General features: G+C 60.1%; 188 protein-coding genes and 10 pseudogenes (2 of these 198 only partly in view). 102 read left to right on the forward strand and 96 right to left on the reverse strand.

Annotated elements, in window-relative coordinates; genetic code table 11:
* The 5 genes in view from NVV94_RS15950 to NVV94_RS15970 are tightly spaced (at most 52 nt apart) and all read right to left on the reverse strand, a layout consistent with a single transcriptional unit that may run on beyond the window.
* Nucleotides 1-124: the beginning of a dihydrodipicolinate synthase family protein gene (locus tag NVV94_RS15950; protein ID WP_258443353.1), read on the reverse strand. 758 nt of this gene lie to the left of the window's left edge; 124 of the gene's 882 nt are visible here — the first part of the coding sequence; its start codon is at nt 122-124; the stop codon falls past the left edge of the window.
* Between the two features lie 37 nt (nt 125-161).
* A complete protein-coding gene (locus tag NVV94_RS15955; RefSeq protein ID WP_258443354.1) occupies nt 162-827 on the reverse strand; it encodes an amino acid ABC transporter permease in 666 nt (221 codons plus the stop codon).
* A 10-nt stretch (nt 828-837) separates the two neighbouring features.
* The gene (locus NVV94_RS15960; protein WP_258443355.1) at nt 838-1,509 is read right to left on the reverse strand and encodes an amino acid ABC transporter permease; all 672 of its coding nucleotides are present in this window, start codon (nt 1,507-1,509) and stop codon (nt 838-840) included.
* Between the two features lie 11 nt (nt 1,510-1,520).
* A complete protein-coding gene (locus tag NVV94_RS15965) occupies nt 1,521-2,342 on the reverse strand; it encodes an amino acid ABC transporter ATP-binding protein (RefSeq protein WP_309304254.1) in 822 nt (273 codons plus the stop codon).
* Between the two features lie 52 nt (nt 2,343-2,394).
* Nucleotides 2,395-3,237 carry a transporter substrate-binding domain-containing protein gene (locus NVV94_RS15970; protein WP_258443357.1) on the reverse strand — a complete coding sequence of 281 codons (843 nt, stop codon included), beginning with the start codon at nt 3,235-3,237 and terminating at the stop codon, nt 2,395-2,397.
* A gap of 242 nt (nt 3,238-3,479) precedes the next feature.
* Between NVV94_RS15970 and NVV94_RS15975 the strand changes: the two genes are divergently transcribed.
* Entirely contained in the window at nt 3,480-6,845 is a 3,366-nt protein-coding gene (locus NVV94_RS15975) for an AAA family ATPase (protein ID WP_258443358.1), read from the forward strand.
* Between the two features lie 79 nt (nt 6,846-6,924).
* Complete coding sequence (locus tag NVV94_RS15980) at nt 6,925-8,307, forward strand: FAD-binding oxidoreductase (RefSeq protein ID WP_258443359.1); 1,383 nt, start codon at nt 6,925-6,927, stop codon at nt 8,305-8,307.
* A gap of 150 nt (nt 8,308-8,457) precedes the next feature.
* Here NVV94_RS15980 and NVV94_RS15985 read toward each other — a convergent pair whose 3' ends face one another.
* Nucleotides 8,458-9,432: a TerC family protein gene (locus tag NVV94_RS15985; RefSeq protein ID WP_309304300.1), complete on the reverse strand. Its 975-nt coding sequence runs from the start codon at nt 9,430-9,432 to the stop codon at nt 8,458-8,460.
* Between the two features lie 374 nt (nt 9,433-9,806).
* On the opposite strand from NVV94_RS15985, the pseudogene NVV94_RS15990 reads away from it, so the two are divergent.
* The 3 genes and pseudogenes from NVV94_RS15990 to NVV94_RS16000 all read left to right on the forward strand — a co-directional run.
* Nucleotides 9,807-10,598 (forward strand): annotated as a pseudogene (locus tag NVV94_RS15990) (efflux RND transporter periplasmic adaptor subunit); the annotation flags it as partial.
* Nucleotide 10,599: 1 nt separating this feature from the next.
* Nucleotides 10,600-13,660 (forward strand): annotated as a pseudogene (locus tag NVV94_RS15995) (efflux RND transporter permease subunit); the annotation flags it as partial.
* A 30-nt stretch (nt 13,661-13,690) separates the two neighbouring features.
* On the forward strand, nt 13,691-14,902 hold the full coding sequence (locus NVV94_RS16000; RefSeq protein WP_258447720.1) for a multidrug effflux MFS transporter: 1,212 nt from the start codon (nt 13,691-13,693) through the stop codon (nt 14,900-14,902).
* Nucleotides 14,903-14,933: 31 nt separating this feature from the next.
* On the opposite strand, the gene NVV94_RS16005 is transcribed toward NVV94_RS16000, so the two are convergent.
* Entirely contained in the window at nt 14,934-15,416 is a 483-nt protein-coding gene (locus NVV94_RS16005; protein WP_408733411.1) for a cupin domain-containing protein, read from the reverse strand.
* Nucleotides 15,417-15,503: 87 nt separating this feature from the next.
* Entirely contained in the window at nt 15,504-16,130 is a 627-nt protein-coding gene (locus NVV94_RS16010) for a dihydrofolate reductase family protein (protein ID WP_258443360.1), read from the reverse strand.
* Nucleotides 16,131-16,422: 292 nt separating this feature from the next.
* Here NVV94_RS16010 and NVV94_RS16015 point away from each other — a divergent pair, with 292 nt between their 5' ends.
* From NVV94_RS16015 to tnpC, 4 genes are all read left to right on the forward strand, one after another.
* Entirely contained in the window at nt 16,423-16,581 is a 159-nt protein-coding gene (locus NVV94_RS16015) for a DUF2986 domain-containing protein (protein ID WP_258443361.1), read from the forward strand.
* A 110-nt stretch (nt 16,582-16,691) separates the two neighbouring features.
* The gene (locus NVV94_RS16020; RefSeq protein WP_258443362.1) at nt 16,692-18,128 is read left to right on the forward strand and encodes an IS1182 family transposase; all 1,437 of its coding nucleotides are present in this window, start codon (nt 16,692-16,694) and stop codon (nt 18,126-18,128) included.
* 339 nt (nt 18,129-18,467) lie between these two features.
* The gene (gene tnpB / locus NVV94_RS16025) at nt 18,468-18,827 is read left to right on the forward strand and encodes an IS66 family insertion sequence element accessory protein TnpB (RefSeq protein WP_258443363.1); all 360 of its coding nucleotides are present in this window, start codon (nt 18,468-18,470) and stop codon (nt 18,825-18,827) included.
* An 18-nt stretch (nt 18,828-18,845) separates the two neighbouring features.
* A complete protein-coding gene (gene tnpC / locus NVV94_RS16030) occupies nt 18,846-20,390 on the forward strand; it encodes an IS66 family transposase (RefSeq protein WP_258443364.1) in 1,545 nt (514 codons plus the stop codon).
* Nucleotides 20,391-20,915: 525 nt separating this feature from the next.
* On the opposite strand, the gene NVV94_RS16035 is transcribed toward tnpC, so the two are convergent.
* From NVV94_RS16035 to NVV94_RS16090, 11 genes are all read right to left on the reverse strand, one after another.
* A complete protein-coding gene (locus NVV94_RS16035) occupies nt 20,916-21,845 on the reverse strand; it encodes a malate dehydrogenase (RefSeq protein WP_258443365.1) in 930 nt (309 codons plus the stop codon).
* Nucleotides 21,846-22,153: 308 nt separating this feature from the next.
* Nucleotides 22,154-22,795 carry an alpha/beta fold hydrolase gene (locus tag NVV94_RS16040; RefSeq protein WP_258443366.1) on the reverse strand — a complete coding sequence of 214 codons (642 nt, stop codon included), beginning with the start codon at nt 22,793-22,795 and terminating at the stop codon, nt 22,154-22,156.
* 79 nt (nt 22,796-22,874) lie between these two features.
* Complete coding sequence (locus NVV94_RS16045) at nt 22,875-23,282, reverse strand: SRPBCC family protein (protein ID WP_258443368.1); 408 nt, start codon at nt 23,280-23,282, stop codon at nt 22,875-22,877.
* 96 nt (nt 23,283-23,378) lie between these two features.
* Nucleotides 23,379-23,843, reverse strand: coding sequence for a hypothetical protein (locus tag NVV94_RS16050; RefSeq protein ID WP_258443369.1), 465 nt, complete (start codon nt 23,841-23,843; stop codon nt 23,379-23,381).
* Between the two features lie 468 nt (nt 23,844-24,311).
* The gene (locus NVV94_RS16055; protein WP_258443370.1) at nt 24,312-25,454 is read right to left on the reverse strand and encodes an acyl-CoA dehydrogenase family protein; all 1,143 of its coding nucleotides are present in this window, start codon (nt 25,452-25,454) and stop codon (nt 24,312-24,314) included.
* 10 nt (nt 25,455-25,464) lie between these two features.
* Nucleotides 25,465-26,658: an acyl-CoA dehydrogenase family protein gene (locus NVV94_RS16060; protein ID WP_258443371.1), complete on the reverse strand. Its 1,194-nt coding sequence runs from the start codon at nt 26,656-26,658 to the stop codon at nt 25,465-25,467.
* Nucleotides 26,659-26,724: 66 nt separating this feature from the next.
* Nucleotides 26,725-27,810 (reverse strand): Zn-dependent alcohol dehydrogenase, encoded by a 1,086-nt coding sequence (locus NVV94_RS16065; RefSeq protein WP_258443372.1) that lies wholly within the window; start codon nt 27,808-27,810, stop codon nt 26,725-26,727.
* A gap of 28 nt (nt 27,811-27,838) precedes the next feature.
* Nucleotides 27,839-29,191 carry a coniferyl aldehyde dehydrogenase gene (locus NVV94_RS16070; RefSeq protein WP_258443373.1) on the reverse strand — a complete coding sequence of 451 codons (1,353 nt, stop codon included), beginning with the start codon at nt 29,189-29,191 and terminating at the stop codon, nt 27,839-27,841.
* Between the two features lie 133 nt (nt 29,192-29,324).
* A complete protein-coding gene (locus NVV94_RS26730) occupies nt 29,325-31,109 on the reverse strand; it encodes a LuxR C-terminal-related transcriptional regulator (RefSeq protein ID WP_309304255.1) in 1,785 nt (594 codons plus the stop codon).
* Nucleotides 31,110-31,657: 548 nt separating this feature from the next.
* Complete coding sequence (locus tag NVV94_RS16085; RefSeq protein WP_258443374.1) at nt 31,658-33,025, reverse strand: DUF1329 domain-containing protein; 1,368 nt, start codon at nt 33,023-33,025, stop codon at nt 31,658-31,660.
* Nucleotides 33,026-33,051: 26 nt separating this feature from the next.
* Nucleotides 33,052-34,827, reverse strand: coding sequence for a DUF1302 domain-containing protein (locus NVV94_RS16090; protein ID WP_258447722.1), 1,776 nt, complete (start codon nt 34,825-34,827; stop codon nt 33,052-33,054).
* Nucleotides 34,828-34,902: 75 nt separating this feature from the next.
* Here NVV94_RS16090 and NVV94_RS16095 point away from each other — a divergent pair.
* The 5 genes and pseudogenes from NVV94_RS16095 to NVV94_RS16115 form a co-directional block, all read left to right on the forward strand.
* Nucleotides 34,903-35,477: pseudogene (locus NVV94_RS16095) on the forward strand (TetR family transcriptional regulator).
* On the forward strand, nt 35,474-36,121 hold the full coding sequence (locus NVV94_RS16100) for an SDR family NAD(P)-dependent oxidoreductase (protein ID WP_258443375.1): 648 nt from the start codon (nt 35,474-35,476) through the stop codon (nt 36,119-36,121). Before NVV94_RS16095 ends, NVV94_RS16100 begins: the two are co-directional and overlap by 4 nt.
* Before the next feature lie 84 nt (nt 36,122-36,205).
* Complete coding sequence (locus NVV94_RS16105; RefSeq protein WP_258443376.1) at nt 36,206-37,792, forward strand: arylsulfatase; 1,587 nt, start codon at nt 36,206-36,208, stop codon at nt 37,790-37,792.
* 264 nt (nt 37,793-38,056) lie between these two features.
* On the forward strand, nt 38,057-38,797 hold the full coding sequence (locus tag NVV94_RS16110; protein ID WP_258443377.1) for a Mut7-C ubiquitin/RNAse domain-containing protein: 741 nt from the start codon (nt 38,057-38,059) through the stop codon (nt 38,795-38,797).
* 82 nt (nt 38,798-38,879) lie between these two features.
* Nucleotides 38,880-39,326 (forward strand): annotated as a pseudogene (locus NVV94_RS16115) (IS5/IS1182 family transposase); the annotation flags it as partial.
* A 56-nt stretch (nt 39,327-39,382) separates the two neighbouring features.
* Here NVV94_RS16115 and istB read toward each other — a convergent pair.
* The 3 genes from istB to NVV94_RS26955 form a co-directional block, all read right to left on the reverse strand.
* Nucleotides 39,383-40,012 carry an IS21-like element helper ATPase IstB gene (istB, locus tag NVV94_RS16120; RefSeq protein ID WP_258443378.1) on the reverse strand — a complete coding sequence of 210 codons (630 nt, stop codon included), beginning with the start codon at nt 40,010-40,012 and terminating at the stop codon, nt 39,383-39,385.
* Nucleotides 39,997-40,125, reverse strand: coding sequence for a hypothetical protein (locus tag NVV94_RS16125; protein ID WP_258443379.1), 129 nt, complete (start codon nt 40,123-40,125; stop codon nt 39,997-39,999). The genes istB and NVV94_RS16125 overlap by 16 nt, the downstream gene beginning before the upstream one ends.
* A 372-nt stretch (nt 40,126-40,497) precedes the next feature.
* Entirely contained in the window at nt 40,498-40,689 is a 192-nt protein-coding gene (locus NVV94_RS26955; RefSeq protein WP_408733412.1) for a Mu transposase domain-containing protein, read from the reverse strand.
* A 115-nt stretch (nt 40,690-40,804) separates the two neighbouring features.
* On the opposite strand from NVV94_RS26955, the gene NVV94_RS16130 reads away from it, so the two are divergent.
* The 6 genes from NVV94_RS16130 to NVV94_RS16155 all read left to right on the forward strand — a co-directional run bounded on the left by NVV94_RS16130 (nt 40,805) and on the right by NVV94_RS16155 (nt 48,123).
* Nucleotides 40,805-40,975 (forward strand): hypothetical protein, encoded by a 171-nt coding sequence (locus NVV94_RS16130; RefSeq protein ID WP_258443380.1) that lies wholly within the window; start codon nt 40,805-40,807, stop codon nt 40,973-40,975.
* Nucleotides 40,976-41,739: 764 nt separating this feature from the next.
* Nucleotides 41,740-43,785, forward strand: coding sequence for a type VI secretion system tip protein VgrG (locus NVV94_RS16135; RefSeq protein WP_258443381.1), 2,046 nt, complete (start codon nt 41,740-41,742; stop codon nt 43,783-43,785).
* 20 nt (nt 43,786-43,805) lie between these two features.
* The gene (locus tag NVV94_RS16140) at nt 43,806-44,633 is read left to right on the forward strand and encodes a DUF4123 domain-containing protein (protein ID WP_258443382.1); all 828 of its coding nucleotides are present in this window, start codon (nt 43,806-43,808) and stop codon (nt 44,631-44,633) included.
* Entirely contained in the window at nt 44,630-45,046 is a 417-nt protein-coding gene (locus tag NVV94_RS16145; RefSeq protein ID WP_258443383.1) for a DUF2388 domain-containing protein, read from the forward strand. Before NVV94_RS16140 ends, NVV94_RS16145 begins: the two co-directional genes overlap by 4 nt.
* Nucleotides 45,043-45,876 carry a hypothetical protein gene (locus NVV94_RS16150; RefSeq protein WP_258443384.1) on the forward strand — a complete coding sequence of 278 codons (834 nt, stop codon included), beginning with the start codon at nt 45,043-45,045 and terminating at the stop codon, nt 45,874-45,876. Before NVV94_RS16145 ends, NVV94_RS16150 begins: the two co-directional genes overlap by 4 nt.
* Nucleotides 45,877-45,888: 12 nt before the next feature.
* Nucleotides 45,889-48,123, forward strand: coding sequence for a lipase family protein (locus NVV94_RS16155; protein ID WP_258443385.1), 2,235 nt, complete (start codon nt 45,889-45,891; stop codon nt 48,121-48,123).
* A gap of 216 nt (nt 48,124-48,339) precedes the next feature.
* On the opposite strand, the gene NVV94_RS16160 is transcribed toward NVV94_RS16155, so the two are convergent.
* From NVV94_RS16160 to NVV94_RS16170, 3 genes are all read right to left on the reverse strand, one after another.
* Nucleotides 48,340-48,642 (reverse strand): hypothetical protein, encoded by a 303-nt coding sequence (locus NVV94_RS16160; protein WP_258443386.1) that lies wholly within the window; start codon nt 48,640-48,642, stop codon nt 48,340-48,342.
* A gap of 102 nt (nt 48,643-48,744) precedes the next feature.
* Complete coding sequence (locus NVV94_RS16165; RefSeq protein ID WP_258443388.1) at nt 48,745-49,485, reverse strand: TorF family putative porin; 741 nt, start codon at nt 49,483-49,485, stop codon at nt 48,745-48,747.
* An 84-nt stretch (nt 49,486-49,569) separates the two neighbouring features.
* Nucleotides 49,570-51,309, reverse strand: coding sequence for an amidohydrolase (locus tag NVV94_RS16170; protein ID WP_258443389.1), 1,740 nt, complete (start codon nt 51,307-51,309; stop codon nt 49,570-49,572).
* Between the two features lie 106 nt (nt 51,310-51,415).
* Between NVV94_RS16170 and NVV94_RS16175 the strand changes: the two genes are divergently transcribed.
* Together NVV94_RS16175 and NVV94_RS16180 are read left to right on the forward strand one after the other, a co-directional pair.
* Nucleotides 51,416-52,330 carry a LysR family transcriptional regulator gene (locus NVV94_RS16175; RefSeq protein WP_258443390.1) on the forward strand — a complete coding sequence of 305 codons (915 nt, stop codon included), beginning with the start codon at nt 51,416-51,418 and terminating at the stop codon, nt 52,328-52,330.
* Nucleotides 52,331-52,520: 190 nt separating this feature from the next.
* A complete protein-coding gene (locus NVV94_RS16180) occupies nt 52,521-53,117 on the forward strand; it encodes a cupin domain-containing protein (RefSeq protein ID WP_258443391.1) in 597 nt (198 codons plus the stop codon).
* A gap of 256 nt (nt 53,118-53,373) precedes the next feature.
* Here NVV94_RS16180 and egtB read toward each other — a convergent pair whose 3' ends face one another.
* The 6 genes from egtB to NVV94_RS16205 form a co-directional block, all read right to left on the reverse strand.
* Entirely contained in the window at nt 53,374-55,521 is a 2,148-nt protein-coding gene (gene egtB, locus NVV94_RS16185) for an ergothioneine biosynthesis protein EgtB (RefSeq protein WP_258443392.1), read from the reverse strand.
* A gap of 190 nt (nt 55,522-55,711) precedes the next feature.
* Nucleotides 55,712-55,903 (reverse strand): DUF427 domain-containing protein, encoded by a 192-nt coding sequence (locus NVV94_RS26960; RefSeq protein ID WP_408733511.1) that lies wholly within the window; start codon nt 55,901-55,903, stop codon nt 55,712-55,714.
* A gap of 277 nt (nt 55,904-56,180) precedes the next feature.
* Entirely contained in the window at nt 56,181-57,305 is a 1,125-nt protein-coding gene (locus NVV94_RS16190) for an agmatine/peptidylarginine deiminase (protein ID WP_258443393.1), read from the reverse strand.
* 28 nt (nt 57,306-57,333) lie between these two features.
* A complete protein-coding gene (locus tag NVV94_RS16195) occupies nt 57,334-58,437 on the reverse strand; it encodes an extracellular solute-binding protein (protein ID WP_258443394.1) in 1,104 nt (367 codons plus the stop codon).
* Nucleotide 58,438: 1 nt separating this feature from the next.
* Complete coding sequence (gene aguB / locus NVV94_RS16200) at nt 58,439-59,347, reverse strand: N-carbamoylputrescine amidase (RefSeq protein ID WP_258443395.1); 909 nt, start codon at nt 59,345-59,347, stop codon at nt 58,439-58,441.
* A 4-nt stretch (nt 59,348-59,351) separates the two neighbouring features.
* Nucleotides 59,352-60,404, reverse strand: coding sequence for an agmatine/peptidylarginine deiminase (locus NVV94_RS16205; RefSeq protein ID WP_258443396.1), 1,053 nt, complete (start codon nt 60,402-60,404; stop codon nt 59,352-59,354).
* Between the two features lie 147 nt (nt 60,405-60,551).
* On the opposite strand from NVV94_RS16205, the gene NVV94_RS16210 reads away from it, so the two are divergent.
* Nucleotides 60,552-61,424 (forward strand): LysR substrate-binding domain-containing protein, encoded by an 873-nt coding sequence (locus NVV94_RS16210; RefSeq protein ID WP_258443397.1) that lies wholly within the window; start codon nt 60,552-60,554, stop codon nt 61,422-61,424.
* A gap of 325 nt (nt 61,425-61,749) precedes the next feature.
* Here the strand turns inward: NVV94_RS16210 and NVV94_RS16215 are convergent, their stop codons facing one another.
* The 4 genes from NVV94_RS16215 to NVV94_RS16230 all read right to left on the reverse strand — a co-directional run bounded on the left by NVV94_RS16215 (nt 61,750) and on the right by NVV94_RS16230 (nt 67,308).
* The gene (locus NVV94_RS16215; RefSeq protein WP_258443398.1) at nt 61,750-62,790 is read right to left on the reverse strand and encodes an ABC transporter substrate-binding protein; all 1,041 of its coding nucleotides are present in this window, start codon (nt 62,788-62,790) and stop codon (nt 61,750-61,752) included.
* Between the two features lie 181 nt (nt 62,791-62,971).
* Nucleotides 62,972-64,354 (reverse strand): aspartate aminotransferase family protein, encoded by a 1,383-nt coding sequence (locus NVV94_RS16220; RefSeq protein ID WP_258443399.1) that lies wholly within the window; start codon nt 64,352-64,354, stop codon nt 62,972-62,974.
* A 1-nt stretch (nt 64,355) separates the two neighbouring features.
* On the reverse strand, nt 64,356-65,798 hold the full coding sequence (locus tag NVV94_RS16225; RefSeq protein ID WP_258443400.1) for an APC family permease: 1,443 nt from the start codon (nt 65,796-65,798) through the stop codon (nt 64,356-64,358).
* Between the two features lie 67 nt (nt 65,799-65,865).
* Nucleotides 65,866-67,308, reverse strand: coding sequence for an aldehyde dehydrogenase (locus tag NVV94_RS16230; RefSeq protein WP_258447723.1), 1,443 nt, complete (start codon nt 67,306-67,308; stop codon nt 65,866-65,868).
* Between the two features lie 380 nt (nt 67,309-67,688).
* On the opposite strand from NVV94_RS16230, the gene NVV94_RS16235 reads away from it, so the two are divergent.
* Complete coding sequence (locus NVV94_RS16235) at nt 67,689-68,603, forward strand: LysR substrate-binding domain-containing protein (protein WP_258443401.1); 915 nt, start codon at nt 67,689-67,691, stop codon at nt 68,601-68,603.
* A 221-nt stretch (nt 68,604-68,824) separates the two neighbouring features.
* Here the strand turns inward: NVV94_RS16235 and argE are convergent, their stop codons facing one another.
* The 4 genes from argE to NVV94_RS16255 all read right to left on the reverse strand — a co-directional run bounded on the left by argE (nt 68,825) and on the right by NVV94_RS16255 (nt 72,689).
* The gene (gene argE / locus NVV94_RS16240; protein ID WP_258443402.1) at nt 68,825-69,982 is read right to left on the reverse strand and encodes an acetylornithine deacetylase; all 1,158 of its coding nucleotides are present in this window, start codon (nt 69,980-69,982) and stop codon (nt 68,825-68,827) included.
* An 88-nt stretch (nt 69,983-70,070) separates the two neighbouring features.
* A complete protein-coding gene (locus NVV94_RS16245) occupies nt 70,071-70,745 on the reverse strand; it encodes a DUF1028 domain-containing protein (RefSeq protein ID WP_258443403.1) in 675 nt (224 codons plus the stop codon).
* 142 nt (nt 70,746-70,887) lie between these two features.
* A complete protein-coding gene (locus tag NVV94_RS16250) occupies nt 70,888-71,298 on the reverse strand; it encodes a RidA family protein (protein WP_258443404.1) in 411 nt (136 codons plus the stop codon).
* Nucleotides 71,298-72,689, reverse strand: a complete 1,392-nt coding sequence (locus tag NVV94_RS16255; RefSeq protein ID WP_258443405.1) for an NAD(P)/FAD-dependent oxidoreductase — start codon at nt 72,687-72,689, stop codon at nt 71,298-71,300. Before NVV94_RS16255 ends, NVV94_RS16250 begins: the two co-directional genes overlap by 1 nt.
* A gap of 420 nt (nt 72,690-73,109) precedes the next feature.
* Between NVV94_RS16255 and NVV94_RS16260 the strand changes: the two genes are divergently transcribed.
* Nucleotides 73,110-74,564 (forward strand): TrkH family potassium uptake protein, encoded by a 1,455-nt coding sequence (locus tag NVV94_RS16260; RefSeq protein ID WP_258443406.1) that lies wholly within the window; start codon nt 73,110-73,112, stop codon nt 74,562-74,564.
* 69 nt (nt 74,565-74,633) lie between these two features.
* Here NVV94_RS16260 and NVV94_RS16265 read toward each other — a convergent pair.
* Nucleotides 74,634-75,145 (reverse strand): annotated as a pseudogene (locus NVV94_RS16265) (dihydrofolate reductase family protein); the annotation flags it as partial.
* Between the two features lie 61 nt (nt 75,146-75,206).
* Complete coding sequence (locus NVV94_RS16270; RefSeq protein ID WP_258443407.1) at nt 75,207-75,686, reverse strand: VOC family protein; 480 nt, start codon at nt 75,684-75,686, stop codon at nt 75,207-75,209.
* A gap of 669 nt (nt 75,687-76,355) precedes the next feature.
* Between NVV94_RS16270 and NVV94_RS16275 the strand changes: the two genes are divergently transcribed.
* Entirely contained in the window at nt 76,356-77,417 is a 1,062-nt protein-coding gene (locus NVV94_RS16275) for a patatin-like phospholipase family protein (protein ID WP_258443408.1), read from the forward strand.
* Nucleotides 77,418-77,565: 148 nt separating this feature from the next.
* On the opposite strand, the pseudogene NVV94_RS16280 reads toward NVV94_RS16275, so the two are convergent.
* Nucleotides 77,566-77,844 (reverse strand): annotated as a pseudogene (locus NVV94_RS16280) (acyl-CoA dehydrogenase family protein); the annotation flags it as partial.
* 417 nt (nt 77,845-78,261) lie between these two features.
* Here NVV94_RS16280 and NVV94_RS16285 point away from each other — a divergent pair.
* Nucleotides 78,262-78,390 (forward strand): hypothetical protein, encoded by a 129-nt coding sequence (locus NVV94_RS16285; RefSeq protein WP_258443410.1) that lies wholly within the window; start codon nt 78,262-78,264, stop codon nt 78,388-78,390.
* Between the two features lie 54 nt (nt 78,391-78,444).
* On the forward strand, nt 78,445-79,137 hold the full coding sequence (locus NVV94_RS16290) for a hypothetical protein (RefSeq protein WP_258443411.1): 693 nt from the start codon (nt 78,445-78,447) through the stop codon (nt 79,135-79,137).
* Nucleotides 79,138-79,385: 248 nt separating this feature from the next.
* Here NVV94_RS16290 and NVV94_RS16295 read toward each other — a convergent pair whose 3' ends face one another.
* Complete coding sequence (locus NVV94_RS16295; RefSeq protein WP_258443412.1) at nt 79,386-80,117, reverse strand: hypothetical protein; 732 nt, start codon at nt 80,115-80,117, stop codon at nt 79,386-79,388.
* Between the two features lie 55 nt (nt 80,118-80,172).
* Nucleotides 80,173-80,784, reverse strand: a complete 612-nt coding sequence (locus NVV94_RS16300) for a hypothetical protein (RefSeq protein ID WP_258443413.1) — start codon at nt 80,782-80,784, stop codon at nt 80,173-80,175.
* 360 nt (nt 80,785-81,144) lie between these two features.
* On the opposite strand from NVV94_RS16300, the gene katG reads away from it, so the two are divergent.
* Complete coding sequence (katG, locus tag NVV94_RS16305) at nt 81,145-83,379, forward strand: catalase/peroxidase HPI (RefSeq protein ID WP_258443414.1); 2,235 nt, start codon at nt 81,145-81,147, stop codon at nt 83,377-83,379.
* A gap of 277 nt (nt 83,380-83,656) precedes the next feature.
* Here katG and NVV94_RS16310 read toward each other — a convergent pair whose 3' ends face one another.
* Nucleotides 83,657-86,473, reverse strand: coding sequence for an AMP-binding protein (locus NVV94_RS16310; protein WP_258443415.1), 2,817 nt, complete (start codon nt 86,471-86,473; stop codon nt 83,657-83,659).
* A 161-nt stretch (nt 86,474-86,634) separates the two neighbouring features.
* On the opposite strand from NVV94_RS16310, the gene NVV94_RS16315 reads away from it, so the two are divergent.
* The 3 genes and pseudogenes from NVV94_RS16315 to NVV94_RS16325 all read left to right on the forward strand — a co-directional run bounded on the left by NVV94_RS16315 (nt 86,635) and on the right by NVV94_RS16325 (nt 89,143).
* Nucleotides 86,635-87,921, forward strand: coding sequence for an MFS transporter (locus tag NVV94_RS16315; protein ID WP_258443417.1), 1,287 nt, complete (start codon nt 86,635-86,637; stop codon nt 87,919-87,921).
* Between the two features lie 52 nt (nt 87,922-87,973).
* Nucleotides 87,974-88,072 (forward strand): annotated as a pseudogene (locus tag NVV94_RS16320) (dienelactone hydrolase family protein); the annotation flags it as partial.
* Between the two features lie 210 nt (nt 88,073-88,282).
* Nucleotides 88,283-89,143: a CAP domain-containing protein gene (locus NVV94_RS16325; protein WP_258443418.1), complete on the forward strand. Its 861-nt coding sequence runs from the start codon at nt 88,283-88,285 to the stop codon at nt 89,141-89,143.
* 25 nt (nt 89,144-89,168) lie between these two features.
* Here the strand turns inward: NVV94_RS16325 and NVV94_RS16330 are convergent, their stop codons facing one another.
* Nucleotides 89,169-90,080, reverse strand: coding sequence for a LysR family transcriptional regulator (locus tag NVV94_RS16330; RefSeq protein WP_258443419.1), 912 nt, complete (start codon nt 90,078-90,080; stop codon nt 89,169-89,171).
* Between the two features lie 141 nt (nt 90,081-90,221).
* Between NVV94_RS16330 and NVV94_RS16335 the strand changes: the two genes are divergently transcribed.
* Nucleotides 90,222-91,667: an MFS transporter gene (locus NVV94_RS16335; protein ID WP_258447724.1), complete on the forward strand. Its 1,446-nt coding sequence runs from the start codon at nt 90,222-90,224 to the stop codon at nt 91,665-91,667.
* Nucleotides 91,668-91,745: 78 nt separating this feature from the next.
* On the opposite strand, the gene NVV94_RS16340 is transcribed toward NVV94_RS16335, so the two are convergent.
* Complete coding sequence (locus tag NVV94_RS16340; protein ID WP_258443420.1) at nt 91,746-92,291, reverse strand: hypothetical protein; 546 nt, start codon at nt 92,289-92,291, stop codon at nt 91,746-91,748.
* Nucleotides 92,292-93,602: 1,311 nt separating this feature from the next.
* On the opposite strand from NVV94_RS16340, the pseudogene NVV94_RS16345 reads away from it, so the two are divergent.
* A pseudogene (locus tag NVV94_RS16345) lies at nt 93,603-93,794 on the forward strand (integrase); the annotation flags it as partial.
* Between the two features lie 224 nt (nt 93,795-94,018).
* Here NVV94_RS16345 and NVV94_RS16350 read toward each other — a convergent pair.
* Genes NVV94_RS16350 through NVV94_RS16365 form a run of 4 tightly spaced genes read right to left on the reverse strand, consistent with a single transcriptional unit; the run spans nt 94,019 to nt 97,072 of the window.
* A complete protein-coding gene (locus tag NVV94_RS16350) occupies nt 94,019-94,783 on the reverse strand; it encodes an ABC transporter ATP-binding protein (RefSeq protein WP_258443421.1) in 765 nt (254 codons plus the stop codon).
* 15 nt (nt 94,784-94,798) lie between these two features.
* Entirely contained in the window at nt 94,799-95,509 is a 711-nt protein-coding gene (locus NVV94_RS16355) for an ABC transporter permease (protein ID WP_258443422.1), read from the reverse strand.
* Nucleotides 95,506-96,234 (reverse strand): ABC transporter permease, encoded by a 729-nt coding sequence (locus NVV94_RS16360; protein WP_258443423.1) that lies wholly within the window; start codon nt 96,232-96,234, stop codon nt 95,506-95,508. Before NVV94_RS16360 ends, NVV94_RS16355 begins: the two co-directional genes overlap by 4 nt.
* A gap of 55 nt (nt 96,235-96,289) precedes the next feature.
* Nucleotides 96,290-97,072, reverse strand: a complete 783-nt coding sequence (locus tag NVV94_RS16365; protein ID WP_258443424.1) for a transporter substrate-binding domain-containing protein — start codon at nt 97,070-97,072, stop codon at nt 96,290-96,292.
* 845 nt (nt 97,073-97,917) lie between these two features.
* Here NVV94_RS16365 and NVV94_RS16370 point away from each other — a divergent pair.
* The 5 genes from NVV94_RS16370 to NVV94_RS16390 all read left to right on the forward strand — a co-directional run bounded on the left by NVV94_RS16370 (nt 97,918) and on the right by NVV94_RS16390 (nt 105,634).
* Entirely contained in the window at nt 97,918-99,888 is a 1,971-nt protein-coding gene (locus tag NVV94_RS16370) for an ATP-binding protein (protein ID WP_258443425.1), read from the forward strand.
* Between the two features lie 696 nt (nt 99,889-100,584).
* Nucleotides 100,585-100,752 (forward strand): hypothetical protein, encoded by a 168-nt coding sequence (locus tag NVV94_RS16375; protein ID WP_258443426.1) that lies wholly within the window; start codon nt 100,585-100,587, stop codon nt 100,750-100,752.
* 250 nt (nt 100,753-101,002) lie between these two features.
* The gene (locus NVV94_RS16380) at nt 101,003-101,746 is read left to right on the forward strand and encodes a protein-L-isoaspartate(D-aspartate) O-methyltransferase (RefSeq protein ID WP_258443427.1); all 744 of its coding nucleotides are present in this window, start codon (nt 101,003-101,005) and stop codon (nt 101,744-101,746) included.
* 2 nt (nt 101,747-101,748) lie between these two features.
* A complete protein-coding gene (locus tag NVV94_RS16385; protein WP_258443428.1) occupies nt 101,749-104,181 on the forward strand; it encodes an SAM-dependent methyltransferase in 2,433 nt (810 codons plus the stop codon).
* 382 nt (nt 104,182-104,563) lie between these two features.
* Complete coding sequence (locus tag NVV94_RS16390) at nt 104,564-105,634, forward strand: AAA family ATPase (protein ID WP_258447725.1); 1,071 nt, start codon at nt 104,564-104,566, stop codon at nt 105,632-105,634.
* 547 nt (nt 105,635-106,181) lie between these two features.
* Here the strand turns inward: NVV94_RS16390 and NVV94_RS16395 are convergent.
* Nucleotides 106,182-107,618 carry an IS1182 family transposase gene (locus tag NVV94_RS16395; RefSeq protein ID WP_258443362.1) on the reverse strand — a complete coding sequence of 479 codons (1,437 nt, stop codon included), beginning with the start codon at nt 107,616-107,618 and terminating at the stop codon, nt 106,182-106,184.
* A gap of 107 nt (nt 107,619-107,725) precedes the next feature.
* Nucleotides 107,726-108,256, reverse strand: coding sequence for a VOC family protein (locus NVV94_RS16400; protein WP_258443429.1), 531 nt, complete (start codon nt 108,254-108,256; stop codon nt 107,726-107,728).
* Here NVV94_RS16400 and NVV94_RS26965 point away from each other — a divergent pair.
* The gene (locus tag NVV94_RS26965; RefSeq protein ID WP_408733413.1) at nt 108,243-108,398 is read left to right on the forward strand and encodes a hypothetical protein; all 156 of its coding nucleotides are present in this window, start codon (nt 108,243-108,245) and stop codon (nt 108,396-108,398) included. The two genes, NVV94_RS16400 and NVV94_RS26965, sit on opposite strands and share 14 nt — an antisense overlap.
* 437 nt (nt 108,399-108,835) lie before the next feature.
* On the forward strand, nt 108,836-109,192 hold the full coding sequence (locus NVV94_RS16405; protein WP_258443430.1) for a DUF3077 domain-containing protein: 357 nt from the start codon (nt 108,836-108,838) through the stop codon (nt 109,190-109,192).
* Nucleotides 109,193-109,256: 64 nt separating this feature from the next.
* On the opposite strand, the gene NVV94_RS16410 is transcribed toward NVV94_RS16405, so the two are convergent.
* The 4 genes from NVV94_RS16410 to NVV94_RS16425 form a co-directional block, all read right to left on the reverse strand.
* Nucleotides 109,257-110,189 carry a LysR family transcriptional regulator gene (locus tag NVV94_RS16410; RefSeq protein ID WP_258443431.1) on the reverse strand — a complete coding sequence of 311 codons (933 nt, stop codon included), beginning with the start codon at nt 110,187-110,189 and terminating at the stop codon, nt 109,257-109,259.
* Nucleotides 110,190-110,311: 122 nt separating this feature from the next.
* The gene (locus NVV94_RS16415) at nt 110,312-111,220 is read right to left on the reverse strand and encodes a methyl-accepting chemotaxis protein (RefSeq protein ID WP_408733414.1); all 909 of its coding nucleotides are present in this window, start codon (nt 111,218-111,220) and stop codon (nt 110,312-110,314) included.
* On the reverse strand, nt 111,205-112,473 hold the full coding sequence (locus tag NVV94_RS16420) for an OprD family porin (protein ID WP_258443433.1): 1,269 nt from the start codon (nt 112,471-112,473) through the stop codon (nt 111,205-111,207). Before NVV94_RS16420 ends, NVV94_RS16415 begins: the two co-directional genes overlap by 16 nt.
* Before the next feature lie 108 nt (nt 112,474-112,581).
* Complete coding sequence (locus NVV94_RS16425) at nt 112,582-113,925, reverse strand: aromatic acid/H+ symport family MFS transporter (RefSeq protein ID WP_258443435.1); 1,344 nt, start codon at nt 113,923-113,925, stop codon at nt 112,582-112,584.
* A gap of 230 nt (nt 113,926-114,155) precedes the next feature.
* Here NVV94_RS16425 and NVV94_RS16430 point away from each other — a divergent pair.
* Nucleotides 114,156-114,299, forward strand: a pseudogene (locus NVV94_RS16430) (GntR family transcriptional regulator); the annotation flags it as partial.
* Nucleotides 114,300-114,461: 162 nt separating this feature from the next.
* The gene (locus tag NVV94_RS16435; protein ID WP_258443436.1) at nt 114,462-114,767 is read left to right on the forward strand and encodes a hypothetical protein; all 306 of its coding nucleotides are present in this window, start codon (nt 114,462-114,464) and stop codon (nt 114,765-114,767) included.
* Nucleotides 114,768-114,860: 93 nt separating this feature from the next.
* Here NVV94_RS16435 and NVV94_RS16440 read toward each other — a convergent pair whose 3' ends face one another.
* The 3 genes from NVV94_RS16440 to NVV94_RS16450 are packed head-to-tail and all read right to left on the reverse strand — an operon-like array spanning nt 114,861 to nt 118,854.
* Complete coding sequence (locus tag NVV94_RS16440; protein ID WP_258443438.1) at nt 114,861-116,894, reverse strand: LTA synthase family protein; 2,034 nt, start codon at nt 116,892-116,894, stop codon at nt 114,861-114,863.
* Nucleotides 116,895-116,941: 47 nt separating this feature from the next.
* The gene (locus NVV94_RS16445; RefSeq protein ID WP_258443440.1) at nt 116,942-117,556 is read right to left on the reverse strand and encodes a hypothetical protein; all 615 of its coding nucleotides are present in this window, start codon (nt 117,554-117,556) and stop codon (nt 116,942-116,944) included.
* Nucleotides 117,556-118,854, reverse strand: coding sequence for an exo-alpha-sialidase (locus NVV94_RS16450; RefSeq protein WP_258443441.1), 1,299 nt, complete (start codon nt 118,852-118,854; stop codon nt 117,556-117,558). The genes NVV94_RS16445 and NVV94_RS16450 overlap by 1 nt, the downstream gene beginning before the upstream one ends.
* A gap of 890 nt (nt 118,855-119,744) precedes the next feature.
* Between NVV94_RS16450 and alr the strand changes: the two genes are divergently transcribed.
* The 3 genes from alr to NVV94_RS16465 all read left to right on the forward strand — a co-directional run bounded on the left by alr (nt 119,745) and on the right by NVV94_RS16465 (nt 123,013).
* Complete coding sequence (gene alr / locus NVV94_RS16455; protein WP_258443443.1) at nt 119,745-120,983, forward strand: alanine racemase; 1,239 nt, start codon at nt 119,745-119,747, stop codon at nt 120,981-120,983.
* Between the two features lie 264 nt (nt 120,984-121,247).
* The gene (locus NVV94_RS16460; RefSeq protein WP_258443444.1) at nt 121,248-122,120 is read left to right on the forward strand and encodes a GNAT family N-acetyltransferase; all 873 of its coding nucleotides are present in this window, start codon (nt 121,248-121,250) and stop codon (nt 122,118-122,120) included.
* Complete coding sequence (locus NVV94_RS16465; RefSeq protein WP_258443445.1) at nt 122,120-123,013, forward strand: polysaccharide deacetylase family protein; 894 nt, start codon at nt 122,120-122,122, stop codon at nt 123,011-123,013. Before NVV94_RS16460 ends, NVV94_RS16465 begins: the two co-directional genes overlap by 1 nt.
* A 60-nt stretch (nt 123,014-123,073) precedes the next feature.
* On the opposite strand, the gene NVV94_RS16470 is transcribed toward NVV94_RS16465, so the two are convergent.
* Both NVV94_RS16470 and ggt read right to left on the reverse strand, forming a co-directional pair.
* Complete coding sequence (locus tag NVV94_RS16470; protein ID WP_258443446.1) at nt 123,074-123,379, reverse strand: panthothenate synthetase; 306 nt, start codon at nt 123,377-123,379, stop codon at nt 123,074-123,076.
* 147 nt (nt 123,380-123,526) lie between these two features.
* On the reverse strand, nt 123,527-125,254 hold the full coding sequence (gene ggt, locus NVV94_RS16475; protein WP_258443448.1) for a gamma-glutamyltransferase: 1,728 nt from the start codon (nt 125,252-125,254) through the stop codon (nt 123,527-123,529).
* 285 nt (nt 125,255-125,539) lie between these two features.
* Between ggt and NVV94_RS16480 the strand changes: the two genes are divergently transcribed.
* The gene (locus NVV94_RS16480) at nt 125,540-126,274 is read left to right on the forward strand and encodes a thioredoxin family protein (RefSeq protein ID WP_258443449.1); all 735 of its coding nucleotides are present in this window, start codon (nt 125,540-125,542) and stop codon (nt 126,272-126,274) included.
* A 299-nt stretch (nt 126,275-126,573) separates the two neighbouring features.
* Entirely contained in the window at nt 126,574-127,056 is a 483-nt protein-coding gene (locus NVV94_RS16485; RefSeq protein ID WP_258443450.1) for a GNAT family N-acetyltransferase, read from the forward strand.
* Here the strand turns inward: NVV94_RS16485 and NVV94_RS16490 are convergent.
* Nucleotides 127,053-127,544 carry a GFA family protein gene (locus NVV94_RS16490; RefSeq protein WP_258443452.1) on the reverse strand — a complete coding sequence of 164 codons (492 nt, stop codon included), beginning with the start codon at nt 127,542-127,544 and terminating at the stop codon, nt 127,053-127,055. The two genes, NVV94_RS16485 and NVV94_RS16490, sit on opposite strands and share 4 nt — an antisense overlap.
* 342 nt (nt 127,545-127,886) lie before the next feature.
* Between NVV94_RS16490 and NVV94_RS16495 the strand changes: the two genes are divergently transcribed.
* The 3 genes from NVV94_RS16495 (at nt 127,887) to NVV94_RS16505 (ending at nt 133,443) form a co-directional block, all read left to right on the forward strand.
* Nucleotides 127,887-129,049 (forward strand): IS3 family transposase gene (locus NVV94_RS16495; RefSeq protein ID WP_258443255.1). Its coding sequence is split into 2 segments (ribosomal slippage): nt 127,887-128,142 and nt 128,142-129,049, totalling 1,164 coding nucleotides; the frame shifts between segments, so codons are not numbered across the junction.
* Between the two features lie 124 nt (nt 129,050-129,173).
* A complete protein-coding gene (locus NVV94_RS16500; protein WP_258443453.1) occupies nt 129,174-129,800 on the forward strand; it encodes a response regulator transcription factor in 627 nt (208 codons plus the stop codon).
* A 7-nt stretch (nt 129,801-129,807) separates the two neighbouring features.
* Nucleotides 129,808-133,443 (forward strand): transporter substrate-binding domain-containing protein, encoded by a 3,636-nt coding sequence (locus NVV94_RS16505; RefSeq protein ID WP_258443454.1) that lies wholly within the window; start codon nt 129,808-129,810, stop codon nt 133,441-133,443.
* 15 nt (nt 133,444-133,458) lie between these two features.
* Here the strand turns inward: NVV94_RS16505 and paaX are convergent, their stop codons facing one another.
* The 3 genes from paaX to paaN all read right to left on the reverse strand — a co-directional run bounded on the left by paaX (nt 133,459) and on the right by paaN (nt 136,778).
* Nucleotides 133,459-134,382 carry a phenylacetic acid degradation operon negative regulatory protein PaaX gene (paaX, locus tag NVV94_RS16510; RefSeq protein ID WP_258443455.1) on the reverse strand — a complete coding sequence of 308 codons (924 nt, stop codon included), beginning with the start codon at nt 134,380-134,382 and terminating at the stop codon, nt 133,459-133,461.
* A 102-nt stretch (nt 134,383-134,484) separates the two neighbouring features.
* Nucleotides 134,485-135,084: a phenylacetic acid degradation protein PaaY gene (paaY, locus tag NVV94_RS16515; RefSeq protein ID WP_258443456.1), complete on the reverse strand. Its 600-nt coding sequence runs from the start codon at nt 135,082-135,084 to the stop codon at nt 134,485-134,487.
* 2 nt (nt 135,085-135,086) lie between these two features.
* The gene (paaN, locus tag NVV94_RS16520) at nt 135,087-136,778 is read right to left on the reverse strand and encodes a phenylacetic acid degradation protein PaaN (RefSeq protein ID WP_258443457.1); all 1,692 of its coding nucleotides are present in this window, start codon (nt 136,776-136,778) and stop codon (nt 135,087-135,089) included.
* 370 nt (nt 136,779-137,148) lie between these two features.
* Between paaN and paaF the strand changes: the two genes are divergently transcribed.
* From paaF to NVV94_RS16625, 21 genes are all read left to right on the forward strand, one after another.
* Nucleotides 137,149-137,919, forward strand: a complete 771-nt coding sequence (gene paaF, locus NVV94_RS16525; protein ID WP_258443458.1) for a 2,3-dehydroadipyl-CoA hydratase PaaF — start codon at nt 137,149-137,151, stop codon at nt 137,917-137,919.
* Nucleotides 137,920-137,968: 49 nt separating this feature from the next.
* Nucleotides 137,969-138,760 (forward strand): 2-(1,2-epoxy-1,2-dihydrophenyl)acetyl-CoA isomerase PaaG, encoded by a 792-nt coding sequence (paaG, locus tag NVV94_RS16530; protein WP_258443459.1) that lies wholly within the window; start codon nt 137,969-137,971, stop codon nt 138,758-138,760.
* Nucleotides 138,761-138,764: 4 nt separating this feature from the next.
* Nucleotides 138,765-140,282, forward strand: coding sequence for a 3-hydroxyacyl-CoA dehydrogenase PaaH (paaH, locus tag NVV94_RS16535; protein ID WP_258443460.1), 1,518 nt, complete (start codon nt 138,765-138,767; stop codon nt 140,280-140,282).
* The gene (paaI, locus tag NVV94_RS16540; protein ID WP_258443462.1) at nt 140,275-140,715 is read left to right on the forward strand and encodes a hydroxyphenylacetyl-CoA thioesterase PaaI; all 441 of its coding nucleotides are present in this window, start codon (nt 140,275-140,277) and stop codon (nt 140,713-140,715) included. Before paaH ends, paaI begins: the two co-directional genes overlap by 8 nt.
* Nucleotides 140,712-141,923, forward strand: a complete 1,212-nt coding sequence (gene pcaF / locus NVV94_RS16545; protein WP_258443463.1) for a 3-oxoadipyl-CoA thiolase — start codon at nt 140,712-140,714, stop codon at nt 141,921-141,923. Before paaI ends, pcaF begins: the two co-directional genes overlap by 4 nt.
* 97 nt (nt 141,924-142,020) lie before the next feature.
* Nucleotides 142,021-143,331, forward strand: a complete 1,311-nt coding sequence (gene paaK / locus NVV94_RS16550) for a phenylacetate--CoA ligase PaaK (protein ID WP_258443464.1) — start codon at nt 142,021-142,023, stop codon at nt 143,329-143,331.
* Between the two features lie 348 nt (nt 143,332-143,679).
* Nucleotides 143,680-144,669, forward strand: coding sequence for a 1,2-phenylacetyl-CoA epoxidase subunit PaaA (gene paaA / locus NVV94_RS16555; RefSeq protein WP_258443465.1), 990 nt, complete (start codon nt 143,680-143,682; stop codon nt 144,667-144,669).
* 27 nt (nt 144,670-144,696) lie between these two features.
* On the forward strand, nt 144,697-144,978 hold the full coding sequence (gene paaB / locus NVV94_RS16560; protein ID WP_258443466.1) for a 1,2-phenylacetyl-CoA epoxidase subunit PaaB: 282 nt from the start codon (nt 144,697-144,699) through the stop codon (nt 144,976-144,978).
* Nucleotides 144,979-144,986: 8 nt separating this feature from the next.
* Nucleotides 144,987-145,742, forward strand: a complete 756-nt coding sequence (gene paaC / locus NVV94_RS16565; protein WP_258443467.1) for a 1,2-phenylacetyl-CoA epoxidase subunit PaaC — start codon at nt 144,987-144,989, stop codon at nt 145,740-145,742.
* The gene (gene paaD, locus NVV94_RS16570) at nt 145,729-146,277 is read left to right on the forward strand and encodes a 1,2-phenylacetyl-CoA epoxidase subunit PaaD (protein ID WP_258443468.1); all 549 of its coding nucleotides are present in this window, start codon (nt 145,729-145,731) and stop codon (nt 146,275-146,277) included. Before paaC ends, paaD begins: the two co-directional genes overlap by 14 nt.
* Nucleotides 146,278-146,311: 34 nt before the next feature.
* Nucleotides 146,312-147,388: a 1,2-phenylacetyl-CoA epoxidase subunit PaaE gene (gene paaE / locus NVV94_RS16575; protein WP_258443469.1), complete on the forward strand. Its 1,077-nt coding sequence runs from the start codon at nt 146,312-146,314 to the stop codon at nt 147,386-147,388.
* 195 nt (nt 147,389-147,583) lie between these two features.
* Nucleotides 147,584-147,892, forward strand: a complete 309-nt coding sequence (locus NVV94_RS16580; RefSeq protein WP_258443470.1) for a DUF485 domain-containing protein — start codon at nt 147,584-147,586, stop codon at nt 147,890-147,892.
* Nucleotides 147,889-149,535 carry a cation acetate symporter gene (locus NVV94_RS16585; RefSeq protein ID WP_258443471.1) on the forward strand — a complete coding sequence of 549 codons (1,647 nt, stop codon included), beginning with the start codon at nt 147,889-147,891 and terminating at the stop codon, nt 149,533-149,535. The genes NVV94_RS16580 and NVV94_RS16585 overlap by 4 nt, the downstream gene beginning before the upstream one ends.
* A 41-nt stretch (nt 149,536-149,576) precedes the next feature.
* Complete coding sequence (locus tag NVV94_RS16590; protein ID WP_258443472.1) at nt 149,577-150,812, forward strand: OprD family porin; 1,236 nt, start codon at nt 149,577-149,579, stop codon at nt 150,810-150,812.
* 61 nt (nt 150,813-150,873) lie between these two features.
* Entirely contained in the window at nt 150,874-152,928 is a 2,055-nt protein-coding gene (paaZ, locus tag NVV94_RS16595) for a phenylacetic acid degradation bifunctional protein PaaZ (RefSeq protein ID WP_258443473.1), read from the forward strand.
* 266 nt (nt 152,929-153,194) lie between these two features.
* The gene (locus tag NVV94_RS16600) at nt 153,195-156,116 is read left to right on the forward strand and encodes a monovalent cation/H+ antiporter subunit A (protein ID WP_258443474.1); all 2,922 of its coding nucleotides are present in this window, start codon (nt 153,195-153,197) and stop codon (nt 156,114-156,116) included.
* The gene (locus tag NVV94_RS16605) at nt 156,116-156,460 is read left to right on the forward strand and encodes a Na+/H+ antiporter subunit C (protein WP_007986256.1); all 345 of its coding nucleotides are present in this window, start codon (nt 156,116-156,118) and stop codon (nt 156,458-156,460) included. Before NVV94_RS16600 ends, NVV94_RS16605 begins: the two co-directional genes overlap by 1 nt.
* Complete coding sequence (locus tag NVV94_RS16610) at nt 156,457-158,142, forward strand: monovalent cation/H+ antiporter subunit D (RefSeq protein ID WP_258443475.1); 1,686 nt, start codon at nt 156,457-156,459, stop codon at nt 158,140-158,142. Before NVV94_RS16605 ends, NVV94_RS16610 begins: the two co-directional genes overlap by 4 nt.
* Nucleotides 158,139-158,627 carry a Na+/H+ antiporter subunit E gene (locus NVV94_RS16615; RefSeq protein ID WP_258443477.1) on the forward strand — a complete coding sequence of 163 codons (489 nt, stop codon included), beginning with the start codon at nt 158,139-158,141 and terminating at the stop codon, nt 158,625-158,627. Before NVV94_RS16610 ends, NVV94_RS16615 begins: the two co-directional genes overlap by 4 nt.
* A complete protein-coding gene (locus NVV94_RS16620; protein ID WP_258443478.1) occupies nt 158,624-158,902 on the forward strand; it encodes a K+/H+ antiporter subunit F in 279 nt (92 codons plus the stop codon). Before NVV94_RS16615 ends, NVV94_RS16620 begins: the two co-directional genes overlap by 4 nt.
* Nucleotides 158,899-159,267: a Na+/H+ antiporter subunit G gene (locus NVV94_RS16625; RefSeq protein WP_258443479.1), complete on the forward strand. Its 369-nt coding sequence runs from the start codon at nt 158,899-158,901 to the stop codon at nt 159,265-159,267. Before NVV94_RS16620 ends, NVV94_RS16625 begins: the two co-directional genes overlap by 4 nt.
* A gap of 5 nt (nt 159,268-159,272) precedes the next feature.
* On the opposite strand, the gene NVV94_RS16630 is transcribed toward NVV94_RS16625, so the two are convergent.
* Nucleotides 159,273-160,295 (reverse strand): ABC transporter substrate-binding protein, encoded by a 1,023-nt coding sequence (locus NVV94_RS16630; protein ID WP_258443480.1) that lies wholly within the window; start codon nt 160,293-160,295, stop codon nt 159,273-159,275.
* A 126-nt stretch (nt 160,296-160,421) separates the two neighbouring features.
* Entirely contained in the window at nt 160,422-160,868 is a 447-nt protein-coding gene (locus tag NVV94_RS16635) for a hypothetical protein (protein ID WP_258447726.1), read from the reverse strand.
* A gap of 832 nt (nt 160,869-161,700) precedes the next feature.
* Here NVV94_RS16635 and NVV94_RS16640 point away from each other — a divergent pair.
* Nucleotides 161,701-161,931, forward strand: coding sequence for a DUF2789 domain-containing protein (locus NVV94_RS16640; RefSeq protein WP_258443481.1), 231 nt, complete (start codon nt 161,701-161,703; stop codon nt 161,929-161,931).
* A 92-nt stretch (nt 161,932-162,023) separates the two neighbouring features.
* On the opposite strand, the gene NVV94_RS16645 is transcribed toward NVV94_RS16640, so the two are convergent.
* From NVV94_RS16645 to NVV94_RS16680, 8 genes are all read right to left on the reverse strand, one after another.
* A complete protein-coding gene (locus tag NVV94_RS16645; protein WP_258443482.1) occupies nt 162,024-162,428 on the reverse strand; it encodes a TraR/DksA C4-type zinc finger protein in 405 nt (134 codons plus the stop codon).
* 464 nt (nt 162,429-162,892) lie between these two features.
* A complete protein-coding gene (locus tag NVV94_RS16650) occupies nt 162,893-167,509 on the reverse strand; it encodes a dermonecrotic toxin domain-containing protein (protein WP_258443484.1) in 4,617 nt (1,538 codons plus the stop codon).
* 103 nt (nt 167,510-167,612) lie between these two features.
* The gene (locus NVV94_RS16655; protein ID WP_258443485.1) at nt 167,613-168,386 is read right to left on the reverse strand and encodes an enoyl-CoA hydratase; all 774 of its coding nucleotides are present in this window, start codon (nt 168,384-168,386) and stop codon (nt 167,613-167,615) included.
* A gap of 15 nt (nt 168,387-168,401) precedes the next feature.
* Nucleotides 168,402-169,529 carry an acyl-CoA dehydrogenase gene (locus NVV94_RS16660; protein ID WP_258443486.1) on the reverse strand — a complete coding sequence of 376 codons (1,128 nt, stop codon included), beginning with the start codon at nt 169,527-169,529 and terminating at the stop codon, nt 168,402-168,404.
* A gap of 8 nt (nt 169,530-169,537) precedes the next feature.
* A complete protein-coding gene (locus NVV94_RS16665) occupies nt 169,538-170,731 on the reverse strand; it encodes an acetyl-CoA C-acyltransferase (RefSeq protein ID WP_258443488.1) in 1,194 nt (397 codons plus the stop codon).
* An 18-nt stretch (nt 170,732-170,749) separates the two neighbouring features.
* On the reverse strand, nt 170,750-171,517 hold the full coding sequence (locus tag NVV94_RS16670; RefSeq protein ID WP_258443489.1) for an SDR family NAD(P)-dependent oxidoreductase: 768 nt from the start codon (nt 171,515-171,517) through the stop codon (nt 170,750-170,752).
* A 15-nt stretch (nt 171,518-171,532) separates the two neighbouring features.
* The gene (locus NVV94_RS16675; RefSeq protein WP_258443490.1) at nt 171,533-173,188 is read right to left on the reverse strand and encodes an AMP-binding protein; all 1,656 of its coding nucleotides are present in this window, start codon (nt 173,186-173,188) and stop codon (nt 171,533-171,535) included.
* A 91-nt stretch (nt 173,189-173,279) separates the two neighbouring features.
* Entirely contained in the window at nt 173,280-174,314 is a 1,035-nt protein-coding gene (locus tag NVV94_RS16680; protein WP_258443491.1) for an AraC family transcriptional regulator, read from the reverse strand.
* Between the two features lie 589 nt (nt 174,315-174,903).
* Between NVV94_RS16680 and glgA the strand changes: the two genes are divergently transcribed.
* The 8 genes from glgA to NVV94_RS16720 all read left to right on the forward strand — a co-directional run bounded on the left by glgA (nt 174,904) and on the right by NVV94_RS16720 (nt 188,113).
* The gene (glgA, locus tag NVV94_RS16685; RefSeq protein ID WP_258443492.1) at nt 174,904-176,469 is read left to right on the forward strand and encodes a glycogen synthase GlgA; all 1,566 of its coding nucleotides are present in this window, start codon (nt 174,904-174,906) and stop codon (nt 176,467-176,469) included.
* Between the two features lie 13 nt (nt 176,470-176,482).
* On the forward strand, nt 176,483-178,264 hold the full coding sequence (gene treZ, locus NVV94_RS16690; protein ID WP_258443493.1) for a malto-oligosyltrehalose trehalohydrolase: 1,782 nt from the start codon (nt 176,483-176,485) through the stop codon (nt 178,262-178,264).
* Nucleotides 178,257-180,338, forward strand: coding sequence for a 4-alpha-glucanotransferase (gene malQ, locus NVV94_RS16695; protein WP_258443494.1), 2,082 nt, complete (start codon nt 178,257-178,259; stop codon nt 180,336-180,338). Before treZ ends, malQ begins: the two co-directional genes overlap by 8 nt.
* Entirely contained in the window at nt 180,335-183,124 is a 2,790-nt protein-coding gene (locus NVV94_RS16700; protein ID WP_258443495.1) for a malto-oligosyltrehalose synthase, read from the forward strand. Before malQ ends, NVV94_RS16700 begins: the two co-directional genes overlap by 4 nt.
* A gap of 14 nt (nt 183,125-183,138) precedes the next feature.
* Complete coding sequence (locus NVV94_RS16705) at nt 183,139-183,435, forward strand: DUF2934 domain-containing protein (protein WP_258443497.1); 297 nt, start codon at nt 183,139-183,141, stop codon at nt 183,433-183,435.
* Between the two features lie 145 nt (nt 183,436-183,580).
* Complete coding sequence (gene glgX, locus NVV94_RS16710) at nt 183,581-185,752, forward strand: glycogen debranching protein GlgX (RefSeq protein ID WP_258443498.1); 2,172 nt, start codon at nt 183,581-183,583, stop codon at nt 185,750-185,752.
* A 218-nt stretch (nt 185,753-185,970) separates the two neighbouring features.
* Complete coding sequence (locus NVV94_RS16715; protein WP_258447727.1) at nt 185,971-186,726, forward strand: endonuclease/exonuclease/phosphatase family protein; 756 nt, start codon at nt 185,971-185,973, stop codon at nt 186,724-186,726.
* A 316-nt stretch (nt 186,727-187,042) separates the two neighbouring features.
* Nucleotides 187,043-188,113, forward strand: coding sequence for an autotransporter outer membrane beta-barrel domain-containing protein (locus NVV94_RS16720; protein WP_258443499.1), 1,071 nt, complete (start codon nt 187,043-187,045; stop codon nt 188,111-188,113).
* A 46-nt stretch (nt 188,114-188,159) separates the two neighbouring features.
* On the opposite strand, the gene glgB is transcribed toward NVV94_RS16720, so the two are convergent.
* Genes glgB through NVV94_RS16735 form a run of 3 tightly spaced genes read right to left on the reverse strand, consistent with a single transcriptional unit; the run spans nt 188,160 to nt 195,746 of the window.
* Nucleotides 188,160-190,388: a 1,4-alpha-glucan branching protein GlgB gene (gene glgB, locus NVV94_RS16725; protein WP_258443500.1), complete on the reverse strand. Its 2,229-nt coding sequence runs from the start codon at nt 190,386-190,388 to the stop codon at nt 188,160-188,162.
* Nucleotides 190,389-193,709 (reverse strand): maltose alpha-D-glucosyltransferase, encoded by a 3,321-nt coding sequence (gene treS / locus NVV94_RS16730; RefSeq protein WP_258443501.1) that lies wholly within the window; start codon nt 193,707-193,709, stop codon nt 190,389-190,391. It abuts the gene before it with no gap.
* A gap of 12 nt (nt 193,710-193,721) precedes the next feature.
* On the reverse strand, nt 193,722-195,746 hold the full coding sequence (locus NVV94_RS16735) for an alpha-1,4-glucan--maltose-1-phosphate maltosyltransferase (protein ID WP_258447728.1): 2,025 nt from the start codon (nt 195,744-195,746) through the stop codon (nt 193,722-193,724).
* Nucleotides 195,747-196,155: 409 nt separating this feature from the next.
* On the opposite strand from NVV94_RS16735, the gene NVV94_RS16740 reads away from it, so the two are divergent.
* The 4 genes from NVV94_RS16740 to NVV94_RS16755 all read left to right on the forward strand — a co-directional run bounded on the left by NVV94_RS16740 (nt 196,156) and on the right by NVV94_RS16755 (nt 199,430).
* Nucleotides 196,156-196,446 carry a hypothetical protein gene (locus NVV94_RS16740; RefSeq protein ID WP_258443502.1) on the forward strand — a complete coding sequence of 97 codons (291 nt, stop codon included), beginning with the start codon at nt 196,156-196,158 and terminating at the stop codon, nt 196,444-196,446.
* 294 nt (nt 196,447-196,740) lie between these two features.
* Nucleotides 196,741-196,947 carry a hypothetical protein gene (locus NVV94_RS16745; protein WP_258443504.1) on the forward strand — a complete coding sequence of 69 codons (207 nt, stop codon included), beginning with the start codon at nt 196,741-196,743 and terminating at the stop codon, nt 196,945-196,947.
* A gap of 63 nt (nt 196,948-197,010) precedes the next feature.
* Nucleotides 197,011-197,268 carry a hypothetical protein gene (locus NVV94_RS16750; RefSeq protein ID WP_258443505.1) on the forward strand — a complete coding sequence of 86 codons (258 nt, stop codon included), beginning with the start codon at nt 197,011-197,013 and terminating at the stop codon, nt 197,266-197,268.
* A gap of 962 nt (nt 197,269-198,230) precedes the next feature.
* A complete protein-coding gene (locus NVV94_RS16755) occupies nt 198,231-199,430 on the forward strand; it encodes a YcaO-like family protein (protein WP_258443507.1) in 1,200 nt (399 codons plus the stop codon).
* A 439-nt stretch (nt 199,431-199,869) separates the two neighbouring features.
* Here the strand turns inward: NVV94_RS16755 and NVV94_RS16760 are convergent, their stop codons facing one another.
* Entirely contained in the window at nt 199,870-200,082 is a 213-nt protein-coding gene (locus tag NVV94_RS16760; protein ID WP_258443508.1) for a hypothetical protein, read from the reverse strand.
* A 102-nt stretch (nt 200,083-200,184) separates the two neighbouring features.
* Between NVV94_RS16760 and NVV94_RS16765 the strand changes: the two genes are divergently transcribed.
* The gene (locus NVV94_RS16765) at nt 200,185-200,901 is read left to right on the forward strand and encodes an ATP-binding cassette domain-containing protein (RefSeq protein WP_258443509.1); all 717 of its coding nucleotides are present in this window, start codon (nt 200,185-200,187) and stop codon (nt 200,899-200,901) included.
* Here the strand turns inward: NVV94_RS16765 and NVV94_RS16770 are convergent.
* Entirely contained in the window at nt 200,838-201,386 is a 549-nt protein-coding gene (locus tag NVV94_RS16770; protein ID WP_258443510.1) for an MgtC/SapB family protein, read from the reverse strand. The two genes, NVV94_RS16765 and NVV94_RS16770, sit on opposite strands and share 64 nt — an antisense overlap.
* Before the next feature lie 142 nt (nt 201,387-201,528).
* On the opposite strand from NVV94_RS16770, the gene NVV94_RS16775 reads away from it, so the two are divergent.
* The 3 genes from NVV94_RS16775 (at nt 201,529) to mapR (ending at nt 204,751) form a co-directional block, all read left to right on the forward strand.
* Nucleotides 201,529-201,768 (forward strand): DUF3203 family protein, encoded by a 240-nt coding sequence (locus NVV94_RS16775; RefSeq protein ID WP_258443511.1) that lies wholly within the window; start codon nt 201,529-201,531, stop codon nt 201,766-201,768.
* Between the two features lie 120 nt (nt 201,769-201,888).
* On the forward strand, nt 201,889-203,301 hold the full coding sequence (ccoG, locus tag NVV94_RS16780) for a cytochrome c oxidase accessory protein CcoG (protein ID WP_258443513.1): 1,413 nt from the start codon (nt 201,889-201,891) through the stop codon (nt 203,299-203,301).
* Between the two features lie 40 nt (nt 203,302-203,341).
* Complete coding sequence (gene mapR, locus NVV94_RS16785; protein WP_258447729.1) at nt 203,342-204,751, forward strand: GntR family transcriptional regulator MpaR; 1,410 nt, start codon at nt 203,342-203,344, stop codon at nt 204,749-204,751.
* 155 nt (nt 204,752-204,906) lie between these two features.
* Here mapR and NVV94_RS16790 read toward each other — a convergent pair whose 3' ends face one another.
* Nucleotides 204,907-205,653 (reverse strand): SDR family oxidoreductase, encoded by a 747-nt coding sequence (locus NVV94_RS16790; RefSeq protein WP_258443514.1) that lies wholly within the window; start codon nt 205,651-205,653, stop codon nt 204,907-204,909.
* Nucleotides 205,654-205,732: 79 nt separating this feature from the next.
* On the opposite strand from NVV94_RS16790, the pseudogene NVV94_RS16795 reads away from it, so the two are divergent.
* Both NVV94_RS16795 and NVV94_RS16800 read left to right on the forward strand, forming a co-directional pair.
* Nucleotides 205,733-205,825, forward strand: a pseudogene (locus NVV94_RS16795) (copper resistance protein B); the annotation flags it as partial.
* Nucleotides 205,826-205,963: 138 nt separating this feature from the next.
* Nucleotides 205,964-206,824 (forward strand): hypothetical protein, encoded by an 861-nt coding sequence (locus NVV94_RS16800; RefSeq protein ID WP_258443515.1) that lies wholly within the window; start codon nt 205,964-205,966, stop codon nt 206,822-206,824.
* Nucleotides 206,825-207,119: 295 nt separating this feature from the next.
* On the opposite strand, the gene NVV94_RS26970 is transcribed toward NVV94_RS16800, so the two are convergent.
* Nucleotides 207,120-207,335, reverse strand: a complete 216-nt coding sequence (locus NVV94_RS26970; protein ID WP_408733415.1) for a hypothetical protein — start codon at nt 207,333-207,335, stop codon at nt 207,120-207,122.
* A gap of 258 nt (nt 207,336-207,593) precedes the next feature.
* On the opposite strand from NVV94_RS26970, the gene NVV94_RS16810 reads away from it, so the two are divergent.
* Together NVV94_RS16810 and NVV94_RS16815 are read left to right on the forward strand one after the other, a co-directional pair.
* Nucleotides 207,594-208,049 (forward strand): DUF411 domain-containing protein, encoded by a 456-nt coding sequence (locus NVV94_RS16810; protein ID WP_258443517.1) that lies wholly within the window; start codon nt 207,594-207,596, stop codon nt 208,047-208,049.
* Between the two features lie 16 nt (nt 208,050-208,065).
* The gene (locus tag NVV94_RS16815; RefSeq protein WP_258443518.1) at nt 208,066-208,500 is read left to right on the forward strand and encodes a YqaA family protein; all 435 of its coding nucleotides are present in this window, start codon (nt 208,066-208,068) and stop codon (nt 208,498-208,500) included.
* Here NVV94_RS16815 and NVV94_RS16820 read toward each other — a convergent pair.
* From NVV94_RS16820 to NVV94_RS16845, 6 genes are all read right to left on the reverse strand, one after another.
* Nucleotides 208,497-209,036 (reverse strand): DinB family protein, encoded by a 540-nt coding sequence (locus NVV94_RS16820; protein ID WP_258447731.1) that lies wholly within the window; start codon nt 209,034-209,036, stop codon nt 208,497-208,499. The genes NVV94_RS16815 and NVV94_RS16820 overlap by 4 nt on opposite strands.
* 43 nt (nt 209,037-209,079) lie before the next feature.
* Nucleotides 209,080-210,198, reverse strand: coding sequence for a cell division protein ZapE (gene zapE / locus NVV94_RS16825; protein ID WP_258443519.1), 1,119 nt, complete (start codon nt 210,196-210,198; stop codon nt 209,080-209,082).
* Between the two features lie 109 nt (nt 210,199-210,307).
* Nucleotides 210,308-211,498, reverse strand: coding sequence for a PQQ-dependent sugar dehydrogenase (locus NVV94_RS16830; RefSeq protein WP_258443520.1), 1,191 nt, complete (start codon nt 211,496-211,498; stop codon nt 210,308-210,310).
* A gap of 10 nt (nt 211,499-211,508) precedes the next feature.
* On the reverse strand, nt 211,509-211,847 hold the full coding sequence (locus NVV94_RS16835) for a hypothetical protein (RefSeq protein ID WP_408733416.1): 339 nt from the start codon (nt 211,845-211,847) through the stop codon (nt 211,509-211,511).
* A gap of 117 nt (nt 211,848-211,964) precedes the next feature.
* Nucleotides 211,965-212,918, reverse strand: coding sequence for an agmatinase (speB, locus tag NVV94_RS16840; RefSeq protein WP_258443521.1), 954 nt, complete (start codon nt 212,916-212,918; stop codon nt 211,965-211,967).
* A 12-nt stretch (nt 212,919-212,930) separates the two neighbouring features.
* The gene (locus NVV94_RS16845; protein WP_258443522.1) at nt 212,931-214,010 is read right to left on the reverse strand and encodes an extracellular solute-binding protein; all 1,080 of its coding nucleotides are present in this window, start codon (nt 214,008-214,010) and stop codon (nt 212,931-212,933) included.
* Between the two features lie 101 nt (nt 214,011-214,111).
* Here NVV94_RS16845 and NVV94_RS16850 point away from each other — a divergent pair, with 101 nt between their 5' ends.
* From NVV94_RS16850 to NVV94_RS16865, 4 genes are all read left to right on the forward strand, one after another.
* Nucleotides 214,112-215,005 carry a LysR family transcriptional regulator gene (locus tag NVV94_RS16850; RefSeq protein ID WP_258443523.1) on the forward strand — a complete coding sequence of 298 codons (894 nt, stop codon included), beginning with the start codon at nt 214,112-214,114 and terminating at the stop codon, nt 215,003-215,005.
* A 218-nt stretch (nt 215,006-215,223) separates the two neighbouring features.
* A complete protein-coding gene (locus NVV94_RS16855) occupies nt 215,224-215,763 on the forward strand; it encodes a cytochrome b (RefSeq protein ID WP_258443524.1) in 540 nt (179 codons plus the stop codon).
* A gap of 19 nt (nt 215,764-215,782) precedes the next feature.
* On the forward strand, nt 215,783-216,355 hold the full coding sequence (locus NVV94_RS16860; RefSeq protein ID WP_258443525.1) for a YceI family protein: 573 nt from the start codon (nt 215,783-215,785) through the stop codon (nt 216,353-216,355).
* A 293-nt stretch (nt 216,356-216,648) separates the two neighbouring features.
* Nucleotides 216,649-218,364 carry an amidase gene (locus NVV94_RS16865; RefSeq protein ID WP_258443526.1) on the forward strand — a complete coding sequence of 572 codons (1,716 nt, stop codon included), beginning with the start codon at nt 216,649-216,651 and terminating at the stop codon, nt 218,362-218,364.
* 197 nt (nt 218,365-218,561) lie between these two features.
* Here the strand turns inward: NVV94_RS16865 and NVV94_RS16870 are convergent, their stop codons facing one another.
* Nucleotides 218,562-219,650 (reverse strand): polyamine ABC transporter substrate-binding protein, encoded by a 1,089-nt coding sequence (locus NVV94_RS16870; protein ID WP_258443527.1) that lies wholly within the window; start codon nt 219,648-219,650, stop codon nt 218,562-218,564.
* 75 nt (nt 219,651-219,725) lie between these two features.
* Nucleotides 219,726-221,027: an FAD-binding oxidoreductase gene (locus NVV94_RS16875; RefSeq protein ID WP_258443528.1), complete on the reverse strand. Its 1,302-nt coding sequence runs from the start codon at nt 221,025-221,027 to the stop codon at nt 219,726-219,728.
* Nucleotides 221,028-221,193: 166 nt separating this feature from the next.
* Between NVV94_RS16875 and NVV94_RS16880 the strand changes: the two genes are divergently transcribed.
* Both NVV94_RS16880 and NVV94_RS16885 read left to right on the forward strand, forming a co-directional pair.
* Nucleotides 221,194-222,090 (forward strand): LysR substrate-binding domain-containing protein, encoded by an 897-nt coding sequence (locus NVV94_RS16880; protein ID WP_258443529.1) that lies wholly within the window; start codon nt 221,194-221,196, stop codon nt 222,088-222,090.
* Between the two features lie 226 nt (nt 222,091-222,316).
* The gene (locus NVV94_RS16885; protein ID WP_258443530.1) at nt 222,317-222,877 is read left to right on the forward strand and encodes a UPF0149 family protein; all 561 of its coding nucleotides are present in this window, start codon (nt 222,317-222,319) and stop codon (nt 222,875-222,877) included.
* Between the two features lie 5 nt (nt 222,878-222,882).
* On the opposite strand, the gene NVV94_RS16890 is transcribed toward NVV94_RS16885, so the two are convergent.
* The 5 genes from NVV94_RS16890 to NVV94_RS16910 form a co-directional block, all read right to left on the reverse strand.
* Nucleotides 222,883-223,173, reverse strand: a complete 291-nt coding sequence (locus tag NVV94_RS16890; protein ID WP_258443531.1) for a hypothetical protein — start codon at nt 223,171-223,173, stop codon at nt 222,883-222,885.
* A gap of 145 nt (nt 223,174-223,318) precedes the next feature.
* On the reverse strand, nt 223,319-223,792 hold the full coding sequence (locus NVV94_RS16895) for a YMGG-like glycine zipper-containing protein (protein WP_258443532.1): 474 nt from the start codon (nt 223,790-223,792) through the stop codon (nt 223,319-223,321).
* A 159-nt stretch (nt 223,793-223,951) separates the two neighbouring features.
* On the reverse strand, nt 223,952-224,437 hold the full coding sequence (locus NVV94_RS16900; protein ID WP_258443533.1) for an ester cyclase: 486 nt from the start codon (nt 224,435-224,437) through the stop codon (nt 223,952-223,954).
* Between the two features lie 45 nt (nt 224,438-224,482).
* The gene (locus tag NVV94_RS16905) at nt 224,483-225,190 is read right to left on the reverse strand and encodes a cache domain-containing protein (protein ID WP_258443534.1); all 708 of its coding nucleotides are present in this window, start codon (nt 225,188-225,190) and stop codon (nt 224,483-224,485) included.
* Between the two features lie 44 nt (nt 225,191-225,234).
* On the reverse strand, nt 225,235-225,990 hold the full coding sequence (locus NVV94_RS16910) for a FadR/GntR family transcriptional regulator (protein WP_258443535.1): 756 nt from the start codon (nt 225,988-225,990) through the stop codon (nt 225,235-225,237).
* Nucleotides 225,991-226,192: 202 nt separating this feature from the next.
* Here NVV94_RS16910 and NVV94_RS16915 point away from each other — a divergent pair, with 202 nt between their 5' ends.
* The 3 genes from NVV94_RS16915 to NVV94_RS16925 all read left to right on the forward strand — a co-directional run.
* Nucleotides 226,193-227,683: an aldehyde dehydrogenase gene (locus NVV94_RS16915; RefSeq protein WP_258443536.1), complete on the forward strand. Its 1,491-nt coding sequence runs from the start codon at nt 226,193-226,195 to the stop codon at nt 227,681-227,683.
* A 66-nt stretch (nt 227,684-227,749) separates the two neighbouring features.
* On the forward strand, nt 227,750-229,228 hold the full coding sequence (locus NVV94_RS16920) for an APC family permease (protein ID WP_258443538.1): 1,479 nt from the start codon (nt 227,750-227,752) through the stop codon (nt 229,226-229,228).
* Nucleotides 229,229-229,431: 203 nt separating this feature from the next.
* Nucleotides 229,432-230,686 carry the 5' portion of an aspartate aminotransferase family protein gene (locus NVV94_RS16925; protein WP_258443539.1) on the forward strand. It continues 128 nt past the right edge of the window, so 1,255 of the gene's 1,383 nt are visible here — the first part of the coding sequence; its start codon is at nt 229,432-229,434; its stop codon lies off the right edge, out of view.

The raw sequence follows: 230,686 nt of genomic DNA on the forward strand, positions 1-230,686 counted from the left end.
CGAAGCCTTTGACGCCGGCCTTGAGCTGGAACTCGATGATGTTGGCGAGCATGTCGTAATTGACATTCCCGGCTTTGTCGAACGGCGTGACCAGAGCAGGCAGGATGCCTTTGAGTTGAGTCATTGCAGGTACTCCACAAAATGAGACGACAGGGTTGGGGTTAATACGCATAGCGACGCAGCATCCGCGCTTCGATCACCCCTACCAGGCGGGTCAGCGGGAAGGCTACGAGGAAATAGATGACCGCCACCGCCGACAGGAACTCGACTGGACGTGCAGTACTGTTGGAGATGTTCTGGCCAACGAACATCAGGTCGGCAATGCCTACCGAGGAAATCAGCGCACTCTCCTTGAACAGTGACACCCCATTGGAGAGCAGCGGCGGAATGCCGCGCAGCAAGGCCTGGGGGAACACCACGTAGACCGTTTTATTCCACGAGGCCAGGCCCAATGCGACGCAGGCATCGTGCTGTTCGCCAGGGATCGATTTGAGGGCCCCGCGAAACGTCTCGCTGGTGATGGCAGTCATGTACAGGGTCAGCGCCAACAACACCGAGAGGTAGGGCGGGATGTCCAGGCCGAACACCACGGGAAAGCAGAAAAACACCCAGAACAGCTGGATCAACAGTGGCGTACCGCGAAACAGCTCGACGTAAAGCCCGGCGGGCACGCTGATCCAGCGCCGGCGCGACACCCGCAGGAGGCTCAGGAAGAAGCCGCACAAACTGCCCAGGACAGCGCAGCCCAGGGTGAACGCCAGGGTCAGCCCCAAGCCTTGCAGCAGCGCCTGCCAGTAGGAGAACACCACAGTGAAATCGATATGCATGACGTTCTCCTCAGCGCGCGAGCGCAGCATCCTGACGACGCTCCAACCACTGCACCAACTGAGCGATCGGTAGCGACAGGAAGAAGTAAATGAGCGCAATCAGGGAATAGGTTTCCAGCGGTCGGTAGGCTTCGGTGGCGATGCTCTTGCCGACATACATCAGGTCCGCGACCGCGACGATCGCCACCAGTGCGCTTTGCTGAAGAATCGAGATACCGTTGGTCATCAATACCGGTATGGCGTTGCGCAAGGCTTGCGGAAGAATCACGTAGAGCGTGCGCTGCCAGGGCCGCAAGCCCAGCGCCACACACGCATCCAGGTGCTCGCGCGGCACCGCCTGCACGCCCGCTCGATAGGCCTCGGCATTGAACGCGGTCAGGTTCAGGCCCAGGGCCAGAACGCCCATGGTGATCGGGTCGATGAACACATCGAAGAGCATCGGCACGCAGTAGAAGAACCAGACGATCTGCAGCAACACCGGCGTGCAACGGAAGAACTCGATGAACAGCTGTGCCGGCCAGCGCAGGAAGAACCAGCGGCTCAAGGTCATCAGGCACAAGCCAAAGCCGAGCACCAGGCCGACGACGTTCGATATCAGTGCCAGCTGCAGGGTGACTTTCAGGCCATCCCACAACAAGCCGAAATTGCCTGTCAGGAAGTTGAAGTCAAATTGATAGTTCATGATCGCACTCCTCAGCTCAGGTGCAGCACTTTTTCCAGGAACTCGCGGGTGCGGGGTTCCCTGGGCTGAGTGAACAGCTGGTCGGGATGGCCTTGCTCAACCACTTTGCCGTTGGCGCAGAACACCACACGAGTGGCGATATGACGGGCGAAGTGCATGTCGTGGGTGACAATGATCATCGCCATCTTCTGCTCGGCCAGTTGCAGCATCACGTTCTGCACCTCGATGACCATTTCCGGGTCGAGGGCGGAAGTGACCTCATCGAACAGCATCAACTTGGGCTCGAGCATCAGCGCCCTGGCGATCGCCACCCGCTGTTTCTGGCCGCCGGAAAGCTGGCTGGGGTAGGCGTCGAGCTTGCTCTCCAGGCCCAGGCGGGCCAGCAACTGACGAGCCTTCTCGATGGCCTTGTCCTTGGCCAGGCCATGGACTTTCATCGGTGCCAGAATCAAATTGCCCAGTACCGACAGGTGCGGGAACAACGTGTAGTGTTGAAACACCATGCCGACCTGGGTCTGCAGTGCCGCGTCCCGTGGCTTGCCGTTACCCCTGGCATTGCCATCGATGTAGGGTTTTCCCTGGAAGTGGATCGTCCCGCCCTGGATGCTCTCGAGCCCCATCATGACCCGCAGCAACGAGCTTTTGCCGCTGCCGCTGGGGCCAATGATGACCAGGCGGTCGTCGGCACGCATGTCCAGGTCCATGTGGTCCATCACCACCAGGTTTTCACCGTAGGACTTGTGCACGCCGCGCAGTGCAATGAACTCACCGCTCCTCATTTCGAGGGCGTGCGGGGACCGTGGCGGCACCGCCGCCAGATTGGAAGCTTTCATCGAACGTTCTCCGGGAGCGCGCAGCCAGCCGCACGCTCGCCATCGGCGGGGTTTACTGAGGGATTTTGTCGGCGTTGGCGATTTGCGAGGCCTTGTCGACCAAGGCGTCGATCTCACCGGTTTCACGGCGCTGCGTGAGGTAGATGTTCAATGTCTGCAGGTCTGCCGGGCTGACATCCCGACGAACACCGAAGGCTACGCCTTGCTTGGCCAATGCAGGCTTGGGCAGGACTTCCCTGGACCAGTCCGGGTTGGCCACGGCGAACAGGTGGTTGGTATCGCTGGCGTCGACCAGTACATCGGCACGCTTGGACATGACCGCAAGACGCACCTCATCCATGCCCGGCAGGCGCATAATCTTGCCTTTCTTGATGACCGCGGAAATAGCCTTGTCCTGAGCGGTGCCGGACATTACGGCGAAGGTCACCTCAGGTTTGTCGTAGTCCGCGACGGCGTTGCCCGCACTGGCGAATTTCGGGTTGTCCTTGTTGATCAGCAGCGAGATCTGATAGTCGGTCGCCGGCACGGAAAAACTGACCGCCAAGGCACGCTCGGGCGTCTGGTTCAGTGCCATGGCCATATCCCACTTGCCGCCCTGCAGGCCGGCAACCAGATTGTCCCAGTTGGTGTCGACGAATTCGACCTTCACCTTCAGTACTTTTTCACCAAAGTCACGGCACAGATCGACGAAGTAGCCGCTGTATTCACCGGAACGTGCATCACGCATGACGTAGGGCGCGGCGACGGCAGCCCCACAGCGCAGAACCCCGGCTTTCTGGATATCTTTCCAGAGCGAGACATCAGCCGCCTGGGCTGGGACCTGGGTGAGCAACGCCCCGATGGCGGACGCACAAACGAGCATGTTGCGGATGGAGCGAGTAAGGAACCGAGCCATTTTGACCTCTCCGATGATTTCGTTCTTGTAGGCAGGAAGGTACAAATCTACATCTCTGTACGCCGTCATGTGTGCAGCGCTGTATGCAGATTAGATTTGAACGAAACGACCTGTCAACACGCGTCGAGAAAATTTGCGAAAAAGATGACCGAGCGGTCTGGCGACCACTGCAGGAGGAGACGGGGGGCGGGTAAAGGCTAGAGGGCTTGCTGCCCGGCAACGGTCGCGGGAACGGACCTACAATGATACTGAGCCAAGTGGGATGTGAACACCACATCACAATCCCGCGGTTCCGGCCCGGAAACTCGGAGTCGACACTCATCAAGCTGCTGATCGGCTTGTTATCGACACCGGCGGGGGGAGACAGCGGACTTTCAGAGCTGGACCGCAACCAGAGGAGCCATATGCCGAGTGACATGAACGGGGTCGGTGGCGAACGGCCGACGCGGTTACAGGTTCGACTTCTTGGTGCAGTCGAGATCATCCTGGACGGCCGGCGTCTTCGCGCCTTCAACTCTCTTCGCTTGCAACGGTTTCTGGGGTTGCTCGCGTTACGGAGAGCCCCGCAGCACCGCTCACGACTCGCGTTCGAGCTCTGGCCCGACTCCGACGAACCGCAGGCGCGCACCAACCTCAGAAAGCTGCTCCACGACTTTCGTCATTCCCTTCCCGACATCGGTGAGTTCGTCGAGATCGACAACGAGACTGTGCGGTGGATTGCGACTGGGCCAAGCGAGGTCGACGTGCTGAGGTTCCAGGATGCCATGGCGGCCGGTGATTTCGAGCTCGCCGCGCGCCTCTATTCGGGCGATCTCCTTCCGGCTTGTTATGACGACTGGGTCCTGGATGAGCGAGCGAAACTTCGAGCTGAGGCGTATGGGGCCCTCGTGCGGCTGACAGAAGAGGCTGCGAGGCGCGACGACCACAAAGCCGCGATCAGGCATGCCCAACGCATTATCGACCTGGAGCCGACCGACGAAGCGGCCGTTAGAAATCAGATGCAAGCACATCTCGCGCTTGGCGATAGAGCCGCGGCGCTGCGCTCCTACCACCGGTACGCGGAGGTGCTCGAGCGCGACCTCGCGGTGGCACCGGGCGAGGCGATCGGGACCATGTACCAACAGCTCCGGGCTGGCACACTCAACCGAGACGAAGTGCAGGGCAAGGACCTGCCCGTCGCCAAATCGCCTTTCGTCGGCCGCGACCTCGAATGGAACCAGCTCATCGAGGCATGGAACACCGCGCGGGAGAGGGGGGCACATCTCTTGTTGGTGACCGGGGAACCGGGGATCGGAAAGTCCCGTCTCGCACTGGAACTCGGCCGCCGTGTTCGAGCAGAGGGACACGTGGTGGCATCGGCTCGTGCATACGAGGCTGCGGGCAGACTGCCATGGGGTCCCGTCGTCGACCTACTCCGATCGGATGCTATCAGAAGCCATATCGACACGCTCGACACGGTCTGGAGGGCCGAGCTCGCTCGTCTGCTGCCCGAACTCCGCGACGTTTCACAGCCATCTGAACGGAGCCAGTCGGGCGACCTGGCTCAGCGCCATCGGTTGTTCGATGCTGTGAGCCGAGCCATTGTCGCCGGCGATCGCCCGCGCTTGCTGATCATCGACGATCTCCAGTGGTGTGACGCCGAGACCATCGAGTTGATCGGTTTCGTTGTCCATTCCGGACAGACCGCACCTGTCCTCATCGTCGGTACCGTCCGCTCGGAGGAGATCCCAGAGCACCATCCCCTGGTTGGACTCGTCGACGCCTTGGGCCACGACCAGGCGGTGACCACCGTGCCACTCGACCGACTCGACGAAGCCACAACTGCGACGCTCGCTGCTCGGCTACGCGCTGAGGACACGATTGATGCGAAACTGGCGGCACGACTCTGGAACGAGACCGAAGGCAATCCACTCTTTGTCATTGAGGCTCTTCGCGCCGGGATCTCCTCTGATGGAAGTCAAGCAGTGCTCACACCGACGATGCGGGCGGTGCTGCGCGCCCGACTGGGCCAACTAACTGACGGCGCTCGGCGACTAGCCGAAGTGGCGGCCGTTATCGGTCGGCCCTTCTCGGTCGGTCTGATGGTCTCGGCCACTGGGATCGATGAGCACGAGCTCATTGATCACGTCGACGAACTCTGGCGTCGACGGATCATCCGCGATCAGGGGCTCGCGTACGATTTCAGTCACGACAAGCTTCGGGCGGTCGCGCTGGAGATGGTCAGCCCAGCTCGTCGACGCCAACTCCACCGGGCTGTCGCCGAGGCGATTGCGGTCGAACGCCACAGCGACATCGACGCGGCCAGCCCGCAACTGGCCGCACACTACGACCAGGCCGGCATGGTCGAACCGGCCATCGATGCCTACCGCGTGGCTGGGGGCCGAGCGGTGGCCGTGTCGGCCCTCGAAGAAGCGGTCACCATGTTTCAGCGAGCGCTCGCACTGCTCGCCGACCTGCCACCGTCACCCGACCGCGATGCACTCGAACTCGATATCCGGATCGCCCTCGGATCCCCCCTTGTTGCCCTCGACGGTTACGGCTCCAAGGGTGCGCACCAACTCTACGAGCGAGCCCTTTCGCTTTGCCGCAAACTTCACAGACCCGTGGCGCCGCCGATCCTCCGTGGTCTCGGCCTCGCCCGGCTGCAGGGCTGCCGCTTCGACGATTGCGATGAACTCGCTCGGGCCCTTCTCGAGCATGAGAGTCATGATCCTGTCGCCAGGACAGAGGGCCGATATCTCCTCGGCGTGAGCGCGTTCTGGCGGGGCGATCTGGCCAGAGCCCGCCACTATCTCGATGGCGCTATCGAAGCCTATGACCTATCCCATCGCGACGAGCATCTGGCGTTGTACGCTCAGGACCCGAAGGCGGTTTGCCTCGTACGGCTGGCCCTCGTCGAGCTGTGGGCCGGAGATGCCGGCCGGGCCGACCAGACAGCCCGATCTGCACTTGAGATCGCCGTGGATCTCGATCATCTGATGACGTTGGGGTACGTCATCACTTACGCGGCGATCCTCGCGGCCGAATCTGAAGATCTCGCGCGCCTCGCCGAGCTCCTCGCGGACGCCGACCTTCTATGGAAGCGTTTTTCGGACCGCTACCTCATGGTCGTCCTGGAAGCCCTTCGGGGCTGGCTGGACGTTTGCGCGGGATCGGCTGGGGGTATCGAGAAGATCCTGCGCTCGGTGGCGCGCTCGCGTACCGAAGGGGAGAGCCTTCATCTGACCTACACCCTCCTTCTCCTCGCCCGGGCTCGCGGCATGCTCGGCGAGTTCCGCGAGGGACGAGCCGCCACATGCGAGGGGCTCTCCTGGTCACACCGCTGCAACCAGCGCTATCTCGAGGCCGAGCTGTGGCGAGTCGACGGTGAGCTGGCTTATCGCAGCGGGGAAACCGAAGCCGCCGCCGCTTCTTTACGCAGTGCCGTCGAGACCGCCAGCGCTCAAGGGGCGGGTTGGCTGGAGCTTCGGGCGCTGCACTCCTTCGCCAGGCGATTTCCCGATCAGACACTGCGTGAGCAACTTGGGGACCTCCTCGAGACCATTCCGTCGGGCCATGATCTCCCGGCGTTCCGGGCAGCAACCGGCTTTCTGAGCGAATTCGGTTGAGAGGGAACGGTTCGGGAACGCCTGAGGGCTACACTCGTCAAGACGAAGCAGAGGAGCATCCGGAGCGGAGGAGCACCCAATGAGCGACACAATCAAGACATTGAGCGAAGCGGTGCGCGGTCGCGTCATCACCCCCTCGGATTCTGACTACGACGACGCTCGCGCTGTCTACAACGCCATGCACGACCGCAAACCCCGCGCCATCATCCGGTGCGTGGACTCGGCCGACGTTATGGCCGCGGTCAGGGCTGGCCGCGACACGGGCCTCGACCTGGCAATTCGTGGTGGGGGCCACAGCGTCCCCGGATTCGGCACGGTGGACAACGGCCTGGTCATCGACCTGTCGAGGATGAACAACGTGCGGGTCGACCCGGTCAAGAGGATCGCCCGGGTTGGGGGCGGCGCGACCTGGGGTGATGTCGACCATGCGACCTACCCGTTCGGCCTGGCAGCGCCCGGCGGGATCATCTCGACGACCGGGGTGGGTGGCCTGACGCTGGGCGGCGGCATCGGCTACCTGACCCGCGGCGTCGGTCTCTCCATCGACAACCTGCTGGCGGCCGATGTCGTTCTCGCCGATGGCCGGCAGGTCACCGCGAGCGATTACCAGAACGAAGATTTGTTCTGGGCCCTGCGCGGTGGCGGCGGCAACTTCGGTGTCGTCACCAGCTTCGAGTTTCAGCTCCACGAGGTCGGTGACATCGTGGGCGGCCCGCTGTTCTACGAGGTCGACGATGCCGCGGCGGTCCTGCAGTGCTACCGCGAATTCATTGCGAATGCGCCCGAACAGCTCGGATGCTTTTTCGGCTGGCAGATAGCTCCTGACCTGCCGTTTATCCCCAAGGACCGAGTCGGGGATCTGTTCTGTGTACTGGTCACGTGCTGGAACGGTCCACACGAGGAGGCTGCGCGAGTACTAAAGCCACTACGCGACGTTGCCGAAGTGAAGGCGGAGCAGGTCGGCGTCATGCCGTTCCCGGCCCTGCAAAGCGCCTTCGACGGCTTGGTCCCGAAGGGCATGCAGCATTACTGGAAAGCAGACTTCATCACCGAGCTCACCGACGCGGCGATCGCTGCTCACCTCGAGCATGGCAAAAAGACACCGCACATCAGCTCGAGCATGCATCTCCATCCGATCAACGGTGCGGCGCAACGGGTCGGCGCCAACGAGACCGCGTTCGGTCACCGGGACAAGAGCTTTGCCCCAGTGATTGTGGGAGTCTGGTCGGACCCTGCCGACAACGAGGCCAACATCAAGTGGGTGAAGGACTACTACGCCGCTATTCACCCCCACTCGGGCGGCGATGGGGGCTACGTCAACTTCATGTCCAGCGACGACGACCACCGTGCGCCCGCAAACTATGGCGCCAACTACGAGCGGCTCGCGGCAGTGAAAGCGACCTATGACCCGGACAACCTCTTCCACATCAATCAGAACATCGTTCCAACGAAGGGACGCTGAGCATCACGGCGTTCATCCAGTCAGGAGGATTGACGAGATGAGTGTTGAATGGCTTTTCAAGAGCGAAAAGTATCCGGCCGATCAAGACCGGCAGAAACTGGCCAGAAGCGTTGGGATGCCCCCCCTTCACCTCGGCATCTTGAGTACCAGTCACTCTTCTCCCGCAACTCGCGCTCTGTCCTTGGTCAATATCAGGCTCAGCAACACCGAAGTCAGGATGATGATGCCGACGAACGCCAGCGACCATTGGATCGGCATGTGGAACCACGGCATGACCAACATCTTGCCGCCAATGAACACCAGCACGATGGCCAGGCCATATTTGAGCAGATGGAAACGGTCGGCCATGTCGGCGAGCAGAAAGTACAGCGCGCGCAGGCCCATGATGGCGAAGATGTTGGAGGTGAACACGATGAAGGGGTCGGTGGTGACGGCGAAGATGGCCGGGATGCTGTCGACCGCGAACATCAGGTCGCTGGCCTCGATCAGCACCAGCACCAGGAACATCGGCGTCGCCCAGCGCAGGCCGTTCTGGATCACAAAAAAACGCTCGCCGTAAAAACCGTCGGTGATGCGCAGGTGGCGGCGCAGCCAGCGCAGCAAGGGGTTCTTTTCGATATCGGGCTGCTGTTCAGCGAAGATCATCATCTTGATGCCGGTGATGATGAGAAAGGCGCCGAAGACATAGAGCACCCAGGCAAACTGCGACACCAGCCAGACGCCGGCAAAAATCATGACGGCGCGCATGACGATGGCACCGAGCACGCCATAGAGCAGGACGCGGCGGTGCAATTCCGGCGGCAAGGCGAAGTAGCTGAAAATCATGACGAAGACAAACATATTGTCGATCGACAGTGACTGCTCGATCAGGTAGCCCGTCAGGAATTCGAGCGTTATGCGCTGGGCGATCTCTGCGCCGAACATACCGTTCAGATACCACCAGAGCAGAGCGGCGAAGACCAGTGCCAGACTGGACCAGGCGATGACCCACGCCAGCGCCTCCCGGACTGACACGCGATGCGCCTTGCGCCCGCCGAAGACGAACAGATCCAGCGCCAGCATGGCAATGACGAAGACGATGAAGGCGACCCACATCCAGGGTTCGCCGATGTTCATGGCGATCATGCCATTCTCCCGGATCAGGATGGCAGCCTGATCGCAAGCCCGGCGAGCGCGGTCGATGGCCAGGTAAGGATCAGGGCTCGACGAGGTCATGCTAACGAATCCTGTTGCATCAGGAAAAATCGTTTATTCCTTGCCAATTGTTCGTTAATACCGAAGTGTTGGCTCGTATGCTCAACTACCGGCAATGCGCGATCACTTGATCGAGTTTGTGGCGCGATAAACGGCAGAATATATTACGACCGCAATATATACGATCAAATAATATTATGGCTATCATACCAAGGCCCAGCCGGGAGAGCCGAAGACTTCCCCATCTGAACTTCCACCGCAGCTACGCAGCAGCACTACAGGAGAGATTGACCATGAATTCGTCCGTGCGTGCGGCTCAGGCCCAGCTGCGCCAGGCCCGCGACGACGAAAATCGCTACCGCCGCCTGTCCCTCACCGGCGCCGTGTCGCAGCAGATTTTCGATCAGTCTGCGACCCGCCTGCGCATTGCCGAGGCCGAACACGCAGCGGCAGTCTCTGAATCCAGCCAGGTCGAAAACCGCCGCAGCTACGGGGCGCTGAAGGCCGATGGCGACGGCATCATCACCGATGTACGGGTCGAGCGCGGCCAGGTGGTCGCCGAAGGCCAGATCGTCGCGCGGCTGGCCCATGACGGTGCCCGCGAAGCGGTGATCAACATCCCGGAAACCCAGCTCGCCCTGGCCAAAAACAATGCGCTGGCCTACCCCTTCAGTTCCACCGACAAGGCGGTCAGATCCACGCTGCGCGAGCTGTCCGCCACGGCCGACCCGACCACCCTTACCTTCCGCGCCCGCTATGTCCTCGAGGGTGAGGCCGAGCGCTTCGCCATCGGCTCGACCATCACCGTGCGCCTGCAAGGTTCCGGCCCGGCCAGCCTCGTTCGCGTGCCGATCGGGGCCTTGCACAACGCGGGGGAAGGCACCGGCGTCTGGGTCATCGGTAACGACGACAAGGTCAACTTCGCGCAGGTAGAAGTGGCCAGGCTCGACCAGGAGTTTGCCCTGCTCCAGGGCGGCGTGAACAGCGGCCAGCGCATCGTCGCGCTGGGCGCCCACTTGCTGCACGACGGCGACAGCGTGCGCCTGCTGCCGGCCCAGGCACTGGCCCTGGCGCGGCAAACCGAAGGAGTGCTCTAGCATGCGCGGCCTCAACCTCTCCGAGATCGCCGTACGCAACCCGGCGGTGACCCTGTTCCTGATCATCGCGGGCATCCTTTCCGGCATCTTCGCCTTCGGCAAACTGGGCCGCGCCGAAGACCCCTCCTTCACCATCAAGGTGATGACCGTCACCGCCGCCTGGCCCGGCGCCACCGCACGGGAGATGCAGGAGCAGGTCGCCGACCGCCTGGAGAAGCGCCTGCAGGAGCTAGACCTCTACGACCGGGTCGAGACCATCGCCCAGCCGGCTTCGTCTCGATGAAGGTGATATTCCACGAATCGACCCGGCCCGGCGATATCCAGGAACTCTTCTACCAGACCCGCAAAAAGCTCAGCGACGAGGCGGCCAGGCTGCCGCGGGGCGTGGTCGGCCCGTTCTTCAATGATGAATATTCCGACATCTATTTCGCCCTCTACGCGCTGGAGGCCAAGAACCTGCCGCACCGGCAATTGGTGCAGATGGCCGAAGACCTGCGCCAGGGTTTCCCGCGTCTGCCGGGGGTAAAGAAGGTCAATATCCTCGGCGAGCAGGCGCAGCGCGTGTTTGTCGAGTTCTCCCATGAGCGCCTGGCCACCCTGGGCCTCAAGCCCGAGCAGATCTTCGCCGCACTGGCCGCCCAGAACGGCGTGGCGCCGTCCGGCTTCGTCGAAACCAGCGGGCCGCGCGCCTACATCCGCGTCGACGGCGCCTTCGACACCCTGTCGCTGATCGAGAATGTGCCCGTGGTGGCCAATGGCAAAGTGCTGCGTATCGCCGATGTGGCCACCGTCAGCCGTGGTTACGAAGACCCGGCGAGCTACCGTATCCGCCATCAGGGCGACCCGGCGCTGATGCTCGGGGTAATCATGGAGAAACACTTCAACGGCCTCGACCTGGACAAGTCCCTGCAGGCCGAGGAAGGCAGAATCCGGGCCGACCTGCCGCTCGGAGTGCGCGTGGAGAAGGTTTCCGACCAGGCGAAGAACATTCGCCTGGCGGTGGACGAGTTCATGCTCAAGTTCTTCGTCGCCTTGGCCGTGGTCATGCTCATCAGCCTCATCGCCCTGGGCTTTCGCGTCGGTCTGTGCCGCTGACCCTGTCCATCGTCTTCGTGATCATGCTGATGACCGGCCGCGAGTTCGACCGCATCACCCTCGGTGCGCTGATCCTGTCGCTCGGCCTCTTGGTGGACGATGCGATCATTGCCATCGAGATGATGGTGGTGAAACTCGAAGAAGGCTTCGACCGGACCAAGGCCGCCACGTTCGCCTGGAGCTCCACCGCAGCGCCCATGCTCACCGGCACCCTGGTGACCATAATCGGCTTCCTGCCAGTGGGCTTCGCCCGCTCCGGCGCCGGCGAATATGCCGGTAACATCTTCTGGATCGTCGGCTTTGCGCTAATCGCTTCCTGGCTGGTGGCGGTCGTCTTCACGCCCTACCTCGGGGTAAAAACGCTGCCCAAAATCAAACCGGTGGCGGGCGGCCACGACGCCATCTACGCGGGCAAGCACTACCAGCGCCTGCGCCGGTTGGTAAACGCCTGCGTCGACCACCGCTACCTGGTCACCGCACTGGTGGTCGGCGCCTTCATGCTGTGCGTGGTGGGCATGGGCGCAGTGAAGAAGCAGTTCTTCCCCAACTCCGACCGCTCCGAGCTGATCCTGGAAATCTACATGCCACCGGGCAGTGCCTTCAAAAGCACCGAGGCGGTCGTCGCCCTGGTCGAGAACGCTTTGCTGCAAGAGCCGCAGACGAAGATGGTCGACGCCTACGTCGGCGGCGGCGCTCCGCGCTTCTTCCTTTCGTTGAACCCGGAGCTGCCGGACCCGGCTTTCGCCAAGCTGATCGTGCAGACCGCCAATGCCCATGAGCGAGATGCCCTCAAGCTGCGCATGCGCGAACGCATCGCCGCCGGCGAATTCCCCTCGGCGCGGGTTCGGGTGACTCAGTTGCTGTTTGGCCCGCCGGTGCCCTTCCCTGTGGTGTTCCGCGTCGCCGGACCGGATGCCGAGGTGCTGCGTGGGCTTGCCGAACAGGCCCGCCAGGTGGTTGCCGCGAACAAGCTGACCAAAGACACCTTCCTCGACTGGGGCGAGCGCGCCAGCGCCTACCGGCTGGTGCTCGACCAGGACCGCCTGCGCCTGCTCGGCTTCACTCCCAGCGAGGTGAAATCCCAGGTCAATGCGCTGCTCAGCGGCAACCCGATCACCGAGGTGCGTGAAGGCACGCGCAACGTTGTAGTGGTAGCACGGGCGCTGAATGCGCAACGGGAAAACCTCGGCAGCCTCGACGACATGACCATCACCAACGCCGCCGGGCAGTCGGTATCGCTGGGCCAGGTGGGGCGTTTTCAGGCCGTGATGGAGGACCCGATCCTCAAGCGCCGCGACCGCGACATCACCTTCGAAGTACGCGCTGACATCATCGACGGCACCCAGCCGCCGGATGTCGAACTGGCGGTATACCGCGACCTGCAACCGCTGATCGCCAAACTGCCGAGTGGTTACCGCATCGAGATCGGCGGACCGGTGGAGGAAAGCGCCAAGGCCAACAAGGCGCTGGCCGCGCTGTTCCCGATCATGATCCTGCTGACCCTGGTGGTGATCATGTTCCAGGTGCGCTCGTTCGGCGTGATGTTCATGGTCTTCGCCACCGCGCCGCTAGGGCTGATCGGCGCGGTGCCGACCCTGCTGCTGTTCAACCAGCCGTTCGGCTTCAACGCCATCCTGGGGCTGATCGGCATCGGCGGCATCCTCATGCGCAACACCCTGATTTTCACCGACCAGATCAAACAGAATCAGGGCCTGGGCATGCCTATCCGCGAGGCGATCGTCGAGGCCACGGTGCGCCGAGCCCGGCCAGTAGTGCTCACCGCACTGGCCGCCGCGCTGGCCTTCATTCCGCTGACCCTGTCGGTGTTCTGGTCATCCCTGGCCTACGTGCTGATCGGCGGCGTGCTGGTCGGCACCCTGCTCACCCTGCTGTTCCTCCCCGCGCTCTGCACCCTGGTGCTGATGCGCCGCGAACGCCTGCCCGAAACCCCGAAAGGATCGCGCGGGCATCCTGCCATCCAACCATCGGGTAATACCATGAAGCTTCCCAGCCGTTCCGGCGTACTGCTTGCACTCTTGATCGTGCTCTGCGGCCTGGGAGAGATCTGCACCCAACTGCTGATCCCCAGCCTGCGCGATATAGAGGCGGGGCTCGGTGCCGCGCCTGGCACCTCCCTGACGGCATTGTCGGTGTTCGTCGGCGCCTTCGGCCTCGGGCAACTGTTCTTCGGGCCGCTGTCGGACCGCATCGGACGCAGGCCGCTGCTGCTCGCCGGCGTCGCCACCTATGTGCTCGCCTCCCTGTGGATGGTGTTTGCCGGAAGCATGCCCGAGTTCATTGGCGGCCGTGCTCTCCAGGGGCTGGGCGCCTGTGCTGCGCTGGTGGTGGCACGAAGCATCGTGCGCGATGTCTGGAAAGAGAAAGCAGGCCCCGTGGTGGCCATCACGGTGATCGGCATGCTCAGCGCGATCATGCTTTCGCCGGTGCTTGGCGGGCTGATTGCCACTCATGCCGGCGGCTGGCGCGCGGTAGTGGTCGCTACCGTATTGCTCGGCGCCACCGCACTGGTCGCCTCCCTGTTCTTCCGGGAAACCAACCTGCAGCCGGATCCGCAGGCGGGTCGTTTGAAGAAGCTCCTGGGCAACTACTCAGCGCTGCTCAAAGGCTCATCCTTGCGCAGCTTCGCCATTGCCATCGCCTGCACCTACGGCGCGATGTTCAGCTTTATCGCCGGCTCCTCGCGTGTGTTCGTCGGGCACCTCGGCCTGAGCCCGACCCAGTATGGCCTGGTCTTCGGTGGCATCGTTTCGGGGCTGATCGCCGGAGCGATCTTCACCAACCGCACCATCATGAAGTTCGGCCCGGAAAAAATCGTGACCATCGGCACCAGCCTGGTCGCGGTTGGCGCCTGCCTGGCCCTGGTGATCCATGAGTTCACCGGCCCGACGGTGGCCGGCCTGATGCTGCCGCAGGTGGTGCTGACACTGGGCGCGGGCATGGTCTTGCCGGGCTCGGTCGCCGGCGCCGTGATTCCCAACCCGACCCGCGCTGGGCTGGCGGCGGGCTTTATCGGCTTTGCGCAGATGGCCGGCGCGACGGTTTCCGGCCTGCTGCTCAGCCATTTGCAAGACGACACGGCCTTCCCGATGGTCGCTTTGAATAGCGCCTTCGCGGTGGCCGGCTTCCTGATCTTCCGGATCCTTCGCTCGCAGAAGGCGAAGGCAGCGCAGGTCGCGTTGGCGGAGTAATTAATGCGGCCGGAAAGTCAGCCAGATAAGTTCACTTCTTTCTGGGGTCATCCGCGGGATTGAGAAAATTGATACCCCACGGGCCGGTTCCATGGATCTGTACCACGGTTTCCTCCTCGGTGAATACATACATCGGCATGCCGACAGGCATGATCGTGATACCACCCGGCGTGTAGGCCCTGGCTTTGTCGCGGTCAAATTTGTCGCCGACTCCCAGGTTAAAAGTGCCGGAAATTACCGTGACACGTTCCACCACCGGGTGAGTATGGACACCTATTTTAGAGTTGGCAGGAAGCTTGAGCCGAAAGGTAAACGGAACGGCGGCTTTCAGGTCGCCTTCAATGACTACGATTTGGGCGCCAGGCGCGACCGATGGCGCATCAGACCATTTGAGATCAGAGGGTAGAACGGATATGTGGCCCGCCATGGATTGCTCAGCGCCCGTCACGGGAGACGTCATGAGTGCGGCGAGTGTGAATGCGCTTGACGCCACAAGGGCTCTGAGTTTGTACATTTTCTGCTCCTTTGGAATGGAACAATTGTTGCTCGGGCCATCACAATCCATTAAAGCTGCGATCGGCCCATAAACAAGGTGGCTTTCCTACTCAACTTCTTCGAACGTTCCCGTGCGCACGTCGCCGCTACGGACGTAGCGGGTGATCAGCACACCGCCAGGCGTGCTGGTCGAGTTCGCCAAAGTGAAGGCCGACGCTTGTGCGTTGTCGCCGAACAAGCGCTTGCCGCGTCCAAGTACGATGGGAAAAATCATAAGCCGAAGCTCGTCCACCAACCCGGCTGCAAGCAGTTGGCGCACCATATCGCCACTACCCTGCGTCAATAGGTGGGCGCCGCCCTGGTGCTTGAGCACGCGTATCGCCTCGGCAAAGTTGCCCTCCAACGCATGGCTGTTGTTCCAATCAAGCGTATCGGATCGATGGGTGGCCACGTACTTGGGCATGCTGTTGAACAGATCAGCGATGGCGCGGCTGTTTGAATCGGCCGATACAAGCGGCCAATATGCCGCGAATATGTCGTAGGTGCGACGCCCCAGCAGCAACTCGAACGGCTGCGAGAACAGGTCCTGTATGGCTTGGCCGAAGGCTTCGTCGGCGTAGGGCACTATCCAGCCACCAAAGCGGAACTCGCCGCTGGGATCTTCTTCAGGCCCGCCGGGCGCTTGAATAACGCCATCCAGACTAATGAAAGCGGCAACGATGAGCTTGCGCATACTCGTCTCCAGATTCGTCTTCGTGAAAGTTCTCGTACAGGAAACGCCTACGATCACTGCGAGCAATCAGGTTCATTCCCTGAAGGATAGTCGAACGAGACTTTGCGAAATCGACAGTGCGAGGGGGCTGTCTGATCGTGGTCGGCAGCAGTCGACCCATTGCGGCCGGTAAGCATCAATCCGCTTAGGTTCCTAACCGATTAAAGCCCAAGGGGAATTCACACCCCTCTTGATTCCATCTATTCTAAGTTGGAGCTGATATCATTCAAGAATCTACAATCCGAGTAAAAAAATGAATCGTCAAAAAAAAATAAAGCAGTTATTAAAAGCTCACGCCAAAAAAGTCAGTGCCAAATTGGCACCGAAAAGCAAGTCTAAATACATTAGTAAAGCTGACCGATTGAAACTAGCAGCTGAATCCAGTCACGACTCAAACATTCCCTCTGAGTGAATCGCCCCCAGCTTGCTAGACACCACGACCGGCCGCTTCGGGTCCAGGCTGTGTGAAAACGCCAGTGATTGTCTAACCTTCTGATCGTCGAGATCGTAGCGGGGGCGATTATGAAGCGATTCATCGAAGGTGAGGCTCGGACGCAAGTCACCTTGCTGCCGGAGTGTCTGGACGATTACGTAGCCGAAGAAAATCCAGTGCGCGTGGTCGATGTTTTCGTCGATGAACTCGACCTAGGCGCACTTGGTTTTGAGGGCGTCGATCCTGCCGCAACTGGTCGTCCGGCCTACCACCCAGCGGTGTTGCTGAAGATCTATATCTACGGCTACCTCAATCGGATTCAGTCCAGCCGCCGACTTGAGCGTGAGGCCGAGCGCAACGTCGAGTTGATGTGGCTGACGGGGCGTTTGGCTCCAGATTTCAAAACCATCGCCGACTTTCGTAAGGATAACGGCAAGGCTATTCGCAGTGTCTGCCGGCAATTTGTGGTGCTTTGTCGCAACCTCAATCTCTTCTCCCAATCGATCATCGCAATCGACGGCAGCAAATTCAAAGCCGTCAATAATCGCGACCGCAACTTCACTCAGGGCAAGGTGAAGGCGCGCATGCAGCAGATCGAGCAGAGCATTGATCGATATCTAGCGGCGATGGATTCGGCGGATCGGGCAACGCCCGAAGTGGCCGAGGCCAAAGCAGAGCGTCTTAAAGAAAAGATAGAAACACTGAAAAAGCAGATGCAGAAACTCAAGGAAATCGAGGCGCAGCTCCACGAAAGTCCAGACCAGCAGATCTCCCTCACAGACCCACATGCACGCTCAATGGCCACGAGCGGCCGAGGCACCGGAACGGTTGGCTACAACGTACAAACAGCTGTCGACGACAAATACCATCTGATCATTGCTCATGAGGTGACCAACGTTGGTAATGATCGTGGGCAGCTGAGCAATATGGCGAACCAAGCGCGTGAAGAAATCGAGGCTGAATCGCTAACGGTGGTAGCTGACCGAGGCTATTACAAAGGTCTGGAAATCCTTGCTTGCGAGCAAGCCGGCATCACTACCTTCGTACCGAAACCCCTCACCTCTGGCAGCAAAGCCGAAGGCAGATTCGGCAAGCAGGATTTCATCTATCTTATTGCGTCGGACGAGTATCGATGCCCTGCGGGGCAGTTACTAACTAGGCGGCATTCGTCGATGGAAGACGGCATGTTATTGCATTGTTACTACTTCTCGGGCTGCCAGTCCTGCTCAATGCAAAAGCAATGTACTACGGGTAAGGAGCGCCGTGTGAAGCGCTGGGAACATGAGGCGGTAATCGACGCGATGCAGGTTCGGCTGGAGCATGACCCGGGGAAGATGAAGGTTCGCCGCCAGACTGTTGAGCATCCTTTTGGAACGCTCAAATATTGGATGGGAGCCACCCACTTCCTGACCAAAACACTTCCGCGGGTAAGTACCGAAATGAGCCTTCATGTGCTCGCCTACAACCTCAAACGAATGATGAGCATCTTCGGCATCGCAGGACTGCTTGAGGCGATCAGGGCGTGAATCCAGCCGTTTGGCTCGCCCGTTAGTAGCCGTTTGGGCCGCTGACGCGGCCCAAACGGCATTACGAACGTCTATGTAGCTGACTAAGGTAATTCGCGCTTCCGCCCGCTTATTCCACAGGCAATCCTCGCGACTCTCAGTTTTCGACGTGTTTAGCACGTTTTCACACAGCCTGGGTCGTTAGCTGACCCTCACAACGGGCAGCAATCGCCAAAAGCGGCCATCGAATGTCCACTGATTCAGGGGCGATTCACAGTAACCGCTCCATGAACTACACATTCAAAGCGTTCCCCTGACGCCGGATGCTGTGCTCCCGTTTTTCTCTGGAGCCCGCCCGCCATGATGCGACCCGACGCCAAAGTCGAAAAAGTCTATCTCTACCCCAAACCCGTGGACTTTCGAAAATCCATTGATGGCCTCGCCGCGCTGGTCGAGCTGGATATAAAAGTGGCGGTGTTCGATCCGGTGCTGTTTGTCTTCCTCAACAAATCCCGGAACCGCGTGAAGATCTTGTACTGGGAGCGCAACGGCTTCTGCCTTTGGCTCAAGCGGCTGGAGTCCGAGCGCTTTAAAGCATCACCCGATGTCAGCGATGAGGCGATTGTGCTGACGGTTCAGGAACTCAACTGGTTACTCGACGGTTTTGATCTTTGGCGTAACCGTCCTCATCAGGTTTTGACCCCGCGCTACGTCGCTTGACCCGGTATAATCCGGGCCATGATTTCCCTACCCGACGACCTTCCTGATGATCCTGTTTTGCTCAAGCAACTGCTGCTTGAGGCACTCAGCCGCCAGGAAGAAGTGGCCCAGGCTTATCAGACTCACATCGTCGACCTGAAGGAACAGATCAAGTTGCTGCGCGACCGCTTGTTCGGGCGCAAATCCGAACAGACCGTTGAGCCCAACACGCCGCAACTGGCGCTGTTCAACGAGCCGGAAAGCGAGCCGATGCCGCTCGTTGATGACCCTGACGAAGAAGCCGTTTCGCCGACGCCGCGCCGTGGCAAACGCAAGCCGTTGTCGGCTGATCTGCCGCGTATCGAAGTTATTCATGAACTGCCCGAACACGAACTGACCTGTGCCTGCGGTTGCCGCAAGCATGTGATCAGCGAAGACACCAGCGAACAGCTGGATATCGTGCCGATGCAGATCCGGGTCATCAAACATATCCGCAAGGTCTACGGTTGCCGTGGTTGCGAAACCGCACCGGTCACCGCCGACAAACCCGCTCAGTTGATCGAGAAGAGCATGGCCAGCCCGAGCGTGCTGGCCATGCTGCTGACCACCAAGTATGTCGACGGCTTGCCGCTGCATCGGTTTGAAACGGTGCTTAGCCGGCATGGCATTGATATCCCGCGCCAGACCCTGGCGCGCTGGGTGATCCAGTGCAGCGAACACTTCCAGCCGTTGCTGAACTTGATGCGCGACCGATTACTGGAAAGTCCGGTGATCCACTGCGATGAAACCCGCGTCCAGGTGTTGAAAGAGCCGGATCGAGATCCGACCAGCCAATCCTGGATGTGGGTACAAGCCAGCGGCCCGCCCGATCGAAAAGTGGTGTTGTTTGATTACACCTCCAGCCGTGCGCAGGACGTGCCGTTGCGTCTGCTGGAAAGTTATCGCGGCTATGTCATGACCGATGATTACGCCGGCTATAACGCCTTGGCGTTGCAACCGGGCGTCGAACGGTTGGCGTGCATGGCGCATGCGCGACGCAAGTTTGTGGACGCGCAAAAAGTGCAGCCCAAGGGCAAGACGGGACGTGCGGATATCGCACTGGCAATGATCAACAAACTGTACGGCATTGAGCGTGAACTTAAGGACGTCAGTGACGAACAGCGGTTTATCAGTCGCCAGGAAAAGAGCCTGCCGATCCTCGCCCAACTGAAAAGCTGGCTGGATAAAACCCATCCGCAGGTCACCGCACAAAGTGCGCTGGGCAAGGCCGTGCATTATCTGGCAAACAACTGGAGCCGACTGGAGCGCTATGTCGAGGCCGGTTATTTACCCATCGACAACAATGCGGCCGAAAGAGCAATCAAGCCGTTTGTCATCGGCCGCAAGGCTTGGCTGTTCAGCGATACGCCCAAGGGGGCCACGGCCAGTGCGCAGATCTATAGCCTGGTCGAAACCGCCAAGATCAACGGCCAGGAACCCTATACGTGGCTACGCCACGTACTGGAGCGGTTGCCGCATGCTTCGTCGGTCGAAGACTATGAAGCCTTGCTGCCGTGGAGTTGCTCGCCAGAGATGCCACGGTAAACCGTCGCCCCGTCTTGCGGTAGGTGGGGTTCATGGATCGCATACGATTCACACACCGTGGCGATCATCGTCATACCACGCTGCATCATGAAGGATTATGTTGGTCGAGCCGCGCCGCACAGGGTCAGCACCACAGAGAACTCTAGACGAGCATCGAACCCCCGTAATGTGTGCTGAAGTTAAAGCAGAAACTCAGGCCCCCTTAGCTCAAGGGCGCCATATTTGCGCGCACTGGATGCGCTTGGAACAGAGGTTAGAGAAGACTACGAAGCGGTGTTGAACTATTGAAACCGGAGCTGCGAGGACGATCAAACAGGATTGGCCTGATAGGGTATGGGGACAGTCGAAACACGCATCGGTCGTCCGCGCCAGCTGTATACCGGTTTGAAGAAACGAGACTATCCGGCCTGTTCAGACCCATAAAAGATCATAGTGCCACTGCCTGACACCAGGTAACACCATGACCCCGAGCGCCAGGGACCGGCGCTCAACTCCCCGTTGCGACCCCCCCTCATATAGCCCCGCTCACAAAGCATTCATTTCAGCAATATCACGCACCACCTGATCTGCAGAGCGGTCGAACATCGCCTGCTCCTGCGCATCCAGAGACAACTCGATCACCCGCGCAACCCCCTCCTCTGCCAGCACACAGGGGACACCCATGGCAATACCTGTTCGCCCGTACTCGCCCTCGAGAATCGCGACCGTTGGCAAAATGCGGTTTCGCCCATTGGCGATAGCATCCACCATCTGTGCAATTGCCACGCCCGGCGCATCGCAGGCGCTCCCCACCTTCTTCAAACCCAGAATCTCGCCGCCACCCTGACGTGTGCGCTCCACAATCCGCTCTATCTGCTGATTGGACAGGAAGTGAGACAGCGGCACCGAACCGACCGCACAGTATCGCATCAGCGGCACCATGCTATCGCCATGCCCTCCCAGCACCAGCGCCGTGATATCCCGAGCAGAAAACCCTGTCTCCTCGGCAATGAAACACTTCATGCGCGCTGTATCCAGTACCCCCGCCTGCCCGAACACCCTGTTGCGTCCCAGCCCACTGAGACACCAAGCCCGATAGGTCAGCACGTCGACCGGGTTCGACACCACCAACACCGTCGCCGCCGGAGCATGACGATTAATATCCAGCATGATGCTATCGAGAATTGGCAGATTGATACTCAATACATCCTGACGCGACTGACCAGGCTTGCGGGGCACACCCGCCGTAATCACCACCAGGTCAGAATCCTGCAGCAATTCGGCATTGGACCCGCCGTAAACCCTGGTATCAGAACCTGACTCAACTGCCGCCTGCCAGACGTCCAGCGCCTTGCCCTGTGCCAACTCACCCTGCACATCAATCAACATCAACTCACGACAGAACTCTTCCCGGGCGATGATCTGAGCCGCCGCCTCACCCACCATACCGGCACCCACAATTGATAGCTTGTTCACCTCACACCTCCCCGCGGCTCGCGCCACCAGCAACACGCCCGCCTATACAGAGAAGTATTACCCGCTAATGCTAAAATGCCACCCGAAGGTGGCCTGTAGTTGTTTTACCTGCTTTTCGCCATTCCCATGGCGGCATTACTTTAGCCTCTGATAACTCCCATAGGCCAAGCCGTGCGGCCTTAGCGGACTGCTCCAGGTCTATCGCAGCCCTTTGCCATCGTCCGCAATGGGTCGACTTGTGCCAGTCACAATAGGCCGGAGTCGACCCACTGCGGACGGTCAGTTAACAATAAATAAATTCGCCCCCTTTACTCTCCCAGACACCGGCTTGCCGGTGGCTGCCGGCTTGAGCGAAGGGTTAAGGGCGTTGGCTCGGCAAACAGTGCTTGAGCCCAGCCACGCACATTTGCCACCGCCACTGCGATGGATTGCTTGCGTTGTTCCGGAGTCCGCTTCCACGTTCCAGAGCCCATCCAATAGTCAATGAACCGCTCGGCGGCGTCTTGGTTATCTGCATCGAGGGCAAGCCCGGCGTCCGCCACTACCTCGCGGATTCCGTCCGCCTCATTTGGCGGGGGCACTTCGGCGTCATGGAGCGCAAACAGCGTTGGCTCATACAAGGCGATGGCGCGCACCCGGCTGGGGTTCAGCAACGCTGCGATCAGCGCTACTGCAGCGCCATACGAATGGCCAACCAACGTGAGGGGTACGCCCGCTCTGGCGAGAACTGGCTCTACGAGCGCGACTTCGTCGCTGAGGGTGATGATCCGATCGGATGGCCATGCTGGGCTCTTACCTGCGCCAAATGAATCGGGAGCAAGCACACGGAACCGCGGCGCCAAGAGTTCCAGGAGCCCTCGCCACTGCACCGAACTGCTCGCATTGGAGTGGAAGCACACGACCCCAGGGCCGGTGCCGGAGTCCCGGGAAATGGGTTCGATTGGCTCCAAGCACGCCCCTGAAGTGATGGTAAACGGGGCTAACGTTTGAGTTCAGCGGACGCCGGAGGCAGTCCGCTGCAACGAAGAGTTAGCCATTTGTGACATTGCGCTCAAGCGTATGCTTCATGGCAATTGTTCCTTGCTGAATCATTGCTTCGATGGCTCCTGCCATATCATTAGGCAGCAAGTCAGCGATCCAGACGAGCCGGCTATCACTCGCACCCTCGGCGAACACTTGCAGCGATGCGTTGTGGTGGGTGAACCATCCTCCAACCGCTGCCCACACGAGCCGGCGAGCGTCGTCGTTGATGTCCACGATCAGCTCGCGCACTACCATCCCATTGGCAAATGTGACGATCCTGGAATCTCCTTCCAGGCGACAGTCGACCACGAAGCCAGGCACAAGGCGCAGATGTATTGCGCCGACATCGCGAACCGCCGCCCAGACATGCTCCGGGCTGTCCTCGATCAGGATCTCTTTGCGGATAGAAGCCATGTGAGATGCTCCTCGGTTGATGACCCACAACGGATGGATTGAATGGCTAACGTTTGAGTTCAGCGGCCGCCGAAGGCGGTCCGCTGCGACGAAGGGTTAGACCGACTTTCCACGGAAGCCCCTGAATACCCAACCCGCCGACCACCCGAGCGCGAGCAACATGAGCGATGGGCCCAGCCACCATGCGAGCGACAGAAGGACATGCTTGCCGCGAACGGCTCCCAACTGTGAAACGATCTGGCGGTGCTTTTCATTGACCTTCGCGACCTTGGATGAGAACAGCCTCTGGTTCTTGGTTGGCGACGTTGCGATCTCTTCGAGTGTGGTGATCGCCTCGGCGTCAGTCTTTTCGGCAAACACCATCTCTCGGAGCTGGAGGCCTGACAGTTCCACTTTCTCGGTGCGAGAGATTGCCTCTGCCATAGTGTCGGATGCATCGCGCACCCAGTTGTATTGAAGTTGCTTGAGGGTGGGGCGTTCATCGTACGCAACAAAAGCCACAACGACTCCGTAGAGTACCGTGATGACAACCCACAGACGGCTCCAACCCCCGATACGCATTTCTCCTCCTGGTGAGGTCGAATTATAGATAGCCAAATGCTGTCATAACGCCTTTACGGGTTTGGTGGATAACATTCCTTGCCACATTCTGCTCCGTGACTAAATCGGGGCTGGTAGCGGCGCGATGAGGTGATAACGACGTTATATACCAGTGCGATTTGATCCGCAGGGCAGAGCTCAAGAACATTTCGTACTCTGCCTCTGACAGGCCGCTCCTGGCCCAAAAGCTCCCCACTCTTATCGTTGCTGTTAGTCATAAACATAACCGTTTGCCTATCCCTTATCGTAAGGGGGAAACAGTGTCCTGTCTTTCATGGGGCTCGTTCAGCAATCGGCCAGAAGCGGCCGGTCGCATACAGCCAGAACCAGCCAGTCTCAGATTTCACTGAAAACATAATTCGGGCTTTAGTTCTTCTCCAACGGACAACAGGGCGTGAAGCCCGGTTATCCTGAGCATACATACGTGGCTCAGGCTACCTGCAACAGCTTCGCGTACGCCTGCAAGTGATGATCGTCATCACCAAACTGACGAGCGACCATCAGCAGATGCTTGGCATGGTGAGAGAGCACGTACTCCCAAGTCAGGCCGATCCCGCCGTGCAACTGAATGCCTTGGTCCGCAATAAAACGACTGGCGCGGCTGACGATGAACTTGGCCGCCGCCAGTACGCGGCTACGCTCGTCATTGTCCTGCTGATCGGCCACACACGCCGCGAGCAGGGTCATGGAGGTGGCCTGATCGAGTTCGATGCGCATGTCCACCATACGGTGCTGCAATGCCTGGAACTTGCCGATTGGCTGACCGAATTGCTTGCGGGTCTTCAAGTAATCGAGTGTCAGCTTGCATGCGGTTTCCATGCTGCCGACGGCCTCGGCGCATTGTGCGGCGATACTGCGGCCTTGCTGGTAACGCAAGGCTGGCAGGGCTTGCCCCTCCTCCCCTAACATCTCGCTGCTTTTGACGAACACGTCCTCCAGGTACAACTCACAGGCCATGCGCCCATCCATGGTTGCAAAAGAACGCCGGCGCACTCCGCGATCCTGCGGATCGACCAGAAACAGGCTGATCCCCTTCTCATTCCGAGCTTCGTGATTGGTTCGAGCAGACACCAGTATCAGCCCGGCACTCTGGCCTGCGACCACCACCGACTTGCGACCGTTGAGCTTCCAGCCTCCGGTCACGGGCTCCGCGACGGTTTGTACATCATGCAGTTGGTAGTGACTTTGCGGCTCATCGAGTGCTACCGCCATCTGCAAACCGGCGCTGCCCAGTTGCGGCAGCAGCGCTTCTTTCTGTGCCTCTGTGCCCAACTGGGTGACCAGCCCACCGGCAAAAATCACCGAATGAAGGTAGGGTTCCAGGCACAGGCCTCGACCCAGCTCGGTCATGATCAACATGTTTTCCACGCCACTGCCGCCAAATCCACCGTACGTCTCGGCGAATGGCACGGCGCAAAGCCCGAGGTCACCCAGCTGCTGCATGAACGCGCGGCTGAAACCGTGTTCGCTTTGGCTGAATTTCTCGCGTTGCTCGAAACCGTAGGTGTCACGCACCAGCCGCGCGGCGGTGTCTTGCAGCATCAGCTGCTCTTCGCTCAGTTTGAAATCCATGGTCGGTCCCTTACAGTTCGAGAATCATTTTCGCGATGATGTTCTTCTGGATCTCGTTGGCCCCGCCGTAGATCGAGGCCTTGCGCGCATCCAGATACTGATAGGTGGCCGTGCTGCTGTAGTCGGTGTACAGCAACGGCTCACTGCCGTAACCCAGCTCATCTTCAATGAACGGCATGGCGTAAGGGCCCACGGCTTTGCTGATCAGGTAGGTAATCGCCTGACGAATTTCGGTGCCCTTGATCTTCAAAAACGAGCTTTCCGCGCCCGGCACACCGCCGTCGCGTACGGCCGCCAAGGTGCGCAGGCTGCTCATTTCGGCGGCCATCAACTGCATCTCGACTTCGGCAATCTGCGCCCGGAACAGCGGGTCTTCGATCAATGGCCGACCGTCGCGCACTTCCTGGCTGGCGATGCGTTTAAGACGGCTCAGCAGTGCCTTGTTCTGCGCAATTGCGCCGATGCTGGTGCGCTCGTGGGTCAGCAGGTACTTGGCGCAGGTCCAGCCTTGGTTTTCCTGGCCGACCAGGTTGGCCACCGGCACCCGCACGTTGTCGAAGAACACTTCGTTGACTTCATGCTCGCCGTCGAGGGTGATGATCGGCCGCACGGTGATGCCCGGCGTCTTCATGTCGATCAACAGAAAGGAAATGCCCCGCTGCTGTCGGGCCTCGGGGTCGGTGCGCACCAGGCAAAACATCCAGTCGGCAAAGTGCGCCAGGGTGGTCCAGGTTTTCTGGCCGTTGACCACGTAGTGATCGCCCTCGCGCTCGGCGCGGGTCTTCAATGAAGACAGATCGGAGCCCGCGCCCGGCTCGGAGTAACCCTGGCACCACCAGTCTTCGCACGTGAGAATGCGCGGCAGAAACCGTGCTTTCTGCTCGGCCGTACCGAACTTGATGATCACCGGGGCGACCATTTTCAGCCCGAATGACGACACTTTCGGCGCACCGGCCGCGAAGCACTCTTCGTCGAAAATATGCTTTTGCACATCAGTCCAACCGGTGCCACCGAACTCGACCGGCCAGCCCGGCGCCAGCCAGCCCTGCTGGTTGAGAGTCCGCATCCATTGCACCTGATGCTCCTTGCTCAAACGCTTGCCCTGGGAAATCCGCTCGGCCAGTTCGGTCGGCAACCGGTCGCGCAGGAAGGCTCGCACGTCTTGGCGGAAGGCCAATTCTTCTGCTGTGAAATCAATGTCCATCAATCAACTCCGTAAGCCTGGGGCGTGCCGACGTGGTCGTCGGCAGCGTGTTCGTGCGGGCGCGTGTTACTCGTCGAAGATGATCACCGAACGGGCCAACTCGCCACGACGCAACTCATCAAAGGCTTCGTTGATCTGCTCCAGTTTGATGCGCTGGGAAATCATTTCGTCGAGCTTGAGCTTGCCCGCCATGTAGAAATCCACCAGGCGCGGCATGTCTACCGGAAAGCGGTTGGAACCCATCAACGAACCCTGGATGCGGCGTTCGTGCAACAATTGCAGCGGGTCCAGTTCGATTTTCAGGCCGGGCTTGAGCATGCCGATCACGGTGGCGGTGCCGCCGCGCGCCAACATCGCAAAGGCCTGCTCGGCGGTCTGCTTGAGACCGATGCATTCGAAGGCGTGGTGCACACCGCCGCGGGTCAGTTCCATCACTTGCTTGGCAGCGTCGCCGTCCTTGCCATTGATCAGGTCGGTGGCGCCGAACTGCTTGGCCAACTCCAGTTTGGAATCGAGCATGTCGATGGCGATGATCCGCCCGGCTCCGGCCAGTGCCGCGCCGTTGATCGCAGCCAGGCCGATACCGCCGCAGCCGATCACGGCCACGGTTTCGCCTGGACGCACTTTGGCGGTGTTGAAAACCGCGCCGGTGCCGGTGGTGACGGCGCAACCCAAGAGTGCGGCGCGGTCCAGCGGCATGTCACGGCGGATGTCGACGCAGGCGTTTTCATGCACCAGCATCTGCTCGGCAAAACCCGACAGGTTGACGAATTGCGGAATCGGTTTTTGCACGTAGGTCAGGCGCGACTCCTCGTCCGCGCCGCGCTTGGTTTCCGGGGAAACGCAACGCGCCAGATGGCCGGTCACGCAATGTTCGCAATGGCCGCAGAACACGGTCAGGCAGGTGACCACATGATCGCCCGGTTTGACCGAACGCACTTCGCAACCGACCTGCTCGACCACGCCGGCCGCCTCGTGGCCCAGCACCAACGGGCCTGGGTACGGGAACGAACCATCGATCACGTGCAGATCCGAATGGCAGACACCGACTGCTTTGGTGCGGATCAGTACTTCACGCGGACCCGGTTTGCTGATACCCACTTCTTCAATGACCAGCGGGGCTCCAACCTGGTGGAATACGGCAGCTTTCATGGCAGTTCTCTCAAGAATGAAATGGGATTCAGGCCGGGTTTGGCGCAGTGCGCAGCACGGTTTTGGCATGGCTGAAGGTGCGGAAACCGTCGATACCGTGATAGGCACCCATGCCGCTCTGGCCGACGCCGCCGAACGGCAGGCCTTCGGTGCTGGCATGGCTCAACACACCGTTGAGGGTCACGCCACCGGAGCAGGTGCGGGTGAGCACTTGTGCTTCCTCGGCGGCATCGTTGCCGAAGTAATACAGCGCCAACGGGCGCGGCCGGGCGTTGATCCGGGCAATCACTTCGGCGATGGTGTCGTACGGTTTGATCGGTAGCAGCGGACCGAAGATCTCGTCCTGCATCACCTGTAGATCGTCGCCAGGATTGCGCAGCAGGATCGGCACAATCTTGTTGCGCGTCGCTTCGCTGAAGTCCTCACCGGCCGCGTTCAGTTCGATCAGCTCGACACCGGCGTCGCGTGCTTCGCTCAGGTAGCCCAGCAAACGCTCGTAATGGCGGGTGTTAATGATTGAGGTGTACTCGGGATTGTCCTTGAGCGTCGGGAAGAACCCGGCGACAACCGCTTTGGCGACACTGATGAACGCATCTACCGATTCTTTCGGCACGAAAACATAGTCCGGCGCGACGCACAGTTGGCCGGCGTTGAGCAGTTTGCCGATGACGGTCTTGGCCACCGCATCCTTGAAGTCGGCGGTGCGGGAAATGATGGTTGGCGACTTGCCGCCCAGTTCCAGCGTCACAGGCACCAGGTTTTCTGCGGCCGAGCGCAGCACGTGCTTGCCGATGCTGGTGGCGCCAGTGAACAGCAAATGGTCGAACGGCTGGCCGCAGAACGCCTCACCGACGTCCGGGCCACCCAGCACCACCGCCACTTCATCTTCGGCATACACCGAGCGAATCAGTCGGGCGATCAGGGCCGAGGTGTGCGGGTTGAATTCCGATGGTTTGATCATCACCCGGTTGCCGGCGGCCAAGGCACCGGCGAGGCCGCTGAAGACCATGTAGCCGGGGACGTTCCAGGCAGTGACGATGCCCACCACGCCGAGCGGCTGGTATTGAACCCAGGCCTCGCCGGCTCTGGCCTGACGCTTTTCAGGAAGCATCCATTCGGCCAGTTCAGCCTTGGTCTGCTTGAGAGTGGCCAGCGGCGACAGCACTTCGCTGCCCTTCGAGAAGCCGGGGCTGCGATGGCCGAAGTCAGCCGTCAGAGCTTCGACGATTTCCTGTTCGTGGATGACCAGCAAACTGATCGCCCGGTCGAGCAATTCACAGCGTTGCTCGACGGTCCAGGGTTCGCTGGCCAGAAAGGCCGCCCGCTGTTTTTCCAGGATCGTGCGGATGTCCGTGCTCGTCCAACTCTCGATGGCGCTCATCACTACCTCTCTTCTTGTTGTCTGGACGCCACCGCGATTGCGCAGCATTGCGTCGGGGTTCGGTGCATGGTTGACCATCAGTCGCGCCGCGCCGCCACCCGGATCAGGTGGGTGGCGTTTTCAGTCGACTGATTCAGGCAAGAATGCCCATCGCTTTGGCGCTGTTGATGGCCTGGGTACGACGGCACGCGCCGAGCTTGACGTTGATGTTCTTGGCATGGGTTTTCACGGTATTCACCGAAATGAACAGACGATGGCCAACCTCGCGCACCGACATGCCCTCTGCCAGCAACTTGAGCACCGACACCTCACGGGGCGTCAGGCCATCCTGGTAATCCGCCACTTCAGCGACGCGCGGCACAAGCGAGTTGTCAGAGTCTTCACCGTGCTCGCGGGACTGGTTGCGGGCTTTTTGCAGGGCGATCGGCCCCTGATAGCACGCACTGTCGATCTTGCCCCAATGCATGCGTCGCTCGGCTTCATACAGCAGCAGATGCGCCTTTTCGGCGTCATGGCTGCGCGCGGCAATCTCGGACAACAACAGGTAGGCATTCAGCACAAACGGCGCGCAGCAGTCGCGAACCTGCAGCAGCCCCGCCTGCACGACTTGCTCGGCCTCTTCCGTGTGGCCCTGCTGCAACAGCAACTCACCTTGCAGGAACATCAGTCGACCCAGCAGTGGATAGGGTTGGGTTCTGCTGCCAGTCAGTTGGGCAAGTTCCGTGCGCAACAACGATTGCGCCAGACCCAACTGCCCCTGAAGCAGCAACAACCGCACTCGGTCGGTGTTCACCAGCACCTCGGCCTCACGACTGCCCTGGCGCCGGGCAAGCTCCAGCGAATGCTCCAATAGCACTTGGGCCTCGTTCAGTTCGCCGGTTTTCATGGCGATGCGCGCCAGCGTGCAATGGCACAACAACACCGACAGCCAATCCTGAGCCGTCAGATAACGCAGGGCTGCGTGGCAATGCAGGCGCGCCGGTTCGGGGTTGCCGCGCATCGCGTGAAGGGTTCCATACAACGCCTGCCAGTTAGCCAACAGGCGTTGACTGCGTCGCGGATCGGGCAGCGGCAAAAAGTGCCCCAGACGTTGCAGGCATTCCTCGGCTTCGTCCAGTCGACCGCTGAACAACAGCGCCTTGGCGCACAAATAGATCAAACGCGAGCTGCTCTGCAGCAACTGCGGTTCGATGCGCTCGCGCCAGTCCATGAACCGATCCAGATGCCGCTCGCTCAAAATCCAGCTCAGCCACAACCGCTCCATGTAGTTCGCAGCCACCTCCGGCTGATCGGCACTCAGCGCCTGCTCAACCGCATCATCGACCTGCCCCAAAACACTGAGCAACTGACAGGCCCGCAAGCGCAGCCGATTCAACGGCACGCCACTGAATCGGGATTGCAGGGCCTGCGCCACGGCGGGCACCAAGCGAAACCAGCCGGGTTGGTTGTCGATGGGAAAGAGAAAGGCCTGGTCATCCAGCAGGCTCTTGAACACCCGGGCGCCCTGCTGCCCTTCCCAGAGTTGCTCGCAGAGGTCGGCGCTGGCCTTGGACAAATGCGCCAGTCCGTAGAGCACTTCCCGCTGTTCATCGCTCAGGCGCGACAGCAGTTCGCGTTCAAGGTATGGACCGAGCAATGACGAGGACAACAAGCGGACACCGGCGCACCATCCGCCGGTCTGGTGCCACAGGTTTTCCCGTGAGGCCGTGTCGGTTTCAGGCGCGAGCAGACTGACCAGCGATTCGAATTCATCAGGACGCAGTGCCAGTTGCCGGGCATCCAGTTCCAGCAATTCGCCCGTGAGCATCAGGTGCGGCAGGTTCCAGTCGGGGCGCTGGCGGCAGGTGACCAGCACTTGCAGTTGTGGGTTCTGGAGGGACAGGAGTTGATCGAACCAGTGGTTCAGGTCCGATGGCATTTGAGCAGGAAGATCATCGAAAACAAGCCGGAATTTTAGATATTCATTGGCTGGTCCATCGCTTTCGCGGGCAAGCCCGCTCCCACATTGGAACGCTGTCAAATGTGGGAGCGGGCTTGCCCGCGAAAGCGATGGACCAGTCACCCAATCTCTAGAATCGAGATACGCCAGTAATGCATCAGGCGGCGTATCTGATGCCAGCTCAAGTTCACCAGTCAGCATCCCACTCAAACTGTCCAGCGTCTGCCGCTGCCCCCCCAGAGACAGCCAAACCACCCGCCCAGGCGCCTCTCCACCCTGCAAATACTCGCGCAGCAACGCTGTCTTTCCATAACCTGCAGGCGCGCAAAGCAGTTGCAAGCGGCGCTGCTCGCGCTTGAGTACGTCGCACAAATGCGGCCGTGGCACAAACATGGCGGACCTCGCTGATGGTGTGAGGTTGCCATCATTGGGCGAGACGACGGTTTGTGCGCCACCCGCATCAGGTGGTGGCCATCTGAATGCACAACGCCCTGCGAACAGGGCGTTGTTTCAGCGAAGGCGAACGGTCAGCGGATGCCGGCGTTACGCAGTGCTGACGGAGTGAAATCGGTCATCTTTGCGGTCATGCCATAGGTCGTGGCATGCCGGGCCTGGTTGGTCATCGCCAGCACGTTGTAGCGACCGGCGATCAAGTCATAGATCCCGAGCATGGCGAAGTTAGGGGCCCCGCGTTCGTAATCGTTGAATGCATAACCTTCTGCCACCCGCCACAGCTGACCACGGCCATCGTAGTGATCGACCTCGGCAAGCTGCCAGGTGTCTTCGTCGAAGTACATGTCACGTTTGGCATACACATGACGCTGACCCGGTTTCAGCGTGGCCTCGACGTGCCAGACCCGGTGCAGCTCATAACGGGTCAGGTCCTGGTTGATATGTCCCGGTTTGATGATGTCGTCGTACTTGAGCTTCGGCGACTGCAACTTGTAGTTGTTGTACGGGATGTACAGTTCCTTTTTGCCGATCAACTTCCAGTCATAGCGATCCGGCGCGCCGTTCATCATGTCGGTGTTGTCGGCGGTGCGCATGCCGTCCGAGCCGTTGCCCGGACCGTCATAGGCAACTTGCGGTGCGCGACGCACGCGGCGTTGACCGGCGTTGTAGACCCACGCCAGGCGCGGTTCCTTGACCTGGTCAATGGTCTCGTGAATCAGGATCACACTGCCGGCCATGCGCGACGGCGCGGTGATTTCCTGCTTGTAGTAGTACAGAACGTTGTCGCCTTGCCCACCTTCGACGCCCTCCATCAATTGCGGGAACGCCAGCTTGTCGACGTACTCGACGATGGAATAGGAGCCGTTGGTTTGCGGCGCTGCCTGGGCCGCCTGGCGTTCCATGTTGCCGCCGCGAAAACGGTTGGTGTGGTTCCAGTAAACCTCGACACCGGTCTTCGGAATCGGGAACGGGAAATAGCGGGTTTGCGCGAAGTTAACCAGCCCGTTGCCATCTGGAGTCAGTTCGGTGGTCACCGCGCTTTTTTTGGCAATGTCATACACGTTCTGCGGAGAAGCCGCCGAGCGCTGAGTTTTGTAGACCGGGATCTTGTAACTGTCCGGATAGCGTTTGAACATCGCCAGTTGACCCGGTGTCAGCTTGTCCTTGTACTGCTCGGCATTGGCCGCGGTGATGACCATTTGCGGCTTTTCACTGGCGAACGGATCGCCGAGAAAACCGTTGTCGAGCGCCGCCGCGCCGGGTTTCAAACCACCGGTCCAGGCGGGAATGCTGCCGTTGGCGTTGCCCTCTTTCTGAGCGCCCAAAGGGGTCAGCGTGGTGCCCAGCTGTGCGGCCTCCTGGGGCGAAACGGCAGCCATTACACCACTGGCCAGCAGCGTCAGACTCAGTGCGCCAGCGCGCAGAACAATACGTGCGTTCATGTTGAAGTACCTCTGGCAGGGTTGCATCAGAAATTCACGCCGAAACTGAGCGCAACGTAGTCGCGGTCGACGTTGGTGTTGAAATCGCCACCGAAGTAATTGGTGTAACTCAGGCTGGCGGTGTAAGTGTTCATATAGTCGGCATCCACACCGAGGCTGACCGCTTTGGAACCTTCATCGAAGTTCGGGCCATAACCTTCGACGTCATGGGACCAGGCGATGTTGGGCGACAGGTTGATGCCGGCGATCACGTTCTGGTAATCGAGCTTGCCGCGCAGTCGATAGCCCCAGCTGTTGCTGGTGTAAAAGCCATCGTCGTTGCACTCCTGCGCCGGGTTGCTGGCCGTCGGCGTGCCCACAGCGGCTCCGCGGCAGGTCGCCGCGCCCGCAGCGCCTGGTAGTTCGCCGGGACCGAAGGCCGGGCTGCGACCGAAGCGCAGGTCAGAGCCGTCAGCCTTGCCCAGGCCGTTGATGTGGTTGTAACCGACCTCACCGACCACGGTCAGACGGCTGGCGCCCAGCACCTGATCGAAAAACTGCGTCGCGGTCACCTGCGCCTGGGTGACTGGCATGCGCTTGTAGCCATTGACTTCGGCACCCAGTGTGCGGCCGGCGAAACCGGTGGTGATCAGCGGCGAGGTCGCGCCGAAGGTGGCTGCGGACAGCAGGTCGGCCGTGTTCAGTTGCAGCGGCATGTTCGGCCGGTAGCTGACTTCACCACCCAGTGAGACGCCCGAGACGTTGGTCTGGAAGCTCAGGCCATAGAGGCGAATGTCTTCCGGGTAGTCGATGAAATAACGAACGCTGCGCGCAGAGGTCACGCCGCCAGCTGCACTGGTCATCTGATTGATGCTCAGGTACGGGTTGCGACTGTGGTAATTCATCGCGTAGGCGCCGAATTCGGTGTCGTTCGCCTCCGGGACATACCAGCGCAGGGCCACGCCATACTGGCCGCTATCGCGGGCATCGTTGTCTTTCAGGCGCGCAATGAAAGCGTTGTCCGTACCCGCCGCGATGGCTGCCAAACCGCCGGTGTTGCGTGCCACTCCGGGTGGAAGATCAAGGCCGGCGACTACCAGTCGGTCGTTACAGCCTTGGGGTACGCCGTCGTTACCGAAGAACGTGCCGCAGTTGTCGACCACCGACTTGTCCCACTCCAGCTGATAAAAAGCTTCAGCGGTAATGTTGTCGGCCAGGCCCTGGGACACGTAGAGCAAGTTGACCGGGATCAGGCCTTCTTTCACTTCAGCGCCCGGACGACGCAACGCTGCGACGTCGATCGGGTTGATGCTGTTGATCGAGTTGCCGATGAAGGTGCTTTCGCCCCAGCTCACCACCTGCTTGCCGAGCCGCACGTTGCCGACCTGATCGCCGAGGGTGTAGTTGTGGTAGACGAAGCTGTCGAGGAACATCGCCCCGGATGACTTGGCCGCGCGATCACGCCCCGAGTCATCGATGTCGTAGAACGGACGGCTTTCGTCCATCAGCTCGAGGTCATACCAGTACTTGCCACGCACAAAGGCACCGCTGTCGCCGTACTTCAGCTCCAGGTCATGCACGCCCTTGAAGATCTTCGAGAAGGTTTCACCCTTCTTGAAGTTCAGGCGGTTGTCGTCGGTGGTCCGGGAGGCGGACTCACCACCCGCTACGCCCTGGGAGTTGAAGTTGGAAATGAACTGCTTGTCCGGATCAGCCGTCGACCAGCTGGCACCGACCGACAGCGATGAATCGAACGTCCCTTGAATCTCCCCGATATTGAAATCAACAGCGTGAGCTTGAGTGCTCGCGCAAGTGGCAACCATCACACCATGAACATGACTGAAATCAACATCCGCCTGGCTGCCATCAAACTGATTTCGCGTAACGGCTACGAGTCGATGAGCCTTCGCCAGCTCGCGGTGGAAGCAGGCATTAACGCCTCGACGCTGTACATCTACTACAAAGGCAAAAGCGAGCTGCTGCTGGAACTGATTCTGGAATACCTCCAGGGGCTGTCTCGTGAATGGACGCGCTGCCGTCCCAAAACCGCCACTGCCGATGTGAAGCTGCGTGCCTTCATTGCCTGCCACGTGCGTTATCACCTGGAACACCAGGACGAAGCCATGCTCGGCAATCTGGAGTTCAGAAGCCTCGATGAAGAGGAATTGGAGCAGGTCCGTCAGGCTCGACGTCTCTATTTGAAAGCCTGCAGGACATCCTCGAACAAGGCGTCAAGGAAGGCTCGCTTAGCTGCGCCGAACCGAAACTGATGGTGCGCACCCTGTTCAACATGCTCACCCACGCTTGCGTCTGGTATCAGGCCGATGGCAGTTGGGGTATCGATGACGTCATTCGGCATTACGCGGAACTGGTGCTGAAAATGCTGGGCGCCGCCCCCATCCCGTCGCCTCGGATGTCTGTCCCACGAACCGTGATAAACCGCCGCTGCGCGCCGATGGAGGTGCGTCCATGAGCGATCTCATGCAGCCGTTTTCCATGGCCGGCAAAACCGTATTGGTAGCCGATGCCGCCACACGCTTGGGTGCCCATTTCGCCCGACTGATCAGCCTCGCCGGTGCCCGTGTGGCCATTGGCGCGCAGCATCCTTCGCAGTTGGAGCAACTGGCGGCGGACCTGCGCTGGGAAGGTGGCGAAATCATGATCGTCGCGCTCGACAGCGCTCGGCGGCCAAGCATCGAGGCCGCGCTGGACACCGTGCAGGAGCGCTTCGGCAGCGTCGATGTGCTGATCAACAACAGTGCCGAACGCGAACACATTGCCCTGAACAACCACATTGTCCACTGCACCAGCCTGCACATGATCAAGGCCGAGCGCGGTGGCAGCATCGTCAATATTGATCCGCCACCGCGCCCTATCACTGAACCCAACCCTTGCCTGCGGCCCAACAGCAGCCTGGTCCGGATGACCAGAGCCATGGCCCAGTCGCTGACGCCCCACCGCATTCGCGTCAACGTCATCGCCCCGCGCGCCGGCAAGGGTTACGACGCCGGCCTGCAAGAACTCAATGGCCCGTTACTGCTGCTGGCCAGCGGCGCGGGTGCCAGCGTGACCGGTGCCGTGCTGCATGTCGATGGACTTGAACGCCACGCCACCTGATACGGGTGGCGTGTTTTCGCCGGTGCCCCTTGAACATGGCCGTTGCTCGCTGTTCGCGACGCCCGACAACAAGGAGCCAGTCAGATGACTCGCATAATCAAGTGGCTGCCGAAACTCGCCCTGGTGGCGACTACGGTCATGGCAATTTCGGCAACTGCCGGGGCTGCAGAAAAACCCAACATTCTGGTGATCTTCGGTGATGACATCGGCCAGACTAATATCAGCGCCTATTCCATGGGCGTGGTCGGCTACAAGACGCCCAACATCGACCGCATCGCCCATGAAGGCATGCTGTTCACCGACTACTACGCGGAAAACAGCTGCACCGCTGGACGCTCCTCCTTCATCACCGGTCAGTCGCCGCTGCGCACCGGCCTGACCAAAGTCGGCGTGCCAGGTGCGCCGATCGGCATTCAAAAACGTGACATCACCATCGCTCAGGCGCTCAAATCCCAGGGCTACGCCACTGGTCAATTCGGCAAGAACCACCTGGGTGACAAGGATGCATTCCTGCCGACCAACCACGGTTTCGACGAGTTCTTCGGCAACCTCTACCACCTCAACACCGAAGAAGAACCCGAACGCGCCTATTGGCCCAAGGATGACCCGGACTTCGTCAAATCCAGAACGCCGCGCGGCGTGATCCACAGCTACGCCGATGGCAAGATCGAAGACACTGGAGCCCTGACCGCCAAGCGCATGGAAACCATCGACGACGAAACCACCGCCGCCGCCCAGTCCTTTATCGAACGCCAGGCCAAAGCCGACAAACCGTTTTTCGTGTGGATGAACACCACGCGCATGCACCTGTTCACCCACGTGCGTGATTCGATGAAGGGCCAGAGCGGCATGCCCGGCAACGACTACGCCGACGGCATGCTTGAGCATGACGGTGACGTCGGCAAACTGCTGAAAACCCTCGATGAGCTGAAAATCGCCGACAACACCATCGTCGTCTACACCACCGACAACGGCCCGAACCAGTTCTCCTGGCCGGACGCGGCGACTACGCCATTCCGCAACGAGAAGAACTCCAACTGGGAAGGTGCCTACCGGGTGCCGGCCATCGTTCGTTGGCCGGGCAAGATCAAGGCCGGTGAAGTCTCAAACGAAATGTTCTCGGGCATGGACTGGTTCCCGACCCTGCTGGCTGCTGCAGGTGACACCGGCGTGAAAGACAAACTCCTGAAAGGCTGGTCACCGACTACCGGCGGCACCAACTTTAAGGTGCACCTGGACGGCTATAACCAACTACCGTACTTGACCGGGCAACAGCCAAAAGGCGAGCGTCGCGAGTTCTACTACTTTAACGACGACGGCGTGCTGGTTTCCATGCGTTATGACAATTGGAAAGTGGTCTTCGCCGAACAACGGGAACCGGGTGGTTTTGCGGTATGGAGCAGCCCGTTCGTACCCTTGCGAGTTCCCAAACTCTTCAACTTGCGGATGGACCCGTATGAGCGGGCAGACATCGTTTCTGACCAGTATTACGACTGGACCGTGAAGAATTCCTACTTGCTGGCAGCGGGGGTGGCCAAGGCGACGAGGTTCCTGCAGACCTTCATCGAATACCCGCCGAGCCAGAAGCCAGCCAGCTTCAGCATCGACCAGATCCGGGCTGCGGTAGACGCGAAAATCGAAGAGAAAAATAAAGCCCAATCCAAACCGTGACAGGTGCCCGCTGCCTGCTTTTCGGTGGGCGGCGGCTTTCGGCCGATTCTGTTGAAAAAGCCGGATTCCCAATATTACGACCTTGATGAACGCCCAGCCTGCTGGGTAGCAAATGACGCGGATAACAATTTCAAGCAGTACATCCAGCATCGAAGCGCCATGGCATAGTCAATTTCAACATGATTACAATCGTAGTTTGGGGCCTGCCGGAGAAGATTTCCGGACTAGACTCGCTCATCCTGCAGCCCTGCCATACTGTTCAGCATGACCAGTGCAACCTTCCGCTTCTACGAGGAGCTCAACGATTTCCTGCCGGCCGAACGGCGGCGGCAGTCCTTCACCTGCGAGTGCGCGCGAGGGGCGACGGTCAAGCACATGATCGAGGCGCTCGGGATACCGCACACCGAGGTCGAGCTGGTGCTGCTCAACGGCGAGTCGGTGGGCTTCGAGCGGGTGATCTTCGACAGTGACCGGCTGGCGGTGTATCCCAAGTTCGAAGCGCTGGACATCAGCCCGCTGCTCAAGGTTCGTGCGCAACCTTTACGGGTGCTGCGCTTCGTCGCTGATGCGCACCTTGGCGGGCTGGCCAGCCTGCTGCGCATGAGCGGCTTCGACACCCTTTACGACAATGGCTTCGAGGATGGCGAGATCGCCGAGATCGCTGCGCAGCAAGGACGCATCGTGCTAACCCGCGACCGCGAACTGCTCAAGCGGCGGATCATCAGCCACGGCTGTTACGTGCATGCCCTGAAACCGTCGCTGCAGCTGCGCGAATTGTACGAGCGCCTCGACCTGGCGCGTAGCGCGCGGCCATTCAGCCTGTGCCTTCATTGCAACCTGCCGCTGCACGAGATCAGCCCGGAACTGGCCCGGCCGCAGGTGCCGCCACGCATTGGCGCCCTCTATTCGCACTTCCTGCGCTGCGACGCCTGCCAACGGGTTTACTGGGAGGGTTCGCACTGGCGCGGCATGTGTGCACTGCTGGCACCTCTGCTGGACCGATAGCCGAGCGCATCGGGCCGGCTGCGTTGCCAGGGATAACTGGCTTTTGCATCAGGTAGATAACGGCCTGAAGCTGACGATCAGCCCGGACCACTCGACCTTTTCCAAGAACCGACGCGGCCGTTTTCGGGATAGCGATCTGTTTCGCTGGTTGTTCAATGAGGTGCTGCGTCGCTGCATGGATGCGGGTTTGGTCAAGGGCGAAGGGTTTGCCGTGGACGCCAGCATCATCAAAGCGGATGCGAGTCGGCAGCGCGGCGTACCGGGTGATGAACAAGTTAACTGGAGCGATCCGTCCCTGAGTACCCGCGCTGTACGTGAATACCTTGCGGCACTTGATGAAGAGGCTTTGGCCGAAACGCTACCGAAGCGTTTATCACTGACTGATCCTCAGGCCCGCTGGACAGCTGCTCCAGGCGGCCCAGCGTTCTTCGCTTACTCCACGAATTATCTGATCGATACCAAGAACGGCGTGATCATGGATGTGCAGCCAACACCTGCTCATCGCACGGCCGAGGTCGAGAGCACCAAATGCGAAATTGCATCTCACTTGACCACCCCACCGGTAGGCGGAGTGGTCGTCGCTCTTCAGTTTTTCCTGCTCTTGAGTTTGCGCATCGATTCGCCCTTGAGTGGAATCACATGCGACTTGTGAACGATCCGGTCCAACACTGCATCGGCAATCGTCGGATCCGTGAAAAGGTCGTACCATTTTTCTTTGGGGTACTGACTGGTGACCAGCAAGGAGCCATTGCGTGATTGCTGATCAATAACATCTAGCAGGAAGGGGCCGAGCTGGGAGTCAATGCCGCCGATTCCCAAGTCATCGATGATCAGGAGTTGAGCCTTGATCAATTGCCTGCGCAGTTTCGGAAGCGTGTGGTCCGCGTAGGACAGTGTTATGTCTTCGAAAAGCTGTGTTGCTGTAAGGTAATAGGTATTGAACCCTAGGCGACAGGCCTGATTACCAAAGGCGCAAGCCAACCAGGTTTTTCCGGTGCCAGTAGCACCTGTCAAAATGAGATTTTGTCGGCGACGTAACCATTCACGATCCGCCAAGGTCATGACCATGTTGCGATCTAGCCCTCGGCTTGCCTTGTACTCGATACTTTCCAAGGTGGCCTGCGTCTCTCTCAGTTTGGCGGTTTTCAGAAAGCGCTCAACCTTACGCGTTTCACGCTCGCTGGTTTCAGACTCCATCATCAGACCAAGACGCAAATCGAATGTCTGTTCTGAAGGTTTGGTTGGTTCAACTGCTGCTCATAAGCACTGGCCATGCCTTTCAGGCCCAGCTCAATCAGTTGCTGACTGGTATTCAACAGCGTCTTCATACAGGCTTCTCCTCTTGAGCGGCGTAGTACGTCGCTTCACGGATATTCGAATGTTCAATGGTGGGAGTCGTAATCATTGGCGGACGCCGAAGGTCAGAGCCAATACGCAAAATGGCTCGCAGACGCTCGGAGCTGACAATGCCGAGCGAGTTCGCATAAGCGCAGGCTGACTCCAGGCGTTCGTGAGGTATCTGCTCCTTCCGCACGTCACGTTTGAGCGCTGTCACGGCCCTCAGTCCTGTTGCAAAGTCTCGGCGGTCTTCCAAATTGCGTTGCACGTAGAGGTAAGTTGCAGGGCCAATGTCTGCCGCCCACTTCAGCAAGGCTGGCGGTTGAGAGTCCTGAAACTGATTGTGGTTGGGTGCCAAATGCTCACGCAAGGTACTGACCCCCCGGCGTGGAATCGATACGGTGACTGCTGATCACGCGTCGTTGGAACGTGACTTCCAGCCAATCGGTATTCACGCGCAGATCCACCAACTGGTTAGCATGGTGATAAGGCACCGAGTAGGATCGACCTTGAAACTCAACGTGGTAATCACCGCCAATACGAACCTGGTACACGGCGGCCGCTCGTCTCAATTTGCTGGTGTACCAGACCTCGCAGGGCAACAAGCGCTCCTTGAGCTGGTTTCAACGCGTCAAGTTTATGCAGCGGTTGCTGAAAGGTGATTTCGGGATGGATGTGCAGTTCGCCATGGCCCCACAGTTCGACCTCAACGATGAACTGGATATCCCAGAGGATGTGCTCAAGGATTACTGGCGCGCAGCACGACTACGAAAATGGGGTTGGGAGCAGATCATGAACGGCCGATGCGAAGCATTCCCACCGACCGAACTTCTCCTGTAAGGCAGATGCAGCGAGCCCTAACATGGAGTTGCGATTTGGTGGGTTATCATTAGTTGGTGTTTGAAAATCATCTCGGCCAGCACCGGAAATGGCACTGATGGATGTGACGACAACACTGGAAAGTACTCAGTATTGCCATGATCAAATGGCAGACGACAAAGCGATCATGAAGTAACAAAAACAACACATCATAAATTTACAACTAAGTTACATCCGCATGGCTTTGTATGTAGGAAATTTCTGAAAGTGTTGTCAGTTTTTCAGAATCATATAATTACAGTCACCAAGGTGCCTACAATCTGGCCACCTCGTGACCGGTTCGCTTTGCGCCAAGTTCCGGATTCATTGCTCTTGAGATGCGTAGGCCAGACACCCCGGGAGAGGCTTGACAGTAAAGCGCGAGTCATAGGGATGGAAAGGCTCAAGCAGCTTTCTGCCTAATAGCGGGCAGGAGCTGCCTGGGGTAGTTTGCTTGTTAGTTATTGAAATAATTTCGTGAGCTTCTTGGGCTTTTCACAATAACGCTTTACCTTGTACCCTAATGTTGAACTACCATTGCCCTAGCGTCAGCACTGCTCACTGCCGAAAAAATCTGAATAGTTATCGCCCGCTCATGCTATCCAGACTCGGCCAGCCTGTAGATGTAGAACTTCCAACTCTGACGACATGCATATCTGCGCTTTGGCTAGCTTTAGCGTTATTTGATACCACTCACTGACCGAGAAACTCCCGGCCTGTGACTTTCCGAACAAGAGGAACAGCGGATGTTCGCCCCTGCGAATCAATCACAGTTTGACCTGACCGTCTTTGGTCGTCAGCACGACTTCAAAGTGCTCTCATTCTCGGGTGAAGAGAGACTCAATACGCCTTATGTCATCACCGTCGAACTGGTCAGCGAACAGGCCAATCTGGATTTTCAATCGCTGTTGCACCAGCTGGCGTTTCTGAGTTTTACCCCAGAATCCACCTGGCTACCGGCCGAAGGGGTTCACGGGCAGATCTACTCGATTGGCCAACGCACATCCGTGGGCCGCTTGAGTCGTTACACCCTGGTGTTGGTGCCGCATCTGACCTACCTGACCCACAGCTACAATCAACGTATTTTCCAGAACAAGACGGTGCCGGACATCATCAGCCAGGTGCTGGATGGCCACAACATCGTCACGGGCGCGCATGCCTACTTCGAGTTGGATCTTCGCCTGTATCCGGCGCGCGAATACTGCGTGCAGTACGGTGAGTCGGATCTGCACTTTATCCAGCGCCTCTGCGAAGAGGAAGGTCTGCATTTTCATTTTCGCCACAGCCGAGACGGCCATACGCTGATCTTCGGCGATGACAATGCGGTGTTTCGTGCACTGGATCGGCCGACACCGTATGTCGATGGCCGGGGCATGGTCGCCGATGAGCCGGCGATTCAGGACTTTACCGTGCGCCTAGCCGTGCGTACCACGGAAGTGGCCCGCCGCGACTACAGTTTTGAAAAGCCCCATGTCACCCTGGGTTACGGCGCAAAACTGGACTACGGCCAGAAGACCCGCGTCTATCCCGACCTGGAGGATTACCAGTATCCCGGTGGTTTCGACAACGCCAAACGCGGTAATTTTCTGGCGGATCGTAGTCTTGAGCGCCACCGAAGCGATTATCAGTTGGCCGAGGGCCGGAGCAACCAACCGACCCTGCGCGGCGGTCACTGTTTTGAACTCAGCGAGCATTCACGCGCTGACTGGAACGACCGTTGGTTGCTGCTCTGCGTTGAACACGAAGGTAAACAGCCCCAGGCGCTGGAAGAACTGATCGGCAGCCAGCCCAAGTCCGCCGATGGCTTCGAACAAGGTTATCGCAACCACTTCACCGCGATCCCCGGGAAGACACCGTATCGCCCGCCGCAGGAACACGCCAAGCACCAGATCCTGGGTAGCCAGACCGCCAAGGTCACTGGTCCAGACGGTGAGGAAATCTATTGCGATGCGCATGGCCGGATCAAGGTCCAGTTTCACTGGGATCGTGCGGATAAAAACAACGACAAGAGCAGTTGCTGGCTACGCGTCGCTTCCGGCTGGGCCGGTCAACGTTACGGTGCGGTCACTATTCCGCGGGTCGGCACGGAAGTGCTGGTCACCTTCCAGGAAGGTGACCCTGATCGGCCGTTGGTGACCGGTTGCCTGCACCATGTGGAAAAGCCGGTGCCGTATGCGCTGCCTGAGCACAAAACCCGCAGTGTGTTCCGTAGTAACAGCACACCGCATACCCCCGGTACCAGCGCCTTCACCGAACTGTCGATCGAAGACCGTGCCGGCCAAGAGAAGATCTTTATCCAGGCCGAACGGGATCTGGAACAACAGATCAAACACGACTACCACCTCACCATCGGTAACGAGCGTCAGGTCACGGTCAAAGGCAACAGCGGCACCCTCGTCGAGGGCCGCGATAGCCTGACGGTGAGCGACAGCCTGCACTTCAGGGTAGGAGAGGAGCTAGTGGCCCAGGCCGGGCAACAAATCCATTTGAAAGCCGGCGCCGATCTGATCCTCGATGCGGATGTCAGCATTACCCTTAAGGCAGGCGGTCATCACATCGTCATTGGGCCAGCCGGCATCTTCAGCAGCACTGAAATCCAATTGGGTGGAGCCCCCGTGAGTCCACTGTCACCTGGCGCGCTAGCCACGTCGGAGATGTCCCCCGTTTCTCCTCCTGTTGTGGGTGCCAGCCAACGTTCGATCATGGCCATTACCAAGCAGCACGCTGCTGAATTTTGTCCTTTATGTGAGGCCTGTCGAGAAGGTGTTTGCATGCCCGAGGAAACAGTATGAGTACCGTACCTGGCCAATGGATGAACGAACAAGTCCGTCTCGGTCATACCCTGTACTTGATTCTGGATTCCGAGGGTGAACTCGATACACGCCGTGCGTTATTGGGGGCGCACCAACGGCCAAACCACCTCGGTGTATATAGCGAAACGCCGGTCGCTGATCTTGTCGATGCAGGCCCTTTCATCATCCAAATCGACAATCCCCCAGCCCCCCTACTTAATACATTACTCTGCGCGCCAGAGCGTAACTGGGGCTGGCTGGCTAGTGCCAAGGACGATGAAATAACGGTACTGGCCAAGCACTGGCGAGAACGCCTGATCATTGGCCAGCGGCCTCAACAAGCGCTGTATCGGTTCCACGACAACCGAGTCTTGGCTCGGGCGCTGGGGAGTCTGCCTGTCGAGACACTCCCCGAATACCTGGGTCCTATCGTCAGTCTGTGTTACTGGCAGGGCGAACAATGGGCAACGGTTGAGAATCCCGTGCCCGGTGAATACCCGGTACCCACCGACCCCAAGTGGCTGCACACGCCTTCCTCGGCCACCCATTCGATGGCCATCTTGCGCGAAAACCTCAGCCGTTATCTGTTTGCCGAACAGGGTGAGGCGTTCGCACAACTGGCTCTGAATCAGGATCCGCACCGCTGGCTCGACGAACAACTTTCGCAAGCGCAACAGTGGGAATGGCTGGCGCCTGAGCAGGTGCAGTTTTTCATTCTCCAGCAGCTGAAAGAAGCCCGGACACCCGTCATAAAAAGCTGGCTACCACGTCCAGGCGAGGCGCCACATGTTCATTTCGAGCGCCTGTTTAATGAAGTGCGTTTTTGGTCAGGAGAGCACTCTGCATGATGCAGATAGCGGGAAGTCTATTTTTGCGCCTGCCCTTTTTATTTACTCATCAGCCTTCAAAAATTTACTGGAAACAAATTATGAGTACCAAATTCAAGGTTCAATTTCTGATCTTTTTGCTCAGCTTAGTTCCTCTGCATAAAGCGTTTGCGGAGGAAGGTACGATTTGGCCCGTGGTTGTTTTTTTCGGTCTCACCTACACCACTTTCTCGCCTTTCATCAGCACGCTAGATAATAGCTACGACAACATCTCAAAGGCGTCTCTTAAAGAGGATGCAGCGACATTCGTTGCTTCGGACGGTGCGATACGTGGGCCGTTTCTGGAGTCAGCTTTGCAAGCCGCACGACGAGAGCAGCACGTTGTTCGTTACGACGACATGAGTTTAACCCAAGCGATTCTGGCCTCAAAATGAATCAGCTAATAGTCCGAAGAACTTTTCGCACGACACACATACGACGGTTTTTCCCCAGCTTCGTTCGTGCCCTGCTCGTTGCTGGGAGTGCGCTGGCGGCCACAGGCTGTTCTATCGCCCAGACACAGAGTTTCACCCTTCAAACAGAGCTGCCTGCCAACTTCAGTGTCAATGGTGATGCCTATTACGTGCCGGCCACAGGGGAGACTTGCACGACGCCGCCTCGCGACGGGCCAGATGTACCAGGTCGTAAGTTTTTCACCAGCGAACAGCAAGGCGTTCCCCACACGGCAGAATTCAAGGTGCCACTGACCGATAGGGCTGGGGGCTGTCCGTTGCGCAGTTTGAAGCTGGATATCAAAGGGAAATGGGGAGTGAGGCGGCTGGATTTGGGCATGGACTCCGCCAGCCTGTCTTTTCGCGACGAGCTTCCCACTGGACGTTCAGCCTTTCCGGACTCGGGTATACAAGTCTTCCAAGGGCAGTGTCAGTGGCTGTTCCGCACGGTGGGTTCAAAACGCTACATCCGGAAAATCCTGACATGCCAGGCCGCCGATGAACGCGGTCAAGTGCTAAAAGGCCGTCCTGGTGGAGTACTGCAACGCAATCAGTTGGCGGGCAAGACGGTGAAGATGGTGCTCTTGGTGGCCAAAGAGGAGCTGCCAGCTGTTGGTGATAACTGGATTCAATTTCCGACTGGCTGGAAGCGGTGCATGGGGAAGAGCCTCGACGACGTATATGCGTTTTGCCGTGGAAACACTACCGACTTCAAGCCTTTTAAAATGCCCGACGGGCGTGACTGCACTGTCTACCCCAACTGCACCGAATAAGGACATCACACGATGACAGCATATAAACCCATGGAAGATTGGGAAAAACCTTTTTTCAGCGACAAAATGCTGGCCTGTCCACTAAAAGGGCATTGGGTCAGCTTTCAACTGGTAGACGAGTTTGGTGATGGCAAGCCGTATGGCGGCCTGGCCTACAAGGTTCAGGACGGTGTGGGGCAGGTTTATACCGGAACGTTGGATGCTGATGGTTTTGCAAAGATCGCGAACCACTATCGTGGGCCTGTCGTATTATCCTTGAATGAGCAATATGCGGGGTCAATAGATTCGTACAGCTGGTTAATGACGCGTCAAACTTACAAGCTTCCGATCACTGAACTCCAAGTCCGTGCCGAGCAAACCCGCTTCTTTCACAAGGACGGTTTTCGTGTCGAACACAATCCCGCACAAAAAGGCGCGGATGAGTTCGTGCAAGTCGAGGTGCGGGATCTGGTCAAGCATGGCGCCCATTTGCCGCCTGTGGTTGAACGAACCTATCTGCCCAGCCAGCATGTACTCAAATGGATGGGCGATCTCGGGTTTGGTCCCGAACAGGACGAGTTGTGGGGCACTGCGTTGTTCCCGAACAAACACACCGTATTGGAAGTCCGTCCCATGCGTGCCCTGCGACCGATGCTGTCGACCGATTGCCGCTTCTGCGCGTTGAACCTGTATCAGCTCGCACTGATGGCGACCATGAGCTACAACGGTTTTGGCCAGAGGCCCGAGACGCGACCTGTGGACACGGTCAGTTTTCCGCTTGATCCAAGTTTCGGTAATCTGTTCGGCGAAGCCGTGGCAAGTTATCAAGAAGCGTGGCGAGTGGATCCAGGGCAGAGCAAGCGATTTTATCCGCTCTACGAAGACGTGCCTTACTCAAAGCGCTTTGAGATCCTGCCCTTCGATCCAACGCTGTATGAACAAAACCATCGCGACCGTGGAGAGGAGCAGGAACACCCCGCCAGCCTGCATTTTTTTGACCATGGACGTAGCAAGACCGATACCCAAGCGTTCATCAGCCATCATGACGAAATCATCCTGATATCGGTACGCGGTACGGGCAATGCTTCCTTATGGGAAACAGTAATTGACGGCTGGCGGGATGCAGATGCTGAGCAAGTACCGTTTGAGGAAGGTGTCGGCAAGGTGCACCGGGGTTTCTATCGGGGGTACCAAGCGATCAGCGAGTTTGTTCAACGCTACCTTGATCAATTTCATGCAGGTCAAAAAGTCATTATCTGCGGGCATAGTCTGGGCGGCGCCATTGCCTTGCTGCTAGCGGAAGCGTTGCGACGATCCTCTGATAATGATTACGACATTCTCCTCTATACCTTCGGTGCACCTCGTGCAGGCGATGCCACCTTTGTATCGGGTGCATCCAGCATTGTAGAGGGTGCTCCAGCATTGGTTCATCACCGCATGGTCAACAACAACGATCCCGTGCCGAGCGTACCTGCGCCCTGGATGAATGTGCGGAGAAGAATCTGGGTGCCGGGTTTGGCGATGATTACGGCGAGTAACCCGTATCTAGGTTTGCTTGTTTTTGCTATTGGCTTGACCCGTACCGGTGGTGAACCCTATCAGCACCATGGCGAGCAACAGCACTTTATGCCAGTGGATTTTGGCTCTCGGGAGCAATCCTCTGTTCTCTGGAGCCCAGGCTGCGCCTCTATCGAAGAGGCGGCTTGCACCCGAGCTTTGAAATTACATGGTGATATGCCCAATCGTGCCTGGTTCATCAGTCAAGCGATACAAGGCGGGGACCATTCGATGGTCGCGAGCTACATCCCCTTCGCATGGGCTACGCTGCGCCGCTGGCAACAAACTCAAGAGTCCGGTGGAACACTGGTGACCTCGCGGGAGTTCGAGCTAATTGAGAACGGGCTAATCACGTTCAAGGCTCAGTTGGATGAACACCGCAGACAGATAAGTCGAGAGACCAGCGCACATAATGACAATCAGGAACGGTTTGACGCCATTACCGCATTATCCATAGAGTCACGGCGGCTGAATGATCCTTTGCAGCGGCTCCAAACGTTGCGCTATCGAACACTGACCCTAGCCGATGTCTATGGCAATCTCGAGTCGTCCCCCAACCTGGAAGCGGGTCTGAAGCGCTGGATGGCGCAGGCAGAGAATAACGCTCAGGTGCAGATAGCGATGATTCCTCAGCAGTTCGATGACGACTCGTTGATGGCCTCAATCCTCGCTAACTCTAATAGCTCGTTTGATATCGACTCTATTGGTTGAGGGGTATGTCTTGAACCTTCAGTTTCCCAAGCCTTTCGGCCATCAACTCCATCCAGGGAGATACGAACCCGGCAACTCACTGCCTAAGACCCGCAGACAGATGAGGGCTCGTCTGATGGTAGGCATCGATGCGTGACCATGCATAAGCGCTGAGAAAGGCACTGTAAATCCGACTTTTTCAACAGAATCGGCCAGAAGCAGCCTCTCGTCAGTCCGCTACCTGAGCCGGGATGGCAGGTGTTGATCCTTGTCCGGCCAGGCGGCCATCAGCACAGCGGCGACACTCCTCAGCGATTCGCTGGTGGTGCCATCGCGAGCGCGAATGGACATGCCGTAGATGACCGTTGAAACCAGACCGACCATGACTGCGACATCGGCGCCTTGCGGCACGTCGCCCTCCTCCACTACACGCTGGATTCGTTCTGCGAGCTTGCGCTCCCACAGGCGGCGCAAGCCAAGCACGAACTCATGCAAGTGAGCAGCCTCGGGCGGGCAACTCAGCGTGGATAAAGCCAGCATGCAGCCTGGCGGATGCGCTTCGTCGACGATTGTTCCAATTGTTCGTCCCCGATTGTTCCACGCAGCCTTGAAGCTTACGGGTTTTATGGCCTGCGTTGGCAATCAGAACGTCTTGCTGGCGCTGACTACCACGGTCGCCGTGCACACATCCGTATAACCGTAGTAGCTCGCGCACTCGTTTCTGGAAAGGTCAGTGTCGACATAAGCCAGCCCCCAGTCGAGGCCAAACCCACTGCGGGTCAGCCTGGCTTCCCACTCATGGTAGTCACCGCGCGTGCTGCCACTGCCGGAGACGAACACGTCGTCCTTGAAGTCGAAACGGCCATAGCGCACTTCCAGGCCGGTTTCGGCCGGCAGTGCGTGGCTGTAGCCAATGTAGGTGTAGAGCGTATCTTGATCGTCGCCCACAAAGTTCTTCAAATCATTGGAGTAGTAGCTGGCGAACTTGAAGCCATGGGCCTTGAGAATGGCATAGACCTCACTCTGGTTGAACTGGGCTTCCTTGGCGTAGGTGTACTTGAGATAGCCCAGATCGAGGCTGACGTCGTCATTGAACTGCTTGTAGTAGCCCGCGTAGAAATCCTGTTCCAGGCGCGTCTTCAGGTCCAGCCCGAAGTCGACGTTAGAGGTCCAGACACCGAAATAGGCCCCGCTGCTGTGCAGCAATGTGGCCTCCAGCTGCGCGGCCGGGTCACCCAGGCTCATGGACAGCCCACGGCTGCGGTAATCGCTGACCACCTGCGGCTTGAGCATCAATTGCAGGTCATCGGTAAGGGTTATGGCCTGGGCGGCAAGAGGCAAGAGCGTGCAGCCGACAAGGGTGGCAAGGGCCAGGCGATGCATGTTTCGGATCCTTTCTTATTATTGGCAGACAAGGCTTCGCCCTCCCCGTGCCGGCAAGGCACAGGGCAGGCGACCATTGGGTAATCAGGGGCGGCTGTAGACTTCGCGGCCACCGAAGTAAGTCTTGAGGACCTGGGTGTCGGCCAGTTGCTCTTCTGGTGCGCTGAACACATCGCGATCAAGGACGATCATGTCAGCCTGCTTGCCGGGGGCGAGCGAACCGATCTGCTGCTCCAGGCCGATGGTCCGGGCAGCATTGCGGGTATAGGCGTAGAACATGGTTTGCCGGTCGATGCCTTCATCCTTGTTCAGCACGCCCTTGGGTCCCTTGCGGCTGATGGCCTGGCCGATGGCTTTCCACGGGTCCGGGGTGGAGACCGGCCAGTCGCTGGCACCGGCAATGGTCGCGCCGTTCTTGAGCAGCGAACGTGCCGGGTACATGTACTGGAACTCCATGGCGCTGATATAGGGCTTGAGCAAGTCAATGCTCATCTCGTCCGCTGAGGCCCAATACAACTGCATGGAGGCAATGACATTCAGCGGTTTGAAGCGAGCGAATTCCTTGGGGTTGACCATCTGCAGGTGGGTGACCGAATGGACGACGCCGCTTTGCCGGTCGCGACGGGCCTGCTCGATGCCATTGAGTGACTCGCGTACCGCACGGTCACCGATCGCATGCACATGGACCAGCCAGCCACGGGCATCGGCGGCGCTGACCAGCTCACCGAAATGGGCCGGGTCGATCAGCAGCTCGCCACCCTTGTGGGAGTTTTTGTAGGGTTCGAGCAAGGACGCGGTTTGCGCGGGGAATTCAGCGACGCCATCGGCAAAGATCTTGATGCCTGGCATGCTGAGGTTGTCGACACCCTGGAACTGTTTGCGGACTTGATCCAGCACTTCCAGGTCGGCAGGCTGGCTCTTGGGGTTGGCGACCATCAATGCGGCCACCCGCAGCTGCAGTTCCCCCTTGTCCGCGAGCGCCTTGTAGGCCGGCAGCACGCCCACGGTTTGCGCCGTAGGCTTGAAGTCGAACAGCGCATCCCCCGGTGCGGCATTCGCCGCGGGGTCCATCAGGGCAGTCACGCCCAGGCTGTGGTAGAGATCACGTGCGGCTTTGCCGGCATCGATCAACTGATCAAGGTTTGCCGTTGGCAGCTGGGACATCACCGCCGACAGGCCAGCATCGGCAACGAAGCCATTGGGGGTGTTGTCGGCATGGTGGCCAATGGTGGCGACGGCTTCGCCTTTAAGCGCCTTGACGCGCTCGGCATCGATACCGGCACGTTTGAGCATCGCCTTGTTGGCCCAGCCGGTGTGGTAATCCCATCCGATGAAGGCAATCGGCGTATCAGCCCATTCACCCTGGTTGAAGCGCTTCTCCAGCTCGGCCACTTCACTCCAGTAGGTTGAGGGGAAGCCACCAACGCTGAGCATGTCGCCGTGCCGCGCCTTGCCGTCATCACGCCAGCCGCGCAGGCGCTTTTCCAGTTCGTCAAAGGGCAGCATTTGGGTTTCAAGGTCGGCGGACTTGAGTTTCACCCCCCCGAAGATCGCATGGCTATGGGTATCGATGAAGCCGGGCATCAGCACCTTGCCCTGCAAGTCAATCACTTGCGTGCCGGCGTCCTTGAGCGCCAGTACCTCGGCATCGCTGCCGACCTTGACGATCTTGCCACCCTCCACGGCCACGGCCTGTTGCAGTGGCTGGCCTTGCTCGGCAGTGAACACCTTGCCGTTGTGCAAGAGCAGGTCGACTGCCGCCATGCTTTCCATTGAGGCAAAAGCAATGGCCGCTGCCAGCGTTGCCCGGAGAATACGTTTCATCGTCCCGCACCTTTTCTTGTAAGAATGGCCGAGAGACTAGCCAAGTCAGGCGATGCAAAGAATACTTGATGCCTGAAAGACATACTTTCCAAAAAGGAAAAAGTATATGGATCAATTGGGCGCCATCACCATGTTCGTGGCCACTGCCGACCAGGGCAGTTTCACCCGTGCTGCCGCCCACCTGGGCAAGACCACATCGGCCTTGACGCGGGCCGTCACCCACCTTGAAACGGAACTGGGCACCCGCCTGTTCGAACGCTCCACGCGGCGGATTGCCCTGACCGAAGCCGGGCAGATCTACCTCGTCAACGCACGCCAAGTGCTGATGCAGCTGCAGCAGGCGCGCGAGGATATTGACCAGCTGCAGCAGGAGATGTGCGGCGTGCTGCGGGTGGCAGCCCCGCCCTCCTTCGCCCCGGCCTTTCTCAATGCGGTGTGTTACCGCTTTCTCGAACGCTACCCGCAAATGCGCCTGGATATCGTGCTCACCGATGAAATCGTCGACCTGCTCGAAGGCAACTACGACCTGGCCGTGCGCGACGGCCCCGTTGAACTGCCCGGCCTCATTGTGCGGCCGCTGATCGCCAACCGCATTCTGCTATGTGCCAGCCCCGGCTACCTGCAACGCAAACCGCTCGAGGTGCTACCGCATACCTTCGATCAACACGACTGGTTGATCTTTCGACATCCGGCCTTGAACCCGCATTACTGGTGGCTGACCCATCAAGGCGAGCGCCAGCGCATACCACAGCCGGTGCCGCGCATGACCAGCGACAACTACGACTTCCTGTTCGGCGCCCTGCGTGCGGGCCTCGGATTGCAATTCTGCCCGCAGTGGAGTGCAGCCCCCTATATCAGGCGTGGCGAACTGGTACAGCTGCTGACCGATGCCGACCTGGACCCGGATCAGTTCGGCTCCACCATCCATGCGATCTATCCGGTGCACCGGCGCCATACCCGCAAGCACCAGGCTTTTATCGAGTGCCTGAGTCAGTATCTGGATGAGGAGGCGCTGCATTGAGCGGTTGATTCCAAAGCCACAAGCGTTTTCTTCGCCAGTGCCGGCGTGGCGTACGGCACCCCACTGTCCAGCACTGCCGGGGCGCAGTACGATGGCCACAACGAGAAAGGGCTGAAATTGTAGTAATTGGCGGACGGGCAGAACTATGATCCAGGAACATCTGAATGCTGATCTCAAGGCGCCTGCGATCATGCATGGCGCACTCCTGCCATGGATCGCCAGCCCGCTTGCCGGTGTCGACAGACGCCCCTTGTATCGGGTCGGTGGGGAGCAAGCACGAGCCACGTCCCTGGTGCGCTATGCGCCCGGGAGTCACTTCAGTGCACATCTGCATTCAGGCGGCGAAGAGTTTCTGGTGCTGGAGGGCGTGTTCGAGGACGAGCACGGCCACTACCCTGTCGGCAGTTACGTACGCAATCCGCCAGGCAGCCAGCACACACCTGGCGCAAGCTCGGGCTGCATGATTTTCGTGCGCCTGCGCCAGTTTCACCCCGAAGACCGCGAGCAGTGCGTCACGCAACTGCACGCCCAGGGCAGCCAGCGGCTGTTTGAAAACGAGCATGAGCGTGTCTGGCTGGAGGATATTCAGGCGGGCACCCGCCTTCGGCTGGCCAATTCTCGAGGGTTGGAAATGCTCGTTCTGCAAGGCGAGCTCGTGGGCAAAGGTTTTCGACTGGCTCCATTGAGCTGGATGCGCTTGCCGGCGGGCGAGTCGCTGGAGGCTTTGGCTGGCGATGCGGGCGCGCGCATCTGGTTCAAGGATGCCGCGCCAGATCTAGGCCTCTGACTCACCCTTGCCAGCCTCGCCGAGCAACCAATCGCGCAAGGCTTGTATGAAGGCCCGGTGCCCAGCAGGGGCTGCTGCTCAGCCCATCGCGGCGGTCCGGCGATCCGGCAAGCCCCGATCCTACAGGGGCCGCGTCATTAAGTTAAATGGCGACCTTGAGATCCTGCGCCTGCTACGCAGGCGAGCTGGTGCGCCACTGCGACAGCCTTCGGCAGCGGCTACACGGGCCGTCATTCGCCGCAGAGATAGCGCAAAATCACGCCTTCAAACTAAACAACGCCACCTGCGGCGTCTCGCTCACCCAGTAACCGCTGACCGACCAGCCGGCACGCGCCGCCAGTTCGGTGAACGATTCGACGGTGAATTTGTGCGAGTTCTCGGTATGCAAACGTTCGCCGTCGCTGAAATGGAAGGTGTGCCCGGCGACCTTGACCACTTGTTCGTGGCGGCTCACCAGATACATCTCCATGCGCTCATCGGTGTCATTCCACAGCGCCAGATGGTCGAAGGCCTCGATATTGAAGTCACCCTCCAATTCGCGGTTGATGCGGATCAGCAGGTTCTTGTTGAACCGCGCGGTCACCCCTTCGGCGTCGTCGTAAGCAGCGACCAGGATGCCGGCGTCCTTGACCAGATCCACCCCAACGATAAAGTGTGCCTCATCACCCAATAACGCGTGGGCCGAACGCAGGAACTTCACGGCTTGATCATGGGTGAAATTGCCAATGGTCGAACCGGGGAAGAACCCTACGCAGGTGTGCCCGGCAGCTTCGGCCGGCAATTGCAGCGCACGGCTGAAATCATCGATCAGCGGCGCGACCTTCAATTGCTTGTACTGCTTTTTCAGCAGTGCGGCGGCCTTCTTCAGCGCATTGGCGCTGATGTCGATGGGCACGTACAGCGCAATCTGTGGCGCGGCGTCGAGCAGCAGGCGGGTTTTCATGCTGGCGCCGCTGCCGAACTCCACCAGCGCCGCGCCCACTGGAATCGCATCGGTTACCTGTTGCGCTACTCGGGTCAGCAGACCGGTTTCGGCACGCGTCGGGTAGTACTCGGCCGTCTCGCAGATGGCCTCGAACAGCTCGGAGCCCGCTGCATCGTAGAAGTATTTGGGTGACAGGCTCTTCACCGAGGCCGACAAGCCGCCGATGACATCCCGGCCAAATTCACTGTCGTGGTTGTTCACCGCACCCGGCTGGCGCGCATCCCGGGCCAGCCGCAGACCGGAGAACATCCAGCGCTTGTCCGGGCCGAAAAAGTTGCGATAGGTCGAGCGGGCATGGCCGGGAGAGGTGATGCTGGCACCGCCACGCAAGACCATCATGTTGATCATGAACTTGCCGTTGTATTCACCCACCGCGCTGTCCGCCGGGCGGAATCCCGGGTAGGCATTGTACGCACTTTGTGTCCACTGCCACGCCACGTTATCGACTTGTTCCAGCAGGCCGGCCTCAGCGGCGGCTTCCCACTCGGCTTCGGTAGGCAGGCGTGCATCGGCCCATTGGGCAAACGCAGCGGCTTCGTAGTAGCTGATGCTGATCACCGGAGCCGCCGGGTCGATGGCTACCAGACCGCGCAAAGTCATCTGCCGCCAACCCAGGTCGTCGTGCTGCCAATAGAGCGGGGCGTTCCAGCCGTTTTGCTGCACTACCGCCCAGCCGTCTGACAGCCATAGGCTGGCTTTGCTGTAGCCGCCGTCCGCCATGAAGGCCAACCATTCACCGTTGGTCACCAGGCGGTCGCTGATCTCGAAGGATTGCAGATAAGTGGTGTGTCTTGGGCCTTCGTTGTCGAAGGCGAAACCCTTGCCCTTGTGACCAATTTCGGTCAGCCCGCCCTTGAACGGCTTGTACTGGCCGCGACGCCCGGAGAGGTCTATGGGCCAGCGCAGGTCATAGGCTGGCTTGAGAGAGGAGGTACTGAACAAATGCAGGATGTCCATCAGCAACAGCTCTTGATGCTGCTCCTCATGGGCCAGACCCAGCTCGATCAATTCGGCGGTGCCGTCGGGCAACGCCGACTCCAGCAAGGTACGCATGTGTTCATCGACATGCTTGCGGTAGTCCAGCACCTTGTCCACGCTCGGACGGGTCATCAACCCGCGTTGCGCCCGGGGATGACGAGGGCCGATGGCTTCGTAATAGGAGTTGAACAGGTAACCGAACGCCGGATCGAACGGGTGGTAGTCGACGACGTTTTCGGCCAGCAAAAACGTCTCGAAAAACCAGGTGGTGTGCGCCATGTGCCACTTGGCGGGGCTGGCATCTGGCATTGACTGGACGACCATGTCCTCGGGGCTGAGCGGTGCAATCAGGCTCTCTGTCCGGCTGCGAATAGTCTGGTAGCGCTTGAGAAGCGCGCTACTGGCGGGGAGGTCGCGTAGCTCACTTACGGTGCTGGTCATCAGGTTTTCTCTCCGGTAAGTCGTCGCTGCGCTGGTCTGTCAATCCTCTGGCATTTCCAGAGGAGGCAGGGCTTCGTACGTTCTTTCCATGACCGAGCCAGGGCGAAGTGCTTGTGCACTTCGCCCCTACCCGAAAAGCCATGATGCGTGACTGCTGGCAAGTGTTCCTTCGATTTCGAAGGTTAGCTTGTCAGCGTAAAAGGCGACGTGCTTCTTGATTTCCGCCACCGTCGGGTACGTTTCTCCGTAGGTTCCAGACCGCGTTTTCCGCGGTCTTTCCGTCGGCGCTCAGGCTGAAATAATTGGCGTCACCCTTGTAGGGGCAAGGAGTTTGATGTTCGGTGCGCGCACAATGTTCAATCCGAATGTCGGATCTCGGGATTTAAAAACCGCTGGATACTGGGTCTCTTCGAGATTCGCTGTTTTGTCGGTCTGATCCCTATTTTTCTCTGCTACCTGCTTCTGTAGCGAATTCACCCCCCGCCTTACAATGACGCTGCATCGTAGACTGAAAATTTTGGAGGCCTAATGTTGAAGTTGGCATTTTTTCTGGGTGGGTTTCTGGCGTTAACTGTCTTGATTGGTGCGCTTGCTACAATTTCCCCGCTTTAACTCGTTTCTGACTCTTGCATTTCCAGAGGGAAAAGCGTTGTTCCAGACTAAGCCACCGGCTGGTGACTGGTCACACAGTGAATCCCGCCACCACCAGCGGCAATTGCGTCGATGTTGATCTGCACCACCTCCCGATCCGGGTAGAGTTCACTCAACAGATCAAAAGCTCTGCTATCCGCCGCCCTGTCACCAAACTCGGGCGCAATGACCGCCCCGTTGATGACGAAGTAGTTGATGTAGCCGGCAGCAAAGTCCGGGTTGTTGTTGCTGAACCTGCTCTTTCGTGGATTGAGCGGTGGCGATACGGTATGCACCTGCAGCTTGCGGCCATCGGCATCCGTGGCAGTTTTGAGAATGTCCAAATGGGCCAGTGTCACTTTGTGGTCGTATGACTCGGGGTCGTTGTCGAGGTTGGCTATCACGACCCCTGGCTTGACGAACCGCGCGTAGAAATCGACGTGGGCATCAGTGATGTCCTTGCCTTTGATGCCAGGCAGCCAGATGATTTTGCGCAAGCCCAGGCGGGCTTTCAGCTCTTGCTCGACATCGGCCTTGCTCCAGTCGGGGTTGCGGTTGGTATTGAGCCAGCAGCTTTGGGTCATGATCCCCGTGCCGTGACCATCCACTTCGATACCCCCGCCCTCGCCCACCAACTCGCTGCGGATGTAACGGGCATCCACGGTGCTGGCAACCAGGGCGGCCAACTGCGTATCCTCGCTATGCTGCTGTTTGTTGCCCCAGCCGTTGAAGTTGAAATCCACGGCGCCAAGCCCGCCTTCCCCATCGATGACAAAGTTGGCTCCGATATCACGCATCCAGATATCGTCGAGTTCGGTGGTGACGTAGGTGATGTTGGCCGTACCGCAGTGTTCTTCGGCCAGACCCCGTTCGCTCTCGCGACAGAACACAGTCACCGGCTCATAGCGGGCGACGGTGCGAGCGATCAGGCCAATGGCCTCTTGCACGTGAGGGGTGAAATCCTCCCAGATAGCCTCCTGTGCGCCAAAAGCGACGAAGGCCCGCTGGTGTCTGTCGCCCTCATCCGGCATGCGCCAACTGCCCGGGGTGGCTGCTTGCACGTGCAAGGGCGTCAGGCCAAGGCCGATGGACGCTGCTGCGCCCAAACCGGCCACTACCGATACCTGCTTGATGAACGCACGACGCGTAGACATGTGTTGCTCCCTGAATATTTGCCTGAAGTCATTTCGTGGCGGCAGTCTTGAACTTGGTCCAGGTTCGCATGCGCGCCCGCATATCGGACTGGGGAATGTCCTTGCCAGGAATCAGCCGTTCATAAGTGGCATCGTCGAGATAGATATCCGGGTTGTTGCGCATTGTCGCATCGACGCTCGGACGTGCCTTGGCATTGGAGGTGGGATAGCCGGTGAAGTTACTGATCGCGGCCATGTTCTGCGGGCGCATGACGAAGTTGATGAACGCATAGGCGTACTCCGGATGTTTGGCGTCGACAGGAATCGCCATGGTGTCCATCCACACCGTGGTGCCTTCACGAGGAATGCGGTACTGGAACGTGGTTTGCTTGCCTGCGCTATCCGCCGTTCGTTGCGCCTGAGTCATGTCCCCGCTGTAACCGAGCGACAGGCACAGGTTGCCGTTCACCAGGTCGGTCACCGGTTGCGACTGGAACTTGCGAATGTACGGCCGTAGTTTGAGCAGCAGTTCACTCGCCGCGGCCAGGTCCTCGGGCCTGGCGCTGCGTGGCTCCCGGCCCAGGTAATTGAGCACGACCGCCAGCACTTCGTCGGGCGAGTCGATCATCGAGATGCCGCAATCGGCAAACCTGGCGGCCAGTTCCGGTTTGAACAGCATGTCCAGGCTGTTGACCGGGGCATCCGGCATGCGCTGGCTGATCTGCTCGGCATTGTAGGTCAGGCCAATGGTGCCCCAGGTGTAGGGGACGGTGGCCTGGCTCGAATGCACATAATGCGTACGCAGCTTCTGCAAACCGGGTTCGATGTCATCCAGGGCCGTGAGCTTTGACCGGTCCAGCGGCTGCAGGCTGCCGGCGCGCATCAAGCGCTCGGCAACGGTGTCGCCCGGGAAGATCAGGTCATAACCACTGCCGCCGGCCATCAGTTTGGCTTCCAACACTTCGCTGCCATCCATGACGTCGTAGATCACTTTGATCCCGGTCTCATTGGTGAATCGGGTAAGGGTGTCCTCGGCAAAATAGTCGGCCCAGTTGTACAGCCTGAGGGTTTTCTCCTCCGCGTGCAGCGACGGCAAGGCACAGCTAAGTGCAAATCCCAAGGCGCTGAGCAACCGTTTGTTGGCAACGTGCATGTCAAACTCCTTGAGTATTCCAGCGTGCAGTGATGTGACGACCATCCTGGCTTAACAGCGCCCCGTACATGTCTGGACGGCGGTCGCGATAAATGCCCCAGCCAAGACGCTCTTCGCGCATGGCGGTCAAGTCCAGGCTGTGGACCAGCACGCCGGTGCTGTCACGGTCGGCCTCGGCGAGCAATTTGCCCTTGTGGTTGCAGATAAAGGACGAGCCGTAGAAATTCATCTGCAGGGTCGGATCGGTGGTCGCCACTTCTCGGCCAACGCGATTGGCCGCCAGTACCGGCAAGATGTTGGCGGCGGCATGGCCGCGCATGGTCATTTGCCAGTGGTCACGTGAATCCAGCGCTGCGCAGCCAGGTTCAGAGCCAATGGCGGTGGGAAACAGCAAGACTTCGGCGCCCATCAACGCCAGGCAACGCGCGGTCTCGGGGAACCACTGATCCCAGCAGATCCCCACACCGATGCGCCCGAAAGCCGTGTCCCAGACACGGAAGCCCGTATCGCCGGGGCTGAAGTATTCCTTCTCCTGATAACCAATGGCGTTGGGAATATGGGTCTTGCGGTACACACCCAGCAGGCGCCCATCGGCATCGGCCACGCTCAAGGAATTGAAGTAGGCATTGCCCGCCTTCTCGAACCAGCTCAGCGGCAGCACCACACCCAACTCACTGGCCAGCGCTGCAAAGCGCTTGAGTACACTGCTGTCTCGATATTCTTCGGCCAGCGCCAGGTGTTTGTGGCTTTGCTCGATACAGAAATACGGTGTGGCAAACAGCTCCTGCAACAGGATGACTTGGGCGCCCTTGGCAGCCGCCTCACGCACCAATTGCTCGGCCTGATCAAGGTTGGTTTTAAGATCCCAGGTACAGGGCATCTGAGTTGTGGCAATAGTCAGAATGGTCATGGCATTAACCCTTCAGTGGCCAGGCTGGCTGTTGCTGGGTGATGCAATGCACACCGCCGCCGCCATGCGCCAGATGATTGATCCGCACCGGTACCACCTCGCGCCCCGGGAAAGCCTGAGCCAACACTTCGGCAGCCGCCTTGTCGGCATCAATGCCATAGGCCGGCATGATGATGGCGTTGTTGGCGATGTAGAAATTGGTGTAGGAGGCACAGAACACTTCAGCCTCGGTGTCCACGGCATCGGTGGCTTCATACAGTTCGATCAGCTCGAACTTGCGGCCCTGGGCATCGGTTGCCAGTTCCAGCGCGCGACGGTTTTCTCGTACAACCTCGGCATACACCGAGTTCTTGTCGTGAGTGGCGTCCACCAGCAACACGCCAGGGCGGGCGAACGCGCACACGCCATCGACATGGCCGTCAGTCATGTCGCCGGTCACATGGTCCGGATCGCCCGGTAGCCAGACGGTCTTCTTCACGCCCAGCAGGCGCGTGAAGATCTCCTCCATCTCCGCCTTGTTCATGCCCGGGTTGCGATTGGGGTTGAGCAATACCGACTCGGTGGTGATCAGCGTGCCTTCGCCGTCGACATGAATGGCACCGCCTTCGTTACTCAGTGGCGTACCAAAGCACTGCATGCCCAGGTGATTGAGTGCGCGGCGCGCCAGGCTTTCGTCAAGGTCAAAGGCCGACTTCCCACCCCACGCGTTGAAGCGCCAGCTCACACCGGCCAGGCCTTGTTGCGGGTGGCAGACGAAGCTCGGGCCGGAGTCCCGGCACCAACTGTCGTTCACCGCCAACTCGATCAGTTCGATGTTGGGTCCACACAAGGCTGTGGCACGGGTGACAGCAGAGGGGTCGACGACCATTTTTACCGGTTCGAAACGGGCAATGGCGTTGGCCACGCGAGCGAAGTCCTCTTGCACCAGCGGCAATGTGACGCCCCAACCTGACTCCCAGAGTGCCTTGTTGTGCGGCCAAACCATCCAGGTCGCGGCGTGCCTGGCCCACTCTGCCGGCATCCACCAACCACTGTTTCGAATTTCATTCTGCTGCATGACATGCTGCATGATAAAAAGCCCTTTTAGTTAAGCCATTGTGTTCAACAAAACTGCCTTGGCGGTCTTGGCATGTATGCTACGGCTGTAAAATAGGGCAAACAAACGATGGTTTTTGCAGAAAAGTGATTAGAGGAACTTATCAATATGCTCAAGCACTGGCCACCGCTCAGCTCCCTTCGCGGCTTTGAAGCCGCTGCCCGGCTGGGCAGTTTCCACAAGGCCGCCGCCGAGCTGCACCTCACCCAGTCGGCAATCAGTCAGCAGATCCGCAGCCTTGAGGCGTACCTGGAACAACCCTTGTTCTTTCGCAGTGGACGCAGCGTAAGCCTGACCGATGCGGGTCACGACCTGCTCAGCACCACCCAGGCGCTGCTGCAACAACTTGCCGTCGGCATTCGCCGCCTTGGGCAGTATCAGAAACCCAACCAACTGGTCCTCAACACCACCCCGGCGTTCGCCCGTCACTGGCTACTGCCACGCCTGGAAGATTTCCGCCGCCAGCATCCGGAAGTTGATCTCTGGATATTCAGCACCGATGAAGTCCCGGACATGACCAACCAGACCATCGACCTCGCCGTGCGAGATGACATCAGCTCCCAGGCCGAATGTAGCTTCAAGGTGCTGCACGCAGACCGCCTCTACCCGGCTTGTCACCCGAGCCTGTTGGCGCTGCCACGCGAACAGCGCACAACCCTTCACGGCGAGCGGGAAATGGACTGGAGTCACTGGGCAGTAGAGGCAGGCATAGATGTGGGTCAGAAGGATCAGGGGCTGAACTTCTCCGACCCCGGCCTGCTGCTGGACGCCGCTTGTGCAGGGCTCGGTATCGCCTTGGTCAGCCAATTATTGAGTCGTCAAGCGCGCGCCAATGGGTTGCTACAACCCTTGGTTGAGGAAACCATTCGTGGCCCCAACTGGGCCTTGCTGACCCATCGTGACAGTGAGAACAACCCGCTGGCGCGGAGCTTCAGTGAGTGGCTGCTGAGTAAGCTGGAAGCAGCAAGCCAGACAACGTAACGATCCTGGACCAGGTCTCTCATCCTGGGCTTGATATAGGGCAGATTGATATATCTATGTATGAAGGGCAGTTCTGCGGCTCGGCCTACAAGGATCAGCGGATCAGCAGTACGCTGATTCGCGAGTGCTTGCGTGATGGGGATATTGAATTGGCGAAGTATCTTCTAACCGGGAAGGGACTTTGCCTTCCATCGCGAGCAAGCGCAACGCCGCCCGGCCCGCTCCCACAGGATTTCAGTGCCTTGGAGAATGACACGATACCTGCGGGAATGGGCCGGGCAGCGTTGCGCTTGCTCGCGAAGAGGTCAATACAGACAATTAAAAACTAGCGAGCCGCCCAAGCATTGAACCGCTCTTCCAGTTCCTCGCCATGATCGACCCAGAACTCCGCATCCACCGCCTGGGCTTTCGCCAGGTTGGCTTCGGCCGTCGGCAGTTGTTGCTGCACCTGCGCAGGCAACAGTGACAATGCCTCGCGATGCACCGGCCCATAAGGAATGTTCTCCGAGAACACCTTCTGCGTCTGCGGCTGGCTGGCAAAGGCAATGAAACGTTCGGCCAGGGCCTTGTTCGGCGAACCTTTGACCACGGCCCAGTATTCCGGGTCGTAGAGGCTTTCGGGCCAGACGATGCTCAGGTTCATGCCCTCCTTCTGCGCCGAGGCGATGCGGCCGTTGTAGGCTGCGCTCATGACCACATCGCCGGCCACCAGCCACTGTGCAGGTTGCGCGCCGGCCTCCCACCACTGGATGCTGGACTTGATCTTGTCGAGCTTGGCAAACGCCCTGGCCACCCCTTGCGGCGTTTTCAACTCCTTGTAGATCTGATCAGGCTTCACGCCGTCGGCGAGCAAGGCGATTTCCAGGGTGTACTTGGCGCCCTTGCGCAAGCCGCGCTTGCCGGGAAAGTCGGCGACGTTCCAGAAGTCCGCCCAGGAGGTCGGTGCCTTGGCCAGCTTGTCCTGGTCAAAGGCCATGACCATGGACCAGACATAAGTCGCCATGCCGCACTCGGTCAAGGTACCCGGCACGTACTGCGCCTGGTCACCGAACAGGGCCGGGTCGAGGCGCTCGAACAGCCCGGCATCGCAGCCCCGCAGCAACTCCGGGCTTTCGACTTCTACCACGTCCCAGCTGGCATGGCCGACATCGACCATGGCCTTGATTTTCGATAGCTCGCCGTTGTATTCGCCCGCCACGATGCGTCCGGCACCGCTGGCAGTGAAGGGTTGGAAATAGGCCTTGTCCTGGGCCTGCTTGGTGGCGCCGCCGAATGAAATGACCGTCAGGCTCTGCGGCTCGGCGAACACGCCGGTGCACAACAGGGCCAGGGAAAAAGGAACACAGGTACGCAAGGATATGGACATGGAACGCTCCCTCAGCTGAATGTTTGATTCGTTGGGTATTGCCGGGCAGTCGTGGTCAAGGACCAATACGGTTCCATCGTGCCGGCCTCTTGGGGCCGGCATCGTTGTTGGGGAAAGGCTTTCGTCCGGGAAAGCCTGACCGGCGAGTGCCGGTCAGTATTGCGAGGTCAGTGCGGCGAGGTCAGAGGCGACCGTACTCGCGCGCAGTGCGGTCGACGGCGATGCGAGTCTTGTCGACCAGCTCGTCGATGTCGGCACGCTCGGCCACCAGCGCCGGCGCCATGATCATCCGGCCCAGGGTGGAACGAATGATCAGGCCCTCTTCGAAGCCGATGGTGCGGCAGCGCCAGGCCATGTCGTTTTCATTGGCAAAGCGCTTGCGCGTGGCCTTGTCTTCGGCGAACTGCAACGCGGCAACCAGGCCGACGCCCTGCACATCACCGATCAACGGGTGGTTGCCGAAGACTTCGCGCAGGCAGCTCTGCAGGTATGGCCCGGTGTCCTGCTTGACCTGGGTGACGATGCCCTCGTCGCGCAACGCCTTGAGGTTGGCGGTGGCCACCGCAGCGGCCACCGGGTGCCCGGAATAGGTCAGGCCGTGGGCGAACACCCCGCCCTGCTGCACCAGCACCTCGGCCATCTTGCGCGACAGCACCAGGCCGCCCATGGGGATGTAGCCGGAGGTCAGGCCCTTGGCGATCGACAGGGTGTCAGGCTCGAAACCGAAGTGCTGGTGGGCGAACCATTCGCCGGTGCGGCCAAAGCCACCGATCACCTCGTCGGCGCACAACAGCACGTCGTACTGCCGGCAGATGCGCTGGATTTCCGGCCAGTAGCTTTCTGGCGGGAAGATCATGCCGCCGGCGCCCTGAAAGGGTTCGGCAACGAAGGCGGCAACATTTTCCGCGCCCAGTTCGAGGATTTTTTCTTCCAGCTGGCGGGCGGCGCGCAAACCGAACTCGGCCGGGCTCAGTTCACCTTCGTGGGCGAACCAGTACGGTTCATCAATGTGCGCGACATCGGGAATCACCCCGCCCATGTCGTGCATGAACTTCATCCCGCCAAGCGCCGTGGCGCCCAAGGTCGAGCCGTGGTAGCCGTTCCAGCGACCGATCATGATCTTCTTTTCTGGCTTGCCGAGGATCTGCCAATAGCGGCGCACGGTACGGATCAACACCTCGTTGGCCTCGGAGCCGGAGTTGGTGTAGATCGCGTGGCTGTAGTGCTTGGGAAGCAGGCTGAACAGCAGCTCGGACAACTCCACCACCGCCGGGTGCGTGGTGTGGAAGAACATGTTGTAGTACGGCAGTTGCTCCAGCTGGCGGCTGGCCGCGGCGGCCAGGTCCTTGCGGCCATAGCCCAGGTTGGTGCACCACAGGCCGGACATGCCGTCGAGGTAGCGGTTGCCGTCGTTGTCCCACAGGGCCAGGCCTTCGCCACGTACCATCACCCGGGGCCCCTCTTCGTTCAGGGCTTTCTGATCGACGAACGCGTGAATGTGGTGCGCCGCATCCAGGGCCTGGTAGTCAGCAGTGTCGCGGCTCTTTTCAAATGGTGCGGTCATTTCAGATATCTCCTTGGGTCTTGGCATTGTCAGCAGCATTGCCGAGCACGCGTTCAAGCGGCTCAGGCACGAACAGTGGTTTTTTCATGACGTATTTGATCCAGACGATGGCGATCACCGAGACGATCGCCAGGACCAGACCGGCGTAGCTGAAGATAGAAACTGTCATTTCCGGTGCCGGTGAGACATTCCAGATCGCAAAGAGCATTCCAGCGATGCCGAAAATTTGTGGCAACGGGTAAAAAGGTGTGCGAAACGGACGCTTGGCCTGGGGGTAACGACGGCGCAAGGCAATCACATTCACATGCGTGATGATGTAGGCCAGCAGCCAGGCCAGCGCAGCAGCCAGCAACAACAGATTGATGGCGTCCGGATGCTCATGCATCAGTAGCAGCGGCAACCCGGTGACGGCCGAAACGAATAACACGGCTACCCAAGGCGCGCCGGTGCGGCGGCCCTGGCGCTTGAGAATACCGAACGCCTGTCCGTTGCGGGCCATGCCGAACAGCATCCGCGGAATCGCTGCCAACGAACTGTTGAGGGTGCTACAGGTTGCCGTGATGGCCGCCGTCACAAGGAACACTTTGCCGGCTTCGCCGAACACAGATGTGGCGAACAGATAATGAGGCAGACCGTTGCTGACCAGCTCGGCCTGGGGCACGGTGAGCAAGGCGCCTAAGCAGTACAAGGCAATGATCACGAAAATGATGGTCAGGCCCAGCATCATCGAGGTAGGAATGTTGCGTTCCGGACGCCGAGTCTCCTCCACCAGTGGGCAGACGAATTCGGCACCGACGAAGCCCCATACGGCCATGGCCGTCAACGCGATCACACCCAGGCCCATGGGGTTCCAGTTCGCCGCCGCGAACAGGCTGGCGGCAGGTACGACGCCATCGCTGGCCAGGGCGCTCATACCCATCACCAGCAGCACCACCGTCATGACCACCGCCAACACCGTCTGCAAGCGGGCAAAGATGTCGATGTTGAACAGGTTCAGCACGGTGAAGAGCGTCAGTACCCCCAGCGCCACGCTGAGTGGTGGCAAAGCGTGCGGGTAGACCTTGTCGATGATGAACTCCAGCAACAGCAGCTCGGCCGACAGTGCGAACATCGCCACTACCACGTAGCCGGAAAAGGTCGCCAGAATCGCCGGAAACTGCCCGATGGCCACTTCGGTGTAGCTGCTCAGGCTACCGGCCCGCGGAATCATCAGCGAAAGCTCGGAGAACGAGCAGGCGTAACTGAGGGCCAGTAGCCAGGCCAGAGTCAACGGCACGATGAAACCGATACCGGCCATGCCGGCGCCCTGTAACATCAACACCATCACGCCCTGGGACACGACCAGTCCGATAGCCACCGACAACAATGCCCCCAGTCCCAGCCGGGGTTTGCTGACCGAACCTGGGGCGATAGTCGCCGCCCCGACGTTTGCACTTGTGTTCATGGTTATTCCATCTTTTTGTTATAGAAAGGTAGTCATCGCAACCGCCACAACCTGTAGCCATGCGGCGTCAACGCAGTTGGAACCAAGTGGTTTTCAATTGGGTGTATTTGTCGAACGCGTGCAAGGAAAGGTCCCGGCCGAAGCCCGACTGCTTGCCACCGCCAAACGGCACCGTGACATCCAGTGCATCGACCGTGTTCACCGACACCGTGCCGGCGTTCAAGCGCCCGGCAACGCGGTGGGCGCGGTTGAGGTCGTCGCTCCAGAGCGAGGCTGCCAGGCCGTAGATGTGATCGTTGGCCATGGCTATCGCTTGGTCTTCGGTGTCGAAGACGCTGATGGCCAGTACCGGGCCAAATACTTCTTCGCGGGCCAGCTGCATGTCGGCGGTTACGCCAGTAAACAGGGTCGGTTCGATGAAGTTGCTGGAGCCGTCGAAGGTCAGTTGGCGGCCGCCGCAGACCAACGTTGCACCGCTTTCGCGGGCCTGACGGATGTAGCCCATCACGCTTTCGGTTTGCCGGGGATCGACGATCGCACCGCTCTTGCTCGCCGGATCCAGCGGGTTGCCAGGCAGCCATTGGCGGGCCTTGGCGGTCAGGCGCTCAACGAACTCGTCGTGAATCGAGCGCTGCACCAGCAGCCGCGAGTTGGCGGAGCAGACCTCGCCCTGGTTGAAGAAAATCCCGAATGCCGCTTTCTCTGCCGCCAGGTCCAGGTCCTGGCAATCCTCGAAGATCAGGTTCGGGCTCTTGCCGCCGCACTCCAGCCAGACCTGCTTGAGGTTGGACTGCGCCGAGTACTGCATGAAGTACTTGCCGACTTCGGTGGAGCCTGTGAACGCCAGAGCATCCACGTCCATGTGCAGACCCAGGGCACGACCGGCGCCCTCGCCCAGCCCCGGCACCACGTTGAACACCCCGGCCGGTACGCCCGCCTCAAGCGCCAATTCGGCCAGGCGCAATGCCGAGAACGGCGATTGTTCGGCAGGCTTGAGCACGACGCTGTTACCGGCAGCCAACGCCGGCGCAACTTTCCAGGCGGCCATGTCCAGCGGGAAGTTCCACGGCACCACCGCGGCGATCACCCCCAGCGGTACGCGAGTGATGGTCGCCAATACATCGCGACCGGTGGGCGCCACTTGATCGTAAAGTTTGTCGAGACTCTCGGCGTACCAGGCAAACACGTGCGCCGCACCCGGCACGTCGATGTTCCAGGCGTCCATAACCGGCTTGCCCATGCTCAGCGAATCGAGCAACGCCAGCTCTTCGCGGTTGGCCAGCATCAACTCGGCCAAGCGCAGCAACACCTTCTTGCGCTCGCCCGGCGCCAAGCGCGCCCAGGGCCCCTGCTCGAAAGCCTGGCGTGCGTTGCGTACCGCCAGGTCGACCTCAACCGCGCCGCAGGCGGTCACCTTGGCCAGCTCCTGGTTAGTCGCCGGATTGATCACGTCGAAGGTGAGCCCGGAGGCGGCAGCCACCTGTCGGCCGCCGATCAGCGCCTTGTCTATAAACCCTTGGCGGGCCGCCCGCTGTTACCAATAGCTGAGATCTAACACGCTGCACTCCCTCATCGACCACCGTTGCGGTCATGTATCTGTAAAGTAGGGTTCGATAGTGCGGCATACCTGGGCAGAGGAAAATTATTAAAAATATGCTTGGGACCTATAAAAAAGCTCGGCAGAGCGAATCCCCAAAAACGCGCAGCTGGGGTATGGTGCAGACTCAACGGGCGAGCTTGACCTGCTCCGCATCGCCCTTGTGCCAGCGCGCATACAGGGCGTTCGACCAACGTATCGGGACCAGCCGGACCACGAAGCCCGCCGTAACCCGGCACAGCAAGCTACAAGCTGCTCGTGAGCCGGGCAGTACCAACCCAATAGAGGTTCCCGTGGCTACCTATACCTTGCGCCAACTCAAATATTTCGTGACCACCGTGGAGGCTGGCAGCGTGGCCGAGGCCTCGCGCAAGCTGTACATCGCCACGCCGTCGATCTCCACGGCGGTCAAGGGGCTGGAAGAAAGTTTTGGCGTGCAGCTGTTCATTCGTCACCACGCCCAGGGCGTGTCGCTCACCCCGAGCGGCGCGCGCTTCTACCGCAAGGCCCAAGAGCTGCTGCGCATGGCCCATGAGTTCGAGCAGAACGCCATGGCGGATAACGACATAGTCGCCGGGCAGATCGACATCGGTTGCTTCGAGACGGTGGCGCCACTGTACTTGCCGCGCCTGATCGCCGGCTTTCGTCAGCGTTATCCGGGGGTGGACATCCGCATACGCGATGGCGAGCAGCAGGAACTGGTCCAGGGTCTCACTGCCGGGACCTTCGACCTGGCCTTTCTCTATGAACACGACCTCGACAACACCATCGAAACCGAGCCCTTGATGCCACCGCAGAAGCCCTATGCGCTGCTGCCCGAGGGTCATCGGTTCACGGAGCAGGCCCAGGTTTCTCTGCGCGACCTGTGCCTGGAACCGATGATCCTGCTCGACGTACAGCCGAGTCGTACGTACTTCGTGAGCATCTTCACCGAACTGGGGCTAACCCCGAACATCGTCTTCAGCTCGCCGTCGATCGAAATGGTGCGCGGCATGGTCGGCCAAGGCTTCGGCTTCTCCCTGCTGGTCACCCGGCCGCACTCGGAATGCACCTACGACGGCAAGAAGGTGGTGACGGTGGACATCGCCGAGCAGGTGACGACCTCAGGTCTGGTATCGGCCTGGCTCAAACGCGCCCAGCTGACCAAGCCAGCGCGGCTGTTCGTGGATTACTGCAAGGAGCAGCTGGGGACAGGCGGCTCGGCATAGCGTCGACCGCCGAACCCCATTAAGTGCGCAATACCTGCAGACCGTTCTTCAGCGCCAGCGCTGTATCGCCCAGTTTGGCCGCGGACTGGTTGATCGCATCGACATCCTTGCGCGTGTGCTCGAAGACATCGCGCATGCCATCTGGGGTTCATGCTGTCGCTACTCTTCCTCGGACAAATCCCACCAGCCGGCCGTGAAGCGGATGGTGGGCAAAATGTGAATCAGACGCCGCGCTGCAACCAGTCCGTTAATCGCCCCAGCATGGCATCGCAGCCGTCGAGCTGCTCTTGGCTGACGAACTCGTCCGGCTTATGCCCTTGATCCATGCTGCCCGGGCCGCAGACTACGGTGGGGATGCCGGCCTGGCAGAACAGGCCACCCTCGGTGCCAAAGGCCACGGTGACGAATTCGCGGCTGCCGCTGATGAGCGCGAGCAGTTCAGCCACTTCGCTGTGCGGGTCGGTGGCCAGACCCGGGTAGGCTGACAAGGGCTGAAAAGCGATAGCGCTGTTGCTGCTGCGCGCATGCATCGACGGCAACAGCTGGCTTTCGGCATAGCCGGCAAGCTGATCGACCACCTGCTGAGCATCGAAGTCCGGCAGCGCGCGTATCTCGAAGTCGAACTGGCACTCGGCCGGCACTATGTTCAGTGCCCTACCCCCCTGAATCATGCCCGTCTGCACGGTCGAGAATGGCGGGTCGAAGCGAGGGTCGTGCAATTCCAGGTGCGCCAATTGCTCGCCTATTTCGCCCAACTTGCCAATCAAGCGCGCCGCATATTCGATGGCGTTGACCCCCTGCGGTGCATAGGCCGAGTGACAGGCGGCGCCCTGCACCTGGCAGCGCATGGCCAACTTGCCTTTGTGACCGAGCACAGGTTTGAGCTCAGTCGGTTCGCCGATGATGCAGGCGATGGGTTTGTGCGGCCGCTGCTCGAGTTCGGCCAACAAGGAACGCACGCCCAGACAGCCGACTTCTTCGTCGTAGGAGAAGGCCAGGTGCACGGGCACGCTCAGCGGTTGGGCGAGAAAGCGCGGCACGGCTGCCAGTACAGAGGCGATATAACCCTTCATATCGGCGCTGCCGCGCCCGTACAACTTGCCGTCACGCTCGGTCAGCTGGAACGGTTCGACCGTCCAGTCCTGGCCCGCCACTGGTACCACGTCGGTGTGGCCGGACAGCACCACACCGCCACGATCGTTCGGACCGATAGTGGCGAACAGGTTGGCCTTGGTCCGCTCGACGTTGTAATCCAGCTCGCACGCCACCCCCAGGTCGTTGAGGTATTGGCGAATAAACTCGATCAGCGCCAGGTTGGACTCGCGGCTGACGGTATTGAAAGCAATCAGCTTGGCCAGCAGGTCACGGCTGGTGGGCATGGACGGGACTCCTTGGGCGTGGCGGTGAGGGTATGAGTTAATTGATGGGTATCGCAGCGCGATACCCATCCTACGGTTGTGCACCGCGTTACTCGTTGCCCGGCACTCCGTAGCTGGGGGCAGCGGTCGGGTCGAGGGCACGGGTCAGGTAGTCCTGCATCTGCGGGCGATAAGCCTGCCAGAGCTGGTCGAGCTGCCCGATCGGGTCCTCGTCGGCCCAGTCCACCCGCAGGTCGACAATCGGCCAAGTCAACTCACCGACCACCGAGAGCGCCGCCGAATGCACCGGCCCCGCTTCACCACCTGCGGCAACGGCGGCGTACATGGCTGCCAGCAGTCGATCGGGCAAACTACCCCCTGCCTGCTCGAAGGCACCCACCATGGCCGCGATAACCTCAGTCCCGGCCAGTAGATTGCCGGCGGCAACGCAATGCTCGCCAGCCAAGGCATTGCTGTTGCCGAGCGCCTGAGCGCCGCTGAACATTGCAGTGCGCCCTTGGCTGTCGATAACCGCGACCTGGCGGTACTGGCTATAGCCATTGCTGCTCAGCGCCCTATCCAAGGCCGCGGCGGGCTCCTGACCGGCATCGAGCAAGTCGAGGATCTGCGGGCCAAGCGCTGGCAGGGTAATGTTCTGCGTGGCCACCGCGCCGACGCCGGCGCGCAGCCAGGGACAACGCGCGCCCACGGCAATGCTCGAGGAGCTGATGGCGATGCCCAACTGGCCGGTTTCGGCACAGCGGCCGACGATGGAAAAGGTCATAAAGCCTCCTTGAATAAAAGATGCTGAAAGCGTCGCGAGCGAAAGCCAGGCAAGGCGAGTGGGACCGCAGTGGCGCAGTTTACTGGTGTAAACGAGCTCTCTGAGGTCGCACTCACCGCGGCATGATCGAGTGCAGCAGCTTTCAGTCAGGGATAACAGCGATCACATCGATTTCCATCAACCACTGCGGCTGGCCGAGGGCCGATACCACCAGCCCGGTGGAGATCGGGAACACGCCCTTGAGCCATTTGCCGACTTCCTGGTAGACCGGTTCGCGGTAGCGCGGGTCGATCAGGTAGGTGGTGGTCTTGACGATGTGGCTGAGGTCGCTGCCGGCTTCTTCCAGCAGTTGCTTGACGTTGCGCATGGCCTGCTCGGCCTGCGCCCGTGGGTCGCCCAGGCCGATGAGGTTGCCTTCGAAATCGGTCCCTACCTGGCCACGCACATAGATCGTGTTGCCGGCGCGCACGGCTTGGCACAGGTCGTTGTCCAGCGTCTGGTTTGGGTAGGTTTCTTTGGTATTGAACATGCGGATGCGGGTATGTGTAGGCATCAAATAACTCCCATAATGCTGGCTTTCTGAATGTGCGATTCGGGGCAAAGACCATCAGGCCCGTCCTCTCGATCAGCCTCTGCCTGGCGTTGCGAGGCATCCCGATAGGCGAGGTAGGTGCGCTGTTTGACGATGTGGTCGGCGATATGCTTGGCATCGTGCCAAACGCCCCAGATGAACGCGGAGCCACGACGCGACAGCCACGGCAGGCCGACGAAATAGACGCCAGGCTCGCTCGAGACACCGCGTTGATGCTGTGGCTTGCCGTTGGCGTTGAAGGCGTTGACCTTCAGCCAGCTGTAATCAACTGAATAGCCGGTTGCCCAGATGATCGAGGTCACGCCGGCCTTGGCCAGATCGAGCTCGAGGATGGGTTGGCTCACACACTGCGGATCTGGAAACATGGTGCGCGCTTCGGGTTCTTCCGGAAGGTCGAGACCATTGCGGGCAATGTAGGCGTCAGCCGCATCGAGCAGCGCCAGATAGTTCTCATCGCCGCGGGCAAGGTTGTCTGCAAGGTTCGCTTCGAAAGTCGCCATGCCGTCGTTGAACGATTTCGTCAGGCCAACGAGCGTCATCCCCTGGTGGGCGAGCCTGCGGAAGTCTACGGTATGGCCGCCACGCGCACCGCTTACGGCAATCGTAACGTGCTCCTTGCCCGGCTGGACGCCTTCCGCATCCCATTCGCCGAGAACGCCCAGCCACCAGCAGAAGTCACGGTTACGATAAGCACGTGGAGGACGATCGTGCGCGCCCACCGAGAGGTAGACCTGCTTGCCGGAACGCTGCAGCTCATCGGCGATCTGCACTCCTGATGACCCAGCACCCACCACCAGAACAGCCCCCTCGGGCAGTTGCTGCGGATTACGGTACTGGGCGGAGTGGATCTGGGTGATTTTCCCGTCTTCAGGTGCGATCGGCGGGATTACCGGGCGCTGGAACGGACCGGTTGCGATAACCACCTGGTTGGCCTCGATCACGCCCTCGGAGGTTTCAATCGTGAAGCCTGGCCGGTCGGCATTGCGTTCGACCTTTTTCACTTCCACACCGGTGCGGATGGGGGCGTTGAACTTCTTGGCATAGGCTTCGAAATAATCCGCAACCCGCTCTTTCGGGGCAAAGGCGTCTGGGTCGAGACCGTCGAACTCCAGACCGGGAAAGCGATCGTGCCAGACCGGACCATTGGCAACCAGCGAATCCCACCGTCCCGTACGCCAGGCTTCAGCGATACGATTGCGCTCCAGGACGAGGTGGGGCACTCCCTGTTTGCTCAAATGTTCGCTCATGGCTACGCCGGCCTGACCGGCGCCAACAACAAGCGTATCTATTTCTATTTTTTCAACTGTCATGTCGGTGTGCTTCTGAAAGGCGGTTTGATTCAGGTCGGTCATGGCTTGCCTCCTCTGATTCTGATCATTGTTGTTCTGCGGTTGCGGCTATCTGTAGGGGTGTTGACCGCATTCTGTTCGGAGCCAGGGATTTGCGAAATTATGATTTTTGTAGTCGCTGGCTAGGAAAAAGCTGCCCCCACGCAAAGCGCGAGGCTCGCATGGCAGAAGGCTTGGGATGTGAGCTCGTCACTGAACAGTGTCCGGTGCACTGCAGACTCGTGTTGTATTGATGCGAAAACCGGAAAAAAGCGAGTATTTCTACTTTAGCGCCTCGTTCACTTCCAGCTTGCCGACTCTCGGCGCGACCCCGTGTTCACGTAGGAAGCAGCAATTTTTCACCGACGAAATTTACGAAAACTTTACGGCAGGCGTGTAACGCAATAACGACAATGCTTAGTGTTAACAGATCAGAGTTCCTACATGCCCCTTCCCGTACTGCGGCTTATTGGTTTCATCCTTGGGATTTTTCTGATCACCTTGGCCGTGAGCATGGTTATCCCCATGCTCACCTTGATGCTCCACGAACGCAACGATGACCTTCCCGCCTTCGTTTGGTCCAGCCTTATCACCTTCATTTGTGGGCTGGGCCTGATTGCTAGAGGTCGCCCTGAAACTCCTCAACTTCGTTCTCGGGATATGTACCTGCTGACCACTTCCAGCTGGGTGGTGGTATGCGCTTTTGGCGCCTTGCCGATGGTTATGTTCCAAGATGTTAGTTACACCGATGCCTTCTTCGAGACGATGTCAGGGATAACTACGACAGGCTCAACGGTATTTACCGGGCTAGACACGGCCTCGCCCGGTCTACTGATTTGGCGTTCTCTATTGCATTGGCTCGGTGGTATCGGATTTATCGGCATGGCAGTAGCGATCTTGCCACTGCTGCGAGTCGGTGGCATGCGGCTTTTTCAGACCGAATCCTCTGATTGGTCCGAGAAAGTGACCCCGCGTTCACACGTTGCAGCCAAATACATTCTCCTGATCTATCTCGCGCTGACCGCCCTGGGCACGCTCGCTCTATGGCTCGCAGGGATGACACCTTTCGAAGCCTTCAATCATTCCATGTCGCTGATTTCAACCGGCGGTTTTTCAACATCTGATGCCTCGTTGGCACACTGGACACAGCCTGCTGTGCACTGGGTAGCGGTGCTCGTCATGATGCTCGGAAGTTTACCCTTTACCTTGTATGTCGCCACATTGCGCGGCAATAAGATGGCGTTACTGAAGGACCAACAAGTACAAGGTTTTATCGGGTTTCTTGTGATTACCTGGCTCGTATTCGGCACTTGGCTGCACCTTCACAGTGACTTCAATTGGTTGGATGCATTCCGTATCGTTGCCGTTAACGTGACGTCGGTGGTCACTACCACCGGCGTGGCTCTGGGAGACTACACCTTGTGGGGCAGTTTCTCTCTCATGGTGTTCTTCTATTTGACCTTTGTCGGGGGCTGTTCAGGCTCGACTGCGGGCGGCTTGAAGATTTTTCGGTTTCAAGTGGCTTTTTCCCTGCTGATCAGCAGTCTGAAGCAATTGATTCATCCAAGAGCCGTGATCAGTAAAAAATACAACGGCCATCCGCTGGATGAGGAAATTGTTCGTTCGCTGCTGACCTTTACGTTCTTTTTCATGGTCACCATTGGCGCCATTGCCCTGGGGTTGGCGCTGATTGGACTGGACTGGACCACTGCACTAACGGGCGCTGCAACCGCGGTTTGTAATGTGGGGCCAGGCCTGGGCCCTATTATTGGCCCGGCGGGAAACTTCTCGACCTTGCCCGATACTGCGAAGTGGCTTCTGACGATCGGGATGTTATTGGGCCGTCTGGAGGTGTTGACCGTTCTGGTCCTCCTCACACCCGCCTTCTGGAAATATTGAGCTGGAAAAGCAACCTTTTGCCGCCCTCAGGCAATTTTGGATCACTTTGATCTAGCCCCCGGTGTCATGTGCGTTGTCGCCGAACAAGCGCTTGCCGCGCCCAAGTACGATGGGATGAATCATAAGCCGAAGCTCGTCCACCAACCCGGCTGCAAGCAGTTGGCGCACCATATCGCCGCTGCCCTGCGTCAATAGGTGGGCGCCGTCCTGGTGCTTGAGCGCGCGTATCGCGTCGGCAAGGTTGCCTCCAACGCATGACTGTTCTGCCAATCAAGCGTATCGGGCCGATGCGTGGCCACGTGCTTGGGCACGCTGTTGAACAGGTCAGCGATGGCGCGGCTGCCTGAGTCGGCCGTTACCCGCGGCCAATACGCCGCGAATATGTCGTAGGTACGACGCCCCAGCAGCAACTCGAACGGCTGCGAAAACAGCTCCTGCACGGCCTGGCCGAAGGCTTCGTCGGCGTAGGGCACTATCCAGCCACCGAGGCGGAATTCGCCGCTGGTATCTTCTTCAGGCCCGCCGGGCGATTGAATAACGCTATCCATACTGATGAAAGCGGCAACGATGAGCTTGCGCATACTCTTCTCCAAGTTCGCCAGCAAACGACATATCCAAGCGCCCAGACCCAAGCAGCGCTGGTTAGCGCTCCAGAGCTGCTTCGATCGCAGCGATGTCGATCTTTCTCATCCCCATCATGGCTTCGAACGCGCGCTTGGCCGCCGCTCGATCAGGATCTGCTATCGCGGCCGTCAGGGCGCGTGGCGTGATCTGCCACGAGAGTCCCCACTTGTCCTTGCACCAGCCGCATGCGCTTTCCTGGCCGCCGTTTCCGACAATCGCGTTCCACAAGCGGTCCGTTTCGGCTTGGTCGTCGGTCGCAACCTGGAACGAGAAAGCCTCGTTGTGCTTGAAAGCCGGCCCCCCGTTCAGCCCGAGACAAGGGATGCCCATCACCGTGAATTCGACCGTCAAGACATCGCCCTGCTTGCCCGCCGGATAGTCGCCAGGCGCGCGATGGACAGCTCCCACAGCACTGTCCGGGAACGTCTCGGCGTAGAACTTTGCAGCGTCCAACGCGGTGCCGTCGTACCAGAGACAAATCGTGTTCTTGCTGATCATCCTGGTTCTCCAGAATTGGGGCTGATGCGTTCATTCTAGCCGCGCAGCCAGCCGGACGACTTCGGCAACTTGCGTGCCATGTGGTGGCGCGCATGCGCGATCAATCCAGCTCAGTGCATGCTTCGCTGTTGCTCAGATGCGCGACGAATACGGCTTATGCAGCCAGTGAACGCGCCGGCGTGACCTCGCAAACGGCCATTATCGGTGGTTGTGAAAATAGCAGCTGAACGACTGCAAAGGGTTGGCCGTGCATCTGAATGACTGTTAGGCGGACAGGGGCTATTTTTCAACAATGAAGAAGTATGCAGCTGCACGGCATCATGCCCCAGATGCCTGCATTCGCACTCATATGACCTAAGCTTATGGCAGTAAACCAGCCGGAGACCTTGGTGAGCCCATTAGCCAATCAGGACACCCAAGGGCGATCTCTACGGTAACGATGCTGTGTAAGCAATGAGCCGCCCGAGCATTCGCTTCGTCGCCATCAAAACCGTCGAACAGCGGGATATATAGTTGATTATGAAAATCACTAGCCTGATTGTGGCGCTGTTTGTACTGATGCAAGGCTGTGCCTGGGCGCCGCCTCGCCTATCCGCGGTGCCGTCCGAGTTGACGGCGAGAGCGGAGATCCCAGGAATGCCCGGGGTGCGTTATGTCGCTGGCGGAGACATGACAGAGCTGACCCGAGTCGCGCTTGAAGCGCTGCGGCGAGAACAGGCTTACCTCGTGAAGCAGGGGCATAAGGGGGCCCTACCGCCAGCGGTATTTCTGGCAATTTCGGGCGGTGGTGACAATGGCGCGTTCACCGCTGGATTGATAAATGGCTGGACGGCTACAGGAAAGCGCCCTGAATTCAAACTCGTTACCGGCATCAGCACGGGCGCGCTGATTGCGCCTTTCGCCTTTCTTGGGCCGAAGTACGACGCGACGCTGAAGAGGGTCTATACCACCTTATCGCCGAAAGACGTCATATTGCCGCGCAGCTTTGTCGTAGGCGTTTTGGGCGATGCGATGTCGGACAACGCACCGCTGTTGAAGCTGACGCGCAAATCGGTGACCGCGGACATGCTCAAGGAAATCGCCGCCGAATATGCGAAGGGCCGCTTTCTGTTGATCGCCACCGCAGACCTCGATGCACGACGCCCCATTATCTGGGACATGGGAAAAATCGCGACCTATGGTGGCCCTGAGGCATTGGACTTTTTCGTGAGAATCATGATCGCATCCGCCTCGATTCCGGGAGGATTTCCGCCAATGATGATCGATGTGGAAGTCGACGGTAAAACCTATCAGGAAATGCACGTAGACGGTGGCATCATGGCGCAGGTATTCGCTTATCCGGCCGGGATCCGTGTCAATGAGGAGGCGATAAAAGCAGGATTCACCCGCGAGCGTAGACTCTACGTGATACGCAACGCGCGACTCGATCCTGACTGGGCGCAGGTCGAGCGCCGCACCATGAGCATCGCTGGGCGCTCGGTCGCCTCGTTGATCCACAGCCAGGGCATCGGCGATCTCTACCGGATCTATGCCACCACCCAGCGCGACAACGTGGACTTCAACCTCGGATTCATACCGACGAGCTTCAACTTCCCCCACAAGGAAGAGTTCGACAACGAGTACATGCGCAAGCTCTACGACACCGGTTATAACATGGCGTTGCAAGGCTTCCCTTGGCTCAAGGTGCCGCCTGGATTCGCACCTCCAGGTGTAACAGCAACGGGAAAATAGTGAGCGAGATAGCCCCCTTGCCTCCCCGCCTCGGAGGTCGCATCGAAACCATTCTTCCGGCATTTCCGGGAAATCGCTTTCCGTTTTTCACGAAAACCTTAGCCGCGGTTGCAAATTAAACTGGACCGAGTGCAGCCCGCGGCTGCGCCAAGGCATCGCTCATCAGGTTATAGAACGCCCCGCCGCTGCCGACGATCTTGCGCCCGACCAGGTCCAACGCCTGAATGCCATTGGTGCCTTCGTAGATCTGGGTGATGCGCACGTCGCGCACCAGTTGCTCCTGGCCCCACTCGCGGATGTAACCGTGGCCGCCGAAAATCTGCTGGCCATGAACCGTGGTTTCCAGACCCAGGTCGGTCAGGAAGGCCTTGGCCACCGGCGTCAGCAAGGCCACCAGATCTTCCGCACGATTGCGGCCAACAGCATCGATGAGCAGGAGTTCCGCTCGATATCATTCTGTACGGTGGCGGTACGATCAGCGAGTACGGTGGTCGCCTCTACGCCGACATACCAGCGGTCGCTGCTCGCGAACCGCGTACACCGGAAGAACGGGAGCAAAGCTTCACTTATGACCAGACCCCTGGATTCAAACGACATCCGATTGCCGGTCGGATACCGTGGATGCGGCAGGCATGGGGCGCTGTCGCAACCGCAAACTGCGATGCAAGTGCAGTGGCTTGGCGCAGGCAGGCACTAGCAGCGATGGACTATCTCGCGCCAGGCCTATTCACCATCGCCCTGCCCGCCGGCCGCAAGGCTTTGATCAAGCTTGCCGGTATCACCGTCAAGAAGTCGAGTTCGAATCACTCCTGACAACGTAATGAACTGACACGGAGAAAAGACCATGTGCATGATCCTTGTCCACGGTATCAACCAGGAAGGCAAAAGCTCCCAGGAGATCCTCGATGAGTGGCTCAAGAGCCTGCGGGCTACTTATGCCACGCATGGCCCCGATCCGCTTGGCAAGCTCTAGCGCATCGAAGCGGCATTCTACGGCGACACGCTCGCGCAGCTCAGTTCAGCCAAGGTGAAAAGCGAGGCGATTGCGCTTGGTGCCGAAGATGCGCCCGAGGACTTCGATGAGTTCGCCGTCGATGCGCTTAAGGAAATGGCGCTGCGCATGGGTGCAACCCAAGCGCAAATTGAAGCCGAAGTTTCGGTAACGGCGGTCGCTCAGGGCGCTGGCCCACACAAGAAATGGCTCAAGGCGATTGCCCGGGTAATCGAAAACGTTTCCCCGGCCCATGGCACACTCGCCTTGCGCGTGCTGGGGCAGGCGCACGCCTATATCCGCAACCAGCACGTGCATGACGAAGTCAACAAGCTGGTGCGCCCGCTGTTCGAGGACGATGAACCGGCGATAGTCGTTTCACATTCGCTTGGCACCATTGTCGCCTACTCCCTGCTGCGCGAATTCGCCAGGAACGGCCGGCCGCGCCAATCTCCGCTGCTCATAACGCTAGGTTCACCGCTGGGCATCGACAGCGTGCGCAAAGGTTTCCCGAAGCCGCGGGTCAAACCCAATAACGTGCAGCGCTGGGTCAACGGCGCTGACCCGGAAGATTTCGTCGCGCTACGCCCCAACCTGACCAACGACAATTTCGGCCCAGGCATCGAGAACTATCCCGATATCGAAAACGGCTATGACGATGCCCATTCCATCGCTGGGTACCTCAGCGATCCACGTATCGCGAAAGCCATTGCCGAATCGATTTCCTGAGTGGCGTCCCATTCACCGCCTACTGCGCCCCAGCGGCGCACGAGGTGGTGATGGACCTCAGGGAGCCGCAGAACTTGCGCATAATCGACCAACCATGGCTGACACGGACTCTGTAGCCGCTGTCGTAGGCTGCGCTGGGGCCGTAAGGCCCCCGGCGATCTTGAAACCTTGCGCCTGCTGCGCACGCGAGCGCAGTCTCAGCTATGAACGTACTTTCTTCAGGCCGGTGCTTGGTGCCCAGAGGCACGCTATGAAAAGCTGATTTCGCTGAGGTCGATCGCCACCAGCAATTCATCCCAGACGGCATGCCCGTCCGCCCCTCGCCTATAGGCGCGTCGCTTGCTGGGCATGCGCAGCCCCTCTGCGTCAACATAGTCATGCACGTACTGAGCGGCAAGCAGCCCCCCGCTCACGTCCACGCTGTAGTCATGCCGGCGGAGCAGGAAGTCCTCGCCGAAATAGAAGTCCTGCACTTCACAGTGCGTCACGATGTGCTCGGGAAAACGCACCCGCAAGCGGCGCCAAAGCTGTGCCCCCTCGGACCAGGGCTCGATCTCCTCGGTCACGACACCCGCCAGGGTGAACAGAAAGGGCATGGTCAAGTAGGACCAGAGCGCATAACCGTTGAAATACGCCCGGTGCAGTGGATCCCAGGGTGATATTTCGCCGTGTCCACGAAAGGACTCCCTCGGTGCCTGGCGCTCGGCAACTACCTGCCCGTCAATTGTTTCGATTGCAATTCGATCGGGAGTGAAGACGGTCCGCTGATTCGGGGCGCCGAAAGGCATCATCGAGGCCCTCTGCTCGTGCAGCCAGACGGTCATCTGGCGCGGCGTGCCGTCCTGCGTCAGCCCTTTCATGCCCCATAGTGAGCCACCCGTCACCAGGGTGGCGCAAACGATGCTGAAGCTGTTCCAGCGCTCGAGACCGCCATGTGCGATCAAGACCTGCTCCAGCAGTTCATGCGTCTGCTCGTTCATGCTTATAGCCCTCCTCGTCTCTGAATGGTGTGGTCAGGTGCGGCTTTGAGTTGGTTTAGTTATTTGTAGTGCAATGAACCCGCGTGTCGAGGGTTGCCAGGTCATTGCCGACCAGCGCAGGTGACTCCCCGGTGACTTCGCACAGCAGCGCTGTTATCGCTTCCCCGCTAACCGTGCCGTGCTCTTGCAGAAGATCCGCCACAGCGGTGACAGCAGGCCAGTAACGACGCACCAGACAGCTGGACCGGGCAATTGCCTGGGATTGGGCATCGAGTAGCTTTCGTGCGGGCAGCAACCGTATCAATTCGTAGCCCCGGCGCAGGTCACCCCCGCTGCCCCTGAAGAATTTGTCGGATCTGGTGTGCAAGTAGACTGCTTCGGCCACGGGGCCGGCGAAGCAATGGAGAAGGTCGCGTTCAATGGACTCGATCATAGAGGGCAGATATTCAGCAATCCCAGGGGCGTCGAAGGCTGGGTGCGGGACAAAGTAATCAGCCTCTACCAACCCCTCTACGTTTTGCGGGTTGCCGCGCAGATCAATCATTGGGCCGTTGAAGGCTTCTGTCCTGGTACGCACAGTGACGCGCTCCAGGCGCTGACCATTCCACCAAAAGGCCAGGGCGTGGCCAGCTTCGTGGATGGCCGTGCGGCGCGGGCGCTTATTCATGGTCTGGTTCTCTCCCGTGCATGGGTACGTCGCGTACTCATACCCGCGGCTCCATCTCCACAGGTCAAGTAAAAGATTATGCCTATCAAGACCTAATACGCCACCTATTAGCTGACTGCTTTATAGGGGTCTAACCTTAACGGAGCGCTGGTGAAAACTGGCCGGTTGAGACCTGATAAGAGATACGAACAAGTCAGAAGCGTACTAGGCTTGCCGTGGGCCACCGTGCTGGCAACTCGATTGCTGCTATCCGGATTTTCCGTGTGACCACGACGATCAATTGATCGAACAGCTGGCCCTGCAGCCTATGTCATTGATTTCGCTCGTCGCTATTGCGCCCATGCCGGGCCGGATAGTCGGATGAACACGACCAAAGGTAGCTCACACATGGCAACTGAATCGAAATGCCCGTTCAATCACGCCGCCGCGGGTGGTGGCCCGTCGAACCGCGACTGGTGGCCGAAGCAACTCAATCTGAAGATCCTGCACCAGCACTCGTCCCTGTCCGACCCCATGGAGGAGGGCTTCAACTACACAGAAGCGTTCAAAAAGCTGGACTTTGAGGCGGTCAAGAAAGACCTGCATGCGCTGATGACCGATTCGCAAGACTGGTGGCCAGCGGACTTCGGTCACTATGGGCCGCTCTTTATTCGCATGGCCTGGCACGCCGCAGGCACGTACCGCACCGGTGACGGTCGTGGTGGTGCCGGCTCCGGTCAGCAACGCTTCGCGCCGCTCAACAGTTGGCCGGACAACGTCAGCCTCGACAAGGCGCGCCGGCTGCTCTGGCCGATCAAGCAAAAGTATGGTCGTAACATCTCCTGGGCCGATCTGATCGTCCTCACTGGCAACGTCGCGCTGGAGTCCATGGGCTTCAAGACCTTTGGCTTTTCCGGAGGTCGTCCGGACGTCTGGGGACCGGATGAAGACGTCTACTGGGGCTCCGAAAAAACCTGGCTGGAGGGCGACGTGCGCTATGGCAAAGAGCAGAGCCCTACCGTCCAGGAGCGCAATCTGGAGAAACCGCTCGCCGCGGTGCAAATGGGCTTGATCTACGTTAACCCCGAAGGCCCGGAGGGCAACCCGGACCCGCTCGCTGCTGCGGTGGACATCCGCGAGACTTTCGCTCGCATGGCGATGAATGACGAAGAAACCGTGGCATTGATCGCCGGCGGCCACGCCTTCGGCAAAACCCACGGCGCCGGACCTGCCGACAACGTCGGAGCCGAGCCCGAAGCCGCTGGCCTCGAAGATCAAGGCCTGGGCTGGAAGAGCACCTTCGGCACCGGCAAAGGCGGCGACACGATCACCAGCGGCCTGGAAGTGACCTGGACCACGACGCCCACGAAGTGGAGCAACAATTACCTGGAGAACCTGTTCGGCTTCGAGTGGGAACTGACCAAGAGCCCCGCAGGGGCGAACCAGTGGACGCCGAAAAACGGCGCTGGCGCCGGCATCATTCCGGATGCTCACGACCCGTCCAAGCGTCGTAATCCGACCATGCTGACCACAGACCTGTCCCTGCGACTCGACCCGATCTATGAACCGATTTCGCGGCGCTTCCTGGCGAATCCCGATCAGTTGGCCGACGCGTTCGCCCGTGCGTGGTTCAAGCTGATCCACCGCGACATGGGGCCGCTCTCGCGTTACCTCGGCCCGGAAATGCCGAGCGAAGAACTCCTGTGGCAAGACCCCATCCCGGCGGTCGACCATGCCCTGGTCAACGACAGCGATATCGCAGCGCTCAAGAGCAAGCTCCTCGCCTGCGGCCTGACTGTGCCGCAACTGGTGTCGACCGCCTGGGCGGCGGCTTCCACCTTCCGCGGCTCCGACAAACGCGGCGGCGCCAACGGCGCTCGCCTGCGTCTGGCCCCGCAAAAGTTCTGGCAAGCCAACCAGCCTGAGCAACTGGTGAAGGTGCTGGAAACCCTCGAACGTATCCAGAACGAGTTCAACAGCGCGCAGACTGGCGGCAAGAAGATCTCGCTGGCGGACCTGATCGTGCTGGCCGGTAGCGCCGGCGTCGAACAGGCGGCAAAAAATGCCGGTCACACCGTAACGGTGCCTTTCACACCAGGGCGGATGGACGCGAGGCAAGAGCAGACGGATGTGGAATCTTTCGGGTATCTCGAACCCGTCGCCGATGGCTTCCGTAACTACCTCAAAACCCGATACCTCGTACCGGCCGAACAGTTACTGATTGACAAGGCGCAACTGCTGACACTCACCGCGCCAGAAATGACCGTGCTCATTGGCGGCCTGCGCGTGCTGAACACCAACGTCGGACAAACCCGACACGGCGTCTTCACGAAGCGGCCGGAAGCGTTGACCAACGACTTCTTCAGCAACCTGCTCGACATGGGTACGGAGTGGAAACCCGTCTCGGACGCCAAGGAAGAGTTTGAAGGCCGCGATCGCAAAACCGGTGATGTGAAGTGGACGGCCACCCGTGTCGATCTCGTCTTCGGCTCAAACGCGCAGTTGCGGGCCTTGGCCGAAGTCTATGCAAGCGCAGACGCGCAGGAGAAGTTCGTGAGGGACTTCGTAGCGGCCTGGACCAAGGTGATGAACCTTGACCGCTTCGACCTCAGGTGACGCGAGCGCTGGACCTCCGAGGTCCTGAAGTGGGCCCCCCGACCTGATCGCTCAGGTTGGGGGGCTCCCTGCTCGGTGTACTCCGATCGGCGTAGCCGCTGCCTCCAGGCTGCGCTGGAGTCCCGCAGGGGCTCCCCCCGGCGATCTTGAGACCTTGCGCCCGCTAACGCGCGCGAGCGTCGCAGCGGCGCACCGAGCCTTCGGCAGCGGCTACACAGGTTCGGCTTACCCCGGTCGGCGTAGCAGCTGCCGTCAGGGACCTCCATCGCTCGAAACCCTACCCCCGCTCCGATTCATCCAGGTGCTCCAGCAGCATCGCTATCGTTGCATCCCGCAGCTTGATGGCTTCCAACCAGTCCGGCCCCTGCGCCAACAGCGGCGAGCAGACATTGACGTGAATTGCACCGTGGCGCGGGAACCATTGACCGGCGCGCAGCACCCTGCGCGTGCCGCGGATTGCGACTGGCAGCAGCGGTACGCCGGCACGCGCGGCGAGCACGAAGGCGCCCATGTGGAAGGTGCGCAAGCCTGGCTCGCGGGTGAAGGTCCCCTCGGGAAAGAACACCAGGGGCTGGCCAGCCTGCAGCGCTTCGGCCAGGGACTCGGCGTCTGCTGTGCTGCGCTGCAGGTCGAAGCGTTCGACGAAGTGGGCGCCAAGCTGGCGCAGGAACCGGCCGGCGATCCACTGGCCAGCCAGTTCGCGCTTGGCAACGAAGCTGAACTGCGGCGGCAGGGCCGCGCAGAGAATGACGCCGTCGAGGTAGCTGGCGTGGTTTACGGCCAGCACGCTCACCGAGGACGAAGGCAGGCGCTCCAGACCCGTGACGCTGAACGGCACACCCGCCAGGCGCAGGAACAGCCGTGCGGCGGCACGGGTAAAGCTACGGCACCAACGCTGGCGCGGCAGGATCGCGACGGCCAGCCAGGTCAGCGGTGTAACCAGCCAGAACAGCAGCCAGATGTAAGCGGCATACAGCGCGGCGCGGCAGGTCTGCCAGCTGCGACCGAAATGCCCGCGCAAGGCCTGCAGCGCCAGGCGCAGTAGCTGGCGCCACACGGCGAGGTGTGGCCGCCCCACTTCGCCGCGCTCATACAGTTCGCGGCTGGCAGCGCGGCGAAGCTTCCCGCTGGAGGTCTTCAGTACGCTATGCGGTGGCGCCAGAACGATATCGTCAGGCGCCACACCGGTGAGGTCGAACACGATGCGGTTGACCTCCTGCTGCAGTTGTTGCCGCGCGGCGGCTTCCTTCTCACAGGTTTCCGCCAACACCACCAGGCGCTCGGTGCCGGTGGCCGGGTCCGGACTGCCGAACACCGCGGTGCAGCCTTTGCGCAGGCCAGGCAGATTGCCGACCGCCGCTTCAACATCGTAGGGGTAGATGTTGCGCCCGGCACGGATGATCAGGTCCTTGGCGCGGCCGGTCAGGTAGACCTCACCGCCGGCCATGTAGGCGAAGTCGAGCGAGTCGATCCAGCCATCACGCAGCACCCGGCGGGTCTCTTCGGGGTTACGGTAGTAGCCTGCGGTGGTGGACGGCCCGCTGAATTGCAGGTGACCTTCGCTGCGCTCGGGGAGTTCGACACCGCTGCCGTCGACGATACGAATCTGATGGCCCGGCAGTGGCCGGCCGCTGGAGACGAAGCGCAGCGTTGCGCTGGCGTCCGCTTCGGCGGGCAGTGCATTGCCACGGGCCTGGAACGCGTCGCGCTGCACCCGGTCGATCAGCGGCCCTCGGCCCAGGGGAGGAAAAGCCACGCCCAGCGTGGCCTCGGCCAACCCATAGACCGGCGCCAGCGCGGTAGGCGCCAAGCCGTAGCGAACGAAACGTTCGGCGAAGCGCTGCAAGGTGTCCGGGCTGACCGGCTCGGCACCGTTGAAGGCCAGGCGCCAGCTGCTCAGGTCCAGGCCCTCGAGGTCGGCGTCAGCGAGTTTGCCCAGGCACAGTTCATAGGCGAAGTTGGGCGCCGCCGACATCGTGCCGCGGAAACGGTCGATGGCCCATAGCCAGCGCGCCGGCCGTGCCAGGAAAGCCAGCGGCGACATCAACACCAGGCTGTAGCCGTAATACAGGCTGCCCAGCCAGGCACCGATCAGGCCCATGTCGTGGTACATGGGCAGCCAGCTGACGAACACGTCCTGCGGCCCCACCTTCAGGGCCCCGCCCATGGCGCGCAGGTTGGCCAGCAGATTGGCGTGGCTGACCATCACGCCCTTGGGCTGGCCAGTGCTGCCCGAGGTGTACTGCAGGAAGGCGATGTCATCCGGTTGCCGCGCAGGTGTGATGCACTCGCCGCCCTCGCCCGTCAACTCGGCCACGCTGGCGATGCGCGTCAGGCTCGGGACCTGCGGCTGGATCAGCCGGGCAAGCAGCTTGGCTTGCGTCACGGTAATCAGCACTTTGGCCTCGGCGTTGCACAGGATGCCGGCCTGGCGGCGCAGGTGATCCTCGATCTGCGACAGGCGCAGCGGTGGGTAGATGGGCACCGGAACACCACCGGCCAAAAGGATGCCGAAAAAGCCATGGAGAAAGTCGCTGCCCGTGGGCAGCATCAGGGCCACGGTCTGACCGGCCTGCAAGCCACTGCGTTGCAACCCTGCGGCAACGGCCAGGGCGCCCTGGTGCAAGGCGCCATAGCTGATGTCTTGCGTCTGGTCGCTGTCACCCAGCAGGCGCACGTGGGGCTGCTGCGGCTGATGGCGCACATGCCACTCCAGCGCCTCGATCAAGGTTCGCGCGGTGTCCGGCGTCTGCCCCGTTGCTACCGGGGCCTCGCTGAAGGGCAACGGGCGTGCCGCCTCGGCGCCAGGTCGGGTGTGCAATACGCGCAGTACATCGGCGGGAGTTTCTGCCGAGGCGAACAGGTTTTCCGGCAAGCGCACACCGAATTCGTGCTCGATGCGTGACCACAGTTCGACCCGAGCCAGGCTGTCTATGCCCAGGTCCCGGTCCAGCACGCTGTGCAAGGTGACGTGCAAACCTTCTGCCGCCTGCGGGCGCAACTCGACCACGGTGCGCTGGACAATTTCGAGCAGTTTTTCCACGTCCCCACCGGAAGGGGGGATGGCGCGGGTTTCTGGAGGCGGACGAGACATCGGCGGCCCCTCATGACAGGACACTCGGTGTGTAAATCCTTGCCCATTGCCATTATGCACCTATGGCCGTGGCTGGGAACCCCATCATGAACTGGAGCGCTCGCAGGATGGGTGGGCCAGGGCTAGGCTCTCAAGAACCCAACGCCTGCAGAGAGATCGCCATGCCAGCCAGCCTTAACCCCGGAGTGACACGCCGAGAAATCTGGGCCTGGGCGATGTTCGATTTCGCCAACTCCGGCTACACGACCGTGGTGATCACCGCCGTGTTCAACGCCTACTTCGTCGCCGTGGTCGCCAAGGGCGAAGCCTGGGGTACGCTGGCCTGGACCAGCGCCCTCGCCCTCTCCAGCGCGCTGATCATCCTGACCGCGCCGCTGGTCGGCGCCTACGCCGACGCCTTCGCCTGCAAAAAGCGCCTGCTGCTGTTCTTTACAATCGGTTGCGTCGCCTTCACCGCTGGGCTCGCGCTGGCCGGGCCGGGGGAGCTCGCTATCGCGATCCTTTTCATCGTGCTGTCGAGCTACTGCTTCGGCAGCGGCGAAAACCTGATCGCCGCCTTCCTGCCCGAACTCGCCCGTGCCGATGCCTTGGGCAAGGTGTCCGGTTGGGGCTGGGGGTTCGGCTATATAGGCGGCTTGGTCAGCCTGGGCGCTTGCCTGGCCTTTGTCAGCTGGGCCCAGGCGCAGGGCCAGACTGCTGCGCAGTTCGTGCCGGTGTGCATGCTGATCACCGCGGCCTTGTTCGCCGTAGCCAGCGTACCGACCTTTCTGTTCCTGCGTGAACGCAGCCAGCCGCAGCCAGTGCGTGGCGGCACGCCTATCGCGCAAGCGGTGCTGGCGCGCTTCGTGCAAACCCTGCGCGAAGCCGAACGCTATCGCGACCTGCTGCGTTTCCTGGCCTGCACCGTCTGTTACCAGGCCGGTATCTCGGCGGTGATCGCCCTGGCTGCCATCTATGCCAACCAGGTCATGGGCTTCACTACCCAGGACACGCTGCTGCTGATCTTCGTGGTGAATATCACGGCCTCCATCGGTGCCGTGCTGTTCGGTTGGCTGCAGGACCGCCTCGGCCATCGCGCCACACTGGCGCTGACCCTGCTGGGCTGGCTCGGCATGGTCGGCCTGGTCTGGGTCGCGCGCGACCCCGGGCTATTCTGGCTGGCGGCCAACCTCGCCGGTCTGTGCATGGGCGCCAGTCAATCGGCCGGTCGCGCGATAGTCGGACTGCTGGCGCCGTCGACGCGTCTGGCGGAATTCTTCGGCCTCTGGGGGCTGGCGGTCAAACTGTCGGCAATCCTCGGCCCCATGACCTACGGCCTGGTCAATTGGCTGTCCGGCGGCGATCACCGCCTGGCGATGTTGATCACCGGCAGCTATTTCGTTGTCGGTCTGCTGATCCTGGCCGGCGTCGACCTCGAGCGCGGACGGCAGGCAGCTACCGCCCCATAGCTTTCAGTGAAGGTGAGGCGTTGCTGGCCCGTCCGGCATCAAGCCTCACGGCCACGGCTTTCATAATGATTCCACGCTCCGATACGACGAGACCGCTGCCAACCTTGCATGGGGCAGGACGCTGGCGTGGTTCCGGCGCTATCTGGCTTAGTGTTCAAAACGCCGGAATCCGATTTCGGCCAGGAGCGGCACTGCTCCAACAATAAAATTTGCACCCTTTGCTCGTGAACCTTGTGCCGAGGCCCGCAGTCTTAGCCCAGCCCTGGAATCCACTCGCCAGCAAATGCAGCGAAGCGCTTCTGCGGTCATTGCTCAGCCACTCAATCGCTACCCTCCTCATCCCATCAGAGCAGTTCGCCTCATGCGCCAAACCCTTCGCTACTCCCGTGTTGTCTCGCTCTGCCTCATTCCTTTGCTCCCCCTGCTCGCCAGCCCCGCCCATGCCCGTGGGGAAAGGCAACTGGTGGAGGCCATCAACGACTACCGTGCCGAGCCCCAGCGCTGCGAGAGGCGCACGCTCCAGGGTGCGAGGCCACTGGCGCTGAAGTCGAGCCTGGCCTTGCCGATCGGCTATGGCGGCGGTTTGCGAGAACGGTTGAAGGCTTCCGGCTATCAGGCGGTGTCGGTCCGGACCATCCGCCTGGTCGGAGCGGAGGATGCCGAGACGGCCTTTGACATGCTCCAGAGCGATTACTGCCGGGCCTTGCTCGATACTCAGTACGCCGATATCGGCGTCAGTCGCGACGAGGATGACTGGCAGGTGGTGCTGGCGCGGCCTTTGCTCGACGGTCATATGGGCGATCCGCGAGCGGCGGCCAAGGCGTTGCTGGCACAGGTCAACGCGGCGCGGGCCAAACCACGCCTGTGTGGTCGCAAGCGCTTCGCCGCCGCACGACCGCTGGCCTGGAGTGCCGCTCTCGGGACGGCGGCCCAGGGGCACAGCCGGGCGATGGCCAACGGCAATTACTTCGCACACCGCGACCGCGACGGTGAATCGCCGGTGGACCGGGCAAGGGACGCCGGCTACCGTGGCCGGCAGATCGGCGAGAACATCGCCGCCGGGCAAGGCTCGCCGAGCAAGGCGATGGCGGGTTGGCTGGCCAGCCCAGGGCATTGCGCCAACCTGATGAACCCGATGTTCACCCAGGTTGGCGCGGCCTATGCCGCAAACTCGCGCAGCGACTCAGGCATCTATTGGACGATGCTGTTCGGCGCACCCTGAGTGCTTGCGTCTCGACAGCGCTTGCCTATGGTGACGATTCGATGCGCTGCTGCGCACAAACGTCTCGAAGGCAACCACGCAACCAGCGATGCGCCAGATCGGCGTCCAACCGTGGATGCCAGAGCATCGAGACGGTGAACGTCGGCATGTCGAATGGAAGAGCGAAGCTGTGCATGGCGACGCGCAGGTTTGCGGTGTGCCGTTCGGGAACACTGGCGATCAGGTCGGTGGCCCGGGCGAGCGCCAGCGCAGTCGAAAAGCCTGCGACGATGGTCACTATCTTGCGCTCCAGGGCCAGCGGCTTGAGAGCTTCATCGATAGGTCCCCTGTCGAGCCCTCGCCGGGAGACGCAGATGTGCCCGCCCGCCGCATAGCGTGAGGGCGTGATTTCACTCTGGCTCAACGGGTGCCCGATTCGCACGACGCCAATGAAACGGTCGCGCAACAATGCCTGGGTATGCAGCTCCGGGCCAGCGCTCTTGCCCACGACTCCCGTTTCCAGATCCACCGTTGCATCGCGAAGTGGCGTGCTGTCTTTATCTGGCTTGTGCACGAAGCGCAGCCGCACGCCTGGCGCTTGCTCGCCGACGCGCGCAATGAGGTCCGCGCCGAAGTTCTCCACAAAACCTTCGCTGGTACGCAGCGTGAACGTTCGTACGAGCTGTTTGAGGTCGAGCGTCTCGGCAGGACGTAGAACCGCTTCTGCGTCCTGCACCAACTGACTGACCCGCTCGCGCAGTTCCAGCGCTCTGGGTGTGGGAACGAGCCCGCGTCCGGCTCTGACCAACAGCGGATCGCCCGTGGTTTCGCGCAATCGCGCCAATGCCCGGCTCATCGCCGACGGGCTGAGCCGCAAGCGCTGCGCTGCGCGCGCAACGCTGCCTTCTGCGAGCAGCACATCAAGGGTGACAAGCAAGTTGAGATCGGGTGTCGACATGCATCGCCCCTGGCATGGCGTGATTATGACATGGCGTCAAACGCACGAATAAAGTGCAAATGGTGCCCCTTCCGCCATGTTATGCGAAGGCGTAGATTTCTAACAGCTCCATTCCGGGAGTCGCCAAAAAAAGGGGGCATGATGAAGCCACTCACTGCAGGACCAGATGAGTCACTGGCAGCCAGTGCGCAACCGACACCTTCGGTTCGGTGGGCGCTCGCCAGCCTTTCGCTCGCCATGTTGCTGTCCTCGCTCGGCACCAGCATCGCCAATGTTGGCTTGCCGACGTTGGCACAGGCGTTCAACGCCTCCGTCCAGGAAGTACAGTGGGTCGTCCTCGCCTATCTTCTCGCCATCACCACCCTGATCGTCAGCGTTGGCCGGCTCGGTGACCTCACCGGCCGTCGACGATTGCTACTGGCCGGCATCTTCCTGTTCACGGCGGCCTCGGCCCTGTGCGCCGCAGCGCCCACGCTCTGGCTGCTGATCGCCGCCCGGGCGGTGCAGGGGCTGGGAGCGGCCACCATGATGGCACTGACCATTGCGTTTGTCGGTGAGGCGGTGCCAAAAGAAAGGATCGGTAGCGCCATGGGCCTGTTAGGAACTATGTCCGCGATCGGTACCGCGCTCGGGCCATCGTTCGGGGGCGTTCTGATCGCCAGCTTCGGCTGGCCTGCCATTTTCCTTGTCAACGTACCGTTGGGCATTCTGGCGTTGATCCTCGCGTATCGCTTTTTGCCCGCTGACCGTCGGGAAGCGAAGACGTATCGAGATGGTTTCGACCATCCGGGCACCGTGTTGCTTGCCCTGGCGCTCGCGGCCTATGCGCTGGCCATGACGATGGGGCGCGGCAGTTTTGGCCCGCTTAACACGGCGCTTTTGATGGCTGCTGTCTTGGGGGCAGGCCTGTTCGTGCTCGTCGAAAGGAGAGCGGCATCTCCCTTGATCCGGCTGGAAATGTTCGAAAACCCGGTACTTACGGCAGGCTTCGCCATGAGCACACTGGTCACGACGGTGGTCATGGCGACGCTGGTGGTTGGCCCGTTCTATCTTGCCGGCGCGCTTGCACTCGACGCAGCTGGTGTCGGACTGGTCATGTCGTGCGGTCCGCTGGTCGCCGCCCTGGTGGGCGTGCCCGCCGGCCGCCTCGTGGACCGCTTTGGCGCACACCGCATGGGTATCGTCGGGCTCATCGCAATGGCGGTCGGTTCCTCCATCCTGCCCCTGCTGCCGACGAGGTTCGGCGTACCGGGTTACATCGCCCCGCTTGTCATCATCACCGCCGGCTATGCGCTGTTCCAGGCAGCCAACAACACCGCCGTAATGACCGACATTCGACCGGACCAGCGGGGCGTCATATCCTCCCTGCTCAGCCTGTCACGCAATCTCGGACTCATCACCGGCGCATCCGTCATGAGTGCTGTGTTCGCGCTCGGATCGGCGACAACCCATGTCATGACAGCGCGTCCTGAGGCTGTTGCGGCCGCCATGCGGATTACCTTCACCGTGGCCGCGGTGCTGATCGTCGTCGCCCTCGCCATCGCAGCTGCAAGCCTTGCTCGTTCACGACGCGCCGTTGCTCCTTGAATAAATTCCTTGCGGACTGAACGGGATGAAAGGCAGAAGTCGGCCAAAAGCAGTCACTATGTCAGAGTTGAGTCGTAGTTACGATTTTACGCTACTTTCCCTGATGGCAATGGCCTCTGAAAATCCAATTGCTTGTTCGGCGTACTCAAGAGGGATACCTAGTTTTTCAGAAATTGGCTTAAAAATTCTGGTTAACTTATTGCGTGACATCGACTGTATACCTAAGGGGCACTTGCCACTCACGCCTACTAAATAGGCTTGATAATGCGAGGCTTTCGGAATATTAACCAGCTGTACAATCAGCGCCTTAAAATCCCCAATATTGTAAATATCCTTGCTAGCTTTATCTTCAATTATTACTGACTGTTCACCATTATTAATCAGCGTACATGCCGTGCGAGCCCGAAGAGCGTTGCGCCCAAGAAGAATTATCATTGGCGGCAGCGTGATCGACATCCAACAAGCAATAATCTTAATGAAAATACCTTCTTCACTCATAAGAAGCACCAAAGACAAAAAAAGTCCGATTGGGGTTACCGATATCAACATGATCACCGTAAACAGGCTGAACAAAAAATTACCGCCAGTTATTTTTATGATATCTCCCTGCACAATCACTTTCATAGACTCAAGTCCCACTGATTATTTGATGACAATATTTTCCGAATCTATAATCGTATCCATGCGAACGTATCTCGCTTCTGCCTCTAATAAAAAGGCACTGATGCAAGCGTAGATCAGGATCTTTGCGGGTGAGTTTGGAACCATTAGATCAGAATGCGATTACGACAATATTTGTCCCTATCCCTTTGTGAACTCGCCCCCATTCTGGTTGAAAGCGAGCCCGAGTACTGAGGGTGCACCAGCTCGCCCCTCAGTGCACGGCAGTGCTGGCCGAGTCAGGCATTCAGCTTTTCGAAGAATTAACACTCCAGGCTGAAAAACAGGGTTTGACCGAAGTCGATGACAACGTCCGTGACGCGCTGGGTGCGATTGGTGAATACGCTGGATACATCAAGCAGGGGGCCAAGCCCAAAGGGAGGAGTCTCGGCTAGACATCAGCTATTTCGTGACTACTTCAGGGTTGCACCAGGCAAGCCTGATGATGGGCAGTATCAAATCGTCTAACAGGCTGCTATCGGCCACAAGCAATCGGTGGACGGTGGCAAATAGGTGGTGTCCTGCTACCCTCTTTACCGTAGTCGGGCTTGCCGTCACTCCTGTCGGGTTACCCCCCGATAGATCTCGCGCTTACCGCGACAAGAAGCGCGACATGGCATGTCACCTAATGAGAGAGTGTCAGGATAGCGCCATGAAAGTTCGATGCCCTAGCTGTGGTTATATCGCAGACAAGCTTCCGCCAAGCCTTAAGTGTCCTAAATGCGACAATTTTTCCCACGACTGGCTGAGTTATGATTGGGAAAGCTTTGCTTCAATGAAGCGTCGACTTATTAGATTGAACCTTTTAATCATTGGCGTAACTCTAATTAATTTACTTGCGGCAATCACCTCTAAATCAACAGATGCGCGCCAATGGTTGTTCAGCTTGTTATTTATCCCAGCAATGATCAGTTTGTTTATTTGTCGGAAGCAGCTTAGAGGGAAATCGGAGTATGAAGGGCATAGAAGCAGGGCTACGCGCCCCTGGTTTATCGGTGGCGGGGGTCTCTAAAGCGGCTAACAACTCGTATATGGACTCTCCCCACAAGTGATGAGTAATGCTTTTCCAACGCTGTCGTCAGTGCGATTGCATTCGTATATCTGGCCGGTGTTGGGCTTGCTCGCCCTGGCCACGCTTTAGTTCGCGCAACGGGGGCCAGTCGTTCATGGACGATGGCAGGTAACTGCCAGCAGTGAACGACCGTAAAGGGTCGGATAGCGACCACGCACCGTGACTGATCCATCCTTGTCCTCCCTCAACGTGGAGGACAAGCCATGAACACTATTGCTACGTAAAGCCATCAGCCTTGGAACAAGGGAAAGCTTGTCGGGCAGAAAGCCCCTCTTCGAGTCAGAGATATCTGGGCCATCCAGGTAAGACTCCAGCTCGCGAAGAAGACACGGGATCTAGCTCTCTTCAACTTGGCTATCGACAGCAAGCTGCGTGCCTGTGACTTAACCAAGCTGTGTACTCTTCTGCTCACTAGTCAACCGTGTAAACGGGTATCGAGTGAGCCAGTGGCTGGCTTAAACAACAGGGGATGGAGCTCGACGCGCATGGAGTCTTCCTTGTGGGGTATGAGCGACCGGCCAGGAACTATCAGGCGATGTTGAGCCTCGTGTCTACCGTCATTTGGCTGGACTGATTGAGAACGCCCTGTAGTTGCTCAAAGGTGCATGGATTATGGGGCTTACTTCAGGTTGCCACTGAGAAACTGCTTCAGGCGTTCGCTTTGCGGGTTGCCCAGTATTGCCTCGGGCTCGCCCTGCTCTTCGACCCGCCCCTGATGCAGAAACAGCACCTGGTTCGACACTTTGCGCGCGAAGCTCATTTCGTGGGTCACCATGATCATGGTGCGGCCCTCCTCGGTCAGCCCCTGGATGACCTTGAGCACTTCGCCCACCAGTTCCGGGTCCAGGGCCGAGGTCGGCTCGTCGAACAGCATGATCTCCGGCTCCATGGTCAGGGCCCGGGCGATGGCGACGCGCTGTTGTTGCCCGCCCGAGAGAAACGCCGGGTACTGATCGGCGACCCGTGACGGCAACCCCACCTTGTCCAGATAACGCCTGGCCCGTTCCTCTGCATCCTTTTTGCTGACACCCAGCACCCGGCGCGGGGCCATGGTGATGTTGTCGAGCACGGTCATGTGGCTCCACAGGTTGAAGTGCTGGAACACCATCGCCAGGCGCGTGCGCAGGCGTTGCAACTCATCGGCGTCGGCCACGCGCATGCCGTGCCGGTCGTGGGCCATGTGGATCGGCTGGTTGTCCAGGCTCATGGCGCCGTCGTTGGGGGTCTCGAGGAAATTGATGCAACGCAGGAAGGTGCTCTTGCCCGAGCCGCTGGCGCCGATCAGGCTGATCACATCGCCAGTCTTGGCTTTAAGCGAAACGCCCTTGAGCACTTCATGGCTACCGTAGCTCTTGTGCAGGTTTTCAACGGTCAGTTTGTACATGTGCAAGTTCCTGAATTAGTGGGCTGGGCCAAGGAAGGACAGCCAACGGCGCTCAGCCAGGCGGAACAGACCGACCAGGGAAAAAGTGACCGCCAGGTAGATCGCCGCGGCGATGCCAAAGGACTGGAAGGTCAGGAAAGTGGCCGAGTTGGCATCGCGCGCGACCTTGAGGATGTCCGGCACGGTGGCGGTAAAGGCCACGGTGGTCGAGTGCAGCATCAGGATCACTTCGTTGCTGTAGAACGGCAGCGAACGGCGCAGGGCCGACGGCATGATGATGTAGGCATAGAGCTTCCAGCCGCGCAGGCCATAGGCCTTGGCCGCCTCGACTTCACCATGGTTCATGCTGCGAATGGCCCCGGCGAAGATTTCCGTGGTGTAGGCGCAGGTGTTCAGGGCAAAGGCCAGGATGGTGCAGTTCAGCGCATCGCGAAAGAAGGCGTCGAGCAGCGGCTGGGCGCGCACCGCGGCGAGGCTGTAGATCCCGGTGTAGCAGATCAGCAGCTGGATATACAAAGGCGTGCCGCGAAACAGGTAGGTGTAGAACTGCACCGGCCAGCGCACCCAGGCATTGGATGACACCCGGGCAATCGACAGCGGGATCGACATCACGAAACCGATGACCAGCGATGCGCTGAGCAGCCACAGCGTCATGGCCAGGCCCGTGATGTGATAGCCGTCGTGATAAAGGAAGGGTTTCCAGTATTCCTGCAGAAGTTCGATCATCGTACCGCCTCCCGGGTGCCTGCTGCGTAGAAGATCTCCAGCCGGCGCAGGACGTAATTCGAAGCAGTGGTAATCACCAGGTAGATCAAGGCGGCAAGCACCAGGAAGAAGAACAGTTGATAGGAGCTTTTGCCGGCATCCTGGGCCACCTTGACCAGATCGGCCAGGCCGATGATCGAAACCAGCGCTGTGGCCTTGAGGATCACCATCCAGTTATTGCCGATGCCCGGCAGGGCGAAGCGCATCATTTGCGGGAAGACCACGAAGCGAAAACGCTGGCCACGGGTCAGGCCGTAGGCGGTTGCGGCTTCCATCTGCCCGCGCGGCACGGCGAGGATGGCGCCGCGAAAGGTCTCGGTGAAATACGCCCCGTAGATAAAGCCCAGGGTGATGACCCCGGCGCTGAACGGGTCGATCTCGATATAGTCCCAGCCCAGCACTTCGGTGAGGCTGGTCAGCCAGGTTTGCAGGCTGTAGAAAATCAGCAGCATCAACACCAGGTCCGGTACCCCGCGGATCAGCGTGGTGTAGAGCTGCGCAGGGACGCGCAGCAGGGACGATCTTGAAAGCTTGGCGCTTGCGCCGATCAAGCCGAGCAATACGCTCAACAACAGCGACAGTACCGATAATTTGACGGTCATCCAGGAGCCTTGCAGCAACAGCGGGCCGAAGCCCTTAAGGCTGAAGCCTGACAGCCCCAGAATCTGCAATAGGTGTTCGAACATTGGGCAGCCCTTTGGCATTCGAAAAAGCGCCCATCGACAGATGGGCGCAGGGTCGTTATTGGCCGCTGTGGAGGTTCAGGTCACCAAAGTGCTTTTGCTGGACGGCAGCGTAGGTGCCATTGTCGTGCAGTGCCTTGATGCCTTTATCCAGAAGCGCCTTGAGCTCCTGGTTGCCTTTGTTGATACCCACTGCGGTTTTCGATGGCAGCAGCTCACTGTCGACCGGCTTGCTGACTTCAAAGTCGGCACCTTGTGGCGACTTCAGGAAACCCAGCTCGGCTTGCAGCATGTCCTGGATCGAGGCATCGAGGCGGCCGGAGATCAGGTCGGCGTAGACCTGATCCTGGTTCTGGTAGGCCTGGGTCTGGACCCCGGCCTTGTTCAGAACGGCCTTGGCGTAGGCTTCCTGGATGGTGCCTTGCTCGTAGCCGACTTTCTTGCCCTTGAGCGACGCAATATCTTCGCTCAGGCCGGCGCCTTTCTTGAACACGAAAGAGGTGGGGCCCGAGAACAGCTCACTGGAGAAGTCGATGACTTTCTCGCGCGCCGGCGTGACCGTCATGGACGAGATCACACCGTCGAACTTGTTGGCCTTGAGGCCCGGAATCATGCCATCGAAATCACTTTCGACCCATTTGCACTTGACCTTCAGTTCAGCGCAGATCGCATTGCCCAGGTCGATGTCGAAGCCCACCAGGCTGCCATCGGCGGCCTTGGACTCAAACGGTGCATAAGACGGATCGACGCCAAAGCGCAACTCCTTGTATTCCTTGGCCAGCGCGGAGCCGGCAGCCAGGCAGAGAGCCAATGCGGAAAGGGTCAGAAATTTTTTTTTCATTGTTTTATTCCTAAGGACCAACATGAGCACTTGTGACACATGAGTACTGTTATGGAGCTCGTATGACACTATGGAAGAAGTAACACCCGACAGGTCGCGCTCCTGGTGAACAAGAAGGCAGAGCCCGCGGGGAAAGTAGTCTAGAAGCAAGCGAGTGCGACGATAAGACGAAAAGTGCGTTGATTTAACGAATTATTGGTCATTATGACGAGCAATAGTGACCATGTGATGATTTAGCGTGTTGCCGCTGACCGAAAACTGACCCAGGTGTTCAACTGCTCCTGCTCAACTTCTGAGCAGGAGCACACAGGGTAATCAGCATGGGGTAGCTTCCATTTTCGCGGGCGCGAAAATCGCATCCTGGTACTGCCGAAGCCCCGACACGACGGGGCGATGTTCGGCTGATAATTCCGTCGACTCGCCCACCCATTTGCATTCCACCTGACCAGTTGGATGTGTCAGGTGCTTGAGGAGAAGGGACAATTGGCGGGTGACAGATGGAAATTTCAGGCAGTCCATTAGTGGTTGCAACGGGTCGTTTCCGGTCAGTCCTGACAGGCAGAAAACGGCCAAAAGCGGACGCCCCCCCCTGTCGACTCCCGGTCAAACGCTGATCTTTTGAAGCGTCGAGAAAATTCGGCGCGATTCACACTTCCTTTGGGAAGCGTGCGTACCAGCCCAAGAGATCCTTTGCAGATTACGGCAATCACAAATAATCAAACCATGTCAAGCGTCTATTCATTTTACATTTTTATAGCGAAAAATCGGTGGTTTAGCTTATAAATAGCTCGTCAAGAAATCACTAGCCAGCCCAGTGATCGTCGAAAACTATGGATAGCACCTATATGACCTTTAAATCTTTTGACCCTCTTGAGTTTAAAAATACCGCTGTAAACGAGGCTGCGCTAGGGGCACTCAAGCGAGAAATTGAAAACATCCTTAGCTCATATGTAGGATGGTATGACCCCTTCTGTGAATTAATACAAAACTCTCTCGATGCAGTAGAGGCCAGAAGCTCACTAGAAATATCTTCAGGTTCAATAGCATCATACACCCCTAAGATAAACATCATTATCGACTTAGATGAAAATACACTCACCGTATCCGATAATGGCATAGGTTTAGACAAAGAAAAATTTGAGCAATTTTTGGCACCAAATTTTTCTTTTAAATCTGGGAAAACGAGGGGGCACAAAGGTGTTGGAGCCACATATGTTGCTTACGGCTTTAATTTTATGCGCATATCAACCAAAGTGCCCGACTTCGAAGCTTCAGGCAGAATCGTAAACGCTCGAAACTGGATAAAAAGCATTGCGTCCGGAGCAAATCCAAAAGTCGAGCCAATTGCGACACCTGATACAGATCCTGAATTCCAGAGCTTTGATAGAGGCGTATCAATAAACGTTCGATTTGATGACACCACTCACCCCAAAAAATTAAACTGGATCAAAACAGAAACAGCTGAACAATGGCATAAGATACTTTCAATAAAAACCGGCCTAGGATCAGTCCAACCAGATAGTACTATTATCACCACGGTAATTGTTAAATCGAATGGCGTAACAACCACCCACAAAGCAAAAGGAACCGGTTATCTTTGGCTTCACAATGCCGCCGGAAAAAGCGCTACAATCCGAGACATCGCAGATGAATCAGAGAAAACATTTGCTAAATTTGGCGCAAACCGCAAATTAAAAGATAAGTACAGAAACCTTGACTTCATGCATGACACCTGGACGCCCTCCGAGCTTGGCGAAATACTTAAAGGCAGATTGGACGAAGAGGATATAAATGTATTAAAAACGTACTCCCCATCTGTTTCTGTAGAATTTGGATCAACTACAAAATTATGGCAACAGTTCAACAACTCTCTAGGTATTAGAAACGGCTACAAAGTTCTTAACACAGGCATCCAGTTAGCTGCCAACAACATGCCGCAGGGCGAAACACTTATTGTTCCACTAAAACGCTATGTCGGAAGACAAAACCAAGTACACTTTTTAATTCACTTCGATAATTACACACCTGATCTCGGCCGAAAAGGCTTCCACAGAGAGCTATCAGACTTTGCTAAAAGCGTAAGTCAGAAGCTAATGGAAAATCATCTTTCTAAATACTATGGGCTAATGAAGCCCAATACAGGCGTTTCCCCCGATCTGGTTAGGGGGATGCAAGTTAGTAATTGGAAAAAAGACATGTTAGGGCATGAAGCCGCGAAGCCGCTAGATCTCACAAATAAACATTTTTTCTTACCGGTCGAGCGAGTGTCTATAACATCCGACCCAACTCGCGAACAAGATGTTATCGCATTATTTCATCAGCTAATCGCAGGTGGCGTCATTCGAGGGCTGCGCATCATGTCCACAAATGAGCGCTTCACTTACGATGGATTATTCAAAATAGGCTTCGACCTTAAAAAAGACCTTTATATTTACGACGAAGAGAAAAATCCACTAGGCGTATCAGAAGAAACGGTTGATGGACTCTTCGGAATAATTACCGAACCGATGATCCTCGAGTACAAATTTAGCCTAGATGGACTGATCGAGGACTTTGAAAGCAACGACAAAAATATAAAAGATGTAGACCTGTGTATAGCCTGGGAAACTGGCGAACAATATTTAGAAAAATACGGCATAACATCGCTACTAATCTCAGACAATGCGTCACAGCGCCAATATCACGGCGTGACACACGTCCTACAAGACCTAGAAACGGGCGCAAGGCACTGCGACCTAATCATTCTAGAAGAACTTATAAAGCACTTGAACGATCCAAAGGCATCCGAGGAACACCAAGTAAAAAAATACGAATAGAACGACAAGCCAACAACACAACGAGCGGCAAATTTTAATACATGCCGCTCACACCCCTACTACTTAGTAGCTTTATTCGCTCCCGGCGCACATCGGCAACTGGCAAAAAACTCTGCCATCACTGGCCGCTTTGCGCTTGTAATGGAAGGCCAGTTTGGTTAGAACACGGCCCACTGCGAGCGGCGGCTTCGGGTCGACTCCGGCCTGTCGCGATCGGCAGAAGTCGACCCGTAGCGGCCGTTCGCGCATCCGAGGCTGGCACGGCCCCCTGTAGCCGCTGCCGAAGGCTGCGCTGGGCCGTAAGGCCCCGGCGATCTTGAAAACCTGCGCCCGCTTCGCGCGCGAGCGCAGCCTGGCGGCAGCGGCTACGCCGACCGCGTTGCTGGCCCGTTCAATCGCCCGCTTCTGGCCGCCTTCTGCCTGTCGTCACTTTTGCGCGTACTGGTCAATTCCGTTCAATTTCGCACCAGGGGCCCCGTCGCCACCTGTTGTACGTCCGGTACACGCACCGTTTCACGCGCCTGCGACGTCGTCATTTGCCGACCATCTGTTGCCACTACCCCCCCAAGAGCGACGGGATTAGCTGGCAGGTTTAACCGCGCCTGAATTCCGACGATAAAGGCGTTTGAAAGCGAAACTTGGATGCACAGAAATGAGCAACCATCTTGGCTCTAGGAGCAGCTGGAGCCACCGACCATGAGCAAAGAAGTGCAGACGATAGTCACCATACTTGATCAGCAATACGAAGAGATTGTGGTGGGCACCAGGAGCCTGACAGAACGCTATATCAGTGCGTCCATGGAGATATACAAAAAGACTGGGATTAAATCTGTTATTGCTGCAGTTTCAATCAGGCGATACTAGGCTTCCAGTACATTGGCCGAGTGTGGCCATTTCTGCTGGGCTTCCCGGATGCGTTTCTGAGTAATGACGTGCATTGTGCCTGTTATCGCAGCTTGCTATAAAGCTAAGGTATCGCGATGCCGGTAGTATTACAGGTTGCGATATTTTCTCAGGCAGTCGCCGCAGCCTGGTCTGGTCGCCGGCACCCCCGGCTTGCCGAGCCAGCCCGCCGGCTATACGATTCGACTGTTCCTCAGGCGGAGGAGTCATTGTGAAGCCGGTGATGCTCCTGACGCGCATCCTGGCGCCTGCTATCGCCCTGGCGCTGGCATCCGCCAGCCTGCATGCCGACGACCCGTTCGCGCCGTTGCGCGACGCCATGGTGCGGGAGATCGCCGACATGTCGTCCGTCACCCGCGACGAAACCGGCAGGGCCAAGTTTGCCGCGCCGGTGATGGCCGCGATGGCCAGGGTGCCACGCCACAGGTTCGTCCCGCCCGACGAGGTGCCCTACGCCTACGAGAACCGGCCGCTGCCGATCGGCTACGGCCAGACCATCTCCCAGCCCTACATCGTCGCCCTGATGACCGACCTGGCGCAGGTCGGGCCCGGCGACGTGGTACTCGAGATCGGCACCGGCTCGGGCTACCAGGCGGCGATCCTCGCCGAGCTGGCGCAGGCGGTCTACACGATGGAGATCATCGAGCCGCTGGCAGTGCAGGCCGGGGAGCGCCTGGGCCGGCTGGGATATGCGAAGGTGCAGGCCCGGCTGGGCGATGGCTACCATGGCTGGCCCGAGCACGGGCCTTACGACGCCATCCTCGTCACCGCCGCCGCCAGCCATGTGCCGCCGCCACTGATCGCCCAGCTCAAGGCCGGCGGGCGGATGATAATCCCGGTCAGCGCGCCGTTCATGATCCAGTACCTGCTGCTGATCGAGAAGGCCGGCGATGGCAGTGTGTCCACCCGGCAGGTACTGCCTGTGCGCTTCGTGCCGCTGGTCGGAGGCGGTTGAGCATGCATTCGCCGCCGTTGCTCGCCCTGGCTCTGCTGTCTGCCTCCGCGCTCGGCTATGAGGTGCTGCTGCTGCGACTGCTTTCGATCATCCAGTGGCACCATTTCGCCTACATGATGATCAGCGTCGCGCTGCTCGGCTACGGCGCTGCCGGCACCGCCGTGGCGCTGGCGCGGCCTGTGCTGGCGCCGCGCTTCCACGGTGTGTTCATCGGCGGCGCGGTGCTGTTCGGGCTGAGCGCCATCGCCTGCTTCAGCCTGGCCCAGCAGGTTCCGTTCAATCCCCTCGAGATCCTCTGGGACGCGCGGCAGCCGGCGCGCCTGCTGAGGATCTACCTGCTGCTGTTCGTGCCGTTCTTCTGCGCGGCGGTGTGCATCTGCCTGACCTTCACCTGCTTTCAGGAACAGATTCACCGGATCTACGCCTTCGACATTCTCGGCGCCGGCGTGGGCAGCCTGGCGATCGTCGCCGCGCTGTTCGCCCTGACGCCCGTCGATGCGCTGCGGCTGCTGGGCGGCACCGGCATCGCCGCCGGGGCGCTGGCCAGCATGGCTTGCACGGGGCACAGGCACTGGCTCGCGCCGTTGCTGCTGGCGGCGGCGGTCGCGGTGCCGGCCGGCGTGCCCGGGCGCTGGATCGCCCTGTCGCCCTCCGAGTACAAGGAACTGAGCCAGACGCTGCGTATCAAGGATGCGCGCGCAATCGCCCAGACCTGGAGTCCGCTGGGCCTGCTCACGGTCGTCGACAGCCCGACCATTCCCCTGCGCCACGCGCCGGGCCTAAGCCTCAACGCAACGCAGGAACCGCCCGCGCAACTGGCCATCTTCACCGACGGCGACGGCCTTTCCGTGCTGAACCGCTATGACGGGCGCCGCGAGCCGCTCGCCTACCTGGACTACCTGACCTCGGCTCTGCCCTATCACCTGCTGCGGCAACCCCGCGTGCTGGTGCTGGGCAGCGGCGCCGGCGCCGATGTGCTGCAGGCGATCTACCACGGCGCCAGCGCGGTGGATGCCATCGAACTGAACCCGCAGGTGATCGATCTGGTCCAGCGCCGCTTCGCCGACTTCTCCGGCAAGCCGTACAGCGCGCCCAACGTCCGTGTGCTGATCGGCGAGGCGCGCGGCCTGGTGGCTTCGCGCAGCGAGCCTTACGACCTGATCCAGATCGCCCTGCTGGACTCCTTCGGCACCGCCTCGGGCGGCCTGCATGCGCTGTCCGAGAACTACCTGTACACGGTGGATGCCTTCGCCGAGTACCTGCGCCATCTCGCGCCCGGCGGCCTGCTGGCCATCACCCGCTGGGTCACCCTGCCGCCGCGCGATGTTCCCAGGCTGCTGGCCACCGCGGCCGCGGCCATCGAGCGCGACGGGCAGGCCAGCGCGGCGCGCCGCATCGTCATGATCCGCGGCTGGAAGACCGCGACGCTGCTGGTCAGCAACAGGGATTTCGACGACGCCGGCATCGCCGTGCTGCGGGAGTTCTGCCGGGCGCGCTCCTTCGACCTGGCCTACTACCCCGGGATGACCGTGGCCGAGGCGAACCGCTACAACCTGCTCGACCGGCCCTGGTTCTTCGACGCGGCGCAGGCCCTGCTGTCCGGCGAGCGCGCGGAGTTCCTGGCGCGCTACAAGTTCGACGTGCGTCCGACCATGGATGACCGGCCGTATTTCTTCCACTTCTTCAAGTGGCGCTCGCTGCCGGAACTGCTGGCGCTGAAGGCGCAGGGCGGCCTGTCAATGCTGGAGTGGGGCTATCCGGTGCTGATCGCCACGCTGCTGCAGTCCGGCGTGGCCGCCGTGCTGCTGATCCTGGCGCCGCTATGGGTGGCGCGGCGGCGCCAGCGGCGCTCTCGAAATGCGGCTTTGGCCAGGTTCGAACTTCGGGTCGTGTCCTACTTCGCCGCCATCGGCTTCGCCTTCATGTTCGTGGAAATCGCCTTCATCCAGAAGTTCACCCTGTTCCTCAGCCACCCGTTGTATTCGGTGGCGGTAACCCTCAGCGCGTTCCTGATCTTCGCTGGCCTTGGCAGCCGTTACTCCGGCCGGCGGCGGGGGGACATTGGAACTGGTGTGGGGCCCCGTCATCCGCTGGCGCGGCCGGTCCTGGCGATCTGCGTGATCGCCCTGCTCTACCTGATCGCCCTACCCCCGTTGTTCCAGCTGCTGGCGCCGGTGCGGACCCTCGCCAGGTTCGGCATCTGCGCCGCGCTGGTAGCGCCGCTGGCGTTCGCCATGGGCATGCCGTTTCCGCTCGGACTCGAGCGCGTCTCCGCGCGCGCCGAAGCACTGGTGCCGATCGCCTGGGGCGTCAATGCCAGCGTATCAGTGGTGGCGGCCGTGCTGGCGACCCTGCTGGCGATCCACCTGGGCTTCACCGTGGTGTTGCTGCTGGCGTTGCTGCTGTATCTCGCGGCGGCGGTCGCGTTTCCCTGATCGCGGCGGTTCGGAGCGAAACGTCAACAGACCCTGGTGAGACGAATGGCCTGTTGGAACGCCGCTTGCCGCGGAAAAGGGGGACAGATTTATTTCTCTACTCTAGAGTTGACTAACTGGACAGAATTAGAGTGGAAAAATAAATCTGTCCCATTTTATCCTGTTTTATCCTGGTCGTGCGCCTAGAATGGAGGCGCGCTCTGCCACTTCCTGATTGTGAGCAGCTCATCTCAGTTGTGCATAAGACGTGGGGAGCTCTTAGACGTTGCTCTGAGGTTGTGGCTTTCAGCAAATACTCAGCTATGCTGCGCTACTGCTTTTCGCGGCCGCCAAGCTTAAGAGCCCTAGCTCTCCAGTCAATCTCACTGAAAGTCGTGGGGCCATCGAATCAATAAATGAAATAATATCTACCCTCAATAAGCTGATCGCTACACATAATGAAAAGCTTGCGAACAAAAAGCGTACCACTGAAAACATTAAGTCACGTTTTTGGGCTCTGATGCGTTGGGACTATGACCAGTCGATATCAGCATATGCTGAGGCAGTCGTAGAATTAGCGCAGGAGGCCAGGAGGGCGGAACAAGAAGCACGTGACATTGATCAGGCGGTCAGGGAATCCAACGAAAAAATTGCTGATCTTAGGAAGCAAACAGTAAATATTGAAGAGTCCATTCAGAATATAAACCTTGCGCTATTGGAAATCGAGATCGATGGATTTTCGGTGGTAAAATATAGTGACAGCCTTTACAGAATTGCTAGATCAGCCGATAACGCCAACGCATTCCACTCTCTTGGCGAAGGTGAAAAAACCGTTATAAGCTCCCTTTATTTTATTGAACTGTGCAAAGGTCAAAAAACCGCAGCGTCCGTCCCGCTTGCTAAAATAGTTGTAATTGACGATCCAATTTCAAGCCTTTCGCATCTTTATGTATTCAATATTGGGCAGCTAATAAAAAAATCCTTCATCAATAACTCACTCTATAAGCAGGTTTTCGTTCTCACGCACAGCTTGTATTTCTTTTATGAGCTAACTCATACCAATAAAGATTCTCGGAGTGAAAGTCAGCACCTGTATAGGATAGTCAAAAATAGTCATGGCAGCAGTGTGATCCCCATGAAGCATGAAGAGATCCAGAATGACTACCAGTCGTACTGGTCAATTGTGAAAGACCCAGCGACGCCCCCTGCTCTCATTGCGAACTGCATGAGGAACATAATTGAGTATTCCTTTAACTTTGTTCAGAAGAAAGACTTCAATAATGTGTTCCAAACTCCGACTTTGCCGACAGACAAGTTTAAGACCTTTTACAGGTATATGAATAGAGAGCCTCATTCGCTCGGACAAAATATATTCGACATCAAAGAATTTGACCACCAAGCCTTCAAAGACGGTTTGAAATTGATTTTTGAAGAACGTGGCTACTCTGATCATTACATTGCTATGACTAAATAGAGTGCCTACCCAAGGTAGCGAACGCTACCTTGGGACATACCTGGTAATTCATGATGAATCGTTGTGATGGTTTTCCCATCCGTCAGAGGTCTGATAGAAGAGATGGTTTTCGCACCGTATACGCTGCCACCCATCAGCAAACAAGAGGCGCCCCTGTCCACCGCAATACTCACGCGTCCGGGAGGATTGCTGCTCTGCAAATGCAATCCACACGTGAGCCTTAGGCACACGGCCTGATACCAAAACTCGCATTGTCCCGATTTTTTCCCTAACGCTTTCGATAGGTTGGTCGCTGGCCTTCGGGTCGGTTTAGTTCGCTCACGAGGGGGCGAATGTCCGAAAACGGACTGTCATGAGGGGCCGCTATCGACCCAGGCTGTGTGAAAACGTGCTAAACACGTCGAAAACTGAGAGTCGCGAGGATTGCCTGTGGAATAAGCGGGCGGAAGCGCGAATTACCTTAGTCAGCTACATAGACGTTCGTAATGCCGTTTGGGCCGCGTCAGCGGCCCAAACGGCTACTAACGGGCGAGCCAAACGGCTGGATTCACGCCCTGATCGCCTCAAGCAGTCCTGCGATGCCGAAGATGCTCATCATTCGTTTGAGGTTGTAGGCGAGCACATGAAGGCTCATTTCGGTACTTACCCGCGGAAGTGTTTTGGTCAGGAAGTGGGTGGCTCCCATCCAATATTTGAGCGTTCCAAAAGGATGCTCAACAGTCTGGCGGCGAACCTTCATCTTCCCCGGGTCATGCTCCAGCCGAACCTGCATCGCGTCGATTACCGCCTCATGTTCCCAGCGCTTCACACGGCGCTCCTTACCCGTAGTACATTGCTTTTGCATTGAGCAGGACTGGCAGCCCGAGAAGTAGTAACAATGCAATAACATGCCGTCTTCCATCGACGAATGCCGCCTAGTTAGTAACTGCCCCGCAGGGCATCGATACTCGTCCGACGCAATAAGATAGATGAAATCCTGCTTGCCGAATCTGCCTTCGGCTTTGCTGCCAGAGGTGAGGGGTTTCGGTACGAAGGTAGTGATGCCGGCTTGCTCGCAAGCAAGGATTTCCAGACCTTTGTAATAGCCTCGGTCAGCTACCACCGTTAGCGATTCAGCCTCGATTTCTTCACGCGCTTGGTTCGCCATATTGCTCAGCTGCCCACGATCATTACCAACGTTGGTCACCTCATGAGCAATGATCAGATGGTATTTGTCGTCGACAGCTGTTTGTACGTTGTAGCCAACCGTTCCGGTGCCTCGGCCGCTCGTGGCCATTGAGCGTGCATGTGGGTCTGTGAGGGAGATCTGCTGGTCTGGACTTTCGTGGAGCTGCGCCTCGATTTCCTTGAGTTTCTGCATCTGCTTTTTCAGTGTTTCTATCTTTTCTTTAAGACGCTCTGCTTTGGCCTCGGCCACTTCGGGCGTTGCCCGATCCGCCGAATCCATCGCCGCTAGATATCGATCAATGCTCTGCTCGATCTGCTGCATGCGCGCCTTCACCTTGCCCTGAGTGAAGTTGCGGTCGCGATTATTGACGGCTTTGAATTTGCTGCCGTCGATTGCGATGATCGATTGGGAGAAGAGATTGAGGTTGCGACAAAGCACCACAAATTGCCGGCAGACACTGCGAATAGCCTTGCCGTTATCCTTACGAAAGTCGGCGATGGTTTTGAAATCTGGAGCCAAACGCCCCGTCAGCCACATCAACTCGACGTTGCGCTCGGCCTCACGCTCAAGTCGGCGGCTGGACTGAATCCGATTGAGGTAGCCGTAGATATAGATCTTCAGCAACACCGCTGGGTGGTAGGCCGGACGACCAGTTGCGGCAGGATCGACGCCCTCAAAACCAAGTGCGCCTAGGTCGAGTTCATCGACGAAAACATCGACCACGCGCACTGGATTTTCTTCGGCTACGTAATCGTCCAGACACTCCGGCAGCAAGGTGACTTGCGTCCGAGCCTCACCTTCGATGAATCGCTTCATAATCGCCCCCGCTACGATCTCGACGATCAGAAGGTTAGACAATCACTGGCGTTTTCACACAGCCTGGACCCAAAGCGGACTGGGTCAACCCAGTCCGCAAAGCAGGATCAGCTTTGGCAGAACCGAATCCGATTACCGAAAGGGTCGTAGACTTCCAGGACTTGCCCCCAGCCCTGCTGAACAATATCTGGACGTCCGTATCCGTAGCGTTTGGCAAGTAACTCGTCCCGAAGCAGTTCAATGTTTTGCATGGGTACGAATATCGTCGAGCCCGGGCTCGCATCGCCATGATGTTCGGAAAGATGGAGCTGTAGACCGTTTCGGCTGATCCCCAGGTACAGCGGTAGATCTGCTTCGAATCGGTGCTCGAATTCGACGCTGAAGCCTAGAAAATCAAGATAGAACTCGCGCGCCTTGGTTTCGTCAAACATCCGTAATATTGGAATTGGTTTGTCGAACGTAACAGCGGGCCGGGTGTTTTCCTGGGGAAGCATCGCTGACGCGGTGTTCCAGTCCTTGTAGCCCAATTGGTGCGCTATCAGTTCAAGCGCGGTGGAGTGAGGCACCTTCTGATTGCGTGCTTCTAGCGAGGCACCCAGCCTCTTGGCCATCTGCTTGGCTTGCTTGATTGAAAACATCGTTCCTCCTGGAGTCGAGGTATCCTGGTGCCCGCGTTGCCAAACCTCGACTGTCAAGAGATGCGACATGGTTCGGAAAAAGAAGAGACGCTTTCACCTTTCCCTTCGGGAGCGAGCGGCGGGCAGCATCGGCCCGCGCTGATAATACACTGCCGCTACTGAGTGCGGAATTTTTCCCACCAGCTCGTCACCGTCACGGGTGCATGAGTCCGCTATTGGCCGTTTTCTGCCTGCCACGGCTAGCCTGAATCAATGAACGCCCTTCAACATCAAAAGAAACAACTGACCGGCATTACAGCGCCGCATGCCTTGCACCCTCCCCCCAAATCCCGATAGCATTCACCCGTCGCTGAAAATTCAACGACCGGGCTTGGTAACCCGATCTGCAAAAGGCGCATAGCGCCCCAAATTCATTGCGTGACGTTTCTTTACGTCTACCGCAATGTTTCATGGTGGCTGTGCGCGGGAGGGCTTCGGTCCTGCCGGGTTCCTTTTGCCCCGGTTTACCAACCTGCGTACAGCTGCCACCCATTCGCTTGGTAACGAACGTGGCAGCTCCATAGCAGAAGGAGCTACACCATGATAAAAATCGTCCCCGATCCACCACTCGAAACCCCCACCGACTCTGCCGCTATCCCTGGCACCATCCAGCAAACCGCCACAACCACCTTCGGCTCCTGCGACGCAGTCCATGCCCCGCTGTTCGCCGTATGCGGCGGCATCCGAGCCGAAGATGCCCTCGTGCATGCGTCACTCTTGCTTCGAGGCGCATTCGATACCGCCTATGCAGCGTGCGACAACGCCGCTGATCAGCATATGAAAGGCTTGTTGTGGTCCACCCTGCATTCGGTGGAGATGGCCAAGGCGCTGATTGATGCCTTGCTCGATGGCGCCGAGTCAGGCGACAGGAAAGCCGAGCCGGAGCCGACGCTATAGGCTGGCAACGCTGCACAAGGATGGTCCGTTTACCGGACCATCCCTACCCGTTCCTCCGCTGCGTTCAGCCCCAATGACGAACCTCATCGGCAACGAGCTCATGCTCGGCAAAAAGCTTGGGCAGTTCTTCCTTGAGAAATTCCACCCAGGTCCTGACCTTGGCATCCAGAAAACGCCGGGAGGGGTAAAGCGCATAGACGTTTCGTTCCCTGAGCCGATAATCGCCCAGCAAGCGCAGCAATGTGCCCTCGCGCAGCGACCGGGTGGCGGTATAGAACGGCAACAGGCTGATACCCATCCCCGCCTCCGACGCATTGACCATCGCCTCGGCAACGTTGCTCTGGAAGGTTTTGCGGGGGACAACTGAGTGCCCGCCCTGCTCGTCCTGGAACACCCACTCGTCGCTGTACAACGGGTCGAGCATACGCAAGCAGCAATGCTGGTCGAGATGCTCGGGACGGGTGGGAAGACCGTGGCGCGCGATATACGCCGGGGAGGCGCAGGGCATGCTGAAGATGCGGCCGACCGCCTGGGCGACGAATTGCGAATCCTCCAGTTCCTGGGCAATGGAGATGACCACGTCGTGCCCTTCTTCCAGCAGGTCGGGGTTGCGTTGCGACAAGGTCAGCTCGAACACCACATCCGGGTAGAGCTCGCAGTAGCGGGCAATGAGCGGCGTCATCAGCACGCCCAGCCCGGTCAAGCAATGCAGGCGCAGTCGACCACTGGGCTTGAGGTGGGCACCGCGCGCTTCCTCGGTGGCTTCGGCCATGTCGTCGAGTATTTGTCGGGCCCGCAGCAGGAAGCGCTCACCGGCTTCGGTCAGGCTCAGGCGGCGAGTGGTGCGCTGCAGTAGGCGGGCTTGTACATGCTGCTCCAGGTCGGCCACCAGCCGGGAGACTTGCGCCGTGGAAAAATCCAGGGCTTGCGCCGCGGTGGTAAAGCTTCCGGCATCGGCGACACGCACAAATACCCGCAAGCTGTTAAGCACGTCCATCAATCCTCCTGCGACAACGAATGTTGCATTTCATGTAAGGCCAAGCACAGCTCCCCTTCAACCACACCCGCACAGGGATAAAATCGAGCCATCGAAAAGTCCACGCAGAACCTGTCACCGCTTCATGCCGCTATCCGGGTCGCCTGGCGTGCCAGCTCATGCAAGTTGGCCAGGCGCTGCATGATACGCTCGACCACTTCCACCCTGGCAACCGCACCACTGCGCAACTCTCCCATCGACTGCAACGCGACCTCGGCCTTGTCCAGGCCCAGACGGGTCGAATCGGCAAGCTGTTCGAGGCCTTGACGGGCATCCTCGGCCGACCGTTCCAGACCCGTGGCGATCTGCCGGATTTGCGCACTGGAGTCCGCCGCCTGACGGGACAGATTGCGCACCTCGTCCGCCACCACCGCAAAACCCCGACCATGATCACCGGCCCGCGCGGCCTCGATGGCAGCATTGAGCGCCAGGAGGTTGGTCTGCCGGGCAATGTCCTGGATGCTGCCGACAATCGCGCCAATACGCACGGATTGGCTGCCCAGCTCATCGAACACCTGGTCCAGGCGCTGCAAGTACTGATCAAGGTCACCGAGCACGGCAGCCGAAGACTGCATGCTCAGGGCGCTGGCCTGCACTCGCTCACCCGCGCCGCGCGCCAGCTGGTCGGCAAAGCGCATGTCGTCCTCGGTTTTTAGCACCAGTTGGGTCAACTGTTCGAGCGCCACCTGAACCTGCGCGCCCGGCCAGACCGGCTCGGCCGTCGGCATCCGCTGCGGGCTGGCCGCCACGGGCGCACTCAATACCACCGGCGCCGGCTCGCGCTGCACTGCAATTTCCACCACCGGCATTGGCTGACGGTGATAGAGCACGGCCGCGACCAGCAGCAAGCCGTTTACTGCGCCGGCATACAACAACCGCATGCCCTCACCACCGGCCAGCAGCACCACGCCGCTAGCGGCCGCAACCAGCGCCAGCCCTGCCCAGACCTTGTTTGTCATACCCGACTCCTGGCGACTCACAGCAGCGTCCATGTGTAACTGAGGATCAGTCGATTCTCATCGATATCGCTGCGGTAGTTGGAGCGTGCCATCGCGTTGCGCACCCGCACGCCCAGCCCCTTCAAGGTGCCGCTCTGCACCACATAGCCGATGTCCAGGTCTCGCTCGCGGTCCTTGCCTTCGAAGCCCTGGCCGGTGTCGACGTTGTTGCCGCGGATGTAGCGCACGGTGCTGGTCAGGCCTGGCACGCCAAGCGCCGCGAAATCATAGTCGTAACGCGCCTGCCAGGAACGCTCGTCGGCGGAGGCGAACTCATAGGTCGGTACTTCGTTGCCCAGTGGCGAGATGTTGGCGAAGACTCGAGGGAAGGCGCTCTCGCCGTACATGCCCTGGTAACCGATGTAAAAGGTATGCCCACCGCGTTTGGCCGACAGCAAGGAAAAGAACGCCTGATTGTCGATGGTGCCCAGCAGCTTTTTGCCGTCCTCGCTGGCGTCGTAGTAGCCGAGGTTGGCACCCAGGATCCAGTCGCCAACGGGCTCGCTGTGTTTCAGGCCCAGGAAGCGCTGGTCGTAGATATCTTCCAGTTGCCCATACCAGGCACTGACCGTGGTGCGTTTGTCGTTGAAGGCATAATCGCCACCGCCATAGTTGAAGGCGTCACTGCTGGCCCGGCGCTGCGGTACGTGGCCGAGCATGGCCTGCATCTTCTCGTCGCCCGCCTCGTTGCGCAGGTGGGTGGAACTCAGATGGCCACCTTGCAGGGTCAGGCCATTGATCTCGCTGGAGGTGATGCTCGCCCCCTGGTAGCTGGGCGGCAGCAGGCGGATGTCACTGAAGGCCAGCACCGGCAGATTGGGTTGCAACTCGCCGACGCGCAGTTCGGTCTTCGAGTAACGCAACTTCAGCGCGCCTTCCAGGCGACTGTATTCATCGGCTGCGCGGCCATCGCCATGCACCGGCAACAGACCGGTATTGGTCCGGTCCGGACTGCTGTCGAGCTTGATTCCGAGCAGGCCGATCACATCCACGCCGACGCCGATTGGCCCCTGGGTGTAGCCAGACTTGGCGTTGAAGATGAAACCCTGCGCCCATTCCTCAGCCTTGGACTGTTGATTGGCCCCGACGATGTCGGAGAAGTCGCGGCTGAAGTAGTAGTTGCGTGCCTGCAAGGTAGCGCTGGCATCTTCGATGAAACCGCCTTCGGCGGCCATCAATTGGTTGGAAAAACCCAAGGCGACAGCCATGGACAACACCGTACGCGCTGCGTGAAAAGTCTGTTTCATCGTCTTGCTCTTATTGTTGTTTTGGGTTGGACAGGCGTTACAAGGTCGAGCTTGAGCCTCCACTGCGCGCTCGTTCGGCACGCGCAGTGGAATGCTCGAAAGCAGGGCTCAGGCCTTGGCCGCCGACAGCGGCGCGGCAGCACCAGCCACACTGCGCTGGCTGCTGATGGCGAACACGGTCATGGCGATGGCGGCAACCGCACCCGGCAGGGCGAAGGCCATGAAGTTGAGTTGCAGCGGCAGACTGATCCCCAGCAACGCGCCGCCCAGCAGTGGGCCGACAATGGCGCCGTTACGACCGATGCCCGATGCCCAGCCAAGACCCGTGGAGCGAATGGCCATGGAGTAGAACTGCGCTGCGCAGGCATACAGCAGAATTTGCGAACCGATGGTGGTGGCGCCAGCGATGGCGATCAGCAGGTACAGCACCGGGGTCGGACTTTTGAAGCCGAGCAAGGTGATCGATACCGCGGCAACGGTGAAGAACACCGCCAACACGCGCGGCAGGTTGAGCTTGTCGCCCAATACGCCACCACCCACCGCACCGAAGATCGCGCCGAAGTTCAGCACCAGCAGGAAGGACAGGCTCGAGCCCAGGCTGTAGCCGGCATTGGCCATGAGTTTTGGCAGCCAGGAACTCAAGGCGTAGACCATCAGCAAGCAGCAGAAAAAAGCCACCCAGAGCATCAGCGTGCGCAGGCTGCGGCCTTCGCGAAACAGCTGCAGTACCGGGGTGCCGGTGCCCTTCACTTCCGCCATGTGCAGTGTATCGTTGGCTTGAGCGACATAGTGGGTATCAACGCGCTGCAGGACTTTACGCGCCTCCTCGTTGCGCCCCTGGCGCAGCATGAACCCTACCGACTCAGGCAGGAAATACATGATCAGCGGCAACAAAAGCAGCGGCAACCCTGCCACATAAAACACCGACTGCCATCCGAAGCTGGGAATCAGCGCGATGCCCAGGCCTGCCGAAAGCATGCCGCCCACCGAATAGCCGCTGAACATGATGGCGACCAGGGTGCTGCGAATCTTCTTCGGCGCATACTCGTTCATCAGCGCCACCACATTGGGCATGACCCCGCCAATCCCCAGGCCCGCAATGAACCGGCAGATGCCAAACTCCGTGGGGCTGGTGGCAAAGCCATTGAGCACGGTGAAGCCACTGAACAGCATCACGCACATGGTGATGGTTTTCTTGCGCCCGATCTTGTCCGACAGCGGGCCGAAAAACAGTGCACCGAACATCATCCCGAACAGCGCATAGCTGCCCAGCGCCCCGGCCTCCAGCGGGCTCAAGCCCCACTCTTTCATCAGCGTCGGCAAAACCACGCCGTAGATCACCAGGTCATAGCCGTCGAAAATGATGATCAGGGCGCACCAGAACAACACCATCCAGTGGAAGCGGTTGAAGCGCGCATTGTCGATCACCTCGTGTACGTCGATGTTTCGCATGGCATCGGTCTCTTGTTGTTATTTTGTCTTGCACGTTTGGGAGTTCCAGCGTGCTTTCGTGGGCGGCGCAGGCAACGATCTGCTGATAGCGGCCATTGTTGCGGGCCATGCACAGCACTGTTACGCAGGATGCAAATGAAGGTTATGGAGTTGGCACGGGGCGCAATATCCGCTTTGTGCAGATCGCTATCCGTTTTGTGCAGGGTGGGCGCAAGCCCGGTTCCACCTCCCCCGAACGGGCCATGGAGACGTGGCAGGAGCACCGCAAGATCCTGCGCTGCCTGGCACGCCACGCCGCCGGCCCGGCGCAGAAGGCAATGCAGGAACATATCCGCAACGCCGCGTCGCGTACCGGCATACTTTTTTCGACATGATTCGCAGTTTCTTCTCGCTAAAGGAGAAAATGGCCGCAGTTCGTTGTCGTATCACCTGCAGGCACTCCGTTACGAGCAAAGGCGAATACGGTGGGCTATGGGAAAGCTTGCCTGCCTTGTGTGTTTTTTAATTGCAGAGGTAGCGAGATGAGCGTGAGACCCATGCTTGGTATGTGGGTGGTGGCTGCGATTGGCTCAGTCATGTTGACGCCAGCGTCAGCGGATCACTGGCGAGACGGACGCGAGGGTGGTGAGTGGAAGGACGAGTACAGAGACGGGCCATGCAAGGTAAAGATCGAATCCAAGGACGATGAATACAAGGAAGAAATCAAATGCCCGAATGGCCGCGGCGCCAATTGGCGTCGTGGTGAGTGGAAAGACGAATTCTGGGAGCGTGGCTGCAAAGTCAAGATTGAAGCCAAGCGAGATGAGTACAAGAAAGAGGTCAAGTGCGAGCACAATCACTGAGTGATTGTTTGGTGTCCACACCACTACATTTGTGCCGAAAGAACGTTGGCGAGCAAGCTCGCCAAACGTATCTATTTAGTCAAGCAGTCGCTTTCAATTTTCCCGCACATTCTGATAGAGCATTAGCCGTGAAGTTTCATGCAGGCCACGCGTCAGCGGGAGCAGACGGGCAAACTCATCAGGATGTCGCTCGGCAACGTTGTCCAGCGGTGTCTGAGAGGACAGATCGTGCAGCGTCGGGTTGCTGCCGTCGTGTTCCATCTGCAGCAGGAAGTCTTTGGTCACCCCGCCTATGAGCGGAAAGGTGCCCTCGCGCAGTACCAGTGGCACCACACGCTCGCCTTCTGGCGCAGGCTTCTGTATGTCGCGTCCCGTGGCTCCGTTGCGAAATTCCATGCCTACCATGCCAAGCACCGTGGGCAGTAGATCCGTAAGGCCAACAGTTTCCTCGATCACACGAGTCCCCAGCAATTTGGGCGCATGAATCAGCATCGGTACGTGGTTGCTCTCGAGCCCCAACTTTTCGAAGGCCGGTGGCATGTGCGGAATCTGGCTGATACGCGTGTTGTGGTCCCCGAACATGACGAAAATAGTGTTGTCGTACCAACCACCTTTCTGGGCGATTTCCATCAAGCGGCCGATGTTGAAGTCCAGCAAGCGTACTGCGTTGTATTGGGCCAGGGTGCGCGAACCCGCGTTCTGCACGGTTTCAAGTGGCAGGTCGAGTACCTCGAAGCCATCGTTCTGTTGTGGAATGGTAAAGGGACGATGGTTCCCCGCCGTCTGGATGAAAGCAAAGAAGGGTTTGTCCCGCTTACTCAGGATTTGATCACTTTCCTTGAACAGATCCAGGTCCGAGACACCCCATACATCGACCATCGGCGAACTCCAGTGCTGCTCCTCCAGCAACGTGATGTCGTCGATGCTCTGGCGGATCAAGGCATTCATATTTGCCCAGCCAGAGTTGCCACCGATCATGTAGTACTTTTCGTAGCCTTGTAGCGAGTTGATCAAGCTACTCTGTCTTGTGATCAACGGGTTACGCGTGGCCGTCTCCTGACGTGAAACGTCAGGAACACCGGAGATGCTTGCCCATACGGTTTTCGCCGTGCCTGTGACCGGAACGTAAAAGTTCTTGAAAAACCAGCTCTGTTTCGCCAGGCGGTCGATATTCGGCGTTGGATTGAGCGGGTTGCCGTACGCGCCGACAGCACTGGTGCCGAGCGATTCCAGCATGATGAAAACCACATTGGGCCGGCGTTCGCCGTTGATTGCGTAGGCTTGAGGACCTTGCTCCCGGCTGAAGTTCAGGTTGGTGGCATCGGGCTGGTCAACACCCAGGTACTGGCTGACAACGTCGTAATGAGTCTTGACCTGCTCAAGGTCGTACGGTTTTTGCGGCACCTTGAGTGTGTCGTAGAGGAACATCACCGGGTTCAACCCTAATGCAGCGATCTGGTTGTCGCCGGAGTAGAACGCATCACTCCAACGCAGCGGTACGGGGTTTTCCAGGTTGATGTTTTCTACCCGGCCCAGCAGGCCCAGAAAAACCACCCCCACTATCAACGTACTGCCCCACGTCAGCGACCAACGACTGATACGCTTGGCCGGGCGATCAAGGGTAATGCGCTCCAGGCGCAGCAGCAGCCACCAGACCAGCGCTGTTACAGTCAGCCAACCGAGGCTGATCCAAACCACCGGGTATGTTTGCCAGAGCATATCGGTGGAGATCTGCGCGTCTTCGAGGAAGCGCAGAACCGTGGCGTTGATACGCATACCGAGGTATGCGTAATGACCAAAGTCCACAATGTAGATCAGCAGAACCGTGGCCAGTGCCGCTGCCAGATAGATGCGTGCGAGCCAGCGCAACAGCCCTGAGCGGGTCAGGTTCCAGGTCGGAATCCAGGCCAGCAAAGCCACCGGCAACATCAACACAATAGCCAGACGCAAGTCGAAGCGCAGGCCTATACCCAGGGTCTGCGGCACCGCCTCGACCTTCTGGAGTGCACTCACGTCGAAGCCGGAGAAACCGACAAAGAACAAACCGCGCAACACAGCGAGCGTCAGAAATACGATCGCAATGGCGCCGAGCCAGTAATGCAAACGTCGAGAGTAGAGCCAATCCATGTTGCAACCTCAATAAATCGAACAGTCGGTAAAAACGTGCATGCTTGTCAAAGCTGGACGGGGCGCTTCAACCTGCGCCGTGCCATGGTGCTACGCCAAGCCATCTTGAGGCCGGTGAAAATCAGTGCCCCCCAGCAATAAAGAGCGATGAAGGGATCGAGAAGGTAGTCCCAATAGTTGGGCGAGGGTTTTAGCTCAAGAATGAACGCGAGGGTGGCTACCCCCAGCATGCATACGACCAACCCGTTGCGCAGCACGACGAATGCCATTGCCAGGAGCCCCATGACCACGAGCATGGGGCGCGGGTTATAGCCAAGTCGATAAGGGTCAAGGTAGGTCATGCCCAGCGTGGCTGGGTAGAGAAACAGGGCCAGCCCGGCGAAGAGCGACAGCAGTTGACCTCTTGCAACAGGGGGCAGACTAGCCGCCAATCCCATCCGAACTAGCGTGGCATATAGCAGCCCTACCAGGGTAGTGATAGCCAGGTCATCGCTGAAGCCGCGCAGGTAGGCCGCCAACGGTAAACCGTCGACAGGTATGAAGCCAATCGCCAGAAAACCCGATAACTGCGCTATTTTCAGGCCCATGTGAGACCTGAAAACGGGCAGCAAGACAAAAGCCAACAGGGCAAAAGTCACGTGTGCTTGCCAAAAATCGAGCATTAGGGTTGCTCCCTGAGCCAGGCGTCATTGAAGCTGACATGCTTTATGAAGGAGTTGTTCCAGGAGTAAACCAAGTGGTACCGCCCATCAAAACTCTTGATGAAGTTGGGATACTCGTACTCGAAATCGCACCCGTGCTCCTTGCAAACGCGCTGATCAAGTTTTGCCAGAAAACCTTCAACCAGCGACTGTCGACGAGGGCCGGAGGAGTCAAGGAACTTTGCACCGATGATTTCCCGGTAGACCTCGGGGGTGAAGGGATCGCCTTCAGGGTCTGGAGACTCATCAAGATCTATCACCGGTGTCCAGAAATCCAGGGTGGCATCGGTTTCCATCAGACGGAGACGAAATCGTCCCTCTTCAAGGTCATTGAGCGCTACCAGCAAGCCGTGATCAGGCGTCGCAATTGCCGCCAGCGACGAGTTGGGGTTGGCGAGGGCAAGCGGATAGGGGGCGCTCCAGGTCTGTCCGGCATCTTCCGTCCGGCTCGCCAGAACCTTGTGGTGGGTATCACCCGCGTAACGCAGCATCGCCACCGCGCTCCGTTCCCCTGTGGGTACGACGGTAGGTTGGAGCGAGTGCTTGCCACGGCTGATACGGAATTTGTCGACCACCTCACCTGTTGGGTTTATGTATAGATACTCCGCGAACTTACCCAGGAACTCGTGATAGACGGGTAGACCAATTGCGCCGTCAGAGTGAAAGACCGGTGAGTTACGGACCAAGGTGCTTATGTTGAGGAACGGCGTAGTCACAAGTTGTTTGGGGCGCGACCAGTTGGCACCGAAATCGTCCGAGTACATGGAATTGATCGCGCTGCCCGCCCAACCGCCGATGGATACCGAAACATAGAACAGCCAGAGGCGGTTGTCTGGAGCCAAGGCAATCACAGGGTTGCCGAGCTTGCGAATATATTTGCCCGTTGCCTCTTGGGTCGATTCGCGGGTAGCCAGGACCGACTCCTCACCCCATTCGGCAGCGCTGGCAATATAGCGTGCGCCGCGTACCTGCACATCGGCCGCACCTTCGCGCGAGCCTGCGAACCAAACAGCCATCAGATCGCCGTTCGGCAATGAGGTGACCGAGGATGCGTGCACAAATGCGTCTAGCTCGGAGGATACGAAACGACTTGTGTAGAAAGGCGCCGCTACGCTATTGAGTTCCGAATCCTGGTTGCCGCCGACAAAAAAGCCGGCTACCGGTTGGTCAGGCTTGAGCCACCATGCGCAAGCAAAAACAGCGAAAATCGTGACAAGACCAAGGCTCCTGGTGAGCTCTTTGAATTTAATCGACTGCATTATCAAAACCATACTGACACAAATACACATACCCCTCGCGAGGCGGGAGGCAACATCGATTCAAGGCTCGACAGCGAGAGTGCGGTCTTGCCTTGGGAGCGTTTGACTGGTTTCTACAATGGATTGACTCGACTGGTGGTAGGCAGGGAGCGCCGGCACTTAGGCACCAGACGTGAAAAAGCATTCAGCATCACGGATTAAAACCCGGCATGCAACCTCGAATGTCCCCTTTTGGCAATCGGCGGGTTGTAAAACGATTAACCCAGTGTCGAGAAGATAAACGTAACTATATGTTTTTATGTGAGTTTTCACAAAAATCAGGATTGCAATTGTGAACAAATTTAAAGAATCTGGTCAAAAAAACAGCAAAAATCGTCTAAGCGAAACTCGGTCAGGGCTCCGTCACACGACCCGCACCACCGGCAAAATGCGGCCAGGAGCGGCCAGGAGCGGTCGCTTGAACGGGCACCCTGCGGATCCTGTAGCCGCTGCCGCCAGGCTGCACTGGAGTCCCGCAGGGGCTCCCCGGCGATCTTGAGATCTTGGGCACGCGGACGCAGCCTGACGGCAGCTGCTACAAGGGCCACCATTTGCCTAAACAGCGGTAACTCACCACGGAAAGGGCGCAATCTGCGCCCTTCTCTTTCATATCTAACGCTCCGGATCAGGGCTCACTGACGTGCCCAAGTGGTAACTGCGTCATTAAGAATTGTCTGTTGTTTAGCCGTCATCAACAGCGTCATCCGCTGCATCAGACTTGTCACACCACATAAATAAACGACGTCTTTGCATAAGAATTCGGGGGCTGTTCGCTCGATGCCCTGCAGGCCTGGCTGATGCCGGATTCCCCTGCGCACCGACCTCCCCTCATCTTGTATGGAAGACTCGATATGCCACGTTTCATGCTCAGCACGCTGACGCTCTCTCTGGCTTTGACGGCAATGATGCCTGTGGTCAATGCCGCTCCTTTGCTCGATCCCGCGCCGGAACATCCGAGTGCCAAAAACCAATCGGGCGAGGCCAATACCTGGTTGGAGATCGATCAGGCCGCCTTCGAAGGGAACATCACCAAACTCCAGCAACAGCTCGCGGGTAAAACCCAGATGTGCGCGGTGATGAAAGCCGACGCTTATGGCAATGGCATTGCCTTGCTGATTCCTTCCGCCATCAGGATGGGCGTCACCTGTATCGGTGTGGCGAGCAACGAGGAGGCACGTGTTGCACGGGCCAAAGGCTTCAAGGGCCGTCTGATGCGTTTGCGCAGCGCCACTGTCGAGGAAGTGGGCAATGCGCTGCGCTACAACATCGAAGAACTGGTCGGCAATCTCGAGGTTGCGCGCCAGCTCAACGAACTGGCCACACGCAAAGGTGTGAAACTGCCCGTTCACCTGGCGCTGAATTCGGCGGGCATGGGCCGCAACGGTCTGGAAATGAGCACTACCGAGGGGCAACAACAGGCAGTGGAGGTCGCTCGACTGGGTCACCTGAATATTGTCGGCATCATGACCCACTTCCCGGTCGAAGAGCGAGAGGATGTTCTGCGCGGGCTGGCCACCTTCAAGGAGCAATCGGGCTGGCTGATCGAGCACGCAAAACTGGACCGCAGCCGAATCACCCTGCACTGCGCCAACACCTTCACCACCCTTGAGGTGCCCGAGGGCTGGCTGGATATGGTACGCCCCGGCGCCGCGCTCTATGGCTATCCGGTAGGCGGGCATGACGAATTTCAGCGGGTCATGCAATTCAAGTCGCAGGTAGCGGCGGTCAACGCCTACCCGGCCGGCAGCACGATCAGCTATGACCGAACCTTTACCTTGAGCAAAGACTCCTTGATCGCCAATATTCCCGCCGGTTACTCCGACGGGTATCGAAGAGCATTCTCCAACAAAGCTTCGGTGCTGATTCACGGTCAGCGTGCACCGGTGATAGGCAAGGTCACCATGAACACGCTGATGGTCGACGTCAGTGGCATCAAGGGTGTGAAGGCGGGAGATGAAGTCGTTCTGTACGGCAAGCAGGGTGATGAGGAGATTACCCAGACTGAGCTGGAGACCATCAACGGGGCGTTATTGGCCGACCTCTACACTATCTGGGGCAACTCCAATCCGAAAGTGTTGAAGACCAGGTAAGGGTGGAAGAAGAAGGTGCGCTGGTGGATACCCACACCAGATCACCTTCACTCGAAGTGGCCTCGAAGGTATTCAGCCGCTTCATCCAAAGCCGGTTGAATCCACAACCCCTTGCAGACGCTGGTCCAGGACAATTCAACGGTGACGAACAGGTTCTGAAGCTGACGTGACGGCCTGGCTCAATACCCGGGTTGAAGCTATACCGAAAAGGTTCAGACCGGAAAAGGACCACCCGCTCGATCAGCGACGCAGGAGAACTTCGCCATGTCGAATCAACTGGTCATACGCAACATGGCCCGCCCCGAGCTGGACGAGCTCGTCGGTTGGGCAGCCCGCGAGGGATGGAATCCCGGCCTTCACGATGCCGAGCTGTTCTGGGCTACGGACCCTGACGCCTTCATTGCGGCGGACCTGGGCGGCGAGTTGATCGGCGGTGGTGCCATCACCTCCTACAACGGTGAATTCGGCTTCATGGGGTTCTTCATCGTCCGGCCCGAATATCGCGGCCAGGGCCTGGGCAATACCCTCTGGCACGCACGCCGCGAGCGACTTCTCGCCCGCCTGCACCCAGGCGCGAGCATCGGCATGGACGGTGTCTTCGCGATGCAGGATTACTACGCCAAGGGTGGTTTTGTCTTTTCCCATCGCAACATGCGTTTTCGTACCGAGATCAGCAAGCGGCCGGTGACCTCGCGGGTTGACGACCAGGACATCGTCCCCTTGGCCTCCTTCCTGTTCGATCAGGTGCTCGATTACGACCGCACCTGCTTCCCCGCCGTGCGCGCAACCTTCCTCAGTGGCTGGATAGCCCAACCCGATGCACTCGCCGTGGGTTGCCGGCGCGAAGGCAGGCTAAGCGGCTATGGGGTAGCAAGGCGCTGCCGGGAAGGCTACAAGATCGGCCCCTTGTTCGCCGATGACGCCCTGGCAGCCAGTGCCCTCTACGCGCGCCTGGCAAATTTTGCGCAGGGCGGCCCGCTGTTTCTCGATGCCCCGCAGAATAACCCCGCCGCAATGGCGCTCGTGCAGCAACTGGGCATGGTCGAGGTTTTCGGCTGTGCGCGCATGTACTTCGGCCCTCCTCCGGCGATCGCGCATGAGCGTGTCTTCGGCGTCACGACCTTCGAGCTGGGCTGATGAACAGTCGCGACCTCGTCGGTTACGGCGGCTGCCCACCCCACCCGCGATGGCCCGGTGACGCGCGCGTCGCGGTCCAGTTCGTGCTCAACATCGAAGAGGGTGCGGAGTCGTGCATCCTCAACGGCGATGCCCGCTCGGAGGCCTATCTCCACGAACTACCGGGCCGCCCGCCGCGCATGGGGGAACCGGACTTGAGCGTCGAGGGCATGTACGAGTACGGATCGCGCGCGGGCGTGTGGCGCATCCTGGACCTGTTCGGCGCCCGAGGCCTGCCGCTCACCGCCTTCGCCGTCGGCCGGGCATTGGAACTCACCCCGGAGATCGGCCATGCGCTTTGCGCCGCCGGGCATGAGATTGCCGGGCATGGTTACCGTTGGCTGGACTATCGCGACATCCCGGAAGACAAAGAGCGGCGCCATATCCACCTCACTCTCGAGGTGATCGAGCGGATCTGCGGCAAACGCCCAGTAGGCTGGTACACCGGAAGGGTCAGCCAGAACACCCGCCGCCTGTTGCGCGAGGACGGCGGGTTCCTCTACAGTTCGGACGCCTACAACGATGACCTGCCCTACTGGCTCCCTGGCTCGCCCGCCCACCTGGTGATCCCCTACACCCTGGTCAACAACGACGCTCGCTATCTGCTGCCGAGCGGTTTCGCCTGCGGGGAAGACTTCTTCCAACTGCTCAAGGATGCGTTCGACCTGCTGTGGCAGGAGGGCGCACTACACCCGAAGATGATGAGCGTCGGCTTGCATGGACGGATCAGCGGCCATCCCGGACGCGCGATGGCGCTGGCGCGCTTTCTCGATTACGTGCAAGGCCATGACAGGGTTTGGATCTGCCGGCGCGAAGAGATTGCCAGGCACTGGATAGCCCAATTTCCCGTCTAGGGGCGATTGAACCCTGGCCTACAATCTCCCCAACAACACCATAGCGGGGTGTTCCATTGATCACCCCCATTTCTTCCCAAGCCCGTCCAGACCGGCCTTTTGCAGATCCTCCGGGCTCATCACGATACGGAACTTGCAACTGGCCTGGAAGTTTAGAAAGAAGGGTTCGGCAAGCGCGGGGATGTCGGACGGGTCTTGTACATCGATCACGAAGAGCCCACAGCGCATTCCATCCTGCTCGGTAAAGTAGGTAGCCTGCGGCTTGATGCTTTCCAGGATACGCCTGATGATCTCGCCCACCGTCCCGGCTCGGACGAGGGCGTTGAAGGGTTCGTGGGGAAACTCGACCGTCAGTAGCATCTTCATCGTTCAATACTCTTTCAGAGGGGCACGCAATGAAGAATAGCGAAGCATGAGCCAATGCTTGTGTGGGGTTACGAGCGGCGCAGGTTCAACGCGGTCAGGATGAACATACGCCGCTCGATGAAGCCCTGAACCAGGGCTTCGTCTCACTCAATGGCCCAGCGCAAGCCCCGTGTTGCGCCGCGGATCGTTCGCGCCATAGAAGCGGTTGTTGCCAACCGGTTTGCCGCCGAGCGAAGGCGCACCGACCAGGATCGCCGCAATATGGTTGGGGTCCTGCGGGCCGGCGAACTTATGCCCCCAGCCTTCAAGGATTTTCCGGGTGTCGGGGCTGACGGCGAACGTCTCGAGGTTGGTCTCTTCAGGCAACCACTGTTGATGGAATCGTGGCGCATCGACCGCCTCCTGGATGTTCATGCCGTAGTCGATCACATTGAGCATGGTCAGAAGCGTCGCTGTGATAATACGACTGCCGCCTGGCGTGCCGACAACCATCACGGTTTTGCCGTCCTTGGTGACGATGGTCGGGCTCATCGAGGACAGTGGTGCCTTGCCCGGAGCGATCGCGTTGGCTTCCCCTTGCACGAGGCCGTACATGTTGGGCACGCCCACCTTGGCGGTGAAGTCGTCCATCTCGTCGTTGAGGATGACCCCGGTCTTGCTGGCCATGACCCCGGCGCCAAACCAATCGTTGAGTGTGTAGGTCACCGAGACCGCATTGCCCGATTTGTCCACGATCGAGTAGTGCGTGGTGTTGCTGCCCTCGTGCGGCGCCACCCCGGGCTTGATTTCGCTGGAGATGCCGGCTTTTTGCGGCTCGATGGCGGTGCGCAGTTTCGTGGCATAGCCTTTGTCCAGCAGGTGCTCCAGCGGGTTTTTGACGAAGTCGGGGTCACCCAGGTAGCTGTTGCGGTCGACATAGGCGTGACGCATGGCCTCGATCTGGTAATGCAGGCCCTGGGCCGAGTGATAGCCCAGGTCGGGCATCGGGTAGCCCTCGAGGATGTTCAATATCTCGCAAATGATGACCCCACCCGAGCTCGGCGGCGGTGCCGAGACCACGTGGTAGCCGCGGTAGTCACATTCGATCGGCGCGAGTTCGCGGGTCTTGTACTTATCGAGGTCGGCCTGGGTGATCAGACCCTTGCCGGCCTGGCTCGAATTGACAATCGCCTGGGCCACCCAGCCCTTGTAGAAGCCGTCGGTACCCTTGGCGGCAATTTCCCGCAGTGTCTTGCCCAGGTCCTTTTGCACCAGCTTCTGGCCGGGCTTCATCGGCTCGCCGTTGCTCAGGAAGATCGAGCCGGAGTCCTTCAAGTCCTTCCTGAAGACTTCCGTCGCGGTTTCGAGCAGGTCGACATCGCCCTGCTGCAGTACGAAGCCGTCTTCGGCATATTTGATCGCCGGCGCGATGACATGGGCACGCTTCATCGTGCCGTACTTCTCCAGCGCCAACTCCATGCCTGACACGGTCCCCGGCACGCCGACGGCCAGGTGGCCCTTGGTGCTCAGCTCCGGGATGACATTGCCGTCCTTGTCGAGGTACATGTTGGGGGTGGCCGCCAGGGGCGCCTTCTCGCGGAAGTCCAGGAAGGTCTTGCGGCCATCGGCCAGCTGGATCGTCATGAAACCGCCGCCGCCCAGGTTGCCCGCTGCGGGGTAGACCACTGCCAGGGCATAGCCGACCGCTACTGCAGCGTCGACTGCATTGCCTCCGTCCTTGAGGACATCGACGCCGATGCGGGTGGCCAGATGCTGGGCCGTCACCACCATGCCGTTCTCGGCGGCGACCGGGGCTTGGGAAGCTGCGAGTGCGCAGGTGCAACCAATAGCGAGTGCCGTTGCAATAAGCGATTTGGCCAAGGGTTCGAATGTCATGAGTCGAGTCTCTTGTTTTTTAGATAAGGGCGCGTCACTTCAGATAGTCGACAGCCAATAGACTGTAGGACAGATTCGGCTCGCCGGAGCCGCGAAACCTCAGCCCCAGCCTCATTCGATTCCGCTATGTGGCAAATCATCGACCGGGCGAGCGGCGTGGATTGTTGAAAAATCGCAGCGGTCTGACACCGTTCATCGTTTTTACTCGATCCTGCGCTGAAAACTGTCGAATCACGGCAGCGCCAATCGATCAAAGATGAGTGTGACAATCCAGGAGAACGCACCATGAGCACCGTAAAACCCGATGTGGTATCCCGAGAGCAATGGTTGCTGGCCCGCAAGCAGTTGCTGCTCAACGAGAAGGCCTTCACTCACCAGCGCGATGAGCTGAGCGCCGCCAGACGCGCCCTACCCTGGGTCAGGATCGACAAGCACTATGTGTTCGAAGGGCCCGCCGGGCAACTGACGCTGGCCGACCTGTTCGGCGGGCGCAGTCAGTTGGCGATCTACCATTTCATGTTTGCCAAGGGCTGGACCGAGGGTTGCCCGGGCTGTTCGTTCCTGGCCGACCATTTCGACGGTGCCAACCTGCACCTTGCCAATCACGACGTCGCGCTGGTGGCGGTTTCCCATGCGCCCTTCGCGGAGTTTCAGGCGTTCAAGCGACGCATGGGCTGGCAGTTCGACTGGGTGTCATCCCATGGCAGCAGTTTCAACGAGGACTTCCAGGTGTCGGCCAGCGCCGAGAATGTCGCTGCTGGCGAGTTCATCTACAACTACGAGCCCAATACCGGTGAAGAGCCAGAACTACCGGGGCTGAGCGTGTTTTATCGCAATGAATCGGGTGAGATTTTCCACACCTATTCGACCTATGCGCGCGGCTTGGATATTTTGGTGGGGGCTTATAATTTTCTCGATTTGATGCCCTTGGGCCGCAATGAGGGTGGGACGATGGATTGGGTGCGGCATCATGATAAATACGAAGGGGTGAAGGCTGGGGGGCAGAGTTGCTGTCATTGATGTGCTGTACGGCCGCTTCGCGCCCGAGCGCAGCCTGCGGCAGCGGCTACACCGACCGTGGCGTGCCGGACCTCTGTAGCCGCTGCCGCAGGCTGCGCTCGGGCGCAACGCGGCCGCAAGGATCTCACTGCCCGGCAAAGGCCCGCTGCAACTGGGCAATCTCCAGCTTCTTCATCTGCAACATCGCTTTCGGCCCACCATTGACTCTTCTTGTCGTTTTAATCGGCGATGAATCGACAAGCCCCTGCAGGCGCTGTAGCTTTTTGTTTCGACTGCATTGACCCCACAGGGAGTTCCACTTGAATCTGACCATTCGCCCGGCAACGCCTGCCGACGCCCCGCAAATCCTGGCGTTCATCACTGAACTGGCCATCTACGAAAAAGCCGAGCGCGAGGTCGTCGCCACGGTTGCCGACATCGAAAAGAGCCTGTTCAGCGCAGATGCCACCGCCAAGGCCTTGATCTGCTGCCTGGATGACCTGCCGATCGCCTTTGCCGTGTATTTCTTCAACTATTCCACCTGGCAGGGTCGCAACGGCCTGTACCTGGAAGACCTGTATGTTTCCAGCGAGCACCGTGGTTGTGGTGCGGGCAAGCTGTTGCTGCGCCATCTGGCTCGCGTCGCCTGTGACAGCGGTTGCGGCCGGTTCGAGTGGAGCGTGCTGGACTGGAACCAGCCGGCCATCGACTTTTACCTGTCGATTGGTGCACAACCTCAGTCGGAGTGGGTGCGTTACCGCATGGATGGCGAGGCACTGAAAAACTTCGCCTATTCAGACTAAGGGCGACTGAGCCCCAGTCGCTCATGCCACTGGGCGATGGACTCTTCGGGGAATTCGCCGAACTGTTTATCGCCCTTGTGCGCGTCCACTTCCACCCACTCGGGCTTGTAGTCGAGCATCAGGTGCGTGTGCTCCGGCGGCACCGGCAGCGGCGTGTCGATGACCGAGGCAAAGGGATGGATCAACTCCGGCCACTCGGGGCTGAACAGCCACAGGGCACTGCCGCATTCCTTGCAGAAATGCCGTTCGGCGCTGCTGGTGTGGGCGCGCCGCTGCCCTTCGCCTTTGATTTTCGCGTGGTAGATGGCGATGTGTTTGCTACCACGTACCTTGAGGCTGTCGGCGTCACCGGCAAGGTTGATGGCATAGCCACCGCCGCCCTGGGTCTTGCGGCAGATCGAGCAGTAACAGCGTTGGTAGGGATAAGGGTGGGCGCTCGTCAGGCTGAAGCTGACCGCCCCGCAATGGCAGGAACCTTCGAGATGCATGGCCAAACCTCCTCGTTATCGGTACACCTGGCATGAGCAAGAGTAATGAACGCATGATTGCACCAGGAAACGAAAGCAGCGTCATGCAAAGTGCATGAATGCGGTCAATCTCGACGGGGTTTATGCATTGCCGCAAAGAACGGCTCGAATGTCCCATTGCGCGAAGGCCCTCTCGCCGCGGCGGCAATGCCTTGAAGCAATCGAATCGCACTTTTCAGCCAATTTTTGCACTTACCATGTCGGAAAATTCCTATTTCACTACGTATTTTTTCATCACCTGTAGTGGTCTAATGAAACCGGACACCCATTTAGGCGAGAATGCTCGCCAGATCGAGGTGTCAAATGACCAAACAACGCCGTTCCTTTTCCGCTGAATTCAAACGCGAGGCTGCCGACCTCGTGCTCAAGCAAAACTACAGCTACATCGAAGCCAGTCGTTCACTCGGCGTCGGCGAGTCGGCACTACGCCGCTGGGTTGAGCAGGTTCAGAAGGAGCGCCAAGGTGTCACCCCGCTAAGCAAAGCGCTGACCCCGGAGCAGCAGAAAATCCAGGAACTGGAAGTCCGGATCGCCCGCCTTGAACGGGAAAAATCGATACTAAAAAAGGCTACCGCGCTCTTGATGTCGGAAGATCACGAGCGTACGCGCTGATCAATCAGCTTAGCGTCCACGAGCCGATTGATTGGCTGTGCAAAGTGTTTGAAGTCACCCGCTCGTGTTACTACGCCCAGCGTCTCAGGCGCCGGACTCCTGATATTGAGCGGCTTCGGCTGCGCAGTCGGGTCAATGAACTGTTCACAGAAAGTCGTAGTGCTGCGGGCAGCCGCAGCATCTTGTCGATCATGCGTGAAGACGGCGAGCAACTGGGGCGATTTAAGGTACGCAGCTTGATGCGTGAGCTTGACCTCGTGAGCAAACAGCCAGGTTCTCATGCCTATAAACGAGCGACGGTCGAACGGTTGGATATCCCGAACATCTTGAATCGGGAGTTCGATGTCTCGGCCCCCAACCAAGTGTGGTGCGGCGACATCACCTACATTTGGGCCCAAGGGAAATGGCATTATCTGGCTGTTGTGCTAGATCTTTGCGCGCGCCGGATAGTGGGTTGGGCATTGTCGGAAAAGCCGGACGCCGAGCTGGTTATCAAGGCACTGGATATGGCCTATGAGCAACGAGGAAGACCTCAGGGCCTGCTGTTTCACTCGGATCAAGGGTCGCAGTATGGGAGTCGTTTATTTCGCCAGCGGCTGTGGCGTTATCGCATGCGCCAGAGCATGAGCCGCCGGGGTAATTGCTGGGACAATGCGCCGATGGAGCGTGTGTTTCGCAGCGTGAAAACTGAATGGATACCGACCATGGGCTACCGAACTGCTCAAGAAGCCCAGCGCGATATCAGCCATTTCTTGATGCATCGGTACAACTGGATTCGCCCCCATCAATTCAACGGTGGGCTGGCGCCAGCTCAGGCCGAAGAAAAACTTAACGTCGTGTCCGGGATTAGTTGACCACTACAACCCCTATACTTCGGATACTCATTTCAGCGGATTCGACTTATCGTTGGAAACCTCCACAGGCGAACGGAGGTACTTCTCCACGGGACATACCACAGTAAGGCCAAGGAACTCTGCAATGCACAAGGCGCTGATCGTCGACGACCATCCGGTGATCCGGCTCGCGGTCAGAATGTTGCTCGAACGGGAAAACCTCGAGGTGGTCGGTGAAGCCGACAATGGTGTCGATGCGGTCCAGATGGTTCGCGAACTGACACCCGACGTGGTCATCCTGGATATCGGCATCCCCCGGCTCAGCGGCCTGGAGGTCATCGCCCGGCTCAAGCACCTGACGGTGAGCCCACGCATTCTGGTATTGACCGCGCAGTCGGCCAACCTGTACAGCAAACGCTGCCTGCAGGCGGGTGCCTCGGGGTTCATCACCAAAGGCGACGATCTGGGCGATCTGGTCAGCGCGCTGCACGCGGTGAGAAAGGGTTATGCCTATTTCCCTGACCTGAGTTACTCCAATTCACGCAACGACACTATGCTGTTCAGCGAAGAACAGCTGTTCGCGCGCCTGTCGGACCGGGAAGTGCAAGTGCTCAAGATGCTGGCCGACGGCTGCAAGAACAAGCAGATCGGTGAAGAAATACATTTGAGCCCCAAGACCGTCAGCACCTACAAGACCCGGATCATGACCAAGCTCAATGTGAACTCGCTGGTGGAAATGATCGACCTGGCCAAACGCCTGATGGCCATGTGAGTCCCCCATGCGCACCTACCTGTTCGTTGCGCTGATCGTGTTCGCGATTCAGGGCGTTGCCCCTTGCGCCATGGCCGATAGCCCGCAACCCCGGCAACTGCTTGCCCGCTCGATGACCGAGGAGCGACCGGCCCTGAGCAACACCGACCGGCAATGGCTCAACCACAGGCAGGTACTGCGCCTGGGCACCTCGGCGCCCGATTATCCGCCGCTGGATATCAATATCAGCGAGTCCGACTACGAAGGTCTGACCGCCGACTATGCCGGGTTGCTCGGCGACATGCTCGGCGTGCGCATCGAGGTGTTGCGTTATGCCAGCCGGGCAGAGGCGATCGACGCCTTGCATGCCGGCCGGATCGACTTGCTGGGCAGCTCCAACACCTTCGAAATCGCCGATGCGGGCCTGGTCCTGAGCCAGCCCTATGCTGACGATCAGTCGGTCATCGTCACCCCGGTGGGCAAGACCCGCGATGCCACCGATCCGCTCGATGGCCTGGACCTGGCCATGGTCGATCACTACTTGCCGCGTGCCGACGTCCAGGCACTTTACCCCAAGGCCCGCTTGCGCCTGTACCCCTCGATCCAGGACGCCATTGCCGCCGTCGCGTTCGGCAGGGCCGATGCCTATCTGGGCGACGCCATCAGCTCCGATTACCTGATCAGCAAGAACTTTCAGGGCAGTGTCCAGCTTTCGCATTTCATCAAACAGGAGCACAAGGCCTATTCCTTTGCCCTCAAGCGCGACAACCCGACCTTGCAGCGGGTCATCGACAGCGCCTTGCAAGGCATCGGCGACGGCGATCGCCTGAGCATTCTGCGCCGCTGGAGTGGCGGCAGCACCAGCATGTTGCTGAGCCGCACGGCCCTGAAATTCAGCGCCAATGAGCAACGCTGGATGAGCAGCCATCCGGTGGTGCGCGTGGTGATCAACGACAGCTATGCACCGCTGACCTTCTACGACGATGATCATCGTTTTCGCGGGATTACCGCCGACGTGCTGGAGCAGATCAGCCTGCGCACGGGCCTCAAGTTCGAGGTGAGCGTCGCCGGGTCCGTACAGGAAATGATCGAGCAGGTCCTCCAGGGCAAGGCCGACATGATCGGCGCCTTGAGTCGCAGCAATGCCCGCCAGCACGATCTGGGCTTCACCCGCCCTTACCTGGCCAACTCTTATGTGCTGGTCGGCAGTACCCGCAGCGACAGCCCGGACAGCATCGAGCAGTTGCAGGGCAAGCGCCTGGCCGTGATACGCGGCACGCCCCTGGTGCACGACCTGGCGCAACATCATCCACAGGTGCAGCAGATCGAGGCAGAGGATGCTCTCGATGCCATGGAAATGGTGGTGCGCAATCGCGCCGATGCGGCGCTCAACACACAGATCAGCGCCAACTACTTCGTCAGCCGCCTGTTCAAGGATCGCCTGCGGATCGTCTCGACCCTGGGCAATACGCCAGCAACCTCGGCGTTCGCCGCCGCGGCGAATTCGACGCAGCTGCTCTCGATCCTCGACAAGACCCTGCTGAGCATCCCTCCCGATGAAATGACCCAGCTGGCCAACCGCTGGCGAACCAATGCAGTGATCAGCGACAGCCTCTGGCGCAACTACCGCACCTTGATCTTGCAGATCGTGATTGGCGCCGGGTTGCTGGTCCTGGCCTTTGTGATCTGGAACGGCTACCTGCGCAAACTGATCAAGGAACGCGCCCAGGCCGAACAAGCCCTGGAAAACCAGCTCGAATTCATGCGCGTGCTGATCGACGGCACCCCTCACCCGCTCTATGTGCGTGACCGTCAGGGGCTGCTGCTGATCTGCAACAACAGCTACCTTGAAGCCTTCGGTGTCAGCCGTGAATCGGTCCTGGGCAAAGAGGTCACCGCCCAGGTGCTGAGCGATCCGCAGGAAGCGGCGGCCTACCGCGCCGATTACTTGCGGGTAATGGAGCAAGGCACCCCACTGCTGCGCGACTCGGAGTTCCACATCGGCGCCCAGGGTCAGGCGCACACCCTCTATCATTGGCTGCTGCCCTACCGCGATACCCAGGGCACGGTGCAAGGCGTCATCGGCGGCTGGATCGACATCAGCGAGCGCAAGCGACTGCTCGAAGAACTGCACGTGGCCAAGGACCGGGCCGACGACGCCAGCCGGGCCAAGACCACCTTCCTGGCAACCATGAGCCACGAGATCCGCACGCCGATGAATGCAGTGATCGGCATGCTGGAAATCGCCTTGAAAAAGGCCGACCAGGGACAACTCGACCGCTTCGCCCTGCAGGTCGCGTTCGACTCCGCCAAGGGCTTGCTCGAATTGATCGGCGACATTCTCGACATTGTCCGCATCGAGTCCGGGCATATGAGCCTCAACCCCGTGCCGGCCGACCTGCCCCGCCTGATCGAAACCACGGCGCGGGTCTTCGACGGCAATGCCCGACACAAGGGCCTGCGGCTGGCGCTCGACATTCAGCCTGATCTGCCTGGTTGGGTGCTGATCGATCCGCTGCGTTTCAAGCAGGTCCTGTCGAACCTGTTGAGCAACGCCATCAAGTTTACCGACCAGGGCAGCATCCATATCGTCCTGAAGGGCGAAACCACTCCCGATGGGCAACAGCTGGATATTCGCCTGAAGGTCGAGGACACCGGCATCGGCATCAGCACTTCGGATCAGGCGCGCCTGTTCAGCCCGTTCGCCCAGGCCGCCGGGCAACCTCCACGTCAAGGGACCGGGCTGGGGCTGGTGATCAGCCGAACCCTCTGCGAAATGATGGGTGGGCAGCTGACCCTGGCCAGCGCCCCGGGCGAAGGTACCTGCATCGAAATCGCACTGAGGCTTGCCCTGGCCTCCCGGTCGGAGGTGGCTGCACCCGCCAGGGACGCGCCCGCCATCATGCCGGCAACGGCGTTGAATATCCTGGTGGTAGACGACTACCCGGCCAACCTGATGCTGCTCGAAAAACAATTGAGCTTTCTCGGCCACAGCGTCAGCCAGGCCGAGAATGGCGCGGCCGGTTTGCAGGCATGGCTCGAGCACGCCTTCGACGTGGTCATCACCGACTGCAACATGCCGGTCATGGACGGCCATGAGTTGGCTCGGGCAATCCGCGACCATGAACAGAAACGCGGCCTCAAACCCTGCCGGGTCCTGGGGTTTACCGCCAACGCCCAGGCCCGGGAGCGCGAGCGCTGCCTCGCCTCTGGCATGGATGACTGCCTGTTCAAGCCGATCGGGCTGGCCGAACTCAGCCGCCGCCTGTCCCCCTGCACGCCGCTGGCCCCCGCACCGGCAACCGTCGCGACGTCTGAAAGCGATTTCAGTTTCGACAACCTCAAGCAATTGACCCTGGGGGATCCGGCCCTGATCGAGCGGTTGTTGCAGGAACTGGCCCGCAGCAACCAGCAGGAACTGCAGGCGCTGCGCCACTTGAGCAGCCGCGATGACCTGGCCGGCCTCGCCGACCTCGTGCACAAGATCAAGGGGGGCGCGCGCATGATCAAGGCCAGGACGGTGGTCGGGCATTGCGAGCAGATCGAACAGGGCGTCAGCGCAGGCCTCGCTGCAAAGGAAATCCGCTCACTGATCGCCCGCCTGGAAGGCAGCCTGCAAGCCCTTGGCAACCAGTTGCTGAACCACCAGCGGGGTCAGCTGTAGCGTTTGCGGCATTATTCATTTCAACCCGCCGAAACGCCGGTAGAAGCTTTCACCCACGTCCGGCAACGGCCCGTCGGCGGTTTCCAGGGCGGTGCTCAGCCATTGTTCGGCCTTGGCATGGATCAAGCGGTAGATATTGCGGCACAGCTGTCGTGCGGCGCGCCCTTCCCAGTCGCCGGGGAGCAATTCGTCCGGCAACTGCGGGTCGCGCAGCAGCAATTTACGGTACTCGTGGATCAGCAGGATGCGCGCCAGGAAACAGTCTTCCGGCGACAACTGCTCCTGCTCGCGCAGCGCTTGCCAGAGCGGTCGGAACAACTGAATGAACTCGCTGTAGTGAGCCGCCAGTTCTTCGATGTTCCAGCTCTCGCGTACCTGCATGCGCAACGCCTTGGAGGCCAGCACGTCCTGCGCGGTGGTCTCGAACAGGATGGTCTCTTCCTGCACGCCCAGATCGATCAGGGTCGCGTTGACATCGGCGCGGTCGGCACGCGGGCAAGCCAGCACCACCGGCGAAATCGCCCCGAAGCCTTGCCATTCCAGCTCTTCGCGAACCTGCTTGCGCTTGTCGGCGGGCAATTGGGTGAGCATGGCCAGGCACCAGGAACCGTCCCAGGCCGGTGGCGTGCTGCTGTAGACGCGCTTGAAGGCCTTGTCGAAACGACGCCGGCCGGTGCCGGTCAAGCTGTAGTAGCTGCGGCGCCCGACTTTTTCGGCGGTCAGCCAGTTTTCCTTGGTCAGGCGGAAAATCGAGGTACGGATCAACCGTTCGTTGATGCCCATCGGCTCGAGCAACTGGATCAGACTGCCCAGCCACACCGTCCCCCCGTGGGGCTCGATCGCATCACCATAGAGGGTAATGATCAAGGAACTCGCGCGAATCGGCGTCTGTTGCTGAAAGCGTGTGATCAGGTGATTCAGTGGCGTTAGGGACGACATGGGCGTTCCGGGCAGGAAAAAGGGGAAATATACCCGTGCGCCCTGCCCTCTGGCCATGGCCGCAGCATCTGCGACCTGGCTGGGAGGCTCGGGCGTCCGGGTTCAGGACGAAGCCGCGGGCTTGGGCCGCAAGCCGCTGTCGCTGATGCGTGGCCGGTCCGCCTCGGGGGCCGGCAACGGCTCGCAGACCTGCATGCGGGTCAGGCAGCGTTGGGCCAGTTCCTGGTATTCGCGGGTACCGGCCTGTTTCCAGGCTACTTCCTGATCGCTGAGCTGGCGCTTGACGATGGCGGGTGCGCCCATCACCAGTGACTGCTCCGGGCAACTGAAGCCGGCCTTGACGAAAGCGGCAGCCGAGACGAAGGAACGGGCGCCGATCTGCGCGGCGTCCATCACCACGGCATTCATGCCCACCAGCGCATCGGCGCCGATACGGCAGCCGTGCAACACCGCACCATGACCGATGTGGCCGTTGCGTTCGACCACCGTGTCGCTGTCGGGAAAGCCGTGCATCACACAAGTGTCCTGCAGGTTCGCACCCTCCTCCAGGATGATCCGCCCGAAGTCGCCGCGCAGGCTGGCCAACGGGCCGACATAACAGTGGGCGCCGATGATTACATCACCGATCAGCACCGCCGAAGGGTGGACATAGGCCGTCGGATCGATGACCGGGGTCAGGCCGTCAAGGCTGTAGCAAGTCATGCTTATTCTCCGGTGAGGGTCGCGTGACGACGGTTTTGCACCACCACGAAACGCCGGGCAACGAAGGCTGCGTCGGTGAACGAGGCATTGGCCGCCGGGTTGCCGCCGCTGCCATGGAAATCACTGAAGGCCGCCGACTGGTTCACCAGCAGGCCACCGTCGAAGTTGATCGACAATGCCACCGCCACGTCCAGTGACAGCTGTACGGCACGCTCGATCACCGCTTCGTCGGTGGAATAGACGCCCAGGGTCATGGCGCCCTTCTCTTCAATCACCTCAGCGGCCAACTGCAGGCTGTGTTCGGTGCTGTCGGTGGCAACAATGAAACTGATCGGGCCGAAGCGCTCTTCGGCAAAGACCTCGCGCTGGCTGGCATCGACCTTGAGCAGCAGCGGCGTACGCACCCGGGCTTGCGGGAACTGCGGATGCACGCGGACCTTGCTGTCGAGCAGGATCTCACCCAGACCACGACAAGCATCGACACGCTCGAAGGTGGCAGCCGACTGGATCGCGCCCAGCACGCCACAGGCGCGGTCGTTGTCGCTGAGGAAGCCTTCGACGGCCTGGGCCAGGGTCTGGCACACCTCGTCGAGGCTCAGGTGGCTGTCGCCGACCTTGATGCCGGTGCGGGGCACGTAGAAGGTTTGCGGCGTGGTGCACATCTGCCCGGAATACAAGCTCAGGGACAGTGCCAGGTTGCCGGCGGCCGCCTTGAGGTCGGCAATGCTGTCGATGATCACGCTGTTGACCCCGGCCTTCTCGGTGAAGACCTGGGCCTGGCGGGCGTTGTTTTCCAGCCAATTGCCGAACGCGTTGGAGCCGGTGAAGTCGACCAGCTTGATCCGTGGGTCCAGGGCCAGAGTCTGGCTGACTGGCGCTTCGACCAAGTCGACCACCAGGCTCACCAGAGCCGGGTCCAGGCCAAGCTCGGCCAGTACCTGCTGGGCGACCTTGACGGTCATCGCCACCGGCAGGATGGCGGCCGGGTGCGCCTTGATCAACACCGGGTTGCCCGTGGCCAGGCTGGCGAACAATGCAGGATAGGTGTTCCAGGTCGGGAAGGTGGAACAGGCCACCACCAGCGACAGCCCGCGGCCGACCACATGCCACTGCTTGTCCAGCACCAGGGGCTGTTTACCCATCGGCTTGCTCCAGCGCGCGCTGCCCGGCACTTCAGCCATGGCCCGGCTGGCGTAGGCAAGCGCTTCCAGGCCACGGTCCTGGGCATGAGGGCCACCGGCCTGGAAAGCCATCATGTAACCCTGGCCAGTGGTGTGCATGACCGCATGGGCCATTTCGGCGCTCAGGTCGTTGAGCCGCGCCAGCATTTCCAGGCAAGCGCCGAGCCGCGCCTGCGCGCCGATGTCGCGCCAGCTCGGCAAGGCCTGGCTCATGCGTTCGAGCAAAGCCTGCGCATCGTACTGGTCGTAGCTGATGCCCAGGTCGAAACCATAGGGCGAACGCTCCGCACCGATGCGGGCTACCGCCACCGGGCCCTGGAGCTCGAAGTGCTTGCCCAGCAGTGCCTGGAACCCAGCCTCGGCGCCCTGTACCTTTTCCTGCGGGTACTGCTTGATGTTCTCGGGGTAGGCAGACCAGTGATCGCGCAGGGCAATCGCCTGGACGGCGCGCTCGAGGGTCGGACGGTGATGCTCGAACAATTCGAGGGCGGCGTAACGAGGCGACATCGGCATGAAGGCGGTCCTTGAAAGGTGCTCTGCGGGTTGCTTCGCAAAGCGATTTAATTTTGTGATTATTTTGTATCACATCACTTTACTTCAGGAAAGCGATCAAAACTGTATCAGATGAAAAACCTTCGCAGGATTCATGATAATCCTGCATGAAAGACACATAAAGCCCGTAAATATTGCTCACAAGCGAGAAACGAGGCATCAAATCTCTTGCATCGACAGCCATCAATTTCGCAAAACAGGACACGTTATTATTTTTATGTGTTGTTGTTTTGTATCGCTTTATGCGTATACTCCAGCAAAACGGCCACCCCAGCCGATCCAACAATTGAGCCGGCCCCGATGCCGGGCGCGCCCCGCGAGGACAGTCGTCATGCCGCAAACCCTTGCCGTGCAAACGCACCAGGCCGTTCGCCTGATCACCCTGCAGCGCCCCCAGGCGCTCAACGCCCTGAATACCGAGCTGTTGAGCGAACTGGCTACCGAGCTGGACGCTGCTGAAAACGACCCGGCCATCGGCGCTGTCGTCATCACCGGAAGCCGCAAGGCCTTCGCCGCCGGTGCCGACATCAAGGAAATGGCCGAGCGCGACCTGGTCGGCATCCTCAACGACCCGCGCCTGGCTCACTGGCAACGCATCGCCGGCTTCAAGAAGCCTTTGATCGCCGCCGTCAACGGTTTCGCCCTGGGCGGTGGCTGCGAACTGGCGATGCACGCCGACATCATCATTGCAGGCTTTGACGCCCGGTTCGGCCAGCCGGAAATCAACCTGGGGATCATGCCCGGCGCCGGTGGCACCCAGCGCCTGCTGCGCGCAGTGGGCAAATCCCTGGCCACGCAGATGGTCCTCACCGGCGAAGCCATCTCTGCCCGCCAGGCCCTGCAGGCCGGACTGGTCAGCGAAGTCACCCAGCCCGAACTGACCGTCGAACGCGCCCTGCAGATCGCCCAGACCATCGCCGACAAGGCACCGCTGGCAGTACGCCTGGCCAAGGAAGCGTTGCTCAAGGCCTTCGACACCGACCTTGCCAGCGGCCTGCGCTTCGAGCGCCACGCCTTCACCCTGCTGGCCGGCACCCGCGACCGCGACGAAGGCATCCGCGCCTTCCAGGAAAAGCGCCGCGCGGTGTTCTCGGGGCAATAAGCCCTTTACCGCCATCCGAATCGATCGACCTGCAAGAGCGACTGTCACCATGAATTTCGAGCACATCCTGCTTTCCATCGAGGCTGGCGTAGCCACCCTCATCCTCAATCGCCCGGACCAGCTCAACAGCTTCAACGCGCAGATGCATGGCGAAGTTCGCGAAGCCCTCAAGCAGGTCCGCCAGAGCAGTGAAGTGCGCGTGCTGCTGCTGACCGGCGAAGGCCGGGGGTTCTGCGCCGGCCAGGACCTGGCCGACCGCAACGTCGCCCCGGGCAGCGCCGCACCGGACCTGGGCGAGTCGATCGAGAGGTTCTACAACCCGCTGATCCGCCAGTTGCGCGACCTGCCGATACCGGTCATCTGCGCCGTCAATGGCGTGGCCGCCGGGGCCGGCGCCAACATCCCGCTGGCCTGCGACCTGGTCCTGGCGGCGCGTTCGGCGAGCTTCATCCAGGCCTTCTGCAAGCTGGGCCTGGTGCCCGATTCGGGCGGCACCTGGACATTGCCGCGCCTGGTCGGCATGGCCCGGGCCAAGGCCCTGGCCTTGCTCGGCGAGCGCCTGAGTGCCGAACAGGCGGCGCAGTGGGGCCTGATCTACCGCGTCGTGGAGGACACCGACTTGCGCGACGAAGCACTGAAACTGGCGCGCCACCTGGCCACCCAGCCGACCTACGGCCTGGCCCTGATCAAGCGCAGCCTCAACGCCAGCTTCAACAACAGCTTCGACGAACAGCTGGACATGGAGCGCGACCTGCAACGCCTGGCCGGGCGCAGCGAGGACTACCGCGAAGGCGTCAGCGCCTTCATGGAAAAACGCAGCCCAAACTTCAAGGGGCACTGAGACCATGCCAGCACTCAACAGCACCGCCATCGTCGCAGTGATCGGCGCCGGGGCCATGGGCGCCGGCATCGCGCAAGTCGCAGCCCAGGCCGGGCACCCGGTCAAGCTTTATGACAACCGCCCGGGCGCCGCGGCCCAGGCCATTGCCGGCATCGACCGGCAACTGGCCAGGCGGGTCGAGAGCGGCAAGCTCGCCGCCAATGCCTATTCGGCGTGCATGGCCAACCTGCAACCGGCCGACGCCATTGCCGAGCTGGCCGACGCGAGCCTGGTGATCGAAGCCATCGTCGAGAACCTGCAGGTCAAGCGCGACCTGTTCCGGCAGCTGGAAAGCCTGTGCAGCAGCGACTGCATCCTGGCCAGCAACACCTCTTCGCTGTCGATCACCAGCCTGGCCGCCGAGCTTGCGCACCCTGAGCGCATGGTTGGTATGCACTTCTTCAACCCAGCGCCGATCATGGCTCTGGTCGAAGTGGTCTGCGGCCTGGCCAGCGATGCCAGCGTGACTGCCACCGTGCACGCTACTGCGCGGGCCTGGGGCAAGAAACCGGTGTTCGCCCGCTCCACGCCTGGTTTTATCGTCAACCGCGTCGCCCGACCCTTCTATGCCGAAAGCCTGCGCCTGCTGCAGGAAGGCGTGGCCGACTGCGCCACCCTGGACGGCCTGCTGCGCGAAGCCGGTGGCTTTCGCATGGGCGCCTTCGAGCTGACCGATCTGATCGGCCACGACGTCAACTACGCCGTGACCTGTTCGGTATTCGACGCCTATTACCAGGACATGCGCTTCCAGCCTTCACTGATCCAGAAGGAGCTGGTCGACGCCGGCCACCTGGGACGCAAGAGCGGGCGCGGCTTCTATGACTACAGCGAAGGCGCCGAGCGCCCGCAGGCCACGACCCTGAACAGCAGCGCCAGTGTCGAGACCGTGATCGTCGAAGGCGACCTCGGCCCGCTGGCACCCTTGCTTGCACGCCTGCGCCAGCATGACCTGGCGATCATCCAGCGTGACGGCCAAGGCCTGCTGCGCGTCGGCGACGCCGTGCTGGCCATGAGCGATGGCCGCCTGGCCAGCCAACGGGTACGCGAAGACGCCTTGAGCAACCTGATCCTGCTCGACCTGGCACTGGACTACGGCAGCGCAACCCGCCTGGGTCTCAGCTGGGCGGCCGGCACCAGCCAGCTTGCCATCGACCAGGCCGTGGCCTTGCTCGCCCGCATCGGCATTGCTGTCAGCCCGCTGCGTGACAGCCCGGGCCTGTGCGTGCTGCGCACCGTCGCCATGCTTGCCAACGAAGCAGCCGACGCCCAGCTGCAAGGCGTCGCCTCGGCCGCCGACATCGACCTGGCCATGTGCGCCGGGGTCAATTACCCGCGCGGGCCACTGGCCTGGGCCGACAGCATTGGCATCGGGGCCGTGACCCGCGTCCTTGCCAACCTGCAGGCCAGCTACGGCGAAGAGCGCTACCGCCCTTCGCTGCAACTGCGCCGTCAACTGGCCGAGGGGAAAACATTTCATGAATGACGCCTTGAACCTCGCCAGCCGCTGCGCGCAGTCGCTGTTCGAACGCGACCAGGCCAGCCAGCGCATGGGCATGCGCCTGCTCTCGGCAGGCCCTGGCACTGCCCGAGTCGGCATGAACGTGCGCGAAGACATGCTCCAGGGCCACGGCACCTGCCACGGCGGCTACCTGTTCGCCCTGGCCGACTCGGCCTTTGCCTTTGCCTGCAACAGCTACAACGACGCCACTGTCGCCATCGGTTGCAGCATCGACTACATCGCCCCGGCGCACCTGGACGACACCCTGACCGCCGAATGCATCGAGCAAAGCCGCAGCGGGCGCACCGGCAACTACGACGTACGCATTGAAAACCAGCAGGGCCAGTTGATCGCCCTGTTCCATGGCAAATCCTACAAAGTGCGCGGCACCGTGCTGGCGCAGGAGACCTCCGAATGAAAGACGCCCTGATCATCGATGCGGTACGCACGCCCATCGGTCGCTACGCCGGCGCGCTGAGCAGCGTGCGCGCCGACGACCTCGGTGCGGTGCCGCTGCGCGCCCTCATGCAACGCCATCCGCAGGTGGACTGGAGCACGGTTGACGATGTCATCTACGGCTGCGCCAACCAGGCCGGCGAAGACAACCGCAACGTCGCACGCATGTCGGCCCTGCTCGCCGGCCTGCCGGTGAGCGTGCCGGGCACCACCCTCAACCGCCTCTGCGGTTCGGGCCTGGACGCCATCGGCAGTGCCGCCCGCGCCATCCGCTGCGGCGAAGCCGGGCTGATGCTGGTCGGCGGGGTCGAATCCATGTCGCGCGCCCCCCTGGTGATGGGCAAGGCCGACCAGGCGTTCTCACGCCAGGCCGAACTGTTCGACACCACCATCGGCTGGCGCTTCGTCAACCCGCTGATGCAAAAGCAGTACGGCATCGACTCCATGCCCGAGACGGCCGAAAACGTCGCCGAGCAGTTCAATATTTCCCGTGTCGACCAGGACGCCTTCGCCCTGCGCAGCCAGCAGCGTGTTGCCACCGCCATGGCCAACGGCCGCCTGGCCAAAGAGATCGTCCCGGTCGAAATCGCCCAACGCAAGGGCCCGGCCAAAGTGGTTGCCCAGGATGAACACCCGCGCGGCGACACCACCCTGGAGCAACTACAGAAACTCGGCACACCGTTCCGCGCAGGCGGCAGCATTACCGCCGGCAACGCCTCGGGCGTCAACGACGGTGCCTGCGCCCTGCTCCTGGCCAGCGCCGAGCAGGCGCAACGTTTCGGCCTCAAGGCCCGTGGCCGGGTGGTAGCAATGGCCACGGCCGGGGTCGAGCCACGCATCATGGGCATCGGCCCGGTGCCGGCGACCCGCAAGGTGCTGGAGCTGGCCAAGCTGAGCCTGGCCGAGATGGACGTGATCGAACTCAACGAAGCCTTCGCCGCCCAGGGCCTGGCGGTATTGCGCGAGCTGGGCCTGGCCGATGACGACGCCCGGGTCAACCCCAACGGCGGCGCCATCGCCCTTGGCCACCCGCTGGGCATGAGCGGCGCGCGCCTGGTCACCACCGCGCTGCACGAACTGGAAGAGCGCCAGGGCCGCTACGCCCTTTGCACCATGTGCATCGGTGTCGGCCAGGGCATCGCCCTGATTATCGAACGGCTACCGGACTAAAGAATCACGTTTGCCCATGGATGGAGGCGTATTCTAGCTCCCATGCACTCAAGCCCGTGAAAACGGGCTGATACACAAAAACAATTCGAGTGAACTCATGAACATGCAAATTGCCAACGCCGCCGTGCTTGACCCGATGGAAACCGCCAGCATTGACCAGTTGCGCCAGCACCAGCTCGAGCGCATGCGCTGGAGCCTGAACCACGCCTATCAGAACGTGCCGCTGTACCGTAAGCGTTTCGACGAACTGGGCGTGCACCCGGATGACCTGAAATCGCTGGAAGACCTGGCCAGGTTCCCCTTCACCACCAAGTCCGACCTGCGCGACAGCTACCCCTACGGCATGTTCGCCGTGCCCATGCATGACGTGGTACGCCTGCACGCCTCCAGCGGCACCACCGGCAAGCCGACGGTGGTCGGTTACACCCAGAACGACATCGACACCTGGGCCAACGTGGTCGCCCGTTCGATCCGTGCTGCCGGCGGTCGCAAGGGCGACAAGGTGCACATCTCCTACGGCTACGGCCTGTTCACTGGCGGCCTGGGCGCCCACTACGGTGCCGAGCGCCTGGGCTGCACAGTGATTCCGATGTCCGGTGGCCAGACCGAAAAACAAGTCCAGCTGATTCGCGACTTCCAGCCCGACATCATCATGGTCACCCCCTCGTACATGCTCAACATCGCCGACGAGATCGAGCGCCAGGGCATCGACCCGCACAAGCTGGCCCTGCGCCTGGGCATCTTCGGCGCCGAGCCCTGGACCGGCGAGCTGCGCAGCGCCATCGAGGCGCGCATGGGTATCACCGCCCTGGACATCTACGGCCTGTCGGAAATCATGGGGCCCGGGGTCGCCATGGAATGCGCCGAGACCAAGGACGGCCCGACCATCTGGGAAGACCACTTCTACCCGGAAATCATCGACCCGGTCACCGGAGAAGTGCTGCCTGACGGCCAGCTGGGTGAACTGGTGTTCACCTCGCTGAGCAAGGAAGCGCTGCCGATGATCCGCTATCGCACCCGCGACCTGACCCGCCTGCTGCCCGGCACCGCCCGCCCGATGCGGCGCATGGACAAGATCACCGGGCGCAGCGACGACATGCTGATCATTCGCGGGGTCAATGTGTTCCCGACACAGATCGAAGAGCAGGTACTGAAAGTCAAACAGCTTTCCGAGTCTTACGAGATTCATCTGTATCGCAATGGCAACCTGGACAGCATCGACGTGCACGTGGAGCTCAAGGCTGAACACCAGCACCTGGGTGAAGATCAGCAGAAGGCGGTCTGTGCCGATCTGAGCCGGCATATCAAGACGTACATCGGCATCAGCTCGCGTATCGTTTTGCAGCCGATGTTCTCGATCAAGCGGTCCGAGGGCAAAGCCTGCCATGTAATAGACAACCGCAAATAACCACTGACACCCTCTGTAGCCGCTGCCGCAGGCTGCGCTCGCGTGCGTAGCAGGCGCAGGATCTAAAGACCGCCGAGGGAGCCCCTGCGGGACTCCAGCGCAGCCTGGCGGCAGCGGCTACACCGATCGGGGTAAGCCGCAGATATGTAGATGATCGACCGCAACCACGAATAGATTCGGACTTTTGCCCCGCCTCGGCGGGGCTTTTTTTGCCCGCCTGTTTTATCTACCTCCCAAAGCGATACAAAAAATAATTACGACACGTAATTTTGTGTTTGATATTTATTTTTGTATCACTTATAAATATCTCCAGGCTAAAGACCCCCCCTTCAACGCTGGAGACACAGCATGTACGCACAACTGGTTGAGACCGGCGTGAAACGCGTCAAGACCCTGGACGAGATGTCCGGGCAGGAGCGCGCCTTCCAGGAAAAGATCGATGCGGAAATCAAGATCGAAGCTAAGAACTGGATGCCCGATGCCTACCGCCAGACCTTGATCCGGCAGATCTCCCAGCACGCGCATTCGGAAATCGTCGGCATGCTGCCCGAGGGCAACTGGGTGACTCGCGCCCCTACCCTCAAGCGCAAGCTGCAGCTGATGGCCAAGATCCAGGACGAAGCCGGCCACGGCCTGTACCTGTACAGCGCCATGGAAACCCTGGGCGCCGACCGTGACGAAGAGATCGCCAAGCTGCACAACGGCCGCGCCAAGTATTCGAGCATCTTCAACTACCCGACCCTGAGCTGGGCCGACATGGGCGCAGTGGGCTGGCTGGTCGACGGCGCCGCGATCGTCAACCAGGTGGTGCTGCAGCGCACCTCCTACGGCCCGTACGCGCGGGCCATGGTGCGCATCTGCAAGGAAGAGAGCTTCCACCAGCGCCAGGGCTACGAAATCCTCCTGACCATGATGCGACACGGCACCCAGGCGCAGAAGGACATGGTCCAGGACGCGATCAACCGCCTGTGGTGGCCCTCGCTGATGATGTTCGGCCCAAGCGACGAACACTCTCCCAACAGTGCCCAGTCCATGGCCTGGAAGATCAAGCGCCAGGGCAACGATGAACTGCGCCAGCGCTTCATCGACCAGACCATTCCACAGCTTGAACTTTTGGGCTGCACCGTCCCGGACCCTAACCTTGCGTGGAACGCCGAGCGCGGCCACTACGACTTCGGCCAGATCCAGTGGGACGAGTTCTACGAAGTGCTCAAGGGCAACGGCCCGTGCAACCAGGAGCGCGTCGCCACCCGCCGCAAGGCCATTGAAGACGGCGCCTGGGCGCGTGCCGCCGCTGTCGCCCACGCCCACAAAAAACACAACAAGCACGCCGCCTGATTGGCCGTCTGACCTGGAGAACCTGTCATGTCCGAGTGGACTCTTTTCGAAGTATTCGTGCGCAGCAAGCACGGCCTGAATCACAAGCATGTCGGCAGCGTGCATGCCGCCGACGCCACCATGGCCATCGAGAACGCCCGCGAGCTGTATACCCGCCGCAATGAAGGCGTGAGCCTGTGGGTGGTGCCATCGGCGCTGATCACCGCCTCCTCCCCGGACGAGAAAGACCCGCTGTTCGACCCGTCCGACGACAAGGTCTACCGCCATGCGAGCTTTTACGAGCTGCCCGCCGAAGTCGGACACATGTGAGGCCGACCATGAATAACGATCTGATCCAATACCTGCTGCGCCTGGGCGACAGCGCCCTGATCCAGGGCCAGCGCCTGTGCCAATGGTGCGGCCACGCCCCGGCCCTGGAAGAAGAGCTGGCGCTGATGAACGTCGGCCTCGACCTGGTCGGCCAGGCGCGCAACTGGCTGGAATATGCCGCCGAGCTGCTGGGCGACGGCCGCGACGCCGACCACCTGGCTTTTCGCCGTGACGAGCGTTCGTACCGCAACCTGCTGCTGGTCGAGCAACCCAACGGCGACTTCGCCGTGACCATGGCCAAGCAGTTTTTCTATGACGCATGGCACTTTCAGGTACTGCACGGCCTGAGCCAGTCCACGGACGAGCGCATTGCCGGCATCGCTGCCAAGAGCCTGAAGGAAGTTACCTACCACCTGCGCCGTTCCAGCGAATGGATCGAGCGCCTGGGCGACGGTACCGAAGAAAGCCACCAGCGCATGCTCGCGGCCATTGCTCAGGTGTGGCGCTTTACCGTTGAACTGGTCAACAGCGACGAGGTCGAGCAGCGTCTGTACCAGGCCGGCATCATCGGCAACCCGCAAGACGTTGCTGCTGCCTGGCAGAGCAAGGTCGCCGACATTTTCGCCAGCGCCACCCTGCCCGTCCCGGCACCGGCCAGCCATTTCTACCTGAGTGGCCGCCAAGGCCTGCACAGCGAACACCTGGGCCTGCTGCTGGCCGAAATGCAATACCTGCCACGAGCCTACCCCGATGCAACCTGGTGAGCTGATCGGCAGCGACCGCGGCGCGCGCGCGGCCCAGCCTGGCGACTTGCGCCAGGCCTGGGCGGTGCTCGAGCAGGTCATGGACCCGGAAGTGCCGGTGGTGAGCGTCGTCGATCTGGGTATCGTCCGCGGCGTCGACTGGCAAGCCGGCCACCTGCACGTGGTGGTGACCCCGACCTACTCCGGCTGCCCGGCTACCGAGGTGATCGAAGAGGACATCCGCCAGGCGCTGGAACTGGCCGGCTTCGCCGCGCCGCAGCTGGAACGCAAGCTGACCCCGGCCTGGACCACCGACTGGATCACCGACAGCGGTCGCGAACGCCTGCACGCGTATGGGATTGCGCCTCCCCCCTGCGGCTCTGAGGAGCGCAGCACCAGCAAGCGCAGCCTGCTCGGCGAAAGTCCGCTGGTGTGCTGCCCACAGTGCGGCAGCGCCCACACCGAGCTACTCAGCCAGTTCGGCTCCACGGCGTGCAAGGCGCTGTACCGCTGCTGCGACTGCCGGGAACCTTTCGACTATTTCAAGTGCATCTGAGCGGCGCGCCCGCCGTGCCTGCTGGAGAACGACCATGAGCAAATTCCACAGCCTGACCATCAAGCAAGTACGGCCGGAAACCCGTGACGCGGTATCCATTGTTTTCGACATCCCGGCCGACCTGCAGGAAAGCTTTCATTTCACCCAGGGCCAGCACCTAGTCATGCGCACCGAGCTCGATGGCGAAGAAGTGCGCCGCTCCTATTCGATTTGCACCGGCGTCAATGACGGCGAGCTGCGCGTGGCGGTCAAGCGCGTTGCCGGCGGGCGCTTCTCGGCCTATGCCAACGAAGAGCTCAAGGCCGGTCACGTACTCGAAGTGATGCCGCCATCAGGACACTTCTCCATCCCCCTGGACCCGGCCCGTCACGGCAACTACCTCGCCGTCGCCGCCGGCAGCGGCATCACGCCGATCCTGTCGATCGTCAAGACCACGCTCGAGACCGAGCGGGGCAGCCGCGTCACCCTGCTCTACGGCAACCGCTCCAGCTCCGGGGCGCTGTTTCGCGAGCAGCTCGAGGACCTGAAGAACCGTTACCTGCAACGCCTGAACCTGATCTTCGTGTTCAGCCGCGAGCAACAGGACGTGGACCTCTACAACGGCCGTATCGATGCCGGCAAATGCGAGCAGCTGTTCAGTCGCTGGCTGAATGTAAAAACCCTGGACGCCGCCTTTATCTGCGGCCCGCAGGAAATGACCGAAACCGTGCGCGACAGCCTCAAGGCCAAGGGCATGCCAACCGAGCGCATCCACTTCGAACTGTTCGCCGCCGCCGGCAGCGAGCACAAACGCCAGGCCCGCGAGGCCGCACGCCAGGTCGATTCGGCGGTGAGCCAGATCACCGTCATCAGCGACGGCCGCGCCCTGGCCTTCGACCTGCCGCGCAATACCGTCAGCGTGCTCGACGCCGGCAACGCCATCGGTGCCGAGCTGCCCTATTCATGCAAGGCCGGCGTCTGCTCGACCTGCAAGTGCAAGGTCATCGAAGGCGAGGTGGAAATGGACAGCAACCACGCACTGGAAGACTACGAAGTGGCGGCCGGTTATGTCCTGTCCTGCCAGACCTTCCCGATCAGCCAGAAGGTGGTGCTCGACTTCGATCAGATCTAAACGCACCGCGAATCCTGTAGCCGCTGCCGAAGGCTCGGTGCGCCGCTGCGACGCTGAGGTCTGAAGGACCTCCAACGGCGCCCTCAGGACCTGGCGCCCGCTTCGCGGGCGAGCGCAGCCTGCGGCAGCGGCTACAGAAAGCTGCACCCCGCTGTACCCATAAAAACAAAGATCAAAAACAAAGAGAGCGCCCCCATGACCCAAGACGATATCGACATCATCAGCCGGCATCCGGACTTCCAGCAATTGATCCGCCGCAAGCAGCGGCTCAACTGGACCCTGACCCTGACCATGCTGGTCATCTACTACGGCTTCGTCCTGCTGGTGGCGTTCTCGCCCAGCACGCTGGGGCAATCGCTGAACGGCGGCGTCACCAGTGTCGGCATGCTGGTGGGCGTGGTCATGGTGCTGCTGTCTTTCGCCCTGACCGGCATCTACGTCTACCGCGCCAACAACGTGCTCGACCCACTGAACGACAAGGTCAAACAGGAGTGTGCAAAATGAAGCACCTGCTCGCCCTGCCGGCCCTGCCCCTGTTGCTGGCCACCGACCTTGCCGTCGCTGCCGACGGCGCTGCACGCCCCTTGAACTGGAACGCCATCGGCATGTTCCTGGTGTTCGTCCTGTTCACCCTCGGCGTGACCCGCTGGGCCGCCCTGCGTACCCGCTCGACCAGCGACTTCTATACCGCCGGCGGTGGCATGACGGGCTTTCAGAATGGCCTGGCGATTGCCGGCGACATGATCAGCGCCGCGTCCTTCCTGGGCATTTCGGCGATGATGTTTCTCAACGGCTACGATGGCTTGCTGTATGCCCTGGGCGTACTGGCCGGCTGGCCGATCATCCTGTTCCTGATCGCCGAGCGCCTGCGCAACCTGGGTAAATACACCTTCGCCGACGTGGTTTCCTATCGCCTGGAGCAGACGCCGGTGCGCCTGACCTCGGCCTTCGGCACCCTGACCGTGGCGCTGATGTACCTGGTGGCGCAGATGGTCGGCGCCGGCAAGCTGATCGAGCTGCTGTTCGGCATCGACTACCTCTACGCGGTGATGCTGGTTGGCGTGTTGATGGTGTTCTACGTGACCTTCGGCGGCATGCTCGCCACCACCTGGGTACAGATCATCAAGGCGGTCATGCTGCTGTCGGGCACCACCTTCATGGCGTTCATGGTGCTCAAGCACTTCGGCTTCAGCACCGAGGCAATGTTCGCCAGCGCCACTGCCGTACACGCCAAGGGCACCGCGATCATGGCCCCGGGTGGCTTGCTCTCCAACCCTATCGACGCCATTTCGCTGGGGCTTGGCATGATGTTCGGCACCGCCGGCCTGCCGCATATCCTCATGCGTTTCTTCACCGTCAGCGATGCCAAGGAAGCGCGCAAGAGCGTGTTCTACGCCACTGGCTTCATCGGCTACTTCTATCTGCTGCTGATTGTGGTCGGCTTCGGCGCGATCGTGATGGTCGGCACGGAGCCGACCTATCGCGATGCGGCTGGCGCGATCATCGGCGGCGGCAACATGGTCGCCGTGCACCTGGCGCAAGCGGTGGGTGGCAACCTGTTCCTCGGCTTCATCTCGGCAGTGGCCTTCGCCACCATCCTGGCAGTGGTGGCCGGCCTGGCGCTGTCCGGTGCTTCGGCGGTGTCCCATGACTTGTATGCCTGCGTCATGCGCAAGGGCCAGGCCAGCGAGAAGGAAGAAATGCGCGTGTCGCGCCTGGCGACCCTGGTGATTGGCGTACTGGCGATCATCCTCGGCCTGATGTTCGAATCGCAGAACATTGCCTTCCTTTCCGGGCTGGTGCTGGCGATTGCCGCGTCGGTCAATTTCCCGGTGCTGTTCCTGTCGATGTACTGGAAAGGCCTGACCACCCGCGGCGCGGTGGTCGGCAGCATGACCGGCCTTGCCTCGGCGATCGTTCTGCTGGTGCTCAGCCCGGCGGTCTGGGTCAACGTCCTGCACCACGACAAGGCCCTGTTCCCGTATGCCAACCCGGCGCTGTTCTCCATGAGCCTGGCGTTCCTCGGCGCCTGGGTGTTCTCGGTCACCGACAAATCGCCACGGGCAGCCCAGGAGCGTGGTCGTTATCTCGCTCAGTTCATCCGGTCCATGACCGGCATCGGCGCCGCCGGCGCCAGCAAGCACTGATCAAACGACCACGGATGATGAGAATGTCGGGTATAAAAACAATGAACCACGCTTGTATCACACCAGCACTGCTTGCCACCTTGACCCTGCCCATGGCCGCGCCGGCCATGGCGGACTTCATCGGTGACAGCCATGCCAGACTTGAGCTGCGCAACCACTACCTCAACCGCGATTTTCGCCAGGACAACGCCCCCCAATCGAAAGCCGCCGAATGGGCCCAGGGCTTTACCGCCCGAATCGAGTCGGGCTTTACCGACGGCGCCCTGGGTTTTGGCCTGGACGCGCTGGGCGAACTGGGGGTCAAGCTCGACTCCAGCGCCGACCGGCGCGGTACTGGGCTGTTGCCCTTTGGCCGCAACAGCCTGGAGCCTGCCGACGAGTTCAGCGAGCTGGGCCTGACCGGCAAGTTGCGGGCATCCAGGAGCGTGCTGCGCCTGGGCACCCTGCAGCCGACGCTGCCGGTTGTGGTCTACAACGACACACGCTTGCTCGGCACCACCTACCAGGGCGGCCTGCTGACCAGCCAGGAGCTCGACGGCCTGACTATCAACGCCGGGCGCCTGACCAAGGCCAACCTGCGCGACTCCTCCAACCGCGACGATGTCGGTTATGGCGCGGCCAGCAGCGATCGCTTCGATTTTGCCGGCGGCACCTATGCCTTCACGCCGCAACTGAACCTGAGCTACTACTACGGCGAGCTGGATCAGATTTACCGTCAGCAATATCTTGGCCTGCTGCACACCTTGCCGCTGGCCGGCGGTTTCAGCCTGCGCAGCGACCTGCGCTACTTCGACAGCCGCGGCGACGGCGCCGAACGCGCCGGGCGCATCGACAACCGCAATCTCAACGGCATGTTCACCCTGGGCCATGGCGGGCACAAGGTCAGCGCCAGCTACCAGCAACTGTCCGGCGACAGCGCCTTCCCCTTCCTCAACGGTGGCGACCCGTATGTGGTCAACCTGGTGACCTACAACACCTACACCCGCGCCGACGAGGATTCCTGGCAGCTGCGCTACGACTATGACTTAGTAGCCCTGGGCATCCCCGGCCTGACCTTCATGACCCGCTACACCGACGGTCGCCATGCCAAGGCCGCCGGCGTCGACAACGGCCGTGAATGGGAACGCGACACCGATATCGCCTACGTCATCCAGAGCGGTCCACTCAAGAACGTCAGCCTGCGCTGGCGCAACCTGACCTTGCGCTCCGGCAATGGCTTGACCACCGCCGTCGACGAGAACCGCTTGATTCTCGGTTACACCCTGGCGCTCTGGTAACCACCCCTGCCGGCAGCGGCCCGTCCGCTACCGGCGCTTATTCCAACCCGGAGGAACCGTGATGTCTCACGCCCCTACGCTGCAAAGTTTCATCGCTGGCCGCTGGATCGGCCAACAAGGCGCCCAGGCCCTGCGCAGTGCCCTGGACGGCCATGTCCTGGCGTACTCCCATGAAGAACGCCCGGATTTCGCCGAAGCCGTCGAGCACGCCCGCACACAGGGGCTGACCGAACTCATGGCCATGGATTTCCAGCAGCGTGCAGCCCGCCTCAAGGCACTGGCCCTGTACCTGGCCGAGCGCAAGGAGCAGCTCTACGCGATTTCCCACCACAGCGGCGCGACCCGTGCCGACAGCTGGATCGACATCGAGGGCGGCAACAGCACCCTGTTCACCTACTCGGGCCTTGGCTCGCGGGAATTGCCATCGGGCAACATCGTCCATGAAGGCCCGGCCATCCCTCTGGGCAAACTGGGCAAGTTCGCCGGCAGCCATATCCTGGTGCCACGCGGTGGCCTGGCCGTGCACATCAACGCCTTCAACTTCCCGATCTGGGGCATGCTGGAGAAGTTCGCGCCGAGCTTCCTCGCCGGCATGCCGTGCATCGTCAAGCCCGCCACCGCCACCAGCTATTTGACCGAAGCGGTGGTGCGGATGATGCACGAATCCGGCCTGCTTCCGGCCGGCAGCCTGCAACTGGTGATCGGCAGCACCGGTGACCTGCTCGACCGACTGCAAGGCCAGGACGTCGTGACCTTCACCGGTTCGGCCGACACCGCGGCCAAGCTGCGGGTCAACCCCAACCTGATCCGCAACTCGGTGCCGTTCAACGCCGAAGCCGACTCGCTGAACTGCGCCATCCTCGGCCCGGACGTCACGCCGGACGATGAAGAGTTCGAGCTGTATATAAAGGAAGTGGTCCGCGAAATGACCACCAAGGCCGGGCAGAAATGCACCGCCATCCGCCGTGCCATCGTCCCGGCCAGGCATATCGACGCCGTGGCCACGCGCCTGCGCGAGCGCCTGGCCAAGGTGGTGGTGGGCGATCCGTCGATCGAGGGCGTGCGCATGGGTGCCCTGGCTTCCCATGACCAGCAAGCCGACGTCGGCGAGCGCTTGAACAGCCTGCTGCAAAGCTGCGACCAGCTGTTCGGCGCACAGGACGGCTTTGCCCCGCGCGGCGAAGGTGTCGCCGAAGGTGCGTTCTTCGCCCCGACCCTGCTGCAAGCCCGCGACCCCCACGCTGAAGGCGGCGCCCACGATATCGAAGCGTTCGGCCCGGTCAGCACCCTGATGGCCTACGACGACCTGGACGAAGCCCTGGCCCTGGCTGCACGCGGCAAGGGCAGCCTGGTCGCCAGCCTGGTCACCAGAGACCCACAGGTCGCAGCCAAGGCCATTCCGGTCGCCGCCGCCTGGCACGGCCGCCTGCTGGTGCTGGACCGCGAAGCGGCCGCCGAATCCACCGGCCATGGCTCGCCGCTGCCGCAACTCAAGCACGGCGGCCCCGGCCGCGCCGGCGGTGGCGAAGAGCTGGGCGGGCTGCGCGCGGTCAAGCATTACCTGCAACGCGCCGCCATCCAGGGCTCGCCAACCATGCTCGCAGCGATCACACGCGAACACGTGCGCGGCGCCAAGGTCATCGAAACCGAGGTGCATCCGTTCCGCCGTTACTTTGAAGACCTGCAGATCAGCGAATCCCTGTTGACCCACCGACGCACGGTCACCGAAGCCGACCTGGTCAACTTCGGCTGCCTGTCGGGCGACCACTTCTATATGCACTTCGACGAAATCGCCGCCAAGGAGTCGCAGTTTGGCAAGCGTATCGCCCACGGTTACTTCGTATTGTCGGCGGCGGCCGGCCTGTTCGTATCCCCTGCGCCCGGCCCGGTGCTGGCCAACTATGGGCTCGATACCCTGCGGTTCATCAATCCGGTGGGCATCGGTGACACCATCCAGGCGCGCCTGACCTGCAAGCGCAAGATCGACCAGGGCAAGAAGAGCCCCCAGGGCATCCCGCAAGGGGTGGTGGCGTGGGATGTCGAGGTGGCCAACCAGTTGGGTGAGTTGGTGGCCAGTTATGACATTTTGACGTTGGTGGTTAAGCGGGTGGGTTAAGTTTCCAAGTCAATATTGCCTGTCAGGGCCCTATCGCTGGCAAGCCAGCTCCCACAGGGATCAGCTGTGTTCACAAAATTTATGGCTGTGCTGATAACTTGTGGGAGCTGGCTTGCCAGCGATTCGGGCGCATAGCGCCCGCAAAAAAATGTCATAAAAAATCTGCTTGATGTAGGCGTGTTGTAGGATCTTGGCACAGCTTGTGCCTTGGTGATCGAAGGACCGACACGTATGATCTGTTACAAATTCCTGCAGATTAGAAATCTATGTCATTGATAGTTCTACTGCTTCTGCCCTTTGTCGGCAGCTGTCTTGCGGCCGTGCTGCCGCACAACGCGCGGAACAGTGAATCCCTCCTGGCCGGCCTGATCGCATTGCTCGGCACGGTTTCAGTCGCCCTGCTCTACCCGCAGATCGCCAATGGCGGGGTGATTCGCGAAGAATATTTCTGGCTGCCGAGCCTGGGCCTGAACCTGGTCCTGCGCATGGACGGCTTTGCCTGGCTGTTCTCCATGCTGGTGCTGGGCATCGGTACGCTGGTGTCGTTGTATGCGCGCTACTACATGTCGCCGGACGACCCGGTGCCGCGCTTTTTCGCCTTTTTCCTGGCCTTCATGGGCGCCATGCTCGGCCTGGTGATCTCCGGCAACCTGATCCAGATGGTGTTCTTCTGGGAACTCACCAGCCTGTTTTCCTTTCTGCTGATCGGTTACTGGCACCACCGCGCCGACGCCCGGCGTGGCGCCTACATGGCCTTGATGGTCACGGGTGCCGGCGGCTTGTGCCTGCTGGCGGGGGTATTGCTGCTTGGCCATGTGGTCGGCAGCTATGACCTGGACAAGGTGCTCGCGGCCGGCGACCTGATCCGTGCCCATGCCCTGTACCCGGTGCTGCTGCCCCTGATCCTGATCGGTGCACTGACCAAGAGCGCGCAATTCCCCTTCCACTTCTGGCTGCCCCACGCCATGGCTGCTCCGACGCCGGTCTCGGCCTATCTGCACTCGGCCACCATGGTCAAGGCCGGGGTGTTCTTGCTGGCGCGCTTGTGGCCATCGCTGTCAGGCAGTGAAGAATGGTTCTGGATAGTCGGCGGCGCCGGGGCCTGCACCCTGCTGTTGGGCGCCTATGCCGCCATGTTCCAGAACGACCTCAAGGGCTTGCTGGCCTACTCGACCATCAGCCACCTGGGCCTGATCACCCTGCTGCTGGGCCTGAACAGCCCGCTGGCGGCCGTGGCCGCGGTGTTTCACATCCTCAACCACGCCACGTTCAAGGCCTCGCTGTTCATGGCCGCCGGGATCATCGACCACGAAAGCGGCACCCGTGACATTCGCCGCCTCAGCGGGCTGATACGGCTGATTCCATTCACCGCCACCCTGGCCATGGTCGCCAGTGCCTCGATGGCGGGCGTCCCCCTGCTCAACGGCTTCCTGTCCAAAGAGATGTTCTTCGCCGAAACCGTGTTCATTTCCTCGACGGCCTGGGTCGAAGCCGCATTGCCCGTCATCGCGACCATCGCCGGGACGTTCAGCGTGGCCTACTCCCTGCGCTTCACCGTCGACGTGTTTTTCGGCCCGACGGCCACCGACCTGCCGCATACGCCCCACGAGCCACCGCGCTGGATGCGCGCACCGGTCGAGTTGCTGGTGCTGGCCTGCCTGGTGGTGGGAATGTTCCCGGCGCAGGCGGTTGGCCCGCTGCTCGCTGCCGCCGCCCTGCCGGTGGTCGGCGGTACGCTGCCGCAGTACAGCCTGGCTATCTGGCACGGCTGGAACGCACCGATGATCATGAGCCTGATCGCCATGTCCGGCGGCATCCTGTTCTACCTGTTGCTGCGCAAGCAGCTCAAGGCGGGACGCTTCGCGCATCCGCCATTCGTCCACCGCCTCGACGGCAAGCGCCTGTTCGAGCAGAGCCAGATCCTGATGATGCGCCTGGCGCGCCGGCTCGAACACAAGGTCAGCACCCACCGCCTGCAGGCGCAGTTGTTCATGCTGGTACTGATGGCCCTGCTCGCCGGCCTGCTGCCGATGCTCCCCCACGGCCTGAGCTGGGGCGACCGGCCGAAAATCCCGGGCTCGGGCGTGTTTGTCATCCTTTGGCTGATTGCCATTGCCTGCGCCCTCGGCGCCGCCTGGCAGGCGAAGTATCACCGCCTGGCCGCCCTGACCATGGTCAGCGTTTGCGGGCTGATGACCTGCATCACCTTTGTCTGGTTCTCGGCCCCCGACCTCGCCCTGACGCAACTGGTGGTCGAAGTGGTGACCACCGTGCTGATTCTGCTCGGCCTGCGCTGGCTGCCCCGGCGAATCGAAGAGGTCTCGCCATTGCCCGGCAGCATTCGCCGGGCGCGGGTTCGCCGGGTTCGCGACCTGCTGCTGTCGATCCTGGTCGGCGGCGGCATGGCGCTGCTTTCGTATGCCATGCTGACCCGTCCGACGCCCAACGACATTTCCTCGTTCTACCTCAGCCGCGCCTTGCCCGAAGGGGGTGGCAGCAACGTGGTCAATGTGATGCTGGTGGACTTCCGCGGCTTCGACACCCTGGGCGAGGTCACCGTGCTGGCCGCGGTCGCGCTGGCGGTGTTCGCCCTGCTGCGGCGCTTCCGCCCACCCAAGGAAAGCATCCAGCTGCCGGCCCAGCAACGCCTGCTGGCGCCGGACGTGGTCACCGACCTGGTCAACCCGCGCAGCGCCAGCGACACCGCGCTGGGCTTCATGATGGTCCCGGCGGTGCTGGTGCGCCTGCTGGCGCCGGTGGCCCTGGTGGTCTCGATGTACCTGTTCATGCGCGGCCACAACCAGCCGGGCGGCGGTTTCGTTGCCGGGCTGGTGATGTCGGTGGCGTTCATCCTCCAGTACATGGTGGCCGGCACCCAGTGGGTCGAAGCCCAGATGAGCCTGCGCCCGCTGCGCTGGATGGGCATGGGCCTGCTGTTCGCGACCCTGACCGGGGTCGGCGCGCTATTCTTCGGCTACCCCTTCCTGACCACCCATACCGCACACCTGCACCTGCCGCTGCTGGGCGATTTCCACATCGCCAGCGCATTGTTCTTCGACATTGGCGTGTTCACGGTGGTGGTCGGCTCGACCCTGCTGATTCTCACCGCGCTGGCGCACCAGTCGGTGCGCAGTCATCGGCCGAGCAGCGTAGCCAAATCCATTGCACCCCAAGGAGCCATTGCCTGATGGAAGAAGTCATCGCAATTGCCATTGGCGTCCTGGCGGCTTCGGGCGTCTGGTTGATCCTGCGGCCACGGACCTTTCAGGTGGTCATGGGCCTGTGCCTGCTGTCCTACGGCGTCAACCTGTTCATCTTCAGCATGGGCAGCCTGTTCATCGGCAAGGAGCCAATCATCAAGGACGGCGTGCCGCAAGACCTGCTGCACTACACCGACCCGCTGCCCCAGGCCTTGGTACTCACGGCGATTGTCATCAGCTTCGCCATGACCGCCCTGTTCCTGGTGGTGTTGCTGGCCTCGCGCGGCCTGACCGGGACCGACCACGTGGATGGCCGGGAGCCTAAAGAATGAGCTGGATGCCGAACCTGATCATCGCGCCCATCCTGCTGCCCCTGCTGACGGCGTCGCTGATGCTGCTGCTCGGCGAGAAGCACCGCCCGCTCAAGGCACGCATCAACCTGACCTCCAGCCTGCTCGGGCTGGGCATCTCGATTCTGTTGCTGCTGTGGGTCCAGGAGCAGGGCCAGGCCAGCTCCATCGGTGTGTACCTGCCGGGCAACTGGCCTGCGCCGTTCGGCATCGTGCTGGTGGTCGATCGTCTGGCGGCGTTGATGCTGGTGCTGACCGGCATCGTCGGTGTCAGCGCCCTGCTGTTCGCCATGGCGCGCTGGGACCGGGCCGGGGCCAGCTTTCATGCCTTGTTCCAGATCCAGCTGATGGGCCTGTACGGCGCCTTCCTGACGGCGGACCTGTTTAACCTCTTCGTCTTCTTCGAAGTACTGCTGGCTGCGTCCTATGGCCTGATCCTGCATGGTTCGGGCCGCGCCCGGGTCTCGGCGGGGCTGCACTATATCGCGATAAACCTGCTGGCCTCTTCGCTGTTTCTGATCGGCGCGGCGATGATCTACGGCGTGACCGGCACCCTGAACATGGCCGACCTGGCCCTGAAGATCCCGCTGGTACCGGAGGCCGATCGCGGCCTGCTGCATGCCGGCGCTGCGATTCTGGCCACGGCGTTCCTGGCCAAGGCCGGCATGTGGCCGCTGAACTTCTGGCTGGTGCCGGCCTACAGTTCGGCCAGCGCACCGGTGGCGGCCATGTTCGCAATCATGACCAAGGTCGGCGTCTATACCCTGTTGCGCCTGTGGACCCTGCTGTTTTCCGACCAGGCCGGCGCCTCGGCCTTCTTCGGCGGCGACTGGCTGATCTACGGAGGGCTGGCGACCATCGCCTGCGCGGCGCTGTCAATCATCAAGGCCCAGCGCCTGGAGCGCATGGCCAGCCTGAGCATCCTGGTATCGGCCGGCATCCTGCTGGCCGCCATCGGCTTCGGCCAGGCCGCGCTGACGGCCGGTGCACTGTTCTACCTGGTCAGCTCGACCCTGGCCCTGTGCGCCTTGTTCCTGCTTGCCGAGCTGATCGAGCGCTCGCGCTCGGTGAACGAACTGCCGTTGGACGACGACACCGATCTACTGCCACCACCGCTCGAATCCTTGCACCCACCCAGGGGCATCAACCTGGACGATGAACAGAAGGCCGTGGTCGGCCAGGTGATTCCCTGGACCATGGCGTTCCTGGGCCTGAGCTTCATCGCCTGCGCCCTGCTGATCGTCGGCATGCCGCCCTTGTCGGGTTTCATCGGCAAGCTGAGCCTGATCAGCGCGCTGTTCAACCCGCAAGGGCTTGGCATCACGCCCCGGCAGCCACTTTCACTGGCGGGCTGGCTGCTGGTGACACTGCTGATCCTGTCCGGGCTTGCGTCCTTGTTCGCCATGGCCCGGGTCGGTATCCAGCGCTTCTGGACTCCGCAGGACCGGCCCTCGCCGCTGCTGCGTCGCTACGAGTGCGTGCCTATCGTTGCCCTGATCGGCCTCTGCGTGCTGCTGACCGTGCGCGCCGAGCCGCTGCTGCGCTATACCAACGACACCGCCGCCGGTCTCGCCGACCCGCAACAATACGTCAGCGCTGTGCTGGGCACTCGCCCGGTGCCCGGCCCCGTCGCCCATCAGGCCGGTGTGGAGGTGCAACCATGAGGCGTCTGTTTCCAGCACCCTGGCTGTCGCTGGCATTGTGGGGATTGTGGTTGCTGTTGAACCTGTCGCTGAGCCCGGGCAACCTGCTGCTCGGCGCCGTCCTTGGCGTGCTCGCCCCTGTTTTGATGGCGCCGTTGCGGCCCCTGCCGGTTCGCCTGCGCCACCCTGGCGTGATCGTTCGCCTGGTCCTGCGCGTCGGCATGGACGTACTGGTGTCCAATCTGCAAGTCGCCCGCGCCGTCTGGACTGCCAGGCGGCGGCCGCCGCACTCGGCGTTCGTCAAGATCCCGCTGGACTTGCGCAATGCCAACGGGCTGGCAGCGCTGTCGATGATCACCACAGTGATTCCCGGCACAGTCTGGTCGGAACTGGCCCTGGATCGCAGCATCCTGCTGATGCATGTCTTCGACCTGGTCGATGAGGCGCAGTTTATCGAACACTTCAAGACCACCTACGAACGCCCGCTGATGGAGATCTTCGAATGAGTGGCCTGCTCGCCAACACCATCGTGCTCAGCCTGTTCATTTTCGCCGTGGCCATGCTCATGACCCTGATCCGCCTGTTCAAGGGCCCCTCGGCCCAGGACCGGGTACTGGCCCTGGACTATCTGTACATCCTGGCGATGTTGGTGATGCTGGTACTGGGCATTCGCTATGCCAGTGATACCTACTTCGAAGCCGCCTTGCTGATTGCCCTGTTCGGTTTCGTCGGCTCCTTCGCCCTGGCGAAGTTCCTGTTGCGTGGCGAGGTGATCGAATGACCGAGTACATTGAACTGCCGTTCTGGGTCGAACTGCTCACCGCCGCCCTGCTGCTGAGCAGCAGCCTGTTCGCCCTCACCGGCGCGCTGGGCCTGTGGCGCATGAAAGACTTCTTCCAGCGCATGCACCCGCCCGCCCTGGCCTCGACCCTGGGCGCCTGGTGCGTGGCACTGGCATCGATTGTGTATTTTTCGGTGCTCAAGGAGGGGCCGGTGCTGCATGCCTGGCTGATCCCGATTCTGCTGTCGATCACCATGCCGGTGACCACACTGCTGCTGGCGCGGGCGGCCTTGTTTCGCAAGCGCATGGCCGGTGACCCGGTACCGGCCGAAGTCAGCAGCCGCCGCAGCGACAGCGGCAGCTAGGGCGGCTATTTCAGGCTGGCACTCACGCGTGCGGCGATGTCCTCGGGCAACCAGGGCTGCCAGATGTCCGGATGCGCCTTGAGGAAGTCTTCGCTGGCCTGGCGCGGGTCCTGATGTTTCTCGCTCATCTGCGCCAGGGCCTTGTTCAGCGGTTCGATCGGGATATCGACCCTGGCGAAGAATGCCGCGACCTCGGGATACTGCTTCTGAAACGGCGTCGAGACGCCGATCGACAGTTTGGACGGCAGCGATCGGGTCGGCTGGGGATTGGGATTGGCAGGGTCGGTCAGGGTTTCCCAGGCCTTGGCATCGAACGGCGGCTCCTCGAGCTGGATCAACTTGTGCTTGCCCAGCAAAGGTGTCGGTGACCAGTAATAGAACAACACCGGCTTGCCGCGCTGGATCGAAGAGTTGATCTCGGCATCCAGGGCTGCGCCCGAGCCGCTGCGAAAATTCACGTAGCTGTCGCTCAGGCCATAAGCCTTGAGTTTCTGCGCGTTGACGATTTCCGAGGTCCAGCCGATCGGGCTGTTGAGAAAGCGACCCTTGCCGGGGGCTTCGGGATCCTTGAAGACCTCCTTGTAGCGCGGCAGGTCGCTGACGCTGCGCAGCTCCGGGGCCAGCGGCTCGATCCCGCGGGCCGGATCGCCCTTGACCACGTACTCCGGCACCCACCAGCCCTCGGTAGCGCCCTTGACCGTATCGCCGAGGCTGACCACCTTGCCCTCGGCTTCGGCCTTGACCCAGACCGGACTGCGCCCGGCCCATTCTTCGCCGATCACCTGGATGTCATTCTTGGCCAGTGCCGTTTCCAGGGTGATCGTGGTGCCTGGCAGCATGTCGGTGGGTAACCCGTACCCCTTCTCGACGATGTGGCGCAGGATGCCGGTAATCAGGCTGCCGCTTTCCCAGTTCAGGTCGGCAAAATGAATGGGCGCCTCGGCGGCCTGCAACGGGGCAGTCGCAGTGGCCAATGTCAGGCTCAGGCCGGTCAGGGCGCTGGCCAACAGCGCGCGTATTGCTCGCATGCTCGTGTACCTCGAATGGCGTCAGGGCTGCCGACCTCGTACTGGCATATCTTCAGTCAACTGACTGTAGCCGAGGTTCCTTCATTCGAGTGGTAGCGGTATCGAATCGCTTGCAAGCCCGGAAGATTACTCGCTGGCCTTGAAGGTCAACTCACCCTTGCGCCATTTGGCGGCCTTGGCGGTGACGGCTTTCAACGTCTTGGTCAGCCCTTCCTGCAATTGATGGTTGGCCGCGAAGACCAGCACCACGCTATGCCCTTCCTTGAACAGGATGCCATGCCCGTCTGCAGTAGTGACGAAGGCATAGTCGCCCAGGCCATAGACCGTCAACTTGATCTCGCGAAACTTGATTTCCATCTTGCCGCCTTCGCGGCTTGGCAACACAGCGGCGCGGAAGTGGTCACCGACTTTCAACTCCAGACGCGGCTTGTCGTCGACTACCAGCGCGGCCTCGGTATCGATTTCGGCCATGTAGATGCCTTCGGCACTTTGTTCCGTGACATATACAAAACGCGATTGAAACTGTTTGACCAGTTTGGCCCTAAGATCGCCCAGCACGAACAAGGCGTGCATATCGAGATTACTGACTGCCAATGAAAAATCCTCAATACAGAAAAATAACTGCCCCAGGCAACCCGGGCAGCAACTAAGAACAAACCCGCACGCTGACGACCGCTGAAAAAAACGGCTGTGCGAAGCAAACCTCACGACCCCGACGGCCTGGCCGGAACGAACACGGACAGGCACCGATGTATGACGGGCACCTCAATTCGGAGTCAGCTGAGACTAGTGGACATGAACACGCCAAGTCACGACCGACAGGCATCCAGCCTTGAGGGAAAACACGCATTCCTTTGTCGGCGAACGCCATACGAAGGAAATTCGGCAGAAGTCGTCATTGATCGTCGATTTTTCTGACAGCAAAACAGCATGAAAAATGCGATAGCTGAACGAATGGTTCCGGACTGGCCGATCAACCTTGACACCTGCCGCCCATAGCCGGGGGGCACACTCTATACTGCCAACTTGCACGTAAGGAAACGAATATGCACGAAAACACAGAAACCCGTCGAGCCCCTATCGCGAATGCCACTTCGCCACAGGTCGGATTCAATAGCGCACTTTACCCGCTGCTGGCTGATCGGGGCCAGACACTCCTGCCACGTTTCAAAGTCGTCCCGGCAGGTGTAGGCTTTTTTCACATCACTGACCAGGCCACCGGTCGGGTCAAGGGTTTTCGACGCAATCACGACGATGCCTGCGCCCTGGCGCGCAGACTTGAATACTGTAATTGATGCGTGAGTGCGCATCAAAGGGCGATGCAGAAGCGAACTCCGGTCCGCTTCCTGCCTCAGATACTGTACGACATTCAATCGCCGGCAGCCTGTGCTGCCAAGGAGCTGATATGGAACTGCAGACCCCAACCCTGAGCATGCTGTTCGAGCAACTGGGCCTTGCGTCGGATCAGGCCAGCATCGACGAGTTCATTGCCCAGCATCGTCTGGACAAGAACGTAAAGCTCTCCGAGGCGCCCTTCTGGACAGAGCAACAAAAAAAATTCCTGAAGGAGGAGCTCATCAACGACGCCGAATGGGCTGAAGTCTTCGATGAACTGAACGAAGCCCTGCATCCGTAATCAGACGGCCAGGCGCGGCGGCCCTGGTGGCTCGGCACAAACGCAAAAAGGCCCGGAGGTAAACCTCAGGGCCTTGCTCGACACAGCGCAGGTCAGGCCTGGCGCTGGTGCTTGTCGATCTGCTCGTGACGCTCTTGCGCTTCGATGCAGTACTTGGTGGTCGGGCTGATCAGCAGGCGCTTGAGGCCGATTGGCTCGCCGCTGTCATCGCACCAGCCGAAGCTGTCATCGGCAATACGGCCCAGGGCCTGTTCCAGCTGCGGCAGCAGGCGCTGATCGCGATCGATCACATTGACCAGCCAGTGGCGCTCTTCTTCAACCGATGCGGCGTCGGCAGGATCGGCAGGCGTGTCCAGGCTTTCGATGGCTACACGGCTTTGCTCGATACGCTCCTGGGTTTCGATCTTCATGGCCTTCAACAGCTCGGTGAAGAAAGCCAGTTGCTCAGCATTCATGTAGTCATCGGCCGGCATCGCCAGCAACTTTTCCTTTGTCATTGATTTCTCTATAAAAAATACGTGCATCTAAGGCGAATCGGCTGCGCCTCGCGATCATCTCGCCAGGCGCGGAATTCTTCAAGCACCATCCGGCACTCAATTTACAGGGGGCGGCAGTCTAAGGCCGACTTTGATACGCAGCAACTGAAAAGACAGGGATTTTGTCGGACAAATCCCCGCAAAGGCTCTAAAGCAGGTAATAAAGCGCTGCTGGGGCATATGTAACAATGCGTTTTGGCCAGGTTGACCCAGAACATGTTGTGCAACAACGGCAGGGAGAACCCCACGCAGAGCGTCACTGTTAAAAATGAAGGAGGAGCTTTTTATCCCTTGCTCTGCCTGTGATTGAGCCCTGATCTTCTGACTCGATATTGTGGGCAGGATCTGCCCACAAATCCCTGCGCTCGGTTTTTTGGGGGGACTGCCGCACTGGCAGGCAAGGTCATCAGCAGCCTGGCCCTGATTCAGCTGGCCGGCTCAATGAACAATGCCCGAGCCTGCGCCGTGTCGATCTGGCTACGATAGACGGAAATCACCGTTCGGTTATCACGCCCCTGCACTTGTTGGCCGCCGTCGAATCGCTGCGCCACGGTTTTCAGGTGCGCCGCCGTGAAGTTCATGGCCTGGGCGTCGATCGCCGGGTAGTGAAAGTGGGCATACCACAGCGGCTTGCCGGCCTTGTCCTTGATCACATACTCCTGCAGGTAATCCTGCGGCTTGCCCTTTTGACGCGCCGTGGCCGTGCGCTCGGCGACGCTGGCGATGGTCACCTCACCCTGCCCCTTGAGGTAGTCGATGCGGCTGGCGGTGGGCGGTTGTGCCTTGATGATGGCGATACGCAGGCGCCGGCCCTCCTCTCGCATTTCCGCGGCCTTGTCAGTTAGCGCCTTGGCCTGCAGGGCAGCATCGCCCCCGGGAGTTGCCTTGTCGGTAGCGTTGGTGCGGGTCAGCGCTCCCTCGATCTGCTGGACCATTTCATCCAGTGGCCGGGCCTGCAGCGTCAAAATTTCCTCCATTTCCACCGGTATGTTCGCGGTGCGTGCCTGCGCTCGCGCCGTTTGAATCTGCTGATCGGCGTCTGTCAGCAGCCTTATGGAGCGCTCGAGCAATGCCTTGAGACTCAAGGAGGTGTCGGCGGCGATGGTCCTGGGCGCCTGCGCGACCGGCTCCCAGACAGAATCACTGGGGTTTTCTTCGAAACGCGCCAGATCCTGGCCTTCAATCGGATCGACCACCACGACCATATCGCCCTGGCCGCTTTCGGCCCGACCGCGCCGCTGGCCGATCACCATGCCCCGATTGCGGGTTTTGATCAGAGTTTGCGTGCGGTTGGCAGGTAGCACGCTACTGGAGTGCTGCGGCAGTCCACGAATATGCCTGGCCAGTTCCGCTTCCGTTTCGCTGCGTATTTTGGCCAGGACCTGGGCCAGGTGCTGATACAAGGGCCGGCTTTTGGCATCCTGGGCAAACCGCTTGTAGTTCTCCAGACCCTCCTGGGCAATGGTGAGTCTACGCAGGCTGCTGTCCAGGATTTGCACGCGCTCACGTTCAGTGAACTCCGGGTTCTGCTCCAGTGCCACTTCCATTTGCAGGCCCAGCCGAGCCGATTCGATAACGCTGACCAATGCCGGCGCTGACCGCCCCCCAGTGCCATGAAGCAACAACGCGCCGTACAGATGAATTTCCGTCGAACGCCAGGCCTTCAGCGGCGGTTCGCGGTGCTGCAACGCCTCGACCTTTGCAGCCAGATCGGCCCCCAGCGGCGGGGTCTGGCGCAACTCCCGGGTGAGGGCGAGCATTGTTTCGAACCGGACAATCAATTCATCGACCATACCTCTGGCACGCTCGAAGGCCTCGAAAAAGCGTTTGTACTGATCGTTACCTGGATTGGTGACCAACTCCCTTATGCGATCCTCGCCTTCTGGGCTGGCAAGCGTCTTGATTTCTTTTTTCACATCCAGGTAATCGCAGCGCAATGCATAGTTCAGTTGGACCAGAGCGCTTGCCCGATCAGCCAGGTAGCGGGCGTGGACTTTCTTGAAGTCCGCTTGCGACTTGAGCGCGTTCAAGGCCTTGTAGTTTTCGTGCGCCTGGGTCATGGCAGCATAGTGCGCGCGCAAATCGCTGCCAAAACGCGCCATCAGATCGGCGGCGGGGTCGTTGCCCTGGGCGACGATCTCATCGAGCTCGCGGCGTATGCTCAGCGTCATTTCCAGGCGCTGTGGCAAATACGCCTGTAACGCGGCCTCCAGGTTCTGTACCCGCTGTTGATTGGCCTGGCGCATTTCAGCGATGCGCCGCCCCAGGGGCATGCCGCCGCGCAGCTTCAGGTCCAGATCAAACTGCCAAAGGCCATTGCCCGAGCGCTTGAGCCAGGGCCCCGGATGCTCGGGATCGTTGCTGTCGACAACCCGCACCGCCGCTCCGTCGAAACCAACCCGGTACACCGCATCGTCGATGACCGTCCACAGTTGTTGCTCGTGCAAATACAGCCCCTGCAAGCTGCCATGGAGCACCGGTTGGCCTAGCTCGGCTGCGGGCCGTTCTACCTTGAAGCGGTTCAGGACCACGCGTTGCGCTGCGCTCAGGTGATTGCGCGGGTTGGCCCAGCTGAAATTCAGGTTCGCCAGTGCAAGTCCCGACGGTGAGGTTATTGGCTGCTCGATAACCTGGACCCCTTTGGGTACGTGTGCGGTCTGGGGCTGCGATGGCCTTGCCTGGCCGATCTTCGGCAGGTCGGACTCGGCGTTGATGATGAACATGATCAGCGTCAGGTTGAACAGCAGCTCGGCAAGATCATTGGTCGCCGAGGCTTCATCGCCCCGAGATGACTGCAAGGTGCTCTGCAACTGGTCAAACAGTTGCAGCATCCAGCCGGAGGTTGCGACCGGCCCACTGAACAGCGGCAACAGCATATTGAACATCAGCCATCCCAACTCCTTATAGGATATCCAGCGATTCTCGCTGTTGGACACCGATTGCGCCTGGGCCCGTGCAACCAGCTCGCGGGCGCTGCAGGTATAGATAGCGTGCAGCAGGTCACCTTGCACCTGTGCTGTATCGAGTTGGGCCGGCGGTGGTATCCGGATGGGCGCGAACTCCGCGCCCAGGCCGAAGCGCACGGTATGCGGCTGCAGAAAGCCGCCGCGCGCATACACCGGCCGTACGCCTTCCTCAAGACTGTCAAGCAGATCGTTCTGTAAAACACCGGGTTCGCTGAGCGCTTCGAACAATGCCTGGCGCGAGCCGAATTCGCGCAACGACTGGCGATGCAAGGGCCGGTAAAGGATACAAGGACCCTGATGGGTGTCGCGCGGTTCGATCAAGTAGACGTTGCGGGCCACATCGGCCACGGCGTCAGGCTGGCGTTTGAAGGCCAACGGCCTCAAGACGCTCTGATCGCTGATGGGCGGGCCCTGAGTGGGACTCATAAACAGCGAAGAGACCATTCTGACGCCCTGGGCGCTGATGCCCTCAATCCCCTGCAAGTGTTTTTCCAGTGCCAGCAAGGGCAACTGCAGGCGCAGCTGCGCAGCGAACACCTTTTCCCGCCGCAGGGCCTGCGCCGGATCATCGAGCAGGTTCCGCTGGAGCAGGTCGGGATACACCCGGCCGATATCCAGGCGCGTGATCAGGGTCTTGACATAGTCCTCTGTCAGCCAGCCCGGCAGCGGCTGACCGTCGCGGCGTCTAAGCGTGATACTGCCGGCCCGCAGCGCATTGAGATTTTCCAGGGCCAATTGCGGCAATGTAAACACAATGTTTTCGACCGTGCCCTGGGTGGCTATCTGGCCGCCGGTAGCCACCGCTGCCGCTGTCACCTTGCCGTTGACGATCTCAATCGTACCGACGTCCAGTGGCTCTGCCTGTGGGTGATCCTGCGCTATCGCCGCCTGCAAAGCCTGGGAGGCGTAGTCGGAAATCAAAGGGATGCCCTCCAGAAACGAGGCAGTGTCGGGCTGGTTTTGCAGCATTGCCAGCTTCAGCAACCCATCGGTGTAAAGCCGGCTGTTTTCACTGCTGGCCCCCAGCAACCACTGCGGCATCAAGTTCTGGATCTGCAAGAGCTTCTGGCGCTCCGACAAGCTGCAGATGTCAAGCATCGACGTCGCCTGGTCGACCTGCGCCACCAGATCCAGCGGCACCGATGGGGCCGCCGCTGCAGCATCGATCAGGCGCAACTGCTGCTCGAACAGCATCAGCGCCTGGGCCTCGAATATCGAATTGCTCGGCTCATACAGATTCAGTTCGAACGTGCTGAGCTGTTGTTTGGCAGTCCAGGCATTGGCCAGTGCGCTGACGAGCGCCTGGCGCGAATCGAAGCGAGACACGCCACCGGCCAGGGTGAACAGCAGCACCACATCACGCTGCTGCTCCGTTATGTGTCGCTCGATCAGCACGGCACTGGACAGTTCCGGGTCCAGCCGCTGGCTGGCCATCAGATCCATGTTCAGCACAAACACCCGGATGTTCGCCAGATTCGAAGCGTGCCGGCGTTGCTCGGCAGAGGGGTAAAGCGCGACGACATGGGCTGTCGCCGCCTCCAGCATATCCAGTTCGCCGGCTCGGTAGGCCAACTCTCCCGCAGCCTGCAATTGCCCGCGCAAGTGCTCGGCAAACCACTGCCAGCGGCCACTGTCATTGGCTGGGCCATCGGACCAGAACGTCGCCAGTTGCTGCTTGTACTGCTCGATCAACAATGGGCCGGATTCGTTGAGTAGTTCCTCCAGGGCATGCAGGTCGACGTCTACCGCCTGAGGATATTCGGCACCGCCCTCAAGTGTCAGGAAATCCTGCCCGGCGCTGAGATTGAGCGTCGCGCCCTGACAGAATCGCTCGATCAGGGCCTGCGCCAGGCTGGTCAGGCGGCAGCCGTCGCTGGGCGTGGCCGAAAACGGCCGGACCAGCGTCAACTGCAAGGGATCGAGGTGCTCGGCGATTTTGCGCTCGCGCCATTGCTCGATGACCATCTGCCAGGCGGTCGATTGCAACGAGGGGCGCAAGGCAAACGCCTGCCCTGCGCTGCCACACAGTGATGCGCCGAGGGCCAGCTGGCTGAGCGGAAAAGTAGATGAATTCATGCAGTGTTTCCTGAGGGTTACAAAAGAACCATCAGACGCCTGAATCCACTACAGCAGGCGGTAACCTTGTATCTCGCCGCAGTACCTCAATTGCACGACGCGCTCAAAGCCCCTTGAACTGTGCCTCCCGCTTGGCAACAAAGGCAGCCATCCCTTCCTTCTGGTCCTGGGTGGCAAACGCCGCATGGAACACCCTGCGCTCGAAACGCACGCCTTCGGACAGGCTCACTTCAAAGGCGCGGTTGACGCTTTCCTTGACCATCATCGCCACGGGCAGGGACTTGCTGGCGATTTTCGCCGCCACGGCGAGGGCTTCTTCGAGCAGTTTTTCCTGAGGCACGATACGCGCCACCAGGCCAGCCCGCTCGGCTTCTTCGGCATCCATCAGGCGGCCGGTCAGGCACAGCTCCATGGACTTGGCCTTGCCCACCGCACGGGTCAGGCGCTGGGTGCCGCCCATGCCCGGCAGCACGCCGAGGTTGATTTCTGGCTGGCCGAAGCGGGCGTTGTCCGCCGCCAGGATGAAGTCGCACATCAGTGCCAGTTCGCAGCCGCCACCCAGGGCGAAGCCGGAGACCGCAGCGATGATGGGCTTACGTCGGTTGGCGACCCGGTCGCTGTCGCTGAACAGGTCGTCCAGGTAGATCTGCGGGTAGGTCAGCTCGGCCATCTCCTTGATGTCGGCACCGGCCGCGAAGGCCTTGGCCGAGCCCGTCAGGACGATACAGCCGATATTGCTGTCGGCTTCCAGGGTATCGAGTGCCTGGTTCAGTTCGCCGATCAACTGCGCGTTCAGGGCGTTGAGCGCCTGTGGGCGGTTGAGGGTGATCAGGCCGACCCGGTCGCGCACTTCCAACAAAATGGTTTCAAACGTCATCGAAACAGCCTCTCTTCAAAGATTGCGCGCAATGACCATGCGCTGAATATCGCTGGTGCCTTCGTAAATCTGGCAGACGCGCACATCGCGGTAGATGCGCTCCAGCGGGAAATCGCTGAGGTAGCCATAGCCACCCAGTGTCTGCAAGGCCGAGGAACAGACCTTTTCGGCCATTTCCGAGGCGAACAGCTTGGCCATCGACGCTTCCACCAGCGCGGGCTTGCCGCTGTCGCGCAGGGCCGCCGCATAATGCACCATCTGCCGCGCCACGGCGATGGAAGTTGCCATGTCGGCCAGGCGGAACGCTACGGCCTGGTGCTCGATAATCGCCTTGCCGAAGCTTTCCCGCTCGCGGGCGTAGTCACGTGCTACTTCGAACGCGGCGCGGGCCATGCCCACCGACTGGGCGGCGATGCCGATGCGCCCGCCCTCCAGGTTGGCCAGGGCGATCTTGTAGCCTTCACCCTCCTCGCCCAGTCGATTGGCCACGGGCAGGCGCAGGTCTTCGAACAGGATCTGGCAGGTATCGCTGGCATGCTGGCCGAGTTTGTCTTCGACCCGAGCGACCCGGTAGCCGGGCGAATCGGTGGGCACGATGAAGGCGCTGATGCCGCGCTTGCCCGCTGCCGGGTCGGTGACCGCGAACACGATCACCACCCCGGCGTTCTGCCCCGAGGTGATGAACTGTTTGCAACCATTGAGGATGTAATGGTCACCGTCGCGGCGGGCGCGGGTTTTCAAGCTGCTGGCATCGGACCCGGCCTGGGGCTCGGTCAGGGCGAAGGCACCGAGCATGCTGCCACTGGCCAACGGCTGCAGGAATTGCTCCTTCTGCTGGTCGTTGCCGAATTTCAGGATCGGCACGCAACCGACCGAGTTGTGTACGCTCATGATGGTCGAGCAGGCACCATCGCCGGCAGCGATTTCTTCCAGGGCCATGGCGTAGGCCTGGTAACCTGTGTCGCAACCGCCCCACTGCTCCGGCACCAGCATGCCGAAGAAGCCCAGGTCGGCCATTTCGGCGATCGCTTCACGCGGGAACAGGTGCTCGCGGTCCCATTTCTCGGCGAAGGGGCGCAGACGCTCCTGGGCGAACTGGCGGGCCGCTTCGCTGATTTGCAGTTGTTCGTCATTGGCTAGCATGGGACACCTCAGTACAGGCACTCGACGGCCATGGCGGTGGCTTCACCGCCACCGATACAAATGGCCGCCACGCCACGCTTCAAGCCTTTCTGGCGCAGGGCCGAGAGCAGCGTCACCAGAATCCGCGCACCCGAGGCGCCAATCGGATGGCCCAGGGCGCAGGCACCGCCGTGGATGTTGACCTTTTCAAAGGGCAGTTCCAGCTTGCTCATGGTCACCAGACTGACCACGGCGAAGGCTTCATTGATCTCGAACAGGTCAACCTCGTCCAGGTGCCAGCCGGTGCGCTTGATCAATTTCTCGATGGCGCCGACCGGTGCCACCGGAAACAGCCCGGGGGTATCGGCGAAGGCCGCGTGACCATGAATGACGGCCAATGGCTTGAGGCCGCGCTTCTTGGCCTCGGAACGGCGCATCAGCACCAGCGCGGCAGCACCGTCGGAGATGGAGCTGGAATTGGCCGCCGTCACCGTCCCGCCTTCACGAAACGCTGGTTTGAGCTTGGCGATCTTGTCCAGGCTGGCCTTGGGCGGCTGCTCGTCGTCGCTGATGAGGTGCGTTTCCTTGCCGACTGTGACTTGCACCGGGACGATCTCGGCGGCGAAGCTGCCGTCCTTGATCGCGTGCTGGGCGCGGGTCAGCGAGGCAATCGCAAAGTCGTCCTGAACCTGGCGGGTAAAGCCGTTGGCCTGGGCGCAATCTTCGGCGAAGGTACCCATCAGGCGGCCCTTGTCGTAGGCATCCTCCAGGCCGTCGAGGAACATGTGGTCGATCACCTTGCCGTGGCCCATGCGGTAGCCACTGCGGGCGCGGTCGAGCAGGTACGGCGCGTTGGACATGCTCTCCATGCCGCCGGCCACAACTACATCGGCGCTGCCGGCCAGCAGCAAGTCGTGGGCCATGATCGTTGCTTGCATGCCCGAGCCGCACATCTTGTTCAGGGTGGTGCAGGTAGTGGACTTGTTCAAACCGGCGCCGAGCGCGGCCTGGCGCGCGGGGGCCTGGCCGAGCCCGGCCGGCAACACGCAACCGAACAGCACTTGCTCGACGCTGCCGGCGTCGACACTGGCGCGTTCAACCGCCGCACGGATGGCCGCGGCGCCCAGTTGCGGTGCAGTGAGGCTTTTGAGGGCGCCCTGGAAGCCGCCCATAGGGGTACGCACGGCGCTGACGATGACAACTGGATCGTTGATGAGAGTCATGACGAATTCTCCTGTCGATTACTTGGCGGCCATGCGCAAGGCGCCGTCGAGACGGATCACCTCACCGTTGAGCATGCTGTTTTCGATGATATGCCGGGCCAGCGCGGCGTACTCCTGTGGCTTGCCCAGCCGCGGCGGGAACGGCACGCCGGCGGCCAGGGAATTGCGGACCTCATCGGTCATGCCGGCCATCATCGGTGTTTCAAAAATGCCCGGGGCAATGGTCATCACGCGGATGCCGTAGCGGGCCAGTTCACGGGCAGCCGGCAGGGTCAGGCTGGCGATGGCACCCTTGGAGGCGGCGTAGGCGGCCTGGCCGATCTGCCCATCGTAGGCGGCGATCGACGCTGTATTAATAATAACCCCGCGCTCGCCCTCAGTGCTGGCTTGGCCCTCGGCAATCGCGGCGGCGGCCAGGCGCAACAGGTTGAAGCTGCCAATCAGGTTGACGTTGATCACCCGGCTGAAGCTGTCCAGGCCGTGGGGGCCGTTTTTGCCCAGGATCTTCTCGGCGCCGACGATACCGGCGCAGTTGACCAGCCCGTTAAGCCCGCCAAAGGCGTTGACCGTCGCCTCGACAGCCGCCTGGGCCGCCGCTTCCTGGCTGATATCGGCGACCACATGGCGCGCGTTGGGCCCAAGCTCGGCCGCTTTGGCCTCCACCGCCGGGCCATTGAGGTCGACCAGCATCACCCGGGCACCGGCTTCGATCAGCATCTGCCCGGTCGCGGCGCCAAGGCCGGAAGCACCGCCGCTGACGAGGAAAATCTTGTTGGCTATTTGCATGATGGTTTCCTTGAATCAGTTGCTGGCCGCCTGGGCGGCGGCAGCTTGTTGTTTGGCGATTTCCTGGTTGCGCAAGATGAATCGTTGCAACTTGCCGCTCGGCGTCTTGGGCAATTCAGTGACGAATTCGATTTCACGCGGGTACGAGTGCGCGGCCAGCCGCTGGCGCACGTGCAGGCGCAGGGTTTCGGCCAGTTCCGGGCTGGCGCTGTAGAGCGGGTTGAGCACCACGAAGGCCTTGATCAGTTCGGTACGCTCGGGGTCGGGCTTGCCGATCACCGCCGCCTCAACCACCGCCGGATGTTCGATCAGCGCGCTTTCCACATCGAACGGGCCGACCCGGTAACCGGAGGTCGTGATCACATCATCGTTGCGGCCGACGAAACTGATGCTGCCATCGGCGTTCAGTTCTGCCGTGTCGCCGCTCAGGTAGTACTTGCCGACAAATCCCTTGGTGGTACCGCCCAGGTAGCCACCGAACCAGCACAGCGGCGACTGCTCGCGATCCACCGCGAGGTTGCCCGGCTGGCCGGCCGGCAGCTCCTGATGGTTCTCGTCGAGCACCACGATGCGATGCCCCGGCACGGCAAAGCCGGCCGAGCCCATGTGGACCGGGTGCTGCAGGCCATGGTGGTTGCATAGCACCATACCCAGTTCGGTTTGCCCATAGTGATCGTGGATGGTCACCCCCAGGTTGTCCGAGAACCAGCGAATCACCTGCGGGTTGAGTGGCTCACCGGCGCTGCTGACCACCCGCAGGTAGCCCTTGATCCCTTCGGCGAAGGTGTCCCCGGCAGCTATCAGCAAACGGTAGGCGGTGGGTGAACCGGCGAGGTTGGTAATGGCGTACTTTTGAATGATCCGGCAGGTGCTTTCCACGGTGAATGGGCCATCGTAGAAGGTCGTGGCATGGCCCAGCGCCAAGGGGCCGGTGACCGCGTAATAAAGCCCGTAGGCCCAGCCCGGATCGGCAAGGTTCCAGAACGCATCTTCAGGTCGCAGGTCGATGGCATCGCGCATGTAACCCTGGAAGGCAACGATGGCGCGCAGCGGCACCTCCAGGGCTTTGGCAAGTCCCGTGGTGCCTGAAGTGAACATCAGCAGAAACGGCGCATCGGCACCCAGCATGACCGGCTCGCAGTCAGTCGAGTGTTGCTCGAGTTGGCTGTGGAAATTGAAATCGCCGGGGCGACGCTCGGCTTCCTCACAGACCGTCATGATGCTCGGGCAGCCGCTGACGTCGTCGAGCTTGCTGCGGTTGAGGCTGTCGGTCACGACCAGTTTGGCCCCGGAGCCCAACCGGTGCTCGATGGCCTTGGGCCCGAACGCGGTAAACAGCGGCTGATAGACCGCGCCCACGCGCCAGGTGCCAAGGATGGCAATCAGTAATTCGGCGGTGCGTGGCAACAGGCCTGCCACCTTGTCGCCCGGGCCAATGCCCTGGGCCTTGAGGAAGTTGCCGAAGCGGGCCGCCTGCTGCTGCAACTCGCTGAAACTGTAACGGGCACTGCTGCCGTCGCGGCCTTCCCAGTACAGCGCGGTGCGCCCGGAGGCGACATGCCGGTCGCAACATTCGACGCAGGCATTGAGGGCCGACAGGTCGCCTTCGAGTGCCGCGGCAGCCGTTTGCAGGTAGTCGAACTGTGCTGCAGCAGTGGTGTAATCGCGCATCGCCAGAATCCTCGTTTATTATTTTTATCAAACAACGAAAAGTTCTGTAGATAGTCGCGCCAGAGCCCTCCCCGGACAATGGTCAAAGCTGTCAATCTGGATGACTGGTTTGGCCAGTGCTGTTGAGGATCAGGCTGCGGTAATGCCCGGGATTGGATCCGGACCACTTGCGAAAGGCCTTGTAGAAGGAACTGGTGTCGGCAAACCCCAGGCGCGCGGCGATTTCGGCATAGCTGATTTCCGGCTCTGCCAGCCAGGTAACCGCCAACTCCTTGCGCACACTGTCCTTGAGCGCCTGGTAGGTCTGGCCTTCCTCGGCCAGGCGCCGGCGCAGGGTCGAGGCCGATATGCACAATCGTTGCGCCAGGGCTTCGGTTTCCGGCCAATGCTCGGCAGGAAGCTGTCGCAGGTCGTTCTTGATACGCCGGGCCAGGCTGTCGGGGTCGCGGTACTTGACCAGGATATTGGCCGGAGCCCGGGCCAGGAACCGTTGCAGTTCCTGTGCGCTGCGACGAATCGGCAGGTCCAGGCAATCGGCGGAGATGATCATCCGCGTGCGCGGCCGGGCAAAGCGCAGGTTCTCGGAGAACATCACCCGGTAGTCGTCGCAGAAGTCCGGCTGGTCGCAACGCAGCTCGATGGCCAGGATGGGAATGCGCCGTCCGGCCAGCCAGCAGGCGACGCCGTGCACGATCATCCAGTAGGTGAAATACGTGAATGGCCGGCGCACCTGCTGGTCGCGCTCCAACAAGACGATTTCAGCCAGGCTCTGTTGCTGGACCAGCTCGGCGGGCAAGTGTTCGAACATCAGCGACAGGAACTGCAGTACCACCTCAAGGCCCTTGGCCAGGGTCGGCTGGGCCATTGCCGCACGGCACATGAACGCCAGGCTGCCGGACTTCAACCGGCGCGGGTCCATGCCGAAGAATTCATCGTCCAGGCGCCGGGCGAGCAACCGCCACAAACGCGCATAGGCGGTGGCCGGAACGCGTGCCTGGGGCTGTTCGAGCAACAGGGGGTCGATCCCGGCCTTGCCCAGGACTTCATCCATGGCCGCTCCCGGCACACAACTTTGTAACAAAGCTTCTCGCACCAATTGCATGGAGATCGTGTCTTTTTCAGACATGGGGTGGGTAGCGCTCTTTCGTTGTTTGGCGGTCATCTTAGGGGGATGTGGGAGTTAAACCAAGCGACCGCTGCGCGGCCGAGCGCAGCCTTCGGCAGCGGCTACAAGAGTCCGGCGCAACACGCTCTGTGCAGCCGCTGCCGAAGGCTGCGGCCGAGCGCAAAGCGGTCGCCGGATTTCGGATTGAACGAAGGTCCTGCGAACCTTGCCGCAACCCGCTGCAGCGGGCACAAACACCCCAATCACATGGACGTCCGTACCAAGTAGCAGAGCCTCCAAACACCGTCAGTCGCTCAAAAAAATTAATGTATTTCCCCCTGGCCACGATCTCTCCTACACTCAGAAATCAGCCCAAATACCGCTCGGAAAAATCGCCTTGGAAAAGTCGAAACTTCTGAAAAGTCGGTAGGTCAGGTTAAAGGAAGGCCATCGCTTCTTGGAGTACCCAGGCGCAGCCGACCCACCCCAACCCGTCGAATCGCACTAGGCATTTTTCCGCCGAGTTGCGTAGCGCTTGTGCGCTTGGCGTTGGGGGCACGGACAATAATTCAGGTGCTTTGCCACACGTATTAATGCACGGGAGATAACAATGATCAGTGCCGCTGTCGAAACTCACGGAGAGAATTTCAGTAAGCAGGTTAGCGAGACGGCAATGCCGGACCTCGCTTCGACGGGCAAGGCACTTCAAGGGCAGCAACGAGAAAATCCCAACAAACAGAAAGTTCTATTCGTAACCTCCGAGTTTGCCGACCTGGTCAAGACCGGTGGCCTTGGCGATGTATCCGCAGCCCTGCCACGGGCCCTGCGTCACCTGCATGATGTGCGCGTCCTGATCCCTGGCTACCCGCAGGTATTGGGCAGCGACAATCCCATCCACATCGTCGGCGAACTGGGCGGCCATGCCGCACTGCCACCCTGCAAGATCGGGCGCATGGACCTTCCCGACGGCCTGGTCATCTATGTCCTGATCTGCCCTGAGCTGTTCCAACGCGAAGGCACGCCTTATGGCGCCAACAATGGGCGCGACTGGCCGGACAACCATATTCGTTTCGCCCGCCTGGGCCTGGCCGCGGCCGATATCGCCGCAGGCGAAGGCATGGTCCACTGGAAGCCGGACCTGGTTCATGCCCATGACTGGCCCGCCGGCCTGGCACCGGCCTACATGCACTGGCGCGGGCTCAAGACCCCCACCCTGTTCACCATTCACAACCTCGCTTACCAGGGTGTGGTCAGCCGCGCCTGCTGCCCTGAGCTGGCCATCCCCGAGCATGCCCTGCAACAGGAAGGCATGGAGTTCTACGGCAAGTTGTCGTTCCTCAAGGCCGGAATGGCCTACTCCAGCCATATCACCACGGTCAGCGCTACCTATGCCCAGGAAATCACCACCCCGGCCTTCGGCTGCGGGCTCGATGGTTTCCTCAGCAGCAAGGCTCAGTACGGCCTGCTCAGCGGCATTCCCAATGGCATCGACGAAAGCTGGGACTCGGCCACCGACACGCACCTGATCTGCCCGTTCAACCTCAATGACTGGGAAGGCAAGGCAGTCAATGCCGAACACGTGCGCCAGCTGTTCGAGCTGGAACCGTCCGATGGCCCCCTGTTCGCGGTGGTCTCGCGCCTGGTCTACCAGAAGGGCCTGGACCTGACCGAGGCCGTGGCTGAATTCATCGTCGCCAACGGTGGCCAGATCGCAATCATTGGCCGTGGCGAGCCGGAGGAAGAACAGGCCATGTGCGAGCTGGCCCGACGTTTCCCCGGCCAGGCCAGCGTGCGTATCGGCTTCAACGAAACCGATGCCCGGCGCATGTTTGCCGGCAGCGATTTCCTGCTGATGCCTTCGCGCTACGAACCCTGCGGCTTGAGCCAGATGTATGCACAGCGTTTCGGCTCCCTGCCCGTGGCCCGCAATACCGGTGGGCTGGCCGATACCATCGAGGACGGCGTCACCGGGTTCCTGTTTGACGAGTCCACCGTGCAGAGCTACGAAGAGGCGCTCAGCCGGGCCTTCTATGTCTTCAGCAAACCGGACCTGCTCAGCGCCATGCGCTGCCGGGCAATGACGCAACCCTTCAACTGGTGCCAGGCGGTCGAACCCTACGCCAAGCTGTACGAAGAGCTGGTGCAACGTGCGGTAGGTGTCACCACCCGGTATTGAGAGGTTGGATGGGATGCCCTTTCGGTCAATGGAAACCTGGCCCCACGGGGCGATCATGCTGGATCAGGAACACACCCGTTTCGCCCTCTGGGCGCCTGACGCGTATTACGTCAGCGTAGAGCTGGAGAGCGGGCAGTCACTGCCGATGATGCCTCAGGCCGATGGCTGGTTCGTGATCCAGGCGCGGTGTTTGCCCAGTACCCGCTATCGCTTCAATATCGACGGTGAACTGGAGGTTCCCGACCCTGCGTCACGGTCCCAGGCCAGTGACGTGCATTCGCCAAGCGTGGTGGTCGACCCTCAGGCTTACGCCTGGCGCAACAGCCACTGGCAGGGTCGGCCCTGGCATGAAGCCGTTATTTACGAGCTGCATGTCGGGGCCATGGGTGGTTTTGCCGGAGTCGAAAAGCAACTGGCGCGCCTGGCCGACCTGGGTGTTACCGCCATCGAGCTGATGCCGGTGGCGCAATTCCCTGGCGATCGCAACTGGGGCTATGACGGCGTGCTGCCCTATGCGCCCGAGTCGTCCTACGGTACGCCCGAACAACTGAAAAGCCTGATCGACTGCGCCCACGGGTACGGCCTGATGGTGCTGCTGGATGTGGTCTACAACCACTTCGGCCCGGACGGCAATTACCTGGGGCATTACGCCAAGGGCTTTTTCAACGAAGACAAACACACGCCCTGGGGCGCAGCCATCGATTTTTCCAGGCCCCAGGTGCGCGACTTCTTCATCGACAATGCCCTGATGTGGTTGCTGGAATACCGCTTCGACGGCCTGCGCCTTGATGCGGTGCATGCGATCGAAGACCCGACCTTTTGCCGCGACCTCGCCCGCCGGGTGCGCGAGCAGATCGATGGGGGGCGGCATGTCTGGCTGACCCTGGAGAACGAACATAACCAGGCCTGCCTGCTCGAACAGGGCTTCGACGGGCAGTGGAATGACGACGGGCACAATGTGCTTCACGTGCTGCTGACCGGCGAGAGCGAAACCTACTACGCCGACTTCCAGGATCGCCCGATCGAAAAACTGGCGCGCTGCCTGAGCCAGGGTTTTATCTATCAGGGCCAGACGGGCGGCAAGGGCCTGCCACGCGGGGAACCCAGCGCCCATCTGCCACCCAGCGCCTTCGTGCTGTTTTTGCAGAACCACGACCAGATCGGCAATCGTGCCTTCGGCGAGCGCCTGAGCCAACTGTGCCCGCCGCAGGCCCTGCGTGCAGCGACCACCTTGTTATTGCTTTGCCCCATGATCCCGCTGTTTTTCATGGGCGATGAATGGGCCGCCAGCGAGCCGTTCCTGTATTTCACCAGCCACCACGGCGACTTGGCGCAGGCGGTACGCGCGGGGCGACGACAAGAGTTCGCCGGCCTCAAGGCCTTTGCCGACAAGCAACAACGCGCGCGAATTCCCGACCCCAACGCGATGCAAACCTTCCAGGCTTCGCGTCCACGCCTGGAGCAGGTCGAGGACGACAACGCCTGGCTGCTGCTGTACCGTGAACTACTGACCCTGCGCCGAACCCACCTCTTCGCGCGGCTGCCGGGAAGCCGTTCTCTGGGGACCCAGGTGCTTGCCGAAAAAGCGCTGACCGCCCGCTGGCAATTGGGCGATGGCAGCGAACTGCGCATCGACCTGAACCTTGGCGAACACGCCGTGTCGACCGCATTGCCAGCACCGCAGCATCGACTGTTTTGCGCCACGCCCGACTCGCTGTGCGCAACTCAACTATTGCCCTACACCACCCTGGTCAGCCTGACCCCACCCGATGCACTGGAGCCGACCCATGAGTGACGAGCGACTGCAATTACTGGCGCAACAGGCAGGCCTTGCGGTGGACTGGATCGACGCCAACGGACGCCCGCAACGCGTACGGCCCGAAGTGCTGCGCCAGGTCCTGGCCGGGCTCGGGCATCCGGCAGCCGACCACGCTGAAGTGGAAGCCAGCCTGCAGGAACTGTTCGAAGCCGGCCAGAGCCACACGCTGCCGCCCTTGCTGACGGTCGAAGCCGGCCAGGCCTTGAACCTTCATGCGTTTTTCAGCCCGCACACGCCCTGCCAGGTGACGCTCGAAGATGGCACGACCCTCGACCTGCAACTGGACGATCAGGGTGTTCTCCCCGGCGAGCTGCCGGTTGGCTACCAACGGGTCAGCGTGGCCGAGCAGCACTTTACCCTGGCCGTCGCACCCGCACGCTGCTGGAGCGTTGCCGATGCCGCCGGCGAACCGACACCGCGCCTCTGGGGGCTCAGTGCCCAGCTGTATTCGCTTCGTCGCCTCGGCGACGGTGGCTTCGGCGATACCCTGGCCCTGGAAATGCTTGCCCGCAGCGCAGCCGAACGTGGCGCCGACGCCCTGGCGATCAGCCCCATGCATGCGATGTTCAGCAACGACCCGCACTGCTACAGCCCCTATTCGCCTTCCAGCCGGTTGTTCCTCAACAGTCTGTATGCCGCACCCGGCGCGATCCTCGGCGAGCGCGCGGTACGCATTGCCATCGAAGACACCGAGCTTGGCAAAGAACTGCAGCGCCTGGAGCATCTGCCCTTGATCGACTGGCCAGGCGCTGCCCAGGCCAAACAGTTGTTGCTGCGTACGCTCTACGATGGTTTCTGCGCCGGTGATCATCCTCTGCATCCGGACTTCGCCAGCTTTCGCCAGGCCGGCGGCCAGGCCCTGGAAAACCATTGCCGGTTCGAAGCCATGCAGGCGCATTGCGCAGCCGAGGGCAAAAGCCAGGACTGGCGCCAATGGCCCAGCGACTGGCACGACCCGCACAGCCCCGAAGTCGCGCGCTTTGCCTTCAAGCACAGCGACGAGGTCGGTTTCTATGCCTTCAGCCAATGGCTGGTGGCCCGCAGCCTGGAGCGTGCACAAGACGCGGCACGCGCCAACGGCATGCGCATCGGCCTGATCGCCGACCTGGCCGTCGGCGCCGACGGTGCCGGCAGCCAGGCCTGGAGCCGTCAGGATGAACTGCTCTCGGAGCTGACCGTCGGGGCCCCTCCGGACATTCTCAACCGCAGCGGGCAGAGCTGGGGTATTTCCGCATTCTCGCCCGAAGGCCTGCAGCGTAACGGCTTTCGCGCCTTCATCGAGATGTTGCGGGCCAATTTTGCCCATGCCGGTGGCCTGCGCATCGACCATGTCATGGGCCTGCAGCGACTCTGGGTCATCCCCGCAGGCGCGCCGCCCAGCGAAGGTGCCTATTTGCACTACCCGGTCGATGACCTGCTGCGCCTGCTGGCACTGGAGTCTTCACGTCACCGGGCCATTGTCCTGGGTGAGGACCTTGGCACTGTTCCCGACGGTTTGCGCGAGAAGCTCGCGGCCCGGGCCATTCTCGGCATGCGCGTGCTGCTGTTCGAGCAATACCACACCGGCCAGTTCAAGCCGATTCTGGAGTGGCCGGACAATGCCCTGGCCACGACCAGCACCCATGACCTGCCCACGCTCGATGGCTGGTGGCGCTCGCGTGACATCGACTGGAGCCACAAGCTCAAGCTGATCGATGCCGACACCGAACACCATTGGCGCCAGACCCGACATCACGAGCGGCAGGGCCTGCGCCACGTCCTGGCCCAGGATCACCAGAATTTCCATGGCCACGGCGAAGAAGCCGACCAGGTCATCGACGCCAGTGTTCGCTTTCTCGGGCATACCCGCGCGCCGCTGGTACTGCTGCCACTGGAAGATGCCCTGGGCATCGAAGAGCAGCCGAACCTGCCCGGCACCCTCGACACGCACCCCAACTGGCGCCGACGCTTCAGCGCCGACAGCCAGAGCCTGCTCGACGACGAAGACGCTGCCCGTCGTCTGGAGCTGCTGGCCCAGGCGCGTGAACAAGCGTTCGAGCGCGACCGATGAAACCCCTGAGCGCGAGCGTACGCCTGCAGTTTCACCAGCACTTCACGCTCGATGATGCGGTGCCGCTGGTGCCCTACTTCGCCGCGCTGGGCATCAGCCATGTCTATGCCTCGCCCCTGCTGCGGGCGCGGCCAGGTTCGATGCATGGCTACGACGTGGTCGATCCGACCTGCATCAACCCGGAGCTGGGCGGCGAAGCCGCGCTCGAACGCCTGGTCGCGGCCCTGCGCCAGCACGGCATGGGCCTGATCCTCGACATCGTCTCCAATCACATGGCCGTGGGCGGTGCGCATAATCGCTGGTGGCTGGACCTGCTTGAATGGGGACGACGCAGCCCCTACGCGGAGTTCTTCGACATCCAGTGGCACTCACCGGACCCATTGCTCGAAGGCCAACTGCTGCTGCCGTATCTCTCCAGCGACTACGGCGCCGTGCTCCAGGCCGGGGAAATCCCGCTGCGGTGCGACGTCGTGCATGGCGCCTTTTTCATCGAACACTACGAACACCACTTCCCGATCTGCCCGGTAGACTATGCGCGCATCCTCTGCGCCAGTGGCGACCCGCGCCTGAGTGAACTGGGGGCACGCTTCGCCGCCCTGCAGGACCTGCGCCATGCCCACGCCAGGGCTCCAGCCCTGCAACAAGAGCTGGCCGACATGGCGCGTACGCCCGAGCTGGCCAAGGCACTCAAGGGAATCCTTGACCTGTTCGACTCTCGCACCCCTGAAGGCTTCAGTCGCCTGCATCAACTGCTGGAGCAGCAACCCTATCGCCTGGCCAGTTGGCGAACCGCTGCCGACGACATCAACTGGCGGCGTTTTTTCGATATCAATGAACTGGGCGGGCTGCGCGTCGAACGCACGGCGGTGTTCGAAGCCACCCACCGCAAGGTCTTCGAACTGATCGGCCGGGGCCTGGTCGACGGCCTGCGCATTGATCACATCGACGGCCTGGCCGACCCGCGCGGCTATTGCCGCAAGCTGCGCCGCCGGGTCACCGCGCTGCTGGCCGAGCGCCCGCTGCACGCGGCACTCGAGCACCTGCCCATCTATGTCGAGAAGATCCTCGGTGCCGGCGAACAGTTGCACCGCGACTGGCAGGTCGACGGTAGTACCGGTTACGACTTCATGAATCAGGTCTCCCTGCTGCAACACGACCCCGAGGGCCAGGCCAATCTCGGCGAGCTCTGGAGCACCCTCAGCGGCCGCCCTGCCGACTTCAGCGAAGAAGTACGCCTGGCCCGGCAGCTGGTGCTCAATGGCACCCTGGCCGGCGACTTCGAGTCCGTGGCCCAGGCCTTGCTGCAAGTGGCGCGCGATGACCTGATGAGCCGCGACCTGACCCTGGGCGCCATACGCCGGGCGCTGCAGGAATTGATCGTGCATTACCCGGTGTATCGCACCTATATCAATGCCTGCGGCCGTCCGGTCGATGACGAGGCCTTCTTTGCCCAGGCAATGGCCGGCGCCCGCACCACCCTGGGCGAAGCCGACTGGCCGGTGCTCGATTCTCTGCAGCGCTGGCTCGGTGGCGATAGCTGGCGCAGCGTGCCCCTGGGGCGCCAACGCAAGCGCCTGCGCAATGCCTGCGTCCGGTTCCAGCAACTGACCTCACCGACCGCGGCAAAGGCCGTGGAAGACACGGCGTTCTATCGTTCGGCGGTGCTGCTGTCGCGCAATGACGTGGGCTTTGACCCCGAGCGTTTCAGTGCCCCGCCCGAAGATTTCCATTCTGCCTGCCGGCAACGTCTGGCGACCTTCCCGGACAACCTGCTGGCCACTGCCACCCATGATCACAAGCGCGGCGAGGACAGCCGCGCGCGCCTGGCGGTACTCAGCGAGCGCAGCACCTGGTATGCCGACCGGGTCGAGCATTGGCGCGAATTGGCCTCGCCCCTGCGCAGCACTTTCGGCGATGACGCCGCCCCCAGTGCCGGTGATGAGTTGCTGTTGTACCAGGCCTTGCTCGGCAGTTGGCCATTGACCCTGTCCGTACAGGACCGCCCGGGCCTGGAAGACTATGCCGCACGACTGCATCAGTGGCAGCAAAAGGCCCTGCGCGAAGCCAAGCTGGCCAGCAGCTGGAGTACGCCCAACGAGACCTATGAAACGGCCTGCCGGGCATTCATCGACACGCTGCTGTTCGATCCGCAAAGCCAGCAATTGCGCCAATCCATCGCCGCCGCAGCCCAGGAAATTGCCTGCGCCGGGGCCATCAATAGCCTGAGCCAGTGCCTGTTGCGCATGACCGCACCGGGGGTGCCGGACCTGTATCAGGGCACGGAATTCTGGGACTTGAGCCTGGTCGATCCGGACAACCGCCGCCCAGTGGATTTCGCTGCCCGACGCCAGGTGCTGGACGACTCGCTCGGCGCCGCACAATTGCTCGAGAGCTGGCGCGACGGCCGCATCAAGCAGGCGCTGATTGCCCGCACTCTGAACCTGCGCGCGCAGTACGCCGAGCTGTTTCAGCGCGGCAGCTACCAGCCGCTCGAAGTGCGTGGCAAGCATGCAACTCAGGTACTGGCGTTCCTGCGAGAAAGTGACGAACAACGTGCTATCGTCGTTGTAACTAGGCTCACCAACAGCTTGCTCGGCGATACCGCCATACCGTTGATCCCGGCACAGAACTGGGAAGACACCCGCCTCACCCTGCCAGTAACCGATTCACTGCACAGATGGAAGGGACTTTTCAGCGAGGCCGCAGTCACAGAAAAAAGGGAAATGTGGCTGAATACGGCGCTGAAAGACTTCCCTGTCAATCTCTTCATACAAAATGAGTTGTAATCAGGAGCGTTGAAATGAGTGCTGACGACAAGCGTGTTCGCGAATTCGCCTATCAGATCTGGGAGTCTGAAGGCAAACCGGAAGGCCAGGAGCAACGCCATTGGGAAATGGCGCGCAAACTGGCCGAAGCCGAAGCCCTGGCGCCGAGCAAATCACCCAGCCACAAGACCGCCGCCAAGGCCAAGCCTGGTGTGGCCGCTGCAGCCGCCAAACCCAAGCCCGCTGCCAAACCCGCTGCTGCGTCTGCGGCTGCCGCCACACCGGCTGCGGCCAAAAAGCCGCGAACGGCCAAAAAGCCGGCAGCGAGCTGAAGCCGCCACGTAGCAACGGACCTTCAGTCGATACCTGCTAGCCCCTCCGGCCTTGAACGGAGGGCTCCTGCACGCGTTCGCCTGAAAAACGCACGGGTGTCCACGCGCTGATTTTCATGCCACTGACCGCAGAGAAAGGACCATCATGACCACTCGGCCAAAGAAGCCCGAAAAGAAGCCCGACCCCAAACCCGCCGAGCCTTCGCGCATTCGCGAAGGCTTGCCCTTCCCGCTCGGCGCCACCTGGGATGGCCTGGGCGTGAACTTCGCACTGTTTTCCGCCAACGCCACCAAGGTCGAACTGTGTCTGTTCGACTCCAGCGGCGAGGTGGAACTGGAGCGTCTCGAGCTCCCCGAATACACCGACGAGATTTATCACGGCTATCTGCCCGACGCCCACCCGGGGCTGGTCTATGGTTACCGGGTGCATGGCCCTTACGACCCGGAGAACGGCCACCGTTTCAATCCCAACAAGCTGTTGATCGATCCCTATGCCAAGCAACTGGTCGGCCAGCTGCGTTGGTCCGAAGCACTGTTCGGCTTTACCATCGGCCACCCCGATGCCGACCTCAGCTTCGACGAGCGCGACAGTGCGCCCTTCGTACCCAAGAGCAAAGTCATCGACCCGGCCTACACCTGGGGCCGCGATCAGCGGGTCAGCGTGCCCTGGGACCGCACTCTCATCTATGAAACCCATGTACGCGGCATCAGCATGATGCACCCCTCGGTGCCCGAGGACGTGCGCGGCACCTTTGCCGGCTTGATGGTCGAAGACGTGCTCGGGCACATCCGCAAGCTCGGCGTGTCCTCGATCGAGTTGCTGCCGATCCATGCCTTCGTCAACGACCAGCACCTGCTGCAAAAAGGCCTGAACAATTACTGGGGCTATAACAGCATTGCCTTCTTCGCCCCGCACCCGCGCTACCTGGCCAATGGCAAGATCGCCGAATTCAAGGAGATGGTCGCGCACCTGCACGACGCCGGCCTGGAGGTGATCCTCGATGTGGTCTACAATCACACCGCCGAAGGCAACGAGCAAGGCCCGACCCTGTCGATGCGCGGCATCGACAATGTCTCGTACTATCGATTGAACCCGGAAAACAAGCGGTTCTATATCAACGATTCAGGCACCGGCAACACCCTGGACCTGAGCCACCCCTGCGTGCTGCAGATGGTCACCGACTCGTTGCGCTATTGGGCCAGCGAGATGCACGTGGACGGCTTTCGCTTCGACCTGGCGACGATCCTGGGGCGCTATCACGATGGTTTCAGTGAACGTCACAGCTTCCTGGTGGCCTGTCGTCAGGACCCGGTGCTGCGCCAGGTCAAGTTGATCGCCGAGCCTTGGGACTGTGGCCCGGGCGGTTATCAGGTCGGCAACTTCGCACCGGGCTGGGTGGAGTGGAACGATCGCTTTCGCGATACCGTGCGCGCCTTCTGGAAAGGCGACGACGGCCAGCTTGCCGACTTCGCCGGGCGCATGACCGCCTCGGGCGAACTGTTCAACCAGCGCGGCCGGCGCCCCTACTGCTCGATGAACTTCATCACCGCCCATGACGGTTTCACCTTGCGCGACCTGGTGTCTTACAACCACAAGCACAACGAAGCAAACGACGAGAACAATCAGGACGGCACCGACAACAACCTGTCCTGGAACCATGGCGTCGAAGGCCCCTCCGACGACCCCGAAATCAATGACTTGCGCCTGCGCCAGATGCGCAATTTCTTCGCGACCCTGCTGTTGGCCCAGGGGACGCCGATGATCGTCGCCGGCGACGAGTTCAGTCGCACCCAGCACGGCAACAACAACGCCTACTGCCAGGACTGCGAGACGGGCTGGGTCAACTGGAACATGGACGAGGATGGCAAGTCCCTGCTCAAGTTCGTCAAACGCCTGGTCAAGCTGCGCATGACCTACCCGGTGCTGCGGCGCGGACGTTTTCTGGTCGGCGACTTCAATGAGGACATCGGCGTCAAGGACGTCACCTGGCTCGACCCCGAGGCCAACGAGATGACCATCGAACAGTGGGAGGACCCCCATGGGCGCTGCCTGGGCATGCTCATGGACGGCCGGGCGCAGGTCAGCGGCATCCGCCGCCCCGGCGCCGATGCCACCTTGCTGCTGATCGTCAATGCGCACCATGACGTGGTCAACTTCACCCTGCCGCAGGTGCCCGAAGGCGAGTACTGGAATTGCCTGGTGGACACCAACCGGCCGCAGCTGCGTGCACGTGAACCGCTGGAGTTCGGCAGTGTGTTTCAGGTGACGGGGCGTTCGTTGCTGTTGTTTGAGTTGCAGCTTGAGGAGGAGCAGTAAGTCCATCGATTTGTGGTGGATTCATCGCTGGCAAGCCAGCTCCCACAGGGTCAGCGGCTGGCTCGGCTTTTTTGTGGGAGCTGGCTTGCCAGCGATGCGATCGCAAGAGCACCGGAACTGCCCGCTCGAAAACCAGTCGGAATAATTACGGGGATTGTTTCCGAGGACCGACCGTGATTTCCGAGCCAGCCGCCAGCACCATTGACCGAGATGCGCAAATGCAGCCCCCGGACGTTCATCGCCTACGCGTATTGACCGTCAACACCCACAAGGGTTTCACCGTCTTCAATCGCCGCTTCATCCTCCCGGAGCTGCGTGAAGCCGTACGCAGTACCGGCGCCGACGTCGTCTTTCTGCAGGAGGTGCTCGGCGAACACGAGCGCCACGCCTCGCGCTTCAACAACTGGCCGCAGACCTCCCAATACGAATTTCTCGCCGACAGCATGTGGACCGACTTCGCCTACGGTCGCAATGCGGTCTACCCGGACGGCCATCACGGCAACGCGCTGCTGTCCAAATACCCGATCGTGCGCCACCGCAACCTCGATGTTTCGATTACCGGCCCCGAACGCCGCGGCTTGCTGCATTGCGTGCTGCAGGTACCGGGGCACGATGAGGTGCATGCCATCTGCGTGCACCTGTCGCTGCTCGAAAGCCATCGTCAATTGCAACTGGAACTGCTTTGCCGTCTGCTGGACGCCTTGCCCGGCGGCGCACCGGTGATCATCGCCGGCGACTTCAACGACTGGAAGCTGCAGGGCAATGTCACCCTGACCCAGCGCGACTACCTGCATGAAGCCTTCGAACGCCATCATGGCCTGCTGGCCAAGACCTACCCGGCCCGATGGCCGCTGCTGCGCCTGGATCGCATTTACCTTCGCAATGCCAGCAGCCACGAGCCGCGGATTCTGGCAAACAAGCCCTGGACCCATCTATCCGACCATTTGCCGCTGACGGTCGAGGTCCATCTTTAAAATCATTCGGCATAGTACCGGGGGTTTAAAGAGTGCCGAGGGCTATGGATCTCAGATAAGCAAGCCTTATCAATAGCTTGCATCAGAAAAATTGCAACTACCTTCTATCGCACAAATTCTTGACGCAAGGCCAGTCCTCTCCTTGACTTCAAGTAACAAACCTACTCGCACGAGTACTCTTTCCAAGCCTCTAGCACGAGCCTTTGGCGGCTGCCCCGCGCTTGGTCTGCTGGCTTCGGCCGCCCTCTGTTTTTGTAGTACAGCCGGCGTGTCTCCTGGCCAGAACATTGGCTGTTATTTTCAGAGGAGCTCTGCCATGAAAAGAACGTCCGCTCTCTTTGGCCACGAGTTCGCTTTCTACGCGCTGTCCACCTCGCTGCTGCTGACATTTCCCGTAGAAACCTTTGCGTTCGGGCCCGCCGAAGAAGCCCCCTTCTCGGCCACATCACTGAGCATGCCGCAGTTTACCCTCAATACTCCCAATGCTTCGGGCCTGACCTTCCAGGCCCTGGGCTCTTTGCAGGATCGCCTGGCTCAACGCAACGCACTGGAAAACACCAGTGTCACCGCCAGCAACCTGAGCCAGTTCTTCCCGATCGACCTCAAACCCGGCAGCGCCGGCCCGCTGGAACGACGTTTCGACGAGACGCACAACACCATGCAAGTCAGCCCGGACCTGTTCATCCGTGAGTCGGGCGCCAACACGCACCGTGCAGGCTTTTTCGTCGGCCATAACAGTTTGCAAAGCGGCACCGACGGCATCCGTCCCAGAAGCAGTGATGGCAAGGGAGCGGTCAAGCTCGAAGGCGAAAGCCTGGGCGTCTACTGGAGCATGAACCACGATCAGGGCTGGCATGTGGATGCCGTGGCCATGGGTACCCGCTTCGACAGCAGCGGACGAACCGACAACGGCAACCGTATCGATGGCAATGGCCATGCGCTGACCTTGTCGATCGAAGGTGGCTTCCCCATCGGTCTGAGTGAAAACTGGGTGTTGGAACCGCAGGCACAGTTGATCAACCAACAGTTTTTCCCCGGCGCCCAGGATACTTCCAATGTGATTCAGGCCTACGACTCGATGCCGACCTGGACCGGTCGCGTGGGTGCACGCCTGTCCGGCCGCTATGAAGTACGCGGAATGCCGGTCGAACCCTATGTGCGGACCAACGTCTGGCACGACTTTTCCAATGGCCAGAACCTCTCCCTGGACCAGGTCGACAAGATCAGCAGCGGCCGCAAATCCACTACCGTGGACTTGGGCCTGGGCCTGGTTACAAGGGTTTCAACAAAAGTAAGCCTGTTCGTCAGCGCCGACTACAGCGGCAATGCCGACGACAACGACTTGAACGGCCTGATCGGCAACCTGGGAGTGCGCGTGAGGTGGTGAGCCTCACACGCTTGACGAGGGCGTGTCGTTCGATGACACGCCCGGGCTAGGCCTCGGGACGCAGGATCAACACCGCCAACGGCGGCAGGTTGAGCGACAGAGACAACGGCTGGCCATGGCTGGGCGTTGACTCGGTGGCCACGCCACCGCCATTGCCAAGGTTGGAACCTGCATAGATTTCGGCATCGCTGTTGAGCACCTCGCTCCAGCGCTCGGCGAAAGGTACGCCGATCCGATAACCATGACGCGGCACTGGCGTGAAGTTGGCCACGATCAGCAAGGGCTCACCGCTTATGCTCCAGCGCAGCCAGGCGAACACGCTGTTGGCCGCATCATCGCCAATCAGCCACTGGAAGCCTTGCGGCACACAATCCTGCTCATGCAGGGCTGCCTCGTTGCGGTACAGGCGGTTCAGGTCACCGACCAGCTTCTGCACCCCCAGGTGTTCAGGGTACTGCAGCAGGTACCAGTCCAGCTCACTGTCGTGGTTCCACTCGCGCCACTGACCGAATTCGCAGCCCATGAACAGCAGCTTCTTGCCCGGGTGCGCCCACATGAAGGTGAGGTAGGCGCGCAGGTTGGCGAACTTCTGCCAGCGATCGCCCGGCATCTTGTCGATCAGCGAATGCTTGCCATGCACCACCTCGTCATGGGAAATCGGCAGGATGAAATGCTCCGAGTAGGCGTAGATCAGGCCGAAGCTCATTTCGTTGTGGTGGTGGGCGCGGTGGACCGGGTCGTTCTGGATGTAGTGCAGGGTGTCGTGCATCCAGCCCATGTTCCACTTGTAGGCGAAACCCAGGCCGCCCTGTTGGGTCGGCTGGCTGACGCCGGGCCAGGCGGTGGACTCTTCGGCGATGATCAGGGCACCGGGTACTTCCAGGGCGACCACATCATTGAGGTGGCGCAGGAAGTCGATGGCTTCCAGATTCTCGCGCCCACCATGCCGGTTAGGCACCCACTCGCCGGCCTTGCGCGAGTAATCGCGATAGAGCATCGAGGCGACCGCATCGACGCGCAGCCCGTCGATGTGAAAGTGCTTGAGCCAATGCAACGCCGAAGCCAGCATGAAGCCGTGCACTTCGGTGCGCCCCAGATTGTAGATCAGGGTGTCCCAGTCCTGGTGGAAACCCTCCTGTGGGTTGCCATATTCATACAACGAGGTGCCGTCGAACTGGGCCAGGCCGTGAACATCGGTAGGGAAATGCGCTGGCACCCAATCCAGGATCACACCGATGCCGGCCCGGTGGCAGGCATCGACGAAGGCCGCGAAGTCCTCGGCCGAACCGTAGCGCGCACTCGGCGCGAACTGCGACAACGGCTGATAACCCCAGGAACCGCCGAAGGGGTGCTCCATCACCGGCATCAATTCAATATGGGTGAAACCCAGTTTCTGTACATACGGGATCAACCGATCGGCCAGTTCGCGCCAGTTGTAAGGGCGCACCACCTCGCCGGTATCGTCGACCTCGCATTGCCAGGAACCGGCGTGCAGCTCATAGATCGACAACGGGGCGTTGGTGCGGTGATGCTCGCCGCGGGCCTGCAGCCATTGCTGATCCTGCCAGTCGAACTGCAGGGGCTTGGCGACCTTCGAGGCGGTGTCCGGTGGCAGGGCCGTGGCCAGGGCCATCGGGTCGGCCTTCAAAGGCAGGATGGTCTCCTTGCCGAGGATTTCATATTTGTAGGTCTCGCCGGGTTCCAGCCGCGGGATGAAAATCTCCCAGACTCCCGACGGATGACGCAGGCGCATCGGGTGACGACGGCCATCCCAGATGTTGAAATCACCGACCACCGACACCCGCCGCGCGTTCGGCGCCCAGACCGCGAAACGCACCCCGTCAACGCCATCGACCTGCATCACCTGGGCCCCGAGGCAGCTGCTCAGGTCGCGGTGATTGCCCTCGGCGAACAGATAAAGGTCCATCTCGCCAAGCAGTTGGCCGAAGCTGTAGGGGTCTTCGCTGACCTGCTCGCCTCCGGCCCACTGGATCTTCAGAAGGTACGGATGGGCCGTTGGAAAATGCCCGACGAACAGACCCGGTACCTCGCCCTGCTCCAGGGCACCGATCGGTTCGCCATTGCCGCTTTCCAGCACCTGCACACTCAAGGCATTGGGCAGATACGCACGGATATATTGCCCGCCTGCACCATCACCGTGCGGCCCGAGGATCGAAAAGGGGTCACGATGTTCGGCCCGTACCAGCGCCTCAATGTCGGCCTTGTGCGGGAACGCCCCGCTCTGGACCCTGGCTTGCTCTCTGTGCGCATTCATCTACTGCTCTCCCCACGTACTCAACAACCCATATAAACCATGCAAAGGCACGGCCAGCCAGCTCGGGCGATGCTCGGCTTCGTAAACAATTTCGTAGACAGCCTTTTCCAGGCTGAATAATTCAAGGGCGGCGCTCTCCCCGCCGGCATCGTTCCAGGCGTGCGGCAGGCTGGCGGTCGCCAGCCCGTAGGCCTCGATAAAGGCATGCCGGGAGTCATGCAAATAGTGCTTGGCAACCCGTTGCCGGGCCTGCTGCGCCTGCAGCGAGGTATCGACGCTCTGGGCATTGCGGATGGCCATGGCGGCAGCGTAGTCGAACGAACGAAGCACCCCGCTGACGTCCTTGTAGGGGCTGTATTTGCCGCGGCGCTCGTCCAGCGGGCGCGCCGGCTCACCTTCGAAGTCGATCAGGTAGGCGTCGCCCTGCACCACCAGCACCTGGCCCAGGTGCAAGTCGCCGTGCACGCGCATGATCAAGCCACCCACCGCCTGTTTGCACAGAGTGTCGACATGCCCAAGCAGGTCCTTGCGTCCACTGAGCAGCTCGTCGACCAACTCCTGGTCCTGCTCCTCCAGATCGCCACGGTGCTGTTCAAGCAGATGCAAGGCGCGTTCCACCTGCGCCCGAATGCTTTTGCTCCAGGCCCGGCTGTCCTTGACGGTGCTGGGGCTGGCGCTGAAATCGGGGTTGTTGGTCGGTGCCGACAGCAGCAGGTGCATCTCACCCAGGCGCTGGCCAAGCAAGGCAGCGAAGTTGGCCAGCTCCGCCAAAGCATTGGAGTGCTGCTCCTGCTCCGAATGAGCCGGGGCCATCTCGTCGCGGGTGGCGCGCTCCAGGTTGTTCTGAGTCCAGTCCCAGGCATTGCCCTGGTTGCTCAGGTAACCCTGGGCAATCATCAGCAGATGCGGCACGCCCTGCTCGTCGACGCGGCTGACCGCGCCGAGCAAGGCCGAGATATTGGCGAAGCCTGCGGCGGTCAGGTAGGCGCTCATTTCCAGTTCAGGGTGAATGCCACCGCTGATCCGACGAATCATTTTCAGTACCAGGCTGCCACCGACCACCACCGAACTGTTCGACTGCTCGGCCGACAGGTAGCGCACGGGCGCGTCTGCGCCCAGGCCAAGGTGCGCCAGTTGCTCGGTCGGTTCGAATTGCAGCTCGCCATCGTCGCCGGGCAAACGCATGCCGGCCTGCAAGCCCTGGATGATCGCTCGGATAAAGGTCTCGAGGCTGAACGCATCGGTGATCAACCCGACCTGGCGACCACGCCGCACGCGGGCCAGGGCCAGTTGCTGGGGCAAGGCGCTGCTGATCTGGTCCTCGGCCAGCAGGCCGAAGGGCAACTGATAGCGACTGCTCTGGCCGCCACTGCTGACCTCGATCTCGCTGAGCAGCACCGGATAGGTCGAGGTGTTGAATCGCACGCCGTAAACGATACGAACCTGATCGACACCGGCGTCCTTGCCGGCAAACCAGCGCCGCTTGGGCAGGTACTGCGGCAGGGTGCTGCTTTCCAGGGTAGTGCGCGAGGGCGCTTCGAGCAGTTCTTCAATACGCTTCTTCAGCACCAGCGTGGTGAAGTCCGGCATGCTCTGCGCCGGCTGCACATGCCAGCTGGGCATCTGGGTTTCCGGCGCCAGCAGGAACCAGTAGAAGGCATAGGGCGGCAAGGTCAGCAGGAACGGCAGCTGGCCGATCGGCGGAAAGGCGCTGCCACCGAGCATTTCCACCGGCACCATGCCCGCGTAGTGCGACAGCTCCAGTTCCGCCGCTTGCGCGGCACGCGAGACGTTGGCCACGCACAGAATGATTTCGGTCTTGCCGTCGGCGCCGGTGTATTCGCGGATATAGGCCAGGATCCGCCGATTGCTCGGCGACAGCATTTTCAGGCTGCCGCGCCCGAAGGCTTTTTGTTGCTTGCGCACGGCCAGCAGGCGTCGGTGCCAGTTCAGCAACGAGTGCGGATCGTGAGCCTGGGCCTCGACGTTGACCGACTGATAGCCGTAGAGCGGGTCCATGATCGGCGGCAGCACCAGGCTGGCCGGGTCGGCGCGGGAAAACCCACCATTGCGGTCGATCGACCACTGCATGGGCGTGCGCACGCCGTCGCGGTCACCGAGGTAGATGTTGTCGCCCATGCCGATTTCGTCGCCGTAATACAAAGTCGGCGTGCCCGGCATCGACAGCAGCAGGCTGTTGAGCAGCTCGACCCGGCGCCGGTCGCGTTCCAGCAAAGGCGCCAGGCGCCGGCGTATGCCCAGGTTGATCCGGGCGCGGCGGTCGGCGGCATAGAAGTTCCAGAGGTAGTCGCGCTCGCGGTCGGTGACCATCTCCAGGGTCAACTCATCGTGATTGCGCAAGAAAATCGCCCACTGGCAATTGGCAGGGATTTCCGGCGTCTGCCTCAGGATATCGGTAATCGGGAAGCGATCTTCCTGGGCCACGGCCATGTACATGCGCGGCATCAGCGGGAAGTGAAACGCCATGTGGCATTCGTCGCCATCGTTGCCGTGGGCGTCGCCGAAATACAGCCGGGTGTCTTCGGGCCATTGGTTGGCCTCGGCCAGCAGCATGCGGTCCGGGTAGTTGGCATCGATCTCGGCGCGGATCTGCTTGAGCACCTGATGGGTCTCGGGCAGGTTCTCGTTGTTGGTGCCGTCGCGCTCGATCAGGTAGGGAATCGCATCCAGGCGCAGGCCGTCGATACCCATGTCCAGCCAGTAACGCATCACTCCGATGACCGCTTTCATCACCTGCGGGTTGTCGAAATTCAGGTCCGGTTGGTGGGAGTAAAACCGGTGCCAGAAGTATTGGCCGGCGACCGGGTCCCAGGTCCAGTTGGACTTTTCCGTGTCGAGGAAGATGATCCGGGTGCCGTCGTATTTCTGGTCGTTGTCGGACCAGACATAGAAATCCCGGGCCTTGGAGCCGCGCTTGGCGTGCCGCGCCCTCTGAAACCACATGTGCTGGTCGGAGGTATGGTTGATGACCAGTTCGGTGATGACCCGCAGGCCGCGCTTGTGGGCTTCCTTGATGAACTGCCTGGCGTCGGCCATGGTGCCGTAGTCCGAGTGCACGGCCTTGTATTCGGCGATGTCATAGCCGTCGTCGCGTCGCGGCGAGGGATAGAACGGCAACAGCCAGACGGTGTTCACACCCAGTTCGGCGATGTAGTCGAGTTTGGCGATCAAGCCGGGAAAGTCGCCGATCCCGTCGTTGTTGGAGTCGAAAAAGGACTTCACGTGCACCTGGTAAATGATCGCGTCCTTGTACCAGAGGGGGTCATCGATAAAGGCCGCTGACCGGGACTTCTTAGCCATTGTCGATTCCTTCTAGAGGGCTTTCTCTATGCGCCAGATTCCGAACGGCAGCTGCCAGGGTTCGATGCGCATCCATTGAGTCTTGCCTTTCCAGGTCCAGTGATGCCCGGTCATCAGGTCTTCACCTCGGGTTTGGGCATCGTCGTCCAGGCCCAATTCCCAAAGAGGCAGTTCGAAATGCGCTTCCTGGGCGTTGTGCGGATCCAGGCTGATGGCCACCAGAATGAAGTTACCGCGGTCGGCGGTGCGTTTGCCGAAGTAGAGGATGTTATCGTTCCACACGTTGTAGAACTCGATGCCCAGGTGGGTTTGCAGGGCCGGGTTCTGCCGGCGGATGCGGTTGAGCTGGGCGATCTCGACAATGATGTTGCCGGGGGCGGTGAAGTCGCGCGGACGAATCTCGTACTTCTCCGAGTTCAGGTATTCCTCCTTGCCTGGCACCGGCGCCGACTCGCACAACTCGAACCCCGAATACATGCCCCAGAGCCCCGAGCCCATGGTCGCCAGCGCGGCGCGGATCAAAAAGCCGGCACGACCGGAGTCATGTAGATAGAACGGGTTGATGTCCGGGGTATTGACGAAGAAATTCGGCCGGTAGCAATACGACCAGGGCGGCTGGTTCAGTTCGCTGAAATAGCTTTGCAGCTCGGCCTTGGTGTTGCGCCAGGTGAAATAGGTGTAGCTCTGGGAATAGCCGACCTTGCCCAGGCGCGCCATCATCGCAGGTTTGGTAAAGGCTTCGGCGAGGAACATCACCTCGGGGTGCTGGCTGCGCACGTCCTCGATCAACCATTGCCAGAACGGCAGCGGCTTGGTGTGCGGGTTGTCGACCCGATAGATCTTCACGCCCTCCTCGACCCAGTTCAGGATAATGTCGCGCAGGGCCAGCCACAGGCTCGGTATTGCCTCGGCGGCGTAGAAGTCGGCGCTGACAATGTCCTGGTACTTCTTCGGTGGGTTTTCCGCGTAGCGGATGGTGCCGTCCGGCCGCCAGGAGAACCAGCCCGGATGCTCCTTGATCCAGGGGTGGTCCTGGGAGCACTGGATGGCGAAGTCCAGGGCGATTTCCAGGCCATGATCGGCGGCGGCGGCGACCAGCCGGCGAAAGTCTTCGCGGCTGCCCAGTAGCGGGTGAATCGCCTCATGCCCGCCCTCGTCACTGCCAATGGCGTAAGGGCTGCCCGGGTCGTCCGGCCCGGCCTGCAGGGCATTGTTCGGCCCTTTGCGGAAGCTGCGACCGATCGGGTGAATGGGCGGAAAGTAAAGCACGTCGAAACCCATGTCGCGGATCATCGGCAGGCGACGGTGCACGTCATTGAAAGTGCCATGACGCTCGGGGTCATCGGTGATCGAACGCGGGAACAACTCGTACCAGCTGGCGAACTGCGCCCGTTCGCGCTCGACCTCCAGCGGGAACTCATGGCTGCGGCTCAGGTAAGCGCGATGGTCGGCCATGGCCATCAGCTCGGCGGCTTCGGCATTGAGCAAGGTACCGACCTGGTCGTCCACCGGCATGGCCTGCAAGTCATCATGCAGCCGCTGCAATTGCCGCTGCAGGGCGCCCTCGCTGCGTTCGGCGTTTTGCAGCAACATAATGCGGCCTTCCTCGAGCTCCAGGCTGACGGGGACACCGGCCGAGTATTTTTTTTCCAGGTCGTAACGAAAACTGGCGAACTGATCGATCCAGGCCTCGATAGAAAACAGAAAACGGCCAACCTCCGGCACACTGAACTGGGCCTCCCAGCTGTCGTTGCCGCGATCGACCATCGGCACGCTGCGCCAACTGTCGCTGCGCACCGGGCGCCAGCGCAGCACCACCGCCAGCTTGTCGTGGCCGTCGGCAAAGACTTTGCTGGTCACCGTCACCATCTGGCCGGTGATCGCCTTGGCGGCATACAGCCCGCCTTCAATTACCGGTGTCGTGTTTTCAATCACGATACGTGGCAACAGCAAGGCCCTGGACAGCGACAAGGGCTGTTCGGCGTCATTGCTGCCTTGTGCTGCCTGGACTGCTTCAAAAGGTTCATCGACCGTCATCGAGCCTCGCTCCTCACGCCCCATGGACGCTCCTGTGCATGGATTACGCAGCGTTCACGCGCCAGATACCCTGGCAAACCCCGCTTAAGTTCCGAGCCGATGGCACGTTGAAAAGTTCAGATGAAATGACCACCGCCCTGCCCCGAGGAAAATCGAATCAATCGCCCTGCCTGTCGGTCCAACGTTTCGAAAGCCTTCATACCCCACTCGGAGGTCAGGCCCATGAACATTCCAATCCCGGCTGAAACGCCCGATCCGAATATCGACGACCCGACCGTCGGCGACCCGCCCAGCGACGATCCGCCTGTGCTGGGTTGAACAAGCAATAGCACAGCATAGTTGCGATTTGTGAAGAATATGACTGATTAGTCACGGTTTTTTTTCAAACGTCGCTGTTATCGCCAACGATATGGACTCGATTGCATGTAGCCGCTGCCGCCAGGCTGCGCTGGATCGCGCAGCGATCGCAGGATCCAGAATCATAGAAAGATCGGCATTGCGCATGCGCATGGCAGCGGTCAATCAAGCACCGCTGAAGGATGCGGCGAATGAAACGATCACATCGGCTGCCATTTCGCTAAGAATTTTCAATGCCATCCACTTTTTAACAAGCGTTAACATCCTAAAAAAGCAACCGCTCGTCGCCAAACTGCCCTCCAACCATATTTTTTCTGTTTATCCACACAAACGGCATTCATGAAAAACGCCACTTACAAATAAGAAAATACAAGCATAAAAACCCTCCCCTACTTACGAAAAGCCCCCAGCCCATTTCGTCAGAGCGATTTCGAGACACTTCTTACTTAAATATAAGAAATCTCCTAACAAAGTCTTCTAACGACACTTAAGACCTCCCCCAGACAATTCCTACCAAACAACCGACTCATAAAACACATTAAAAATTCGTCAAAGTTGACTCAATCAAAAACAACCACTAAAAAATCAACACCTCTTGAATAAAAGAGGGGATAGCAACATCAACAGGAGAGTGAAAATGGAACAAAATGATCTCGGTGAAATGCTACTCGATCTGGAAGGCTCAACCGGATTTTCCATGGACCTAGATTTTTTCGGGGGTTCGGGAGGAGCTGGCGGTTGTGGCGGCAGCGGCGGGTGTGGCGGTGGGGGTGGCTGCAGTGGAGGAAGCGGAGGCTCAGGTGGCAGTGGTGGTAACGCCATAATGAAAGAACAAAAATCATAACAACTAAAAAGGACATGCTCTTTTCGAAGCTCACATTGAAGAGAGCATGCTTATGGAAATCATATGCAGATCAGCATTCAAAACTATGAAATTCTTAATTTCGCAACCGATAAACTTATCGCATCGGAAAAAGGTATTACAAAAATAAACTCACCAAACTTATTAAGCGCTCTAACCGAAATTAAAGAAATTCAAAGCCAACCATTTGAAGAACATACCCTTGCTCAAATATTTCAAAAACACGAACTAAACTACCAACACACAGTTGACTTCCTGAAAAAAATAGTGCGCATCACTACGCACGAACACCCTGAGCATTAACACTGGGACTTATCACTGAACGTATAAAGCTTTATACCCGCCATCAGTCTCATAAAAAATTCCAGGACAATGCTATTGCATCATCATCAATCAATCTGAGCACAGGCGTTATCACTGAAGAGGTCTCGCCCCATTGGTCTATGTGTGAATGCCTGAGGATTAACCATGCCAACGATTCCGCATGATTATTATTTAAAATACACAAACTCCCAAGTTCTCTATGAAACACTACACTTTCACACTAAAGCAAATTTCACACTTCACGACGCTACTCGACATCTCTGCGCGCTACACAACATCCCAGACAACACTCTGAACGAGTTAACTGGAAATGAATTACGTCTATATCCAGACATGAATGCTACTTTAGAGAGCCTCAAGCTCTTGCCCCTCGACAACGAGAGTCCATTGTGCAGGAATGAGTCCAGTGCAATGTTCGATTCATCACCCATTGACTTTGACACGATCAAGCGTCTAATTAAACCATTTCTTCGCCGACCCAGTAGCAGCTATAAAAGAGGATATCCAAGTGGAGGAGCACTTTACCCTATAGAGATTTTTTGCTGCCATCTGTCCGAGCCCGATAAATCTTGGCCTTGCTCGGAGCGGGTACTTCATTTACTTCCTTGCTCACTTACCTTCGAAATCATACAACAAACTCAAGACATCAAACAGTTACACAAAGCCATCATCCCCAAGGGCAGTAACATTGGCAGCCCGAGCCTGGCAATTATATATGTCGCATACATACCAAAAACACTATTCAAATACCGTTACCGTGGTTACAGACTTGCACTTATGGAAGCCGGCTCTCTATACATGCTTGCTGACCTTCAATGTAAATCCCTTAAATTAAACAATCGGATATGGTCAGGATACACTGACCACATGTTATGTAAATCCCTCTCACTCAATCCGGCGTTATTCCTACCTCTTTGTGTTCAACTGATAGGAAGAGCAGTATGAACTTATTCAATATCGAGACATCCGCGTTTTACCCAGGATCATTATCCTATCAACCTTCAGCGATGACCGGACTACCTAATAGTATAGAAATAGGAAATTACTGGAGCATCCATGGCTCTGGGATTGGTGATGGCACGACTGCCCAAACAACTGCCCTCGGTGAGTTCTTTGAGCGGCGGCACTTCTATATGGAGGTCACAGCAGATTCTTCATCAACCCTAAGCGACGCGCTATGCAAAGAAGAAAGCAATGACTTCATTGCAGCATTTACTCAAACCTCCACTGAGGCTCTCTCTGAAAACTCACTCGTAACGCACGCATTCAATATGAGCACAGTGGTTCGGACAAAGGATTTCTCCACTTGCCTGATACCTACAGTTTGCCTTTCTCTCAGTTTTTTTGAAAATACTATGGACAATAGCATTTACCCTGCAAGAGACACATGTGGTTGCAGTTTCCACTCATCTGCAGAGCAAGCGATTTTCGGCGCAATAAAGGAATCCCTGGAGCGACAGTTCTTAACACGCTTCTGGATAACCGGGAATTGTTCAAGAATCATTGATAACTCTATAGGTTCTGACTGGCTATCCCATTCCACTGAACGTCATCTTTTTAAAGCTCTCTGCTGTGCGGGAGAAGTAACGATCATCGATATCACCGATGAAAACTTTCCTGGAACTTGTTTGCTTTTGGTGTACGGTTGCAGCGACCAAATGAGGAATGTCCAGTATTGCGCCGGAATGTCGTACAATAATTCACCGCAATCCGCTTTAGAAAAAGCTCTGCTTGAGCTTTGGCAAACATATCGATTTATTGATCGATTCCGTGAAACCTCAAGCACTCTAAAAGATATAGACGACCCTTATCTTATCCACTTCCTCAAATGCAACGAATTTAAAACCTATAAAAACATTATAGCAACCAACGAATCACTCCATTCTCCTCCTCCAGAAAAACACGAATTCAACGCTTCAACCCTTATAAACGAAATACGCAACAAAGAACTGAATGGATACCTATATCTAAGACCTCTAAAAATAATGGGTCAGTTTTTTTACTTTTGCAAATTCACCTCCCCCAACCTTTTTATGCACATGAACAATTCAAGCAATATCAATTTGAGCAATCGATACTCCAAAGCATTCAGTGAGTCATTCATACCAAACAGACTCACAACTATGGTGCCCTTCCCATGAACACCTCCACTCGTCCGCACCATTATGTTGCCAGAACGCTAAACCTCTCCATACTTTTCATAAAAGAACAAGTGAAAGAGCCTATTTCGTTATTCTGGACACTTCTATCCCCCTGTATCATTTTTTTCTTCTTCGCCTTTTCGCGACAAGACAAAGACTACTTCACTCAAAGTTACACGGAAACCACATCCTGGTTCTACGCATACATCTGCTCAAACATCTCCTTGTTCGGATTCACTTTCTATATAATAGGGAGGCGAGAAAGCGGCTTCATTCGATCATTCATATACACAAAACAAGCAAAACTATTATTCATCAGCGCCCACTTCCTCAGCTACTCGATTATAGCAGCAACCTACTGCACTATTTTTTACTTACTCAGCCGCCCAGCATTCGGCCCCTACAACGCTAACGAATATACCGAGACGCTCTTAAAATTCTACACTTGCTTCTTACTGTTCTCTTCGATCGGCTTACTATTCACACTCACCCCCTTAAAATTCCAAACGGCAAATACTTTATTATCCATCTCTTCTTTCATCATGTTAGCACTAGGAATATTCAGCGAATACGGGAACAGCCCCGCCTTAAGGTTCATAAATGAATACAACCCTTTAAACATTGCCAACCTTATAATACGGAACTCATTCACAAACAGCTCAACGCTGTACTACGGAGTATTTTTGCTTAGCACGATCTCATTACCAGTATCATTAAAATTTTTTCGCACGAACCCCGTATGGAGTCGATACTAATGAGCATAATTTCTGTACACGACATGAACGCAGCATACAAAAATAAAGCAATCTTCAAAGACGTATCGCTTACAATTTTAAAAAACTCAATCACGGGCATGCTTGGGCCAAATGGCTCGGGCAAAACCACCTTTTTTGATATTATTTGCGGCCTTAAACATCCTGATACGGGCCACATTACTAACACCTCAACTCATCCACTTTATCTATCGCAGACCTTATCCACACCTGCAACACTTAGAATGTCCGAGATATTCCGACTTATTTCAAACCTCTCAATCTCCGCACCAATTCAAAAAGAAAACATCTTTAAAGCACTAAAGAAATGGAGCCCAGATGCATTAGAGCGATACTCGAACATCTGGAATAAAAAACCTTCAGCTTGTAGCTATGGTGAAATAAGAAGCTTTTTCACGCTTTCATTACTTGCCCTGCCTTCCGACTTGATAATATTAGACGAACCGACCGCAGGCGTGGACCCAGAATTCCGCCATTATATTTGGCTCTGTATACAGAAGGCAAAAAATGATGGCGCATCTGTAATTGTTTCGTCACATAACGTCGAGGAAATTGGGCATAACACAGATACTTTCTATATGATCGCGCAGCAAAAATTCACCAGATTCAACTCAAGCGATGAATATATGGATTTTTATGAAGCCAATAATTTAGATAAAGCATTTATCAATGCAGCCTCCTCACGCTGTTCATCATGACGCTCGAATCTGTCCACCACCCACGGCATCACCCCCAGGATGATCAACGCCAGCACCGTGCTGAACAGCGCCGTCGCCTCCCGGCCCAGGCCGGCGGTGACGCCGATGGCGGCGGTCATCCAGAGGCCGGCGGCCGTGGTCAGACCCTTGACGTGTTCTTCGTCCAGGTCCTTGCCCTTGAGGATGGTGCCCGCACCGAGAAAGCCGATCCCGGCGACGATGCCCTGCACCACCCGACTCAAGGCCGCTTCGCCGGCACCGGCCATCTGCGGCACCAGCACGAACAACGCCGCGCCCAGCGCCAACAGCATATGGGTGCGCACCCCGGCGGCCTTGCCCTTGCGTTCGCGTTCGAAACCCAGCACCGCGCCAAGCAGCGCGGCCATCAACAGGCGTACGGAGACGCGGGTGAGTTGCTTGGCGTCGGTGATGTCGGCAAATTCCGCCGCCAGCGTTAACCAGACTTCATGCCACCAGGCATCCATGGCGCAGCCTCTGTGAAGGGGGGTGATCAGTGGACCGCAGCGGCGCGCGCAAGTGCGTCGATGACCGTTGATCAGAGCTTGCAGACACTCGCAAGTCGCTGTGGTCACAACTTGAGAGCGCCCTGAAACCGAGGATAAGGTCATGTATGTTCATACCAATCAAGAAACACGACGCTGCACTTTCACAGTCGACGATCAACGTTTCGACGTTGCAGCCGCCGACCTCACCGTCACCACCGATGAGGCCTTGCGCATGTCAGTGGTGGAGGTGAACGGTAAAAAAGTGCCGATCACCGAGGATGAAGCCGACACGCTCACCGTGGCGGGTGCGGTGGATGGTCGCAAGCATTTGAAGGCCTCGGTCCCAGGCTCCGTGATTTAAGGGCTCGCGCGGTTTTCAGAGGCATCTGATACGGTTTTTATTCAGATACCTGAGCCTGTTATGCAAACAGATGGGACGCCATAGTGCTCCAGCCTGATCGAGGCTGATGAGCGACGAACCATGAGCGAACGAATTCCCGTCCAGATCGTTGAAGTAGCCGAGCCTTCCGCATTCAAAAAGAAGCCCGCCACCAGCGACAGATACATCCACACCCGCAGTTTCACCGGCTTGTTCCGCAACCTGCGCCTGGGCGGCGCAGGGCTGCTGTTTGTCCTGTTTTTCGGCACCGTCTGGTTGAACTGGGGCGGTCGCCAGGCCGTGCTCTGGGACCTGGCCGAAAGCAAGTTCCACATCTTTGGCGCAACCTTCTGGCCACAGGATTTCATCCTGCTGTCGGCACTGTTGATCATCTGCGCCTTCGGCCTGTTCGCCATTACCGTGTTCGCCGGGCGCGTCTGGTGTGGCTACACCTGCCCGCAAAGCAGCTGGACCTGGATCTTCATGTGGTGCGAGAAGGTCACCGAAGGCGAGCGCAACCAGCGCATCAAGCTCGACGCGGCGCCCTGGGGGTTGAACAAACTGATGCGGCGCTCGGCCAAGCACACCTTGTGGCTGGCCATCAGCCTGTTGACCGGGTTGACCTTCGTTGGCTACTTCACGCCTATCCGGCCACTGGCCAGTGAACTGCTTAGCCTGGAATTGAGCGGCGTCAGCCTGTTCTGGGTGCTGTTCTTCACCGGCGCGACCTATATCAACGCCGGCTGGTTGCGCGAGGCGGTGTGCATGCACATGTGCCCGTATGCGCGCTTCCAGAGCGTGATGTTCGACAAAGACACCCTGACCGTCACCTACGACTACACCCGCGGCGAGAACCGCGGCCCGCGCAAGCGTGACGTGGACCCGGCAAGCCAGGGCCTGGGCGACTGCATCGACTGCCAGATGTGCGTCCAGGTCTGCCCGACCGGCATCGACATCCGCGACGGCCTGCAGATGGAGTGCATCGGTTGCGCGGCCTGCATCGACGCCTGCGATTCGATCATGGACAAGATGGGCTACGCTCGCGGCCTGGTTGGCTACACCTCCGAACGCACCCTGCAGGGTGGCAAGACCAAACTGCTGCGCCCGCGTTTGCTGGGTTACGCAACGGTGCTGCTGGTGATGATCGGCGCGCTGGTGGTCGCCCTCGACCAACGCTCGATGGTCTCGTTGGACGTCAGCAAGGACCGTGGCCTGTTCCGTGAGAACAGCCAGGGCCAGATCGAGAACATCTACAGCCTGAAAGTCATCAACAAGACCCAGCAGCGCCAGGACTACCGCCTGCGCCTGGTCGATGCCGAGGGTTTCGAGCTGGATGGCAAGACCGCCTTCAGCCTGGCCCCCGGCGAAATCAGCGACTTCCCGGTGTCGGTGGCGATGTTGGCCGACCGCCCGCAGAGCAGCTCGCAGGCCATCGGCTTTGAAGTCGTCGACAGCGATGATCCGCACGTCGTCAGCGTGGCGCACAGTCGCTTTGTCGCGCCATTGAACCGCTGATCACATACACTCCGAGGCAGTCAGACAGCACCGAGCCATGATGAAACGCTACGAGAAATTCGCCGACGACATTGCCGAACTGATCCGCTCCGGAGTGCTGGGCCCCGGCCAGCGAGTGCCGTCGGTGCGTTATGCCAGCCAGACCCACGGGGTCAGCCCCTCGACGGTGTTCCAGGCCTACTACCTGCTGGAGCGTCGCGGGCTGATCCGGGCCCGGCCGCGCTCGGGGTACTTCGTCAACACCCACACGCCGACGCAGTTCAGCGAACCGCAGATCAGCCACCAGGACAATGAGTCCACCGAGGTGGACGTCAGCGAGTTGGTGTTTTCGATTCTCGACTCGATGAAAGACCCGCAAACCGTGCCCTTTGGCTCGGCCTTCCCCAGCCCGAGCCTGTTCCCGCTACCGCGCCTGGCCCGTTCGATGGCCAGCGCCAGCCGGGAAATGGACCCGCGCATGGTGGTCACCGACCTGTCACCGGGCAACCCGCAACTGCGTCGGCAGATCGCCCTGCGCTACATGGTCGGCGGCCTGATGCTGCCCATGGAGGAGCTGCTGATCACCAACGGTGCACTTGAGGCGCTGAACCTGTGCCTTCAGGCCGTGACCGAACCGGGCGACCTGGTCGCGATCGAGGCGCCGGCCTTCTATGCCTGCCTGCAGGTATTGGAGCGGCTGAAGCTCAAGGCGGTGGAGATCCCGGTACACCCGCGCGAAGGCATCGATCTGACGGTGCTGGCGCAAACCCTGGAGCGGCATCCGATCAAGGCCGTCTGGTGCATGACCAATTTCCAGAACCCGGTCGGTGCAAGCATGCCCGAGGCCAAGAAACAGCAGCTGGTGGAACTGCTGCGCCAGCATCAGGTGCCGTTGATCGAAGACGATGTGTATGCCGAGCTCTACTACGCCCAGCAAGCGCCAAAACCGGCCAAGGCATTCGATACCGAAGGGCTGGTGATGCATTGCGGTTCCTTCGCCAAGAGCCTGGCGCCGGGCTATCGCATCGGCTGGGTGGCCGCCGGTCGCTTCGCGCAGAAGATCGAACGGCTGAAGCTGATGACCTCGCTCTGCGCCTCGATGCCGGCCCAGGCAGCGATTGCCGATTACCTGCAGCACGGCGGCTACGACCGCCACCTGCGCAAACTGCGTTATGCCCTGGAAGAACAGCAAAGCGCCATGCTCGCCGCCATCGCCCGGTATTTCCCCGCGCAAACCCGGGTCAGCCAACCGGCCGGCGGTTATTTCCTGTGGCTGGAACTGCCCGAGCAGATGGATTCGTTGAAGTTGTTTCAGATGGCGTTGGCGCAAGGCATCAGCATTGCGCCGGGGCCGATCTTTTCGCCGACCCAGCGGTTTCGTAATTGCATACGGTTGAATTACGGCAGCCCGTGGACGGAGCAGTCGGAGAAGGCGATGGAGACGTTGGGCAGGATTGTGCGGTCGTTTTAGCGGATATCGCAGGCAGGCCCGCGACGAGGCCCTCAAGACTTGCCGGGGGCAACGATACTCTCTCAAGGTCGCTGCAAAATCAGCGATACGGGCTTGGCGGCAGGCGGTTACTCGTTCCCACGCGCGTGGGAACGAGGAGGCCGCGATTGGCCGCGTTAGCGGCCACCACCCAGGTCAACGAAGGTCCCGGTCGAATACGAGGCCTTGTCCGACAGCAGCCAGATAATCGCCTCGGCCACCTCGCTTGCCTGCCCGCCCCGCCCCATGGGGATTGTCGACTCGAGCTTGCTGACCCGGTCCGGGTCGCCGCTCAGGGCGTGGAAATCGGTATGGATGTACCCCGGCCTTACCGCATTGACGCGGATGCCCTCGCCCGCCACTTCCCTGGAAAGCCCAACGGTGAAGGTGTCCAGCGCGCCCTTGGAGGCAGCGTAGTCGACGTACTCGCTCGGCGAACCGAGCCGCGCCGCCACCGATGACACGTTGACGATACTGCCGCCCTGCCCGCCATGCAGCGTGGACATGCGCTGGACCGCATGCTTGGCGCACAGGATCGGCCCCACCACGTTGGTCTTCATGATTTTCAGCAGACGGAACTCGGACATTTCCTCGACCCGGGATTTCTGCCCCACAGTGCCTGCATTGTTGACCAGCGCCGTCACCCGACCGAGCTCGGCATCGACACGGTTGAACAGATGGGTCACTTCATCTTCGATGCTGACATCGGCGCGCACGGTGATGGCTTCTGCACCCAATTCGCGCACCTGCTCGAGCACCCGGTGCGCCGCCTGTTCGTCGGTCTGGTAGTTGATGCAGATGCGGTAGCCCTCGCGGGCCGCAAGCAGCGCGGTGGCGGCGCCGATGCCGCGGCTGGCGCCGGTGATGACGATGACTTTTTCCATGGACAGTACTTGGCCCCCGTTTGGTGATGGGGGTGAAGGCTAACGCATGTCGGGGTGATGCCGGAAGGTCCTTCGGCGTCGCAGCTACGGCAATACCGCCGATCTGGTGCGTGATGACGGGGAAGAGCCCGACGAGGCGCGTTTTGTAGCCGGGGTTCGGCTGTGGTTTTGAGGCAGGCAATCGAACGAAACCACGCTCGGGAAGTCCCCTGAAGTAAGAGGCCGGTTCGAGCGCCTCTGAGGAGTGGCTGTGACGCAACAAGCACCCTTGGCTGGACGCAAGAGCTGTTCCACTTGGCTTGGATGGCTCTTGCTCTCGATTCTGGCTTATATGCCCCTGGGGTATGGGCAAGATGCCCAAACACTCAACACACGTTATATGGCGCTGCAAGAACAGTTGGCCAACAGTCCGTTTCAACGCCCGCTCTACCTGGAGTCGCGTGAAGCGGAAAATAATCTGACCGGCGACATCTATGCGCTGACCGAGCAACCCTATGCCGTTGTCAGCTCGGCGCTGCAGGGCATTGGCCAATGGTGCGATATCCTGATCCTGCATCTGAACGTAAAGAACTGTCGCGCGTCTTCTAAAGCCGAGGACACCTTGAGCGTCGATATCGGACGCAAGTCGGAACAGTCGCTGAGCGAAACCTACCGATTCGACTTCTTGTATCAAATCGTCGCAACCACACCCGATTACCTGCGAGTCATGCTGAGCGCCCCGCAGGGCCCCATAGGAACGAGTGATTACCGCATCGAACTCGAAGTGCTGGGCCTCGACTCGCAGCGCAGCTTCCTGCATTTGTCATATTCGTATGACTACGGTATGGCCGCCCGCATGGCCATGCAGAGCTATCTGGCGACGACCGGCCGCAACAAGGTGGGTTTCAGCATCGTTGGCCAGGCGGCCGATGGCCAGCCTGTCTATATCAGAGGCATGCGCGGGGTGGTGGAGCGCAATTCGATGCGCTATTACCTGGCGCTCGAAGCCTACCTCGGCGCGTTGTCAAAACCTGCGTCGGAGCAGCTGGAAAAACGCCTGAGTGACTGGTATGCCGGTATCGAGCGCTATCCACGGCAGCTGCAAGAGCTCGAGCGCAGCGAATACCTGGACATGAAATACAAGGAAATCCAGCGCCAGCAGGAAGAGGATGCAGCACCAACGACACAGTAGGTGCTGATTGGCATTGGGCTGGGGTTTCGAGTGCCTGAGGATCGCTCAAGCACTCGCGCCCTGCATCAGTGATCGTTTTTGGAGGACGATTCGACGGCGTTTCTCAGGCCTTTCGAGTTGTGCGTGCCCGGCGTGCTACCGGCGATCGCCGTCGCCTTGGTCAACCCGCGGGTGTCCTTGGAATGGGCAATTCCTGAGGTTGTCGTACCATGGCCCTTGTCATTGTTGCGTGTGCTGCCGTAATGATTGCCACTGAGCCCATGATCCCGAGTGGCTTTTGCAGCATGCCCTTCGCTCAGGCCCTTGCCTTGACCCTTGCCACCCAAGCCGCCGGAATGACCACCACCATGACCCGCCCCGCCGCCGTGGCCACCGCCATGACCGCCACCATGGCCACCTCCGCCGCCATGGCCACCACCACCACCACCACCACCACCACCACCACCACCACCGCCACCGCCACCGCCACCGCCATCTTTAGCCTGAGCGGAGGCGATGAAAGATACTTCACCTGGAAGTATCGAAATGGCTGTAAATGCCAGGGTGCAGGCAGTCAGCGCTACAAGGATTTTCTTTTTTATCAACATGAGTCCTCCAGACCGTTCAGTACGGCGTAGGTAGGACAACTGCCAGCATTTAAGGTTTCACGGCCAGACGCTCCGCGGCGACGCGAAGTGGGCAAGTAGGCTTAAAATTTTGTAATACTTCCCTCAGCTTTCTGACAGCCTCCGCTGGTAATCTGCGAGGTTGCTCACACAGGAGATCCAACATGTTGCACACTCGCCCGCTACGGCGCATCGCATTGCTGGCGCTGTTGGCGACCAGCTCTCTGGCCCAGGCAGCCGAAGCGTTGAACATCGATGTCTACCGCGACCCCAACTGTGGTTGCTGCAAGGCCTGGATCAGCCACCTGAAAGAGAACGGCTTCACCGTCCAGGACCATGAGGAGCCGAACATGAGCGCAGTCAAGCAACGCCTCGGCGTAGAGCCGCGACTGGCTTCGTGCCACACCGGGGTGATCGACGGCAAGTTCGTCGAAGGCCATGTGCCGGCCGACCAGGTCAAGGCGTTGCTCAAGCGTGACGACTTGCGCGGGCTGGCCGTGCCGGGCATGCCGAAGGGGTCGCCGGGCATGGAAGTCGAGGGCCGCCAGGATGCCTATCAGGTCATCGGCCTTACCCGGGCCGGTGCCGATGAAGTGGTGGCCGAGTACCCGGGCAAATGAGTCTTGACCGGCCTTGATGCTGGGTTATGGGAGCCTGTTCCTGGCAGCGTTCGGGGCAGCGACACTGCTGCCCCTGCAATCTGAGGCCGTTCTGGTCGGGCTGCTGCTCAAAACCCCGTCAGCGGTAGCTTGGCTGCTGCTGATCGCCACTGCTGGCAATCTGCTGGGCTCGATCGTCAACTGGCTGCTGGGCCGCTCCATCGAGCACCTGCGCAACCGGCGCTGGTTCCCGATGAGCCCACGGCAGTTGGAACGGGCCCAACGCCATTACCAACGCTATGGCCAATGGTCCCTGCTGCTGAGCTGGGTGCCGATCATCGGCGACCCGCTGACCTTGATCGCCGGCGTCATGCGCGAACCCTTCTGGCGCTTCGTCCTGATCGTCGGCGTGGCCAAGGGCGCCCGCTATGGCGTGCTGGCATGGCTGACCCTGGGCTGGTCAGCGGCCTAGCGGTTCCAGATCTGCGCCTCGGTCCAGCCCAGTTCGGCGAAGTCCCGGGCGCGCAACTCGGCATCCGATTCACAGAAGAACTCATCGAGCTGCGGCGTCTTGACCCCGGTTTCGCACAACATCGCATGCACATGGCCACGGTGGTGGGTCTGGTGCTCGAACAGGTGCGCGACCAGGCGCAGGCGCTGTTCGCGTTGCACCCGGTCCGGGCGCACGATGCTGACGTAGCGGTTCAGGTTTTCGTCGTGCAGATGCGAGCAGTAGGCGATCAGGCGATGGTCGGCCTGGGCCTGCTCGCGTTGCAGTTGCTCGCAGTCATCGAATTGTTCCTCAGGCTCGACAAAAAGCTCCGGGGCCTCGCCCGCCTGCTCACACTCCAGCGCCTGCAGGTACAGCCAGTCCACGATCAGAATATGATTGAGCGTGAGCTTGATCGAGGGAAAGAAACTGCACCTGGGCTCGACGAACTCATCCTGGCTCAGCTGCAGGCAAGCCTTGTACAAACGATGATTGGCCCAGGCATTGTTGTAGGCCATGCTCAGCAAGTGATGCGACAGTTGATTGGCCACGGCGGTGTCCTCAGCAAAACCGTTGCAGTTGCATTTCCCGCAACCGGCTCAACGTACGCCGGAACGGGAACGACAGATACCCTTGAGTGTAGAGTGCTTCGAGCGGAATTTGCGCTTCGAGGTAAAGCGGCACCTTGCGGTCATAGCACTCGTCGACCAGGGCGATGAAGCGCCGCACACTGTCGTCGTGTACCGAGAGCTGGGGCAACTCACGGTCCCCGGCCTCCACCCGCTCCACGCCATCTTCGGTGCCCCGGGCAATCTTCGCCGCTCGCTGCCGGGCACTGAGGTCCGGGACCTCGCCAAGCAGGATGACCGTGAAGCGATCGCACAAGGCCATGAACTCCATTGCCGCCAACGGGGCCTCGTACAGATCGGCATAGCGGCACCACAGCACCTTGTCGCTGACCTGCACCACATTGAGGCGACGATGGCCTACTGCCAGCGAATCGCAATGCGAGGGGGCATCGCCGCTCAAGCGCCGGAACACGTTTGGCAACGCACTGGGCTGATCATTGCTATTGACCCAGTAACGCTGTTCCCGCGCCCCCGGATGCAGTCGATGATCCTGTTCGCCCGCCACGCTCACCACCTGCATGCAACGCTCGATCGCGGCAATCGCCGGGACAAAGCGCTGGCGATTGAACCCGTCGCTGTAAAGCTGGTGCGGCGGCTGATTGGAGGTTGCTACCACCACCACGCCGGCCTCGAACATGACCTCCAGCAGGCGCCCGAGAATGATCGCATCACCAATGTCGCTGACGAAGAACTCGTCGAAACACAAGACGCGGATTTCCTCGCTCAACTGCCGCGCCAGTGCCTGCAAGGGGTCGCTGGTGCCAGTGAGCTGGAACAGGCGCTGGTACACCCAGCTCATGAAGTGATGGAAATGCTGGCGCCGGGCCGGTAGCTGCAAGCATTGATGAAACTGGTCCATCAGCCAGGTCTTGCCGCGCCCCACCGGCCCCCAGAGGTACACACCATTGACGCGCCCGGATTGTTGCAGCGCCTCAAAGCACTGCTGCAGGGCATGCACGGCGTGCCGTTGGGCATCGTCGGCGGCGAACCCACGCTGCTCGATGGCGAACCGATAGGCGGCCAGCGGTGACTCGAAGGCAGAACTGGACATTACGCGCGGGTGTCCTCGAATCAATCGACGGTTGGGGAAAGTGAGTAAAAACGACCATTATCCTTTGAAGTCGTCGATTGCAGAAGCCGGATGCTCGGTTCGAGGCCAATCAATTCGCAGTGAGCTGCGTTTCCTGACCCGAGTCGGACTGCTCCAGGCCCACCTTGAGCAAGGCCCCATCGTCCTCATCGGTCAGCACATACAAATACCCGTCGGGGCCCTGGCGCACATCACGGATGCGCGACTTCAACTCGCCCAGCAGGCGTTCTTCGTGAATGACCTTGTCCCCCTCCAATTGCAGGCGAATCAATTGCTGGGAGACCAGCGCACCGATGAACAGGTTGTGCTGCCATGCCTTGAAACGCCCATTGTCGTAGAACGCCATGCCGCTGATAGCCGGCGACTTTTCCCAGACATGGTGCGGGCCGAGCGCCCCCTCGACGGACTTGCCCCTGGCTTCCGGGATCGGCGCACCCGAATAGTTGATGCCGTGGGTTGCCAGCGGCCATCCGTAGTTCTTGCCGCGCTGGACGATATTCACCTCGTCGCCGCCGCGCGGACCGTGTTCGTCGGTCCAGAGCTGGCCGGTCCAGGGGTTGAGGGCAGCACCCTGCTGGTTGCGGTGGCCGTAGGACCAGATTTCCGGACGTACCCCGGCCTGGCCGACAAAGGGGTTGTCATCGGGCACCTTGCCGTCAGGATAAAGGCGCACCACCTTGCCTTGCAGCTTGTCCAGGTCCTGGGACGTGGCACGCTGGTTGTTTTCGCCCAGGGCAATGAACAGGTGACCGTCGCGGTCGAACACCAGGCGCGAACCGAAGTGGAGGCCACTGGAGAGTTTGGGTTCCTGGCGGAATATCACCCTGAAGTCTTGCAACTGGGTCAGGTCGGCCGACAAGCGCCCGCGCCCGACCGCCGTGCCCGCGGTATCGCCCTTGCCACCGCCTTCGGCATAGGACAGGTAAACCAGCCGGTCCCGTTTGAAATCAGGTGACAGCGCCACATCGAGCAAACCGCCCTGCCCCCTGGCAAAGACCTCGGGCGTTCCGCTGATGGGTGCACCGACCTTGCCATCGCTGCTGACCACACGCAGGTTGCCCTGCCGTTCGGTGACCAGCATACCCTTGGCGTCCGGCAGAAAGGCCAGGGCCCAGGGGTGATTCAAACCCTGGGCAATGGTTTCGACGCGGATCTCACCCAGCTCGCTCGGGTAGGTGCGTTCAGGTGCAGCCCCGGCGGTCAGTGGCAGGTAGCACAGCGCAAGCGCACAGCAGGCTGTCAACAGGCGGTTGGATGGCATGAAAAGCTCCTCAGGGTGCTCTCTCGAGCGGGCGCTCGGGTCGTGGGGTACCCGGCAGCGGGGCCTGTTGCTCACGGCGCAGGTTTTCACCGTTGCCGATGCCGCGGTTTTCGAGGGTTGGGGGGCGTGGATTGGGCATCGTCGAGGGCCCGCGCACGGGCGGCGTGCTGGGCACGCTGCCCTGGCGGCTGTTGGGATTGATGCGGCGGATCGGGCTGTTATAGGGATTGGTCGAGCCCGCGGCCAGCAGTTGCGGCGAACCCCGGGGGGACGCCTGCACGGCCGGCAGCGGATCGAGCAGCAATGCACCCAGCAGCAGCGCGGCCAGGCCTTGCACAGAGCGCTTCACGACAATCACCTCATGCGCGGTTTCCAATAGGCATTGGATAGCCTAAGGCTGCCCGGGTTCGATGGGAAACCCCGGTATCGCGCAGAGGTGATTCTTTTTGTAACCGGACGGCCTTCCTTAAAGCTTATGGCGCGCCGCATACAGGCAGAGCATCTCCATGGCCAGGGTCGCTGCCGCCAACGAGGTGATGTCGGCGTGATCATAGGCCGGCGCCACTTCGACCACGTCCATGCCCACCAGATTGATGCCGCGCAGCCCGCCGATGATCTCCAGCGCCTGCACGGTAGTCAGGCCACCGCACACCGGGGTACCGGTACCCGGCGCATACGCGGGGTCGAGGCAGTCGATATCGAAAGTCAGGTACACCGGGTTATTGCCGACCCGCTGGCGAATCGATTCGACAATGGCCGCGCAGCCCCGCTGATGGACCTGGCGCGCGTCGAGGATGGCGAAACCCTGATCGTCGTCGTTGGTGGTGCGCAGGCCGATCTGCACGGAGCGCGAAGGGTCGACCAGCCCTTGTTGGGCGGCATGGTAGAACATGGTGCCGTGGTCGATACGCTGGTTGTCGTCATCGGCCCAGGTATCGCTGTGGGCATCGAAATGGATCAGCGACAGCGGGCCATGTTTGCGCGCATGGGCCTTGAGCAGCGGATAGGTGATGAAGTGGTCGCCACCCAGGGTCAGCATCGCGCAGCCTGCCGAGAGAATATGCTCGGCATGCGCCTCGATAACCTCGGGTGTCGCCTGCGGCGTGCCGTAATCGAAGGCGCAGTCGCCATAGTCAATCACCGCCAGGTGGTCGAACGGGTCGAACTCCCACGGCCAGTGGCGCTCCCAGGCCGATTGCACCGAGGCATTGCGAATCCCGCGTGGCCCGAAACGCGCGCCCGGCCGGTTGCTGGTCGCGGTGTCGAACGGCACGCCGCTGACCACCACGTCGACACCCTGCAGGTCGCGACTGTAACGGCGACGGGAAAAGCTGGTGATGCCGGCATAGGTGCTCTCCGCCGCCGTGCCGTAGAGGCTGCTGCGGGTCAATGCCTGGTCGTTTTGTGCTACATGATCCATGGGAAGGATTCCTTATTGGCGGCTACGGAAAGAGGTCCACAGGCGAGTGCGCTGGCGCATGTCGGCCAAGGCCATGCTGCGGTCGGCATACAGGCGTGCGCGAACCTCGGCGGGCGGGTAGATGTCCGGGTCGTTGCGCACCTGGGCATCGACCAGCGGCGTCGCCGCCTGGTTGGCATTGGCGAAAAACAGGGTGTTGGTCAACGCCGCCACTGAGTCAGGGCGCAGCATGAACTCGATGAAGGCCTTCGCCGCTTCCGGGTGCGGTGCATCCTTGGGGATGGCCAGGTTGTCCTGCCAGATCAGCGTGCCTTCCCTGGGAATGCGGTAAGCCACTTCGAAGGGCTTGTTGGCACGCCTGGCCTGGTCGGCGGCCATGCTCGCATCGCCGTTGTAGGTCAAGGCCAGGCACACGCTGCCATTGGCCAGATCGCTGATCTGCCGGCCATTGGCCACGTACTGCACCGAAGGCTGCAATCCATGGAGCAAGGCGGCGGCGGCAGTCAGGTCATTCTTGTCGCGGCTGTAGGGATCCTTGCCCAGGTAATGCAGGGCCAGGCCGATCACTTCCTGGGGCGAATCAATGATGGCGATGCCGCAGTCGGCCAGTTTGCTGGCGTATTCGGGCTTGAACAGCAGGTCGAGGCTGTTCAGGGGAACGCCTGGCAGGCGTTGCTGCACCGCCTGGACATTGATTCCCAGCCCCAGGGTGCCCCAAGTATAGGGCACTGCGTACTGGTTGCCGGGGTCGACCTGGGCAAGCTTGTTCAGCAGGTCAGCGTCGAGGTTGGCGTAACCCTGTAGCGCCGCCCCCCCGGTCGTGCGCAAGCCTCCGGCGGCCATGGCCCGGGCCAGCACGCTGGAAGACGGCACCACCACGTCGTAGCCGCTGCCACCGGTGAGCAGACGGGTTTCCAGTACTTCGGTGGTGTCGAAGGTGTCGTAACGCACCTTGTAGCCGGTCTCCTGCTCGAAGCGCTGCAAGGTTTGCGGCGCGACGTAGTCGGCCCAGCTGTACAGATTGACGACCTTGTCCTCGGCCATTGCCGGCACCGCCAGGGCCAGGGACAGAAGCAAGAGTGATGAACGCATGATGAGCACCTCGATGCAGGGAGTGCCCACAGCATGCGCGCCGGGTTACATTGGTAAAATACCAAGTCAATTATCCTGACATTCACCTGGAGCAATGTTTGATGCTCGGACAACTGCATGACCTGGACCTGCAACTGCTCCGGCTGTTCGCCAGCGTGGCCCAGAGCGGCGGCTTCAGCGCCGCGCAAGGGGTACTCGGGCTCAGCCAGCCGAGCATCAGCCAGCAGATGGCCAAGCTGGAGACGCGCCTGGGCTACCGTTTGTGCAGTCGCGGCAAGGGCGGTTTCAAGCTGACGCCCAAGGGCGAGCAACTGCTCAAGGCCACAAGGGTGCTGTTCGAATCCATCGAAGCGTTTCGCCATCAGGCCAATGGCGTCGCCGGACGCTTGCTGGGCGAACTGCGCATCGGCTTTTCCGAAGCACTGGACCAGTCGGTGACCCTGCGCCTGGCCCAGGCCATCACGCGCTTTCGCCAGCGCGACGAATCGGTGTGTATCGAATTGATCAGCGCCATGCCGGCCGACATGGAACGCTTGCTGCTGGAGCAACGCCTGGATCTGGCTATCGGCTATTTCTCAGGTGCCCAGCGGGCGTTTGACTACCGCCTGTTGTTCAGCGAGACCCAGCAGCTTTACTGCGGGCTCGGTCACCCGTTGTTCAGCGCTGTGGAGGTGGACGAGCAGGCCCTGGTCGAGGCTGATCGAATCGAGCACCCGTATCGTTTCCTCAAGACTGACGAGCCGTTTCGCGGGGGCGTGTGCTCGGCGCGTACCGAGCAGGTCGAAGGCGCGCTGGCGTTTATTCTGTCGGGGCGGCATATCGGCTACCTGCCCCGCCACTTTGCCCGGCCCTGGGTTGAGCGGGGTTTGTTGCGAGCGTTGCGTGAGGAGGAGTCGAGTTTCGAGGTGCCGTTTCATCTGGCCCGGCACCGGGGGCAAGTGCCGGGGGATGCGCAGCAGGCGTTTGAGTTGGACCTTTTGGCGGCGTTTGCTTGAGGGCCTCATCGCGGGCAAGCCCACTCCTACAAGACCCGTGTCGGGCATGCGATTCTGGACCAGCGCTAATCTCCATAGAACGGGCTGAACAGCGGAACACGCATCGGCCGCCAGCAAAGGCCGATCGAGCCCCTGGAAGTGGTGTAACTGATTCCAGCCGAATGCGACAATGTCGCAACGCTCAACCGCCCGGACACACCGGACCAGAAGGAGCACTCATGAATCTTCGGTACACCCGTACGGCGATCTGGTTGCACTGGCTGGTGGCGCTCGGGTTGGTCGGTACCTTCGCGCTGGGCCTCTACATGCCCGACCTTCCCCTTTCGCCGACCAAGCTGAAGCTGTTCTCCTGGCACAAGTGGGCGGGCGTGACCCTGTTCTTCCTGGTGCTGATACGCCTGGGCTGGCGCCTGAGCCATCGCGCACCCGCCCTGCCTTCGACGATGCCGGCCGTGATGCGTTTCGTGTCCCATGCCATGCATTGGCTGATGTATGCGCTGATGTTCGCCATTCCGCTGAGCGGCTGGCTGATGAGTTCGGCCAAGGGGTTCCAGACCGTATGGTTCGGCGTACTGCCGTTGCCCGATCTGCTGGCCAAGGACACGGCGCTGGGCGAACGCCTGACGGCGTTGCACGAGGTGCTCAGCTACGTTTTGCTTGGCCTGGTGATCGTCCACACGGTCGCGGCGTTGAAGCACCACTTCATCGATCGCGACGACATACTCACGCGCATACTGCCACTCAAGTCCAAGGGCTGAACCGCGACCGGAGAGTCCCATGAGTAGTCGATTACTGCGCCCTGCTGCGTTGGTCGCCGCCCTCACCCTCGGCGCCTCGGCCTGGGCCCATGCCGTCGAATACAAGCGAGTGAATCCGACGGCCAGCCAGATTGCCTTCACCTACACCCTGATGGGCGCGAGGGTGTATGGCACATTCGGCAAGTTCCAGGCAAAGCTCGATTTTGACTCGGCCAACCCCACGGCGGCCTCTGCCGAGCTCACCATCGAACTCGACAGTATCGACGCCGGGGATAGCGAGGCCAACAGCGAACTGCAAAAGCCCGCCTGGTTCAACACTGCCGTCTATCCGGTGGCAACCTTTGAATCGAGCAGCGTGAAGGTACTCGCCGACAACCGTTACGAGGTCGCCGGCAAGCTCTCACTCAAGGGTCTGACCCGCAACGTCCGCGCGCAGGTCACCTTGAAGCCGCAAAGCGCCATCGGCGTATTCAGTGGCGAATTTATTCTCAAGCGCGCCGACTTCAAGGTCGGTGAAGGTGAATGGGCCGATTACGGGATCATTTCCAACGATATCAACATCAAGTTTCGTGTGGTCGCTCCCGCGCAATGACCTTCGGGATGTGGATTCTCCTGAAAAAACGCCCCATGACAACGAGGCACAGGGCGGTAAATTGCTTGCGGCCGTTAAAGGACCGAGATCGGATAACACATACACCGATTCCTCTGTTCCCCGCTTGGTGTTAAATAGAACGCTCAGGTTGTAAGTCCAGACCCTGTCGCGTAATGCAGTGCAACGAGAACCGATATGAAAACCCATTTTGAGATAAGTGATGTCCCTGAGCCCAGGATCCAGCGTGATGGAAACATTCACCGCGTCACCTATCAGCAACCGGCGGTAACAGCATGATCGAAATCACCGAGGTTTCCATAGCCGAACTGCGTGCTGCGCTCGAATCTGGCCAGACAACTGCGGTTGAGCTTGTCCAGGCCTATCTCGCCAGGGTCGATGCCTACGACGGCCCCGACACGCCCACCGCCCTCAACGCGGTTGTGGTTCGCAACCCCGATGCGCTCGAGGAGGCGCAGGCGTCCGATGCCCGTCGGGCCAAGGGCCAGACGCTGGGTCCGCTCGATGGCATCCCTTATACGGCCAAGGACAGTTATCTGGTGAAGGGGCTCACCGCAGCCTCTGGGAGTCCCGCATTCGCGAACCTGATTGCTTATCGCGATGCGTTCACGATCGAACGGCTTCGCGCCGGTGGAGCGATCTGCCTGGGCAAGACCAATATGCCGCCCATGGCGAACGGCGGCATGCAGCGCGGGGTATACGGCCGTGCGCAGAGCCCGTACAACGGTGACTATCTCACCGCTCCCTTCGCATCGGGCTCATCGAACGGCGCAGGCACTGCAACCGCAGCCAGTTTCGCGGCATTCGGCCTCGCGGAAGAAACCTGGTCGAGCGGACGGGGTCCTGCATCGAACAATGGTCTGTGTGCCTATACGCCTTCGCGCGGGGTGATCTCGGTGCGCGGGAACTGGCCGTTGACGCCGACAATGGACGTTGTCGTGCCGTATGCCAGAACGATGGCGGACCTCCTCGAGGTGCTCGACGTGGTGGTCGCGGATGATCCCGACACGCGGGGAGATCTGTGGCGGTTGCAACCCTGGGTGCCTATTCCGAGTGTCGCCTCGGTTCGTCCCGCCTCCTATGGGTCGCTTGCCGCGACTACCGATGCGCTCGCGGGCAAGCGGTTCGGCGTTCCCCGTATGTACATCAACGCCGATCCCGATGCGGGCACGAGCGATGCGCCTGGCATCGGTGGTCCGACGGGGCAGCGAATCATCACCCGTCCCTCGGTGATCGGGCTCTGGGAAGAGGCTCGCAAGGCACTTGAAGCCGCTGGGGCCGAAGTGATCGAGGTCGATTTCCCGCTGGTCTCCAATTGCGAGGGTGATCGTCCCGGTGCGCCGACGGTGTTCAATCGGGGCCTGGTGTCCAAAGAGTTCCTTCATCATGAGTTGTGGGATCTGACGGCCTGGGCGTTCGATGATTTTCTTCGGGCCAACGGCGATCCCGAATTGAACCGTCTGGTCGACGTGGACGGACCGCTGATTTTCCCGCACGACCCCGGGACTCTACCAAACCGGGAGGGGGACCTTGTCGCTGGCATGGACGAATACGTGCGGATGGCCGAACGCGGCATTACACCGTGGGACGAGATCGCCACCCTTCCTGATGGGCTACGGGGGCTTGAACAGACGCGTCGAATCGATCTTGAGGACTGGATGGATCGGCTGGGGCTCGATGCGGTGATATTCCCGACGGTAGCCGACGTTGGGCCGTCGAATGCCGATGTCGATCCGAAGTCTGCGGATATCGCGTGGAGTAACGGCATATGGGTCGCCAACGGCAATCTCGCCATCCGGCACCTGGGTGTACCCACGGTAACGGTGCCGATGGGCGTAATGCCGGATATCGGCATGCCCGTCGGGCTGACATTTGCCGGCCGTGCCTATGACGATTCGACGCTGCTTCGCTTGGCGATGGCGTTTGAGTCGACTGGGACGAAGCGATTGATCCCGCCTCGAACCCCGCCATTGCCGAGTGGCAAAAAATAGAAATTTGGAGCAAATGGCGGCCCTGTAGCCGCTGCCGAAGGCTGCGCTCGCGCGCGAAGCGCGCGCAAGATCTCCAAATCGCCGGGGAGCCCCTGCGGGACTCCAGCGCAGCCTGGCGGCAGCGGCTACGCCGATCGTGCACGCCAATCCTATGCCGCTGCCGCCAGGCTGTCGCAGTGGCGCACCAGCTCGCCTCGTTATGTATTGGTTTTCAACTTGGTCCACAGGCGAGTACTCAGCCGTGCGATGGCGGCCGGGAGATCCTCAACGGTGAACAACTTGTCCATTACACTTTTGGGCGGGTAAATCGCCAGGTCCTGCTTCACGGCCGGAGTGACGTACTCATCCGCCGCAATGTTGGGGTTGGCGTAATGGATGCTGTTGCTGATGTTGGCGATGACCTTCGGCTCAAGCAGGTAGTTCATGTAGGCGTAGGCATTCTTCTCGTGCGGTGCGCTCTTGGGCATCACGACCATGTCGAGCCATAAAGTGGAACCCTCGTCAGGAATCGAATAGGCAATGTCGATCCCGTTATTGGCTTCCTTGGCGCTGGCAGCCGCTTGCACAATGTCGCCATTGAAGCCAATCACGGCGCAGACATTGCCATTGGCCAGATCACTGATGTACTTGGAGGCATGGAAATACTGGACGTAGGGTCTGATCTTGAGCAATGCCTGCTCGGCTTTTTTGTAATCCGCAGGCGTGTGGCTATGAGGTGGCAGCCCCAGGTAATTGAGGGTGATCGGCAAGATCTGCGTCGGGTTATCGATAATCGCCACGCCGCACTCGCTCAGCTTCTTGATGTTGTTCTCATCAAAAAACAGGCTCCAGGAATGGGTGACATCCGTGTTGCCGAATATCGCCTTGATTTTCTCAACGTTGTAGCCAATACCCGCAGTGCCCCACATGTACGGATAGCCGTACTGGTTGCCCGGGTCATTGACCTCCAGTTTTTTCATCAATGCCGGATCAAGGTTTTTCCAGTTGGGGAGCTGGCTTTTATCAAGTTTCTGAATAGCCCCAGCCTTGATGAGCCTGGACAGGAAATGGTTCGAAGGGCTGACCACGTCATAACCGGTATTACCCGTCATCAGCTTTGATTCCAGCACTTCGTTACTGTCGTGAATGTCGTAAGTCGCCTTGATCCCCGTTTCCTTGGTGAAAGTGGTCAAGGTATCGTCGGCGATGTAGCCGTTCCAGTTGGAAATATTGACGGCTTCGGCCGCGTAGGTGGCTGCCGAAAACGTAGTGAGCAAGACCACCAGGGAAATGTTGTTGACGTGCATGTTCAATCACCTTTTTAGAGGGGCTTTTGTTCTTTTGTTCTTTTGTTCTTTTGTTCTTTTTTGATAGTCGGCTTTCTAGATTTCTGTTCTGGCCCTGACCGCCTCCACGCGCATTCGAAGCATGGCGCCGATGTCGAGTAATGGTCGGGGCGGGAGCCAGCCGGGCTGAGCCCTGTGCATGACCGACTGCAATAGTGGCGAGCTGGCACCCGATGCCAATTCAGCGAGCAGCCGTCCCCAAAGAGTGCCGCGCGCGACGCCCGAACCATTGCATCCGGCCACGGCAAACAGGCCCTCTTCAACCTTGGCAAAATAAGGTTGCCCGGTGCGTGAGGCGCTCAGGTGACCGGTCCAGGTGTATTGAATATCCTGCTCGGTCAACCACGGAAAACGTCGCTGCAAGCCTTGCACATGGTGTTTTCGACGGTGCAAGAGCTCACTGTCGGACAAATCCCGAGAGCGGTATTCCGCCGTGTTGCGGATCATCACTCGACGATCCGGCGTCAGTCGCACCGTGGCGCCGAGTGGCCGGGTGGACAGCACGCCCCAAGGCTCAACACCGCCGATGGCTCGGAACTCCTCATCGCTGAGGGGCCGCGTGAGGCTGGCGCTGAGTTCCATCGGGAACGTCCCGCTGTCAACTATCCCCGCGCGTGGGATGAAAGCGTTCAGGCAAACCAGCACCTGCTTTGCTTCAATGCTTGCACCGATGCCATTAGCGCGAATACGCCCTTTGTCCAAACGTTCCAGACCGGTGATATCGGTGCTTTCGTAAAGGGTCACATTGTCCGGCAGCGCGTCCAGCAGGCCCTTCACGTATTTCGCTGGTTGCAGCAGTGCGTTGCCATTGCCGCACCAGATCGCGGCTTGGTAATGGCGGGTTCCCAGCTTTTGGATCAACTGCTCACCCTGCAGAAACTGCGCAGAGGCACCGAGGGCGCGTAGCGTCTCCAACTTGGCCTCGACATGAGTCAGCTTGGCTGGGTCGCTGACGGCGAAGAAGTAGCCAGAGTCCCTGAAGTCGCATTCAATGCCATGACGGGCAATGCGCTGGCGTACCTCCTCATTGGCGACCTGAGAAATCGACGTATCTACTTCAAAATCAGCGAACCCCTGCCTGCCAATCAGCTCATCATTGGCCGGATGTTCGTGAGCCACCACGAATCCTGAATTGCGCGCCGAAGCCCCCTGCGCGGCTCGCTGTCTGTCGACGACCACGATGCGTGCCTGAGGGTGCATTTCAGCGAGCGTATGTGCGGCACAAAGGCCGGTGATACCGGCACCGATGACCAGCCAATCGGCTTTCTGCGTGCCGCTCAGGCGATCACGAACTGATGAGTTGCCAGCTTGCGCAATCCAGCCACATACATTTTCCATGCGTCACCTCATTTGACTGTCGTTCTGCCAGCCGCATCTGTTCAAAGCAGAAATACATGCATAAATCGCATGAGCAGTTTGAGATGACGGTAGCCAGAGCTAGAATCTATAGGGTCCGTGGTAATACGACCAACGTTATAAAATCATCGAGATATTCTGAAAACGCATGGATAAAATTCGCCACGTCCCCTCTCTCCAGGCCTTGCAGGCATTGGTGGAGGTCGCTGATTCGGGCAGCTTCACTCAGGCTGCGCAAAAGCTGTGCCTGACCCAAAGCGCAGTGAGCCGGCAAATCCAGCAGTTGGAGAGTCACTTCGGCGTACCGATGTTCGTGAGGAGCAGCCGTAGTATTCGACTGACCCCAGAGGGCGAACAGGTGCTTGGCAGCGCCCGGAGTATCCTGGAGCAATTGAAGAATCTCGAGGATCGGCTCTCTCCCCAGAAGCGCCCTTTTCGTATACGCATGCATGTATCGCTGGCGGTTCGCTGGTTGCTGCCCAAGTTGAGCGACTTTTACCGGCGTCACCCGGAAATTGCCTTGTCGATCGAAACCGTCGCGACTGAGATCGTCGAGCCGGCCAGCGACAGCGACGCCTACATCCTCTATCTGCCGGAGCCGTCAAGCGCTCCTGATTGCCTGACCTTGTTCGAGGAAGCACTGGTTCCGGTGTGCGCCCCTGGCCTTGCCAGTTCAACCCAGCCACTGGCGTCGGTAGAGGATCTTGTACGCTTCGCGCTGCTCCATCGTTCGGCAGACAAGCAAGCCTGGATTGATTGGTTGGCAGCCAATGGCGGCAAGTCACTGGAGGACTACCGGCACATACCTTTCAACCTCGACGAGTTGGCACTTGATGCAGCGGCGCGAGGTCTGGGGGTGGCCGTGACAGACATGACCCTGGCAGAGGAGTCCATCGAACGCGGAGTGCTCGTCGTCCCCTTCGGCCACCCCTTGAAGACAAGAGGGATCTATTCGCTTTGCCTGCAACCCTCAGCCGCATCTCATCCGGCGTGCTCGCTGATCATGCAATGGTTCACCCGCCAGGCCGAGCAGGACGTCGGCTGAAGATGCCCTACGCCTGCGCCGGTAAGATTGCTGGGGGCCTTGCGGCCCCAGCGCAGCCTAACGGCAGCGGCTACAGGGTCCGGCCCAGCCATTGATTCCGTGAACGTCGGTCAGCCTGCGAAATAAAATTGCCGAGGCTGGATAAAAACCTCCGGACGCGCCATCCTCCACGCCTTTTTCAAGCACAGCTCACTGTGCTGCGCCCGGCGAGCGAAGGAACTTTCCCATGCAATATCAACCTCTTGATGCCACCGACGCCGAGTTTATCGAAGACATCCTGCTGAAATACGGCGACGATCACTCGGTGCTCAATCTCTCAGAGCTCGACGGTTACTTCACCGCGCTGGTTTCCGGCCCTGTGCAGGTGGACATCGCCGAATGGTTCCCGGCCATCTGGGGCGGGCAGAACCCGGATTGGGATAGCCCTGATGAAGGTAAACGGTTCATAGAACTCAGTGTGCGCCACATGAACGCACTGGCCACCCAGCTGGCCACTAATGTGCAGGCCTTCAAGGCACGGTTCGAACAGACCGAACACCAGGGCCAGACACTCACCCTGGCTGAAGAGTGGTGCTTTGGTTACCTGCGTGGCGTCGCCGTGGGCAACTGGCCCGAGCTGCCAGCGCCCCAGGCCGCGAAACTGCAGGTGATTGCCTTCTGCGCCGAACAAGACAACTTCGAACTCCCGGCGGATCTGGATGTGGCGCAACATCGTCAGCGCGTAGAAGCGATCGAACCGGCTGCCTGCGCCTTGCATGACTACTGGGTAGCTCAGCGCCAGGGGTGATAGCGCTAATTGATCTGCACCATGACCGAACCTTCCGTGATGAGCGGCGGGTTCGCGTGGATATTCGAGGCATTTTTCTGAATCCAGTCGCGCGCGACTTTCACGCTCTCATCGGTACCGGTCTTGTCTGCGCAAACAGTCACCGACATACCGCCATTACCGGTAGACAGCAGTGTGTAGCTTACCAGGCCAGACACTTTGCGCAGGGCAGCTTCGACGTCGGCCTTGTGCTCTTCCAGAACATCGAAAAGCTGCTTTGCTCCAGCACCTGAGTAGGTTCTTGTGACCGCATACATATCAATCTCCTTTGGGAGTTCCCGATTCGGGCCGAAGAGAGCCACTTGTCACGTCATTTGTTCAGCTTAGCCAAACGCCGGTGACGAGCGAAATGCAACGACCACCGGCAGCGCCTGCGATGCAGGCGGCGCCCCGCCCCTGCGCTCAAGGGGTAACGCTATAGCCACGCCCTTGCAAGCAACTTGTGTACGCGGTCGAACTGGCAGCAGCCTGGTTGCTCTGCTGCTCACGGCGATCCTGACGACGCTCTTGACGCTGGCGCACGCCACCCACGGCCGCACCGGCTGCTGCGGTCTGTTGGGCCTGATTTTGCCGGTACTCCTGTTTCACGGAGTCATCCACCTGATCATACAATTGCTCATGCTGGCGCCCGCGAACCTCTGCCCCGACGGCGCCGGCGGCGGCACCAGCGGCTGCCCCCCGGAGCCGTCCTCCCGCCTGGGGCGTGCTTGAAGTAGTGGGTGTGGCACTGCTTGCGGCCACGTTGTGGCAATCGTTGATATCCTGCTGAACCTGCTGAGGACTCTGGCCTTTCGTAGGTACGACCGTCTGGGCGTGCCCCTGGGCACTGGCGCCCAGTAACACGAGGCACGCCGCTAGCGTTGATAGAGTGTTCATCGGACTCTCCTGCAAAGCTGAGGACTGCAAGCAAGTATATCGTGTAGCGCTACCGGGCTTTTTGTGAGGCCAATGACATCCCGGCCAAGGACATCACCAGCTTCTCGGGCTACCCCGTCTCGGCGATCCGCCTCCTTGACGAGATCGCCGACTGAGCCGTTACCAGCCCAGCTGTTTGTTGAAACCCAGCGCATCGTAGTAATCGTGCTGGCTGGCGATCTTGCCGTCCTTCAAACGAATGAAGCTGACGCCTTTGAAAGACAAGGGCTTGTTGGTCGCCGGGGTATCAGGCCCCCAGGCGCCGGTGTTGCGGCCATCGAACTGCCATTCGAAGGCAATGTTGTCGCCCTCCACGACAGGCTCGCCCACCATCTGCCATTTCAGGTCAGGCACCGCATCGATAAAGAGCTTGATGACTTTATCCTTGGCCGTTTCCCTGCCGACCTGAGGAACCCCGACGGACGCGTCGAGAAACTCCCCGTCTTCGGCAAAATATTGCGCAGCCGCCTCCGGGTCGTGTTTGTTCCAGGCGCTCATGTAAGCGTTGATGACGTCCAGGGTGGCTTGTTTATCCGCTGCAACCGAAAACTGGGCGAACAAAAGAAAGACAAGAAGGCTGGCCAGGCGTATCGATAAACGGTGCATGGTATTTCCTCTTCGATTATTGCTGTTGTGGGTGAGGTGGAAAAACTAGGGCGTCGCTGCCTGTCGCGGGACAGGCAATTCAACCAGGGACCACTCGATCGATAACGGTTCAAGCTTGTGCACTTTCGCGGCGGCACCTTTGTAAGTAATGGGCCGGCTGGCCATATTGCCAACGAACCAGTTGGCCGAATTGGCCGCGACGATCCGGCCTTCGCCATTGATGATGAACGCCTCGTTCTTCATCCGCAGCAGGCAACGGGTGAGCAGCTGATCAAATTCGTGCAGGGCAATATCGGCCGCGGCAACGCCGACAAAATGCCCGCCGGCGAAGATGGGGACGGAGAACGCCAGAATGTAGAGTTCGGTCCCGTAGAGATCCACGAAAGGCCCTTCTACCGACGCCTCGCCCGTCAGCTTCGGACGAGTGAACCAGGGCATGCCCTGATAGTTGTAAAAGCTTTCGCTCTGACGGTTGAAATTCAACATCATGGGGGCGATTTTCCCGCTTGAGGGGCGGTAGAACCATTCGATGAACAGCTCTTGGTCGGCGAGCTCGCCGGGTTCCAGTACCACACCGGTCCCATGAATATAGTTGTCATCCTGCGACAGTCGTTCTTCGATCGTCGCCTGCAAAAAAGCCAGGTCTTTGGATGTCGGCTTTCTGCCTTCAGCGTCAAGTGCGTTCCAGACAGTGACCACGTCTTCGGCCAGCGTATTGAGTTGCTCGAACACCTTGCAGAAAATGGCTTCCAATCGCTGGGTGCACTGGCGAAGCTCTTCATGTTGTTCTGTTGTAATCATGACAATGTGCTCTCTTGCAGCCCAAGCAATTCGAAGCGCAAATCCATCAGGCGCTTTATGCCCTCTTTGACATGTGCTTGTGCCAGGGCGCTGGCCAGATTGGATTCGCCGGCCGTCACAGCCTGCAGAATGGCCCGATGTTCAGCAATGACTGTGGTTTTCTGCGCATCGGTCATGGAGATCCATTGCAGTTCGCCCATTTCGGCCTGCAGTCGCATTTCGGCGTGGGTCAAGCGCACGGATTGAGCGGCAACGGCGACCTCTATATGAAATCGGGCATCAGCCCGGCGAAGTTCGCTTCGAGTGGTCGCGTCCTGCAGTGCCGCAACGAAGTGTTCCAGCCGTTGGTGTTGCGCGCTGGAGGACCGGCTTGCCGCCAAACTGGCGGCGGTTGCCGAAACAGCGATCTGTTCGTCGCACAGGTCTCGAAGCTCCAACGAGCTCATCGCGCACAGTCTGGCCTTGAGGAAATCATCGGAGACTGCCACCGGGGCGCAAACGAAACTGCCGCCGTTTCTGCCACGCCGGGTAGCGACTACACCGCGCTCGCGCAGAATCGCCAGGGCATCGCGCAGGGTCACGGTGGCCACACCGAAGCGGGTAGCCAGATCGCTCTCGCTGGGTAATTGCTCCCCCTCGCCAATCAACCCCAGCTCGATGACTTCGATCAGTCGGCGCGCCACTTCCTCGGGCTTGCCCTCCTGGCTGACCTGCAGCAGGGAAAGGCGGTTCACTTTATTCAGTTGAGTCATCTACTCGCCGCATAAAATATGGAACTAGCTTTCTTGTAGCCATATCGGCACGCACATTCAACAAAAAAGCGCCATGAAAATGAAATAAAACAGTTCGAATGTCGTTTTCAGATAAAAACGACTACCTGTTTGGCAGGGATCAAACCATAAGATATGGTTTCATATGTTTAATAAAACCTTCGACACAGAGGAATTGCACAGCATGAATCCATCGCCAAACACATGGGAAACTCGGGCTCAGGCGCTGAAGATAGAGGGACGAGCCTTTATCGCAGGGGATTACACCCACGCTATCGAGGGGCAAACCTTTGATTGCATCAGCCCGGTCGATGGCCGGCTGCTGACCAAAGTTGCCAGTTGCTCGGCCGCGGACGCCGATCGCGCGGTGCAAGTCGCTCGCGCCACGTTCGATTCAGGTGTCTGGTCGCGCATGGCGCCGGCGGACAGAAAGCAGGTCATGATTCGTTTTGCCGAGCTGCTGGCGGCCAACGCCGAGGAACTGGCGCTGCTGGAAACCCTGGACATGGGCAAGCCCATCATCGACTCGCTGACCATCGACGTCCCGGGCGCCGCGCAAGCGCTGAGCTGGAGCGGCGAGGCCATCGACAAGATTTACGACGAAGTCGCCGCCACCCCGCATGACCAGCTCGGCCTGGTCACGCGCGAGCCGGTCGGCGTGGTCGCCGCCATCGTGCCGTGGAACTTCCCGCTGATGATGGCCTGCTGGAAGCTGGGCCCGGCGCTGTCGACCGGTAACTCGGTGATCCTCAAGCCTTCGGAAAAATCCCCGCTGACCGCCATCCGCATTGCCCAGCTGGCCGTCGAGGCCGGCATTCCGGCGGGCGTGCTGAACGTGCTGCCAGGCTATGGCCACACCGTCGGCAAGGCCCTGGCCCTGCACATGGACGTCGATACCCTGGTGTTCACCGGCTCGACCAAAATCGCCAAGCAGCTGATGATCTATGCCGGTGAGTCGAACATGAAGCGCGTCTGGCTGGAAGCCGGCGGCAAGAGCCCGAACATCGTCTTCGCCGATGCGGCGGATCTGCAGGTGGCGGCCGAGTCGGCGGCCGGCGCGATTGCCTTCAACCAGGGCGAAGTCTGCACCGCCGGCTCGCGTCTGCTGGTGGAACGTTCGATCAAGGACAAGTTCCTGCCGATGGTGCTCGAGGCGCTCAAGGGCTGGAAGCCGGGCAACCCGCTGGACCCGGCAACCAACGTCGGTGCGCTGGTCGATACCCAGCAGATGAACAGCGTGCTGTCGTACATCGAGGCCGGTCAAAACGATGGCGCCAAGCTGCTGGTAGGCGGCAAGCGCACCCTGCAGGAAACCGGTGGCACCTATGTCGAACCAACGATTTTCGACGGCGTCAGCAATGCCATGAAGATCGCCCAGGAAGAGATCTTTGGCCCGGTGCTGTCGGTGATCACCTTCGACACCGTGGAAGAAGCCATCGCCATCGCCAACGACACCCCCTACGGGCTGGCCGCGGCCGTGTGGACCGCCGACCTCTCCAAGGGCCACCTGACCGCCAAGGCCCTGCGGGCCGGCAGCGTCTGGATCAACCAGTACGACGGCGGCGACATGACCGCACCGTTCGGCGGCTTCAAGCAATCGGGCAACGGTCGCGACAAGTCGCTGCATGCGTTCGACAAGTACACCGAGCTGAAAGCGACCTGGATCAAGCTATAAAGCAGCAACAGGCTCTCAGACCAAAAATAAAAACTGCCTACAGGACACTGTCCTCAGGATAACAACATGAACAGTTCTGAATTTTCTGTTGCTGACAGCGATGCCGCTCAGCTGAAGGCGCTTGGCTACACGTCAAACTTCGAACGCAGTATGAGCCTCTGGGAAAACTTTGCGCTGGGCTTCACCTACCTCTCCCCGGTGGTTGGGGTTTATACGCTGTTCGGCCTTTGTCTGGCCGCCGGCGGCCCACCCATGTTCTGGTCGTATCTGCTGGTCGGTATCGGGCAGATGCTGGTGTGCCTGATCTTCTGCGAAGTCGTTTCCCAGTTCCCGATTTCCGGTGGTGTCTATCCCTGGGCTCGCCGGTTGGTTGGCAAGCGTTGGGCCTGGATGGTGGGCTGGATTTATTCCTGCTCGCTGTGCGTGACCATTGCCGCCGTATCGCTGGGTGCAGGCCCCTATATCGCCGCCATGCTCGGCTTCGAGGCCAGTCCCGTCACCAATACGCTGATCGCTTTGGCACTCACCGCCCTGGCTACCGTACTCAACCTGAGCGGGACCAAGCTGTTGGCCAAGGTCGCGATGTTCGGCTTTATCTGTGAGTTGCTCGGTGCCATTGTCATCGGCGGCTACCTGCTGATCTTCGAACGTCACCAGCCCTTCTCGGTCCTGTTCGATACCTTCGACATCAGTATCGATGGCAATTACTGGCCAGCGTTCCTCACCGCCTCGCTCGCCGGCATGTTCCTCTACTACGGGTTCGAGGCCTGCGGCGATGTTGCCGAAGAAACGCCAAACCCGAGCAAGCGCATTCCCAAGGCCATGCGCATGACCATCTATATCGGTGGTGGCGCCGCGATCTTTGCTGCCCTGGCGCTGATTCTGGCCGTTCCGGATATCGCCAAGGTCATCTCCGGCGAAGACGCAGACCCCATGTCGACCATCATGGCCAATGCGTTCGGGCCAACCGGGTGGCAAATCGTGACGGCCGTCATCACCGTGTCCTTCGTGTCCTGTGTTCTGAGCTTGCAGGCTGCGGCCAGTCGGCTGCTCTACTCGTTTGCACGCGACGAAATGATGATGGGTAGCGCGCTGCTCAAGCGCCTTTCGCCCACCACGCGGGTTCCCACCGCCGCACTGATCACCTGCGGCGTGATCCCTGCCCTCATTGTTTGTGCAGGGTTCTTCCTGGAGAACGCTATCGCGATCATCGTCAGTTTTGCCGCAATCGGTATCTACCTGTCATTCCAGATGATTGTGGGCGGGGCATTGTTCGCCCGCGTACGCGGCTGGAAACCGGCAGGCCAGTTCACCCTGGGGAGATGGGGCTGGATCGTGAACATCCTGGCGCTGGTCTACGGCTTGTTGGCGGTCGCAAACATGTCCTGGCCGCGCACGCCTGATGCCCCTTGGTACAGCAACTACGGCATTGTGCTCACGGCTTCAGTCGTCATTGCCCTGGGGTTGTTTTACATGGCCGTGTTCAAGCCGTATGACAAAGGCACTGCGCCGTTTGCCGATGCATGGACGCTGCACAAGAAGTAGAACGCACGGCCCTCAATGCTCAATACCGATACCCCAGTACAAGGATTGTGCTGGGGTATCGACCCCCGTCCCCCCGCCTGGCACGAAACATTCTCCCGCAGTGTTGCGCACGTGAAATTTAAATGATAATTTTTCATGAAATTATATGCGCATAATTTCATGCGCGCTTGAATAATGCCTACAAAAAATCTAGGGAATCAGATATGAGCAAGCCCGTCAGCAACCCGCAGACCCTCCATTGGCAAACCCTGAGCAATGATCACCACTTGGCGCCCTTCAGCGACTACAACCAGCTGAAGGCCAAGGGGCCACGGATTATTACCAAGGCCGACGGGGTTTATATCTGGGACAGCGAGGGCAACAAGATCCTCGACGGCATGGCCGGCCTCTGGTGCGTGGCGGTCGGCTACGGCCGCGACGAGTTGGTGCAGGCCGCCAGCAGGCAGATGAAAGAACTGCCGTTCTACAACACCTTCTTCATGACCGCGCACCCACCGGTGCTGGAACTGGCCAAGGCGATTGCCGAGCTGGCGCCGGCCGGCATGAACCATGTGTTCTTCACCGGCTCCGGTTCCGAAGGCAACGACACCGTGCTGCGCATGGTTCGTCATTACTGGAAGCTCAAGGGCAAGCCGCAGAAGAAAGTCATCATCGGCCGCATCAACGGCTATCACGGCTCCACCGTGGCCGGCGCCAGCCTGGGCGGCATGGTCGGCATGCATGAGCAGGGCGACCTGCCCATCCCGGGCATCGTGCACATCCCGCAGCCATACTGGTTCGGCGAAGGCGGCGACATGACCCCGGACGAGTTTGGGGTGTGGGCGGCCGAGCAGCTGGAGAAGAAGATTCTCGAAGTTGGCGAAGACAATGTCGCGGCGTTCATTGCCGAGCCGATCCAGGGCGCCGGCGGCGTGATCATTCCACCGGACACCTATTGGCCGAAGGTCAAGGAGATCCTGGCCAGGTACGACATCCTGTTCGTGGCCGATGAGGTGATTTGTGGTTTCGGCCGCACCGGTGAGTGGTTCGGTAGCGACTACTACGATTTGAAACCGGACCTGATGACCATCGCCAAGGGATTGACCAGCGGTTACATCCCGATGGGAGGTGTGATCGTACGTGACACCGTGGTCGAGGTGCTCAACGAAGGGGGCGACTTCAACCACGGTTTCACCTACTCCGGCCACCCGGTAGCCGCCGCCGTGGGCCTGGAAAACATCCGCATCCTGCGCGAAGAGGAGATTGTCGAGCGCGTGCGTGCAGAAACAGCGCCATACTTGCAGAAACGTCTGCGTGAGCTGGCGGATCATCCACTGGTGGGCGAGGTCCGTGGTGTCGGCATGCTCGGCGCCATCGAACTGGTGAAAAACAAGCAGACCCGCGAGCGCTTCGAGGGGCAAGGCGTCGGCATGATCTGCCGCGGCCACTGTTTCGATAATGGCCTGATCATGCGCGCCG

The organism is Pseudomonas sp. LS1212 (genome assembly GCF_024741815.1).
Taxonomy (GTDB): domain Bacteria; phylum Pseudomonadota; class Gammaproteobacteria; order Pseudomonadales; family Pseudomonadaceae; genus Aquipseudomonas.

Bases quoted from the DNA above. Each gene is read 5' to 3' on its own strand.
- NVV94_RS15955 (WP_258443354.1), bottom strand. From the start codon at position 827: ATGCATATCGATTTCACTGTGGTGTTCTCCTACTGGCAGGCGCTGCTG.
- NVV94_RS15960 (WP_258443355.1), bottom strand. From the start codon at position 1,509: ATGAACTATCAATTTGACTTCAACTTCCTGACAGGCAATTTCGGCTTG.
- NVV94_RS15965 (WP_309304254.1), bottom strand. From the start codon at position 2,342: ATGAAAGCTTCCAATCTGGCGGCGGTGCCGCCACGGTCCCCGCACGCC.
- NVV94_RS15970 (WP_258443357.1), bottom strand. From the start codon at position 3,237: ATGGCTCGGTTCCTTACTCGCTCCATCCGCAACATGCTCGTTTGTGCG.
- NVV94_RS15975 (WP_258443358.1), top strand. From the start codon at position 3,480: ATGATACTGAGCCAAGTGGGATGTGAACACCACATCACAATCCCGCGG.
- NVV94_RS15980 (WP_258443359.1), top strand. From the start codon at position 6,925: ATGAGCGACACAATCAAGACATTGAGCGAAGCGGTGCGCGGTCGCGTC.
- NVV94_RS15985 (WP_309304300.1), bottom strand. From the start codon at position 9,432: ATGATCGCCATGAACATCGGCGAACCCTGGATGTGGGTCGCCTTCATC.
- NVV94_RS16000 (WP_258447720.1), top strand. From the start codon at position 13,691: ATGAAGCTTCCCAGCCGTTCCGGCGTACTGCTTGCACTCTTGATCGTG.
- NVV94_RS16005 (WP_408733411.1), bottom strand. From the start codon at position 15,416: ATGTACAAACTCAGAGCCCTTGTGGCGTCAAGCGCATTCACACTCGCC.
- NVV94_RS16010 (WP_258443360.1), bottom strand. From the start codon at position 16,130: ATGCGCAAGCTCATCGTTGCCGCTTTCATTAGTCTGGATGGCGTTATT.
- NVV94_RS16015 (WP_258443361.1), top strand. From the start codon at position 16,423: ATGAATCGTCAAAAAAAAATAAAGCAGTTATTAAAAGCTCACGCCAAA.
- NVV94_RS16020 (WP_258443362.1), top strand. From the start codon at position 16,692: ATGAAGCGATTCATCGAAGGTGAGGCTCGGACGCAAGTCACCTTGCTG.
- tnpB (WP_258443363.1), top strand. From the start codon at position 18,468: ATGATGCGACCCGACGCCAAAGTCGAAAAAGTCTATCTCTACCCCAAA.
- tnpC (WP_258443364.1), top strand. From the start codon at position 18,846: ATGATTTCCCTACCCGACGACCTTCCTGATGATCCTGTTTTGCTCAAG.
- NVV94_RS16045 (WP_258443368.1), bottom strand. From the start codon at position 23,282: ATGGCTTCTATCCGCAAAGAGATCCTGATCGAGGACAGCCCGGAGCAT.
- NVV94_RS16050 (WP_258443369.1), bottom strand. From the start codon at position 23,843: ATGCGTATCGGGGGTTGGAGCCGTCTGTGGGTTGTCATCACGGTACTC.
- NVV94_RS16055 (WP_258443370.1), bottom strand. From the start codon at position 25,454: ATGGATTTCAAACTGAGCGAAGAGCAGCTGATGCTGCAAGACACCGCC.
- NVV94_RS16060 (WP_258443371.1), bottom strand. From the start codon at position 26,658: ATGGACATTGATTTCACAGCAGAAGAATTGGCCTTCCGCCAAGACGTG.
- NVV94_RS16065 (WP_258443372.1), bottom strand. From the start codon at position 27,810: ATGAAAGCTGCCGTATTCCACCAGGTTGGAGCCCCGCTGGTCATTGAA.
- NVV94_RS16070 (WP_258443373.1), bottom strand. From the start codon at position 29,191: ATGAGCGCCATCGAGAGTTGGACGAGCACGGACATCCGCACGATCCTG.
- NVV94_RS26730 (WP_309304255.1), bottom strand. From the start codon at position 31,109: ATGCCATCGGACCTGAACCACTGGTTCGATCAACTCCTGTCCCTCCAG.
- NVV94_RS16085 (WP_258443374.1), bottom strand. From the start codon at position 33,025: ATGAACGCACGTATTGTTCTGCGCGCTGGCGCACTGAGTCTGACGCTG.
- NVV94_RS16090 (WP_258447722.1), bottom strand. From the start codon at position 34,827: ATGGTTGCCACTTGCGCGAGCACTCAAGCTCACGCTGTTGATTTCAAT.
- NVV94_RS16100 (WP_258443375.1), top strand. From the start codon at position 35,474: ATGAGCGATCTCATGCAGCCGTTTTCCATGGCCGGCAAAACCGTATTG.
- NVV94_RS16105 (WP_258443376.1), top strand. From the start codon at position 36,206: ATGACTCGCATAATCAAGTGGCTGCCGAAACTCGCCCTGGTGGCGACT.
- NVV94_RS16110 (WP_258443377.1), top strand. From the start codon at position 38,057: ATGACCAGTGCAACCTTCCGCTTCTACGAGGAGCTCAACGATTTCCTG.
- NVV94_RS16125 (WP_258443379.1), bottom strand. From the start codon at position 40,125: ATGAAGACGCTGTTGAATACCAGTCAGCAACTGATTGAGCTGGGCCTG.
- NVV94_RS16130 (WP_258443380.1), top strand. From the start codon at position 40,805: ATGGATGTGCAGTTCGCCATGGCCCCACAGTTCGACCTCAACGATGAA.
- NVV94_RS16135 (WP_258443381.1), top strand. From the start codon at position 41,740: ATGTTCGCCCCTGCGAATCAATCACAGTTTGACCTGACCGTCTTTGGT.
- NVV94_RS16140 (WP_258443382.1), top strand. From the start codon at position 43,806: ATGAACGAACAAGTCCGTCTCGGTCATACCCTGTACTTGATTCTGGAT.
- NVV94_RS16145 (WP_258443383.1), top strand. From the start codon at position 44,630: ATGATGCAGATAGCGGGAAGTCTATTTTTGCGCCTGCCCTTTTTATTT.
- NVV94_RS16150 (WP_258443384.1), top strand. From the start codon at position 45,043: ATGAATCAGCTAATAGTCCGAAGAACTTTTCGCACGACACACATACGA.
- NVV94_RS16155 (WP_258443385.1), top strand. From the start codon at position 45,889: ATGACAGCATATAAACCCATGGAAGATTGGGAAAAACCTTTTTTCAGC.
- NVV94_RS16160 (WP_258443386.1), bottom strand. From the start codon at position 48,642: ATGCTGGCTTTATCCACGCTGAGTTGCCCGCCCGAGGCTGCTCACTTG.
- NVV94_RS16165 (WP_258443388.1), bottom strand. From the start codon at position 49,485: ATGCATCGCCTGGCCCTTGCCACCCTTGTCGGCTGCACGCTCTTGCCT.
- NVV94_RS16170 (WP_258443389.1), bottom strand. From the start codon at position 51,309: ATGAAACGTATTCTCCGGGCAACGCTGGCAGCGGCCATTGCTTTTGCC.
- NVV94_RS16175 (WP_258443390.1), top strand. From the start codon at position 51,416: ATGGATCAATTGGGCGCCATCACCATGTTCGTGGCCACTGCCGACCAG.
- NVV94_RS16180 (WP_258443391.1), top strand. From the start codon at position 52,521: ATGCATGGCGCACTCCTGCCATGGATCGCCAGCCCGCTTGCCGGTGTC.
- egtB (WP_258443392.1), bottom strand. From the start codon at position 55,521: ATGACCAGCACCGTAAGTGAGCTACGCGACCTCCCCGCCAGTAGCGCG.
- NVV94_RS16190 (WP_258443393.1), bottom strand. From the start codon at position 57,305: ATGTCTACGCGTCGTGCGTTCATCAAGCAGGTATCGGTAGTGGCCGGT.
- NVV94_RS16195 (WP_258443394.1), bottom strand. From the start codon at position 58,437: ATGCACGTTGCCAACAAACGGTTGCTCAGCGCCTTGGGATTTGCACTT.
- aguB (WP_258443395.1), bottom strand. From the start codon at position 59,347: ATGACCATTCTGACTATTGCCACAACTCAGATGCCCTGTACCTGGGAT.
- NVV94_RS16205 (WP_258443396.1), bottom strand. From the start codon at position 60,404: ATGCAGCAGAATGAAATTCGAAACAGTGGTTGGTGGATGCCGGCAGAG.
- NVV94_RS16210 (WP_258443397.1), top strand. From the start codon at position 60,552: ATGCTCAAGCACTGGCCACCGCTCAGCTCCCTTCGCGGCTTTGAAGCC.
- NVV94_RS16215 (WP_258443398.1), bottom strand. From the start codon at position 62,790: ATGTCCATATCCTTGCGTACCTGTGTTCCTTTTTCCCTGGCCCTGTTG.
- NVV94_RS16220 (WP_258443399.1), bottom strand. From the start codon at position 64,354: ATGACCGCACCATTTGAAAAGAGCCGCGACACTGCTGACTACCAGGCC.
- NVV94_RS16225 (WP_258443400.1), bottom strand. From the start codon at position 65,798: ATGAACACAAGTGCAAACGTCGGGGCGGCGACTATCGCCCCAGGTTCG.
- argE (WP_258443402.1), bottom strand. From the start codon at position 69,982: ATGCCCACCAGCCGTGACCTGCTGGCCAAGCTGATTGCTTTCAATACC.
- NVV94_RS16245 (WP_258443403.1), bottom strand. From the start codon at position 70,745: ATGACCTTTTCCATCGTCGGCCGCTGTGCCGAAACCGGCCAGTTGGGC.
- NVV94_RS16250 (WP_258443404.1), bottom strand. From the start codon at position 71,298: ATGCCTACACATACCCGCATCCGCATGTTCAATACCAAAGAAACCTAC.
- NVV94_RS16255 (WP_258443405.1), bottom strand. From the start codon at position 72,689: ATGACCGACCTGAATCAAACCGCCTTTCAGAAGCACACCGACATGACA.
- NVV94_RS16260 (WP_258443406.1), top strand. From the start codon at position 73,110: ATGCCCCTTCCCGTACTGCGGCTTATTGGTTTCATCCTTGGGATTTTT.
- NVV94_RS16270 (WP_258443407.1), bottom strand. From the start codon at position 75,686: ATGATCAGCAAGAACACGATTTGTCTCTGGTACGACGGCACCGCGTTG.
- NVV94_RS16275 (WP_258443408.1), top strand. From the start codon at position 76,356: ATGACAGAGCTGACCCGAGTCGCGCTTGAAGCGCTGCGGCGAGAACAG.
- NVV94_RS16285 (WP_258443410.1), top strand. From the start codon at position 78,262: ATGTGCATGATCCTTGTCCACGGTATCAACCAGGAAGGCAAAAGCTCC.
- NVV94_RS16295 (WP_258443412.1), bottom strand. From the start codon at position 80,117: ATGAACGAGCAGACGCATGAACTGCTGGAGCAGGTCTTGATCGCACAT.
- NVV94_RS16300 (WP_258443413.1), bottom strand. From the start codon at position 80,784: ATGAATAAGCGCCCGCGCCGCACGGCCATCCACGAAGCTGGCCACGCC.
- katG (WP_258443414.1), top strand. From the start codon at position 81,145: ATGAACACGACCAAAGGTAGCTCACACATGGCAACTGAATCGAAATGC.
- NVV94_RS16310 (WP_258443415.1), bottom strand. From the start codon at position 86,473: ATGTCTCGTCCGCCTCCAGAAACCCGCGCCATCCCCCCTTCCGGTGGG.
- NVV94_RS16315 (WP_258443417.1), top strand. From the start codon at position 86,635: ATGCCAGCCAGCCTTAACCCCGGAGTGACACGCCGAGAAATCTGGGCC.
- NVV94_RS16325 (WP_258443418.1), top strand. From the start codon at position 88,283: ATGCGCCAAACCCTTCGCTACTCCCGTGTTGTCTCGCTCTGCCTCATT.
- NVV94_RS16330 (WP_258443419.1), bottom strand. From the start codon at position 90,080: ATGTCGACACCCGATCTCAACTTGCTTGTCACCCTTGATGTGCTGCTC.
- NVV94_RS16335 (WP_258447724.1), top strand. From the start codon at position 90,222: ATGAAGCCACTCACTGCAGGACCAGATGAGTCACTGGCAGCCAGTGCG.
- NVV94_RS16340 (WP_258443420.1), bottom strand. From the start codon at position 92,291: ATGAAAGTGATTGTGCAGGGAGATATCATAAAAATAACTGGCGGTAAT.
- NVV94_RS16350 (WP_258443421.1), bottom strand. From the start codon at position 94,783: ATGTACAAACTGACCGTTGAAAACCTGCACAAGAGCTACGGTAGCCAT.
- NVV94_RS16355 (WP_258443422.1), bottom strand. From the start codon at position 95,509: ATGATCGAACTTCTGCAGGAATACTGGAAACCCTTCCTTTATCACGAC.
- NVV94_RS16360 (WP_258443423.1), bottom strand. From the start codon at position 96,234: ATGTTCGAACACCTATTGCAGATTCTGGGGCTGTCAGGCTTCAGCCTT.
- NVV94_RS16365 (WP_258443424.1), bottom strand. From the start codon at position 97,072: ATGAAAAAAAAATTTCTGACCCTTTCCGCATTGGCTCTCTGCCTGGCT.
- NVV94_RS16370 (WP_258443425.1), top strand. From the start codon at position 97,918: ATGACCTTTAAATCTTTTGACCCTCTTGAGTTTAAAAATACCGCTGTA.
- NVV94_RS16375 (WP_258443426.1), top strand. From the start codon at position 100,585: ATGAGCAAAGAAGTGCAGACGATAGTCACCATACTTGATCAGCAATAC.
- NVV94_RS16385 (WP_258443428.1), top strand. From the start codon at position 101,749: ATGCATTCGCCGCCGTTGCTCGCCCTGGCTCTGCTGTCTGCCTCCGCG.
- NVV94_RS16395 (WP_258443362.1), bottom strand. From the start codon at position 107,618: ATGAAGCGATTCATCGAAGGTGAGGCTCGGACGCAAGTCACCTTGCTG.
- NVV94_RS16400 (WP_258443429.1), bottom strand. From the start codon at position 108,256: ATGTTTTCAATCAAGCAAGCCAAGCAGATGGCCAAGAGGCTGGGTGCC.
- NVV94_RS16405 (WP_258443430.1), top strand. From the start codon at position 108,836: ATGATAAAAATCGTCCCCGATCCACCACTCGAAACCCCCACCGACTCT.
- NVV94_RS16410 (WP_258443431.1), bottom strand. From the start codon at position 110,189: ATGGACGTGCTTAACAGCTTGCGGGTATTTGTGCGTGTCGCCGATGCC.
- NVV94_RS16415 (WP_408733414.1), bottom strand. From the start codon at position 111,220: ATGGACGCTGCTGTGAGTCGCCAGGAGTCGGGTATGACAAACAAGGTC.
- NVV94_RS16420 (WP_258443433.1), bottom strand. From the start codon at position 112,473: ATGAAACAGACTTTTCACGCAGCGCGTACGGTGTTGTCCATGGCTGTC.
- NVV94_RS16425 (WP_258443435.1), bottom strand. From the start codon at position 113,925: ATGCGAAACATCGACGTACACGAGGTGATCGACAATGCGCGCTTCAAC.
- NVV94_RS16435 (WP_258443436.1), top strand. From the start codon at position 114,462: ATGCTTGGTATGTGGGTGGTGGCTGCGATTGGCTCAGTCATGTTGACG.
- NVV94_RS16440 (WP_258443438.1), bottom strand. From the start codon at position 116,894: ATGGATTGGCTCTACTCTCGACGTTTGCATTACTGGCTCGGCGCCATT.
- NVV94_RS16445 (WP_258443440.1), bottom strand. From the start codon at position 117,556: ATGCTCGATTTTTGGCAAGCACACGTGACTTTTGCCCTGTTGGCTTTT.
- NVV94_RS16450 (WP_258443441.1), bottom strand. From the start codon at position 118,854: ATGCAGTCGATTAAATTCAAAGAGCTCACCAGGAGCCTTGGTCTTGTC.
- alr (WP_258443443.1), top strand. From the start codon at position 119,745: ATGCCACGTTTCATGCTCAGCACGCTGACGCTCTCTCTGGCTTTGACG.
- NVV94_RS16460 (WP_258443444.1), top strand. From the start codon at position 121,248: ATGTCGAATCAACTGGTCATACGCAACATGGCCCGCCCCGAGCTGGAC.
- NVV94_RS16465 (WP_258443445.1), top strand. From the start codon at position 122,120: ATGAACAGTCGCGACCTCGTCGGTTACGGCGGCTGCCCACCCCACCCG.
- NVV94_RS16470 (WP_258443446.1), bottom strand. From the start codon at position 123,379: ATGAAGATGCTACTGACGGTCGAGTTTCCCCACGAACCCTTCAACGCC.
- ggt (WP_258443448.1), bottom strand. From the start codon at position 125,254: ATGACATTCGAACCCTTGGCCAAATCGCTTATTGCAACGGCACTCGCT.
- NVV94_RS16480 (WP_258443449.1), top strand. From the start codon at position 125,540: ATGAGCACCGTAAAACCCGATGTGGTATCCCGAGAGCAATGGTTGCTG.
- NVV94_RS16490 (WP_258443452.1), bottom strand. From the start codon at position 127,544: ATGCATCTCGAAGGTTCCTGCCATTGCGGGGCGGTCAGCTTCAGCCTG.
- NVV94_RS16500 (WP_258443453.1), top strand. From the start codon at position 129,174: ATGCACAAGGCGCTGATCGTCGACGACCATCCGGTGATCCGGCTCGCG.
- NVV94_RS16505 (WP_258443454.1), top strand. From the start codon at position 129,808: ATGCGCACCTACCTGTTCGTTGCGCTGATCGTGTTCGCGATTCAGGGC.
- paaX (WP_258443455.1), bottom strand. From the start codon at position 134,382: ATGTCGTCCCTAACGCCACTGAATCACCTGATCACACGCTTTCAGCAA.
- paaY (WP_258443456.1), bottom strand. From the start codon at position 135,084: ATGACTTGCTACAGCCTTGACGGCCTGACCCCGGTCATCGATCCGACG.
- paaN (WP_258443457.1), bottom strand. From the start codon at position 136,778: ATGCCGATGTCGCCTCGTTACGCCGCCCTCGAATTGTTCGAGCATCAC.
- paaF (WP_258443458.1), top strand. From the start codon at position 137,149: ATGCCGCAAACCCTTGCCGTGCAAACGCACCAGGCCGTTCGCCTGATC.
- paaG (WP_258443459.1), top strand. From the start codon at position 137,969: ATGAATTTCGAGCACATCCTGCTTTCCATCGAGGCTGGCGTAGCCACC.
- paaH (WP_258443460.1), top strand. From the start codon at position 138,765: ATGCCAGCACTCAACAGCACCGCCATCGTCGCAGTGATCGGCGCCGGG.
- paaI (WP_258443462.1), top strand. From the start codon at position 140,275: ATGAATGACGCCTTGAACCTCGCCAGCCGCTGCGCGCAGTCGCTGTTC.
- pcaF (WP_258443463.1), top strand. From the start codon at position 140,712: ATGAAAGACGCCCTGATCATCGATGCGGTACGCACGCCCATCGGTCGC.
- paaK (WP_258443464.1), top strand. From the start codon at position 142,021: ATGAACATGCAAATTGCCAACGCCGCCGTGCTTGACCCGATGGAAACC.
- paaA (WP_258443465.1), top strand. From the start codon at position 143,680: ATGTACGCACAACTGGTTGAGACCGGCGTGAAACGCGTCAAGACCCTG.
- paaB (WP_258443466.1), top strand. From the start codon at position 144,697: ATGTCCGAGTGGACTCTTTTCGAAGTATTCGTGCGCAGCAAGCACGGC.
- paaC (WP_258443467.1), top strand. From the start codon at position 144,987: ATGAATAACGATCTGATCCAATACCTGCTGCGCCTGGGCGACAGCGCC.
- paaD (WP_258443468.1), top strand. From the start codon at position 145,729: ATGCAACCTGGTGAGCTGATCGGCAGCGACCGCGGCGCGCGCGCGGCC.
- paaE (WP_258443469.1), top strand. From the start codon at position 146,312: ATGAGCAAATTCCACAGCCTGACCATCAAGCAAGTACGGCCGGAAACC.
- NVV94_RS16580 (WP_258443470.1), top strand. From the start codon at position 147,584: ATGACCCAAGACGATATCGACATCATCAGCCGGCATCCGGACTTCCAG.
- NVV94_RS16585 (WP_258443471.1), top strand. From the start codon at position 147,889: ATGAAGCACCTGCTCGCCCTGCCGGCCCTGCCCCTGTTGCTGGCCACC.
- NVV94_RS16590 (WP_258443472.1), top strand. From the start codon at position 149,577: ATGAACCACGCTTGTATCACACCAGCACTGCTTGCCACCTTGACCCTG.
- paaZ (WP_258443473.1), top strand. From the start codon at position 150,874: ATGTCTCACGCCCCTACGCTGCAAAGTTTCATCGCTGGCCGCTGGATC.
- NVV94_RS16600 (WP_258443474.1), top strand. From the start codon at position 153,195: ATGTCATTGATAGTTCTACTGCTTCTGCCCTTTGTCGGCAGCTGTCTT.
- NVV94_RS16605 (WP_007986256.1), top strand. From the start codon at position 156,116: ATGGAAGAAGTCATCGCAATTGCCATTGGCGTCCTGGCGGCTTCGGGC.
- NVV94_RS16610 (WP_258443475.1), top strand. From the start codon at position 156,457: ATGAGCTGGATGCCGAACCTGATCATCGCGCCCATCCTGCTGCCCCTG.
- NVV94_RS16615 (WP_258443477.1), top strand. From the start codon at position 158,139: ATGAGGCGTCTGTTTCCAGCACCCTGGCTGTCGCTGGCATTGTGGGGA.
- NVV94_RS16620 (WP_258443478.1), top strand. From the start codon at position 158,624: ATGAGTGGCCTGCTCGCCAACACCATCGTGCTCAGCCTGTTCATTTTC.
- NVV94_RS16625 (WP_258443479.1), top strand. From the start codon at position 158,899: ATGACCGAGTACATTGAACTGCCGTTCTGGGTCGAACTGCTCACCGCC.
- NVV94_RS16630 (WP_258443480.1), bottom strand. From the start codon at position 160,295: ATGCGAGCAATACGCGCGCTGTTGGCCAGCGCCCTGACCGGCCTGAGC.
- NVV94_RS16635 (WP_258447726.1), bottom strand. From the start codon at position 160,868: ATGCACGCCTTGTTCGTGCTGGGCGATCTTAGGGCCAAACTGGTCAAA.
- NVV94_RS16640 (WP_258443481.1), top strand. From the start codon at position 161,701: ATGGAACTGCAGACCCCAACCCTGAGCATGCTGTTCGAGCAACTGGGC.
- NVV94_RS16645 (WP_258443482.1), bottom strand. From the start codon at position 162,428: ATGACAAAGGAAAAGTTGCTGGCGATGCCGGCCGATGACTACATGAAT.
- NVV94_RS16650 (WP_258443484.1), bottom strand. From the start codon at position 167,509: ATGAATTCATCTACTTTTCCGCTCAGCCAGCTGGCCCTCGGCGCATCA.
- NVV94_RS16655 (WP_258443485.1), bottom strand. From the start codon at position 168,386: ATGACGTTTGAAACCATTTTGTTGGAAGTGCGCGACCGGGTCGGCCTG.
- NVV94_RS16660 (WP_258443486.1), bottom strand. From the start codon at position 169,529: ATGCTAGCCAATGACGAACAACTGCAAATCAGCGAAGCGGCCCGCCAG.
- NVV94_RS16665 (WP_258443488.1), bottom strand. From the start codon at position 170,731: ATGACTCTCATCAACGATCCAGTTGTCATCGTCAGCGCCGTGCGTACC.
- NVV94_RS16670 (WP_258443489.1), bottom strand. From the start codon at position 171,517: ATGCAAATAGCCAACAAGATTTTCCTCGTCAGCGGCGGTGCTTCCGGC.
- NVV94_RS16675 (WP_258443490.1), bottom strand. From the start codon at position 173,188: ATGCGCGATTACACCACTGCTGCAGCACAGTTCGACTACCTGCAAACG.
- NVV94_RS16680 (WP_258443491.1), bottom strand. From the start codon at position 174,314: ATGTCTGAAAAAGACACGATCTCCATGCAATTGGTGCGAGAAGCTTTG.
- glgA (WP_258443492.1), top strand. From the start codon at position 174,904: ATGATCAGTGCCGCTGTCGAAACTCACGGAGAGAATTTCAGTAAGCAG.
- treZ (WP_258443493.1), top strand. From the start codon at position 176,483: ATGCCCTTTCGGTCAATGGAAACCTGGCCCCACGGGGCGATCATGCTG.
- malQ (WP_258443494.1), top strand. From the start codon at position 178,257: ATGAGTGACGAGCGACTGCAATTACTGGCGCAACAGGCAGGCCTTGCG.
- NVV94_RS16700 (WP_258443495.1), top strand. From the start codon at position 180,335: ATGAAACCCCTGAGCGCGAGCGTACGCCTGCAGTTTCACCAGCACTTC.
- NVV94_RS16705 (WP_258443497.1), top strand. From the start codon at position 183,139: ATGAGTGCTGACGACAAGCGTGTTCGCGAATTCGCCTATCAGATCTGG.
- glgX (WP_258443498.1), top strand. From the start codon at position 183,581: ATGACCACTCGGCCAAAGAAGCCCGAAAAGAAGCCCGACCCCAAACCC.
- NVV94_RS16715 (WP_258447727.1), top strand. From the start codon at position 185,971: ATGCAGCCCCCGGACGTTCATCGCCTACGCGTATTGACCGTCAACACC.
- NVV94_RS16720 (WP_258443499.1), top strand. From the start codon at position 187,043: ATGAAAAGAACGTCCGCTCTCTTTGGCCACGAGTTCGCTTTCTACGCG.
- glgB (WP_258443500.1), bottom strand. From the start codon at position 190,388: ATGAATGCGCACAGAGAGCAAGCCAGGGTCCAGAGCGGGGCGTTCCCG.
- treS (WP_258443501.1), bottom strand. From the start codon at position 193,709: ATGGCTAAGAAGTCCCGGTCAGCGGCCTTTATCGATGACCCCCTCTGG.
- NVV94_RS16735 (WP_258447728.1), bottom strand. From the start codon at position 195,746: ATGACGGTCGATGAACCTTTTGAAGCAGTCCAGGCAGCACAAGGCAGC.
- NVV94_RS16740 (WP_258443502.1), top strand. From the start codon at position 196,156: ATGGACTCGATTGCATGTAGCCGCTGCCGCCAGGCTGCGCTGGATCGC.
- NVV94_RS16745 (WP_258443504.1), top strand. From the start codon at position 196,741: ATGGAACAAAATGATCTCGGTGAAATGCTACTCGATCTGGAAGGCTCA.
- NVV94_RS16750 (WP_258443505.1), top strand. From the start codon at position 197,011: ATGCAGATCAGCATTCAAAACTATGAAATTCTTAATTTCGCAACCGAT.
- NVV94_RS16755 (WP_258443507.1), top strand. From the start codon at position 198,231: ATGAACTTATTCAATATCGAGACATCCGCGTTTTACCCAGGATCATTA.
- NVV94_RS16765 (WP_258443509.1), top strand. From the start codon at position 200,185: ATGAGCATAATTTCTGTACACGACATGAACGCAGCATACAAAAATAAA.
- NVV94_RS16770 (WP_258443510.1), bottom strand. From the start codon at position 201,386: ATGGATGCCTGGTGGCATGAAGTCTGGTTAACGCTGGCGGCGGAATTT.
- NVV94_RS16775 (WP_258443511.1), top strand. From the start codon at position 201,529: ATGTATGTTCATACCAATCAAGAAACACGACGCTGCACTTTCACAGTC.
- ccoG (WP_258443513.1), top strand. From the start codon at position 201,889: ATGAGCGAACGAATTCCCGTCCAGATCGTTGAAGTAGCCGAGCCTTCC.
- mapR (WP_258447729.1), top strand. From the start codon at position 203,342: ATGAAACGCTACGAGAAATTCGCCGACGACATTGCCGAACTGATCCGC.
- NVV94_RS16790 (WP_258443514.1), bottom strand. From the start codon at position 205,653: ATGGAAAAAGTCATCGTCATCACCGGCGCCAGCCGCGGCATCGGCGCC.
- NVV94_RS16810 (WP_258443517.1), top strand. From the start codon at position 207,594: ATGTTGCACACTCGCCCGCTACGGCGCATCGCATTGCTGGCGCTGTTG.
- NVV94_RS16815 (WP_258443518.1), top strand. From the start codon at position 208,066: ATGCTGGGTTATGGGAGCCTGTTCCTGGCAGCGTTCGGGGCAGCGACA.
- NVV94_RS16820 (WP_258447731.1), bottom strand. From the start codon at position 209,036: ATGGCCTACAACAATGCCTGGGCCAATCATCGTTTGTACAAGGCTTGC.
- zapE (WP_258443519.1), bottom strand. From the start codon at position 210,198: ATGTCCAGTTCTGCCTTCGAGTCACCGCTGGCCGCCTATCGGTTCGCC.
- NVV94_RS16830 (WP_258443520.1), bottom strand. From the start codon at position 211,498: ATGCCATCCAACCGCCTGTTGACAGCCTGCTGTGCGCTTGCGCTGTGC.
- speB (WP_258443521.1), bottom strand. From the start codon at position 212,918: ATGGATCATGTAGCACAAAACGACCAGGCATTGACCCGCAGCAGCCTC.
- NVV94_RS16845 (WP_258443522.1), bottom strand. From the start codon at position 214,010: ATGCGTTCATCACTCTTGCTTCTGTCCCTGGCCCTGGCGGTGCCGGCA.
- NVV94_RS16850 (WP_258443523.1), top strand. From the start codon at position 214,112: ATGCTCGGACAACTGCATGACCTGGACCTGCAACTGCTCCGGCTGTTC.
- NVV94_RS16855 (WP_258443524.1), top strand. From the start codon at position 215,224: ATGAATCTTCGGTACACCCGTACGGCGATCTGGTTGCACTGGCTGGTG.
- NVV94_RS16860 (WP_258443525.1), top strand. From the start codon at position 215,783: ATGAGTAGTCGATTACTGCGCCCTGCTGCGTTGGTCGCCGCCCTCACC.
- NVV94_RS16865 (WP_258443526.1), top strand. From the start codon at position 216,649: ATGATCGAAATCACCGAGGTTTCCATAGCCGAACTGCGTGCTGCGCTC.
- NVV94_RS16870 (WP_258443527.1), bottom strand. From the start codon at position 219,650: ATGCACGTCAACAACATTTCCCTGGTGGTCTTGCTCACTACGTTTTCG.
- NVV94_RS16875 (WP_258443528.1), bottom strand. From the start codon at position 221,027: ATGGAAAATGTATGTGGCTGGATTGCGCAAGCTGGCAACTCATCAGTT.
- NVV94_RS16880 (WP_258443529.1), top strand. From the start codon at position 221,194: ATGGATAAAATTCGCCACGTCCCCTCTCTCCAGGCCTTGCAGGCATTG.
- NVV94_RS16885 (WP_258443530.1), top strand. From the start codon at position 222,317: ATGCAATATCAACCTCTTGATGCCACCGACGCCGAGTTTATCGAAGAC.
- NVV94_RS16890 (WP_258443531.1), bottom strand. From the start codon at position 223,173: ATGTATGCGGTCACAAGAACCTACTCAGGTGCTGGAGCAAAGCAGCTT.
- NVV94_RS16895 (WP_258443532.1), bottom strand. From the start codon at position 223,792: ATGAACACTCTATCAACGCTAGCGGCGTGCCTCGTGTTACTGGGCGCC.
- NVV94_RS16900 (WP_258443533.1), bottom strand. From the start codon at position 224,437: ATGCACCGTTTATCGATACGCCTGGCCAGCCTTCTTGTCTTTCTTTTG.
- NVV94_RS16910 (WP_258443535.1), bottom strand. From the start codon at position 225,990: ATGACTCAACTGAATAAAGTGAACCGCCTTTCCCTGCTGCAGGTCAGC.
- NVV94_RS16915 (WP_258443536.1), top strand. From the start codon at position 226,193: ATGAATCCATCGCCAAACACATGGGAAACTCGGGCTCAGGCGCTGAAG.
- NVV94_RS16920 (WP_258443538.1), top strand. From the start codon at position 227,750: ATGAACAGTTCTGAATTTTCTGTTGCTGACAGCGATGCCGCTCAGCTG.